We start from the raw sequence: 227,800 nt of genomic DNA, 5'->3' as shown, positions 1-227,800 counted from the left end.
CGTGTACGGGTGGAGGATCAGCCCGGCCCGGTGCGCGTCCTTGACGAGGGTGGTCGGCTGCGTGAGCCGCCCCGACGCGTCCTTGGGGATGATCAGGTCCAGGGTCGGGCCGATGCCCTGCGCGTACGTCGCGATCTCCTGGAGCCCCTTGGGGGTGATCAGGTCGGCGACGGTGCGCGGGTCGCCGATGTCGACGAAGTCCGCGGGGCGGGAGTTCGCCGTGGAGAGCAGGACGACGAGCGGATTGCCGACCAGCTTGTTCAGGCGCTGGATGCTCGTCGGCTCGAAGGACTGCAGGAAGGCGGGCGAGTCCTTCTTGTCGAGGCGGTGGGCGCGCAGCAGCTTGGCGAGGCGCTCCTCCAGACCCAGGCCGAGCTTGCGGAAGTAGGTGGGGTGCTTGGTCTCGACGTGGATCCACACCTCGCGGCCGCGCTTCCGGCTCTGCTCGGCGCGCCACTGGAGGACCTCTTCGAAGGTGGGTATCTCCCAGCGCCCGTCGTAGAGGGTGTTGTGCTGGCGGGTGCCGGGGATGCGCTCCTTGGCGCGCAGGGTCTTCAGCTCGGCGAGCGTGAAGTCCTCGGTGAACCAGCCCGTGGTGGAGACCCCGTCGATGACCTTCGTGGTTCTGCGGCCCGCGAACTCGGGGTGCGCGGACACGTCCGTGGTGCCGCCGATTTCCGGTTCGTGACGGCATACGAGACGGCCGTCCTTGGTGGGGACGATGTCGCCGGCCTCGATGACGTGCGCGCCCATGTCGAGCGCGAGTTGGTAGGAGCCCAGGGTGTGCTCGGGTCGGTAGCCGCTGGTGCCGCGGTGCGCCACGATCGTGGGCACGGGCAGGCTCTTGTACCCCTTTCCGGAGTGATGTCCACCACTGTCACGGCTGTCGGCGCGGCCGGCGGCCGCGGCCGCGCCTGGCGCGGCGAGCGCGGCGGCACCCGCCCCGAGGACGGCGGCGCCGAGCAGCGTGCGACGGCCGACGGCTCCCCCGGCCCGCGACTCCTGTGCACCCTGCGTCCGCTGTGACTTCTCGTTCCCCATCAAGCACTCCTCCCACCGGTGACCGCCCTGCGCCTGTCGAAGCGCGACCGATCGTAGGTGGGCGGAAGTGACCAGCGGGAGACCCCGGACGGAACGTCAGGGCGATGCGGGATGGATCCTGGGTGTCCTTTTCGCCATGTGCGGGACGTCTGATTCGCGTCAACTGTGCGTTTCGAGTCCGTGAACCCGATGTGCGTGGGGTACCCGCCCGCGAGTATCGTCCTCACCTGCACAGACCCCATCACCCATTCCTTGACACCGGAGGGCCCGTTGTCCCGCTTCGCGTTCATCAAGGCAGTGCTCGGACCGATCGTGCGCCTGATGTTCCCCACGCGTGTGGAAGGCGCCGAGAACATTCCGGGCACCGGTCCCGTCATCCTGGCGGGCAACCATCTGACGTTCATCGACTCGATGATCCTGCCGCTCGTCTGCGACCGGCAGGTCTGCTTCATCGGCAAGGACGAGTACGTCACCGGCAAGAGCCTCAAGGGCCGCGCGATGGCCTGGTTCTTCACCGGCGTCGGCATGATCCCGGTCGACCGGGACGGCGCCAACGGCGGTGTCGCCGCGCTCATGACCGGCCGCCGCATCCTGGAGGAGGGCCGGATCTTCGGGATCTACCCGGAGGGCACCCGCTCCCCCGACGGCCGCCTGTACCGCGGTCGCACCGGCATCGCCCGGCTCACCCTCATGACGGGCGCGCCCGTCGTCCCGTTCGCGATGATCGGCACGGACAAGCTGCAGCCGGGCGGCGCGGGCATGCCGCGCCCCGGCCGGGTGACCGTGCGGTTCGGCGAGCCGATGGAGTTCTCCCGCTACGACGGCATGGACCGCGACCGCTACGTGCTGCGGGCCGTGACGGACTCGGTGATGGCGGAGGTCATGCGCCTGTCGGGCCAGGAGTACGTGGACATGTACGCCACGAAGGCGAAGGCCGCTTAAGGCTTGGAGACGTGTGTGAGCCCCGGTCGGTGACCGGGGCTCAGGCATGTGCGAAGCGGTGCGTCACTTCTCCAGGTGCTGGCCCCTGAGCAGGAACCACGCCGCCACCGCCGTCGCGAGCAGGACCGCCGCGCCGATGCCCGCCGCGACCTGGAGCCCGTCCACGAACGCGTTCTGCGCCGAGGTCAGCAGAGTGTGCGCCTCGGCCGCGGGCAGCGACGAGGACGCCTCGACCGCCCCGCCCAGCGACTCGTGCGCCGCCGACGCCACGTCCGCCGGGGTGCCCGGCGGTGCCGTGAAGCCCGCGTAGACGCCCGTGACGATGGAGCCGAGCAGGGCGATGCCGAGGGCCGCGCCGAGTTCGTACGCCGTCTCGGAGACCGCCGAGGCCGCGCCCGCCTGCTCCTTGGGCACGCTGGAGAGGATCACGTCGGCGGTGACCGTGAACGAGAAGCCCGCGCCGACGCCGACGACCAGGAGCACCGCGCCGAGCAGCGGGTAGCCGGTGTCCTTGCTCAGCGTCGTGAGTGCGGCCAGGGCGACGCCGATGGCCGCGAGGCCGCCCGCGACGACGGCCCGCACGGAGAAGCGCCGCGCCACGACCCCGGCGATCAGGCCGGCCACCACCGCGCCGATGGCGGCGGGCAGTTCGGCCATGCCCGCCTCGAACGGCCGCCGCCCCTGCACGAGCTGGAGGAACTGGGACAGGAAGAAGACGAGCCCGGACAGGCCGAGGACGGTGAGGAGGTCGGCGAGGACCGCCCCCGAGAAGCCGCGCCTGCGGAAGAGCCGCATGTCGAGGAGCGGCGCGGGCAGCGCGTACTGGCGGCGGACGAACCAGGTGAGCGCGGCCACGCCGAGGACCGCGGAGACCGCCACGTCCCAGCGGAAGCCGTGCGCGGCCGCCTCCTTCACCGCGTAGACCACACCGATCATGCCGACGAGGGAGAGACCGACGCTGACCAGGTCCCAGGGGCCCGGGACCGGGTTCTTCGACTCGGGGATGAGCTTGGCGCCGACCACGACCAGGACCGCCATGACGGGCAGGTTGATCAGGAAGACCGAGCCCCACCAGAAGTGTTCGAGCAGGAAGCCGCCGACGACCGGACCGACCGCCGCGCCCGCCGACGCCATGGCACCCCAGATGCCGACGGCCAGGGAGCGTTCGCGCGGGTCGTGGAAGATGTTGCGGATCAGGGCGAGGGTGGAGGGCATGAGCGTCGCGCCGGCCACGCCGAGCAGGGCGCGCGCGAGGATCATCAGCTCCGGCGAGGTGGCGTACGCGTTGAGGACGGAGACCGCGCCGAACGCCACGGCGCCGAGCAGCAGCAGCTTCTTGCGGCCGATACGGTCACCGAGGCTGCCCATGGAGACGAGGAGCCCGGCGATGACGAACGAGTAGACGTCGCCGATCCACAGCAGCTGCGTGCCGGAGGGCTTCAGGTCCTCGCTGATGTACGGGGTCGCGAGGCCGAGGACCGTCGCGTCGACGGCGACGAGCAGCACCGCGAGCACGAGGACGCTGAGCGCGAGCCACCGTGCGGGGCGCGACACCACCTCCGCCTCCGGGGTGTGCTGCTTCGTGCTTGTCATGGTTCCACTCTCCGTCGTGCGCCGCCGAGCAGCAGCTCGGCGATCATGTAGGTGAAGTCCTTGGCGGCGACCCGGCCGTCCTGCACGGCCCAGGCGCCGCTGCCGATGAGGCCGTAGAGCGCCTCGGTCAGCCATACGGGCGTCAGGTCGATCCGGAATTCGCCCGCTTCCTGGCCGCGCCGGAACAGTGCCGCCATCCGGGCGTCGAGGCGGGCCCAGCCCTCGTGCTGCTCGTCGCCCTCGAAGAGCTGGTTCTCGGTGACGAGGAAGGCGAGCAGCGGGGCCGGTTCCTCCATCGCGCCGATGAGCCGGCGCAGCGCGTCCTCGGCCCGGCCGTCGTCGAGGCGGGCCCGGTCGAGCGCGAGGTCGCACTCGCGGATGCCGAGGTCCTCCAGGGCGCGGACGAGGGCGTCGCGGCCCGCGAACTGGCGGTGCAGGGTGGCGCGGCTGATGCCGGCGGCGCGTGCGACCTCGTCCATCGTGGCCGTGGACTTGCGGGTGAGCAGGGCGGCGGCGCTTCGTAGCACCTGTTCGCGATCGACGGGCATGAGACGACGATAACGCATATGAGACAGTGATGTCTCATCAAGGGGCGCGCGGCAGATCACTCAAGTGGCCGGTGCGCTCACCCAGTGTTACGACTGACAGCAGTGTGACGGTGCGGCAGCGCGGTCAGGACCGGTCTCGGGAGGTACGGGCATGGGGTGCTGCGTCTTCGCGGCGATGGCGGCGATCGGGCCGCGGGTCGCGCTCGTCCTCGCCTGGCTGTTCACCAACGTCGTGGATCGCGCCTTCACCGGCAGGCTGCTGCCGTTCCTCGGGCTGCTCTTCGTGCCGTGGACGACCCTGGCCTACGTCTTCGCGTACGCCCCTGTCGTCGGGGTGCGGGGCATCGGCTGGTTCGTGGTGCTGATCGGGCTGCTGCTCGACATGTCGAGCTACGGGAGCGGGGCGCGGTCCCGGCGCTGACAGCACGGGCGCGCACGACAGAGGGCCCGCCCGGGCGCGCACGGCAGAGGGCCTGGCCCGTCCGCGTACGGACGAACCGGGCCCTCCTCATGTGCCGGTGGCGGCTACTTCTTGGCGTCGGCCCACGCCCGCTGCACCGTCAGGTCCTGCTTGACCTCGGCGAGCTGGACGGCGACCGCGCTCGGCGCCGTGCCGCCGCGGCCGGAGCGGGAGGCGAGCGCGCCCGGCACGTTCAGCACCGTGCGGACCTCGGGGGTGAGGTGCTCGGAGATCTTCGCGAACTGGTCGTCGGTCAGCTCGTCCAGCTCCTTGTCCTCGGACTCGGCGACCTTGACGCACTCGCCCGCGACCTCGTGCGCGACGCGGAACGGCACGCCCTGCTTGACCAGCCACTCGGCGATGTCCGTGGCGAGCGAGAAGCCGGCCGGGGCCAGCTCCTCCATCCGCGCCCGGTTGACCGTGAGCGTGGCCATCATGCCGGTGAACGCCGGGAGCAGGATCTCCAGCTGGTCGCAGGAGTCGAAGACCGGCTCCTTGTCCTCCTGGAGGTCGCGGTTGTAGGCGAGCGGGAGGGCCTTGAGGGTCGTCATCAGGCCGGTCAGGTTGCCGACGAGACGGCCGGATTTACCGCGCGCCAGCTCGGCGATGTCCGGGTTCTTCTTCTGCGGCATGATCGAGGAGCCGGTGGAGAAGGCGTCGTGGAGGGTGACGAAGGAGAACTCCTTCGTGTTCCAGATGATGACCTCCTCCGCGATCCGGGAGAGGTTGACGCCGATCATCGCCGTGATGAACGCGAACTCGGCGACGAAGTCCCGCGAGGCCGTGCCGTCGATCGAGTTGGCGGCGGAGCCGTGCTCGAAGCCGAGGTCCGCGGCGACCGCCTCCGGGTCGAGGCCGAGCGAGGAGCCCGCGAGCGCGCCCGAACCGTACGGCGAGACCGCCGTCCGCTCGTCCCACTGGCGCAGCCGCTCGGCGTCCCGCGACAGGGACTGGACATGGGCCAGGACGTGGTGGGCGAAGAGCACCGGCTGGGCGTGCTGGAGATGGGTGCGGCCGGGCATGGCGGTGTCCGGGTGCGCCTCGGCGAGGCCGACAAGGGCTTCCTGGAGGTCGGCGATCAGGGAGGCGATGACGCGGGCGTGGTCGCGCAGGTACATCCGGAAGAGCGTCGCCACCTGGTCGTTGCGCGAGCGGCCCGCGCGCAGCTTGCCGCCGAGGTCCGGGCCGAGCCGCTCCAGGAGGCCGCGCTCCAGGGCGGTGTGCACGTCCTCGTCGGCGATGGTGCCGACGAAGGAGCCGTCCGCGACGTCCGCCTCGAGCTGGTCCAGGCCCGCGATCATGCGGGTCAGTTCGTCCTGGGTGAGCAGGCCCGCCTTGTGCAGCACGCGCGCGTGGGCGCGGGAGCCCGCGATGTCGTACGGGGCGAGGCGCCAGTCGAAGTGGACGGAGGCGGAGAGTTTCGCCAGGGCCTCGGCGGGGCCGTCGGCGAACCGGCCGCCCCAGAGGCGGACATCGCCGGTGTTGCTGCTCACGTGCTGCTCCTCAAGCCGGTCCGGTAGCGGTCCAGTGTCACTGTGCATGATTATGCAGAGTTCCGCATGAATCGTCAACGCGGCCGGTGACAGGGGCCATAATCCCGGCATGGGTAAAAGCTACGAGCGCATAGACGGTCGCCTGCGCACCTTCATCGAGTCCCAGCCGGTCTTCTTCACCGCCACGGCGCCGCTCGACGGCGACGGCACGGTCAACCTCTCCCCCAAGGGCCTGAAGGGCTCCTTCGCCGTGGTCGACGAAGTGACCGTCGCCTACCTGGACTTCGCCGGTTCCAACGCGGAGACCATCGCCCACCTCCGCGAGAACGGCCGGATCACACTCATGTGGTGCGCCTTCCAGGGCCCGCCCAACATCGTCCGGGTGCACGGGCGCGGCGAGCCCGTCTTCCGCGACGACCCGCGCTTCACCGGCCTGCTCTCCCACTTCCCCGACATCGACCCGACGCCGCACGGCCTGCGCGCGATCATCCTCGTACGGGCCGAACTGGTCCGCGACACCTGCGGGTACGCCGTGCCGTTCATGACGTACGACGAGGACCGCGATCTGCACGGCAAGCGGTTCGCACGCGAGGACGACGCCTCGCTCGACGCGTACTTCCAGAAGAAGGAGCACATCGGATCCAGCCTGGACGGACTACCGGGGCTGCCGTTGCCGCTGCCGCCCGCTACGTTCTGAGCCATGCGTCCCTTACGAGCAGGTATCGCGAGCGCCGTCGCCGTCTGCGCCGTGCTCGGCGCCGCGCCGTCCGCCTCCGCCTCCGCCGCCGCCCCGCTGCCCGCCCGCATGGCGGACACGGGCGGCGGCAGCCAGCTGATCACCGCCGAGGCGCCGCGGACGTCCTCGACCAGCGGCACCGTCACGTGGTGGAACCGGCTGTCCGACGGGCGCTGGGTGAAGGCCGGCTCCGCGCGGGCGCGGTTCGGCGCGAAGGGGCTCGTAGAGGGGGTCCGGCGCAAGCAGGGCACGAACACGACCCCGACCGGGCTCTACGACCTGCCCTTCGCGTTCGGCAAGGCGGCGGCCCCGGCCGGTACCTCGGTCTCCTATCGCCGGGTGCGTGCCACCTCCTGGTGGTGCGAGGACAACCGCTCGCGCTCCTACAACCGGTGGACCGATCCGCGCCCGCGCGACTGCCGCGCCGCCGAGTCGGAGCGGCTCGCGTCCTACCCGACGCAGTACGCGCACGCGCTGGTCGTCGGCTTCAACTACCAGCGCCCGGTGCGCGGCCGGGGCGCCGGGATCTTCCTGCACGTCAACGGGCGGGCGGCGACGGCCGGTTGCGTGTCCGTGCCGAAGGCGGACATGCGGCGCATCCTGACGTGGGTGCGGCCGGGCCGGGCGCCGCACATCGCGATCGGGACGACGGGCGGGGCGACGGCTCTGATCCGGTACTGAGCCCCTCGTCGTCGCACCGGACGAAGCGCGTGTAGCGACCACATATCGAGACGCGATTGCGTCCGCGCAGGTCCACGGCGTTGCATCGGCCTGTGCACAGCGAAACCGAACACACGACCTCCAGCGCGAGCGGGACCGCCGACCGGGCCGCCCGGCTCGCGGTCACCGTCTTTCCCGTCCTCGTCCTCGTCGCGGGCGCGCTCGGGCTCGCCACCCCGGACACCTTCGCCGGATGGGGCCCGAACGTGCCCTACCTGCTCGGCGTCGTGATGTTCTGCATGGGCCTCACCATGACCCTCGGCGACTTCAAGGGGGTCGCCCAGCGTCCGTGGGCCGTGGGGCTCGGGCTCGTCGCGCACTATGTGATCATGCCGGGGCTCGGCTGGGTCATCGCCCACGCGCTCGGGCTCTCGCCACAGCTCGCCGCCGGTGTCATCCTCGTCGGCTGCGCCCCGAGCGGCACGGCGTCCAACGTCGTGACCTACCTCGCGCGCGGCGACGTCGCCCTCTCCGTCTCCGTCGCCACCGTCTCCACCGTGCTCGCCCCGCTGATCACACCGCCGCTGACGCTGCTGCTCGCGGGGGCGTACCTGCCGGTCGACGCCGGGTCGATGATGACGGACATCCTCAAGACCGTGCTCCTGCCGGTCCTTGCGGGGCTCGTCGTGCGGCTGCTGCTCAGCCGCTACGTGGACCGGGTCCTGAAGCTGCTGCCGTGGCTCTCCGCGCTGACCATCGCCGTGATCGTGGCGGTGGTGGTCGCGGGCAGCGCCGACGCCATCAAGTCGGCCGCGGCCCTGGTGTTCCTCGCCGTCGTCCTGCACAACGGGCTCGGGCTCGCCCTCGGCTACGGCGCAGGGAAGGTGGCCCGGCTCGGGCCGCCCGCGTCGCGCGCGATGGCGTTCGAGGTCGGGATGCAGAACTCCGGGCTTGCCGCGTCGCTGGCCACGGCGCACTTCAGTCCCTTGGCCGCGTTGCCCGCCGCGGTGTTTTCTGTGTGGCACAACGTGTCCGGGGCGGTTGTTGCCGCGTGGATGTCGTACCGGGCCAGGGGCTCCGCCCGGGTCGCCGAGAAGGGCTGAGCGCCACTTTTGCCGCCCCCTCCGGCGCTGGAGCCGAGGTCACGGGGCTCCGCCCCGGACCCCGCTCCTCAATCGCCGGAGGGGCTGGATTCACCCGGACCGGCGCTGACCACTGCCGGAAGGGCGGAACTCACCCGGGTGCCGGTCAGTGGTCGTTCTGGGCCAGGCGTAGCAAGTGTTCTGCCAGGGACTGGCCGCCCTCCGGGTCTCTGCTGATCAGCATCAACGTGTCGTCGCCCGCGATCGTGCCGAGGATGACGTGGAGTTCGGCCTGGTCGATCGCGGAGGCGAGGAACTGGGCCGCGCCCGGCGGTGTGCGGAGCACCACCAGGTTCGCCGATGCCTCGGCCGAGATGAGCAGCTCACCGGCGAGGCGGCGCATCCGCTCCTCCTTGGCCGATTCGCCGAGCGGCGCCTGCGGGGTGCGGAAGCCGCCCTCGCTGGGGACGGCGTAGATCAGCTCGCCGCCGGTGTTGCGGATCTTGACGGCGCCCAGTTCGTCCAGGTCACGGGAGAGCGTGGCCTGGGTGACGTTGAGCCCGTCGTCGGCGAGCAGCTTCGCCAGCTGGCTCTGCGACCGCACGGGCTGCCGGTTGAGGATGTCCACGATCCGGCGGTGGCGTGCGGTGCGCGTCTGCGGCACGGCGGGACCATGAGGGGGCTGCGCCAGTGCCGCGTTGAGCGCCGCCCGCTCGTCGTTCGCTGCCTGCTCCGCTTTGCTGGTCATCGTCGTCGTCCCATTCCTCAGGCTCCTGCTTCCCCGTCGGCCGCGGCCGTGTCCAGGACGCCTGGCAGCGCCGCGAGGAACGTGTCCGCTTCGGCGTCGGTCAGGTTCAGCGGCGGCATGAGCCTGACGACGTCGGGTGCGGGCGCGTTCACCAGGAGGCCCGCGTCCTGGGCCGCCTGCTGCACATGCGGTGCGCGCGGCCCGGTGAGCACGATACCCAGCAGGAGGCCCGCGCCCCTGACATGGCTGACCAGCGGGTGGCCGAGCGATTCGATTCCGGCCTTGAGCCTTTCGCCGACGCGCTTGGTGTGGGCGAGAAGGTCCTCGGTGGCGATGGTGTCGAGGACGGCGAGCCCGGCGGCGCAGGCGACGGGGTTGCCGCCGAACGTCGTGCCGTGCTGGCCGGGCTTGAGCAGCCGCGCCGTCTCGCCGAAGGCGATGGTCGCGCCGAGCGGGAGGCCGCCGCCGAGCCCCTTGGCGAGCGTGACGACGTCCGGGTCGATGCCTTCGTCCGCCTGGTAAGCGAACCAGTGGCCGGTGCGGCCGACGCCGGTCTGCACCTCGTCGAGGACGAGCAGGGTGCCGGTGGCGCGGGTGATCTCCCGGGCCGCCCTGAGGTAGCCGTCGCCGGGCGTCACGACGCCGTTCTCGCCCTGGATGGGCTCGATGATGACGAAGGCCGTCTCTTCGGTGACGGCCGCGCGGAGTGCGTCGGCATCCCCGTACGGGACATGCCTGACGTCGCCAGGGAGCGGGGTGAAGCCGTCCTGTTTGCCCGCCTGGCCGGTGAGGGCGAGGGCGCCCATCGTGCGGCCGTGGAAGCCGCCGGTGGTGGCGACCATGTGGTTTCGGCCGGTGAGCCGGCCGATCTTGAACACGGCCTCGTTGGCCTCGGCGCCCGAGTTGCAGAAGAAGACGGCGCCGTCCCGGCCGAAGAGCTGGAGCAGCCGCTCGGCGAGGGCGACGGGCGGCTCGGCGACGAAGAGGTTCGAGACGTGGCCGAGGGAGGCGATCTGGGTGCTGACCGCTTCGACGACCGCGGGGTGGGCGTGACCGAGCGCGTTGACCGCGATGCCGCCGACGAAGTCCAGGTAGTCCTTGCCGTCGGCGTCCCACAGCCGGGCGCCCGCGCCCTTGACCAGGGGCAGGCGCGGGGTGCCGTAGTTGTTCATCAGGGCGCCCTGCCAGCGTGTGGTCAGCGCTGCGTTCTTGGCGTGCTCGCTCATCCCTCGGTCTCCCCCTCCGCGTCGGGCACGACCATCGTGCCGATGCCTTCGTCCGTGAAGATCTCCAGCAGGATCGAGTGCTGGACCCGGCCGTCGATGACGCGGGCGGTGTGCACGCCGTTGCGCACGGCGTACAGGCAGCCCTCCATCTTCGGCACCATGCCGCTCGCCAGGTCGGGGAGCAGCTTCTCGAGTTCGGTGGCGGTGAGCCGGCTGATGACCTCGTCGGAGTGCGGCCAGTCCTCGTAGAGGCCCTCGACGTCGGTCAGGACCATCAGCGTCTCGGCGTCCAGCGCAGCAGCGAGTGCCGCAGCCGCCGTATCAGCATTGACGTTGTAGACATGGTGGTCGTCCTGGGAGCGGGCGATCGAGGAGACGACCGGGATGCGGCCGTCGGCGAGCAGGGCCTCGATGGCGCCGGTGTCGATCTCGGTGATCTCGCCGACGCGGCCGATGTCGACCAACTCGCCCTCGATGCGGGGCTGGTGCTTGGTGGCGGTGATGGTGTGCGCGTCCTCGCCGGTGAGGCCGACGGCGAGCGGGCCGTGCTGGTTGAGCAGGCCGACCAGCTCGCGCTGGACCTGTCCGGCGAGCACCATCCGTACGACGTCCATGGCGTCCTCGGTGGTGACGCGCAGGCCCGCCTTGAACTCGCTGACGATGCCGTGCCGGTCGAGGGCCTTGCTGATCTGCGGGCCGCCGCCGTGCACGACGACGGGCTTGAGCCCGGCGTGGTGCAGGAAGACGACGTCCTGGGCGAAGGCGGCCTTCAGTTCCTCGTCCACCATCGCGTTCCCGCCGAACTTGATGACGACGGTCTTGCCGTGGTGGCGGGTCAGCCAGGGCAGCGCCTCGATGAGCGTGCGGGCCTTGGGGAGCGCGGTGTGCTTCCGCGCGGTGGGCTGATGGTGGCTCGGGCTGTCGCTCATGAGGAGTACGCGCTGTTCTCGTGGACGTAGTCGGCGGTCAGGTCGTTCGTCCAGATGGTGGCCGTCTCGGTGCCGGCCGCGAGGTCGGCGGTGACGGTGACCTCGCGGAAGCGCATGTCGACCTTGTCGCGGTCCTCGCCGACGCCGCCGTTCTTGCAGACCCATACGCCGTTGATCGCGACATTGAGACGGTCGGGTTCGAAGGCGGCCCTGGTCGTGCCGATGGCGGACAGGACGCGGCCCCAGTTGGGGTCTTCGCCGTGGATGGCGCACTTGAGGAGGTTGTTGCGGGCGATGGAGCGGCCCACCTCGACGGCGTCCTCCTCGCTCGCCGCGTTGACCACCTCGACCTTGATGTCCTTGCTTGCGCCCTCGGCGTCGCCGATGAGCTGGCGGCCGAGGTCGTCGCAGACGGCACGGACGGCTTCCGCGAACTCGGCGTAGCCGGGGGCGACCTGGGAGGCGCCGGAGGCGAGCAGCAGCACCGTGTCGTTGGTGGACATGCAGCCGTCGGAGTCGACCCGGTCGAAGGTGAGGCGGGTGGCGTCGCGCAGCGCCTTGTCCAGGACCTCGCTGTCGAGGTCGGCGTCGGTGGTGAGGACGACGAGCATCGTGGCGAGGCCGGGGGCGAGCATGCCCGCGCCCTTGGCCATGCCGCCGACGGTCCAGCCGTCTCCCTCGTACACGGCGGTCTTGTGCACCGTGTCGGTGGTCTTGATGGCGATGGCGGCCTTCTCGCCGCCGTGCTCGGAGAGCTTGCCCGCGGCGATGTCGATGCCGGGGAGCAGCTTGTCCATGGGGAGCAGGACGCCGATGAGCCCGGTGGAGGCGACGGCGACCTCTCCCGCGTTCAGGTCGAGGACCTCGGCGGTCTTCTCCGCGGTGGCGTGCGTGTCCTGGAAGCCCTTCGGCCCCGTACAGGCGTTGGCACCGCCGGAGTTGAGGACGACGGCCGAGACGAGGCCGCCCTTGAGGACCTGCTCGGACCAGAGGACGGGGGCGGCCTTGACGCGGTTGGAGGTGAAGACGCCCGCGGCGGCCAGGCGGGGGCCGCGGTTGACCACGAGGGCCAGGTCCGGGTTCCCGCTCTCCTTGATCCCGGCGGCGATGCCCGCGGCCTGGAATCCCTTGGCTGCCGTCACACTCACGGCGCGACTCCGATCGTCGTAAGCCCGGTGGTCTCGTCGAGCCCCAGGGCGATGTTCATGGACTGCAGGGCGCCGCCGGCGGTGCCCTTGGTGAGGTTGTCGATGGCGCCGATGACGAGGACACGGCCGGCCGCCTCGTCGTACGCGACCTGGATCTGCACGGCGTTCGACCCGTGCACGGCGGCCGTGGCGGGCCACTGCCCCTCGGGGAGCAGCTCCACGAACGGCTCGTCGGCGTAGGCCTTCTCGTACGCTGCGCGGACCGTCTCGGCGGTGACGCCGCCCCTGGCCTTCGCGCTGCACGTGGCGAGGATGCCGCGCGGCATCGGCGCGAGCGTCGGCGTGAAGGAGACGGTGACCCGCTCCCCCGCCGCCGCGCTGAGGTTCTGGATCATCTCGGGGGTGTGCCGGTGCCCGCCGCCGACGCCGTAGGGCGTCATGTTGCCCATGACCTCGCTGCCGAGGAGGTGGGGCTTGGCCGCCTTGCCCGCGCCCGAGGTCCCGGACGCGGCGACGACGACGGCCTCGCTCTCGACGAGCCCGGCCGCGTACGCGGGGAACAGGGCGAGGGAGACGGCGGTCGGATAGCAGCCGGGGACCGCGATGCGCTTGGTCCCTGCCAGCGCGGTGCGGGCGCCCGGCAGCTCGGGCAGGCCGTAGGGCCAGGTCCCGGCGTGCGGGCTGCCGTAGAACTTCTCCCAGTCCGCCGCGTCCTTCAGCCGGAAGTCGGCGCCCATGTCGACGACGAGGACGTCCGGGCCGAGCTGCTCGGCGACGGCGGCGGACTGTCCGTGCGGCAGAGCGAGGAAGACGACGTCGTGCCCGGCCAGCACCTCGGCGGTGGTCTCCTGGAGGACGCGGTCGGCGAGGGGGCGCAGGTGGGGCTGGAGGGAACCCAGCCGCTGTCCCGCGTTCGAGTTGCCCGTCAGGGCACCGATCTCCACCTCGGGGTGGGCGAGCAGCAGGCGCAATACTTCGCCGCCCGCGTACCCACTCGCTCCCGCCACTGCAGCGCGTACCGCCATGGAACCCTCCTCCTTGATGGCATGACTATACGTCGCGCTGCACGTTTATGCAATCAACAGGATGATCGCGGACCCGGCAGGGAAAGACCCGGCAGGGAGAGAATGGGAGCGGGCCGAACCGGCCCGCTTGGCGTTTCGTACGGGAGTGATGGGTGTGAGGGGCGCATTCCGGCCGGTCTCCGATGTGCTGGCGTTCCTGGCCGGGGACTGGCGCGTGGAGCGGACCGTGCGGGATCTCGCCGACGACGCGACCGGCGCGTTCACCGGCACCACGGCGTTCACGGCGGAGGACGGCGGCGGGCTGCTGCACTTCGAGTCCGGCACGTTCGAGTGGCGCGGCGTCGCACGGCCCGCCGAGCGGACGCTGCGCTACCTGCCGGGCGAGACACCCGGCACGGCCGTCGTCCACTTCTCCGACAGCCGCTTCTTCCACGGCCTCGACCTGCGCGACGGCCGCCACATCGCCGACCACCCCTGCTCGGCCGATCTCTACCGGGGCGAGTTCGAGGTGTACGACGACGACAGCTGGCGGACGGTGTGGCGGGTGCGCGGCCCGGCGAAGGACCTCGTCCTCACCACTGACTACCGCAGGCTGCCGCAAGGCGCCGCACCCCTTCGGTGATCTCCGCCGCCCCCGCCACCGCCACGAAGCTCAGCCGCAGGTACGGGGCCGGCGGCTCGGCCGCGAAGTACGGGCGCCCCGGGGCCACCGCGACGCCCGCCCGCAGGGCGCCCGCGGCGAGCCCGCGCTCGTCGGTGCCGTCGGGAAGGCGGGCCCACAGGTGGTAGCCGCCGACCGGGACGTGGTCCACGACAAGGTCGGGCAGGCGGGCGGCCAGTGCGGCGGCGAGCGTGTCCCTGCGGCCCCGCAACTCCCGTGCCACGGTGCGCAGATGACGCGGCCAGGCCGGTGAGCCGACGAGTTCGAGCGTGGCCTCCTGCAAGGGGCGCGGCACGAAGAAGTGGTCGACGACCTGGATGGCGCGCAGCCGCTCCAGGACGGGGCCGCGCGCGGCGAGGCAGCCGATGCGCAGGCTCGGCGAGGTCGCCTTGGTGAGCGAGCAGACGTGCACGACGACACCGTCCGGGTCGTCGCTCGCCAGCGGGCGCGGCAGCGGCCCCGCGTCCTCGTGCACGAGGCGGCGCACGAAGTCGTCCTCGACGACGAACGCCCCGGCCTCGCGCGCGATGCGCAGCACCTCGGGGCGCCGCTCGGCGCTGAGCACCGCCCCCGTGGGGTTCTGGAACAGCGGCTGGCACACGAACAGCCGGGCGCCGCTGGCCCGGAACGCCTGCGCCAGCAGCTCGGGGCGGACGCCGTCCCGGTCGACGGGGACGGGGACGGGGCGCAGGCCCGCCGCGCGCGCGAGCGCCAGCATCCCGGGGTAGGTGGGCGACTCGACGAGGACGGGGGCGCCGGGCGGGGCGAGCGCCCGCAACGCGGTGGCCAGGGCGGACTGGCCGCCCGAGGTGACCAGGGTCTCGGCGCCGGTGACGGCGCCGCCGATGCCGCGCGCGAACCAGTCCCGCAGCTCGGGCACGCCGTCGATGGGCGGCCGGTTCCAGGCGCCGGGGCGGCGCCCCGCACGGGCGAGCGCGGCGGACATCGCGCCGACCGGTTGCAGCGCCTCGTGCAGATAGCCGCCGTTGAACTCGATGACGCCGGGCTGCGCCGCGGCCAGCGTGGCCAGCACCCCGGAGGCGTCCACCGAGCGCGGCACCGCTTCGGCCGCGGAGTCGGCGCTGAGGGCCACCTCCTGCCAGGACGTGTTGCCCACGGGGGCGGTGGCGCGCGGGGCGGCCCTGAAGGCTCCCGCGCCCGGCCGGGTCACCACGAGCCCTTCCCCGGCGAGCTGCGCGAGCGCGCGGGAGACGGTCACCGGGCTGACCCGGAACCGGTCGACGAGCGCCCGGCTCGACGGCAGCTTCTCACCCTCTGAGTAGCGGTTCAGCTCGTCCCGCAGCTGTTTCGCCAGTTCATTCACGCTGCTACGCTCGTGCATGAGGACACAGAATAGCGCTACCGACGTTTCACCGATAGCGGTCACCGCTCCCGCGCCTCCACGGCCCGCCGCGTCCGGCACGGCGCTGGCCGCGCTCGGCGTCCTCGCCTTCTCGCTCACCTTTCCCGCCACCGCCTGGGGCCTCGAAGGGTTCGGTCCGTGGTCGCTGGTGGCCGTCCGCAGCGTGCTCGCGGCGCTCATCGCGGGATGCGGTCTGCTCGTCCTGCGCGTTCCCGTACCGGCCCGGCGGCACTGGCCGGGGCTTGCCGTCGTCGGCGCCGGCGTGGTCCTGGGCTTCCCCATCCTGACGACGCTGGCCCTCCAGTCGGCGACGACCGCGCACTCGGCGGTCGTCGTGGGCCTGCTGCCGCTGACCACGGCCGTGTTCTCCTCGCTGCGCACCGGGGCCCGGCCCTCCCGCGCCTTCTGGATCGCGGCCTGCGCGGGCGCGGCGGCGGTGATCGCGTTCACCGTGCAGCAGAGCGGGGGCGCCCTCACCCGGGCCGACCTGTACCTGTTCGGCGCGCTGCTGATCTGCGCGGCCGGATACACCGAGGGCGGCCGGCTCGCCTCGGCCATGCCCGGCTGGCAGGTCATCGCGTGGGCGCTCGTCCTGTGCCTGCCGCCGGCCGTGGCGGGTACGGCGGTAGCGCTGGCGTCCGAGCCGGTCCGGCTCACCGGGCACGCGGTCGCGGGCCTGCTGTGGGTGGCGGCGGGCTCGCAGTTCCTCGGCCTCGTCGTCTGGTACAAGGGCATGAGCCTGATCGGCATCGCGAAGGCCAGCCAGCTCCAGCTCGCGCAGCCCCTGCTGACGCTCGTGTGGTCGGTGCTCCTGCTCGGCGAGTCGCTGACCATCGCGGCGCCGCTCACCGCCGTCGCGGTCCTGGTCTGTATCGCGGTGACCCAGCGCGCCCGCGGCTGACCGAACGACCGGGGTCCCAACTCCCCTGTCCCGCCGTAGACTTGGCGCACCATACGGGCACGGCGAGGAGGTCACTCCTGATGCACGCAACCGTGGGCGACCGGCTGCTCATGCGCGGCCGGATCGTCGGTCAGCACAACCGGGTCGCACAGATCGTCGAGGTCCTCGGCGCCGACGGCGGTCCCCCGTTCCGCGTCCGCTTCGAGGACGGCCACGAGGCCATCATGTCCCCGGGCCCGGACGCGGTGGTCCAGCCGGTCACCGGCCGCAAGGAGTGAGCCGGAGCCGGGTCTGGCCGGATCCGGCCACCGGAGAACCGGCCACCGGAGATCCGGCCGGAGGAGATCCGGCCGGAGGAGAACCGGCCGGAGGCCACCGGCCCTAGAACCGGCCGTAATGGTCCGCGACGGCCCGGGCCAGGGCGCCGTTCCGGTCCTGGCCGACCTCCTTCGCGGAGAAGTAGACGTGCCCCCGCACCTCGGGGAACCGCCCCGCGAAGGTGAGGTGCCGCGACAGCTCCGCGGGGTCCTGCCAGGCCGCGGGCTGGGCCGGGTCGCCCGCCTTGTAGAGGGCCTCGCCGATGTAGAGGCCGACGTCGGTGCCGCGTACGGTCTCCGCCCACCAGGGCACGAGCTTCGCGTAGTCGGCGGCGGGGAAGCCGATGTTCCAGTACACCTGCGGCACCACATGGTCGATCCAGCCCTCGCGCACCCACTTACGGGTGTCCGCGTGCAGGTCGTCGTAGGTCTGCACGCCCGCCGTGGTGTCCGAGCCCTCCGGGTCGGTGGCCCGGTTGCGCCACACCCCGAAGGGGCTGATCCCGAACCGGGTCCCGGGCCGCGCCTTGCGGATGCGGCGGGACATCTCCCGCACCAGGCGGTCGATGTTGTCGCGCCGCCAGGCGGCCCGGTCCGCGAACTTTCCGCCGTACCGCGCGTACGCCGCGTCGTCGTCGAACGTCTGGCCCGCGACCGGATAGGGGTAGAAGTAGTCGTCGAAGTGGACGGCGTCGATGTCGTACTTCGTGACCGCGTCGAGCATGGCGTCCTGCACGAACCGCCGGACGTCGGGCAGCCCCGGGTTGTAGTACAGCTTCCCGCCGTACGGGACGACCCAGTCGGGGTGGACGCGCGCCGGGTGCGTTGCGACGAGGCGGCCGGGATCGGTGTGGTTGGCGACGCGGTACGGGTTGAACCAGGCGTGCAGCTGGAGGCCGCGGCGGTGGGCCTCGCGCACGGCGGTGCCGAGCGGGTCCCAGCCGGGGTCCTCGCCCTGGACGCCGGTGAGCACCTGGGACCACGGCTCGTGGCGGGAGGGCCACAGCGCGTCGGCGGTGGGCCGCACCTGGAAGATCACCGCGTTCAGCTTGCGGCGGACCGCCGTGTCCAGGTGGGCGAGCAGCTCGGCGCGCTGTGCGTCCGCGCTCAGCCCGGGGCGCGAGGGCCAGTCCCGGTTGGCGACGGTGGCCAGCCACATCCCGCGCATGTCGTGCCGGGGGCGGTGGTGGTGGCCGCTGCCCGCCACGGCGTCACCGGCGGTCAGCCCGGCCAGTGCGAGTCCGGCGCCGAGAGCGAAGGCGCGGCGTGAGATACGTCCCATGGTTCCCCCCGATGTCGTGTGTCACGGTAGTCCCTGGATGAACAGGCGTTAACCCGGGCTCCACCCGCCCCGGACGTACGGGGTAACGTGCAGCTCCGAAAGGCCCGGGGGGATTCTGCCTGCCGGCGGCCCCGGACGAAACAGCGAAAGGCACGAGGTGACGGACGTCTTGACTGACATCACACGCGTGGGCGTGGTGGGCTGTGGCCAGATGGGGGCCGGCATCGCCGAGGTGTGCGCCCGCAGCGGCCTGGACGTGATGGTGGCCGAGACCACCGGCGAGGCCCTGGAGATCGGTCGGACCCGGCTGCTCAACTCGCTCGCCAAGGCGGCCGAGCGCGGCAAGATCACCGAGGCCGAGCTGGCGGAGACGCAGGAGCGGCTCACCTTCACCACGGACCTCGGCGAGTTCGCCGACCGTGACCTCGTCATCGAGGCCGTCGTGGAGAACGAGCAGGTCAAGACGGAGATCTTCCAGGTCCTCGACCAGGTCGTGACCCGCCCCGACGCGATCCTCGCCTCGAACACCTCGTCCATCCCGCTGGTGAAGCTGGCCGTGGCGACGTCGCGGCCCGACCACGTGATCGGCATCCACTTCTTCAACCCGGCGCCCGTCCAGAAGCTCGTCGAGCTGATCCCGGCGCTCACCACCTCCGAGGGCACCATCAGCCGCGCCCAGGTCCTGGTGGAGAAGATCCTCGGCAAGCACGCGATCCGCGCCCAGGACCGCTCGGGCTTCGTGGTGAACGCGCTGCTCGTGCCGTACCTGCTCTCCTCCATCCGGATGTTCGAGTCCGGCATCGCCAGCCGCGAGGACATCGACAACGGCATGGAGCTGGGCTGCGCCCACCCGATGGGCCCGCTCAAGCTCTCCGACCTGATCGGGCTCGACACCATCGCCTCGATCGCGGACTCGATGTACGCCGAGTACAAGGAGCCGCTGTACGCCGCTCCGCCGCTGCTGCAGCGGATGGTCGACGCGGGCAGGCTCGGCCGCAAGACCGGTTCGGGGTTCTACACCTACGGCTGATCACGCGGGAGCCCGAACACACTCCGTGTTCGTCAGTGGGCCCGGTGCTCTTCGGAGCACCGGGCCCATTGCGTTCGCACGGGGAGTGCGAGGGTGACTCGCATATGCCTTTCGCACACGCTGTCGCCGTGCCCACCAGGCGAGTTCACTTCTGTTGCGTACATCAGGGATGGGACCGCTACAGAAAGGAGCGGATCAGTGACCACCGACCCGGAGTATTCCGTGGTCCCGGAGGAACTCGCTGAGTTACGCCGTGTCTTCGAGGTAGGTCTGACTCGGATCGACGGCCAACTCACCCTTCTCGCTCACCGTGACGACCAGACCGTCAAGGATCAGGACGATCTGAGTTCACGGATCAGCGCGTTGGAGCACACCCGATGGCCTCTGCCCGCGGTCGCCGCCTTGACGGCGATCGGAGCCCTGGCCATCGCGATTTGGCAGGCGGTCGGGCATTAGCGCGCGGGAGGCGCTAGCCGAGCCGGAGATGGTGCAGGAGCAGTAACGCGGCCGCCATGTTGGCGGCCGGGACCTCTCCACGAGCGATCATGTCGGGGACGAGCTTGAGTGGGACCCATTCCCTGCGGTCCGATTCGAAGTCGTCCTGGGGGTGGCCGAGGTATGTTCCCTCGTCGGTCCAGTAGATGTGGTGCCGGGCGTCCGTGAGTCCGTTGGACGGTTCGACGCTCATCAGGTGCCGCAGAGGTCCTGGTCGCCAGCCGGTCTCCTCCTCCAGCTCTCGCGCGGCCGCCTCCGCGATGTCCTCGCCGTCCTCGACGACACCCGCGGCCAGTTCCCACCCCCAGCTGTCGGTGATGAAACGGTGCCGCCACAGCAGCAGCACCTCGTTGGCCTCGTTCACCACCGTCGCCACCGCCACCGGGCGCAGCCGGATGAGGAAGTGGTCGAGGTGTCGGCCGTCCGGGAGTTCGACGTCCGCCAGATTGACGGTGAACCACCGGTTTTCATACACAGTTTGTTCGTTTTGTTTCGTCCACTGCACGGTTCTGCCACCTTCCGCCGAGTTGCTGGCAATATCGCAGCAGTAGCGGAACCGGGCTCCCCGGTAAGGGCTCAGAGGGGTACGCGCAGCGCTCCGTCGATCAGTTCGGCGGCCTCGGCCGTGCCGGCGCAGCCGCTGCGCATGAGGTGCTCGCGGACCATCCGGAGTCTGTCGCGCAGGCGCTGGGACTCCATCCCCCGCGCGGCCTCGGCCATCTCCACGGCGGTGGCGACGGCCTGCTCGGTGTTGCCCTGTCTGAGCTGGATCTGGCTGAGCACCGCGAGCCGGTGGACCCGGCCGCGGTCGTGGGCCGGGGTGTGCACGGCCTCGGTGGCGTGCTCCCGGGCGCCCGCGTAGTCGCCGAGGCTCAACAACGCCTCCGCGACCTGCACGTTGACGAAGCCGGGCTGGACGTAACCCGTCTCGTCCGGTTCGTGCCCCCGCCGGATCCGGTCGGCGGCGGACTCGGCACGCCGGATGCACTCCAGGGCGCTCGTACCGTCGCCGAGGTGGGCGTACGCCTTCGCCTGCATGGCATACAGATCCGAGGCGAGCGCCGGGGTGATGTGCCGCCCGGCGGCGCGCAGCGCGGCCTCGGCGAAGGCGACGGCCTGCCGGTGCTCGCGCATGTGCAGCGACTGGTTCACCAGGAGCGCTATGACGTACGCCCCGAGCCCCCGGTCCCCGCTCGCCTTCGCGAGCCGCAGCGCCTGGTGGAAGTAGCGCTGGGCCAGGCCGTGCGCGTCGGAGTCGTAGGCGCAGATGCCCGCGATGGCGACGAGTCCGCCGGTGGCGCGGTGCAACTGGCGCCCGGTGGCGTCGGTGTAGCTGCCGCGCAGCAGCGGCGCGGCCTCCGTGTTGAGGAAGCCGACGATGCGGGTGCGCGTCGCGATCCCGCCCGCCTTGCGGTACATCTGCTCGTAGTGCGTACGGGCCGAGCGCATCATCTCGATGTCGGCGGGGCTGACGACATGGCGCCCGCCGCGCGAGACGTCGGTGTCCTCCGGCGGGTTCTCCCACTCCCACACGGGCATGACGGCGGGCGTGCCGGTGACGGCCGGGGCGTCGAGGATGTGCCGGCGCTGCTGTTCGTCGGAGCGCCACACCGCGGTGGCCCGCTCCACGAAGCCGGAGAGCGTGGAGGCGTGCGGGGCGGCCGGTTCGCCGGGGATGCCGAGGCCGATGTCGTCGAGGGTGACGGGGCGCTGGAGGCGCGCGCTGAGCACCTCGCAGATCAGGTCGGGGACCTGGCCCCGCGGGCGCTGGCCCTTCAGCCAGCGGGCGACGGCGGTGTGCTCGTAGCGCAACGCCAGGTTACGGGCGCGGCCCGCGTGGTTCACGTGCGCCGCGAGGCCCGCGTGCGAGATTCCGGCCTCGTCGAGTATGGCGTCGAGCAGGGTGTTGGGCTGCATGGATGCCCTCCGTGGGCTCGTTGCTGCCAGCCTAGCCCGGGTCCGTTCGCACGGGGTGTGAACGGAATGCCCAACTCCGGGGCCTCTGCACTCTGTTCCGGCCCGCCGTCTCCCGCTTGACTGAACTGCCTCGTAAGAGGCCGACCGGGCCGTCGGCTCCCCCTCGAATGCAGACGGCGGTCCGATCCCGTGCCGTCCGCCCGCTCGCCTGCCCACAACTCCGCGGCGGGCGGACGGCGCCGGCGGCGCCGCCGGTTTCAGTGCACCCGCTGGGCGGCGCGGCCGAGAAGCTCGGTGTGCTGGACGGGGACGCGTCCGCGGTCGTTGCGCAGGACGAGCAGGGCCGCGTCGTCACCGGGCGGCCCGCCCGCGTGGCCGAGGAGTCGGCCGTACACGGCGCGGATGACGGCCTCCGGCACGATCACCTTGCGGCGGCGGACCGCGGCGCACAGCTCCTCCTGCAGCGGGAAGAACCGGCCGTGGGCGTCCCGGGCGTCCTCGATGCCGTCGGTGTGCAGAAGAAGCCCCTCCCCCGGCGCGATCCGACCGCACCGCACGGGCGCGGCGTCCGCGGGCAGCGGGAACATGCCGACCGGCGGCATCGGCTCGCCGCCGGTCAGGGGCTCGGCGCAGCGCGCGGCGCGCGGGCGCAGCAGGTACGGCCAGGGGTGCCCGCAGTTGAGGGCGTACACGGTGCCGTCCTGCCGGATCTCCAGGAGCAGGACGGTCACGAACTCCTCGGAGAGCGGGCAGTCGGTCTTCCCGGCCGGGGCGGCCGGATGTTCGTCGCCCGCGTGCCGGCGCAGATGGCGGCCGTGGGCCCGCTCCAACCGCCGCAGCACCCCGACGAGTTCGGCCTCGTCGTGGGCGGCTTCGCGGAAGCTGCCGAGGACGGCGCCGACCCCGGCGAGCGCGCTCAGCCCGTGGCCGCGGACGTCACCCATGACCACCCGGACGCCGTGGTCGGTGGAGACGACGTCGTACAGGTCGCCGCCGATGCTGGCGGCGGGGTCGGCGGAGAGCTGCCCGGCGGCGAGCGCGAACCCGTCGAGCCGCGCGGGCAGCGGCCGCAGGAGCACGGACTGGGCGGCGCCCGCGACGGCCTTGACGTCCCGCAGCTCCCGCAGCAGCCCCTGCCGTACGTGGAGGACGAGCCCGCTGCCGACCAGGAAGAAGACGGCGCTGCTGACGATCCGCGCGCCGAGGCTGTGCTGCTGGGCGAGCGGGCAGGTCAGCTCCCAGGTGACGGCGGCGCCGCCCCAGAGCGTCGGCAGACCGAGGAGCGCGGCGCGCCGCAGCCGGGCCCGGAAGGCGGTGCGGGTGGGCGCCCTGGTCCTGTTCCGCATCATCATGCCGGCGGCCCCCTCGGCCCGGTGCGAGCGCGCGCCGGACGGCCCGGCGGCGGTTCCACAACGCCTGCCCCCGATCCGGTCGCCTCATGGGAGGTCGTCACCCGAACGAGTGAGGGGCGCACCCGGTGGTCCCGGATGCGCCCCTCATCAGCGCTGTGCTCGCCCCGCTTACGCGCCGCGCAGCACCGCGCCCGTCGCCTCGGCCGCCCGCGCGACCGCCGCGTCACGGGCCGCGCTGGCCTCGTCGACCGTCAGGGTGCGGTCGGCGGCACGGAAGCGCAGCGCGTAGGCCAGGGACTTCTTGCCCTCGCCGAGCTGCTCCGCGTTCTCGTACACGTCGAACAGGCGCAGCGACTCCAGGAGTTCACCGGCGCCCGCGCGCAGCGCGTCCTCCACGGCCTTGGCCGGGACGTCCTTGTCGACGACGAGCGCGACGTCCTGGGTGGCGACGGGGAACGTCGAGATCCGCGGCGCCTGCACGACACCGGCGCCGGCCTGCTCGACGAGGTCGAGGTTCAGCTCCATGGCGCTGGTGCGGGCGGGCAGGCCGAGCGCCTTGACGACGCGCGGGTGCAGCTCACCGGCGTGCCCGACGAGCGTCTTGGCGCCGTCGAGCGTGACGTACAGGGCGGCGCACCGGCCGGGGTGCCACGGCCCGTACTGGCCCTGCTCCACGACGAGTTCGGCGCCCGCCTCGTGGGCGACGACGCGCGCCGCCTCGACGGCGTCGGCCCAGATCGACGGGGTGCCCTTGCCCCACCAGCCGGTCTGCTCACGGGCGCCCGCGAGGACGACCGCGGCGTGCCGGGGCTGGTGCGGGAGCGCGGCCGTCAGCGAGGCGATCTCGTCCTCGGTGGGCCGCCGGTCCACGGGCAGGCGCGTCGCGATACGCAGCTCTTCCCGCGGGTGGAAGACGAGGCCGGTCTCGAAGAGAGCCAGGTCGTGGTTGCCGCGCCCGTCGTTGCGGCGCAGCGCGGACAGGAGGCCCGGGAGCAGCGTCGTACGGAGGGCGGGCTCCTCGTCGGAGAGCGGGTTGACGAGGGTGACGACGCGGCGCTTCGGGTCGTCCTTCTCCAGACCGAGCTGGTCGAGGACGGCCTCGCCGATGAACGGGTAGTTCGGCGCCTCCACGTATCCGGCGCCCGCGAGGACGCGGCCGACGCGGCGGTGCAGACGCTGGCGCTCGGTCAGGCCGCGGCCCGCCGGGGGCTTCGGCAGCGTGGAGGGCAGGTTCTCGTATCCCTCCAGGCGGATGACCTCTTCGGCCAGGTCGTTCGGGTCGGTCAGGTCGGGGCGCCAGGACGGCACGGTGACCGTGAGGGCGTCCTGCCCGTAGACGTCGCAGCCGACCTCCTGGAGGCGGCGCACCACGGTCTCGCGGCCGTAGGCGACACCCGCGACCTTGTCCGGGTGGTCGGCCGGGATGGTGATGGTGCGCGGCGCGCCCGGCGCGATGACCTCGGTGACGCCCTGCTCGGCGGTGCCGCCCGCGAGCAGCACGAGCAGGTCGACGACGCGCTGCGCCGCGGCGGCCGTGGCCTGCGGGTCGGTGCCGCGCTCGAAGCGCTTGGACGCCTCGGAGGACAGCTTGTGGCGGCGCGAGGCGCGGGCGATGGTCAGCGCGTCGAAGTGCGCGGCCTCGATGACGACGTCGGTGGTCCCGGCGCCCTCCTCGTGGTCGCCGATCTCCGTGTTGGCGCCGCCCATGACACCGGCGAGGCCGATCGGACCGCGGTCGTCGGTGATGACCAGGTCCTCGGCGTCGAGGGTGCGCTCGGCGCCGTCGAGGGTCCTGAGCTTCTCGCCGGGCAGCGCGCGGCGCACGCCGATCGCGCCCTGGATGAGCGAGCGGTCGTAGGCGTGCAGCGGCTGGCCGAGCTCCAGCATCACGTAGTTCGTGACGTCGACGGCGAGCGAGATCGGGCGCATGCCCGCCTTCTGCAGGCGGCGCTGGAGCCAGATCGGCGAGCGGGCCTCGGGGCTGAGCCCGGTGACCGTGCGGGCGGTGAAGCGGTCGCAGGCCATCGGGTCGGCGACGCGGACCGGGTAGCCGTGCGCGTTCGGCGCGGGCACGTCCAGGAGCGCCGGGTCGCGCAGCGGGAGCCCGTAGGCGGTGGCGGTCTCGCGGGCGATGCCGCGCAGGGAGAGGCAGTAGCCGCGGTCGGGGGTGACGGCGATGTCGAGCACCTCGTCGACGAGCTGGAGCAGCTCGATGGCGTCGGTGCCGGCCTCGTGCTCCGGCGGCAGCACGCTGATGCCGTGCGTGCCGTCGTCGCCCATGCCCAGCTCGTCGGTGGAGCAGATCATGCCGTGCGAGGTCTTGCCGTACGTCTTGCGCGCGGCGATCGCGAAGCCGCCGGGCAGCTCGGCGCCGGGCAGCACGACGACGACCTTGTCGCCGACCTGGAAGTTGCGGGCGCCGCAGACGATCTCCTGCGGCTCGCCGGTGCCGTTGGCGGTGCCGACGTCGACGGTGCAGAAGCGAATGGGCTTCTTGAAGCCTTCGAGCTCCTCGATGGTCAGGACCTGGCCGACGACCAGGGGGCCCTTGAGGTCGGCGCCGAGCTGCTCGACGGTCTCCACCTCAAGGCCTACGCCGACCAGCTTGGTCTGCACGTCACGGCCGGTCTCGGTGGCGGGGAGGTCGACGTACTCCCGCAGCCAGGAAAGCGGGACCCGCATCAGATCTCCATCCCGAACGGCCGGGTGAACCGGACGTCACCCTCGACCATGTCTCGCATGTCTTCGACGTTGTGGCGGAACATCAGCATCCGTTCGATGCCGAACCCGAAGGCGAATCCGCTGTACTTCTCGGGGTCGACGCCGCACGCGGTCAGCACGCGCGGGTTGACCATGCCGCAGCCGCCCAGCTCGATCCAGCCCTCGCTGCCACAGGTGCGGCAGGGACGGTCCGGGTTGCCGACGGACTCGCCGCGGCACACGTAGCAGACCATGTCCATCTCGGCGGACGGCTCGGTGAACGGGAAGTAGTTCGGGCGCAGGCGCGTCTTCATGTCGGCGCCGAAGAGCGCCTTGACCATGTGGTCCAGGGTGCCCTTCAGGTCGGCCATGGTCAGGCCCTCGTCCACCGCGAGCAGCTCGATCTGGTGGAAGACCGGGGTGTGCGTGGCGTCCAGCTCGTCGGTGCGGAAGACCCGCCCCGGGCAGACGACGTAGACGGGCGGCTCGCGGTCGAGCAGCGTGCGGGCCTGCACGGGAGAGGTGTGCGTACGCAGGACGACACCGGACTCGTCGCCCTCGGTGCCCTCGGGGCCCTGGACGAAGAAGGTGTCCTGCATCTGCCGCGCCGGGTGGTCGGGCGTGAAGTTCAGGGCGTCGAAGTTGAACCACTCCGCCTCGACCTCGGGGCCCTCCGCGACCTCGTACCCCATGGAGACGAAGACGTCGGCGACGCGCTCCATCATGGTCGTCAGGGGGTGGCGGGCACCGGCCGGGGTGCGGTCGTAGGGCAGCGTGACGTCCACGGCCTCCTCGACCAGGACGCGCGCGTCGCGCTCTGCCTCCAGCTCGGCCTGGCGGGCGGCGAGGCCCCGGCCGACGGCGGCGCGGGCCTGGCCCACGAGCTTGCCCGCGGCGGCCTTGGCCTGCGGGGGCAGCGCGCCGATCTCGCGGTTGGCGAGCGACAGCGGCGACGTGCCGCCGGTGTGCGCGACCTTGGCCTCCTGAAGCGCCTCGAGCGAGTCCGCGGCGGCGAAGGCGGCGAGCGCCTCGTCCCGCACGCGCTCGATCTCTTCCGGTTTCAGTGCCTCGACCTCGACAGGGTCGTACGACTTGTTCGGTGCCGACATCTCTTCCCGTACTTCCGATTGGCTGGCGGATGGCCCCGTCGGTGACTCGTCGTTCCTGACGCGCCCTGACGTGGAGACGCAATGTGCCAAAGGACGAGTCTAACGGGGGTGACGTGTGTGAATGCGCCCGTGGGGCCGATACCGCTCAGGCGCTCAGATACGCCGGGGCCGCCACGGGCAACGTAAATCGGAAGCGGGCGCCGCCACCGGGCGCCCGGCCGACGGTGATCGTGCCGCCGTGGGCTTCGACGATGCCCTTGACGATGTACAGGCCGAGCCCGGTGCCGCCGCGCTTGCTGCCCCGCCAGAAGCGGGTGAAGACGCGGTTCATGGACTCCTCCGGAATGCCCGGGCCCTCGTCGCTGACGGTGACCGAGGTCGATTCCCTGGCCGTCGTGGAGGGCTCCACGTCAATGGTGACGGTTCCCTCGCCGTGCCGCACCGCGTTTTCCAGCAGGTTGCTCAGCACCTGGTCGACCTTGTCCGGATCGGCCCACAGGTCGGGCAGCGGCTGCCGCACCCGCAGCAGGAACCGGTAGGCGCTCTGCCCCGAGGCGACGTGGGCCTGGATGTGCCGGGAGACGGCGGCCCCGATGTCGACGGGCTGGCGGCGCAGCTCGAGGCGGCCCGAGTCGATGCGGGAGATGTCGAGCAGCTCGGCGATCAGCCGCGTGACCCGGTTCGCGTCGGCGTCGACGGTCTCCAGCATCAGCCGCTTCTGCTCGTCCGTGAACCGCTCCCACTTGGCGAGCAGCGTCGCGGTGAACCCCTTGACGCTGGTCAGCGGGGAGCGCAGCTCGTGGGCGACGATGGCGATCAGCTCGGCGTGGCTGCGCTCGGTGCGGCGCCGGGCCTCGGTGTCGCGGAGCGAGACGACGACGCGGCGGACGGGGCCGGTGGGCCGGGTGCGCACGTAACGGGCGCTGACCAGCACTTCCCGCCCGCCCGGAAGCAGCAGATTGCGTTCGGGCTGCCCCTTGCGCGTGGCGAGCCCGCCGTACGGGTCGGTCAGCTGCCACCAGCGCCGCCCCTCCAGGTCCTCCAGGGGCAGCGCGCGATCGAGGGGCGCTCCGAGGGCGCGGGCGGCGGGGACGGCGGTGATGCGTTCGGCGGCGAGGTTGAAGCAGACGACGCGGCCGCTCTCGTCGGCGACGACGAGTCCGTCGGGCAGGTCGTCGGGGGTCAGGCCGGCTCCGGCGGGACCGGGCGTGAGGGCCCCAGGGGGTGTGCTCACCCCTGCTGTCCTGCTGGTGCGGACCGTCATGTCCCCGTACCCCACCTCTCGAAACGGCGCAGTGGGCCTCGAGTGCGTCACCCTACTAGTCACGAGTGACCGACTACCAGTCACCGCGGACGCCCCTGGGGCTCAGTGGCGGCACCCGCCGGGGGCGCGCTGGGCGCGCGCGGAGGCGTAGAGGCAGACGGCGGCGGCCGTGGCGAGGTTGAGGCTCTCGGCCTTGCCGTGGATGGGGACGCGGACGACGGCGTCGGCAAGGGCGCGGGTCTCCTCGGGCAGCCCCCACGCCTCGTTGCCGAAGACCCAGGCGGTCGGGGTGCCCATGGTGCCCTTGTCCAGCTCGTCGTCGAGGTCGTCCTCGCCCGCTCCGTCGGCGGCGAGGATGCGTACGCCCGCCTCCTTGAGCCGGGCGACGGCCTGCTCGACGGGGACGCCCACGGCGACCGGCAGATGGAACAGGGAGCCGACCGAGGCACGTACGGCCTTGGGGTTGTAGAGGTCGACGGACGCGTCCGTGAGCACGACGGCCTCGGCGCCGGCGGCGTCGGCGCACCGCAGCACGGTCCCGGCGTTCCCGGGGTCGCGTACGTGGGCGAGTACGGCGACGAGCTGGGGCCGGGCGGCGAGGATCTCCTCGAACGGCGTGTCCAGGAAGCGGCAGACCCCGACGAGCCCCTGCGGGGTCACGGTCGTGGAGATGTCGGCGATGACGTCCTCGTCGGCGAGGTGCACCCGGGCGTCGATCGCGCGGGCCTCGGCGACGATGTCGGCGTAGCGCTCGGCGGCGTCGACGGTGGCGAACATCTCGACCAGTGCCCCGTGTGCGGCGGCCTCCCGCACGGCCTGCGGCCCCTCGGCGAGGAACAGCCGCTCCTTCCCCCGGAAGTTCCGCTTGGCCAGCCGCCGAGCGGCGGAGACCCGGGACGACTTGGGAGAGATCAACTCGGGGGCGGCAACCATAAGAACTCACCTGGAACGACGAAGGGGCGCGGGGAACTGCGCGAGCGACCACGACGGTGGCAGAGCCCGCAGAGAACGGACGGGGGCAGACGCACTCGGACCCGCAGGCCAGCTGACCTGCGGGTCCGATTACACCGGCTCAGCGGAGCGTCAGGCCGCAGCCTTGGGCGCGTTGACGTCCGCGGGCAGCGCCTTCTGCGCGACCTCGACGAGCGCCGCGAAGGCGTTCGCGTCGTTGACGGCCAGCTCGGCGAGGATCTTGCGGTCCACCTCGATGTTGGCGGCCTTCAGACCCTGGATGAGGCGGTTGTACGTCATGCCGTTCTGGCGGGCAGCGGCGTTGATGCGCTGGATCCACAGCTGACGGAAGTCGCCCTTGCGCTTCTTGCGGTCGTTGTAGTTGTAGACCAGGGAGTGGGTGACCTGCTCCTTGGCCTTGCGGTACAGACGCGAACGCTGACCGCGGTAGCCGCTGGCCTGCTCGAGGATCGCCCGACGCTTCTTGTGCGCGTTGACTGCGCGCTTGACGCGTGCCACTTGTTAACTCCTTGTAGCGGGGCCGGGGTTGGACTCACCCGACCCGAATTCGAATAGGTCCCGGTTCAGCCGACGTGCGCGGCGCCGAAGCGCCGGCAGGTCACTTGCCGAGAAGCTTCTTGATCTTCGCGGCGTCGCCCGGGGCCATCTCGGCGTTGCCGGTGAGGCGGCGCGTCACGCGGGACGACTTGTGCTCGAGCAGGTGGCGCTTGCCGGCGCGCTCACGGAGCACCTTGCCGGAGCCGGTGATCTTGAAGCGCTTGCTGGCACCGCTGTGCGACTTGTTCTTCGGCATAGCGCCGTTCTCTCCTCGTCAGTGGCGCTCCCGGCCGGTCCGTGCCGTGGGCCCGGACCGGCCGTCTGGGAACGTCAGTTGTCTCAGTTGGTATCCGCGGCGCACAGGCTGTACGCCGTCGGATCATGCCTCGGCAGGTGCCTCGGCGGGGGTTTCGGCGGGCGCCTCGGCGTCCTCGATGACGGCCTCGCCCTCAGCCGCGTTCTGCGACTTACCGGGGTTGGCCTTCGCGTCGGCCTTGCGGGCGGCCTGCGCCTCGCGGGCCTCGGCCATCGCCTCGGTCTTCTTCTTGTGCGGACCGAGGACCATGATCATGTTTCGGCCGTCCTGCTTCGGGTTCGACTCGACGAACCCGAGGTCCTCGACGTCGTTCGCGAGACGCTGGAGCAGTCGGTAGCCGAGCTCCGGCCGGGACTGCTCGCGACCACGGAACATGATCGTGATCTTGACCTTGTCGCCCTGCTTGAGGAACCGGACGACGTGACCCTTCTTGGTGTCATAGTCGTGCGGATCGATCTTCGGCCGGAGCTTCATCTCCTTGATGACCGTGTGCGCCTGGTTCTTGCGCGCCTCACGGGCCTTCATGGCCGACTCGTACTTGAACTTGCCGTAGTCCATGAGCTTGCAGACGGGCGGACGGGCCGTCGCCGCCACCTCGACCAGGTCGAGGTCGTACTCCTGAGCGAGCTCAAGGGCCTTGGCAAGCGGAACAATCCCGACCTGCTCGCCGCTGGGACCGACAAGACGCACTTCGGGAACGCGAATCCGGTCGTTGATGCGGGGCTCGGCGCTGATGGATCCTCCTCGGTTAGCACCACACGACGGCCTGGCGGACCGCCGCGTATCTTCTGATGACTACCAACCGCGCCGACGCACAAAAAATGCCCCGGACGGTACACACGCGGGGCTCCAAGGAAATACCGGAGCACCGCCACGGTGGACCGCGGGGCGCAAACTCGGACGGTTCCATCGTCCGTACGGAACGATGGGGACCGCCTGACCGGTGACCCGCCTCCCGTGAGGGTGGCCGGGTGGGAGATCGGAGCCTCCACTTGTGGGCCGGGTACTCAGGTCGCTCGGTGTGCGAGGACGTGGGTGTCCGGCCGGTCGTTACACAAGGTTAGCAGCTCTCGGGGGGTGGGCCCAACCGGGTGCGCGGACGGCGGTGCGACGTGGGCGGCATATCGTGTGGGGCATGAGTGAGCCCACCCCCGCGGCCTCTTCCGCCGCTGCCCCTGAGACGCCCGACTACGACGCGCTGACCCGCGACATCGCCGAGGTGCCCGCCGTCGAGGTCATCGTGACGGTCGCGGTGAACCTGATGAGCGCCGCCGCGGTGAAGCTGGGCCTGACCGAGGAGGGCGACGCCCACAAGGACCTGGACGAGGCCCGCAAGCTGATCCACGCCCTGGCCGGGCTGCTCGACGGCAGCGCCACCGAGATCAGCTCCTTCCACGCGGCCCCGCTGCGCGACGGCCTGAAGTCGCTCCAGCTGGCGTTCCGCGAGGCGTCGCTCGTCCCGGACGAGCCGGGCCAGGGTCCGGGCGAGAAGTACACGGGGGCCGTGTACGGCTAGGACCGCGGTCCGCCCAGATCTGCCGTAGTCAGGTCTCTCGTAGTCAGATCTGCCGTAGTCAGATCTCCCGTACTCAGATCTCCCGTACTCAGGTCTCGCGTACGAAGAGGGGCTCGCCCTGTGGCGTCGCCTCGGCCGGCAGAAGTGCCAGGTCGAGGCCGCGCACCAGGCGGGCCCTCAGTGTTGTGTCGGCGGCAATGCGCCCGGCCACGGCGCGGGCCGTCGCCGCCGGGTCGGCGCCCGGTGCGAGGACCAGGGCGAGGACGCCGTCCGCCGAGCCGGGGCCCAGGTGGGCGCGGTGCACGGCGGGCTCGGCGGCGACCGCGGCGCGCACGGCGCCGGTGACCGCGGGGTCGGCCAGCGGGTCGGCGGAGGCACGGCCCTCGGCGAGGGCGTAGAGGGCGGCGCCCGTGATCTCGTACGGGACCGGGCCCGCGAGGTCGAGGACGACGGTGTCGGCCTTCTCGTGGGCGGCCGCCTGGAGCGCCTGGTGCAGCGGGACGGCGACCGGCCGCGCCTCCGGGTCCCACAGGGCCAGGGCGTGGGTGGAGGTGAAGGCGGGGAGCGCGGTGCGGCTGCCCGCCTTGAGGGTGGGGACGGCCATGTCGCTGGTCTTCTCGCGGCGCAGCCCGTTCTCGTCCTCCTCGACCTCACCGAGTACCGCGACGACGGGGACCAGGAGGCGGGCCCCCTTCAGCGCCTCAAGGACCGGGCCGTGGGCCGTGCGGTCCTGGGACCAGGCGGTCAGGGCTTCGGCCAGGCGCGGGTCCGCGGTGCCGTCGTCGTCGGAGAAGCCGGGGTCGGGAATGTTCTTGTTCGCCACGTTCACCGACCCTACCGAGCCGCCCGGGGCACATTCTCAGCGGACCCTGAGGTGCGGCTCATGGTCCGCACAGGACGCCGTCGCAGCATCGGGCCCATGTCCCCCACGCCCCACGGGCACCGCGGAGCCGGCCGCGGGCGCCCTCTGCGCCGTGCCGCCGTCGCCTCGGCGGTGCTCCTCGCCGCCACCGCCGGCACTACGGTCTACGTGAAGGCGCAGGCCCACGACGCGGCCGCGCTCGTCTCCAGGGTCTCGACCGGCTCGACGGCCTCGACGCCCACCCCTGAGAGGAGCCCCGTGGACCAGGACGCCAAGCTCGCCGAGGCCGTCCGCGCGGTGGCCGCCGGGCACGAGGGCGCGGTCTCCGTCGCCGTGCTCGACGTGGCGGGCGGTACGAGCGCCGCGTACACGCCCGGCGACGGGACGACGTACGACACGGCGAGCATCGTGAAGGTCGACGTGCTCGCCGCGCTGCTGTTGAAGGCGCAGGACGACGGCCGGACGCCGACCGCCCAGGAGAAGGCGTACGCCGCCGCGATGATCGAGCGCAGCGACAACGACGCGACGACGGCCCTGTGGAAGACCATCGGCGGCGCGGACGGGCTCGACGCGGCGAACGAACGCCTCGGCCTCACCGCGACCGCCGGTGGCGACGGGCCGCTGTGGGGGCTGACCCAGACCACGGCCGCCGACCAGCTCGTCCTGCTCAGGCAGGTGTTCGGCGTCGGCGGCTCGGCACTGAGCGCGGCGTCGCGCGCGTACGTCCAGGAGCTGATGGGGAACGTCGAGGCCGATCAGGCGTGGGGCGTCTCCGCCGCGGCCTCGTCCGGGACCGCCGCCGAGCTGAAGAACGGCTGGCTGCGGCGGTCCACCACCGAGCTGTGGGTGATCAACAGCGTCGGGCGGGTGAGCGTGGCCGGGAAGCGGTACCTGGTCGCGGTGGTGTCGAACGGCAGCACCACCAAGGACGACGGGATCTCACTGGTGGAGGACGTGGCGAAGGCGGCGGTGAAGGCCGTCGGCGACGGTGGGTGAAGCCGCAGGACCCGGGGCCCGGCGAGGCGGCCGGTCAGCGGCGGCGGCTCAGGCGGTGGCCCCGCCACAGGTGGAACGCCGCGCCCAGGAGCAGCGCGCCGAGGACATAGGCGACCGGCGCGACCCAGCCCGCCGGTTCGTCGTCGTCCGGGTCGTCCGGGCCGGGGCCGAAGTACTTCTCGCCGTACGCGGCCGAGGTCAGGCCCTGCGGTTGCAGCTTCGCGGCCGCGCCGATCGCGGCGGCCGGGTCGACCATGCCGAAGCCGCGCGAGTCGTCACGGCCCCCGGCCGGCGGGTTCCCCGCCGTGTCCTCCAGGAGCTGCTTGATCTGGGCGGGGCTCAGGCCCGGGTGCGCGGCGCGGACCAGGGCGACGGCGCCCGAGACGAACGCGGAGGCGGCGCTGGTCCCCCACGCCGAGTAGTACTTGCGGTCGGGATCGGCGGTGACGATGCCCCGGCCGGGCGCGGCGACACTGGCGTACCAGCGGCGGGTGGAGAAGTCCGCGCGGTTGCCGTCCGAGTCGACGGCCGTGGCGGAGATGACGCCCGGGTAGGCCGCCGGGTAGGAGATGTGGTCGCCCTTCTTGCCGCCATTGCCCGCCGACGCGACGACGGAGACACCTTTCTTCAGGGCGTACTGCACGGCCTCGTCCTCGCCCGCCTCCGCGTGGGCGGTCGGGGAGTCGTCGCCGAGAGAGAGGTTGATGACGTCGGCGCCGTTGTCCGCGGCCCAGCGGATGCCCTCGGCCAGGGCGTTTCCCCGGGTCTCGCGGGCCTTCGCACGGGAGCTGTCGCCGTCCTCCAGGATCACGCGGACGGGAAGGATCTTCGCTTCCGGGGCGATGCCGATGACGCCGTCACCGTTGCCCGCGCCGTGTCCGTGGCCCGCGATGATGCCCGCTATGGCGGTGCCGTGCCGGGCCCAGGGGGTGTCGCCGCGTCCGGCGCCGAACCCTATGAGGTCCTTGCCGGCCAGGACGTTGCCCGCGAGGTCGGGGTGCTGGTCGTCGACGCCCGTGTCCAGGACGGCGACGGTGATGCCCGCGCCCTTCGTCGTACGCCACGCCTCCTGCGTGTGCAGGGCGGTCAGGCCCCACTGCTGCGCGCGGACCGAGTCGGCGTGCGCGGCGGCGGCCGGGAGCAGGGCGAGGGCCGCGGCGCCCGCGAGCGCGGCGATCCGGCGAAGGCGGTTCATGACGTCTGCTCCGTGGACTTCTGGACGGCCTTGCGCAGTCCGCGCTCGACCCGGTCGGCGATGCCCTGCGCCTCGTGGCCGAGGCCCGCCTGGGCGGGGGCGGTCGTCGCGTCCGTCTTCATGGCCTCGGCGGCGGGCTGCGGGTCGGCGACGGTGCGGCCGTCGGCGAAGCCGGACACCGCGTAGACGACGACCGGGGCGTCGGTCAGCACGTTGAGCGTCCAGGACGCGCGCTGGGCGTCGCCGAAGTGCGCCGCGTCCGTGCCGGGGACCGCGTACGGGCGGGGCAGCAGGTCCGCGCGGCGGTCCAGGCCCTCCTCCGAGAACCGGGTGCGCAACGACTTGGCCGTCTCGGCGTCGGCGCTCGTGAACAGCAGGCCTACGGTCGTGACGTGGGACTGGGTCGCGTCCGTGTAGGTCGCCCGCAGCAGGCGCTGGCAGCCCGCCGGGCGCAGCGCCTTCTTCAGCAGCGGGTCGAAGGCGTCCCCGCAGCCGCTGTCGGGGGCGACGCCGATCCGCGTCCAGGTGCGGTCGGCTCCGCCGGGGCCCGCGCCCTCGCCGTTCAGGGTGCGGGGGAAGAGCCGGTCCACGGGGATGGCGTGCCACAGGTCGGCGGCGTCGCGGTAGGCGCTCTGCGCGGAGACGGCGGCGTCGCTGTCGTCGACGGTCAGCAAGGTGCCGGTGGCCGCGCCGCCGATCAGGCCCAGACCCAGGACCAGGCAGGCCGCGGCTGCCGCCGCGCGCGGGCGGAGGCGGGCGCCGATGGGGCGCAGCCGTGTGGTGCTGTCGTCGTAGTGCTCGGGGCGGGCGAACGTGACGAAGGGCCTGCCGGCCGTTTGGGGGTTCGGGGTGAGGTCGACCGTGGCCACCGGCCTCCGGGGCGGCGGGGGTGTCGGCGGGGGTGTCGGCGGGGCCGGTACGGGTGCGGGTGCCTGGGTCGGGGCGGGTGCCTGGGGCGGGGCCGGGGGGATGGGGCGTAGGCGGGCGGTGGTTTCGTTCGGGTGCGCGGGGGCGCCGTGAGGGGTCGGCGGAGGCGTTGCGGGTGCGGCGCCGTTGTGGCTGGTCGCGCCGTTCCCCGCGCCCCTGACGGGCGCGCCGGGCGTCGGGATCGCCGGCGGTGCGGCGCCGTCGTGGTTGCTCGCGCCGTTCCCCGCGCCCCCGGCGGGGCTGGGTTGCGGGTTCCCTGTGCCTCTGGCCGGGGCCGGTGGGTTGTCCGGGAGGCGGGAGGAAGGGAGGGGTGGGGGTGGGGTCGTGGGCATCGGTGGGGTGGCGGGGGGCTGGGTCGGGCGCGGCGGGACGCTGCGGGCTTCCGTGCTCATGCCTCCCCGTTTCCTGAGCCTGCGTGCGCGTCACTCTAACGGGCTCGCCCACGGACCGGACCATGCAGTCCACGGGCGCGGCCGATCTGCCCGGAACGTCCCTCTACCCTGCGGTAATCGGGTCTGGCAGGCTGCGTCCATGACACCGCGCGCCGCCGACCGGGCCCGCTTCGACCGGGCCACCGCACACCTCGACGCCCCGCTGGCGCTCGTGGATCTGGACGCCTTCGACGCCAATGCCGACGATCTCGTACGCCGTGCCGCCGGGAAGCCGATCCGGGTGGCCAGCAAGTCCGTTCGGTGCCGGGCCCTGCTGGAGCGGGTCCTCGCCCGGGACGGGTTCGCCGGGATCATGTCGTTCACGCTGGCGGAGTCGGTCTGGCTGGCGCGGTCCGGGTTCGATGACGTACTGCTGGCGTATCCGTCGGCCGACCGGGCCGCCTTCGCCGAGCTGGCGCACGACCCCAAGCTGGCCGCCGCCGTGACGGTGATGATCGACGATCCGGCGCAGTTGCAGTTGATCGACGGTGCCCGGGACGGGGGCCGTGAGGAGATCCGGGTCTGCCTGGAGCTGGACACCTCGTGGCAGGTGCTGGGCGGGCGGGTGCGGATCGGGGCGCTGCGGTCGCCGCTGCGCACCCCCGCCCAACTCGCCGAGCTGGCGCGGTCGGTGGCGCGCAGGCCCGGGTTCCGGCTCGTCGGGATCATGGCGTACGAGGGGCATGTGGCCGGGGTCGGCGACGCGGTGACGGGCCGCCCCGTGCGGTCGCGGGCGATCCGGCTGATGCAGGCGGCGGCGCGCAAGGAGCTGGCCGGGCGCCGTGCCGAGGTGGTGCGGGCCGTGCGGGCGGTCGCGCCCGACCTGGAGTTCGTCAACGGGGGTGGGACGGGCAGCGTCCAGCACACCGCGGCCGAGGACGCCGTCACCGAGATCGCCGCCGGGTCGGGGCTGTACGTGCCGCGGCTCTTCGACAACTACACCTCCTTCAGGGGGCGTCCGGCCGCGCTGTTCGCGCAGCCGGTCGTGCGCAGGCCCGGCGTCGGCGTGGTCACGGTGCTGGGCGGCGGCTATCCGGCGTCGGGCGCGGCGGGCCCGGACCGGCTGCCGGTGCCGTATCTCCCGGAGGGGCTGCGCTACGACGCCCAGGAGGGGCCGGGCGAGGTGCAGACGCCGCTGCTCGGCTCGGCCGCCGACGATCTGCTGATCGGCGACAAGGTGTGGTTCCGGCACGCGAAGGCCGGTGAACTGTGCGAGCGGTTCGAGGTGTTGCACCTGGTGGAGGGGGACGCGATCACCGAGACCGTGCCCACGTACCGCGGCGAGGGCTACACCTTCCTCTGAACCCGCCCCGCCCGTCGCGGTGACGCCGCCACCCGGTCGTCCCCGCCGCGGCGACGGGGACGACCGGGGTGACGGCGGGGACGCCCTTGGTTCAGTGCACCGAGTCGACCTGATCCGGTACGACCGAGCCGTCCGGCCGGTACAGCGGGCCGAATCCGCCCTCGGGCAGGTTGTAGGCGGCGGTGGAGCACGGGTAGGTCCCGGGCTTCCTCGGCAGCGGCTCGATGAACATGGGGTTGGCGACCCAGCGTCCGTCGGCGTTGTCGTAGGCCCGGCACATGATCTCGTTCTTGTTCCGGTTGAGCACGAGGTGGGCGCCGGTCGCGTCGCCGACGAAGGTCACGTCGGTGTCGGCGTCACCGCCGCCGAGGGCGATGCGCTTGCCCCAGCTCTGCTTGTTCCAGGCGGCTTTGCCCTTGACGCCGTAGATCTCCTGGTTGATCCAGCAGCGCTTGCCGTCGATGTACGGGATGGCCTCGCCCTGGGTCCTGCCGACGCCGCCGCAGCCCTCGTTGTACTTGGTGATGCGGCCCTTGCGGTCCAGTACGGAGCGGATCGCGACGGTGTGCTTCCGGTCGATGCCGACGCCGCGCGACCAGACCTCGGTCACCGGCTCGGACCCGGCGGAGACGATGTAGACGTCGAAGCCGGCCTTCTGGAGCGTACGGATGAGGTCGCGCTGCTGGGCGTAGTAGCGGACGTAGCCGGGGATGGTGTGCGTGCCCAGTTTCTGGGTGGCGCCGACGGGCGCGGCGAGGGCCTCCTTGCGGGCGGCGGCCGCGTAGGACTCCAGTTCGGGGACGGTGTGCCCGGCGAAGAGCTGCGGCACCCAGGCGTACTGGGGGACGGTGCGGCGGTGGTTCCAGTCGCCCGCGAAGGCGGCGGCGCCGCTCATCGTCTTGCCGGACTCGCGGATGTTGAAGATCTCGTCCGTGCAGTCGGTGTCGGTGGAGGTGGGCAGGGGGGCGCCGACGGGGACGCGGGTGCCGCAGGCCTTCGTCAGCGCCTTGTCGGCGTCGTCCGTCAGCCACTTGCTAGTCTTCTTCCAGCTGGCGGGGCGCAGGATCTTGTCGTGCTTGAGGGACCAGGCGATGGTCGCGTCGGTGACGTCGTTCTTGGAGACGGTGTTGTCCCAGTCGAACGCGGCGACGGGACGCGGCCCCCGGTGGCCGTTGCAACTGCCCCGTTCGTCGATCATGCGCTGGAGCTTGGCGCGGTTGTGTCCGTACCACGGCAGCTTCTTCGACAGCTGCGGACAGGCCCGGGACGTGGTGGGGGACGCGGACGTGGCGGCGGCCGCAGGAGAGACGAGAGCCGCGGCCACCAGGGAGGTGACCACGGCCGAGGTCCACGCGGCAACATTTCTGTTACGCATTCGGGGACCGTACACCGACCTGGCGTGTCCCCTACAGAGGCGTGACGTACGCGCCCGAAATGCCGCCGTCGACAAGGAAGTCGGTGGCGTTGACGAAGGCGGCGTCGTCGCTGGCGAGGAAGGCGACGGCGGCCGCGATCTCGTCGGCTTCGGCGAACCGCCCGACCGGAATGTGCACGAGACGCCGGGCGGCCCGCTCCGGATCCTTGGCGAACAGCTCCTGGAGGAGCGGGGTGTTCACCGGCCCCGGACACAGGGCGTTCACCCGGATGCCCTCCCGCGCGAACTGCACGCCCAGCTCCCGCGACATGGCGAGGACGCCGCCCTTGGAGGCGGTGTACGAGATCTGCGACGTGGCGGCGCCCATCCGCGCCACGAACGACGCCGTGTTGATGATGGAGCCCTTGCCCTGGCGCCGCATGTACGGGATCGCCGCCTTGCAGCACAGGTAGACAGAGGTGAGATTGACGTCCTGGACGCGCTTCCACGCCTCCAGGCCGGTGTCGAGGATGGAGTCGTCGTCGGGCGGCGAGATGCCCGCGTTGTTGAAGGCGATGTCGACGGAGCCGTAGGTGTCGTAGGCCGTCCTGAACAGCGCCTCGACCTGCTCGGCATCGGTGACGTCGACCGGGACGAAGACCCCGCCGACCTCCTCGGCGGCCTTCTTCCCCGTCGCCTCGTCGATGTCGCCGCAGACGACATGCGCGCCCTCGGAGGCGAGGCGGCGGGCGGTGGCGAGGCCGATGCCGCTCCCGGCGCCGGTGATGACGGCGGTGCGGCCGACGAGGCGGCGGCAGATGTTCTCTTCGCTCACAGTGCGGGGCCCTCCGTGGTTTCCGTGCTGATGAAGACGTTCTTGGTCTCGGTGAAGGCGGTCAGCGCGTCGGGGCCGAGTTCGCGCCCGAGCCCGGACTGCTTGAAGCCGCCGAAGGGGGTCCAGTACCGGACGGCCGAGTGCGAGTTCACGGACAGGTTGCCGGCGCGGACGGCACCGGACACGCGCAGGGCGCGCCCCAGGTCCCGGGTCCACAGCGACCCGGCGAGCCCGTACGGGGTGGCGTTGGCGAGGCGGATCGCGTCCTGCTCGTCGGTGAACGGGAGCAGCACCGCGACGGGCCCGAAGATCTCCTCGGTGGCCGCGGCGGAGTCGGCCGCCTCGCCGGTGAGCACGGTCGGCGGGAACCAGAAGCCGGGCCCGGTGGGCGCGCTGCCCCGGATGCCGTCGGCGGTGTCCGGCACCATGCCCCGTACGCGGTCCAGCTGGTGGCGTGAGATGAGCGGCCCCATCTGGGTCTTCTCGTCCAGCGGATCGCCGACGACGACGGCGCCGACCGCCTCCGTGAGCAGCGCCGCGCACTCCTCGTGGATCGATTCCTGAACGAGGATGCGGGTGCGGGCGCAGCAGTCCTGGCCTGAGTTGTCGAGGAAGGAGAACGGGTCGAGGGCGCGGGGCAGGTCCGCGTCGGCGAAGACGATGTTGGGGCTCTTGCCGCCGAGTTCGAGGGTGACCGGCTTGACCTGCGCGGCGCAGCGCTCCATGACCTCGCGGCCGGTGCGGGTCGACCCGGTGAAGACGATCTTCGCCACGTCCGGGTGGTCGACGAGGGCGCGGCCCGCGACGCTCCCGTGTCCGGGCACGACCTGGAAGAGGCCCTCGGGCAGCCCGGCCTCAAGAGCGAGTTCGGCGAGGCGGAGGGCGGTCAGCGGGGTCGTCTCGGCGGGTTTGAGGACGACGGCGTTGCCCGCCGCGAGGGCGGGGGCCGTGCCCCATGCGGCGATCGGCAGGGGGAAGTTCCAGGGGGCGATGACGCCGACGACGCCGAGGGGTTCGCGGAAGGTGACGTTCCAGCCGCCGGGGACGGGGATCTGCGCCCCGGTGAGCCGCTCGGCGCCACCGGCGGCGTAGAGGAGCAGATCGCGGACGTTGCCGGCCTCCCAGCGGGCGTTGCCGATGAGGTGCCCGGCCTCCTGGACCTCCAGCCGGGCCAGCTCTTCGACGTGTTGGTCGACGGTGTCGGCGAAGCGGCGCAGGAGGCGGGCCCGGTCGGCGGGTGCGGCGGCGGCCCAGGCGCGCTGGGCGCGGACGGCGCGGGCGACGGCCGCGTCGACGGCTCCGGGGTCGGCGGCGGGGACGGACGCGACGACCTCTTCGGTCGCGGGATTGAGTACCTCAAGTGCCGCCTGTGACGACGGAAGGGACGAGGGAAGGGACGAGGGAAGGGACACCGGACGGGACAACGGGGGCGCTCCTCACATGCGTTCGAAGGAGCGGCGCAGCTCCCAGTCGGTCACCGCGGCGTCGAAGGCGTCGGTCTCGACCCGGGCCATGTTGCGGTAGTGGGCGACGACCTCGTCGCCGAACGCGGCCGCGGCGATGGAGCTGTTCTCCCACAGTTCGGCGGCCTCGCGCAGGGTGGTGGGCACGTGGTCGTACCCGGCGTCGTAGGCGTTGCCCGCGCAGGGGTCGGGGAGGTCGAGCTCGTGCTCGATGCCGTACAGGCCCGCCGCGACGAGGCCCGCGACGGCGAGGTGCGGGTTGACGTCGCCGCCGGGGAGCCGGTTCTCGAAGCGGAGCGAGGGGCCGTGGCCGACGACGCGCAGGGCGCAGGTGCGGTTGTCGTGGCCCCAGGCGACGGCGGTCGGGGCGAAGGAGCCGGGCTGGAACCGCTTGTAGGAGTTGATGTGCGGGGCGTAGAGGAGGGAGAAGTCGCGCAGGGCGGCGAGTTGCCCGGCGAGGAAGTGGCGCATGACCTGGGACATGCCGTCCGGGCCCGCCATCACGCTCGTCCCGTCCTCATCGGTGAGCGAGAGGTGGATGTGGCAGGAGTTGCCCTCGCGCTCGTTGTACTTGGCCATGAAGGTGAGCGAGACGCCTTCCTGCGCGGCGATCTCCTTGGCGCCCGTCTTGTAGATCGCGTGCTGGTCGCAGGTGACGAGGGCGTCGTCGTAGCGGAAGGCGATCTCGTGCTGGCCGGGGTTGCACTCGCCCTTGGCGGACTCCACGGTGAGGCCCGCGCCCGCCATCTCGTTGCGGATGCGGCGCAGGAGGGGCTCGATGCGGCCGGTGCCGAGGACGGAGTAGTCGATGTTGTACTGGTTGGCCGGGGTGAGCCCGCGGTAGTTGGCGTCCCAGGCCTGCTCGTAGGTGTCCTTGAAGACGATGAACTCCAGCTCGGTGCCGGCCTGGGCGCGAAGACCGTGCCCGGCGAGACGCTCCAGCTGGCGGCGCAGGATCTGCCGGGGCGCGGCGACGACGGGCGAGCCGTCCTCCCAGGCGAGGTCGGCGATGAGCAGGGCGCTGCCGGGATGCCAGGGGATGCGGCGCAGGGTCGCCAGGTCGGGGCGCATGGCGAAGTCGCCGTAGCCGCGGTCCCAGGACGACATCGCGTAACCGTCGACGGTATTCATCTCGGCGTCGACGGCGAGCAGGTAGTTGCAGCCCTCCGTGCCGTGGTGCAGGACCTCGTCGAGGAAGAAGCGGGCGGCGAACCGCTTGCCCTGGAGCCGCCCCTGCATGTCGGGGAAGGCGAGGACGACGGTGTCGATCTCGCCGCCCGCGACCAGGGCGTGCAACTCCTCCACGCCGAGCGGGGATGTGCGGTCCGCCACGCTGCGGTCTGCCACGGAAGAAACCTCCTTGGGTCCCGAGGGTCCCTTGGGTCGGCCGGGAGCCATAAGGTATTGCGGCAGACCATTGCTTGGGAAGGGGACCGGTCCGTATGGCGCACACGGACGGCGAGGGCGGCCTCGGGACGGTGCTGCGCCCGGTCCGGGCGGGCAACGGGTTCGAGGAAGCCCTCGAACAGATACTCCAGGTCGTCCGGCTCGGCCTCGTCCCGGACGGCGAACGCCTGCCGTCGGAGCGGGAGTTGGCGGACCGCCTCGGCATCAGCCGGGTCACCCTGCGCGAAGTCCTGAAGGTGCTTCAGGAACAGGGCCTCGTCGAGTCGCGGCGCGGACGCTACGGCGGCACCTTCGTGCTGCCGCGCTCCGGCGCGGCCGGCGAGGACGAGCTGCGGCGCCGCGTCGAGGGCGTCGACATCGAAGACGTCCTGCGCTTCAGGGAGGTCCTGGAGGTGGGCGCGGCGGGCCTGTGCGCGGCGCACCCCCTCGACGCGAAAGGGGCCGGGCGGCTGCGCACGGCGCTCGCCGCCACGCACGACGCGCCGCTCGCGCACTACCGCCGCCAGGACACCCTGCTCCACCTGACCCTCGCCGAGCTGTCCGGCTCCCCGACCCTGGCCGCCCAGTACGCGGCGGTCCGGGCCACGCTGAACGACCTCCTGGACTGCATCCCCCTGCTCGTCCGGAACCTGGAGCACTCCCAGCGCCAGCACACCGCGCTGGTCGAGGCGGTGCTCGACGGGGACGCGGACGGCGCGCGGGAGATGACGCGCGAGCACTGCGGCGGCACGGCGGCGCTGCTGCGCGGCTTCTTGACCTGAGCACCGTTCCGCAATGGTGTGGAGCCATGCCAATGAGGTGCCCGCATGCTGAACGCCCCGGTGGCCCGCGCGACGATCACCTACGCTCTGAGCCCGGCCGGACCGGAGAAGACCGCACCGCACGCAGCACGACCGAGGTTGGGGAGCACGGCACCATGGTGAGGCCTCTGATAGGCATCAGCACCTATCTGGAGCGGCAGACCCGCTGGGGTGTGTGGGAGCTGCCCGCGGCGCTCCTCCCGGCCGGCTATCCCGCACTGGTCCAGCGCTCGGGCGGGCTCGCCACGATGCTGCCGCCCGACGACCCGGCGCAGGCCCCCTCGGTGGTCGCGCGGCTCGACGGCGTGATCGTCGCGGGCGGCCCCGACGTGGACCCCGACCGCTACGGCGCCGCACGCGACCCGCGCACGGGCCCGCCCGCGCCGGAGCGGGACACCTGGGAACTCGCCCTGATCCGGGCCGCCATGACCTCCGGCACCCCGCTGCTCGGGATCTGCCGCGGCATGCAGCTCCTGAACGTGGCGCTCGGCGGGACGCTGACGCAGCACCTGGACGGCCATGTGAAGGAGGTCGGCACGTTCGGCCGCCACACCGTGACCCCGGTCCCCGGCACCCGCTACGGCGAGCTCGTCCCGGAGCCCTCGGACGTCCCGACCTACCACCACCAGGCCGTCGACCGCCTGGGCCGCGGCCTGGTCGCCTCGGCGTACGCGGCGGACGGCACGATCGAGGCGGTGGAACTGCCCGGCATGACATGGGTGATGGGCGTGCAGTGGCATCCGGAGATGGGCGAGGACAGCAGGGTGACGGAGGGCCTGATCCGAGCGGCATCGGCCCCACACGGCTTCTGACCACTGCAAGCCCCTCCGCCGTTTAAGCCCTTCCGCCGTTCGAGCCCCTCCGCCCGTTCAAGCCCTTCCGCCATTCAACCCCCTCCGCCGCTCAACCCCCTCCGCCGCTCAACCCCCTCCGCATTCAAGCCCCTCCGCATTCAAGCCCCTCCGGCGATTGAGGAGCGGGGTCCGGGGCAGAGCCCCGCGACCCGAGCCGCAACCCCGCCGCCCCGCGAAACCCCCCGCTCAACGAGACCGCGTCAACCCGAGCAGATCCCGCGCGGGCCCCACAGGAGGATGCCCCGTCGGCCAGACGGCCCGCAGATCCCGCGCCAGGAGAGCCCCCTCCATCGGAACCCGAACAAGCCGCCGAGAGGCCAACTCCTCCCCCACCGCCAACTCACTCAAGACGGAGGGCCCGGCCCCACTCACGGCGGCCGCCTTGACCGCCGTGGTCGAGGACAACTCGATGAGCGGCCGGGCCAGCCCGCCGAGCGCAGCGTCGAGCACCTGCCGGGTCCCCGACCCCTCCTCCCGGAGAATGAGCGGCGTGGCGGAAAGCTCCTCCGCCGTGAGCGGCCGGCGCCGCCGCACCCAGGGATGGCCGGGCGCGGCCACGACGATCAGATGGTCATGGGCGATGACGGTCGCGTCGAGCCCGGCCGGGACCGAGAGCCCCTCCACGAACCCGAGATCCGCCTCCCCGGCGAGCAACCGCTCGGCGACCGCCGCCGAGTTCCCGGCGAGCAGCGACACCGCCGTGTCGGGCCGCGCCGCCCGCAGCGCGATCAGCCAGCGCGGCAGGAGGTACTCGGCGATCGTCATGCTGGCGGCGACCCGCAGCCGCGAGTCCCGCCGGTCGCGCAGCGCCTGCGCCCCGGCGTCGAACTCCTCGGCCGCCTCCACGACGCGCCGCGCCCAGTCCGTGACCAGGGCGCCCGTCGCGGTGAGCCGGGACCCGCGCGGCGAACGGTCGACGAGGGCGAGGCCGAGCTGCCGCTCCATGGACCGGATCCGGCTGCTCGCGGCGGGCTGGGTGATCCCGAGTTCGCGCGCGGCGCCCCCGAGGCTGCCGAGCCGCGCCACGGCGAGCAGCAGTTCGAGCGCCCCGAGGTCGGGAACGCGGTGCGCGAGCATGCCCGGCGGCTGTGCGGGATCCGTGGGCTCGCTGCGCTCCTTGCTCATAAAGGCAGCTTATGCCCCCATAGTGACGACGTCCCTGGTGGGCCCGGTGCCCGCGCGCGACGGTGGATGCATGGTCACCGCCGCCCACCCCACCGCAGTGTCAGCGCCTCGCGCCATCGCCGTCCGCCACCTGGGCCCGAACTGGTACGCGGCCGTCATGGGCACCGCCATCGTCGCGAACGCGGGCGCGACCCTGCCGCAGGGCTTCCCGGGACTGCGTACGGCGTGCACGGCGATCTGGGCCCTGTCCTTCGCGGCACTGCTGGCCGTGCTCACCGCGAGGGCCCTGCACTGGACCCACCACCGCGACCAGGCGCGGGCGCACTTGCTCGACCCGGCGGCGGCCCCGTTCTACGGCTGCCTGTCGATGGCGCTCCTCGCGGTGGGCGGCGGCACGCTGCTGGTGGGCCGGGACTGGATCGGCGTCGAGGCGGCGCTGGCGATCGACACGGTGCTGTTCACCGCGGGCACGCTGACCGGACTGGCGGCGGCGGTGGCGATCCCCTACCTGATGGTGGTGCGGCACCGGATCGGGCCGGGCCAGGCGTCCCCGGTATGGCTGCTCCCGGTGGTGGCCCCCATGGTGTCCGCCGCGCTGGGCCCCCTGCTCCTCCCCCACCTGCCGCCCGGCGCGTGGCAGCAGACGTTGCTCCTGGCCTGCTACGCCATGTTCGGCATGAGCCTCCTGGCAACGCTCGTGATGCTGCCCCTGATCTTCGCCCGCCTCGTGACGACGGGCCCGCTCCCCCTGGCCCTGACCCCGTCGCTCTTCCTCGTCCTCGGGCCCCTGGGCCAGTCGACGACGGCGGCCAACAAGTTCGCGGACGCGGCGCCCGGCGTCCTGCCCGCGCCCTACGCCCACGGTTTCGAGGCGTTCGCGATCCTCTACGGCGTGCCGGTGACGGGCTTCGCGCTGCTGTGGCTGGCGCTCGCCGTGGCGCTGGTGGCGCGGGCACGACGCGGCGGCATGGGGTTCTCGATGACGTGGTGGGCGTTCACGTTCCCGGTCGGCACGTGCGTGACGGGCGCCGAGGGCCTGGCCGCCCACACGCACCTGCCGGTCTTCGACGTCCTGGCCGTCACGCTCTACGTCGCCCTGGTGGCGGCCTGGGCGGTGGCGGCGCTGCACACGACGCGGGGCGTACTGAACGGCCGCCTCCTGGCCCCGCCCACCCCGGCAAGGGCCTGACTCACCGACTCACTTCTCGCCCGCGGCGCTCAACGCACCGGAAAGCACCCGCACCGCCTCCCCCAGCGACGGCCCGTACCAGGTCAGATGGCGTCCACTGACGAGCGCGGCGGGCACGTCGAACGCCTCGGGCCCGTCCTCGGCGGTGAACCGGTAGGGCTCGTCGGGCAGGACCACGAGCTCCGCCCCGACGGCCCGCAGCTCATCGAGCGGAATCCGGGGATACCGCTCGGCATGACCGGCGTAGACGTTCTCGACGCCGAGCCTGGCGAGCAGATCACCGGCGAAGGTGTCCCGCCCGAGCACCATCCAGGGCCGCCGCCAGACGGGGACGACGGCCCGCAGGCGCCGCTCGCCGGGGACGACGGCCGACCAGGCGGCCTCGGCCTCGTCGAGCCAGCGCGGCCGCGAGGAGACCCCGCAGGCGCGGAGCAGCCGATCCAACTCACCCCAGGCGTCGGACAGCCGCCGCACCTCGGTGACGAGCACGGCGACCCCGGCGGCGCGCAGGGCGTCCAGATCGGGCTCCCGGTTCTCCTCCTCGTTGGCGACGACGAGGTCGGGCCGGAGGGCGACGACGGCGGCCACGTCGGGATTCTTGGTGCCGCCGATCCGCGCCACGTCGAGCCCCACGGGATGGCCACACCAGTCGGTGGCCCCCACCAGCGCACCCGGCACGCTCACCGCGACGGCCTCGGTCAGTGACGGAACCAGGGAGACGACACGCACGACGGGCGGCTACTTCGGTCCGGGCTCGTCGACCGCGTCGATGTGCTCGGCGACCGCCACGACGAGGACCCGGGCCTCGGCCACGGTCGCCCGCCACCGGTGCCGTACGCCACCGGTCAGATACAAGGTGTCGCCGCGCACGAGCCGGTAGGCGCGTCCCTCGGCCTCCACCTCGACGGCGCCCTCGGTGACATGCATGAGGACGTCATTGCGGAGCTGGAACTCGCGCCCCGGGTCGTGGTCGCCCACGAACTCCTGGGCGTGCATCTGGTGGTGCCCGCGCACGAGGGACCGTACGACGGGGTCCTTGCCGTCCTCGACGCTCGTGTCGTCGGCGCGTACGAGGTCGACGGTGCGGGCGGGATCGGCGGCGGCGAGGAGTTCGACGGCGGTGGTGCCGAGGGCGTCGGCGACCTTCTCCAGGGAGCGCTGGCTGGGCCGGGCCCGCTCGTTCTCGACCTGGCTGAGGAAGGGCACGGACAGGCCGCTGCGCTCGGCGACGGCGGCGAGGGTCAGTTCGAGCGTCCGGCGCCGGCGCCGGACAGCCGCGCCCACGCGCAATGACTCCTTGTGCTCGTCCATGGGTCCGCTCCCTCCCACCGCATTGCTCTGCTCGTTTGAAGGCACCCTACGCATGTTCGTCCGACAGTTTCATACGAGCGCGGTAAGCGGTGGGTCACGATCAGGGCGTCCCGGGTCACGGAACGAACGAAAGGTGGGTCCCCCCGCAGCCTCTGCTACGGCGGAACCCACCCTTTCGTTCACCCGCGAGGGGTTCGATCACCCGCCAGGGTCAGGAAGCGGTCATCCGCTTCTCGACGTCCTGGTGCGTCTCGAGCCACGCGGAGACGGCCTTCTCCTCCTGGCCCTGACCGCGCTTCTTGATCTCGGCCTCCAGGCCGCCCAGCTCGTCCTCGCTCATCTTGAAGTTCTTGAACCACTTCGTGAGCTGCGGGTACTCGCCGGGGAACTCCTTGTTGGCGATGGTGCGGATCGTGTTGCCCTCGCCGAACTTCTTCTTCGGGTCGGCCAGCTTGGTCAGCTCGTACTCGCTGTACGCCCAGTGCGGTGACCAGAGCACGACGGCGACCGGCTCCTTCTTGGCGTAGGCGCGCTTCAGCTCGGCGAGCATCGCCGGCGTGGAGCCGTCGACGACCTTGTACTCCTTGTCGAGGCCGTAGCCGGGGAGCACCTCCTTCTTCAGGAGGCTCATCTCGCCGGTGCCCGGCTCGATGCCGATGATCCGGCCGTCGAAGGTGTCGGCCTTGCCCTTGAGGTCCGCGAGGGTCTTGACGCCCTTCACGTACGACGGGACGGCGACTTCGAGCGAGGTCGGGCTGTACCAGCTGCCCAGGTCGACCAGCTTGTCCTTGCTCTTGTCCCAGTAGTTGCTCTGGGCGTGCGGCAGCCAGGCGTCGAAGTTCACGTCGAGGTCACCGCTGGCGAGCCCGGTGTAGACAGGGCCCACGTCCATCTGCTTCAGGTTGAGCTTGTAGCCGCGCTTCTCCAGAACGTTCTTCCAGAGGTAGGTGACGGCGACATCCTCGTCCCAGGGGAACCAGGCGACGTTCACGGGGTCCTTGGAGTCGCTGCCGCTGTCCTTCTTCTCGACAGGGGCGAACTTGTCGACGACACCCGGGTTGGACTTCAGCCACGCCTTGACAGCGTCCTGCTGCTTGCCCTTGCCCGCCTTGTTGATCTCGGCCTCAAGGGACGTGAGCTGCTTCTCGCTCATCTTGAAGTCCTTGAGCCACTTGGCGACCTCGGGGTTGTCACCGCCGAAGCCCTTGCGGGCCAGCGAGTGCACACCGTCGCCCTTGCCCCAGACACCCTTCGGGTCCTTGAGCTTCTTCAGCTTGTAGTCGTTGTACGCCCAGTGCGGCGACCAGAGCGGCACGACGATCGGCTTCTTCTTGGCGTAGGCGCGCTTCAGCTCGGCCAGCATCGCCGGCGTGGAGCTGTCGACGACCTTGTACTCCTTGTCGAGGCCGTACGCCTTGAGCACCTTGCTCTTGAGCAGCCCGGTCTCACCGGCGCTCGCCTCGATGCCGGTGATCTTGCCACCGAACTGGGCGCCCTTGCCCTTGAGGTCGGCGAGGGAGTCGATTCCGTCCATGTAGGCGGGCACCGTCAGCTCCAGGGACGTCTCGTCGTACCAGGCACCGAGGTCCTCGAGGTCCTTGCCGTACTTCTTCCAGTACTGCGCGTGGGTGGTCGGCAGCCAGGAGTCGGTCTCGAAGTCGACGCTGCCCTGGGCGAGCGAGGTGTAGAGGGGGCCCGCGTCGAACTGCTTGGCCTCGACCTCGAAGCCGCGCTGCTCCAGGATCTCCTTCCACAGGTACGTGGAGGCGACGCCCTCGTCCCAGGGGATGTAGCCGATGGTGATCTTCTTGCCCTGCCCGACGTTCGTCCCGTCGTCGGAGGCGGTGGACGTGGAGGACCCACCGAAGATCCCCATGCCGCCGGCGACCAGAGCGAGCACGACCACACCCACGACGGCGACGACGGGCCGCGGCCGGTAGGACCAGATCTGCAGCCCCTGCGCGGCGCGCATCTTGGCGAGCGCGCGGCGGCCGAGCGGGGAGACCTGCTGACCGAGCGAGCTGGTCATGCGGTCGAGGTAGATGGCCAGGATGACGATGGCGATGCCGGACTCGGCGCCCAGACCGACGTTCAGCTGACCGATGGCCTCGTTGACGTCGGCACCGAGCCCCTCGGTGCCGACCATGCCCGCGATGGCGGCCATGGACAGGCCCAGCATGATGACCTGGTTGACACCGGCCATGATGGTCGGCAGCGCGAGCGGCAGCTGCACCCGGAGAAGGGTGTTGCCGGGCTTCGTACCGAACGCCTCGGCGGCCTCGACCAGCTCCTTGTCGACCTGGCGGATGCCCAGCTCGGTCATGCGGACGCCCGGCGGCACCGCGAAGATGAGCGTGGCGACGATGCCGGCGGGAGCCCCGGAGCCGAAGAAGAGAATGGCCGGGATCAGGTAGACCATCGCGGGCAGCGTCTGCATCAGGTCGAGCACGGGCCGGAACAGCCCGCTGACCCGGTTGGACCGCGCGGCCCAGATGCCGAGCGGCACACCGATGATCAACGCGATGAGCGTCGAGACCAGCACCAGCGACAAGGTCTGCATGGCGTGGTCCCACAACTCGAGGTTGTCGATGAACCACAGGCCGACGAAGGTCAGCACGGCCGCCAGGGTGCCGCGGAGCCAGAAGGCGATGACGGCGAAGATGCCGACGAGCAGCAGCGGCTCGGGCGCCTGGAGGACATCGGTGATGCCGGTGTAGACGCCGTCGAAGCAGGTCTTGAGGAAGTCGAAGAGCCATGCCATGTGGTTGAGCAGCCACTCGACCACATCGTTGACCCAGTCACCGAAGGGGATCCTAGGCACCGGCGTTCACCTTCTCGACCGGACCGTCACCTTCGCCGCGCGAGGCGGGGACGGCATCGCGCGTTTCCGCGCCGTCGTCACTCTCCACGGACTTCATGGGTTCACCGAGCACGGCGAGCAAGCGCTCGCGCGGCACGACGCCCACCAGCTCTCCGCCCTCGCCGGTGACGGCGACGGGTATCTCGCTGGTGGAGCAGGGCGTGAACAGCTCGATGATCGGCGTGTCCTCGGCGACCGTCGCCGGCGCGTCGGAGACCCGGTACCCCTCGCCGGGGGTGCCCATGATGGCGCCCGCGGTCAGCACACGGGAGCGGTCGACGTCCTGCGTGAAGGAGGCAACGTAGTCGTCGGCCGGAGTGACAAGGATGTCCTCCGCGGTACCGATCTGGACGATGCGCCCGTCGCGCATGACAGCAATACGGTCACCGAGCCGCATGGCCTCGTTGAGGTCGTGCGTAATGAAGACGATCGTCTTCTTGAGCGTCTTCTGCAGATCGAGCAGCTGGTCCTGCATGTCGCGCCGGATCAGCGGGTCGAGCGCGCTGAAGGACTCGTCCATCAGCAGCAGATCGGCATCGGTCGCGAGCGCGCGGGCCAGCCCGACACGCTGCTGCATACCGCCGGACAGCTCGTCGGGGAAGGACTTCTCCCAGCCCTCGAGACCGGCGAGGCGCAGCGCCTCGTTGGCCCGCTCCTCGCGCTCGGGGCGCGCCACGCCCTGCACCTCGAGCCCGTAGGCCGCGTTCTCCAGGACGGAGCGGTGCGGGAAGAGGGCGAAGTGCTGGAAGACCATGCTGATCTTCTTGGAGCGGACCTCGCGCAGCTCGCGCGGGGACAGCTCGGTGAGGTCGTCGCCGTCGAAGCGGACGTGTCCCGCCGTAGGCTCGAGGAGTCCGTTCAACATCCGCAGAAGCGTGGACTTACCGGATCCCGAAAGACCCATGACGACGAAGATCTGGCCGGGCTCCACCGTGAAAGACGCGTCGATCACGGCAGCCGTCGTGCCGTCGGCGCGCAGTTCCTCACGGTCGGCTCCGCGGCGGAGTTTCTCCACCGCCTCATCGGGTCGTCTGCCGAACACCTTGTACAGGTCTTCGGCTTCAAGCCTGGACACATACACCTCTCGGGTCGAACCAAGACGGCCCGCCTCCCCCGCCGGCGGGCCGTGGTGCGGTACGGGGTCTGCCCGTGTTCGTCCGGTGACGCATTCAATAGTTGAACGTGTGACCGGGTCCGCTCCGAGGCGGCGCCTGCCCGAACTTATGCACCACAAACAAAAGAGTGGTCCAGTTCACACACGGTTAACGAAACCGCACAGATACCGCACACACAGTCACTGTCAGTGCGGTACGGCATGATGCGGAACGTGACCCAGAAAACCCAGCGCCTGATGCTGCTCGACACCGCATCCCTGTACTTCCGGGCGTATTTCGGAGTCCCGGACTCCGTCAAGGCCCCGGACGGCACCCCGGTCAACGCGGTGCGCGGGCTGCTCGATTTCATCACCCGCCTCGTCCACGACCACCACCCCACGGATCTGGTGGCGTGCATGGACGCGGACTGGCGCCCGCAATGGCGCGTGGACCTCATCCCCTCCTACAAGGCACACCGGGTGGCCGAGGAGAAGCCGACGGGGACCCCGGACGAGGAGGAGATCCCGGACACGCTCTCCCCGCAGGTGCCGATCATCGAGGCGGTCCTGGACGCGGTGGGCATCACCCGCGTGGGCGTGGAGGGCTACGAGGCGGACGACGTGATCGGCACCTACACCTCCGGAGCGGCGACCCCGGTCGACATCGTCACGGGCGACAGAGACCTCTACCAACTGGTGGACGACGAGAAGCAGCGGCGCGTCCTGTACCCCGTCAAGGGCGTCGGCACGCTGCAGATCACCACCGAGACGTTCCTCCGCGACAAGTACGGGGTGGACGGCTCGGGCTACGCGGACATGGCGACCCTGCGCGGCGACCCGAGCGACGGCCTGCCCGGGGTCCCCGGCATCGGCGAGAAGACGGCGGCGAAACTCCTCGCCGAGTACGGCACTTTGGCCGGCATCGTCGAGGCGGCGAACGACCCGGCGTCGAAGCTCACCCCGACCCAGCGCAAGCGCCTGACGGAAGCGCACGACTACCTGGCGGTGGCTCCGAAGGTGGTCCAGGTCGCCACGGACGTCCCCCTCCCCGACCTCCCCACCGCGCTCCCCGGCAAGCCGCGCGACCCCGAACTCCTGGAGCACCTGGGGACACGCTGGGGCTTGGGCGGTCCTTTGCAACGCCTCCTCACCACGCTCTCCGCCTGAAGTGTTAGCTTAGGGTTACCTAACTAGCATTTCGAGGGAGACCACACATGGCCGAGCGTCCCGCACGCAAGCCCCGTAAGGCCCGCTCGGCGCAGGTCGTGCGCACCGAGCGACTGACGCCGCACATGCAGCGCGTGGTGCTCGGCGGTGAGGGACTGGCGGACCTCCCGGAGCTCGAATACACGGACCACTACGTGAAGTTGCTCTTCCCGCCGAAGGGAGAGAGCTACCCGGAGCCGTTCGACATGGAGCGCATCCGGGAGGAACTGCCGCGCGAGCAGTGGCCCGTGACCCGTACCTACACGGTGCGCGCCTGGGACCCGCAGGCCCGCGAGCTGACGCTCGACTTCGTGGTCCATGGCGACGAGGGCCTGGCCGGCCCGTGGGCGGCGAACGTCGAGCCCGGCGAGACGATCTATTTCATGGGCCCGGGCGGCGCCTACGCACCCGACGCCGAGGCGGACTGGCACCTCTTGGTGGGCGACGAGAGCGCGCTCCCCGCGGTGGCCGCGGCCCTGGAGGCGCTGCCGCAGGGGGCGAAGGCCCACGTCTTCCTCGAGATCGAGAGCGCCGAGGAAGAGCAGAAGATCGACACCCAGGCCGAGATCACCTGGCTCCACCGCGAGGGCCGCCCGGTGGGCCAGTCCCTCATCAAGGCGGTCACCGACCTGGACTTCCCCGAGGGCCGCCTGCAGGCCTTCGTCCACGGCGAGGCGGGCTTCGTGAAGGAACTCCGCCGCCATCTCCGCATCGACCGCCAGATCCCGCGCGAGGACCTGTCGATCTCCGGCTACTGGCGGCTCGGCCACAACGAGGACGGCTGGCAGGCATCGAAGCGCGACTGGAACGCCCAGGTGGAGGTGGAACAGGAAACGCAGCAGCCCTGACACGGACGGCGCAGGGCTGGGCAGCCCGGCCCTCTGATGATCTGGCCGGCCGGTCAGCCGGAGACGAGACGGAAGGGGCCGACCGGGGTATGTCCGCGCGCAGCACGGTCCACGCGGTGGCGGCGACCGTCACAAGCGGCGATGCCAGCAAGATGGCGAGCACGGACATACCCCGGTCGGCCCCGTACCCACCCCGACACCTGTCGGAGACGACGGAAAGCCGCCGGACGAACCCCGGACGGCCACCCTCCCCTCACTGCGTACGCTGACCCCGAGATGAGACACCGCAGGCGCACACCCCCCTCCCCGCTCCCCCAGCGCGACGGCATCGACGCGGTACGCGTACGACTGCCGCCGGACGGCGCCTGGGCAACGACACGCGACCACTTGATCGCCCGACTGTCCCCCGCAGGCATGACGAAGATCGACGCGATGATCGAAGAGGGGGAGATCGTGGACGCGACCGGCACCCCGATCACGGCCACCACGCCCTACACCCCGAACACCCACGTCTGGTTCCACAGGGACATGCCCACGGAGCCCAGGGTCCCCTTCGAGTTGCGGATCGTGCACCAGGACGCCCACATCGTCGTGGCGGACAAGCCCCACTTCCTGGCGACGACCCCACGCGGCAGCCACGTGACGGAAACGGCCCTGGCCCGCCTGCGCAGAGAGACAGGCGTGGAGACGCTGAGCCCGGCCCACCGCCTGGACCGCCTGACAGCGGGCTTGGTGCTGTTCGTGGTACGCCCGGAGGACAGGGGCAGGTACCAGACCCTGTTCAGGGACCGCAGGGTGCACAAGGAGTACGAGGCGGTGGCACGGCACACCACGGAACAGCCGTTTCCCCTGACGCTCCGCAGCAGGATCGAGAAGGAGCGGGGCGTACTGACAGCGCACGAGGTGCAGGGCGGAGAACCGAACGCGGAAACGAGCATCGCGCGGGAGCAGACCCGGAACACCCTGGCGCTCTACCGCCTGACTCCCCACACGGGCCGCACCCACCAACTACGGGTGCACATGAACTCCCTGGGCATCCCGATCCTGGGCGACCCGCTCTACCCCCGTATCGCGGAAGCCACGCCCCCGGACGACTACCGCAGACCTCTGCAACTACTGGCACGCACACTGGAGTTCAGGGACCCGGTGACGCACCGGGACCGCCGTTTCGTGAGCGACCGGCGGCTGGAGGCCTGGGAGTCGTACGAGACCTGGGCTCAGTAGCCGCGCCACCACCGGAGGAACCGCTGCCAGGCCCCACCGGCAGGCACCGCACCGGCCGGAGCCGCGGGAGGCGGCGGCGGAACATGGACGGGAGCGGAGACAGCGGCGGCCGGGGAAACCGGGGCAGCCGGGGAAGCCGGGGAAGTCACCTCACCCCCACCGGAGGAGACAAGCCAGTCGGGCCGGGGCGGCGGCACCATGCTGGGCCGGGCGACGACATCCTGCTGCGCACGGGCCGTGAACGACACGGGCAGCGAGACGAGGTGCTGCGAGAGGATGGTGGAGCGCCACTGCAACTGCTCCTCGTCGACGGAGAGTTCGGCGTCGGGCAGGCGCATGAGGAACGCGTCGACCCCGATGTCGGCGATGGCGCGCCCGATGTCCTGCCCGGGGCATTCGTGGGGCCCGCCCCCGAAGGCGAGGTGGGACCGGTTGCCCTGCATGTGCCGGGTCGGATCGGGCCGCACGGCGGGGTCGACGTTGCCCGGCGCGATGCCGAAGATGAGGGCGTCACCGGCGCGGACGTACTGCTCGCCGAGCTGGGTGTCGACCTTGGCGAAGTAGGCGACCATGGCGCTGAAGGGCGGCTCGTCCCAGAGGGACTGCTCGACGGCCTCGGGGACGGTCATCTGCCCGCCGTTGAGCTGGGCGCGGAAGCGCGGGTCGGTGAGGACGGTGCGCAGGACGTTGGCGATGAGGTTGGCGGTCGCTTCGTAGGCGGCGATGAGGACGAGCCGCAGGTGCTGGCCGACCTCGTCGTCGCTGAGGGCGGCGGGCGCGGCGATGAGCCGGCTGATGAAGTCGTCCTCGGGGGCGGCCCGGCGCCGGACGGTGAGCTCCATGAGGATGCCCATGATGTATTCGTTGCTGGCGATGGCCGTCTCGGTGCCTTTGATCATGTCGCGGGCGGACTGGACGAACCGCTCGCTGTAGGCCTCGGAGGCGCCGAAGACGTCGAGCATGGCCATCATCGGCAGATGCTCGGCGTACTCGCTGACGACGTCGCAGGAGCCGCGCTCGCAGAACCGGTTGATGATCTCCTGGCAGGCCTTGTTGATGGCGCGGCGCAGGCTGCGGTGGTCGATGATCTCGAGGGCGTAGGTGACGGCGCCGCGCAGCCTGAGGTGTTCGGCGCCCTCGGCCATGGAGCAGATGGGCTGCCAGCTGAAGACGGGGGCGAGGGGGTGGGTGGGTTTGACGGTGCCGTTCTTGAGGGCGGTCCAGTTGCGGGCGTCGCGGTTGAACTGGGAGGTGGTGCGGACCATGTGGAGGTTCTCGCCGTGGCCGAGGACGGCCCAGACGCGCACGTCGTCGTGGATGAGGGCGGGGGCGACGGAGCCGTGTTCGGCGCGGAGCTTCTCGTAGACGGCGGGGAGGTCGGCCTCGGCCTCGGGCCCGTAGAGCCGCCGGGCCCCGTCGGGTCCGAGCGCGTGGGCGGGACAGCCGGGCGGCGGCCCGCCGAGGGGATCCTGGAGCGGATCGCCCCCGAAGGAGGCCTGGGACGAGGAGGAGGAGGGAGACGTCACGCTGACTCCGTTGGTAAGGCGAACGGTGGGAAACCACATCGGTCTGAAGCCGCACGGGAACAGCGGCGAGCCGACGGAACGAACGAGCGGGACGAACCGGCGGAAGGAACAAGCCGGACGAACCGGTCAGACGTGCTGCAGCGCCATCTCATGCAGATACCGCATGAGGGTGAGCAGGACATCGCGGCTGGAGGCCCGCCGCCGGGCATCGCACTCGATGATCGGCACGTGCGGATCGAGGTCGAGGGCGACGCGCAGCTCGTCGACGGGGTAACTGGGCCCGTCGGGAAAGGCGTTGTTGGCGATGACGAAGGGGACGCCGCGCTCCTCGAGCCGCCCGATGACGTCGAAGCTGACTTCGAGGCGCCGGGTGTCGATGAGGACGACGGCGCCGAGGGCGCCCTCGAACAGGCCGTTCCACAGGAACCAGAAGCGTTCCTGGCCGGGGGTGCCGAAGAGGTAGAGGACGAGCTCCTCGGTGATGCTGATCCGGCCGAAGTCCATGGCCACGGTGGTGGCGGTCTTGGTGTCGGACCCGTAGTTGTCGTCGACGCCGATCCCGGCCTGCGTCATGGTCTCTTCGGTGGTGAGCGGCCGGATCTCGCTGACGGAGCCGACCATGGTGGTCTTGCCGACGCCGAAACCGCCCACGATGACGATCTTCACGGCGGAGGTGACGGTGTCGGGCATCCGGTCCTCGGCGCGCGGGCCGGGAAGGTGCGGCCCCCCGGTGGTCAGGTCCGCGGCGCCGGCGGGGTCAGAGCTTCTGTAGTCCATGCATCACCGCTTCGAGGAGGGAACGGTCCGCGACGTTGCTCCGGATGACCGGGGCGCGGGAGTGGACCAGTTCGGCCGCGAGGAGCTCACCGAGCAGCACGGTGACCACGCTGAAGGGCAGATTGAGGTAGGCCGAGATCTCGGCCGTGGACAGCGGCGTCCGGCACATGCGCAGGACGGCGGTCTGTTCGGGGGGCGTGGCGGCGGGAGGGTCGGCGCGCGCGACGATGAGGGTGACGAGGTCGAGCGTCGCGCGGTCGGTGCCGTCGGTACCGCCGGTGATGACGTAGAGCCGCTCGGGGTCCCTCGGGTCCTTGGGCCCCTGCGGGTCACGGTGTTCGGGCGCGGGGCCCTCGGAGTCGTTGGCGTACCGCCGCTCGCGCCGGGGCGGCGCCGGTTCGTCGTCGCGGAACGGGGGTTCTGGGGGGCGCGGACTCATACGGTCTGGCCGTTGCGTCGCGGCGGGCTGGTGAGGTGGGCGCCGATGCGGATGACGAGGTCACGCATCTGGTGGCTGACGAGACCCGCGTCCACATACGGATCCGCGAGGACGGCCAGGTAGGCACCCTTGCCCGCGGCCATCAGATAGAAGAAGCCGCCGTCGACCTCGATGATGACCATGTTCATCTTGCCGTTGCTCTCCGGGATCTCGGAGGCGACGGCGGAGGCGAGGGACTGGAGTCCGGCGCAGGCGGCGGCGATCCGGTCGGCGCCGTCGGGGTCGCCGCCGTACCGGGCGATGCGCAGGCCGTCCGCGGAGAGCACCACGACCTGGCGCACGTTGGGCACGCCGTCGGCGAGCTCCTTGAGCATCCAGTCGAAGTTGGCGCGTTGCTGGATCACTGGTGGTCTCCCTCGTCGGCCTGCTTGGTGTGCGCGTCGGATGTACCGCCCGCGCCGAAGGGCCCGGCGTCGCCGTGCTCGTCCGTCCGGTCGGTCTGTCCGGGCTCGTCGGGCTTGAGCCCGTTCATGAACGCCTCGACCCAGAGCCCGGGTTCGGGCTGGGGCCGCTCCTCGGCCTCCGGCTCGCCGTACGCGTTCCCGTACGCCCCGGACGGGCCCCCGTACGATCCGGACGGCTCGCCCCACGACCCCGTACCGGAGCCGTTGCCCGGCCCGCCGGTACCCGGGAAGTCGGAGGCGGGGGCAGAGCCCGACAGGTCCGGATGGCGCGGTGTCACGATGATCTGCGAGTCGACGATCTTGGTGTCGACCTTCCGGCGGCGCTGCGGCAGCCCGTTGGGCCGCCATTCGGTGACCACGGGTACGTCGTCCTCCATCGCGGGCGCGACGGGGGCGGAGTGGCGCGGGCCCGTCGTGGGCCGCCGCGTCTTCTTGAGCCGCGGCTCTTCCTTGATCGGTACGCCGTTGTGGTCGACGCGCGGTACGGCGGAGGCGCCGATGCCGTGGGCGAGGCCGGGCGCGGGCCCGGTGCTCATCATGTCGCGCGGGACGACGAGGACGGCCCGGACGCCGCCGTAGGCGGACTGCCGCAGGGAGATGTCCATGTTGTACATGGAGCAGAGGCGGCCGACGATGGCGAGGCCGAGGCGCGGGTTCTCGCCGAGGTCGTTGAGGTCGATGCCGGCCTTGGCCTTGTCGAGCATCCGCTCGGCCCGCAGGCGCTGCTCCTCACTGAGGCTGACGCCGCCGTCCTCGATCTCGATGGCGATGCCGGTCTGCACCTCGACGGCGGTGACGTGCACCTTGGTCTGCGGCGGCGAGTAGCGGGTGGCGTTGTCGAGGAGTTCGGCGCAGGCGTGGATGAGGGGTTCCACGGAGACGCCCCTGATGGCCACATCGCAGATGGCCTTCAGGTCGATGCGCGGGTATTCGAGGATGCGGGACATGGCGCCGCGCAGCACGCTGTAGAGGCGGACGGGCTGCGGCCACTGGCGGCCCGGCCGGGCGTTGCCGAGGACGGTGACGGAGTCGGCGAGGCGGCCGATCAGGGCGGTGCCGTGGTCGATGCGCAGGAGGTCGTCGAAGACCTCGGGGTTGCGGCCGTGGTCCTCCTCCATCTCGCGGAGTTCCTGGGCCTGCTTGTGGACGATGGCCTGGACGCGGCGGGCGATGGAGACGAAGGCGCGCTGTGCCGCGTCGCGCATCGACTCCTCGAGGTCGATCTCCTTGAGGGCCATGCGCAGCAGTTCGCGCTCGCCCGGGGTGGCGTCCCGGAAGGCGGGGTCGGCGTCGAAGGTGTGGCGGACGGCGTCCTTCGGGTTGTCGCCGGTGTGCATGCGGTACAGGGCTGCCGGCAGGGCTTCCTTGGCGATGCGCAGCGTCCGCCGCTCCTTGGCGTCGAGCTGCCCCTCCAGGTCGGCGACGTGCCGCGCGTACTGGGCGCGCACCCCCTTGAGGAGGCGGCCCCGCCGGACGGCCTCGGCCGCGACGGCGATGACCAGGAGCGTGCCGAGCGCGCCGCACAGGCCGACGGCGAGGCGGGCGGGCTGGGTGACCAGGCCGACGGCCGCTCCGGTGGCGGCGGCCATGACCATGGCGGGGAGCAGGAGCACGCGTGCGTAGGGGACGTCTCGGCCACCGGGAGGCGATTGAACACTCACCATGTATGCCCTCTGAACAGTCGGATCGGGGAAGTGGGGGATGCGTTCCGGGGGATCTGGGGACGATCCGCACACGGGGGAACAAACGCCCGAATACATCTCAACTCGGTGCGCTGCGGGCGAGCTTAGTCCGACCGGATCATCGCTGAGTCATATTCAGCAAGCCTCTGCACCAACGCCCACGGCAGGCATACACTCGCTCCCATTTGCACGCTGGGCATCGATTCGCACACATGGAGTAAGCGAATCCAGTACCCGAACACACGTACCTCCGGGCACGCGAAAAGGGGCCCGGGACATAAGGTCCCGGGCCCCTTTCGACGAGCCTGCCGGCGCCTCAGCCGACGGACGAGTACGCCACGACTCCTCGCAACAGTCCGTCCACGGCCTTGCGCGCATTGCGCGCCACGGTCGACGACCCGTCGTGCGGAGCCGCCGCCGCGATCTGCCCGAGCACGTCGATGACCTGCTTGCACCAGCGGACGAAGTCACCGGCCGGCATCTCCGCCTCGCGCAGCACCTCGTCGAGCCCCTTGCCCGAGGCCCACTGGTACGCGGCCCAGGCGAACCCGAGATCGGGCTCGCGCTGCCCGACCCCCTCGGCCTGGTTGATCCGGAACTCCTCCTCCAGGGCGTCGAGCCTGCCCCAGATCCGCACCATCTCGCCGAGCGCGGCCTTCGCCTTGCCCGAGGGCACCTTGGGCGCGAGCGCGTCGTCGGAGACCCGCGCCTCGAACACCAACGCCGAGACGCAGGCGGCCAGTTCGGCCGGGTTCAGGCCCTCCCAGACGCCGTCGCGCAGACACTCGCTCGCGAGCAGGTCCAGCTCGCCGTAGAGCCTGGCGAGCCGCTTGCCGTGCTCGGTGACCTCGTCACCGCGCAGGTAGTCCATCTCGGTCAGCAGCTTCACGATGCGGTCGAAGGTGCGGGCGATCGTGTTCGTCCGGCCCTCGATGCGGCGCTCCAGCTGCGCGGTGTCCCGGCGCAGCCGGTGGTAGCGCTCGGCCCAGCGCGCGTGGTCCTCCCGCTCGGAGCAGCCGTGGCAGGGGTGGGCCCGCAGCTCGGCGCGGAGCCGGGTGATCTGCCGGTCGTCGGCGGCCGGGGCCCGGCCCTTCTTGTGCCGGTCGGGCACGATGTGCCCGGCCTTGGTGCGCAGCGCGGAGGCCAGGTCGCGCCGGGACTGCGGCGAGCGCGCGTTGAACGACTTCGGGATCCGCATCCGCTCAAGGGCTTCGACGGGCACCGGGAAGTCGATCGCGGCGAGCCGCTTGACCTGCCGCTCGGCGGTCAGCACCAGCGGGCGCGGCCCGTCGTGGTGCTCGAACCCGCGGTGCCCGTTGGACCGCCCGGCGGGGATCCCGGGGTCCAGGACGAGGGCGAGGCCCGCGAACTTCCCCGTGGGGACGTGGATGACGTCCCCGGGCTTGAGCTTCTCCAGGGCGGCCGCCGCCTGCGCCCGGCGCTGCGCCGCGCCCTGCTTGGCCAGCTCGGTCTCGCGGTCCTTCAGCTCGCGGCGCAGCCGGGCGTACTCGTCGAAGTCGCCGAGGTGGCAGGTCATGGACTCCTTGTAGCCCTCGAGCCCCTCCTCGTTCTTCTGCACCTGCCGCGAGATGCCGACGACGGACTTGTCGGCCTGGAACTGCGCGAACGAGGTCTCCAGCAGCTCCCTCGACCGGTGCCGGCCGAACTGCCCGACCAGGTTCACCGCCATGTTGTACGACGGCTTGAAGCTGGACTTCAGCGGATACGTGCGGGTGCCCGCGAGCCCCGCGAGGTGCTCCGGGCTGAAACCGCGCTGCCACAGCACGACGGCATGGCCCTCGACGTCGATGCCCCGGCGGCCCGCGCGCCCGGTGAGCTGCGTGTACTCACCCGGGGTGATGTCGGCGTGCTGCTCCCCGTTCCACTTGACGAGCTTCTCGAGGACCACCGAACGGGCGGGCATGTTGATGCCGAGCGCCAGCGTCTCGGTGGCGAAGACCGCCTTCACCAGGCCGCGGACGAACAGCTCCTCCACGACCTCCTTGAACGTCGGCAACATGCCCGCATGGTGGGCGGCGATGCCGCGCTCGAGCCCTTCCAGCCACTCGTAGTAGCCGAGGACGTGCAGGTCCTCGTCGGGGATGGCGGCCGTGCGCGCCTCGACGATCTCGCGGACCTCGGCCCGCGCCTCCTCCCCGTTCAGCCGCAGGCCCGCGTACAGGCACTGCTGGACGGCGGCCTCGCAGGCGGCGCGGCTGAAGATGAAGGTGATGGCGGGCAGCAGCCCCGCCGCGTCGAGCCGGTCGATGACCTCGGGGCGGCCCGGGGTCCAGATCCGGGAGCGCTGGCGCCGCTCGCGCTCGCGGTCGGCCTCGCGCATGGCGCGCCCGCGCCGCCGGTCCTGGTAGGAGGGGCGGCTGGCCTCCATGCGCGCCATGCGCGTGAGGTCCGGGTTGACCGCCTTCTTGCTGCCCTCGCCCTCCTCGAAGAGGTCGTACATCCGGCGTCCGGCGAGCACGTGCTGGAACAGCGGCACGGGCCGGTGCTCGGAGACGATCACCTCGGTGTCGCCGCGCACGGTGTCGAGCCAGTCGCCGAACTCCTCCGCGTTCGACACGGTGGCCGACAGCGAGACCAGCGTCACGGACTCCTGGAGGTGGATGATCACCTCTTCCCAGACGGCGCCCCGGAAGCGGTCGGAGAGGTAGTGCACCTCGTCCATGACCACATAGCCGAGGTTGATCAGGGCCTGGGAGCCCGCGTACAGCATGTTGCGCAGCACCTCGGTGGTCATCACGACCACCGGCGCGTCACTGTTCACGCTGTTGTCGCCGGTCAGCAGGCCGACCTTGTCCGCGCCGTAGCGCTTGGCGAGGTCCTGGTACTTCTGGTTCGACAACGCCTTGATGGGCGTCGTGTAGAAGCACTTCTTGCCCTGCCGGAGCGCGAGGTGCACGGCGAACTCGCCGACGATCGTCTTGCCCGATCCGGTGGGTGCGGCGACCAGGACGCCCTTGCCCGCCTCGAGCGCCTGGCAGGCCTCGATCTGGAAGGGGTCGAGGCCGAAGTCGTACATCTCGCGGAAGGACGCGAGCGCGGTGGCCTGCTCGGCGGCCCGCTGACGGGCTGCCGCATACCGCTCGGCCGGTGAGAGGTCCTCTGTCATCGTGCTTTCGAGCCTACCGGCCCCCGCTGACAACGGACGATCATTATCCGGTAGGGCGTTCTCCGGAGGGGTCCTGTCCGGCCGGGCGCCGGCCGGACAGGACCCGCACGGCCCCCGGCACGCACTCGGCCACCAGCGGCAACGGCCCGACCGCCTCCCCGTCGGCGTACCCGGTGATGCCCGCGCCCGCCTCGGTGACCAGCTCCACCCGGGCCGCCCGGTAGGTGCTGACCACGGGGTGGCTCAGATGCGTCCCCTTGTAGACGCGCGGGAAGACCCGCAGCAGCGTCGTACGGGAGCACGCGCCGACCACCGTGACGTCGAAGAGGCCGTCGGCCATGTCGGCGCCGGCGCATATCCTCATGCCGCCGCCGTACGACGTGCCGTTGCCGACGGCGACGAGGGTCGCGGCGATCTCGCGCACGGAGCCGTCGTCGAGCGTCAGACGGAACGGCACCGGCTCGAACGAGGCCAGCTCCGCCACGATCGCCAGGTCGTACTTGAACCGGCCCAGCGGAAGCCGCATCCGGTTGCCGCGGTCGTTGACCCGGGAGTCGAAGCCGGAGGCGAGCACGGTGCCGAACCAGTGGCCGCCGATCCGCCCCAGGTCGATGTCGCGGATCAGCTCGCCCTTGAGGGACTCGGCGACGAGCGCGCCCGCGGCGGCCGGGGCGCGGACGGGCAGGCCGAGCGAGCGGGCGAAGTCGTTGCCGGTGCCGACGGCGACCACGCCGAGCGGGGTGCGCGTCCCGGCGACGGCCTGGAGGGCGAGGTTCACGAGCCCGTCGCCGCCGACGGCGACCAGGGCGCCCGTGCCCTCGGAGACGGCGGCACGCGCGCGTAGCAGAGCGTCCCCGGCGTCCTCACCGATGACGGTGCGCACGGAGAAACCGGCCGTCCGCAACGCGGAAGCGGCCGGCTGCGCGGCGCCCGCGCCCCGGCCGCGTCCCGCGGTGGGATTGACGAAGAGGGTGATCTCGCTGGTCACGGCCGGACCTTAACAACAGCCCGGCCGCGAACAGGGGTTACCTCAGGTCACATCGTCGTAACCGTTGATCCGGTCGGTGTCGCCCTTCGACTGCTCCGGCAGCGACCTGCTGGCCGAGACGGTCTCCACCTCGCCGATGTCCTCGGGCGTCAGGTCGAGCTCGGACGCCTCGTCGTCACCGGGTCCGGCCGCGGCCAGGAGGCGCCTGCGACGGTCGTTGAGCAGGGAGAAGGCGGTCGCCGCGAAGTACAGGACCCAGATCGGACCGGCGAGGGCGATCATGGTCAGCGGGTCGGTGCTGGGCGTCGCCACCGCGGCGAACACGGTGATGCCCATGATCATGCCGCGCCACCAGCCGAGCATCCGCTTGCCGGTGATCACGCCCGTGAGGTTGAGCATGACCAGGAGCAGCGGCAGCTCGAAGGAGAGACCGAAGACGATCACCATGCGGGTGATCAGGTCGAGCAGCTCGTCGAGCGGCAGCTGGTTGTCGATGTTCTCGGGCGAGAAGTCGAGCAGCACGCGCGCCATGGTCGGCAGCGTCTTGTACGCGAAGAAGGCGCCGCCGAGGAAGAGCGGGACGCCGGTCGCCACGAAGCCGGTGGCGTACTTCTTCTCGTGCTTGTGCAGGCCGGGCGCGACGAAGCCCCACAGCTGGTAGAGCCAGATCGGCGACGCGCCGACGACACCGGCCATCAGCGACACCTTCAGGGCGAGCGTGAAGGGCGTGATCAGGCCGTTGAGCACGATGCGGGCGCACTGCTCGTTGGCGTCCTTGTTCTCGGCGGCCTTGACCGTCAGCTCCGAGAAGGACTTGTCGCAGCCGACGGAGTCGAGGACCGGGTTCGTGAAGAACTCGATGATGTCCTTGTAGTAGAAGGCGGCGACGATCGTCACGACGAGGATGGCCAGGACGGCCTTCCCGAGCCGGTTGCGAAGCTCACGCAGGTGCTCCGCGAGCGGCATCCGCCCCTCGGGGTCCTTCTCCTGCTTGCGGGCAGACTTGAGCAACCCACGTCCTCATCTCGTGCGACAGGCCGCCGTCACTGGGGCGGCCTTCGATCAGCTCTTGTCAGCTCTTCGTCGTGTGGTTCGTCGGCTCGGACACGGGGCGCGAGCTGGTCACGTCGCCCGGGGCGGCCTGGATGGTGCGCGGGGCCGGCGGCTGCTCGTCGTTCTTCGGCGGGTCCGAGGGAGCGGCCTCCTTGTTGCCACCCTCGCTCTTCATGGCCTTGGCCTCGCTCTTGAGGATGCGGGCCGACTTGCCGAGCGAGCGCGCCATGTCCGGGAGCTTCTTCGCACCGAACAGAAGGAGGACGACCACGAGGATGATGATCAACTCGGGGGCGCCGATCTTTCCACCGAACATATGCGTTTACCTTCTCACTGAGGCGGCAGGGGCGGGACTGCCGGTACCGATCGGACTTCGGACTGGTGTCCGACCACCGTGTGCTGGCAGCGATCGTATCCCGTGGGGGTGAACACGGGGCAATCCCTGTGCGTACTCCCAGTGCGGCCGGCGCCTCACTCCCAGGCCGTGTACAGGAGCGTACCCGCCCGACCTGCGCACGGGACAGGCCGCGGCGGTAAAGCGCTTTCCACGCCCCACCTCGGGACACTCCCCGCTCAGACCGCGTCACCCCCGGCCTTCGCCACGCTCACCGCGGCCCGCTCCAGCTCCTCCGCCGCCCGATTGATCTGCTGCGTCGTGTCGGCGACCTGCCGCCCGAGGCGCTGCGCCTCGACGAACACCTTGATCGCGAAGACGGCCAGTACGGCCAGTCCCACGAACCCCAACGCCACGGCCAGCATCGCCCAGAACATGCGCCGAGCCTAGACGGTCTGGTGGAGGCGGAGCGTGCGCACCCCGCCCCCGGTGAGGAGTTCGATGATGCGCTCGCCCGCGGGCTTGCGCACCGACGTGTCGCACTCGGGGCAGGTGAACGAGTAGAAGGTGGTGCGGCGGCTCGCGCCGATCGCCAGCCGGATCGCGGTGGCGGTCAGTTCGAAGCGGGCCCGGCAGTCCGGGCAGGCGGCCTTGAAGACGACGGGCGCCGGGGCGGCGACCGTGGCGGACATCGTGGAGATATCAGTGAAACCGGCCACACCGGTCATTCCGTTGTCCACTTCGCACCTTTCATCCGTTCTGCCCCATGAGTTGTTCCGCCCCGTAAACCGTCCGGGGCCGAACTGTCCGGGGTCGGGCCCGACGTCCCCGCGCGGCCTCTCACGCGACCTCGTCGTACGCCGCCAGAGCCCGCCGCGCCGCGTCCCGCGCGCTCACCGCGAGTTCCGCGGGGGCCACGATGTGCCCGTCCCGGCCGAGCCGCAGCGCGAGCCGCCGCAGCGACGACGGGTCAGGCGTGCGCAGCGTGATCCGCAGCCCGCCGTCCGGCAGCTCCTCCGCGCTGTCGTGCGGGTAGTACTCCGCCACCCAGCGCCCGCCGGGCCCCACCTCGACGATGACCTCCGGGTCCTCGGCCGCGGGCTGCACAAGCCCCTCGGACAGGTCCCGCAGCTCCACCTCGGGCGGCGCCGCGGCCTCGTCCAGAATCCGGATCTCGGCGACCCGGTCGAGCCGGAACGTGCGCCGCGCCTCCGACCGGCGGCACCACGCCTCGACATAGGTGTGCCCGACGCTGACCAGGCGGATCGGGTCGATCTCCCGCTCGGTCACCTCGTCACGGGCGGGCGAGTAGTAGCGGATCCACAGCCGCCGCCGCTCGGAGATCGCCCGGTCGACATCGGCGAAGACCCCGCCCTCCGACTCGAACGTGACGTTCAGCCGCGCGCTCGCGCTCGCCACCTCACCGGCCGCCGCCTCCAGCTTCGCGGTCGCGCGCAGCAGGGCGAGCCGGTCGCTCTCGCGCAGCCCGGGCAGCGTCGCCACCGCTCGGGCGGCCACGAGGAGCGCCGTCGCCTCGTCGGCGGCGATCCGCAGCGGCTCGGCCACATCGTCCGCGTTGTGCCACCAGATGCGGTCGCCGTCGGTGTCGATGTCGAGGAGGTCGCCGCCGCGGAAGCTCGTCCCGCACAGCGGCAGCACGTCCAGGTCGGAGATCAGCTCGTCCTCGGTGATGCCAAAGGCCCGTGCGACGTCCTCCACGCGCGCGCCGGGGCGCTCCCGCAGATACGTCACCAGGGACAGCATCCGCCGGGTCTGGTCGATGGCGTTGGAAGCCATGCTTGTCCGTACTCCCCTTCAGTCCCGCGCTCAGCCCTTGGCCACGGCGCGCAGCCGGTCCACGACGTCGGATCGCAGCTCGGCCGGTTCCAGGACGACCACGTCGGGCCCGAACTCCACGAGCCAGGCGTCGAGCCCGTGCCCGTACGGGATCTCCAACTCGTCCCAGCCCTCGCCCAGTTCCCGCACCGACGTGGCCTTGGCGCGCAGCGGGTAGCCCGCGCCCGTGCGCAGCCTGATCCGCGCCGAGCGCGTGGCGCTCTCCCCCGCCCAGCCCGCGACGGTCTCCCGTACGGTCACCACGTCCGGCACGTCCGCCTTGAACTGGCCCGCGCGCGAGCGGACCTTGCCGGTGATCCGGGAGAGCCGGAAGACCCGCTCGGCCCGGCGCTCGCGGTCCCAGCCCGCCAGGTACCAGTGGCCGCGCCAGCACTCCAGGGCCCACGGCTCGACGTGGCGCTGCTCGGGCCGTGCGGCGGTCGCCTTGCGGTAGTCGAAGACGACGGGGCGCCGGTCGCGGCAGGCCAGCATCAGCGGCTCGAACGACGCCTCGTGCGCCGGGATCCGCGGTTCGAGCGCGCCATGGCTCTCGTACGGGTCCACGTCCTCGGGCATACCGGCGGCGCGCAGCTTCTGCAGGGCGCCGCTGGCGGCACCGGCGAGGCGGGCCTGCTGCCACACCTTCGCGGCGAGGCCGAGCGCGGCGGCCTCCTCGCCGTCGAGGGTGACGGGCGGCAGCCGGTTGCTGTCGCGGCGGGCGAGGTAGCCGACCTCGCCGTCCAGGTTCTCCACGGTGTCGATGATCAGGCCGAGCTCGCGCAGGTCGTCCTTGTCGCGCTCGAACATGCGGTTGAAGGAGTCGTCGTTGCCCGCCTCCAGGTAGGCCTCGATGGACCCCCGCAGCTCGCGCTTGCTGAGTGGCCGCCGCGTCCCGAGCAGACACAGCGCCAGATTCATCAGCCGCTCGGCCTTGGCAATGGCCATCGACGCCCTTTCCTCATGTAACTCCCGACGGACGACCGTACCGCCAGTGGGTGTACCGGCAAAAGCCAGGGGATACGGCAGGGCCCATGCCGGACGGCATGGGCCCTGTGAACGACCGCGCGGGTCGGTGTCCGCTCGACGCGGACGGCTGTTCTGACGACTCAGACGGAGACCAGGTCGCAGACGAAGATCAGCGTCTCGCCGGGGGCGATGCGGCCGCCACCGGCGCCGCGGTCGCCGTACGCCAGGTGCGCCGGGATGGTCAGCCGGCGGCGGCCGCCGACCTTCATGCCCTGCACGCCCTGGTCCCAGCCCTGGATGACCTGGCCGGCACCGAGCTGGAACTGCAGCGGGGTGCCACGGTTCCAGGACGCGTCGAACTCCTCACCGGTGGAGAAGGCCACGCCCACGTAGTGCACGGAGACGGTGTCGCCCGCCTTCGCCTCGGATCCTTCGCCCTCCCAGAGGTCCACGATCTCGAGGTCCGTCGGGGCCGGACCCTCGGGGAAGTCGATCTCGGGCTTGTCGATGCTCACGTGTAGTGCTCCTGCTTGTCGGCTATCGGGCAACCGGGACAGTCTGCCACTTCCCCGGCGGTGATCAGTGCGTGGCGAGGATGTCGACCACGAAGACCAGCGTCGAGTTGGCGGGCAGCGTCTTGCCCTTCTCCTGGTCGCCGTAGGCCTGGTCGGCCGGGATCACGAGGAGGACGCGGTCGCCGACGTGCTTGCCGACGATGCCCGTGTCCCAGCCCTTGATGACCTGACCCTTGCCGATCTGCGTCTGGAACGGCTGGCCCGTGTTGAAGGACGAGTCGAACAGCTCGGCCTTGTCCTTGCCCTGGTTGAGCTTCCAGGCCGCGCCGCTGTAGTGCATGGAGACCGTCTGGCCGCTCTTGACCTCGGCGCCCTTGCCCTGGATGAGGACCTTGTCGACGAGCTTGGCCGGCGGGTCGTTCTTCGGCACGGTGATCTTCGCGGGCGCCTGGGCGTCCGCCTTGATCTGCGGCAGGTCGGAGGGGATCGCCGCCTGCTTCTGCGCCGAGTCCCGGACGATGTCGCCGACGTCCAGCGCGAACACCAGCGTGTCGGAGCCCGTGATGCCGTACTGCTGGGCGCCCTGGCTGCCGTAACCGGCCGCGGGCGGCGCCACCACGAGGATCCGGCTGCCCTCCTTCGCGCCGACGACGGCCTGCGAGAACGCCGGCAGCTGGCTCTCGGACGCCGCCGTCACGATCTGCCCGTTGCTCTGCTGCCCGTACGTCGTGCCGAGGTCCTTGGCGCCCTTCCAGATCTTGCCGGTGAAGTTCATCGACACCATGTCGTCCTTCTTCACCTCCGCGCCCTTGCCCTCGGAGAGCGTGTGCACGACGAACTTGCCGCTCGGCTCGCCCTTGGGCAGCGAGATCGTCGCCTTGCTGCCGTACGCGCCCTTCACCGTCGGCATGGGCTCCGCCGTGTCGACCGCCTTGGGCACCGACGCCGCCTTCGGCGACGAGGACGCCGAGGAGTCGGCCTTGTCCGCCCCGTCCTTGCCGTCGTCACTGCCACAGGCCGTCGCGGTCAGCGCCAGTGCCGGCACGATCAGTAGAGCTGCAAGTCGGCGTCGCACAGGGATCCTCAGGTCGCTCGAATACGGTTCGGCCACTCTAGGCCCTCCCGCCACATTTGCCAGGTGCCGACAAGCACGCCGGGGGCCCCGTACGAATGATTCGTACGAGGCCCCCGGCAGGATGGGTCCGAACCGGTACCAGGATGGGTCCGAACCGGTCCTACATCCCGGCGATCAGCTTCTCCACCCGGTCGTCCACGCTGCGGAACGGGTCCTTGCACAGCACCGTGCGCTGCGCCTGGTCGTTCAGCTTCAGATGGACCCAGTCGACCGTGAAGTCACGGCGCTGCTCCTGGGCCCGGCGGATGAAGTCGCCGCGCAGCCGCGCGCGCGTGGTCTGCGGCGGCACGGACTTACCCTCGAAGATCTTCAGGTCGTTGCAGATCCGGGCGGCCTGGCCCTTCTTCTCCAGGAGGTAGTAGAGCCCGCGGCGACGGTGGATGTCGTGGTAGGCGAGGTCTATCTGCGCCACCCGCGGGTGCGACATGGTCATGTTGTGCTTGGCCCGGTAGCGCTCGATGAGCTTGTACTTCATGACCCAGTCGATCTCGGTGCCGATGCGGTCGAGGTCCTCCGACTCGATCGCGTCGAGCGCGCGGCCCCACAGCTCGAGAACCTGGTCGACGGTGCCGGTGCGGATGCCCCGGCGCTCCACGAAGTCGACGGCCTTCTCGTAGTACTCCCGCTGCACCTCCAGTGCGGAGGCCTCGCGGCCGCTGGCCAGACGCACCTTGCGCCGGCCCGTGATGTCGTGGCTGACCTCGCGGATCGCCCGGATCGGGTTCTCCAGGGTCAGGTCGCGCATCACCGTGCCCGCCTCGATCATGCGCAGCACCAGGTCGGTGGCGCCGACCTTGAGCAGCATGGTCGTCTCGGACATGTTCGAGTCGCCCACGATGACGTGCAGGCGCCGGTAGCGCTCGGCGTCCGCGTGCGGCTCGTCACGGGTGTTGATGATCGGCCGGGAACGCGTCGTCGCGGAGCTGACGCCCTCCCAGATGTGCTCGGCGCGCTGACTCACGCAGTACACCGCACCGCGCGGGGTCTGCAGCACCTTGCCCGCGCCGCACAGCAGCTGACGCGTCACCAGGAAGGGAATGAGAATGTCCGCGAGCCGCGAGAACTCCCCATGGCGGGCCACCAGATAATTCTCGTGGCAGCCGTAGGAGTTTCCCGCCGAGTCGGTGTTGTTCTTGAAGAGGTATACGTCGCCCGCGATTCCCTCCTCGTGCAGGCGGCGTTCGGCGTCGACGAGCAGGCCTTCCAGAATGCGCTCGCCGGCTTTGTCGTGGGTGACCAACTCGGTCACGTTGTCGCATTCCGGCGTTGCGTATTCCGGATGCGATCCCACGTCCAGATAGAGGCGGGCACCGTTCCGCAGAAAGACATTGCTGCTGCGGCCCCATGACACGACACGGCGGAAGAGGTACCGCGCCACCTCGTCAGGCGACAGACGGCGCTGTCCCCTGAACGTGCATGTGACGCCGTACTCGTTCTCCAGCCCGAAAATGCGGCGGTCCATGTCTGAACATTACGCCCGATCCCCCGAGCTGAAACGGGGTTCGACAGCACGGTTTGGATCATTTTCCGAACCGGCCGCGACACGCCCGGGCGTGCGCGGGTCCCCGAGCACCCGCCGCGTGGCCAGCAACACCAGGAGCGCGAGCGCCCCGGCGGCCGCCGGTACGGCGAAACCCCACCGGGTCCCGCCCCACTCGACGACCGGCCCGGCGACGGCCGTACCGACGCTCGCCCCCACCGTGAACGTCGTCACGAGCCACGAGAACGCCTCCGTCACCGTCCCCCGCGGCGCGTGCCGGTCCACGACGATGAACGCGCACGCGATGCACGGCGCGAGGAACACCCCGGCGACCGCCGTGAGCGCCACCATCGCCACCGGGCCCGGCATCAGCGCCAACGGCACGTAGAACAGCGCCAGAAGGGCCACAAGGCGGCGAAGTCGCGCCTCGGGGGCGCCGCTCCACTCCCGCGCGCCGTACACCGCGCCGCCCACCAGGGCGCCGAGCCCGAGCGCCGCCATCATCCAGCCGTACACCGCGTCGCCGCCGTGCTCGTCCCCGTACGAGACGCCCGCCACGGTGATCGAACCGAGCGCGAGCCCGACGAACAGGAAGGCGGCGAGCAGGACGAGCAGGCCCGGCGAGCGCAGCGCGCCCAGCCAGTGGGCCTCGCGCGGCGCGGACCGCCACGCGCGCGAGGGCTTCGACAGGACGACGGAGAGGGCACCGAGGACGCCGATGACGTTCAGGACGACGAGCGCGGCCTGCGCCGACCACAGCGACACGCACACGGTCACCAGCAACGGGCCGACGGTGAACATGACTTCCTGGGCGATCGCGTCCATCGCGTACGCCTTGTGCACCTGCTCCTCGCGCGGCAGCACGCTCGGCCACAGCGCCCGCAGGCCGCCTTCGAGCGGCGGTGTGAACAGTCCTGCGGCGGCCACGGCGCTGTAGGCCACGCCCGGCGAGCCGGTGCCGCCGAAGGCGAACAGCGTCATCGCGAGCGCCGACAGGACGGCGGCCGGAAGCTGCACCGTCGGCTGCCCGCGCAGGTCGACGAGGCGTCCGAGCACCGGCTGCCCGACCGCGTTGGCCACCCCGTACACGGCGGCGAGCGCGCCGGCCAGCGAGTACGAGCCGCCCTCGGCGCGGATGAACAGCACGATGGCGATGGACGCCGTGGCATTGGGCAGCCTGCCGACGAGCGTGCCGGTGAGCAGCCGCATCGCGTGCCGCGCCCGGAGGATCTCCGCATATCCGGCGGCCATGGCCCGCCCTTCCGTCTCAAGTTGTACGTATAACGCCGTGGGGTTATACGTATCACGTGTCGGGGTTATACGTACCACGTGCGTCGGCGCGGGAGCCACCCGCTAACGTCAGCCACCGCGCACGACCCACACGCCGGGCAGCGACAACCCCCGACAGCGGACCCACGGAGGCAGCAGTGACCAGCGGTACGGAAGGGACGGCGACCAGCCGCCCCACCAGCCGGGACGTGGCCCGCGCCGCAGGCGTCTCCCAGGCAGCCGTCTCCCTCGTCATGGGCGACAAATGGCGCGGCCGCGTCGCCCCCGCCACCGCCGAACGCGTCCGCGAGGCGGCCCGCGCCCTCGGCTACCGCCCCAACCTCGCCGCCCGCAACCTCCGCATGGGCCGCACCCGCACCGCCCTCCTCGTCGTCCCCGCCCTCACCAACGAGTTCTTCGCCGGCGTCTACACCGGCGCCGCCCGCCTCGCCGCCGAGCACGGCTTCGGCGTCGTCCTCTACCCCTCCCCCGACGGCATCGGCCCGGCCCGCGACCCCTTCCCCTCCGCCCGCGCCGCCCTCGACGGCATCCTCGCCTCATCCATGGCCGCCGACGCCGTCACCGCACTGCGCGGTGACGACCTGCCGCTCGTCATGCTCGACAGCGACCCGGCGGGCAGCCCCGGCGCCACCACCGTCAACCTCGACCTCACCGACGGCATCCGGCAGCTCACCGACCATCTGCTCGCCCTCGGCCACCGGCACTTCCTGCACCTCGCCTCCGCCGTCCCGTCCTGGACCTTCGACGTGCGCGCCCGCGAACTCGCCGCCCGGACCGCCCTCTTGCCCGGCACCACCGTCCGCACCGTCCGCTCCGCCCTCACCGTCGAGGACGCCATGGCCGCCACCGAACGCGCCCTGCGCACCAGCGGCCCCACCCTGCCCACCGCCCTCGTCTGCGACGACGACAAACTCGCCACCGGCGCCTACAAAGCCGCCCGCCGCATGGGCCTGCGCATCCCCGAACACTTCTCCGTCACCGGCTTCGACGACCTCTCCCTCGCCACCGCCGTCGACCCCGAACTCACCACCGTCCGCCTGCCCGCCGAGCAGTTCGGCGAGCGCGGCATGGCCGCCCTCCTCGCCGTCCTGGAGGGCCGCACACCCGACACCACCCCGCTCCCGGTCGAACTCGTCGTACGCGGCTCGACGGCACCGCCACCCCGCACCGAGGCATGAAGGTGTGCCGGTGGCCGACATACGTGTGCCCCGGCCGGATGTCGTATCCGGCCGGGGCACACGTATGACGAACTGTCGACTGGCGGCGGCTACTCCTCCGAGGAGTCCCCGTTGTCGTCGGAGACGTCGTCGGACACCGCGTCGGACGCCGCCTTCGACGTCTCCGCCGCGCCCTCCGCCGTGAGCAGCCGCGACAACTGCCGCCCCACGATCCGCTTGAACTTGCGCTGCTGCGGCCGCGTACGGTCGAGCACCGCCACCTCGAGACGCTCGGCGGGAATCTCCCGCTCGCTCCCGTTCGTGTCGCGCGACAGCGCCTGCACGGCCAGCTTCAACGCCTCGGACAGCGACATGCCGTCCTGATGACGCTGGTCCAGATAGCCGCTGATCTGCTCGGCGTTACCACCGACCGCGACCGAACCGTGCTCGTCCACGATCGACCCGTCGTGCGGCAGCCGGTAGATCTGGTCGCCCTCGGACGTCTCACCGACCTCCGCGACGACCAGCTCCACCTCGTACGGCTTCTCGGCCGCACTGGAGAAGATCGTGCCCAGCGTCTGCGCGTACACGTTCGCCAGACCACGGGCCGTCACATCGTCCCGGTCGTACGTGTACCCCCGCAGATCCGCGTAGCGGACGCCACCGATCCGCAGGTTCTCGTACTCGTTGTACTTACCGGCGGCCGCGAAACCGATCCGGTCGTAGATCTCGCTGAACTTGTGCAGGGCACGGGACGGGTTCTCGCCGACGAACACGATGCCGTCGGCGTACTGCAGCACAACCAGGCTGCGACCGCGGGCGATGCCCTTGCGCGCGTACTCCGCGCGGTCGGCCATCGCCTGCTGGGGTGAGACATAGAACGGCGTCGACACCGGCTATCCGTCCCTTTCTGTCAGTAACGCGTCAGTGGGGAAAGAGAAGCGATCCGCGGCTCAGAGCAGCGCCGCGCGCGGACCGTCCGGCTGCTCCAGACGCCGCTCCAGGATCGACCGGGCGATCTGCGACGACTCGTCGTCACCGAGACGACGGAACCCGTCCTCCGAGATCACCGTCACGATCGGGAAGATCCGACGTGCCATGTCGGGACCGCCCGTCGCCGAGTCGTCGTCCGCCGCGTCGTACAGCGCCTGCACGACCAGCGTCGTCGCCTGCTCCTCCGTCAGGTCGCCGCGGTAGAGCTTCTTCATCGCCCCGCGCGCGAAGACCGAACCCGAACCGGTCGCGGCGTACCCGTGCTCCTCGCTGCGCCCGCCCGTCACGTCGTACGAGAAGATGCGGCCCTTCTCGCGGTCGACGTCGTACCCGGCGAACAGCGGCACCACGGCCAGGCCCTGCATCGCCATGCCGAGGTTCGACCGGATCATCGTGGACAGCCGGTTCGCCTTGCCCTCCAGGGACAGCTGGGCGCCCTCGACCTTCTCGAAGTGCTCCAGCTCCAGCTGGAAGAGCTTCACCATCTCGACGGCCAGACCGGCGGTGCCGGCGATACCGACGGCCGAGTACTCGTCCGCCGGGAAGACCTTCTCGATGTCGCGCTGCGCGATCACGTTCCCCATCGTGGCGCGGCGGTCGCCGGCGAGGACGACGCCTCCCGGGAACGTCACGGCGACGATGGTCGTGCCGTGCGGGGCCTCGATGACGCCCTGCGTCGGCGGCAACTGCCGGTTGCCCGGCAGGATCTCCGGCTGGTGCTCGGCCAGGAAGTCCATGAAGGACGACGACCCGGGCGTCAGGAAGGCAGCCGGTAGACGCCCGGTGCTACGAGGGTTGGCTTCCACGCGTTTCCTTCCACGTAAGCGGCGGCCCGCCTTATCGCGTCGGGCCGGTCCTTGAACTGCCCCAGGGCTGCATTGCAGCTGAAGCACAGTACGCCACGGACCCTACCCGTCTCATGGCAGTGATCCACATGTTCGGCCGGAGCAGAAAGACAGATGCAGCACACGCCCCTCTGCTCCTGGATCAGCGCGTCCAACTCGTGCGGCGCGAGGCCGTACTTGCGCTTGAAGTAGCTGATCCGGTTCCGCTCCGCCCGGCATGTTCGGCAGTAGCTCGACCAACCGTCCGAAGAGGACTTGTTGCGTTCCCACTCGCAGTGCGGCTTGACGATCTCGCACTGCGGGCAGCGTTTGTGGCCCGTCGGCACGTCGACCTTCGCGCGCACCGTCTTGCCCTTGGCCTCCTGGCGCTGCCGGTAGTACTCGGCGGAGCACTCACGGCAGTACGCCTGAAGGCCGTCCGGCAAGGACTTGTTGCTCGCGAACGCCGCTCGCGACAGCGTCTGCCTGCATCGCGAGCAGCGGCGGCCCTCCGACTCGCTCATAGTGAGTGGGCCTTCGATTCGAAGGAATCGAGACCCTACTCCCCACCCTTCTGAACGAAGGACCTCACGAAATCCTCAGCATTCTCCTCTAGGACATCGTCGATTTCGTCCAGAACCGAGTCGACATCGTCGCTCAGCTTCTCCTGGCGCTCCTTGAGGTCGTCAGTCGCCTGCGCGTCCTCGACCTGCTCATCGACCTCCTCGGAGGTGCGATTCGCCTTCTGCTGTCCGCCGCCGGTGTCCTTGGTCGCCATATCCAGCTCACCCCGCTCGGGTCGACATACACGTCGTACGTGTCGTACAGGCTGTTCGTGATCAGAACCCTACAAGTCGGGTCCGACATCGGCCCCGCAGTTGCCGCAACCTGCGGAGCCCACCTCTGTGATTCCCCCGCCGCGGGCCTTTCAGCCGTCGATCAGCCGCCGGAGAGCACGCGGACCAGATCTTCGGCCGTCCGGCACCGGTCGAGCAGCTCCTTCACGTGATTACGCGTTCCGCGAAGGGGTTCGAGGGTGGGGACCCGTTGCAGTGAGTCACGGCCGGGCAGGTCGAAGATGACCGAGTCCCAGGAGGCGGCCGCGACGTCGTCCGCGTACTGCTCCAGGCACCGCCCGCGGAAGTACGCGCGGGTGTCCTCGGGCGGTGACGTACGGGCCCTCTCGACCTCGTCCTCGGTCAGGAGGCGCTTCATCTTGCCCCGGGCCGCCAGACGGTTGTACAGGCCCTTCTCGGCTCGTACGTCGGCGTACTGGAGGTCGACGAGGTGCAGGCGCGCGGCGTCCCAGTCGAGGTTGTCGCGGCGCCGGTAGCCCTCCATGAGCTCGCGCTTGGCGACCCAGTCCAGCTCCCCCGAGAGGCTCATCGGGTCGCTCTCCAGACGGCCGAGCACGTCCTCCCAGCGGCTGAGGACGTCCTTGGTCTGGTCGTCGGCGTCGGCGCCGAAGCGCTCCTCGACGTACTTCCTGGCCAGCTCGTAGTACTCCATCTGGAGCTGTACGGCGGTGAGCGTGCGGCCGCTGCGGAGCGTGATCAGGTGCTGGAGGGAGGGGTCGTGCGAGACCTGGTGGAGGGTGCGGACGGGCTGGTCCACGGCCAGGTCGACGGCGATGAAGCCGTCCTCGATCATGGAGAGGACCAGGGCTGTCGTGCCGAGCTTGAGGTACGTCGAGATCTCGGAGAGGTTCGCGTCGCCGATGATCACATGCAGGCGGCGGTACTTCTCGGCGTCCGAGTGCGGCTCGTCCCGGGTGTTGATGATGGGGCGCTTGAGGGTGGTCTCCAGGCCGACCTCGACCTCGAAGTAGTCGGCGCGCTGGCTGAGCTGGAAGCCGTGCTCGTGCCCGTCCTGGCCGAGGCCGACGCGGCCCGCTCCGGTGACGACCTGACGGGAGACGAAGAACGGCGTGAGGTGGCGCACGATGTCCGAGAAGGGGGTCTCCCGCTTCATCAGGTAGTTCTCGTGCGTGCCGTAGCTCGCGCCCTTGTTGTCGGTGTTGTTCTTGTAGAGGTGGATCGGCTGGGCGCCGGGCAGCTGGGCCGCGCGGTCGGCCGCCTCCGCCATGATGCGCTCGCCGGCCTTGTCCCACAGGACGGCGTCGCGCGGGTTGGTGATCTCCGGGGAGCTGTACTCGGGGTGTGCGTGGTCGACGTAGAGGCGCGCGCCGTTGGTGAGGATGACGTTGGCCAGGCCGATGTCCTCGTCGGTGAGCTGGCTGGAGTCGGCGGCCTCGCGGGCGAGGTCGAAGCCCCGGGCGTCGCGCAGCGGGTTCTCCTCCTCGAAGTCCCAGCGGGCGCGGCGGGCCCGGTGCATCGCCGCCGCGTACGCGTTGACGATCTGGGACGAGGTGAGCATGGCATTGGCATTGGGGTGGCCGGGGACGGAGATCCCGTACTCCGTCTCGATGCCCATTACTCGCCGTACGGTCATGCGGCCCTCCTTGCCCGGCGGCGCCCTCGGTCGGGGGCGGCGCTCAAGTACCGCTGGTTCTCCGATGCGCGTGCGGTGCCCGTCCCCGCACGGCGCGACTCGGCGGTATGGAAGAGCCTAGAACGCCTCTGCGCTGGTGGGGAGATCATTTGCGTCATTGCTTCGCTCCGACGTGAAGCGGCTGGCCGCGTGGTAGTTGCCCGGAAAAACAGTGGGCTGCGGGTACCCGGTCCGGGCACCCGCAGCCACCCTGTCTTTTACAGGTACTGCCCGGTGTTCGCCACCGTGTCGATGGAACGTCCGGTGTCCGCGCCCTGCTTTCCGGTCACGAGGGTGCGGATGTAGACGATCCGCTCGCCCTTCTTTCCGGAGATTCGGGCCCAGTCGTCGGGGTTCGTGGTGTTGGGAAGGTCCTCGTTCTCCTTGAACTCGTCGATGCAAGCCTGGAGGAGATGGGCGACCCTGAGGCCCTTCTGATTCTGTTCGAGGAAGGCCTTGATGGCCATCTTCTTGGCGCGGCCGACGATGTTCTCGATCATTGCGCCGGAGTTGAAGTCCTTGAAGTACAGGACTTCCTTGTCGCCATTGGCGTACGTGACTTCCAGGAAGCGGTTCTCCTCGGATTCCGCGTACATGTGTTCCACGGCGGTCTGGATCATATTGGCCACCGTGGCCGCCCGGTCGCTGCTGTGCTCGCCGAGGTCGTCGGCGTGCAGCGGCAGGCGCTGGGTGAGGTACTTGCCGAAGATGTCCTTGGCCGCTTCGGCGTCCGGACGCTCGATCTTGATCTTCACATCGAGTCGGCCGGGGCGCAAAATGGCCGGGTCGATCATGTCCTCGCGGTTGGAGGCGCCGATCACGACCACGTTCTGCAGGCCCTCGACGCCGTCGATCTCGGCGAGGAGCTGCGGGACGATGGTGTTCTCGACGTCCGAGCTGACGCCGGAGCCGCGGGTGCGGAAGAGGGACTCCATCTCGTCGAAGAAGACGATGACGGGGGTGCCCTCGCTGGCCTTCTCCCGCGCACGCTGGAAGACGAGGCGGATCTGCCGCTCGGTCTCGCCGACGTACTTGTTGAGAAGCTCGGGACCCTTGATGTTGAGGAAGAAGCTCTTGCCCTGGCCCTGTCCGGTCACTTCCGCGACCTTCTTGGCAAGGGAGTTGGCGACCGCCTTGGCGATCAGGGTCTTTCCGCAGCCGGGAGGGCCGTACAGGAGGACGCCCTTGGGCGGCCGCAGTTCGTGCTCCCGGTACAGGTCCGGGTAGAGGTACGGCAGCTCGACCGCGTCGCGGATCAGTTCGATCTGGTTGCCCAGGCCGCCGATCTGGTCGTAGCCGATGTCCGGGACCTCTTCGAGGACCAGTTCCTCCACTTCGCTCTTCGGAACGACCTCGTAGACGTAGCCGGAGCGGGGTTCGAGGAGCAGGGCGTCGCCGGGCCGGATGACGACGTCGAGGAGCGGTTCGGCGAGCCGGACCACCCTCTCCTCGTCGGTGTGGCCGGTGACCAGGGCGCGCTCGCCGTCCTCGAGGATCTCCTTGAGGGTGACGATGTCGCCGACGCTCTCGAACTCCATGGCCTCGACCACGTTGAGCGCTTCGTTGAGCATGACTTCCTGGCCGCGCCTGAGCTCTTCGAGCTCGACGCTCGGGCTCACGTTCACCCGGAGTTTGCGGCCGCCGGTGAAGATGTCGGCGGTGCCGTCCTCATTGGCCGTGAGGAAGACTCCGAAGCCGGCCGGCGGTTGTGCGAGCCGGTCGACCTCCTCCTTGAGGGCCACGATCTGGTCGCGGGCCTCGCGGAGCGTGTTCGCAAGCCGTTCGTTCTGTGCGGATACGCCGGCCAGATTGGTCTGCAGCTCGACGATCCGCTCTTCGAGAATCCTCGTATGACGCGGAGAGTCGGCGAGCTTGCGCCGCAGGACGGCGATTTCCTGCTCGAGATAGGCAATCTGCCCGGCGGGGTCGTCGGACCCTCGTCCCGGGCGGATGCCGCGGTTGATGTCGTCGTCGTGGGCTGCCACGGTCCTCACCTCCTCCAAGGGGAGCTGGACGCTTCCAGACCCTACCTGGGTGGGTGTTGATTGAAACCCCTAGATCACAAAGACGGTCGAGGTGTGTCTGATCTTCACCCTTGCGCTCTCCCTCACGCCAGTGGAATACCCACCCAACAACATCGGAAAGCGGGCGGTTGTAGGGTCGAAGTGTTCAACACCCGTCAGGCCTGGCCGGACTTGCTCCTGTGAAGTGGGTTAGCCGGGGCTGCGACGCAGGAAACGGCAGGAGACATGACCGTACGGCAAGAGGCCGGATCCACCGCCGACAGCGGCGTTCCGCTGGAGGTGTGGATCGACCAGGACCTGTGTACCGGGGACGGGATCTGCGCCCAGTACGCGCCGGAGGTCTTCGAGCTGGACATCGACGGCCTCGCGTATGTGAAGAGCGCGGACGACGAGCTGCTGCAGGACGCGGGGGCCTCAACGCCCGTGCCGCTGCCGCTTCTCACGGACGTGGTGGCGTCGGCCCGGGAGTGCCCCGGCGACTGCATCCACGTACGCCGGGTTTCGGACAGGGTCGAGGTGTACGGGCCCGACGCGGAGTGACCCGGACAGTGTGACCGCCGTCACATCTAGCAGGCAGGGCCCCGCCGAGGCGGGGCCCTTCGCGTGGGGTCGTCCGTGCGCGTCCGCTCAGACGCTGCTCGCCCTGGCGGGCGTGGAGCGGACGAACGCCCCGTTGCGCCAATGCCATTGGGCGCGGTCGTGGACGTCGGGGCGGTAGCGCGGGACGTCGTCGGAGGAGTAGCCGTCGAGGGTGGCGGTGACGGCGCCGTCGCGTACGGCGAGGGCCGTGACCGTGAACTGGTCCTTCGGGTCGACGAGGGTGGCGACGACGCGGGGCTTGCCGCCGGCGGACCGGGTGAGGACATAGACCCCGTTGGGCGGGGTACCGGAGCCCGCGTCGCAGCGTACGGCCGCGACGGTCTCGGGCCGGCCGTCACCGTCGAGGTCGCCGGAGGCCTTGCGCTGTACCACGACCTTGACCGGGCCGCAGTTGAGCGGGAAGTCGGCCGCGGCCGGATCGGGCGCGGCGACGGCGGGGCCGGCGGCGTGCGCCGCCTGGTTCTTCGGGGCCCCGGGCTGGGCCGCGGTGGCGGAGCCGGGCTGGAGGAAGCCCGAGGCGGCGACCACGGCGGCGAGGGCCGCGGCGGTGGCCAGCCAGTGGATGGGCCGGGTGGTGGTGTGCGCCAGTTCCGGGACGGCGGGTTGCTGCACGAGGAAGTTGTCTCCTGTGAGGGCTGTGCCGGTGGGAGTGGCCAGCATCGTGCCATACGTCACAGTCCGGGGGAACGGCGGGGTGGGACGTTTGTCACGCGGAGTGCGCCGCGCGCGGCTCGGGGCGTTCGTTCGCCGTGACAACGCGTCGGCGCCGCCGTCGAGTTCCCGTACGGGGCGGGGAACTGGACGGCGGCGCCGACGCGTTCGCAGGAGGTGGCTCGCCGGCTCGCCGTGGTCAGCGGCCCCGGTTGCCGCCGTCGGCGTTCGGTCCGTCGTAGTCCTCGCCGTAGGCGCCCTTGGCGGGGCGGCGGCGGCGCATGGGCGGCTCGACGCCGTCCGCGAGGCGGCGGGCGGTCAGCAGGAAGCCGGTGTGGCCGATCATCCGGTGGTCGGGGCGGACGGCGAGGCCCTCCACGTGCCAGTTGCGGATCATCGACTCCCACGAGGTCGGCTCGTTGAAGCAGCCGATCTCGCGGATGGACTCGACGGTGCGGGCCAGCTGGGTGGTCGTGGCGACGTAGCAGCACAGGATGCCGCCGGGGACGAGCGCCTTCTTGACGACGTCCAGGCACTCCCAGGGGGCGAGCATGTCGAGGATGACGCGGTCGACGTCGCCGTCGGTCAGGTTGTCCTGAAGGTCGCCGACGGTGAGCTGCCAGGCGGGGTGCGGGCCGCCGAAGTAGCGCTCCACGTTGCCCTTGGCGATCTCGGCGAAGTCCTCGCGGCGCTCGTACGAGTGCAGCATGCCCTCGTCGCCGATGGCACGCAGCAGGAAGCTGCTGAGCGAGCCGGAGCCCACACCCGCCTCGACGACGCGGGCGCCGGGGAAGATGTCGGCGAAGGCCAGGATCTGCCCCGCGTCCTTGGGGTAGACCACGGCGGCGCCGCGGGGCATGGACAGGACGTAGTCGGGGAGCAGGGGGCGCAGCGCGAGGTAGGCGACGTTTCCGGTGGTGCGGACAACGCTGCCCTCGGGAGCGCCGATCAGCTCGTCGTGCGGGAAGGAACCCTTGTGGGTGTGGAAGTTCTTCCCGTCCTCGAGCGTGAACGTGTAGTGGCGGCCCTTGGGGTCGGTCAGCTGTACCTGGTCCCCGACCTTGAAGGGCCCGCGTCGGCGGGCGGCACCGGTCGGTTCGGACATGTGACCAGCGTACCGGGCGTGGGGGCGGGTGCCGACCACGCCGGTCGCCGTGCGGTCAGGAGGGGCGGGCCATGGCTTTGACGAATGCGCGTTCGACGTCGGCGGCGGAGAGGACGCCGTAGATCGCGCCGTTGTTCTCCACGACGAGGTACTCGGTGGCCGGGGTCGCGCGCAGGGTGTCGAGGAGATCCTCGCCGGCCAGCTCGGCGGAGACCCTCATGCCGTCCGTGAGGTCCTGGGCGAGGCCGCTGACCGGGACCCAGGGGCGGCGGTGTTCGGGGACGCCGACGATGGCGGCCTCCCGGACGAGGGAGCGGGGCTCGCCGTCCGGATCGACGACGACGAGGGCGCGGGCCCCCGACTCGTTGGCCCGGCGCAGCGCCTCCGCGAGGGAGGTCGCGGGTTCGACGGGGACGGCGCGGCGCGTGAGCGTGCGGGCGCGCAGCTCCGGGAGGTGCTCGCGCAGGCGGGCCATGCGGAGGCTGTTGCCCGCGCCGGTCCAGATGATCGCGGCGAGGATGGCGGCGAGCAGGGCGTCGGTGACGGTGTCCATGCCGCCGACGTCCTCCGCGTCCCCGCCGAGGGCGCCGGTCTGGGTCAGCAGAGGCAGCCCGATGAGGACGGTGACGGCCAGGGCGCGGCCCACCCAGGCCGCGGCGATCGTGCCGCTCATCGGCTTGCCGGTGATCTTCCAGACGACGGCGCGGAGCATACGGCCGCCGTCCAGGGGGAGGCCGGGCAGCAGGTTGAACGCGGCGACGATGAGGTTGGAGACCATCAGGCCCGCGAGCAGCACGCCCGGGACGGTGCCCGGCTCCACGGCCATCATGCCCAGGTAGAAGACGCCCGCGAGGACGAGGGAGAGCAGGGGGCCGACGAAGGCGAGCACGAACTCGCGCCCCGGGGTCTCCGACTCCTTCTCGATCTCGCTGACGCCGCCGAAGAACTGCAGCTGGATCCGGCGGACCGGGAGCTTGAAGCGCAGGGCGGCGACGGTGTGGGCCAGCTCGTGGACCAGCACGGAGGCGTAGAACGCGACCGCGAAGAACAAGGAGACCAGGTAGCGGGCGGCCCCGAGTTCGGGCAGGACCCGGTCCAGCTGCCCGCCGAACACCCAGGTGATCAGCGCGGCGACGAGGAACCAGCTCGGGGCGACATACACGGGCACCCCGAACGGCCGCCCCATGAGAATCCCGCCCCGGGGATTGGCCGGCGGCTGCGCGGGCCCTTTCCGCTTACCGGAGGTGGCGGCGGCGCGGTCGGGGTGGGTGTCGTGGGGGTTGGGGTGGGGGTGGCCAGGTGAGGGGGGAGTTTCGTTGCTCTGGGCGGGCGGTGCGGGTTCATTGCCCTGGGCAGGCGGTGCGGGTTCGCAGGGCTTGGTGAGCGGCGCCGGGTCGTTGCTCTGGGCGGGCGGCACCGGAACGTCGCGGTCGGTGTACGGTGCCGGGTCGTTGCTCTGGGCGGGCGGTAGCGGTTGGGTGCGGTCGGTGTGCTGCGCCGCTGCGTCGCTCTCGTCAGGCGGCACCGGTTGGGTGCGGTCGGTGTGGGGCACAGCCGCACCGCTGTGGGCGGGCGGCACCGATGCGTCGCTCTCGGCGGGCGGCGCCCCGTCCTCGCTGTCCGCGTCTGGGCGGCGTTGCCCGCTCGGGTGCTGGTTGCCGGGGGCGCTCGGCGTGTCCCCGCGCGCGGGTGTCGCCGCCCCGCCGGGGACCGACCCGGGCCGGTGCTGCTCCCCCTGCGGCGAGCCATCCGCGCTGCCGCTTTCCGGGCCCGCCATTGGCGCCCCCGGATCGGCCTCGGGTGGCATCGTCCCCTCGGTGCCGGGAGGCGTGCGCTCCCCGTCGCCGGTCCGTCCGGTGGAGTCGGGCCGCTCCGGGCGGCCGGGCCCGGGGGTCGGGTGGGGACGGGCCTGGGAAGGGCGGGGGGCGTCCTTCCCAGGTCGTGTCGTGTCGCCGGTGCTGGACTGCGGCCGCCCGCTCTCGTCCACGGTGATCCCTCGGTCCCCTCGTTCGAGCGTTTCCCGCCGGGCGGGACGTTCTGGCGTCGATGGTATGCGGACGGTGCCCGGTGGCCCCCGTCGACTCCCCCGGGGCCACGCTACGCAAGACGCCGGGGGACGCGCAGGTGCCTGACTGTCAGTGGCGGGCCGTATCGTCGTGGGACATGGAGACCAGTACCGGTTCGGGCCGTGAAGAGGGTGTCGCCGTCGCGCCGGCGTCGCTCTCGCCGTCGCGCGCGAGCGATTTCATGCAGTGCCCGTTGTTGTACCGGTTCCGGGTGATCGACAAGCTGCCGGAGAAGCCGAGCGAGGCGGCGACGCGCGGGACGCTGGTCCATGCCGTCCTGGAGAGACTGTTCGACGCGCCGGCCGGTGAGCGGACCGCGCCGCGGGCCAAGGCGCTGATCCCGGGGCAGTGGGACCGGCTCCGCGAGGCGCGTCCGGAGTTGAGCGAGCTGTTCGCCGAGGACGCCGAGGGCGAGCGGATGGCCCGCTGGCTGGGGGACGCGGAGCGGCTCGTCGAGCGGTGGTTCACGCTGGAGGATCCGACGCGGCTCGAGCCCGCCGAGCGGGAGTTGTTCGTCGAGGCCGAGCTGGATTCGGGGCTGCGGCTGCGCGGCATCATCGACCGGGTCGATGTGGCGCCGACGGGCGAGGTCCGCATCGTCGACTACAAGACGGGCAAGGCGCCGCGGCCCGAGTACGCCGAGGGCGCGCTGTTCCAGATGAAGTTCTACGCCCTGGTGGTGTGGCGGCTGAAGGGTGTCGTGCCGCGGCGGCTGCAGCTCGTGTACCTGGGCAGCGGGGACGTGCTGACGTACGACCCGGTGATCGCCGATCTGGAGCGGGTGGAGCGCAAGCTGCACGCGCTGTGGGACGCGATCAAGGAGGCCACGGAGACCGGCGAGTGGCGCACGCGGCAGACGAAGCTGTGCGGCTGGTGCGACCACCAGGCGTTCTGCCCGGAATTCGGGGGGACCCCGCCGCCGTACCCGCTTCCGATCAGGGTGGCCGAGTCGCGGGAGAGCTAGCAGGGCAGAATGGGCCGCACGAGCGAAGGAGAGTTTCGTGGCCATCCGCGTCCTACTGGTCGATGACCAGCCGCTGCTGCGCACCGGCTTCCGCATGATTCTGGAGGCCGAGCAGGACATCGCGGTCGTCGGCGAGGCCGGAGACGGCCTGCAGGCTCTCGATCAGGTGCGGGCGTTGCAGCCCGATGTGGTGCTCATGGACATCCGGATGCCGCGGATGGACGGGGTCGAGGCGACCCGGCAGATCACAGGACCCGACAAGGACGGCCCGGCGAAGGTGCTGGTCCTGACGACGTTCGACCTCGACGAGTACGTCGTGGAGGCGTTGAAGGCGGGGGCCAGCGGCTTCCTCCTGAAGGACGCTCCGGCGAACGAGTTGGTGCAGGCGATCCGGGTGGTCGCCGCCGGTGAGGCGATGCTCGCGCCGAGCATCACGCGCCGTCTGCTCGACAAGTACGCGGACCATCTGCCGTCGGGCGACGAGCCGGTGCCGGACACGTTGCACACGCTGACGGAGCGCGAGGTCGAGGTGCTCAAGCTGGTGGCGCGCGGCTTGTCGAACGCGGAGATCGCGGCCGACCTGTTCGTGAGCGAGACGACCGTGAAGACCCATGTGGGCCATGTGCTGACGAAGTTGGGGCTGCGCGACCGGGTGCAGGCGGCGGTGTACGCGTACGAGAGCGGTCTGGTGCGGCCGGGCGCTCAGTAGCCCCGCCCCTGTACGGCGCCGGATCAGCCCTGTCCTCGAACGGCACCGGATCAGCCCGTCCCCGTACGCGGCGGTTCACGCACACGAGAAAGGCGGCGGTCACCCAAAGGTGGCCGCCGCCTTTCCAGTTGCGCGGGGTCCGCTTACTCGCTGATGCCGCGGCCCAGCTCCCAGAGCTGGAGGACGGCGGAGGAGGACAGGGTCCGCTCCACGCCGGTGACGTCGTCACGGGCGGCGACGTACTGCTTGCCCTGCCACAGCGGCAGGGTCGGCACGTCCTCGGCGACGATGTTCTGGATCTGCTGGAGGCTCTTGGACGCGGTGAGGCGGTCGGCCTCACGGCGCTCGGCCGGGATCAGCTGGCTGCGGATGGTGCTGTTGGCGTAGGGCGAGCCGAGCGTGTTGTCCTTGTCGAGGAACGGCGCGAGGAAGCTGTCCGCGTCCGGGAAGTCGGGGAACCAGCCCATGCCGTAGACGTCGTACTTGCCGTCGAGTTCGGCGTCGCGGAAGGTGTCCCAGGGGGCACCCTTGACGTCGACGTCGAAGAGGCCGCTGGAGTTCAGCTGGTCCTTGAGGACCTCGAACTCCTTCTTGGTGGCCGAGCCGTAGTGGTCGGTCGTGTAGTGCAGGGTCATCTTGACCGGCGTGGTGATGTTCGCCCGGCTCAGCGCCGCCGTGGCCTTCGCCTTGTCCGGTTCGCCGTACTTGTTGAAGAACGAGTTCTGGTGGCCGGTGATGCCCGCGGGCACCAGCGAGTACAGCGGTTCGGCGGTGGTGCCGTAGACCTTGGAGACGAGTTCGCCGCGGTCGATGACGTGGGCCATGGCCTGGCGGACGGCCTTGCTCTTGGCGCTGCCCGTCGCGGTGTTGAAGCCGATGAAGCGGATCTCCATGCCGGGCGACTCGACCAGGTTGACGTTCTTCGGCGGGTTGGTCGAGTACGTGTTGATCTGCTCCGGGGACATGGCGCGCGTCATCACGTCGAGGTCCCCCTTCTCCAGCGCCTTGCCCATGGCGTCGGCGCCGTCGAAGGAGACCAGTTCGACCTTGTCGTTCTTCGGCTGCAACTGGCCCTGGTAGTTGGGGTTCTTGGTGAAGACGGTCTTGACGACCGCGTTGTCCTTGACCTCGGCCTGCAGCGTGTACGGGCCGGAGCCGTCCACCTCGAAGCCGTTGCGCAGCGCGTTCTTCGCGTAGTCGTCGGGGTTGACGATGCCGGCGGTGGGCGTGGCCAGCTTGTACGGGAAGGTGGCGTCCGGGGTGTTGAGGTGGAAGATCACCTTGCGGGTGCCCTGCGTCTCGATCGTGTCGATCGTGGAGAGCAGGCCGTACACCATGGAGTCGGCCTTGATGGTGCGGACCCGGTCGATGGAGTACTTCACGTCGGCGGCGGTGATCGGGTCGCCGCTCGCGAACTTCAGGTCCTTGCGCAGGGTGCAGACGTACCGCTCGCTGCCGTTGTCGCTGAAGATGCAGCTCTCGGCGGCCTCGGGGACCGGGTCGCCGCTGCCGCTGCGGGGCATCGTCATGAGGGTCTGCACGGTCTGGCGCAGCACGTTCCACGAGCCGACGTCGTAGGCGTAGGCGGGGTCGAACGGGGCGGGGACCGCCTTCGACGCCACGAACCGGTCGGTGGTGCCCACGGAGATGGCGTCGCCGCCCTTGCCCCCGCCGTCGGACCCCCCGCAGGCGGCAAGCACGGGAGCCAGCAGACCGACGACTGCCGGCAGCACCAAGGTCTTGCGGTTCATGCTCGAAGTTCTCCAGAGCTGTCGATCCCGTGGGGCGTAACAGGGGTGGTGTGCGCGGGACACGGGAGGGTTGTGACGAGGTTCTCGCGACGACATTAACCGGGCCCGCCGTGAGGGCTCACGGGTGCTTCGGAGGGGCCCCCATCACGCTGCGGAATCAGGCGTGGACGCACCGAAAACACGTTAGGGGGAAGGTTTCGCGCAGGGGCTCATCAATCGGGACACAAGGTCTCGTCCGGTAGGGCGCGTGGCGGGCGCGCAGCACGGCGCGGCGTACCTGTCGAGCCCCCGCCGAGTGGGAAAGGTCACAGGTTCAACCGGGTGGGCGGGGGCGGTGATTCGGCCACTCGGGAGAGTTCAGGGCGTCATCAGGCCATGCAGGAAAGGCAGGTTGACGTGTTCGAGCGAGGGCACGACGGTGCGCCGGTGGGCGGGCTCGATCGGGGCGACGGACGGGACGGCGACGACGTGGCAGCCCGCGGCCTCGGCGGCGGCGACGCCGGTGGCGGTGTCCTCGATGACGGCGCAGCGGGCGGGCTCGGCGCCGAGGCCGCTCGCCGCGAGCAGATACGGGTCGGGGTGCGGCTTGGTCCGGCTGACCTCGTCCCCCGCGACGGTGAGGCGGAAGTGGCGGGCGCCGAGGGAGTGCAGGACGCGGTCGATGATGCGCCGGTGCGAGGCGGAGACGAGCGCGGTGGGGACCTGGTGGGCCGCCAGTTCCCCGAGGAGTCTCGCGGCCCCCGGCATGAGCGGCAGGGACTGGCTGATGCGGCGTTCGAAGGCGTCGTTGAGCAGGACGGTCATCTCGGGGATGGTGATGTCGGCTCCGGTCGCCTCGATGAGGAAGCCCGCGCTGCGGGTCATGGGGCCGCCGACCACGACCTTCTTCCAGGCGGGGTCGAGGGTGTGGCCGAGCGCCTCGAAGACGGCGCTCTCGGCGTCCCACCAGAATCCCTCGGTGTCGACGAGTGTTCCGTCCATGTCGAGGAGCACGGCCTGCAGCGTGGAGCCTTCGGCCGTTCGGGTACCGAGTGCGGGGACCGTACTGGTCATCCGAGTACACCTCCATGAGGGACGAGAAGGCCGGTCCCCCTCCCTGAGCGGGAGGGCGACCGGCCTGTGCTGGACCGACCAGTGTACGACGGCGATGATTTCCGCGCGTTGTATCGCGCTTCCTAGCGGGCGTTGAAGTACTTCGCCTCGGGGTGGTGGATGACGATGGCGTCGGTGGACTGCTCGGGGTGGAGCTGGAACTCCTCGGAGAGGTGGACGCCGATCCGCTCGGGCCGGAGCAGGTCGGCGATCTTTGCGCGGTCCTCCAGGTTGGGGCAGGCGCCGTAGCCGAGGGAGAAGCGGGCGCCCCGGTACTTCAGGGCGAACATGTCCTCCATCTCGGCGGGGTCCTCGCCGGCGAAGCCCAGCTCGGAGCGGACGCGGGCGTGCCAGTACTCGGCGAGCGCCTCCGCCAACTGGACGGAGAGGCCGTGGAGTTCGAGGTAGTCCCGGTAGGAGTCGGAGGCGAAGAGTTCGGCGGTGGCCTCGCCGATCTTCGAGCCGACGGTGACGACCTGGAGCCCGACGACGTCCGTCTCCCCCGACTCCTCCGGGCGGAAGAAGTCGGCGAGGCAGAGGCGGCGGCCGCGGCGCTGGCGCGGGAAGGTGAAGCGGGTCCGCTCGTTGCCCTCGTCGTCGAGGATGATCAGGTCGTCGCCCTTGGACACGCAGGGGAAGTAGCCGTAGACGACGGCCGCCTCCAGCATGTTCTTGGTGTGCAGCTCGTCGAGCCAGCCGCGCAGGCGCGGGCGGCCCTCGGTCTCCACGAGCTCCTCGTAGGTGGGCCCGTCGCCGGTGCGGGCCTGCTTCAGGCCCCACTGGCCCTTGAAGAGGGCGCCTTCGTCGAGCCAGGAGGCGTACTCCTTGAGCTGGATGCCCTTGATGACGCGGGTGCCCTGGAAGGGCGGGGTGGGGATGGGGTTGTCGGTGGCGACGTCGGAGCGGGCGGGGCCCTCGTCGGGCTGCTCCGCGACCGGTACGTCGGTGGCCTTGACCCGGCGCTGGCGCAGCTCAGGGAGGGTGGCGCCGGGGACGCCGCGCTTGACCGCGATCAACGCGTCCATCAGGCGCAGGCCCTCGAAGGCGTCGCGGGCGTAGCGGACCTCGCCCTCGTAGATCTCGTGGAGGTCTTGTTCGACGTAGGCGCGGGTGAGGGCGGCGCCGCCGAGGATGACGGGGTAGTCGGCGGCCATCTTGCGCTGGTTGAGCTCTTGCAGGTTCTCCTTCATGATCACGGTGGATTTGACGAGGAGGCCCGACATGCCGATGACGTCGGCCTTGTGTTCCTCGGCGGCTTCCAGGATCGCGGAGACGGGCTGCTTGATGCCCAGGTTGACGACGTTGTAGCCGTTGTTGGACAGGATGATGTCGACGAGGTTCTTGCCGATGTCGTGCACGTCGCCGCGCACGGTGGCCAGGACGATGGTGCCCTTGCCCTCGGAGTCGGACTTCTCCATGTGCGGCTCCAGATAGGCCACCGCGTTCTTCATCACCTCGGCCGACTGAAGGACGAAGGGGAGCTGCATCTGCCCGGAGCCGAACAGCTCGCCGACCACCTTCATGCCCGCGAGCAGGGTGTTGTTGACGATGTCCAGGGCCGGGGTGGTGGTCAGCGCCTCGTCGAGGTCGGCCTCCAGGCCGTTCTTCTCCCCGTCGATGATGCGGCGCTGGAGGCGCTCCTCCAGCGGCAGCGCGGCCAGCTCCTCGGCCTTGCCGGCCTTGAGGGACTTGGCGGTGGCGCCCTCGAACAGCGCCATCAGCTTCTGCAGCGGGTCGTAGCCCTCCGCGCGGCGGTCGTAGATCAGGTCCAGGGCGGTCTGCACCTGCTCCTCGTCGAAGCGGGCGATCGGCAGGATCTTCGAGGCGTGCACGATCGCGGAGTCCAGGCCCGCCTTGACGCACTCGTCCAGGAAGACGGAGTTCAGCACGATCCGGGCGGCCGGGTTCAGGCCGAAGGAGATGTTGGACAGGCCGAGCGTGGTCTGCACGTCCGGGTGGCGCTTCTTCAGCTCCCGGATCGCCTCGATCGTCGCGATGCCGTCGCCCCGGGACTCTTCCTGACCGGTGCAGATGGTGAAGGTCAGGCAGTCGATGAGGAGGTCCGACTCCTGGATGCCCCAGTTCGTCGTCAGGTCGGTGATGAGGCGTTCGGCGATGGCGACCTTGTGCTCGACGGTGCGGGCCTGGCCCTCCTCGTCGATCGTCAGCGCGATCAGCGCCGCGCCGTGCTCCTGGGCGAGGCGGGTGACCTTCGCGAAGCGGGAGTCCGGGCCGTCCCCGTCCTCGTAGTTGACCGAGTTCAGGACCGCGCGGCCGCCGAGCTTTTCCAGGCCCGCGCGCAGCACGTCGACCTCGGTGGAGTCCAGCACGATCGGGAGGGTGGAGGCGGTGGCGAAGCGGCCGGCCAGCTCCTCCATGTCGGCGACGCCGTCCCGGCCCACGTAGTCGACGCACAGGTCGAGCATGTGCGCGCCCTCACGGATCTGCTCCCGCGCCATCTCCACACAGTCGTCCCAGCGGGCCTCCAGCATCGCCTCACGGAACTTCTTCGACCCGTTCGCGTTCGTCCGCTCACCGATCGCCATGTACGCCGTGTCCTGGCGGAAGGGGACGGTCTGGTAGAGGGAGGCGGCGCCCGGCTCGGGGCGCGGCTCGCGCTGGGTGGGCCGCACGCCGCGCACGCGCTCGACGACCTGGCGCAGGTGCTCGGGGGTGGTGCCGCAGCAGCCGCCGACCAGGGAGAGGCCGTACTCGCGGACGAAGGTCTCCTGCGCGTCCGCCAGCTCGGTCGCGGTCAGCGGGTAGTGCGCGCCGTCCTTGGTGAGGACCGGGAGGCCCGCGTTGGGCATCGCCGAGACGGGGATGCGGGAGTGGCGGGAGAGGTAGCGCAGGTGCTCGCTCATCTCGGCGGGGCCGGTGGCGCAGTTCAGGCCGATCATGTCGATGCCGAGCGGTTCCAGGGCGGTGAGGGCCGCGCCGATCTCGGAGCCGAGGAGCATGGTGCCGGTCGTCTCGACGGTGACCGAGCAGATCAGGGGCAGGTTCGTGCCGGTGGCGTCCAGGGCGCGGCGGGCGCCGATGAGCGACGCCTTCGTCTGGAGGAGGTCCTGGGTCGTCTCGACGAGGAGGGCGTCGGCGCCGCCCGCGATCAGCCCTTCGGCGTTGCGCTGGTAGGCGTCGCGCAGGACCGTGTAGGGGGCGTGGCCGAGGGTCGGCAGCTTCGTGCCGGGTCCCATGGAGCCGAGGACCCAGCGCTGCTGGCCGGTCTTCGCGGTGAACTCGTCGGCGACCTCGCGGGCGACCCGGGCGCCGGCCTCGGACAGCTCGTGCACCCGCTCGGCGATGTCGTACTCGCCGAGCGCCGCGTGGTTGGCGCCGAAGGTGTTGGTCTCGACGCAGTCGACGCCCACCTCGTAGTACGCGGCGTGGACCGAGCGCACGATGTCGGGGCGGGTGATGTTCAGGATCTCGTTGCAGCCCTCCAGCTGCTGGAAGTCCTCAAGGGTGGGGTCCTGGGCCTGCAGCATGGTGCCCATGGCGCCGTCGGCCACCACGACACGGGTGGCGAGGGCTTCGCGGAGGGCGTCCACGCGGGCGCGGGGTTCGGTGGCGGGCGTCGGCAACGAGGCCATGAAAGTGCTCCCTGAGGTGCGACGGCTGTCGGCTTTGCGGCTCCACTGCTGGAGGCGCACCCGGTCAGGGTAGCCGGGACCAGGGTTCGCGGGGGAAGACGTCCACGGCGTGGAATGTCGCACGGGGCGGGCGCGCCACACTGGCCGGAGACTGTCCGGCGGCGGCTCCTGACAGGGGGCGGGGCGGGGAATAGGCTCACGCCGCATTAGCAGGAGGTCGGCAACGACCGATACTGTTCAGCATTGTCGAACGTCACCCGGCGACACGGGTCGCGAGAGAAATCGCGGATCGCCAGAGCAACCGTAGGAGGAAGGGACTGCGATGGCACGCAACATCCAGTCGCTCGAACGAGCCGCGGCGATGCTGCGGCTCCTCGCGGGCGGCGAGCGGCGGCTCGGCCTCTCCGACATCGCCTCCGCCGTCGGTCTCGCCAAGGGCACGGCCCACGGCATCCTGCGCACTTTGCAGGCCGAGGGCTTCGTGGAGCAGGACGCGGCATCGGGCCGCTATCAGCTGGGCGCCGAGCTGCTGCGCCTGGGCAACAGCTACCTGGACGTGCACGAGCTGCGGGCCCGCGCCCTGGTGTGGACGGACGATCTGGCCCGCTCCAGCGGCGAGGCCGTCTATCTGGGCGTGCTGCACCAGCAGGGCGTGCTGATCGTGCACCACGTGTTCCGGCCCGACGACAGCCGGCAGGTCCTGGAGGTCGGGGCGATGCAGCCGCTGCACTCCACGGCCCTGGGCAAGGTGCTGTCCGCGTACGACCCGGTGGCGCACAGCGAGGTCATGGAGGCCGAGCGCAAGGACTTCACGGCGCGGACGGTGAGCGACCTGGCGGGGTTCGAGGGCGTCCTGGACCTGACCCGGGCGCGCGGGTACGCCGAGGACGTCGAGGAGACCTGGGAGGGCGTCGCGTCGGTCGCGGCGCCGATCCACGACCGGCACCGGATGCCGGTGGGCGCGGTCGGTATCACGGGCGCGGTCGAGCGGGTCTGCAAGGACGACGACCGGGGCGCCCTGCGCCCGGAGCTGATCGCGGCCGTGCGGGACACGGCGCGGGCGGTCTCCCGCGACCTGGGTGCCAGCCGCTTCTGAGCCGCTCCGCTCCCCCGTGCGCGCCCCGTCTCCGGACGGGGCGCTTCCGTTTCAAGGTGCAGGCTGCACCTTCGCGCGGGACCATCGAGGCACGTCCACGCACCGCCCATGACCGCAGCGTCACCGATAGGCACGTTCGATCAATAACGATCGTGCTTTGAATAACAGAACCCTTGACGATCGAACCAGGCCAAGAGCAAACTCGCGTCCATCGGTCGGCATTGTCGAACACCTACCGGCAATACGCGTTAGAGTGTGGCGAGGCCAGGCCGAGACCGCCCTCACTGGAGGGCGCGGACCACCGGAGAGGGACCCGGGGTTCGGTTTCCCTGGACGAAGGACAAAGGAGTCGCGGGTGTCCAGCTCCGACATCTTCATCGGCGAGACCATAGGTACCGCCGTGCTCATCCTGCTGGGCGGTGGCGTCTGCGCCGCCGTCACTTTCAAGCGCTCGAAGGCTTTCGGGGCCGGCTGGGTCGCCATCGCCTTCGGTTGGGGCTTCGCGGTCCTGACCGGCGCCTACCTCGCGGGCGGCGTCTCGGGCGCCCACCTGAACCCGGCGGTGACCATCGGCCTCGCCATCGAGGGCGGCACCAAGTGGAGCGACGTACCGCTCTACCTGGCCTCGCAGCTGCTGGGCGCGATGATCGGCGCCGTGCTGGTCTGGGCGACGTACTACGGCCAGTTCCACGCGCACCTGACCGACCCGGAGGTGCTCGCCGCGCAGCCGGACGAGGACGGCCTGGTCGACCAGAAGTCCGCGCCCAAGGCGGGCCCCGTGCTCGGCGTCTTCTCGACCGGCCCGGAGATCCGGAACGGCGTGCAGAACCTGATCACGGAGATCATCGCGACGGTCGTGCTCGTCCTCGCCATCCTCACGCAGGGCCTGAACGACGGCGGCAACGGCCTGGGCACCCTCGGCGCCCTGATCACCGCGCTCGTCGTGGTCGGCATCGGTCTCTCGCTCGGCGGCCCCACGGGGTACGCGATCAACCCGGTCCGTGACCTCGGCCCGCGCATCGTGCACGCGCTGCTTCCGCTGCCCAACAAGGGCGGTTCCGACTGGTCGTACGCCTGGATCCCGATCGCGGGTCCGCTGATCGGCGGCGCCATAGCCGGTGGCCTCTACAACGTGGCGTTCAAGTAGGCCCCCGGTCCGACCGAGTCCGCGCGAACCCGCCCGAGCACCAAGACTTTTCTCAGGAGCACCCCGTGAGCGACGCACACACCGCAGGCCCCTTCATCGCGGCGATCGACCAGGGCACCACGTCCAGCCGCTGCATCGTGTTCGACAAGGACGGCCGGATCGTCTCGGTCGACCAGAAGGAGCACGAGCAGATCTTCCCGAAGCCGGGCTGGGTCGAGCACGACGCCAACGAGATCTGGGCCAACGTCCAGGAGGTCGTCGCCGGCGCCGTCAAGAAGGCCGGCATCACCCGCGACGACATCAAGGCCATCGGCATCACCAACCAGCGCGAGACGACGCTGCTCTGGGACAAGAACACCGGTGAGCCCGTCCACAACGCCATCGTCTGGCAGGACACCCGCACCGACGCCCTCTGCCGCGAGCTGGGCCGCAATGTCGGCCAGGACCGCTTCCGCCGCGAGACGGGCCTGCCGCTCGCCTCGTACTTCGCCGGGCCCAAGGCCCGCTGGCTGCTCGACAACGTCGAGGGCCTGCGCGAGCGCGCCGAGGCCGGGGACATCCTCTTCGGCACGATGGACAGCTGGGTCATCTGGAACCTGACCGGCGGTGTCGACGGCGGCAAGCACGTCACCGACGTCACCAACGCCTCCCGCACCATGCTGATGAACCTGCACAAGATGGAGTGGGACGAGCGCATCTGCTCCTCCATCGGCGTGCCGGCGAACATGCTGCCCGAGATCCGCTCCTCCGCCGAGGTCTACGGCGAGGTCACCGGCGGCAAGCTCGGCGACCTCCTCGGCGGCATCCCCGTCGCCTCCGCGCTCGGCGACCAGCAGGCCGCCCTGTTCGGCCAGACGTGTTTCGCCGAGGGCGAGGCCAAGTCCACGTACGGCACCGGCACCTTCATGCTGATCAACACCGGTGACAAGGCCATCAACTCCTACTCCGGGCTGCTGACGACCGTCGGCTACCAGATCGGCGACCAGAAGCCGGTCTACGCCCTGGAGGGCTCCATCGCGGTCACCGGTTCGCTGGTGCAGTGGATGCGCGACCAGATGGGCCTCATCAAGTCCGCCGCCGAGATCGAGACGCTCGCGTCGTCGGTCGAGGACAACGGCGGCGCCTACTTCGTACCGGCCTTCTCCGGACTGTTCGCCCCGTACTGGCGCCCCGACGCCCGCGGTGTGATCACCGGCCTGACCCGGTACGTCACCAAGGCGCACATCGCGCGCGCCGTCCTGGAGGCCACGGCCTGGCAGACCCGTGAGATCAGCGACGCCATGACCAAGGACTCCGGCGTCGAGCTCACGGCCCTCAAGGTCGACGGCGGCATGACCTCCAACAACCTGCTGATGCAGACCCTCTCGGACTTCCTGGACGCGCCCGTGGTGCGCCCGATGGTCGCCGAGACGACCTGCCTCGGCGCCGCCTACGCCGCCGGTCTCGCCGTCGGCTTCTGGTCCTCCACCGACGACCTGCGCGCCAACTGGCGCCGCGCCGCCGAATGGACCCCCCGCATGGACGCGGCCACCCGCGACCGTGAGTACAAGAGCTGGCTCAAGGCCGTGCAGCGGTCCATGGGCTGGCTCGAAGACAGCTCTGTCGAGGAGTAACACCCCACCATGACTACCAAGACCACCCTGCAGACCGTGCCTGCCCTCGGAACGCACCCGGCCGCCGGCTCCAACCCGAGCCGCGCCGAGACCCGCGAGCAGCTTTCCAAGGCGACGTACGACCTCCTGGTGATCGGCGGCGGCATCCTGGGCATCTCCACCGCCTGGCACGCCGCGCAGTCCGGTCTCAGGGTGGCCCTGGTCGACGCCGGTGACTTCGCCGGTGCCACGTCCTCCGCCTCCTCGAAGCTGCTCCACGGCGGTCTGCGCTACCTGCAGACCGGCGCGGTCAAGCTCGTCGCGGAGAACCACTTCGAGCGTCGCGCGGTGTCCAAGAACGTGGCGCCGCACCTCGCCAACCCCCTCACCTTCTACCTGCCCGTCTACAAGGGCGGCCCGCACGGCGCGGCCAAGCTGGGCGCGGGCGTCTTCGCGTACAGCGCCCTGTCGGCGTTCGGCGACGGCGTCGGGCATCTGCTCTCCCCCGCCAAGGCGCAGCAGGACGTGCCCGAGCTGCGCACCGAGAACCTGAAGGCCGTGGCCGTGTACGGCGACGACCAGATGAACGACGCGCGGATGGCGCTGATGACGGTCCGCGCCGCCGTCGACGCGGGCGCCGTCGTCCTCAACCATGCCGAGGTCACAGGGCTGCGCTTCACCAAGGGCAAGGTGACGGGCGCCGAGCTGAAGGACCGCACGAGCGGCGACGAGTTCGGCGTCAACGCCCGGCTCGTGCTCAACGCGACGGGCCCGTGGGTCGACCACCTCCGCAAGATGGAGGACCCCGACGCGGCCCCGTCGATCCGCCTGTCCAAGGGCGCGCACCTGGTCCTGAAGCGGACCTCGCAGTGGAAGGCCGCGCTGGCCACTCCGATCGACAAGTACCGCATCACGTTCGCCCTCCCCTGGGAGGACATGCTGCTGCTCGGGACGACCGACGAGGAGTACGAGGGCGACCCGGCGGACGTCGCGGTCAACGAGAAGGACATCGACCAGATCCTGGACGAGGCCGCCTTCTCCGTCCGCGACCAGCAGCTGAATCGGGACCTCATCACCTACTCGTTCGCCGGTCTGCGCGTGCTGCCGGGCGGCCCCGGCGACACGTCGAAGGCCAAGCGCGAGACGGTCGTCACCGAGGGCCGGGCGGGCATGCTGTCCGTCGCGGGCGGCAAGTGGACGACGTTCCGCCACATCGGCCGTACGGTGATGAAGAAGCTGGAGTCGCTTCCGGGACACCCGCTCGGCAACGACTTCGAGCCCATCGGCGAGCTGCCGAAGCGGATGCCGCTCCCCGGTGTCGCCAACCCGCGCGCCGTCGCGCACCGCCTCCTCATCGACAACCCGGAGCCGGGCCCGCGCATGGCGCCCGACACCGCCAAGCACCTGGCGACCCACTACGGTTCGCTGGCCTTCGACATCGCGCGCCTGGCCAACGAGAACCCGGACCTCGGCGAGCGGGTCCACCCCGACGCCCCGGAGATCTGGGCGCAGGTCGCCTACGCCCGCGACCACGAGTGGGCCGAGACCCCCGACGACGTGCTGCGCCGCCGCACCACGCTGACGATCCGCGGCCTCGCCACGGACGAGGTGCGGGGCAAGGTGCAGGACATGCTCGACAAGAAGTAGCCCGGCTGTACATGTAAGGGGCGGCTCCTATGGTGGGCCGCCCCTTACCCGTCCCCTGGCGCCGCCATGCGGCCGACATACGTCAGCAATACGCGCGGGCGACAGTTGAGCCATGAGATTCCAGGTCCTGTCCATCATCGGCCACGCCCCGCACCCGCTGACCGGTGAACTCCCGTCGGCGGCGGACCGGTTGGCCGAGGTCGTCGAGGTCGGCGTGGCGGCGGAGCGGTACGGCTACGACGCGTACGCGGTCGGCGAGCGGCACGCGGGCCCCTTCCTGTCGTCGAGCCCGACCGTGATCCTCGGCGCCCTTGCGGCGCGCACGACCCGGATCAGGCTGCTCACCGGCGTCACGGTCGTGGCGATCCTGGACCCGGTGCGGGTCGCGGAGGACTACGCGACGCTCGACCAGCTCTCGCGCGGCCGCGTGGAGCTGGTGATCGGCAAGGGCGCGGAGGCCGGCCACTTCGACCTGTTCGGCCTGGACGAGGCGCGCCAGTGGGACCTGCAGAAGGAGAAGTACGAGCTGCTGCGCCGCCTGTGGACGGAGGAGGGCGTCGACTGGGACGGCGAGTTCCGGCCCGCCCTGAAGGGGGTGACGACGGTGCCGCGTCCGTACGCGGGGCTCCCCCGCATCTGGCACGGCTCGGCGACGTCCCTCAACTCCCCCGATCTCGCGGCCAGGCACGGCGATCCGCTGTTCACGGCGAACGCGATCCAGCCGCGGGCGGCGTACGCGCGCCTCATCGACCACTACCGGGAGCGGTTCGCGGCGTACGGGCACGACCCGGCGCGGGCGCACGTGGCGGCGGGTTCGGGCGGGCTGCTCATCGCGGACACGCACGAGCAGGCCGTGGCACGGTACAAGGAGCTGTACGAGGCGAAGGTCGCCCAGTCCTTCAAGCCGCATCTGGCGGGGAAGGCGGGCTACAACACGCCGTTCCGCACCATCGAGGACGCCATCGCGGACGGGCCGCAGCTGATCGGCTCGCCGCAGCAGATCATCGACAAGATCCTCGGCTACCACGAGGTGTACCGGCACGATCTGCAGTCCGTCACCGTGGACACGTTCGGGCAGGGCGTGAGCGAGCAGATCGAGACGTTGCAGCGGTTCGCGGAGGAGATCGCGCCGGTGGTGCGCGCGGAGGCGCCGACCGCCCTGTGGGCGTAGCGCCGCCCGCCCCTACTCCGCCGCGTCCGAGTCGACGATGGAGCGCTCCAGCTTGCCGAGCAGCCGGGCGAGTTGGCGGCGCTCGGACGGGGAGAGTCCGGCGAGCATCCGCCCCTCGTTGTCGAGGTGCTCGGCGAAGACCTCGTCGACCTTGGCGAGCCCCGCGTCGGTGAGCCGGGAGTAGACGACGCGCCGGTCCTCGGCGTCGCGCTCGCGCACGATGAGGCCGTCCTTCTCCAGGCGGTCCATGCGCAGGGTGACCCCGGCGGAGGAGACGAGTCCGGAGTCGGCGAGCTGTCCGGCGGTGAGCCGGAACGGCGCGCCCGAGCGGCGCAGCGCGGTGAGGACGTCGAACCCGGCGACGGACAGGCCGTGCCGCTCGATCGACGCGTTGAGCTTGGTGTTGTAGCGCAGGAACGAGCGGTGCAGCCGGGCGAGGACTTCGAGCGGGGCGGTGTCGAGTTCGGGCCGCTCGCGCGCCCAGTCCGCCACGATCTGTGCCACGGCGTCCTGCCGTGTCGCCTTCCGCTCGGCCATGCCCGCCCCTCGCACCGCTTGCCGGGTGGGCGCCGGAATTCGTACGCCCCTGAAAATTCTACCCCTCAAGCGATGGCGTGGGGCGGGCCCCCGCTCAGGCGTTCAGCTCCTCCAGCGTGCGCCCCTTCGTCTCGACGGCGAACAGGGCGATCACGGCACCCGCGCCCGCCACGCATGCCAGTTGGGCGAAGACGAGGCTGAGGCTGCCGCCCGAGCCGAGGACGGCGCCGACCGTGATGGGGCCGAGGATGACGCCGAGCCGGTTCCACAGGCCGCCGAACGCGGCGCCCCTGGCCCGGTTGGACGTCGGGTACAGCTCCGGGGAGTAGAGGTAGAGGCCCGCGTTGATGGCGTAGACGAAGAAGGTCGTGCAGGAGGCGAAGACGGCGACCTGGAGCCCGGAGGTGACGCCGGCGAGGGCGAGCGTGCCGAGGGCGAGCGCGGTGCCGGCGAGCGCGGCGACGAGGGCGGGGCGGCGGCCTATCCGGTCGATGACGAGCGCGACGGCGAAGGTGCCGATGAGCCCGGTGACATTGCTGAGCAGGGTGTAGACGAGCGCCGTGGTCAGGTCGAGGCCGAAGTTCTTGGTGTAGAGCGAGGGCAGCCAGGTCGAGATGCCGTGGTTGACGTAGTACGCGACGAACCACAGGGCGGACAGGACGGTGGTGCGGCGCAGGTAGCGGCCGGTGAACAGGTCGCGGAGCCGTCCCCGCACCACTTCTTCCGCCGGGGCGCCGGACGGCTGGGGCAGCGGTTCGCCGACCGCCTTCTCGACCTCCGCCTCGATCCGCGCGATGACCCGCTCGGCCTCCTCGTCGCGGCCCTGGGTGAGCAGCCAGCGGGGCGACTCGGCGACGTGTTTGGGCAGCAGCGCCGCGACGACGACCGGCAGCGCGCCGATCACGAACATCGCGCGCCATCCGAGGTTCGGCACGACCCACACGGCGACGAGGCTGGCTGCCGCGAGCCCGGCCGGGAAGATCATCTCGTACAGCAGGACGAAGCGGCCGCGCTTGTCGGAGCGGGCGATCTCGTTGATGTACGTGGCCGCGACGGGGACGACGCCGCCAATGCCGAGGCCCTGGACGAACCGGAAGAGGGAGAAGAGCTCGATCCCGTTGGCCAGCGCGACGGCGAGACTGGCCACGCCCGTGGTCGCCACGCCGAGGGCGACGGTCCGCACCCGGCCGATCCGGTCGCCGAGCCAGCCCGCGACCAGGGCTCCGATCAGCATGCCGACGGAGGCGGTGGTGACGGCGAAGGTGGCCTGGCCGGTGGACAGGTGCCAGTCCTCGGTCAGGACCGGCAGGGCGGAGGCGGCGAGGAGCTGGTCGAAGGCCTCGAAGAAGGTCACGGCTCCGATCAGGAAGCGGACCTTGACGTGCCAGCGGGAGTGCGGCAGCCGTTCGAGCCTGGCTGCGATCGAGCCGAGGCCCTGTTTACCGGCCACAGTCGTCATGGAGGGGTCCTTCCGCGAACACGCGAACAGAGGAGTTCCGCCGACAGTAGGAGCAGACACCTAAGTGGTCAATGGTTAGGCGCTTAGCCATATGAACAACGACTGTCGCCACAGGGGGTCTTGCGGGAAAACATTTAAGCGCTTAGCTTTCTAGCACTTCACCGATCACCGTTCGGAGGCCGCCGTGTCCAAGATCCCTGCCGAGATCCTCGTCGCGGGCCGGTGGCGTCGCGGCGGCGGTGAGCCCTTCGACACCGTCGACCCGGCCACCGGGGAGGTGCTCGCCACCCTGCGCGCCGCGTCCGCCGACGACGTGGACGAGGCGGCGCGGGCGGCGGCGCGCGCCGCCGTCGACCCGGCCTGGCGCGACCTGCTCCCCCATCAGCGGGCCCGACTCCTGCACCGCATCGCCGAGTTGACCGAGGAGGCCGCCGACGACCTCGCGGCGACGCAGACCGCCGACACCGGCAAGACGCTCGCCGAGACGAAGGCCCTCGCGCTCAGCGCGGCCGGCACGTTCCGCTACCTGGCCGCCGCCCTGGAGACCGCCGAGGAGGCTCTCACCCCCTCGCGGGGCCCGTACGTCACGATGAGCGTGCACGAGCCGATCGGCGTCGTCGGCGCGATCAATCCGTGGAACTCGCCGGTCGCCAGCGACGCGCAGAAGATCGCGCCGGCCCTCGCGGCAGGCAACGCGGTCCTGCTGAAACCCGCCGCCTGGACCCCGCTCGTCTCCCTCGCGCTCGGCCGGCTCATCACGCGGGCGCTCACCGAACACGACCTGCCCACCGCTCTGTTGTCCGTCCTGCCCGGCAGCGGCCGGGTGGTCGGTGACGCCGTCGTCCGGCATCCGCTGGTCGGCCGGATCGGGTTCACGGGCGGCACGGAGACCGGCCGGTCCATCGCGGCGATCGCCGCGCACAGGCTGATCCCGGCCTCGCTCGAACTGGGCGGCAAGTCGCCGACCGTCGTGCGCGCCGACGCGGACCTCGAACAGGCCCTCGCGGGCGTGATGTTCGGGATCTTCTCCTCCAGCGGGCAGTCCTGCGTCGCGGGTTCCCGGCTCTTCGTCGCCCGTGAGATCCACGACGCGTTCGTGACCGAACTGGTCGCGCGGGTGCGCAGGCTGCGGGTCGGCCCCGGGACCGCCCCCGACACCCAGGTCGGCCCGCTCGTCCATGTGAAGCACCGGGACTCGGTCGCCGCGTACGTGGACCTGGCCCGCTCCGAAGGCGCCGAGGTGCTGTGCGGCGGCGCCGCGCCCGAGGGCCCCGGGTACGAGCACGGCGCGTACTACCTGCCCACCGTCCTCACCGGCCTGCCGAACTCCTCGCGCACCTGCCAGGAGGAGATCTTCGGCCCCGTCCTGGTCACCCTCCCCTACGACGACGAGGACGATCTGGTCCGCCAGGCCAACGACTCGGTGTACGGGCTCGCCTGCGGAATCTGGACCCGCGACCACCGTGCCGCATGGCGCCTTGCCCGCCGGATCGACGCGGGCACCGTCTGGATCAACACGTACAAGCAGTTCAGCGCCTCCACCCCGTTCAGCGGGGTGAAGGAGAGCGGCCTCGGCACGGAGAAGGGGCGCGACGCCCTGCGCGCCTGCCAACGCCAGAAGTCCCTGTACTGGTCCACCTCCGACGCCCCGCTGCCCTGGGCCGAGTGACCCTTCCATCTCACCGGAGTCCCCCATGCCCCACCCCCCGATCGCCCGGTTGCGCGCCCTGCGCTCCGTGGAACTGCTCACCCCCGCCTTCGCCGAGGCCACCGACTTCTACGAGGACGCCTGGGGCCTGGAGGTCGTCGAGTCCGAGCACAGCGCGAGCTGGCTGCGCGGCACCGGCGACGAGCACCACGCCCTCCAGCTGACCCGCTCCGGGCGGACCGGCCTCGGCCGGCTCGTCTTCGCCGTCGCCACACCCGCCGAGATCGACGAGGCGGCCCGCCGTCTCGAAGCGCGCGGCATCACGCCGCTCGCCGGGCCCGGACCGCTGGACCAGGTCGGCGGCGGCTACGGAGTGCGCTTCCACGACCACGAGGGCCGCCTCGTCGAACTGTCCGCCGACACCTGGGCGGTCCGCCCGCGCGGGCGCGACGAAGCCGTCCCCGTCGGTGTCACGCACACCGTCCTCAACACCCCCGACATCGACGCCGCCGTCGCCTTCTACCGCGACGTCCTCGGCCTGCGCGTCTCCGACTGGTCCGAGCACCAGATGGCGTTCCTGCGCTGCAACGGCGACCACCACTGCGTCGCGTTCAACCAGGCCGAGTGGGTCTCCCTCAACCACGTGGCGTACGAGATGAGCTCGGTCGACCACTTCATGCGCGGCCTGGGACGGCTTCGGCACCACGGAATCGTCCCGAAGTGGGGCCCCGGGCGGCACGGCCCCGGCAACAACACCTTCTCCTACTTCACCGACCCGACCGGGCTCGTCTGCGAGTACACCTCCGAGGTCGCGCAGGTCGTCGAGGACCGGTGGATCGCCAAGGTGTGGCGGCGCGTGCCGGAACTGTCCGACCTGTGGGGGACGGCCGGCCCGCCGTCGAAGGAGATCCGCTGCCACATGGCCGGCAGGCCGGAAGGGGTGCACGTATGACCAGCAGGACACCGCTGAAGGTGGGGATCGTCGGCTGGGGCGCCATCGGGCGCGTCGCCGGTACCGCCCTCGCCCGCCAGGACGTGCCCGGCGCCGAGCTGGTGTGCGTCGTCGACAACCGTCCGCTCGGCGAGGCGGCTCCCGCGCCGCAGGTCTCCTTCGAGGACGCCGTCGAGCGCTGCGACCTGATCGTGGAGGCCGCCGGCCAGGGTGTCGTACGGGAATGGGGCGAGCGCGTCCTCGGCGCGGGCACCGACCTCCTCGTCGCCTCGACCGGGGCCCTCACCGACGACGACCTGGCCAAGCGCCTCCTCGCCGCCGGGCCCGGCCGGGTCTACTTCACCGGCGGCGCGGTCGGCGGCCTCGACCTGCTCCAGGCGGTGCGCTCCCTCGGCCCCCTGGACGAGGTCCGGCTCACCACGACGAAACTGCCCGCCACCCTCGAACAGCCGTGGATGGACGCGGAGTTCCTGGCCCGGCTGCGTGCGGCGACCGGCCCCGTCGAGGTCATGACCGGTACGGCGCGCGAGGTGCCGGTGAAGTTCCCGAAGTCGACGAACGTGGCGGCCTCCGTCGCCCTCGCCGTCGGCGACCTGGACGCTGTGCGGGTCCGGGTCGTCGCGGACCCGGCGGCCGAGCGGACCCGGCACGTGATCGAGGCATCCGGGCCGCACGGCGCGTACCGCTTCGAGGTGGCGCACCGGCCCGACCCCGCGAACCCGGCGACGAGCCAGGTCGTGCCCTACGCGGTGCTGCGGTCGCTCGCGGCGCTCGCCGGGCGGACGGGGCAGATCCTGTGACCGCCGTGCACCTGGAAGAGGCCGGTGCGGACGGACCGCTGCTCCTGTGCCTGCACGGCATCGGCTCGTCCTCGGCGGCGTTCGCCCCGCAGCTCGACGCCCTCGCCGCGCACGCCCGCGTCGTCGCCTGGGACGCCCCCGGGTACGGCCGGTCCCCCGACCCCGACGGCCCCCTGGACCTCGACGGGTTCGCCGACGCCGCCGCAGGCGTGATCCGCTCGTACGGGGCCGCCGCCCACGTCCTCGGCGTCTCCTGGGGCGGTGTGATCGCGGTCCGGCTCGCCACCCGCCACCCGGAACTGGTGGCTTCGCTGATCCTCGCCGACTCCAGCGCCGGTTCCGCCGCGGACCCGGCGAAGGCGGCCGGGATGCGGGCGCGCGCCGGGGAGCTGGCCGCGCTCGGGCCCCGGACGTTCGCCGAGCGGCGCGGGCCCCGGCTCGTCTCGGACCTGGCCCCGGCCGCGCTCGTCGATCGGGTCGTCGACACCATGGCCGGCGCGGTCCGGCTGCCCGGTTACGGGTACGCCGCCGAGGCCATGGCGGGCGCCGACCTGCGCCCCGAACTGTCCGCCGTCACCGCGCCCGCGCTCGTCGTGTGCGGCGACCGCGACACCGTCACCGGCGTCGAGGCCTCCCAGGTCCTCGCCGGTGGCCTGCACAGGACCGCCTTCGTGATCGTCAAGGACGCCGGTCACCTGGCCAACCAGGAACGGCCCGCGCGGTTCAACGCCTGGGTCCTGTCCCACCTGCACATCGTCACCAGCTGAAGAAGGGCTTCCCCCATGCCTCTGACCACCACCGCGTACGACAACGGCGACGACCTGGCCGCGTACACCGACTCCCTCATCGCCACGAAGGACTCCCGCGTCGCCGACTTCGACACGCTGTCCTTCCAGGAGAAGGCGGGCCCGCAGTACCGGCGCGGCCAGATCCGCTACGTGGGCTCCGGCGCGACCGGGAACCACGAGGGCGACCGGCGGATCCTCCCGTCCGGCGGCTTCACCTTCTCCAACATGCTGCTGCCGCCCGGCGCCGAGGGCCCGGCCCACACCCACCACGACGTGGAGGAGGCGTTCTTCGTCCTGGAGGGCGAGGTCCGGGTCGGCATCCACCGCGGCGCCGAGGAGGCGGAGTACCGCACACTCGGCTACCGCGACATGATCGTCGTGCCCGCCGGGGTGACCCGCTCGCTGAAGAACGAGGGCGACACCGACGCCCTGTTCTGCGTCGTCATCGGCGCGCCGAAGCCGCAGGTCCCGTCGTACCCCGCGTACTCGCCGATGCACGGCGTCACCCGTGACTGACGCCCCGCTGGTCGTCGTGACCGGGGCGGGCCGTGGCCTGGGGCTGGCCATGGCCCGCCGGGCCGGCGCGGACGGCTTCCGGGTCGTCGTCGCGGAGGTCGACCCGGAACGGGGCGCGCGGGCCGCCGGCGCGCTGCGGAGCGAGGGGATCGACGCCCACTTCGTACGGTGCGACGTCGCCGATCCGGACTCGGTCGAGCAACTCGCGCACAACGTAAGGGACTTGGGCGGACTGTACGGGCTCGTCAACAACGCCGCGCTCGCCAACGGCGTCGGCGGCAAGGAGTTCCAGGACATCGACATCGAGGTCTGGGACCGGCTGATGACGGTGAACGCGCGCGGCCCGTGGCTCGTGGCGAAGGCGCTGTACCCGCTCTTCGGGCCGGTCGGCCGCATCGTCAACCTGGCCTCCGACGCGGCGCTCCACGGATCCCCGCGCCTCGCCCACTACATCGCCTCCAAGGGCGCCGTCATCGCCCTGACCAGGGCCATGGCGCGAGAACTCGGCGAACGCGGCATCAGCGTCAACGCCCTCGCCCCGGGCCTGACCGAGTGCGAGGCGACCGAGTCCGTCCCCGCCGAACGGCACGGCCTCTACGCCGCGCACCGGGCGATCTCCCGGCCTCAGCGGCCGGACGACCTCGTCGGCCTCGCCGCGTTCCTCCTCTCCGAGGAGTCGCGCTACCTCACCGGACAAGTGATCGCCGTCAACGGCGGCTTCACGATGAACTGACGCAAGGGACAGGGAACTCATGGATCTGGGCCTCGCCGACCGGGCCTATCTGGTCACCGGCGGCAGCTCGGGCGTCGGCCTGGCCACGGTCCGCGCCCTGCTCGACGAGGGCGCCCACGTCGCCACGTGCGGGCGCGACGCCGCCCGCCTCGATCGGGTCGGCACCCACGAGCGGCTGTTCACGGCCGTCTGCGACGTGCGCGACGCCGACGCCGTACGCCGATTCGTCGCCGCCTCGGCCGACGCGTTCGGCGGACGGCTCGACGGGCTCGTCCACAACGCCGGGCAGTCCCGCATGAAACGGCTCGACGAGACGACGGCGGAGGACTGGCGCGACGAGCTGGAGCTGAAGTTCGCGGGCGTCCTCAACCCGTTGCAGGCCGCCCGGGACCTCCTGAAGCGGTCCGACGCGGCCTCCGTCGTCAACGTCAACGCGGTCCTCGCCAAACAGCCGGAGCCCCGCCTCATCACCACGAGCGCGGCCCGCGCCGGCATCCTCAACCTCTCGAAATCGCTGGCCACGGAGTTGGCGCCGGACGGCATCCGGGTCAACTCCGTCTGTCTCGGCCTCATCGACACCGGGCAGTGGACGCGCCGCCACGCCGCCGCCGGCTCCGGCCTGTCGTACGAGGACTGGCAGGCGGAGCTGGCCGCCGACCGGGGTATCGCCCTCGGCCGGCTCGGCCGGGCCGAGGAAGTCGCGTACGCGGTCCTCGCGCTGCTCGCGCCCCGGGCCTCGTACATCACCGGGACCGGCGTCGACGTCTGCGGCGGAGTCGGCCGCGGAATCCTCTGAACCTCTCCATGATCCGAACTCCCCGAGGAGCGCTCATGCAGTACGCCGATGGGGGCGACCTCCTCGTCGCTGTCCTGGAAGAACTCGGCATCGACACGGTCTTCGGGATCGTCTCCGTGCACAATCTGCCGCTCGTGGAGGCGGTCGACCGCGCGCTGCGCTTCGTACCGGTGCGGCACGAGGCGAGCGCGGTGAACGCCGCCGACGCCTACGGGCGGGCCCGCGGCTCCCTCGGCTGCGCGCTCACCTCGACGGGCACGGGCGCGGGCAACGCGGCCGGATCGCTCGTCGAGGCCCTCGCCTCCGGCACGTCGGTGCTGCACGTCACCGGGCAGGTCGAATCCGCCCACCTGGGCAGCGGGCGCGGCTTCATCCACGAGACGAAGGACCAGCTCGGCATGTTGCGGGCGGTCTCCGTGTACGCCGCGACAGTGCCGTCCGCGGCGGACGCGGGCCGGGTCCTGCGCGAGGCGGCCCGCGCCGCGCTCGCCTCGCCCGGCGGCCCGGCGAGCGTGGAGTGGCCGATCGACCTGCAGTACGCGGCGCAGGACGACACGCCCGTGCCGCCTCCCGCACCCGGGCGGCCGGCGCCCACGGCCGCACAGCTCAGGGCCGCGGGCGACCTGCTGCGCTCCGCCGAGCGCCCCCTCATCTGGGCCGGGGGCGGCGCGCGGGGCGCCCGTACCGAACTCGCCGCGCTCGTCGAGGCGACCGGTGCCGGGCTGCTCACCTCCAACTCCGGGCGGGGCACCGTCCCCGAGGACCACCCGCAGGTCGTCGGGAACTTCGCGACGACCCCGGCGGGGCGCGCGCTGCTCGCCGACGCGGACGTCCTGCTCAGCGTCGGCACGCACTTCCGGTCCAACGAGACGGCGGACTACGGGCTCGTCCTGCCCCCGGCACACATCCAGGCGGACGTGGACTCGGCGGCCCTCGGCCGGGTCTACCCAGCCGCCCACGCCCTGCACGGCGACGCCGCCGACGTCCTGGCCGCCCTGCTCCCCCACGCCCGTACGGCCGACCCCGGGTGGACGCGCCGGATCGGACGGGTGCGGGGCGAGGTGCGCGCCGCGCTGCACGAGAACATCGGGCCGCAGGCAGCGATCTGCGACGCCCTGCGGGCCGTCCTGCCCCGGGACGCGGTGGTCGCCCGGGACGTCACCATCGCGTCCAGCAGCTGGGGCAACCGGCTCCTGGAGATGTACGACCCGAGGTCCAACGTGTTCCCGCGCGGCGGCGGCATCGGGCAGGGGCTCGGCATGGGCATCGGCGCGGCGCTCGCCGCGCCCGGGCGGCCCACCGTCGTCATCGCGGGCGACGGGGGGCTCGCCGTGCACCTCGGCGAACTGCTCACCGTCGCCCAGGAACGGCCGCGCCTGACCGTCCTCGTCTTCAACGACGGCGGCTACGGCGTGCTCCGCAACATGCAGGACCGCTACAGCGAGCGCCGCTCCGGCGTCGACCTGATCACGCCCGACTTCGCCCTGCTCGCCCGCGCCTGCCGCCTGCCGTACCTGCGGATCGCGGACGCCGGGCACGCCCGTGCGGTGATCGAGCGGGCCGTCGCCGCCGACGGGCCGACGCTCGTCGAGGTGGACCTGGCGGCGCTCGGTCCGATGAAGAACCCGTTCACTCCGCCCGTGAAGATCCCCACCGCGTAGGGAGGCCGCGCCCATGACGACGACCGAAGAGCGCCGGACGAGCGAAGAGCGCCGGACGGCCGACGAGCGTCGCCTGTCCCTGCTCGTCCGCCGCATGACCTGGGAGGCCGACGGCGTCCTGTCCGTCGAGCTGACCCACCCCGACGGCAAGCCGCTGCCCGCCTGGGAGCCCGGCGCCCACATCGACGTGCACGTGGGCGGGCAGATCCGGCAGTACAGCCTGTGCGGCGACCCGGCGGCGAGCGGCACGTACCGCGTCGGCGTCCTCCACGAGCCGTCCTCGCGCGGCGGCTCCCGCCACGTGCACACCGCGCTCCGCCCCGGCCAGCGGGTCACGGTCTCCGAGCCGCGCAACCACTTCGCCCTGGAGGAGGCGCCCGCGTACGTGTTCGTCGCGGGCGGCATCGGTGTCACGCCGCTCCTCGCCATGGCGCGGGAGGCGGCGCGACGGGGCGCCGACTGGCGGATGGTGTACGGCGGGCGCGGGCGGGCCTCGATGGCGTTCACCGGCGAACTCGACGCCCTGGGCGGCGCCTTGACGCTCGTACCGCAGGACGAGCTGGGCCACATCGACCTGGCCGCCGCCCTCGCCGGCCTGCCCGAGGGTGCGCTCGTCTACTGCTGTGGGCCGGAACCACTGCTCGCCGCCGTCGAGGCGGTGTGCCCTGCCGAGCGGCTGCGGGTCGAACGGTTCGCCGCGCCGGCCGTCGAACCCGGCGCGGACGACGGGGAGTTCGTCGTCGAGTGCGCCGCCTCCGGGCTCACCCTCACCGTCGGCTCCGACACCTCCATCCTGGCCGCCGCCGAGGAGGCCGGGCTCGACGTGGCCAGCTCCTGCCGCGACGGCATCTGCGGCTCCTGCGAGACACGGGTGCTCGACGGCGCCCCGGACCACCGCGACTTCCTGCTCTCCGACGCCGAGCGCGCCGCGGGCGCCTCGATGATGATCTGCGTCTCGCGCTGCGCGTCGGGCCGCCTCGTCCTCGACCTGTGACCGACCGACCCCCTGGATCCTGGAGACACCCATGAGCACGAGCACCGACTGGCCCTACCTGGAGATCCACCAGTCCCGTTCGCACCGGCCGAGCCCCTACGAGTACAAGCTCGCCGCCACCCTCGAAGAGGTCTTCACCAAAGAGGGCCACGAGCTGGCGGACGTCGTGCGCGGGCTGAACGCCCGCCAGGTCCACGCCCCCGACGGGGCGCCGTGGACCGAGGAGACCTTCCGCGCCGAGCTGCACCGACTGGGAGCGTGACCGCCATGACCGCCCTGACCACCACGAGGCCGTCCGCCGACCACCAGTACGCCACGGGCCTGCGCGGGCAGTGGCACCCGGTCGTCCCGTCCTCGTTCGTCGCGCCCGGCGCCATGCGCAAGGTCACCGTCCTCGGCGAGCAGTGGCTGCTGTTCCGCCGCTCGGACGGCGCGCTGAGCATGCTCGCCGACCGCTGTCCGCACCGCGGCGCCCCGCTGTCGCTCGGCAAACACCTCGGCGACCGGGTGGCCTGCTGGTACCACGGCGTGGAGGTCGAGACGGACGGCACCGTCTCGTCCGTCCCCGGCCTGCCGGGCTGCAACCTGGAGGGCAAACAGCTCGTCGTCTCGCTCCCGGTGCGGGAGGTGTCGGGCGCGGTCCTCGCCTACTTCGGCACCGAACAGCGGCCCCAGCCGGTCGAGTTGACGCTGCCCGAGCCGCTGACCGACCCCGGCACCGACGCGATCCTCTGCTACGCCGAGTGGGACGTGCCGTGGCGCTACGCCGTCGAGAACCTGCTCGACCCGATGCACGGCGCGTTCCTGCACCACGACTCGCACACGATGTTCGACGGCGACACGACCGCCAAGTTCCGTATCCGGGAGACCGACCGCGGCTACTTCTTCGAGAAGACCGACCAGCGCGGCGTCAACTTCGACTGGGTCGAACTGTGCCGTACCGGGGTGGACTGGGTGGACCTGTCGATCCCGTACCCGCCCTCGGCGGGGCCCGGCGGCCCCTTCGGCATCGTCGGCATGGTGCGGCCGGTCGACGCCGGGCGCTGCGCCGTCTTCTTCTGGCGCTACCGCACGGTCCGGGGCTGGCAGCGGGACAGCTGGCGGTTCCTCTACAAGACGCTGATCGAGGAGCGGCACTGGGCGGTCCTGGAGCAGGACCGGGTGATGCTGGAGGCCATGCCGGCCGACGCCGACCAGCGCGAGAACCTGTACCAGCACGACCTCGGCGTGGTCCGGCTGCGCCGTCTGTACCGCGCGGACGCCGAGGAGCGCGCCCGCACATAATGGTCCCCGGACATCGGGGGTGTGTGCCCTCCGGGGACGAGCAGAGGGGGCCGCCGTGGCCGTCACCGACGAGGCCATCGAGAAGATCAAAGGCATGATCGTCTCGGGTGCCCTGCGCCCCGGCGACCGGCTCCCCAGGGAGAGTGAACTGGCCGGGGACCTCGGCCTGTCCCGCAATTCGCTCCGCGAGGCCGTACGCGCCCTGTCGCTGATCCGCATCCTCGACGTGCGCCAGGGCGACGGCACGTACGTCACCAGCCTCGATCCGCAACTCCTCCTGGAGGCGCTGAGTTTCGTCGTCGACTTCCACCGCGACGACACGGTCCTGGAGTTCCTCGCCGTACGCCGCATCCTGGAGCCGGCGGCGACGGCGATGGCCGCCCCCCTCATCCCGGCGGAGCGGCTCGACGCGCTCGACGCGCAGCTGGACGCGCTGGGCGCCGAACCGTCGGTGGAGGAGCTGGTCGCCGCCGACCTCGACTTCCACCGCTCCGTCGTCGCCGCGTCCGGCAACGCCGTCCTGTGCTCCCTCCTCGACGGCCTGTCCGGGCCGACCACCCGGGCCCGCGTCTGGCGCGGCCTCACCCAGGAGGACGCGGTCGGGCGCACCCTGCGCGAACACCGGGCGATCGTGGCGGCGCTGCGCGACCGCGACGCGGAGGCGGCCAGGTCGTGGGCGACGGTGCACATCGCGAGCGTGGAGCAGTGGCTCCGTTCGGCCTTGTGACGAAGTGATCCCTCCGGGTGGAGTGCGATCGTCCGAGTCGGGGAAGTGTTCCGGGCAGTCTCCGCACTCCAGGGGGGAGCGGGGCGTACCAGCGGACGCCGTAAGGTGGGCAGGTACGCGAGGGAACGTCGGAAGGAGGTGCTGGGTGATCGAGCTCGAGGGGGTTCCCGAGCTGGTCGACCCGGTCATGGTGGCCGCGTTCGAGGGCTGGAACGATGCCGGCGACGCCGCTTCCACCGCGGTCGCGCATCTCGACAAGGAGTGGAAGGGCGAGGTGTTCGCGGCGCTGGACGCCGAGGACTACTACGACTTCCAGGTCAACCGGCCCACGGTGTGGCTGGAGGACGGCGCGCGGAAGATCACCTGGCCGACGACGCGGCTCTCGGTGGTCCGGGTCGGCGGGGCGAAACCGCGCGACCTGGTCCTGGTCCGGGGCATCGAGCCGTCCATGCGCTGGCGCTCGTTCTGCAACGAGATCCTGGGCTTCGCGCACGAGCTGGGCGTCGAGCTGGTCGTCATCCTGGGCGCCCTGCTCGGTGACACCCCGCACACGCGTCCGGTACCGGTGTCCGGGGTCACCTCCGACCCGGATCTCGCCACGCGCATGGACCTGGAGGAGACCAAGTACGAGGGTCCGACGGGCATCGTCGGCATCCTCCAGGAGGCGTGCACGCACGCGGGCGTCCCGGCGGTCTCGCTGTGGGCGGCGGTCCCGCACTACGTGTCGCAGCCGCCGAACCCGAAGGCCACCCTGGCCCTCATCAACCGCCTCGAGGACCTGATCGACCTGCCGATCCCGCTGGGCGACCTGCCCGAGGACGCCCGCGCCTGGCAGGTGGGCGTGGACCAGCTGGCGGCGGAGGACAGCGAGGTCGCCGAGTACGTGCAGAGCCTGGAGGAGGCGCGGGACACGGCGGAGCTGCCGGAGGCGTCCGGCGAGGCCATCGCCCGCGACTTCGAGCGCTATCTGCGCCACCGCGACCCGGGCGACCGGACGCGGCCGCCGAAGCCGCCGCGCCCGGAGGGCGAGAGCGGGGACGAGTAGGAGCACGGAGCGGGAGCACGGCACGAAGGCGGGCGCCACGGCGCCCGCCTTCGTCATGGGCCGCGCGTTCGTCATGGGCGCGTTCGTCATGGGCCGCGCGTTCGTCATGGCACGTTCGCCATGGGCACGTTTGTCATGGGCCGCGCGCCTTTGTCTCCGGCATGAAAACCGATGGCCGAGTGTCCCCTCTTCAACTTCATTTCAAACTCCCTTGAGGCGGCGGGTCTGGACGACCGCCCCCGGCCGTAGCAGGGTGTGCCCCGACGAGCGCGGCACCAGCACACAGGCACACCCGTACGACCGGACATGGCGAGGGGAGCTGTGGAGCGATGACCGATCAGCACGCGGAGCCGGCGCACGGCCCGGGGGCGGGGCCCGGAGCGGCGGGTCCAGGGCCCGACGGGTCCGGGTTCACCTATCGCGGCGCGGAGGAGGAACTGATCGTCCTGGCGCGGCCCGAGGCCCGGCTGCGCGTCCAGGCCGACGGAGTACGTTCGGCGGCGGGCGCGGACGTGTCGGCCCTGAACATGTTCCTCGGCGACGAACAGCTCGCCATGGAGCCGCTGTTCGGCAGCGAGGAGCGGCTGCACGGCGTCTCCGAGGCGTCGGCGGCCGGCGCGGACGTCCCCGACCTGGCGCTGTTCTACCGGGTACGGGGCGGCGGCGACCGGGCGCAGGAGCTGCGGTCCCGGATCTCGGCGCTGCCCGGCATCGTGACGGCGTACGTGAAGCCGGGTGCGGTGCCCGCGTCGATGCCCGAGGAGTTCGACGAGGCGCGGCGGATGAAGGAGAAGACCGCCGCGACCCCCGACTTCACCGCCCGCCAGCGCTATCTCGGCCCCGCGCCCGAGGGCGTGGACGCGCACTGGGCGTGGCAGCGGCTCGGCGGCAGCGGCGAGGGCGTCACCGTCATCGACATGGAGGGCGCCTGGCAGCTCGGCCACGAGGACCTGTCGGCCAAGCTCGCGGGCCTGGTCGTCGGCACGCCGATCGCGGACGTCGCCTGGCGCAACCACGGCACGGCGGTCCTCGGTGTGATCGGCGGCGACCGGGGCGAGCACGGCGTCACCGGGATCGCCCCCGAGGCGGTGACGGCGGCGGCCTCGTTCCAGGGTGTGGGCACGGCGGCGGCGATCCACGCGGCCGCGCAGCGCCTCTCCCCGGGCGACATCGTCCTGATCGAACTGCACCGCCCGGGTCCGCGCTTCGACTTCGCGCCCCGGGACGACCAGCGCGGCTACATCCCCCTGGAGTGGTGGCCCGACGACTTCGCGGCGATCAAGTTCGCGACGGCCAAGGGCATCGTGGTCGTCGGCGCGGCGGGCAACGGCGCGGAGTCGCTGGACGACGCGGTGTACGAGCGGCGCCCGGACGAGTTCCCGTCCTGGTGGCACAACCCGTTCAACCCGTCCAACAGGTCCTCCGGCGCGGTCCTCGTGGGCGCGGGCGCACCGCCGCCCGGCACGCACGGCCGCGACCACGGCCCGGACCGCTCACGGCTCGCGTTCTCCAACTTCGGCGCCCGCCTGGACGCCCAGGGCTGGGGCCGCGAGGTCACCACCACGGGCGGCTTCTGGGACCGGCCCGGCGACCTCCAGGGCGGCAGCGAGGAGATCGCCTGGTACACGGACACCTTCTCCGGCACCTCGTCCGCCTCCCCGGTGGTCGTCGGCGCGCTGGCCTGCCTCCAGGGCATGCTCAAGGCGGGGGGCCAGCGCCCGATGACGTCGCAGCGGGCGCGTGAGGTGCTCCGGGCGACGGGTTCGCCGCAGCAGGACGCGCCGGGCCGCCCCGCGTCGCAGCGCATCGGCAACCGGCCCGACCTCAAGGGCGCGGTCACCAACGTGCTGCCGTCGACGGTCGGCTCGGGCCAGGCCGAGCGGTTCTGGGACGAGCTGATCCCGTACCCGCCGGAACTGCCGCCCCGTATCCGCCTGTTCGTGGCGGGCGACTGGCGCAATCTCAACCATCCGTCCCCCGAGATCCGCCAGGCGGTGCACGCCGCCTTCGCCGGGGGACGGCCCGACGTACGTGTCTGGTTCTCGGACGACGAGGTCGTCGGCCTGGTGGTCACGGGCTGACGGTCCCCAACGCAACGACGAGAAGGGGTACGAGTATGAGCACCACCCCGCAGATGGGTCAGTTCGGCCAGCAACAGCAACAGCCCTTCGGCCCGCAGCAACAGCCGTTCGGCCAGCAACAGCAGCCGTTCGGGCCGCCGCAGTTCGGGCAGCAGCCGTTCGGTCAGCAGGGCCGGCCGCAGGGCCCGAGCACGGTCCCGCCGCAGCTCCAGCAGATGGGCCAGGGGATGCAGGGCATGCAGGGCCCGCTGGGGATGCCGGGTATGCAGGGTCCGCAGGGGATGCAGGGCATGCAGGGCCAGCAGCAGCTCCCGCCGCAGTTGCAGCAGCAGCTCCAGCAGATGGGGCAGCAGCAGCCGTTCCAGCACCTGCTGCACCAGATGGGCCAGCAGCAGGGGGTCCAGGGCCAGCAGGGGCAGGGGCAGCAGGGCCAGCAGCAGCACCGGGTGCCGCAGGCCGAGATCCCGCAGGTCTCGACGCAGTCCCTCGTCACCGGTGTCGCGGTCAGCTTCTTCGACCTCGTCCAGCCGTTCCCGGGCCAGGCCGACATCCTCTACCTGTACGTGGACGGCCAGTGGCGGGTCCTGATCGACCCGAAGCAGGAGACCCACGCCGAGGTGCAGACCGCGTTCATCTTCGGCCAGCGGGTCTACGGGTACTACGACACGAGCAACCCGGGCCTCCTGGTCGGCATCGCCGTCACGCTGCCCTGATACTCCGCTGACGCGCGCCCGCGCGCGTGCGGACCGGCGGCGCCGGGCGGACATCAGCCCTCCGCCCGGCGCCGCCCCGCAGCAACACCAACAGCAAAAAGCCCCTCCGGCGAGTGAGGAGCGGGGTCCGGGGCAGAGCCCCGTGACCTCCACTCCTCGCCCCGGAGGGGCGAACAGGGAAACGGGCGGATTCGGGGGCCTTAGAGCGCGACCCCGAGCAATGCATCGACCGCCCGCGAGACGACACCGGGCGCGCCCGTGTCGTCCCCGCCCTCGGCCGCCTGGAGTTCCGCCCAGCGATCGACGGCGACCAGGGCCGCGGGCGAGTCCAGGTCGTCGGCGAGCGCCGCCCGGATCTCCTCGACGAGCGCCTCGGCCGCGGGCCCGTCCGGGCGCGACACGGCCGCCCGCCACCGCCCCAGCCGGGCCACCGCGTCCGCGAGGACCTGGTCCGTCCACTCCCAGTCGGCCCGGTAGTGGTTGGCGAGGAGCGCGAGCCGGATCGCGGCCGGGTCGACGCCGTCGCGGCGCAGCTGCGAGACGAAGACGAGGTTGCCCTTGGACTTGGACATCTTCTCGCCGTCGAGCCCGACCATCCCGGCGTGCACGTACGCCTTGGCCATCGGGAACTCGCCGGTGAGCGCCTGCGCGTGCGAGGCGCCCATCTCGTGGTGCGGGAAGGCGAGGTCGGAGCCGCCGCCCTGGACGTCGAAGCCCATGCCGAGGTGGTCGAGGGCGATGGCGACGCACTCGATGTGCCAGCCGGGGCGTCCCTGCCCGAGCGAGCCGCCGTCCCAGCTGGGCTCGCCCTCGCGCGCGGCCATCCACAGCATCGGGTCGAGCGGGTTCTTCTTGCCGGGGCGGTCCGGGTCGCCGCCGCGCTCGGCGGAGAGCAGCCGCATCGTCTCGGCGTCGAGGTTCGAGACGGAGCCGAAGTGCGGGTCGGCCTCGACGGAGAAGTAGATGTCGCCGTCGAGCTCGTAGGCCGCGCCGGCGTCACGGAGCCGCTCGACGAGCGGCACGATGCCCGGTATGGCCTCGACGGCGCCTATGTAGTGCTGCGGCGGGAGCATCCGCAGGGCGCTCATGTCCTCGCGGAACAGGGCGGTCTCGCGCTCGGCGAGGCCTGCCCAGTCGATGCCGTCGCGGATGGCGCGCTCCAGGAGCGGGTCGTCGACGTCCGTCACGTTCTGGACATAGTGCACCTGCCGCTTGGTGTCGAGCCACACGCGCTGCACCAGGTCGAACGCGTTGTAGGTCGCCGCGTGACCCATATGGGTCGCGTCGTACGGCGTGATGCCGCAGACGTAGATACGGGCGACGGGACCGGGGTCGAGTGTGACGAGCCCATCGGTCGCGGTGTCGTGGATCCGAAGGTCGCGGCCCTTGCCGGGCAGGGCGGGGACCTCAGAAGCGGGCCAGGCATGCATGCCTTGAGCGTAACCGGACGGTGCGTCCGCATACGAACCGGACCTGCTCCGATGGCCGACGAGGCGCTCTTGCGCGGTCATGGCGGACGCGCTACCCGACGAGCTCTGTGTCTGACCCACGGCGACGGGCGGCGCCCTCGGCCCCGTCCCCCATGGGCTGTTCGGTGACCGTCTCGAAGAAGGCCGACAGTGCTTCCGGGCGCACGATCGTGTGGAGCACCTCGGCGGCGGGGCGCTCGACACGGTCCTCGACAATCAGCCTGGTCATGCCTCCGACGGTAGTGCCGCCCACTGACAACCGCCCCCGCACAAGGCAAATCTCCAGGTCAGGAGGGATGCCGGGTCAGATCGGCGGCCACGGGATCGCGGGCCACTCCCCGCTCGGCTCGCGGTGCCGGCCGGACTTCAGCAGGGCGGCGACCCGCTCCCGCAGGGCCTCCAGCTCGGCGCCGGTGATCAGGCCGGCAAGGCGGACCGCGAGCGGCTCGCCGTCCCGCAGCCGCTCGCGCAGCGCTTCGAGGGCGGCGGTGGCCTCGTCGGTCAGCGGTTCGCCCGCCCAGCCCCACAGCAGGGTGCGCAGCTTGTCCTCGACGTTGAAGGTGACCCCGTGATCGATGCCGTAGAGGTGCCCGGCGGCGTCGACGAGGAGGTGGCCGCCCTTGCGGTCACCGTTGTTGATCACGGCGTCGAGGACGGCGAGGCGGCGCAGGCGCGCGTCGTCGGCGTGCACGAGCAGCGCCGTGCGGCCCTCCTCGATCTCCGCGAACCCGATGGCTTTCCAGCCCTCGGCCGGCTCCTCGGCGTCGACGAGGGCGAGCAGCTTGCCGGCCTCCGTCCCCTCCCCGCCGGACTCCGTGTCCTCGTCGGGCCCGTCGATCCACAGCTGGCACATGCCCTCGCCGTACGGCCCGTCACGCAGCACGGTCGGCGGGACCAGGGCCCAGCCGAGCGCCTCGGAGACCTCGTGGGCGGCGACCTCGCGCTGGGCGAGCGTCCCGTCGGGGAAGTCCCACAGGGGGCGCTCGCCGCGCACCGGCTTGTAGACGCAGCGCGCCTCGCGGCCCTCATGGGTGACGGTGCAGAGCAGGACCGCGTTGGAGGCCTCGCGGATCTGTCCCAGTACGTGCAGCTCCCCCTCGGCGAGGAGCGTGAGATCCCGGTCGCTCACGCGCCGCGCCGGTATCCGTTCTGGCGCGGGCATACGTGTCCCTCCGGGTCGAGCGGCAGGCTGCACAGCGGGCACGGCGGGCGGCCCGCGTTGACGACGTCCAGGGCGCGCTTGGCGAAGGCGCGGGCCTGGGTGCCGGTGAGGCGGACCCGGAGCATCGGCGGGCCGTTCTCCTCGTCCTGGAGAAGCCTTTCCTCGGCTTCGGCCAGGTCTTCCTCGGACTCGGCGTCCACCTCGACGAGCGCCTGCGCCTCGACGATCATGCGCTCCTCGTCGCCGTCCCAGGCGAGCGCCATGGTGCCGACGCGGAACTCCTCGTCGACGGGCGCCTCTAGGGGCGCCGTGTCGGTCGTCTCGGTGGGCACCACGGCGGGCACCGGGGCGTTGCCGCCGCTGCGCCGCACGACCTCGTCGAGCAGTTCCTCCATGCGCTCGGCGAGCGCGGCGACCTGGGTCTTCTCCAGCGACACGCTGGTGACCCGGGTTCCTGCCGAGGCCTGCAGGAAGAAGGTGCGGCGTCCGGGGAGCCCGACCGTACCGGCGACGAACCGCTCCGGAGGGTCGTAGAGGAACACCTGACGGGACACGTCCTGACTCCATGGGATTCGGGGAACGACTGATCAAGTCCGGCCGTGGACGACAGGACCCGACCGTGTTGACGGCTGCTTCACCCTACTGCGGCCGACGATCACGGTGCGCCCGCGCCGCCCCCGACGGGTGCGTCCGGCCCCTGCGCTTCCTCGCGCGGCGCCAGGGACGCGAAGTCCCCGGTGTCGCCGAGGCGTACGAGAAAGGGGCGCAGCCGGGTGTAACGGATCGCCGTGATGGAACACGGTTCGACAGAGATCCGCTGAAAGAGGTCCAGATGCAGCCCGAGGGCGTCCGCCACGAGCGACTTGATGATGTCGCCGTGGGAGCACATCAGATACACGGCGTCGGCGCCGTGCTCGTCCGCCACGCGCGCGTTCCACTCCCGCACCGCTTCGGCGGCCCGGTGCTGCATCTGCCGCATCGACTCCCCGCCGGGGAACGCGGCGGCGGTCGGGTGCTGCTGGACGACCTCCATGAGCGGCTCACCGGTGAGTTCGGCGAGCTTGCGGCCGGACCAGTCGCCGTAGTCGCACTCGCCGATGCGCTCGTCGGTCCCGACGGGGACGTCGGGGCGCGCGGCGAGCAGCGGCGCGAGGGTCTCCTGGCAGCGCTGCAGGGGGCTGGTGACGATCCGCGCGAGCGGCAGGTCCTTCAGCCGCTCGGGCAGCGCGGCGGCCTGCGCGGTGCCCCTCTCGTCGAGGGCCACGCCGGGGGTCCACCCGGCGAGCAGACCCGCGGTGTTGGCGGTGGAGCGTCCGTGCCGGACGAGAATCAACGTGGGCATACGGATCAGCCTAGGCGCACGCGCGCGTGCGTCTCTGTCGCCCCCTGGGGAGAATGCACCTCATGATCGTCGACTGTGCCGTCTACCGGGACGGGCACCGGACCAAGGGCCCGTCGGACCTCTCCGACGCCCTCGAACAGGCGCGGTCGACGGGGGACGCGTTCGTCTGGATCGGTCTGCACGAGGCGACCGAGGACGAGTTCGAGCAGGTCACGCAGGAGTTCGGGCTGCACCCGCTGGCGGTCGAGGACGCCCTGAAGGCGCACCAGCGGCCGAAGCTGGAGGTCTACGACGACTCGCTGTTCGTGGTCCTGAAACCGGTCGTGTACGAACCGAAGAGCGACAAGGTGTCCTCGGGCGAGCTGATGCTGTTCCTGGGCGACTCGTTCGTGGTGACGGTGCGGCACGGCGAGGGCGCGCCGCTGAAGGCCGTACGGCAGCGCCTGGAGGCCGATCCGGGGATGCTGAAGCAGGGGCCGACGGCGGTGCTCTACTCGATCGCGGACGCCACCGTCGACCACTACCTGGAGGTCGCGAACGAGCTGCAGACCGACCTGGAGGAGCTGGAGGCGGAGGTCTTCTCCCCCGACGGCGGCGGCTCCCGGGACACCGCGTCGCGGATCTACACGTTCAAGCGGCAGGTCCTCGAATTCCGGCGGGCCACGGTGCCGTTGACCCTGCCCATGGAACGGCTCTCCGGGGTGGGGCCCTGGGGGCTCGCGAAGGTGCCGTTCGTGAACGAGGACGCCAAGCCGTTCTTCCGCGACGTGAACGACCACCTCACCCGGGTCAACGAGTCCGTGGACGGCCTGGACCGCCTGGTGTCGGACGTCCTCTCGGCGCATCTGGCGCAGATGAGCGTGCGGCAGAACGACGACATGCGGAAGATCTCGGCGTGGGCGGCCATGGCGGCGGTGCCCACGATGATCGCGGGCATCTACGGCATGAACTTCGACCACATGCCCGAGCTGCACTGGATGTGGTCGTACCCGGTGGTGATCGCGGTAATGGTGGTCCTGGAGTGGTTCCTGTACCGGATGTTCAAGAAGCGCGGCTGGATGTAGCGGAGGTCCGTGGGGCGGGTCAGGCGAACTCGACGGCCGTGGTCGCGGGCCCACCGAGGGCGTCCCGGCGCTCCGGCATCGCCAGGGACACCATGCGCCGCCAGCCGCCGGCCCGCTCGTAGGCGTACATGGCGCGGATCCCGGCGGCGAGCAGGGCCGCCTTCGGCCGTGACCAGCCGAGGATGCGGCCCATGTGGTCCATGACGGCCAGGCTGACGTCCCGGTACATGGCGATCTCCGCGAGGGCGCATTCCCGCAGGACGCGCTGGATGGTGCGGCCGTGTCCCGCGCGGGCGAGGCGGAGCAGTTCCTCGTGGCAGTAGGCGAGGTGGTTGTCCTCGTCCTGGGAGATCATCCTGACCGCGCGGCCGAGGTCCGGGTCGTCGGCGAAGTGCTTGCGCAGCATCTGCATCTGCTCGGAGGCGCGCTGCTCGGTGACGCGGCTGTGCGCGAGGTAGGTGACGATGTCCTGGGTGGAGAGCGGCTCGTCGCGCTTGAGCTGATCGTGGGCGAGGCCGATGCCGTGCTGTTCGAGGAGCAGCGTGTAGTCGGTCTCGGGCGGCACGGGGACCGGGCCGAGTCCGCGCTTCTTCATCAGGGCGTTGAAGATGCGGCCGTGCTTGTCCTCGTCGGCGCCGTGCCGGGCCACCTTGGGGGCGAGGGCGCGCTCGCTGTCGGGGACGAGGGCGGCGATGCGGCCGTTCTCCCAGCCGCCCTGCGACTCGCCGCTCGCCGCGATGGAACAGAACAGCCGGAACGACTCGTCGTTGTCGATGATCTCCTGGAACAAGCTCTTGGCCGACAGCACCCTGGGACCTCCCTGCCTCCGCACCGCATCCGGTGTTCCGCAAAAGACGAGTCAAATGCGGTGCGCGGAGAGGGGCAACAGGTGTGACGGCCAACTCGGCCGAACGAGGGAGGCGGAGTGCCGGAGGGAGGCGTAACCACGCGCGCGATGACGCGTTGTTCCCCGTGACGGCCGTGGCGGGGAAGACCCCCGAGCCCCCACCACGGCCTCAAAACCTTCCGGGCCCTCTCGGCCCTCCCCCAGCCCTCTCCCGGCGGCCCCCTCTCGGCCCCCTCCCGGCCCCTTCTAGGCCAGCCCCGCCCGCTCCAGCGCCTCCGTGCCGGCGCGCAGTGCGGCCACCCGCTCGTCGAGCGTGAAGCCCGCCGGGTTGATCGTCAGGGTGGTGACACCGGCCGCCGCATAGGCCCGCATCCGGTCGGCGATGCGGTCCACGGAGCCGAGCAGCGTCGTGGAGTCGATGAGCTGGTGCGGGACCGCCGCGGCGGCGCCGTCCTTGTCGCCGCTCAAGTACTTCTGCTGGATCTCGGCGGCTTCCTTCTCATAGCCCATGCGCTGCGCGAGGCGGTTGTAGAAGTTCTGCTTGGGGCTGCCCATGCCGCCGACGTAGAGCGCGGTGTAGGGGCGGAAGAAGTCGGCCAGGGCGGCGACGTCCTTGTCGGCGCCGAGCGCGAGCGGCAGCGTCGGGCAGACGTCGAAGCCCTCCATCGTCCTGCCGGCCTTCTCACGGCCCGCGCGCAGGTGCGTGATCGTGGTCTCCTCCAGGTGCTCGGCGGAGGGGAAGATCAGCAGGGCGCCGTCGGCGATCTCGCCGGTCTGCTCCAGGTTCTTCGGGCCGATCGCCGCGATGTAGAGCGGGATGTGCTCGCGCTGCGGGTGCAGGGTCAGCTTGAGCGGCTTGCCGGGCCCGTCGGGCAGCGGCAGCGTCCAGTGGGCGCCGTCGTAGGAGACCCGCTCGCGGCTCATCGCCTTGCGGACGATCTCGACGTACTCGCGCGTGCGCGCCAGCGGCTTGTCGAACTTGACGCCGTACCAGCCCTCGGAGACCTGCGGCCCGGAGACGCCGAGGCCGAGCCGGAAGCGGCCGCCGGAGAGCGAGTCGAGGGTGGAGGCGGTCATCGCCGTCATGGTGGGCTGGCGGGCCGGGATCTGGAAGATCGCCGAGCCGACGTCGATCCGCTCGGTCTGCGCGGCCACGTACGCGAGGACGGTCGCGGCGTCGGAACCGTACGCCTCCGCGGCCCAGCACACCGCGTAGCCGAGCTTGTCGGCCTCCTTGGCGACGGCCAGGTTGTCCGCGTCCATGCCCGCGCCCCAGTACCCGAGATTGATGCCGAGCCTCATTGACCACATCCCCTTATCGCCGTGCGGATCCGCTGGCTTACCCATCGGTAACGTGCCTTGTCCGGCACCCTAGCGCGACGGGCCGCGCGAGAGTTGTCCACAGGGGCGCCACTTCGCGACCTTGGGCCAGTAATCTCAGCGCCCATGGAGCAGAGGCATCTCGGCCGCACCGGTCTGCGCGTGTCCCGCATCGGGCTCGGCACCCTCACCTGGGGCCGGGACACCGACGAGCACGACGCCGCCGACCTGTTGAAGACCTTCTGGGAGGCGGGCGGCACGCTCGTCGACACGGCCGACGTGTACGGCGACGGAGAGTCCGAGTACCTGCTCGGGCGGCTCGTCGAGGGGCTCGTGCCGCGCCGGGATCTGGTGATCTCCACCAAGGCGGGCTGCGTGCCCGACCCGGACCGGCGCTTCGACGGCTCGCGCGGCCATCTGCTCGCCGCCCTGGACGCCTCGCTCGCCCGCCTCGGCACGGACTACGTCGACCTGTGGCAGGTCCACGCCTTCGACACCGGGACCCCGCTGGACGAGACGCTGCAGGCCCTCGACATCGCTGTCAGCAGCGGCCGGGCGCGGTACGCGGGCGTCTCGAACTTCTGCGGCTGGCAGCTGGCCAAGGCGGGCACGTGGCAGCTCGCGGCGCCGGGCTCGCGCACCCGCCTCGCCAGTACGCAGATGGAGTACTCCCTGCTCCAGCGCGGTGTGGAGCGCGAGGTGCTGCCCGCGGCCCTCGACCTCGGCATCGGCCTGCTGCCGTCCTCGCCGCTCGGCCGCGGCGTGCTCACCGGCAAGTACCGCTCGGGCACCCCAACGGACTCGCGGGGCGGCTCCGACCACATGGCGCCGTTCGTCGCGCCGTACCTGGACGAGGCGGCGGGGCACGTCGTGGACGCGGTCGCCATAGCCGCCGACGGGCTCGCGGTGACGCCCTTGCAGGTGGCCCTGGCCTGGGTGCGGGACCGGCCCGGGGTGGCGGCCCCGATCATCGGCGCGCGCAACGCGCAGCAGCTCGCGGAGGCATTGTCAGTGGAGGCGCTTAGTCTTCCTGACGAGATCTGCCAGGCGCTCGACGACGTGTCGGCGCCCGTGCACCGCTATCCCGATCAGGACTGGAGCACGTTGTGAGTACGGAGTCCGCCGCCGCGGAGAACGAGTCAGGGGCGAGCCCCGACGCCGAGGCTGAGGGCGCTGTGGGGGTCGACGAACCGGAGAACCCCGAGGGCGCCGCTGACGGCGTCGAGACCGGTGACGGCGTCGAGACCGCTGAGACGGACGAGACCGGCGAGGCGGCGGAGAGCGAAGAGACGGCCAGGAACGGCAATGCGGCGGGGAGCGAAGAGACGGCCGGCAGCGGCAATGTGGCCGAGGGCGGCGAGACGGCTGACAGCGGCGAGACGGACGAGACCGCCGAACCGGCCGACAGCGGCGACGGCTCGACGGGCGGGGAGCAGCTGTCCGAGGCCGAGGCGGAGCTGGCCGCTCAGCGGGCCCTGCGGGAGCGGATCGCGGAGCGCAAGGCCGCCAAGGAGGGCCCCGTCGACGCCGGAGCCAAGCTGAGCGGCACGGCCGCCGATCTGCTGGCCGCCGTCCGCGCCGTGGAGAGCGGCGACAAACCCGCCGCCGTGTTCGCCGAGCCGGAGCGCGGACCGCGCCGGGTCGTCACCGCCGAACCGGTGCGCAGGCCCGCGCCTGTCGCGCCCGCCGTGCAGACGGGCCCCGACGCGGGGACGGTGGACGCGGTGCGGGCCGTACTCGCCGAGGGCGGGGCGCCCGAGACGCTCGCCGTGGCCGCCGCCCGCACCCTGGGCGAGGACGCCGGTGAACGGCTGCGCGCCGACCCCTGGCAGCTCCTTCGCCTGAGCGGCGTGCGCCCCGAGCAGGCGGACGGGTTCGCGCGGGCGCTGCTCGGCGCGGAGTGCGCGCCGGACGACGAGCGGCGCGGCCGGGCCGTCACCGTCTGGCTGCTCGAACAGGCCACCGTCGCCGGGCATACCGCGCTCGATCTGCCCGTGCTCGTCGAGGCGCTCGGCAAGCGCGGCGTCCCCCAGCCGGACGCCGCCGTGGAGAGCGCCGTCGCGGAGGGCGAGGCGCTGCTCTTCCAGGACGCCCTGGACGACGCGCCCGAGCCCGCCCCCGCGCAGGACGCCGAGGCCGATGAGGACGTGGAGGCGGCCGAGCGTCCCGTCCGGGTCCTGGTCGGCCTGGAGCGGACCGCGCTGGCCGAGGAGAGCCTCGCCGACGGCCTGGCCCGGCTGATCAACTCGGCGCCCAAGGACGGCCGCGCGGCCGGTCCGGAGTGGGAGGAGGCCGCCGTCGCCGCGGGCGGCACGACGGCCGAGCTGATCCGGGCCGTGCACACGCACTCCCTCGTCCTGCACACCGGCGGCGAGGCGGCCCGCGTGGAGCCGGTCGACACGGCTGCCGCCGCCGCCCGGCTCGGCCTCCGGGTGTGCGTCGCCGCGCACGGCACGGACGGACGGCGCCGGGCCGCGCGCCGCCTCGGCGACGGCGCGCCCGAGTCCGCCACGGCGACGGTCGCGGGGCTGCTCGCCCAGACCGAGGGGCCCGGCCGGGACGGCGACGGGGCGATCGCCGTGGACCTGCTCGTCGTGCTCGACGCCCCGCAGCTGGACGTGGACGCCGCCGCGGTGCTCGCCGAGTCGCTCCCCGACGGGGCGTGCCTCCTGCTCAGCGGAGACCCGGGGGTGCTCTGGTCGGCGGGCCCCGGGCGGGTCTTCGCGGACCTCGTCGCGGCCGGGATCTGCCCGCGCGTCTCCTCCCGCACCCCCGACCCCGGGCCGATCGGCGAGCTGGTCTCCGGCATCGGCATCGGCGAGCTGAACCAGGTCGAGGCGCCGGGCAAGGAGGTCGTCATTGTGCCCGTGCGGGACGCGGCCGAGGCGATCCACCGCACCGTGCAGCTCGTCGCCGACTCGGTGCCGCGCGCGATCGGCGTGCCCGCCGAGGAGACCCGGGTGATCACCCCCGGGCACGGCGGCGCGGCGGGGACGCGTGCGCTGAACGCGGCACTCAAGGAGCGGCTGAACCCAGGCCCCGGCCGCTTCGGCGGCTTCGACCCCGGGGACCGCGTGGCCTACGTACCGGCGCCGGGCCAGGTCAGGACCGGCCTGGTGCGCGGGGCCGACGCGGAGGGGCTGCGCCTGGAGTGCGACGGCGAGCCCGTCCTCGTACCGAAGGAGCAGGTGGAGCGGGGCGCCGTCCGGCACGGCTGGGCGCTCACCGCCCATCAGGCCGTGGGCCTGCGCAGCGCCGCGGCCGTCGTGGTTCTCCCCGGGGACGCGACGCAGGCGCTGAGCCGCCCCTGGGTCTACACGGCGTTCGGCCGCGGTGAGCGCCACCTCTCTGTCGTGCACGGCGTGGACGCGGCGCTGCCGCGCGCGGTGGCCGAGATCCCGGCCAAGCCGCGCACGACGCGTCTGCAACGCCTGGTCACGGCCCAGCTGCCGCAGGCGTGACGGTGCAGGGCGGCCCCGGAGGGCGGCGGGTCAGCGGTCCGCCTCCTCCAGGGGCCCGTCCTCGGCGTCCGCGAGGTCCTCGGCGTCCGCGAGGTCCTCGACGTCCTCCACGTCGATGAGCGCGTCCGGGTCCTCCAGCGGGGCCGCGACCGTCACCGCGTCGGCCGCGTCGTCATCGTCGTCGTCGAAGACCGCGCTGACGTCGAAGCGGCACACGACGCGTTGCGGGTCGGCCTGGTCGAAGGGGGCCTCCAGCCATTCGCCGGGCTCCGCCGGTTCGTCCGCGGCGAGGACCCAGAGGGTGGAGTCGGCCTCCTCCAGGCCGAACTCCTTGTGGCGCGAGGCGATCTCGTCGGGTTCGAACTCGCCGAAGAGGACGCCGAGCGCGGCATGGACGCTGCTGCCCGCGCCGGTCGCCGACTCGGTGTCGATGTCCGGGTCGCCGTCGAGGTCGGCCACCCGGCCTGCCTGGGCGAGCAGACGCTGCGGCTCCACCACGGCGTAGTCGCGTCGGATGAGCACGCTCAGCGCGTTCGGTTCCTCGGGTCCCGTGTACGGCGGCAGCGAGTCCTCCGCGCCGGGGATCTCGAACGGGGTGACCTCGTCGTAGCGGTCGTAGAGGAGCTCGTCGTACTCCTCGGCCGCGGTGGCGAGCTCGTTGAACGCCTCGTAGACGGCCGGGTCGTCCTCACCCGACCTGCGCTCGACGGCCGCCAGGTGGCGGTCGAGCGCGGTCTTGACCGCCTCGGCGGCGGCGCGTACCTCGGCAGCGGTGGGCTGCGCAGCATCAGACATGGTGCAGACGCTATCCGTACCGGGCCCCTGCCCGCACAATAGATGCGATGCCGGAATACGAATTTGTCGACGTGTACGTACCGCGCGGGGTGTCCCGCAAGGATGCGACGCGTCTGCTGACAGACCATGCTGAGTACGGACACTGGGAGTTGGACCGATTGAGCCTGCGCCGCGACGGCAGTCGCCGCGTACGCCTTCGTCGGCGGATCATCCGTCAGGTACGGGCCACATGGTGACCTGAAAAAGAGTGCGAACAGGGACGGAGCGGGCCCCGCGTGGGGGCTCGCTCCGTCCCTGCTGCCTGCTGCCTACTACCTGCTGCTGCCTGCCGGGCTCAGTGCGTCACGCGTTGGCCCGTGCGCGCCGGTACAGGACCGCGCCGGCGAGGAGCGCGCCCGCGCCCACCGGGATGGCCGCGCCGAGCGGCAGCGAGCTGCCGGTCATGGCGAGCTGGGACTCGGACTCGGGGCCCTCGACGATGCTCTGCGCCTCCGGACGGTTCGGGGTCTTCGGCGTCTTGTCGCCGACGAAGTGGCCGCCGCGGGTCTCCGGGGTGCCCGGCGTGCCGGGGTTCCCGGGGTGCTCGGGGGTGCCCGGCTCCTCCGGCTCCGCCGGGGGCTGCTCGGGCTCGCCGGGCTGCTCGGGGGTGTGCTCGGCGGGGTTGCCGCAGTCGTTGCCGAAGACCGGGTTGCCGATGCCGATCACGTTGACCGAATTGCCGCAGGCGTTGGCGGGCACGTCGACCGGGGCCTGCACATGGTTGCCGGAGCCGACGCCCGGTGAGTTGCTCGTGGAGCCCTGGGCCTGCGAGTCGCTGCCGTACCCGCCGTCGTCGTGCGAGCCGCTGCCCCCGCGCTCGCCGCCCTTGCCGCCGTGGCCCTTGCCGTCATGGCCCTTGCCGCCGCCGTCGCCCTGGTGGGAGGGGTTGCCGCAGTTGTTGCCCATGGCCGGGTTGAGCAGTCCGACCACGTTGACCGTGTTGCCGCACAGGTTGACCGGCGCGTGCACGGGGGCCTGGACCTCGTTGCCCGAGGCGACGCCCGGAGAGTTCGACGCACCTCCTTGCGCGCCCGCGTCGGCGTGCGCGTATCCACCGGTGACCGCAAGCACGCCGCTCGCGGCCGCCACGGTGATCAGGCCTTTGCGTGTGACCTGTCGCATAGCTGTTTCCTGCCTTCAAACTCTGCCCAAGCACTACCGAAGGAGCGGGCACTACCGAAGGCGCGGGGCCGGTTGCGCCGCGCCGAAAGCCCGACGGCCCCGGAGCGCACGAGCGCGCTCCGGGGCCGAAGGACTCAGACCCTCAAGGGATGAGGCACAACGACGTCAGTCGTTGACGCAGGTGTTGCCGAAGGCGGGGTTCAGCAGCCCGATCACGTTGACGGTGTTGCCGCAGACGTTCACCGGCACGTGGATGGGCACCTGGACGACATTGCCCGACAGCACACCGGGAGAGTTCACGGCGGCACCCTGGGCACCGGCGTCGGCAGTGGCGATGCCCGCACCCGCGAGCACGAGGCCACCAGTGGCAGCCACGGCGGCGACGACCTTCTTGATCATTGTTCCTCCTCATTGGCAATGCAGTCCCAGCCGCGGACTGCACTCCCTGTAACGAGGGGGAACCGACGGGGCTACGAGCAGATCATCCCTTTCACTCTTTCCGGGCAACTCCGTACAGCCGCACGAATGTTGACGTACACACCAGGTTGACGTCAGGAGGCGTCGATGAACCGGTCGAGCACCCGGACGCCGAACTTCAGCCCGTCGACCGGGACACGCTCGTCGACGCCGTGGAACATGCCCGCGAAGTCCAGCTCAGGCGGCAGCTGCAGCGGCGCGAAGCCGAAGTTGCGGATGCCCAGCTCGACGAAGGACTTGGCGTCGGTGCCGCCGGAGAGCATGTACGGGATGGTCTTGCCGATCGGGTCCTCGGCGGCGATGGAGGTCTGCATGGCGGCGACGAGCGCCCCGTCGAAGGTGGTCTCCACGGCCTTGTCCGCGTGCACGTCCTCGCGCCGGACGTGCGGGCCGAGGAGCCGGTCGAGGTCGGCGAGGAACTCGTCCTCGTGGCCCGGCAGGAAGCGGCCGTCGACGTGGGCGGTGGCCTCGCCGGGGATGACGTTGACCTTGTAGCCGGCGCCGAGCTGCGTCGGGTTCGCCGTGTTGCTGAGCGTCGCCCCGATGAGCTTGGCGATGCCGCCGAGCCGGGCCAGCGTCGACTCCATGTCCTCGGGGTCGAGCTCGGTGCCGAGCGCGTCGCCCAGTTCGTCGAGGAAGGCGCGGGTGGTCTTGGTGACGCGGACCGGGAACGTGTGACGGCCGAGCCGGGCGACGGCCTCGGACAGCTCGGTGATCGCGTTGTCCCGGTGGATCATCGACCCGTGCCCGGCGGTGCCGGCCACGGTCAGCTTCATCCAGTGCATGCCCTTCTCGGCCGTCTGGACGAGGTAGAGCCGGCGCTGCTCGTTCACCGTGAACGAGAAACCGCCGACCTCGCTGATCGCCTCGGTGACGCCCTCGAACAGGTCCGGGTGGTGGTCGACGAGGTGGTGGGCGCCGTAGGTGCCGCCGGCCTCCTCGTCGGCGAGGAAGGCGAGGACGATGTCGCGCGGGGGCTTGCGCCCGGTGCGCAGCCGGTCGCGGACGACCGCGAGGGTCATCGCGTCCATGTCCTTCATGTCGACGGCGCCGCGGCCCCACACGCACCCGTCGGCGACCTCGCCGGAGAAGGGGTGGTGCGTCCAGTCCACCGCGTTGGCCGGGACGACGTCGGTGTGGCCGTGGATGAGGAGGGCGGGCCGCGACGGGTCCTCGCCCTCGATACGGGCGACCGTGGAGGCGCGCCCCGGGTGGGACTCGAAGATCTTCGGCTCGAGGCCGACCTCGGCGAGCTTCTCCGCGACGTACTCGGCGGCCTTGCGCTCGCCCGGACCCGAGTGGTCGCCGTAGTTGCTGGTGTCGATCTGGATCAGTTCACGGCAGAGGTCGACGACCTCGTCCTGTCCGGAGACGGCCCTGCCCGTGCTCGACTCGCTCACGCTTGTTCCTCTCTCCCAGTGGATCCCCCTCATCCTCTCTCCACGGAGGCCCGCGCCCAAGGCCGGGCCATGCTCGTCACGCGCCGTTCACAGGACGTCCGGCCGGGTGGGCGGCGTGATCGGGGCACTCGGAATCCCTGGTAATGTTCTCTGTGTCGCCGCGGGAAACACCCCGCAAAGAGGCGGCAGACACCTTGTCCGGGTGGCGGAATGGCAGACGCGCTAGCTTGAGGTGCTAGTGCCCTTTATCGGGCGTGGGGGTTCAAGTCCCCCCTCGGACACAGCGAAAGACCCCAGAGGATTCTGGGGTCTTTCTTGTTGTCACTGCTCCTTGCGCCCGGTCAGCTCATGGCGCCGGGTCAGCCGGTGAAGCCGGCGGTGATCTTCGTGAACTGCCAGGTGTCCTGCGCGATGCCGGAGCAGTTCTCGCTGACGCCGCCGCCCGCGCAGGGGCGGTCGCGGTTGACCGACCAGAAGGCGAGGCGGGCGATGTGCTTGCTGTTCGCCCAGTCCTTGATCTGCGTCCAGATGGCGGGGGTGGTGACCTCCTGCTGGTCGCTGAGACCGTTCATGCCGGAGATGCCGAGGTGGGCGTAGGCCGTGGCGTCGTCCCAGCCGAAGACCGACTTCAGCTTGTTCTTGAGGCCGTCGGCGGCGTTCACGGTGTTGCCGTACATGTCGGCGCCGCCGCCGAAGTCGAACGGCATGATCGTGAAGACGTCGATGTTGGCGTTGAGCGCCTTGGACTGCTCGATGAGGCGGTTGCCCCAGGACGTCGGCCCGGTGGTGGAGGTGCCGAAGGTGAGGATGGTGCGCAGGCCCGGGTTGTTGGCCTTGACGAGCTTCAGGGCGTTCAGGATGCGGTCCTGGACGGCCGCGTTCTCGAACTCGTCGGTGTTCTCGATGTCGACGTCGATCGCCTTCAGCCCGTAGGCGTCGATGACCTTCTGGTAGGCGCCCGCGAGCGCCTCGGGGGTCGAGCAGTTGGGGCCGAGCTTGTTGCCGCTCCAGCCGCCGATGGACGGGACGATGTCGCCGCCCACCGCGCGGATCGCGTTGATGGCGGTCTGGTCCTGGCCGCCGGTGAGCGGGCGCTGGCCGTCCCAGGCGGGGTTGCAGCCGCCGGAGGAGAGGATGAACGCCATGGTGAACCACTTGACGCCGGTCGCGTTCATGACGGTGGTCGGGCTCGGCGGGGAGCCCCAGCCGGTGTAGAGGTAGGGCGCGGCCTGCTTGAAGCCGGGGCCGGGGCCGGTGCCCGCGTCCGTGGTCACGTTGACGGTGTTGGAGGCGGGTGAGCTGTTGCCCGCCGCGTCGTGGGCCTTGACCGTGAGGCTGTACGCGGTGGACGGGCTCAGGCCCGAGACGGTGGCCGAGGTCCCGGAGACGGTGGTGAGCTTGTTGCCGCCGCCGCTGTAGATGTCGTAGCCGGTGACGCCGACGTTGTCGCTCGCCGCGCCCCAGGAGAGGGAGACGCTGCTGGAGGTCTTGCCGGTGACGGTGAGGCCGGACGGGGCGGTCGGGGCCTGGGTGTCGGTGGAGCCGCCGGGGCCGTCGAGGCCGAGGTCGTCGGCGTAGTAGGTGCCCTGGCCGTACCAGCCGTGGGTGTAGAGGGTGGCGCTGGTCTGCGAGGCGCCGGTGGTGAACTTGACCGTCAGCTGGCTGTACGCGGACGGGGACTGGGTCCAGGTGGAGGCGCCGCCGTCGACGCCGAGGTAGACGTAGTTGCCGCGCACCCAGCCGGAGAAGGTGTACGCGGTGTTCGGCTGGACGGCGACGGTGCGGGCGCACTTGGCGTTGTCGCTCGCGCTCGCCGCGCCCGCGAGGGCCTTGCTCCCGCCGTGTACGGGGCTGGAGACCACGGAGCCGAGGTTGCCGGTGCAGCTCCAGGCGCCGAGCGAGCCGGACTCGAAGCCCGGGTCGGTCAGGACGTTGGCCGCCTGCGCGGTGCCGGGCAGCGCGACGGCGCCGGCCAGGGCGAGGGCGGCGGAGCCGACGAGGGCGAGGAGGCGGGGTCTGCGGGGGCCTGCGGTGCGTCTGGCGCGGCCGGTGCGTCTGGTGCGGCCGTGCGTTCGGTGTGGGGACACGCGAACTCCCTGTGTTCAAGGGGGACTTGGGGTACTTCGGGACGTGCGCGAACCGGGTGGAACGGGTGACCCCCATAAGTTGGTATGGACCAATGCTGTTGTCAAGGTGGTCCGCACGGTCGAAAGGACCGGGGTTCGTCGGGCGGCACCAGTGCGGCCCCGCTTCTTGTCGGCGCCGACGAATACACGGCCGCCCGCCCGGCATGACACTGCGGGGGTCCGCCTGCCACCGCGCACCGCCCTCCCCCGGACCTCCCCCGCACCGCAGAACGGAGCACCCGCATGGGCAGCCCCCTCGCACTGCACCACCGCAGCGTCGTCGCCGACACCCACAACGACCTGCTGTGCGCGGTGGTGGCACGGCCCGTCGAGCGGTGGGCCACCTTCTTCCGCGAACAGTGGCTGCCGCAACTGCGTGCGGGCGGCGTGGACATCCAGGTCCTCCCGGTCTTCGTCGACGACGCCTACCGGCCCGAGGGGGCGCTGCGCCGGACGCTGCGCATGATCGAGGCGGCGCACCGGATCGCGGAGGGGAACGCCGACGCGGTACGGCTCTGCGCGGACGGCGCGGAGATCGACGCGGCGCTCGCCGAAGGCCGCATCGCGCTCGTCCTCGCCCTGGAGAGCGCGCCCGGCATCGGCGAGGACGTCGAACTCATCGAGACCCTGCACCGCCTCGGCGTACGGATCGCTTCCCTCGCCCACTTCGGACGCACCGCGCTGGCCGACGGCAGCGGCGAGGACGCGGCCGGCAGCCGCCTCACCCGGGCCGGGGTCGCCGCGTTCACCGAGATGGAACGCCTGGCCATGCTCTACGACATCAGCCATCTCGGCGCGGCCGGTGTGGAGCACGTCCTCGAACTGGCGACGCGCCCCCTGATCGCCACGCACTCGTCGGCGCGGGCGCTGCGCGACCACCACCGCAACCTCACGGACGCCCAGGTCAAGGGCGTCGCCGACGGCGGAGGCGTGATCTGCGTGAACTTCTTCGCCCCGTTCCTGCACGAGAGCGACTTCACCGTGGACCGGCTCGTGGACCACATCGAGCACCTCGCGTCGGTGGCGGGCGTCCACCACGTCGGCCTGGGCCCGGACTTCGTGAAAGAGGTCCTCGCCGACACCACCCCGCCCTGCTGCGAACACGCCCCGATCGAAGGCGTCCCGACCGACCGCTTCCTGCCCGGCCTCGAGGGCCCTGCAGGCCTCCCCCTGCTCACCGAGGCCCTGGTGCGCCGCGGCTGGCCCGACGACGATGTGGCCCGGGTGCTCGGCGGCAACGTCCACACATTGCTCACCAGCAGCCTGTCCTGAACGCCGCATCGCGCACTACGAGGAAGAGGTACCGCACGTGACCCGAGACTCGCTTCTCCTGGACGCCGCCCACTGGCAGCGCCGCCTCGCTGAGCTTGCCGGGCGGTGTCGCGTGCCCGGGGCGGTGGTCGGTGTGCTTCGGGTGGGGGCGGGGGGCGCGGGGGATGATGTCGTGCTGGCGGCGCATGGTGTGCTGAGCAAGGGCACCGGGGTCGGCGTCACCGAGGACTCCGTCTTCCAGATCGGGTCGATCACCAAAGTGTGGACGGCGACCCTCGCGATGCAGCTCGTCGACGAAGGGGTGCTCGATCTTGCGACGCCTGTGGTGGAGGTGCTGCCCGAGCTGCGGCTCTCCGATGCCGAGGTGACCAAGCAAGTGACCGTGCGGCATCTGCTGACGCACACGAGCGGCATCGACGGGGACGTGTTCACGGACACCGGGCGCGGTGACGACTGTCTGGAGCGGTATGCCGCGCGGCTCGGGGAGGCGGGGCAGAACCATCCGGTGGGGGCGACCTTCTCGTACTGCAACTCCGGGTTCAGTCTGCTGGGGCGGGTCGTCGAGAAGGTCACCGGGCAGACCTGGGACCAGGCGCTGCGGGAGCGGCTGATCGTGCCGCTGGGGCTGGCCCGTACCGTGACGCTGCCCGAGGAGGCCCTGTTGCACCGGGCCGCCGTCGGGCACGTCGCCGAGGGGGACGCGGAGCCGGCGCCCGCGCCCGTGTGGGGGCTGCCGAGGTCGGCCGGGCCCGCCGGGCTCGTCACGGCCGCCGCCGGGGACGTGCTCGCGTTCGCCCGGGCGCACCTGACCGGCGGGCTGGCGGCCGACGGCACGCGTGTGCTGAGCGAGGCGTCCGCCGCCGCGATGGCCGCGCACCAGACGGACCTGCCCGACCGGTACACGCTCGGCGACTCGTGGGGGCTCGGCTGGATCCGGTTCGGGTGGGGCGGGCACCGGCTGCTCGGGCACGACGGCAACACCATCGGGCAGTCCGCGTTCCTGCGGCTGCTGCCCGAACAGGGGCTCGCCGTCGTGCTGCTCACCAACGGGGGGCACGCCGCCGATCTGTACGAGGACCTCTTCCGGGAGATCTTCGCGGAGGTCGCCGGGGTCGCGCTGCCCGCCCCGCTCGCCCCCGCCGCCGCACCACCCGAGATCGACGGGTCGCGCCACGTGGGGCTGTACGAGCGCTCCGGGGCACGCATCGAGGTGGCCGAGGCGGAGCGCGGGCTGCGGCTGACGCACACCGTCACCGGGCCGCTCGCCTCGCTCACGCCGTCGCCGGTCCGGGAGTTCGACCTCGTACCGGTGGAGGACGGTCTGTACGTGTGCCGGACGCCGGGGAGCAAGGCGTGGACGCCCGTGACGTTCTACGCACTGTCGACCGGTGAGGCGTACGTGCACTTCGAGGCCCGCGCCAACCCGAAGGCGGGCTGACATGGAGCTGTCCGGAAAACACTTCGAGGAGCTGCTCCCCCGGCTCGTCGCCGACATCGGGCAACTGGTCCGCTGCGAGTCGCCGTCCGCCGATCTCGCCGCCGTGGCCCGCAGCGCCGACGTCGTCGGGCGGGTCGGGAGCGCGCTCCTCGGTGCCGCCCCGGAGCGGATCGTGCGCGACGGGCGGACGCATCTGCGGTGGCGGTTCGGCGCCGGGCCGCGTCGGGTGCTGCTCGTCGGGCACCACGACACGGTGTGGCCGCTGGGGTCGCTGGCGGCGCGGCCGTTCTCCGTGGAGGGCGGGGTGCTGCGCGGGCCGGGCTGCTTCGACATGAAGGCGGGGCTGGTCATGGCGTTGCACGCCGTCGCCGCGCTCGGCTGCCCCGACGGGGTGTCCCTGCTGGTCACCGGGGACGAGGAGCTGGGGTCGCCGTCGTCGCGGGCGCTCATCGAGGAGGAGGCGCGCGGGTGTGCCGCCGCGCTGGTCCTGGAGGCGTCGGCGGACGGCGGGGCGCTGAAGACGGAGCGCAAGGGGGTGTCCTGGTACGAGGTGGTCGTCCACGGGCGGGCCGCGCACGCGGGGCTCGAACCGCATCTCGGGGTCAACGCGACGATCGAGGCCGCGCATCAGGTCCTCGCCGTGTCCGCGCTCGGCGACGACGCGGCCGGGACGACGGTGACGCCGACCGTCCTGACGTCGGGGACGACCGGCAACACCGTCGCCGCGCAGGGGCGGTTCTCGGTCGACGTGCGGGTGCGGGGCGCCGCCGAGCAGGACCGGGTCGACGCGGCGATGCACGGGCTGCGGCCGGTCCTCGACGGGGCCCGGATCGAGGTGCTCGGCGGCCCGAACCGGCCGCCGCTCGCCGCCGGCGCCTCGCGGGACCTGTTCGCGCGGGCCGCCGCGCTCGCCGAGGGGCTCGGCATCGGGCCGCTGCGGCAGGTGGCGGTCGGCGGGGCGTCGGACGGGAACTTCACGGCCGGGGTCGGCACGCCCACGCTCGACGGCCTCGGCGCGGTGGGCGGCGGCGCGCACGCCGACCACGAGCACGTCGAGGTGGCCGAACTGCCCCGGCGGACCGCGCTCGTCGCGGCGCTCGTCCACCACCTGCTCGCCGAGGAGCGGGGCGGGGCCGCACCGTCGGGCACGGCCGGCCGGGCCGCCCACTCCCGTCCGGGCACACCATGACCGGCGCATCGACGGCGAGGAGGACGACCTCTGTGACGGCTGTCGCCGACGCCGAACGCGCAGCCCGCGCCGCCGGGGTCCACGTACGGCAGCTGGACGCGCTGCCCGAACTGGTCGCGGTGCAGCGGCTCTACGAGTCGATCTGGCGGCCCGACGGCAAGGCGCCGCCCGTGACGACGGAGCTGTTGCGGGCGCTCGCCAAGGCGGGCAGTTACGTCGGCGGCGCGTTCGACGGGGACGACCTCGTGGGCGCCTGCGTCGGCTTCTTCTCGCCGCCCGCGCACGGGGCGCTGCACAGTCACATCGCGGGGGTGGCGGCGCGGATGCGCGGGCGCCATGTCGGCTATGCGCTGAAGCTGCACCAGCGGGCGTGGGCGCTGCGGCACGGGGTGTCGTCCGTGTCCTGGACGTTCGACCCGCTCGTGCGCCGCAACGCCTGGTTCAACCTGGGCAAGCTCGCCGCGACGCCGCTCGAGTACCTGGCCGACTTCTACGGCCCGATGAACGACGGGATCAACGGTGCCGACGCCACCGACCGGCTGCTCGTGGGCTGGCCACTCGACGCACCCGAGGTCGCGGCGGCGTGTTCGGGCGAGGCCGCGCCCGCCGCCCCGCGCGCGGCCGACATGCCCGGTGCCGCCGTCGCCCTCGGGCTCTCGTCGCGGGGCCGGCCCGTGCCGGGCTCGGCGGACGGGCCCACCGTCCTGGTCGCGGTGCCGGAGGACGTCGAGGCGCTGCGGGCCCGGGACCCCGGGTGCGCGACCGCGTGGCGGCACGCCCTGCGGGAGACGCTCGGCGGGCTGCTCGCCGGGGGCGCCCGTGTCACCGGGTTCGACCGGTCGGGCTGGTACGTCGTCGAGACCGCCCCGCGCGCCGGGGCCACGCACGAGGAGGAGAGCGTCAAGTGAAGATCGCCGGAGTGGAGTTGCGCCGGGTCCGGATGCCGCTCGTGGCGCCGTTCCGTACGTCGTTCGGGACGCAGACCGTGCGGGAGACGCTGCTGCTGCGCGTCGAGACCGCCGACGGCGAGGGCTGGGGCGAGTGCGTCGCGATGAGCGATCCGCTGTACTCGCCGGAGTACGTGGACGGTTGCGCGGATGTGCTGCGCCGCTTCCTCGTCCCCGCGTTGCTCGGCCGGGACCGGCTCGACGCGACGCTCGTGGCGCCCGCCCTCGCCCCGTTCAAGGGGCATCCCATGGCCAAGGCCGCGCTCGAGATGGCCGTCCTGGACGCGGAGTTGCGGCAGCGCGGCGTGCCGTTCGCGCGGGAGCTGGGGGCCGTGCGCGAGCGGGTGCCGTGCGGGGTGTCCGTCGGGATCATGGACTCGGTGCCGGCGCTGCTCGACGCGGTCGCCGGATATCTGGCCGCCGGGTACCTGCGGATCAAGCTGAAGATCGAGCCGGGCTGGGACGTGGAGCCCGTGCGGGCCGTGCGGGAGGAGTTCGGCGACGCCGTGCTGCTCCAGGTCGACGCCAACACCGCGTACACCCTCGCGGACGCGCGGCAGCTGGCCCGGCTCGACCCGTTCGACCTGCTCCTCATCGAGCAGCCGCTGCCCGAGGACGACATCCGCGGCCACGCCGCCCTCGCCCGGCAGCTCCGTACGTCGGTCTGCCTCGACGAGTCGATCACCTCGGCGCGTGCGGCGGCCGACGCGATCGCGCTCGGCGCGACCAGCGTCGTGAACGTCAAACCCGGCCGGGTCGGCGGCTATCTGGAGGCCCGCCGCATCCACGACGTGTGCGTGGCCCACGGGGTGCCCGTGTGGTGCGGCGGCATGCTGGAGACCGGCCTCGGCCGCGCCGCGAACGTGGCGCTCGCCGCGCTCCCCGGGTTCACCCTGCCCGGCGACACGTCGGCCTCCGACCGCTACTACCGCACCGACATCACCGAGCCGTTCACGCTGGCCGACGGGCATCTGCCGGTGCCGACCGGCCCCGGCCTCGGCGTCGAACCGCTCGCGGACGCGCTGGCGGAGGTGACGGTGGCAACGGAATGGATCACGGCGTGAGCGGATCGCGGGGTGAGTGAGTCCCGACGGGAATGATCGGCCCCGGGCCCTGTCGTGTGCGACGAACGCCGCCTAGGATCTCGGCGCATACGACGAACCCGCGCCCGGTTCGCGTCCATACGGTAGGAAGCGTGCTGATCCCGGTGAACGCCCACCCCCGAGCCAGTCTCCGGCGCCTCCTGGACGATCTCGGCTCCACCCTCCTCGACCTGGTCCTCGGCGACCCCGACCGGGCCGACGACATCGGCGGCGTCGTCATCCACGACCCCCTGGACGAACCGGTGCCGCCCCGCCAGGCCCTCGTTCTCGGGGTCGCCGTGCACACGCCCGAGCAGCTGGTCGAGCTGCTCGACGCGCTGGGCGGGCACGGTGCGGCGGGGCTCGTGGTCCGCTCCCCCGTCGCCGCCGACGCGCGGGTCGCGGAGGCGGTCGCGAGGTCCGGGGTCGCGCTGCTCGGCCTCACGCGCGGGGCGACCTGGGCGCAGCTCGCGGCGATGGTGCGCTCGCTGATCGCCGAGGGCGACATCGGGGCGTCCGGGCAGGAGACGCTGGGCGGGGTGCCGTCCGGTGACCTGTTCGCGCTGGCCAACGCGATCGCGGCGCTTCTCGACGCGCCGGTCACCATCGAGGACCGCAGCTCGCGGGTGCTGGCGTTCTCCGGGCGGCAGGACGAGGCCGATCCGCACCGGGTGGAGACGATCCTCGGCCGGCAGGTGCCGGAGCGGTTCACCCGCGTCCTGGAGGAGCGCGGCGTCTTCCAGGACCTGTACCGCGACGACCGGGCGGTCTACGTGGAGCCGCTGGCCGGGGCCGGGGTCGCCGACGGTGGCGCGGGGATGCCCCGCGTGGCGCTCGCGGTGCGGGCCGGGGACGAGATCCTCGGGTCGATCTGGGCGGCGGTGCGGGGCCCGCTCAGCGCGGAGCGCGCGCAGGCCCTCCAGGACGCGGCCAAGCTGGTGGCGCTGCATCTGCTGCGGCAGCGGGCCGGGGCGGACGTGGAGCGGCGCCTTCGGGCGGATCTCGTGGGCACGGCGCTGGAGGGCGGGCCCGGGGGCGCGGAGGCGGTGGCCCGTCTCGGCCTCGCCGACCAGCCGGGGGTCGTCCTGGCCCTCGCTCTCGCGCACGGTCCGGGCGAGGACGGCTCGGCGGCGCGGCACGCGCGGTACACCGGGGAGCGGCAGCGCATCGCGGACGCGTTCGCGGTGCACCTCGGCGCGGCGCATCCGCGTTCGGCGGCGGCGCTGGTCGGTGACGTCGTCTACGGCATCGTGCCGGCGGGCGCCGACCAGGGGGGCGCGGAGGAGCGGGCGGCGCGGGTGGCGGCGGAGTTCCTGGCCCGGGTCGGCGACCGGCAGCGTCTGCTCGCCGGGGTGGGCCCGGTGGCGCGGGACGTCGCCTCGCTCCCGCACTCGCGGGCGTGCGCGGACCGGGCGCTGCGGGTGCTGCGCGCGGGTTCGGCCCCCGGCCCGGTGGCCCGCCTGGGTGACGTGCTCGTCGACTCGCTGCTGCTGGAGCTCGCCGACCTGATCGCGGAGCGCGGTGATCCGCCGTCGGGTCCTGTCGCCCGGCTGGCCGCCTACGACAGGGCGCACCGGACCTGCCTGGTGGAGACCCTGGCCGCCTGGCTGGACGCCTTCGGCGACGTGGTGGCCGCGTCGGCCGCGGTCCATGTCCACCCGAACACGTTCCGGTACCGTCTGCGCCGCTTGGCGGAGGTCGGCGGGCTCGATCTCACGGACCCGGACGCGCGGTTCGCGGCGATGCTCCAGCTGAGGTTGTGGCCGCGGCGCTGAGAGCCTGTCTTCGAACCCCCGTCGTCCGCGCGGAGCGCGGGCGCAGCGGCGGTCGGTGCGTGCGATCGGCGTGCGGAGGTCCAGGTCATGTGGCGGAGCCACCTGTCCTGGACCTCCGTGCGGCATGGGGGTCCCCCCTGCTCGAGCGGAGCCGAGAGCTTGGGGGAGTGCGTGCCGGGCGTCGGGGCGCAGGCGGGGGTTCAAAGACAGGCTCTGAGCACGGGCCCGCGCGGGTGTCGTCGGGGCGCGGACGTGCGGCGGCCCCGGTCCGCACCGGACCGGGGCCGCCGCGCGTACGGACTCAGTTCTCCTTGACGGACTCCACCGCGTGGCCGCCGAACTGGTTGCGCAGCGCGGCGATCATCTTCATCTGCGGCGAGTCCTCCTGCCGCGAGGAGAAGCGGGCGAAGAGCGACGCGGTGATCGCGGGCAGCGGCACCGCGTGGTCGATGGCCGCCTCGACGGTCCAGCGGCCCTCACCGGAGTCGGCCGCGAAGCCGCGCAGCTTGCCGAGGTGCTCGTCGTCGTCCAGGGCGTTGACCGCCAGGTCGAGCAGCCAGGAACGGATGACCGTGCCCTCCTGCCAGGAGCGGAAGACCTCGCGCACGTCGGTCACCGAGTCGGCGGCCTCCAACAGCTCCCAGCCCTCGGCGTAGGCCTGCATCATGGCGTACTCGATGCCGTTGTGGACCATCTTGGAGAAGTGGCCCGCGCCGACCTTGCCCGCGTGCACCGAGCCGAAGTCACCCTCCGGCTTCAGCGCGTCGAAGACCGGCTGGACCTTGGCGATGTTCTCCTCGGTGCCGCCGTACATCAGCGCGTAGCCGTTCTTCAGGCCCCACACACCGCCGGAGACGCCGCAGTCGACGAAGCCGATGCCCTTCACGCCCAGCTCGGCCGCGTGCTTCTCGTCGTCCGTCCAGCGCGAGTTGCCGCCGTCCACGACGACGTCGCCCTCGGAGAGCAGCTCCTTCAGCTCGTCGACGGTGGACTGGGTCGCGGCGCCCGCCGGGACCATCACCCACACCACACGCGGGCCTTCGAGCTTCTCGACGAGCTCGGCGAGGGAGTCGACGTCGGAGACCTCGGGGTTGCGGTCGTAGCCGATGACGGTGTGGCCCGCGCGGCGGATGCGCTCGCGCATGTTGCCGCCCATCTTGCCGAGACCGATGAGACCAAGCTGCATGTCAGTTCACTTACTTTCAGTTGGTGCGGCCGCGCAGCGCGCGGTAGGTGGCGACGAGGGACTGGGTGGAGGCGTCGAGGCCGGGGACCTCCGCGCCTTCGGTGAGTGCGGGTTCGACGCGCTTGGCGAGGACCTTGCCGAGCTCGACGCCCCACTGGTCGAACGAGTCGATGTTCCAGATGGCGCCCTGGACGAAGACCTTCTGCTCGTACAGCGCGATGAGCTGGCCGAGGACCGAGGGGGTCAGCTCCGTGGCGAGGATCGTCGTCGTGGGGTGGTTGCCCTTGAACGTCTTGTGGGGCACCAGGTCCTCGGCGACGCCTTCGGCGCGTACCTCGTCCGGCGTCTTGCCGAAGGCGAGGGCCTGGCCCTGCGCGAAGAGGTTGGCCATCAGGAGGTCGTGCTGGCCCGCCAGGTCGCCCAGCTCCTCGACCGGCTTGGCGAAGCCGATGAGGTCCGCCGGGATGAGCTTGGTGCCCTGGTGGATGAGCTGGTAGTAGGCGTGCTGGCCGTTGGTGCCGGGGGTGCCCCAGACGACCGGGCCCGTCTGCCACTCGACCGGGCGGCCCTGGCGGTCCACGGACTTGCCGTTGGACTCCATGTCGAGCTGCTGGAGGTAGGCGGTGAACTTCGACAGGTAGTGGCTGTACGGCAGGACGGCGTGCGACTGGGCGCCGTGGAAGTTGCCGTACCAGACGCCGAGGAGGCCGAGGAGGAGCGGCGCGTTGGCCTCGGCGGGGGCCGTGCGGAAGTGCTCGTCGACGCGGTGGAAGCCGTCGAGCAGCTCGCGGAAGGCGTCCGGGCCGATGGCGATCATCAGCGAGAGGCCGATGGCCGAGTCGAAGGAGTAGCGGCCGCCGACCCAGTCCCAGAACTCGAACATGTTGGCCGTGTCGATGCCGAAGTCGGAGACCTTCTCGGCGTTGGTCGACAGGGCGACGAAGTGCTTGGCGACCGCCGACTCGTCACCGCCGAGGCCCGCGAGGAGCCAGGCGCGGGCCGCCTTCGCGTTGGTGATCGTCTCGATCGTGGTGAACGTCTTCGAGGCGATGATGAAGAGCGTCTCGGCCGGGTCGAGGTCGCGGACGGCCTCGTGCAGGTCGGCGCCGTCGACGTTGGAGACGAACCGGAAGGTGAGGTCGCGGGCCGTGTACGGGCGCAGCGCGTCGTAGGCCATGGCGGGGCCGAGGTCCGAGCCGCCGATGCCGACGTTGACGACGTTCTTGATGCGCTTGCCGGTGTGTCCGGTCCACTCGCCCGAGCGGACCTTGTCGGCGAAGACGGCCATCTTGTCGAGGACGGCGTGCACCTTCGGGACGACGTTCTCGCCGTCGACCTCGATCACGGCGTCGGCCGGGGCGCGCAGCGCCGTGTGGAGCACGGCGCGGTCCTCGGTCGTGTTGATCTTGTCGCCGCGCAGCATGGCGTCGCGCCGCCCGAACACGTCGGTGGCGGTGGCCAGCTCCTGGAGCAGGGCGAGCGTCTCGTCCGTGACCAGGTGCTTCGAGTAATCGATGTGCAGGTCGCCGACCTGGACGGTGTAGCGCTGGGCGCGCTCGGGGTCGTCCGCGAACAGCTCGCGCAGGTGCGTGCCGTTGAACTTCGCGCGGTGGTCCTCAAGAGCGGTCCACTGCGGGCGGCGCGTCAGGAGGGGGGTGGTGTCAGGCATGGTCTGCGGACTCCTTGGAAGCCTTCGCGTTCTTCTTGACGGCCGGGGCGCCCGTACCCACCGGGGCCGGAGTGGCCTTCGGGGCCGGAGGGTTCTTCTCGGCCTTCGGCGCCCGCGCGATCTCGGCGGCGTCCCCGCGCAGCGCGACGGCGTACATCTCGTCGGCGTCGAGGCGGCGCAGCTCCTCGGCGATCAGCTCGGCGGTCGAGCGGACCTTGAGGGCGAGCGTGCGCTCGGGCTGGCCCGGGAGGGTGAGCGTGGCGAGGGGGCCCTCGGGGCGGTCGATGCGGATGTCGCCGTTCGCGGTGCCGAGGCGGACCGCGGTGACGACGGGGCCGCCCGTGGTGACGCGCTCGACCTTGACGCCGAGGCGGGAGCCGAGCCAGCGCGCGAGCAGTTCGGCGCTGGGGTTCTCGGCCTCGGACTCGACGGCCGCGGAGACGATGTCGGCGCGGGCCTGGTCGAGGGCGGCGGCCAGCATGGAGCGCCACGGGGTGAGGCGGGTCCAGGCCAGGTCGGTGTCGCCGGGCGCGTAGGAGGCGGCGCGCCGGTCGAGGGCCTTCAGCGGGTCCTCGTCGGCGTACAGGTCGGTGATGCGGCGGGCGGCGAGCGCGCCCAGCGGGTCCTTGGCGGGGTCGTCCGGCGCGTCGACCGGCCACCACACGACGACCGGGGCGTCCGGGAGGAGCAGCGGCAGGACGACGGAGTCGGCGTGCTGGCCGACCTCGCCGTGCAGGCGCAGGATCACGGTCTCGCCGGTGCCCGCGTCGGAGCCGACCCTGACCTCCGCGTCGAGGCGGTTGCCCTGCCGGTCACGCGGGGTGCGGGCGGTGCGCTTGATGACGACGAGGGTGCGGGACGGGTGCTCGCGGGACGCCTCCTCGGCGGCCTTGATCGAGTCGTACGCGTTCTCCTCGTCGGTGACGATCACCATCGTCAGGACCATGCCCACGGCCGGGGTCCCGATCTCGCGGCGCCCTTGGACGAGCGCCTTGTTGATCTTGCTTGCCGTGGTGTCGGTCAGGTCGATCTTCATGGCCTGCGCCAGCTCCGTCCGTCTCGTGCGAGCATCTCGTCCGCTTCCTTCGGGCCCCAGCTTCCCGAGGCGTACCGGGCGGGCGTGCCGTGGCTGTCCCAGTGCCCCTCGACCGGGTCGAGGATGCGCCAGGACTCCTCCACCTCCTCCGTGCGGGGGAAGAGGTTGGCATCGCCCAGCAGGACGTCCAGGATCAGCCTTTCGTACGCTTCCGGGCTGGACTCCGTGAACGACTCGCCGTAGGCGAAGTCCATGGACACGTCCCGGATCTCCATCGAGGTACCCGGGACCTTCGATCCGAAGCGTACGGTCATGCCCTCGTCGGGCTGGACGCGGATGACGATCGCGTTCTGGCCGAGTTCCTCCGTCGCGGTGGAGTCGAACGGGGAGTGCGGGGCGCGCTGGAAGACGACCGCGATCTCGGTGACGCGGCGGCCGAGCCGCTTGCCGGTGCGCAGGTAGAAGGGGACGCCCGCCCAGCGGCGGTTGTCGATCTCCAGCTTCACGGCGGCGTAGGTGTCGGTCTTCGACGCGGGGTCGATGCCGTCTTCCTGCAGGTAGCCCTTGACGCGTTCGCCGCCTTGCCAGCCGGCCGCGTACTGGGCGCGGACCGTGGACCGCTCCAGGTCGGCGGGGAGCCGGACGGAGCGCAGGACCTTCAGCTTCTCCGTGACGAGCGACTCGGCGTCGAAGGAGGCGGGCTCCTCCATCGCGGTGAGCGCCATCAGCTGGAGGAGGTGGTTCTGGATGACGTCACGGGCGGCGCCGATGCCGTCGTAGTAGCCCGCGCGGCCGCCGATGCCGATGTCCTCGGCCATGGTGATCTGCACGTGGTCCACGTAGGACCGGTTCCAGACGGGCTCGTACATCTGGTTGGCGAAGCGCAGCGCCAGGATGTTCTGGACGGTCTCCTTGCCGAGGTAGTGGTCGATCCGGAACACCTGGTCCGGGTCGAACACCTCGTGCACGATCGCGTTCAGCTCCTTGGCCGATTCCATGTCGCGGCCGAAGGGCTTCTCGATGACGGCGCGCCGCCAGGAGCCCTCGGGCGCGTCGGCGAGCCCGTGCTTCTTGAGCTGCTGGACGACCTTGGGGAAGAACTTCGGCGGCACCGACAGGTAGAAGGCGTAGTTGCCGCTGGTGCCGCGCTTCTCGTCCAGGTCGTCGACGGCTTCGCGCAGCTGCTTGAACGCGGTGTCGTCGTCGAAGTCGCCGGGGATGAAGCGCATGCCCTCGGCGAGCTGGGCCCAGACCTCCTCGCGGAAGGGGGTGCGGGCGTGCTCGCGTACGGAGTCGTGGACGACCTGCGCGAAGTCCTGGTCCTCCCACTCGCGGCGGGCGAACCCGAGGAGCGAGAAGCCCGGCGGGAGCAGGCCCCGGTTGGCGAGGTCGTAGACGGCGGGCATCAGCTTCTTGCGGGACAGGTCGCCCGTGACGCCGAAGATGACGAGCCCGGAGGGGCCCGCGATGCGCGGCAGACGCCGGTCACGCGGGTCCCTCAGGGGGTTCTGCCAAGCGGTGACGCTCACTTGGAGGCACCTTCCTTGCCCGATTCCTTGCCCTCCAGGCGGCCCTGGACGGTGGCGAGCAGGTCGTTCCAGGCGATCTCGAACTTGGAGACGCCCTCGGCCTCCAGCTGGCCCACGACCTCGTCGTAGGAGATGCCGAGCTTCTCGACGGCGGCCAGCTCGGCGCGGGAGGCGTCGTAGGTGGCGGTGACCGAGTCGCCGTGGATGTCGCCGTGGTCGGCGGTGGCGAGGAGGGTGGCCTCCGGCATGGTGTTGACCGTGCCCGGGGCGACCAGCTCGTCGACGTACAGGGTGTCCTTGTAGGCCGGGTCCTTGACGCCGGTCGAGGCCCACAGCGGGCGCTGCTTGTTGGCTCCGGCGGCGGCCAGCTTCGCGGCGCGCTCACCGGCGAAAACCTGCTCGTAGGCCTCGTAGGCCAGACGGGCGTTGGCGAGGGCGGCCTTGCCCTTGAGCGCCTTGGCCTCGTCGGTGCCGACCTTGTCGAGGCGCTTGTCGATCTCGGCGTCGACGCGCGAGACGAAGAACGACGCGACGGAGTGGATGCCCGCCAGGTCGATGCCGCGCTCGTGCGCCTTCTCCAGGCCCGCGAGGTAGGCGTCCATGACGGCCTTGTAGCGGTCCAGGGAGAAGATCAGGGTGACGTTGACGGAGATGCCCAGGCCGATGACCTCGGTGATCGCCGGGAGGCCCGCCTCGGTCGCCGGGATCTTGATCATGACGTTGGGGCGCTCGACGAGCCAGGCCAGCTGCTTGGCCTCGGCGATCGTCGCCTCGGTCTCGTGGGCGAGGCGCGGGTCGACCTCGATGGAGACGCGGCCGTCACGGCCCTGCGTCGCGTCGTACACGGGGCGCAGGATGTCGGCGGCGGCGCGGACGTCGGCCGTGGTCATCATGCGCACGGCCTCCTCGACGGTGACCTTGCGCACCGCGAGCTCCGCGAGCTGCTCCTCGTAGCCCTCGCCGGAGCCGATGGCGGCCTGGAAGATCGACGGGTTGGTGGTGACGCCGACGACGTGGCTCTTCTCGATGGTCTCGGCCAGGTTGCCGGACTCGATGCGCTTGCGCGACAGGTCGTCCAGCCAGATGGAAACGCCTGCGTCGGAGAGGGAGGCGAGGGCCGACGCGGAGGGGGCGGCGTTGCTCATGTTCTGCTTCATCTTCTTTCGGGACTGCGTTCTACGGCGTTCTACGGGAGGGAGGGTTCAGACGCGGGCGGCGGCGAGGGACTCGCGGGCCTTCGCGGCGACGTTCTCGGCGGTGAAGCCGAACTCGCGGAACAGGATGTTGGCGTCGGCGGAGGCGCCGAAGTGCTCCAGGGAGACGATGCGCCCGGCGTCACCGACGTAGCGGTACCAGGTCAGGCCGATGCCGGCCTCGACGGCGACGCGCGCCTTGACGGCGGCGGGCAGGACGCTCTCCTTGTAGGACTGCTCCTGCTCCTCGAACCACTCGACGGACGGCATCGAGACGACGCGGGTGGCGACGCCCTCGGCCTCCAGGGTCTCGCGGGCCTCGACGGCGAGCTGCACCTCGGAGCCGGTGGCGACGAGGATGAGGTCGGGGGTCTCCTTGGACGCCTCGACGAGGACGTAGCCACCCTTGGCGGCGTTCTCGTTCGTCTCGTACGTGGGCACGCCCTGGCGGGTCAGCGCGAGGCCGTGCGGGGCGGGCTTGACGGAGCCGCGGCGCAGGATCTCGCGCCAGGCGACGGCGGTCTCGTTGGCGTCGGCCGGGCGGACCACGTTCAGGCCCGGGATGGCGCGCAGGGAGGCCAGGTGCTCGACGGGCTGGTGCGTCGGGCCGTCCTCGCCGAGGCCGACCGAGTCGTGCGTCCAGACGTACGTCACCGGGAGCTGCATGAGCGCCGACATACGGACCGCGTTGCGCATGTAGTCGGAGAACACGAGGAACGTGCCGCCGTAGACGCGGGTGTTGCCGTGGAGCGCGATGCCGTTCATCTCGGCGGCCATCGAGAACTCGCGGATGCCGAAGTGCACGGTGCGGCCGTACGGGTCGGCCTCGGGCAGCGGGTTGCCGACGGGGAGGAACGACGACGTCTTGTCGATCGTCGTGTTGTTGGAGCCCGCGAGGTCGGCGGAGCCGCCCCACAGCTCGGGCAGGACCGGGCCGAGCGCCTGGAGGACCTTGCCGGAGGCGGCGCGCGTGGCGACCTTGGTGCCGGTCTCGAAGGTGGGCAGCGCCTGCTCCCAGCCCTCGGGGAGGCGGCCCGCGACGATCCGGTCGAGCAGTTCGGAGCGCTCGGGGTTGGCGGCGCGCCACTCGGCGAGCTGCTTGTCCCAGGCGGCGTGCGCGTCGGCGCCGCGGTCCAGGGCGCCGCGCGTGTGGGCGACGACCTTCTCCTCGGCGATGAAGGACTGCTCGGGGTCGAAGCCGAGGGCGCGCTTGGTGGCGGCCACCTCGTCGGCGCCGAGGGCGGAGCCGTGGGACGCCTCGGTGTTCTGGGCGTTCGGGGCGGGCCAGGCGATGATCGTGCGCATGGCGATGATCGAGGGGCGCGAGGTCTCGGCCTTGGCGGCGGCGAGCGCCTCGTACAGGGCCTTGACGTCGACGTCGCCGTCCTCGCGCGGCGTGATCCGCTGGACGTGCCAGCCGTACGCCTCGTAGCGCTTCAGCACGTCCTCGGAGAACGCGGTGGCGGTGTCGCCCTCGATGGAGATGTGGTTGTCGTCGTAGAGGAAGACGAGGTTGCCGAGCTTCTGGTGGCCCGCGAGCGAGGAGGCCTCGGCGGAGACGCCCTCCTCCAGGTCGCCGTCGGAGACGATCGCCCAGATGGTGTGGTCGAAGGGGCTGGTGCCCTCGGGCGCCTCGGGGTCGAACAGGCCGCGCTCGTAGCGGGCGGCCATGGCCATGCCGACGGCGTTGGCGAGGCCCTGGCCCAGCGGCCCGGTCGTGGTCTCGACACCGGCGGTGTGGCCGTACTCGGGGTGGCCCGGGGTCTTCGAGCCCTGGGTGCGGAACGCCTTCAGGTCGTCCAGGTCCAGCTCGTAGCCGGAGAGGAAGAGCTGGGTGTAGAGGGTGAGGCTGGTGTGGCCCGGCGAGAGGACGAAGCGGTCGCGCCCGGTCCACTCCGGGTCGGCCGGGTCGTGGCGCATCGCCTTCTGGAAGATCGTGTACGCGGCGGGCGCGAGGCTCATGGCGGTGCCGGGGTGACCGTTCCCGACCTTCTGCACGGCGTCGGCCGCCAGGAGGCGGGCGGTGTCGACGGCACGCTGGTCGAGATCGGTCCACTCGAAGGGCTGCTCGAAGGGGTCGAGGCCGTTCGGTGTCTGCGTGCTCATCTGTATGACTTCCTTCGCATCCGTGGTGCTGTAGCGGTGCCCTGAGGCGGCGGCCCGCTGAGGCCAAAGCCCCAGGTCGAACCAGGTACGACGGTAAAGGTCATACTTTTGGCCCGGTAGGTGCGCCCGTGCCAGCGTTCGGTGAAAATGGGACACGCAACCAGGCCGAAACCAAGGAAAGTGCATGACGGAGCAGGGCACCGCGCAGACGAGCGCACATCTGGGAGCGGCGGAGCACATCCGCACGTATCCCTTCGATCCGAGCGCGAGCGTCTCCGGGGTCGGGATCCAGGTCGGGCCGATGGGTACGGACGGTCCGTGGGCGGGCGGCGTCGGCCTGTCGCGGCGCGTGCACCGCATCGACTTCCACGTCCTGCTCTTCTTCCGCGAGGGCCCCGTCCGCCACATGATCGACTTTACCGAGTACGAGGTCGGGGCCGGGGACATCCTGTGGATCCGGCCCGGACAGGTGCACGGCTTCTCGACCACGGACCCCTACGTCGGCACGGCGCTCACCATGCAGCCCGGCTTCCTGCCCCGCGCGACCGTCGAGGCGACGGGCATGTACCGCTACGACCGGCCGCCGGTCCTCCACCCGGACGAGGCCCAACTCGGCGCGATCGAGGCGTCGTTGGAGCAGTTGCAGCGCGAGTACCTCGACACGACGACGCTCCCGCTGAGCCTGCACACCTCGGTTCTGCGCCACACGCTCACCGCGTTCATGCTGCGCGTCGCGCACGTGTCGGCGCGGGCGGCGGCCGACGCGTGCGAGCCGCAGCCCGACACGACGTTCAGCCGCTTCCGCACCGCCGTCGAGCAGGGCTTCACCACGAACCACAGCGTCAGCGCGTACGCGGACGAGCTGGGCTACTCGCGCCGCACCCTGGTCCGCGCGGTGCGCGCCGCGACCGGGCAGACCCCGAAGGCGTTCATCGACCGGCGCGTGGTCCTGGAGGCGAAGCGGTTGCTGGCGCATACGGAGCTGCCCGTGGGGCGGATCGGGGTCGCCGTCGGGTTCGGCGACTCGGCGAACTTCTCGAAGTACTTCCAGCAGCACACGGGGGTGACTCCGGCGGCGTTCCGCGCGGAGCAGGTCTGATCCCCGCATCCCGGCTCACGCCAATATCCCGAAACCCCCCGTTTCACCATGCGCAACGGGGGGTTGACCGTTTCCCAGGGGCCTCGTACGGTGCTCGCACCTCCGCAGGTATATCGATTAACCATCCCCCGGTTGGAGACGTACCGCCGTGCCCCCAGTCCCCTTCACGTCCTCGGCGATGAGCCGGCGCGGCTTCCTCGCCGCGGGTGGCGCGCTCGCCGCCGCCCCCGCCCTGTCCGCCTGCTCCTCCCTGGCGGCGGCCGACGACGACCCCGACACGCTCGTGGTCCACAGCCAGCTCGGCACCACCGCGCCGGGCTCGCCGACCTACCTCGACGCCCTGGACCGCTTCCGCGAGGAGACCGGCCTCAAGGTCAGGAACCTCGTCAACGGCGACGACCTCGCGCAGGTCTACGAGACCTCGCGCCTGGCCCGCAAGGAGCCGGACGTCGTCATGGTCAACCTGTACGACAAGACGCTGGCCTGGACGGACGTGGGCGCCACCGTCGACGTCAAGGGGTATCTGGACGACTGGGGCCTGCGGAAGCGCGTGCTGCCCGTCGCGCTCGACGCCTGGACGGACGCCAAGGGCCGGCTGCGCGCGTTCCCGTACTTCGCGACGAACTGGCCGGTCGCCTTCAACCGGGCGCTGCTCGACCGGGCGGGCGTCGACTCCCTTCCCACCACCGGCGACGAGCTGATCCGCGCGGCGGGCAAGCTGCGCAAGAAGAACATCGCGCCCGTCACGACCGGTGGCAACGACTGGACCGGGCAGAAGCTGCTCGCTCAGATCATCCAGACGTTCCTCACCGAGGACGAGGCCCGCCACGTCTACGAGAGCGGCGACTTCAGCGGCCGCGGGGCGCGCCGGGGCATCGACTACTTCGTGGAGCTGCGCGACGCCGGGGTCTTCGCCGACAAGGCGCAGGGCCTGACCTCGGACACGATGACGACGCAGTTCAACACGCAGGCCGCGGCGATGCAGTCGGCCATGTCGTCGGCGCTCGCGAAGGTGCCGGAGGCGGTGGCCCGCCACACGGACGTGGGCGGCTGGCCGCTGGCGCCGGGCGCGGCCCACGACAAGCCGACGATCCTGCGCACGTACACGCTCATCGGCTTCTGGATCAGCCCGAACGGCACGAAGAAGATCGACGCCGTCGAGAAGTTCCTGAAGTTCTTCTACCGCGAGGACACGGTCGCGCGGTTCATCAAGGAGTCCGGGCGCGACATGGCGCTGCGCTCGGACGCGGTCAGCACCGGCTTCCCGCTGGTCGCGGCGGCGCAGAAGCTCGGCTCCGACGTGGGCCAGGTGCTGCTGCCCGACCTGTTCGTGCCGCCCGCGGCGACGCAGGGCCTGATCACCGCCACCAGTACGTCCTTCACGCGCGGCACGAGCGCCGCGAAGGTCCGCCGGGTCCTCGAAGCCGCCTACCGCGGCATCTGACCGCCGCTCACGCACAGGGAGTTGATCCTATGACGACGATGACGTCGACAGCGGGCGAGGCAGCGGTCAGCCGCCCCACCCCGCCCTCTTCCCCGGGCCCCGGGGGCCGGCCGCGCCGTCAGGGCGGCACGGTGCTCGCGCTGCCCGCGCTCGTCTGGTACCTGGTCTTCATGGTCGGCCCGCTGGTCGCCATCTTCGTGGTGGCGGCGCTGCACTGGCCGGGCATGCTCCAGCCGGTGTCGTTCGCCGGGTTCGACAACGTCCGCGCGGTCCTCGACGACCCGGTGTTCTGGGACGCGGTGTCCAACACCGCGATCCAGCTGGTCGTCGCGATCCCGGTGATGGTGGCGTGCGCGTACATGCTGGGCTACTACGTGGCGCAGAGGCCGCCGGGCCACCGGGTCATCCGGTACCTGCTGTTCATCCCGGGTCTCATCTCGACGCCCGCGAAGGCCATGGTCTTCTACGCGGCCCTCTCCCCCGACGGGCTGCTCAACGGCGGCCTGGAGGCGGTCGGCCTCGGCTCGCTCGCCGACGCGTGGCTGGCCTCGCCCTCCACCGCGCTGGCCTGCCTGATCGCGCTCGACATCTGGGCCGGGATCGGCTTCACCGCCGTCCTGTTCGCGGCGCGGCTCGGCAGTGTGCCGGAGGAGCTGGGCGAGGCGGCGCAGCTCGACGGGGCCGGGCACTGGCGCACGATGTGGCGCGTCCACTTCCCGGTGATCAAGGACTACGTGGGTGTCGTGACGATGCTCCAGTTCCTGTGGACGCTGTTCGGCTCGGCGCAGCACGTGCTGCTCCTCACCCAGGGCGGCCCCGGCAGTTCGTCGACGACGCTGTCGTTCCTCGTCTACCAGAAGGCGTTCATCGCGGCGGATCTCGGCTACAGCCAGACCGTCGGTGTCCTGCTCTTCCTCGTCGGCCTCGTCGGTCTGCTCGCCATCCGGCGGGTGTTCCGGCAGAGCTACTGACCGCCAGTTCCTGATCGGAGTACGCCTTGAAGTCCTCGGCACGTTCCCGCTTCGGCCGGTCCTGGCTGCCCGCGCACATCCTGGTGTGGCTGTACGCGGTGCTCCTGGTCATCCCGCTCTACTACTTCGTCGCCTCGGCGTTCAAGACGAACGACGAGATCTTCGCGCACCCCTTCGCGCTGCCGACGCACTTCGGCTTCGGCAACTTCTCGACCGCGTTCGAGAGCGCTGATCTGGGCCTGGCCGTCGTCAACTCGGTTCTGGTGACGGTCTTCTCGCTGGTCCTGACGCTGGCCCTGGCGATCCCTGCGGCGTTCGCCCTCGCCCGCTCGACGGGCCGTCTCGCCTCCCTCGTCGAGAAGGTGTTCTCGCTCGGCTTCCTGATCCCGACGTTCGCGGCGCTGTTCCCGACGTTCCTCCTCGCGGCGGCGACGGGCCTGTTCCACACGCGGACGTTCATGGTGCTGTTCCTGCCCGCGACGGCGATGCCGCTGTCGGTGGTGATCCTGGTGCAGTTCATGCGGACGATCCCGAAGGAGATGGAGGAGGCGGCCCGGCTCGACGGCGCGTCCACCTTCGCGGTCCTGCGCCACGTCTACACGCCGATGTGCCTGCCCGGTATCGCGACGGTCCTGCTGCTCAACTTCCTGACCTTCTGGAACGAGTACCTGTACTCGCTCGTCATCATCGGCCCCGACCCGGCGCAGCGCACCGTGCAGGTCGCGCTGCCCACCCTGAAGGCCATCACCGGCACCGACTACGGCGTCCTCACGGCGGGCACCGTCCTGACCCTCGTCCCGGTGTGGGTGGTCTATACGGTGCTGCAGAAGCGGATGCAGCAGGCACTGGTGAGCGGGGCGGTGAAGATGTGAGCAGTACCCCTACGACGAAGAAGACGAAGAAACCGGGGCGTCCGACCATCAAGGCGGTGGCGGCAGCGGCGGGTGTGTCCACGGCGGCGGTGTCGCAGGCGTTCAACGACAAGGGCCGGCTCGCCGAGGCGACGCGGCAGCGGATCCTCGACGCGGCCCTCGACCTGGGCTGGTCGCCGAGCGCGTCGGCGTCGGCGCTGCGCAGCGCCCGTACCCGTACGCTCGCGCTCGTCGTGCGCAGGCCGACCGACGTGCTCGGCGCGGACCCGCACTTCAGCGAGCTGATCACCGGTATAGAGGGCGAGCTGGCGCCGCGCGGCTACGGCCTGCTCCTGCACCTGGTCGCCGGCGTCGAGGAGGAGGGCGCGCTGTACGAGCGGCTCGCCGCCGAGAAGCGGGTGGACGGGGCGGTGCTGACGGACGCCCGCGCCGACGATCCGCGCCCGGCGCTCCTGACCCGCCTCGGCCTGCCCGCCGTCCTGCTCGGCGCGCCGACGCCGGACGCGTCGGTGCCGGTGGTCGGGCTCGGCAACCAGGGCGCGGGCGTCGTCGAAGTCGTGCGTCACCTGCGGGGGTTGGGCCACACGCGGATCGCCTATGTGGCCGGTCCCGCCGAACTCCAGCACACCCGCCTGCGCCTCGCCGTGTTCGAGGAGACCCTGACCGCCGCCGGGCTCGCCCCCGCCGCCGTGCGCCACACCGACTTCTCGGAGGCGGCGGCCGTCGCGGCGACCCGTGAGCTGCTCGCCGCCGAGGACCGGCCGACCGCCGTCGTCTACGCCAACGACTCGATGGCGGTCTGCGGCATCGGCACCGCCCAGCGGGCCGGACTGCGCGTCCCCGAGGACCTGTCGGTCGTCGGCTACGACAATCTGCCGCTCGGCGGCTGGCTGCACCCGCGCCTGACCACCGTCGACCAGCAGGTGCAGCGGGTCGGCGCGGCCGCCGCCCGCACCCTGCTCGCCCAGTGCGGCGAGGATCTGCCCGCGACGCCGCTCGTGGACCGGCCCCGGCTCGTCGTCCGCGAATCGACGGGGCCCGCGCCCCACCTCTGACGTATCACCGCACGCACCACAGCAACGCAACGGAGACCCGTACCACCATGCGACGCCACAGCGCCCACCTGACCCACGACGCCGCCGTCCTGCCCTGGCTCGGCGCCAACTTCTGGTCCCGCACGGGCGGGCCCCTGATGTGGCGCGACTACGACCCGGAGGTGGTGCGCGAGGAGCTGCGGGTGCTGCGCGAGCACGGCCTGAACATGACGCGCTCGTTCTTCTACTGGCCGGACTTCCACCCGGAGCCGCACCGCGTCGACGAGGCGCTGTGCGAGAAGTTCCGCGACTTCCTGGACGCGCACCGCGAGCTGGGCATGGGCACGGTGCCGACGTTCATCGTCGGCCACATGTCCGGGGAGAACTGGGACCCGGCGTGGCGCGGCGGCCGCGACCTGTACGAGGACGTGTGGATGGTGGGTCGCCAGGCGTGGTTCGCCGCGCAGATGACGCGCCGCTTCAAGGACCACCCTGCCGTCACCGGCTGGCTGATCACCAACGAGATGCCGGGCTACGGCCGCGTCTACCAGGTCGACCCGCCGTCGAGTGACGTGGTGACCGCGTGGGCACAGGCCATGTGCAACGCCGTACGGGCGGCGGGCGCCACCCAGCCCGTCTCGCTCGGCGACGGCGCCTGGGGCATCGAGGTCACCGGCCGCGACAACGGCTTCTCGCTCCGGGACACCGCCGAGTACGTGGACTTCGTCGGCCCGCACGTCTACCGCTCGGACACGGACAAGGCGCGCCAGCACTACCGCGCCGCGTTCGAGTGCGAGCTGGCGGCGGTCACCGGGCAGCCGGTGGTCCTGGAGGAGTTCGGCCTGTCCACGGACACGGTGTCCGCCGCCAACGCGGGCGTGTACTACCGCCAGACCCTGCACAACTCGCTCCTCGGCGGCGCGACGGGCTGGATGGCCTGGAACAACACCGACTACGACGACCTGTGGGACCAGTCCCCTTATGACCATCACCCCTTCGAGATGCACTTCGGCATCACCGACAGCAAGGGCGCGCCGAAGGAGCCGCTGCGCGAACTGGCCGCTTTCGCCGAGGTGTTGAAGGGCGTCGACTTCGCGCGCTGCCGCCGCGCGGACGCGGGCGCCGCCTTCGTCGTCCCCGCGTTCCTGGAGCGCGGCTACCCGTACAGCCGCCCCGCCGACCGCCCGCTGATCTTCACGTCGCTGCACCAGGGCTACGTCGCCGCGCGCGCCGCCGATCTCCCGGTGGGCCTGACCCGTGAGGCGGACGGCATGGCCGAGGACGCGGACCTGTACCTGCTGCCCGCGACGCGCCAGTTGACGACGCGGACGCGCCGCGCGCTCCAGCGCCGGGCGGACGAGGGCGCGACCGTCTACCTCTCCTTCTGCTCGGGCGAGCACCCGGGCACGCGCGGCGCCTGGTTCGACGACCTGGACGGCCTGTTCGGCGTCGAGCAGCAGCTGTCGTACGGGGTCGCGGAGCCCATCGAGGACGACACCCTGGAGATGACGTTCCGGGAGGACTTCGGCGGCATTCGCGCCGGTGACGTGCTGCGCTTCCCGGTCGCGGGCAACGAGGACAGCCGCGCCTACCTGCCCGTCGTGCCGCTCGACGCCCGGGTGGTGGCGGTGGACGGGCACGGCCGCCCGGCCCTGCTGTGCCGCGAGACCGGGCGCGGGCGCACCGTCCTCGCCACGTACCCGCTGGAGCACATGGCGGCCCGCACGGCGCGGGTGAACCCGGAGCAGACGCACCGCCTGTACGCGGCGCTCGCCGAGGTCGCCGGGGTGGAGCGGGCGGTGACGGTGGACGAGCCGCACGTCGGCGCCGACGTCCTGGTGCACGAGGACGGGCGCCGCTTCGTGTGGCTGGTCAGCCAGGCCGAGGAGGAGACGACCGTGCGCCCGGAGACGGGGTGCGGCACCCTGCACGACCTGCGCTCCGGGGAGCGGCTCGACGCGGTCACCCTGCCCGCCTTCGGGGTCCGCGTCCTGGAACTGCGATGAGCGACCGGCCCGAACCGCTCTACCGCGACCCGTCCGATCCGCTCCACCGCGACCCGTCCGATCCGCTCTACCGCGACCCGTCGGCCCCCGTCCCCGACCGCGTACGCGATCTGCTCGGCCGCATGACGCTGACGGAGAAGGTCGGCCAGGTCAACCAGCGCCTGTACGGCTGGCACGCCTACGAGCGCGGCCCGGACGGACGCCACCGGCTCACCGACGCCTTCCGCGCCGAGGTGGCCGCGTACGACGGGATGGGCGCCCTGTACGGGTTGCAGCGCGCCGATCCGTGGTCGGGTGTGACCTTCGCCGACGGGATCACGGCGGCGGACGCGGCCGGGGTCGCGAACGCGGTGCAGCGGCACGTGATCGAGGGCACCCGGCTCGGCATACCCGTGCTGATGGTCGAAGAAATGCCGCACGGACATCAGGCCCTGGACGGCACGGTCCTGCCGGTCAACCTGGCCGTCGGCGCGAGCTGGGACCCCGGCCTGTACGAGGAGGCGGCCGCCGCTGCCGCCGCCGAACTCCGGGCACGCGGCGGGCACATCGCCCTGGTCTCCGCCCTCGACCTGATACGCGACCCGCGCTGGGGCCGCTCCGAGGAGTGCTTCGGCGAGGACCCCCACCTCGCGGCCCGGTTCACGGAGGCGCTGGTACGCGGGGCGCGCGCCGAGGGCGTCGGCGTGGTCCTCAAGCACTTCGCGGGGCAGGGCGCGACGGTCGGCGGGCGCAACAGCGCGGCGACCGATCTCGGCCTGCGCGAACTGCACGAGATCCATCTGGCGGCGGCCCGCGCCGGGGTGCGGGCCGGGGCCGCCGGGGTCATGGCGGCGTACAACGAGTTCGACGGCCTGCCGTGCGCGGCCAGCCCGTACCTGCTGACCGAGGTCCTCCGGGAGCAGTGGGGGTTCGACGGCATAGTGATGGCCGACGGGCAGGCGCTCGACCGGCTGGTGCGGCTCGCGGGCGATCCGGCGGCGGCGGGCGCGACCGCCCTCGCCGCGGGCACGGACCTCAGCCTGTGGGACGACGCCTTCCCGCGCCTCGCCGAGGCCGTCGAGCGCGGGCTCGTGGCGGAGGAGACGCTGGACCGGGCGGTCGGACGGGTGCTGGCGCTGAAGTTCCGGCTCGGACTGTTCGAGTCTCCCTATGTCCGTGCCAAGGGTGCGGAAAGCTCCGTAAAGACACGGAGGTCGAGCGAGCGACTGGCCCGTACATCGATCACTCTGTTGGAGCACGACGGGTCGACCCTGCCCCTGCCGCCCGTCGTGTCCCGGATCGCCGTCCTCGGCCCGAACGCCGACTCCGTGCCGCAGCAGATCGGCGACTACACGGCACCGCAGCGCCCCGGCACCGGCACCACCGTGCTCGACGGAATCCGCGCCGCCGCCGGACCCGGCCGCGAGGTCACGTACGCGCGCGGCTGCGACCTGGTCGGCGACGACCGCTCCGGGATCGCCGGGGCCGTCGCCCTGGCCGCGAACGCCGATGTCGCCGTGCTCGTGCTCGGCGGGTCGAGCGCCCGCGAGGACGGCACCCGGTTCGAGGACAACGGAGCGGCGGTCGTCTCGTCGGGCCACCCCGTCGGCATGACCTGCGGCGAAGGGGTGGACCTGGCAGAACTGAGCCTGCCTGGCGTCCAGTTGGCTCTGCTCGACGCCGTCGCGGCGACCGGCACGCCCGTCGTGGCGGTGCTGATCCAGGGCCGCCCGCACGCCCTGCCCGACCTCTCCGGACGCGTCGGGGCGCTCCTCTGCGCGTGGTACCCGGGGCCGTGGGGCGGCAAGGCCGTCGCCGACGTGCTGTTCGGCGCGGCCTCTCCCACCGGGCGGCTGCCGGTCTCCATGCCCCGCTCGGCGGCCCACCTCCCCGTCTTCTACAACGGCAAGGATCACGGCTACCGGGGCTACGTCGACCAGCCCGCGACCGCCCGGTACGCCTTCGGCCACGGCCTCTCGTACGGGACGGTCACCTATGGCGCGCCCACACTGAGCCGGCCCGAGGTGCCCGCCGACGACCCGCTTCTGACCTGCACGGTCACCGTCGAGAACACCGGCGCGGCGGCCGTCCGCGAGACCGTGCAGCTCTACGTGCGGCGCGTCACGGGCGGCACGTCGTGGCCGCGCCTGCGGGAACTGCGCGGCTTCACCGGGGTGGAGCTCGCGCCGGGCGAGCGGCGCGAGGTGGCCTTCGGGGTGAGCGCCGAGACCCTCGCCTCCGTCGGCCGTGACCTGCGGCTCGCGGTGGAGGCGGGCACGTACGAGGTGGAGACGGGGCCGGCGTCCGACCGCACCCAGGGGGCGCCCCTCACCGTGACCCCCGCGTAGCGCACCTCACCGCGGGAAGGGGGTGGGGGACAATGTGCCCATGGCACGCCCCTCCTCCCCCACCCCGCCCACCTGCCCGTGCGGCCTTCCCCGGCCGTACGAGGACTGCTGCGGGCGCTACCACTCGGGCGGCGCCGCCGCGCCCACGGCCGAGGCCCTCATGCGCTCGCGGTACACGGCGTTCGCCCGCAGGGACGCCTCGTACCTGCTGCGGACCTGGCACCCGGACACCCGGCCGCCGGTGATCGAGTTCGACCCGGCGCTGACCTGGGCCGGTCTGGAGATCCTGGACGCCACCGAAGGGTCCGCGTTCCACCAGAGCGGCACGGTGACCTTCCGCGCCCGCTACAAGGACGGCGGCCGGGCGGGCGCGCTGCACGAGCGCAGCCAGTTCTTGCGGGTCGGCGGCGCCTGGGTGTACGTCGACGGGGACTTCATCGAGTAAGTCCTTCTGCCTGTACAGCGGTTCAGGGCGCCAGGATGTCGAGTTCCTGGAGCGCCCCGACCGCGATCTCGCGCGTGAGCGCCTCCGCGCGCTCCGCGTCGCCTCCCCGCACCGCCTCCGCGACCGACACGTGCAGGGTGACCGCCGCCGGGTCCGGGTCCTCGAACATGACCTGGTGGTGCGTGCGGCCCGCGAGGACCTCCGCGACCAGGTCGCCGAGGTGGGCGAACATCTCGTTGCCCGACGCGTTGAGGACGATCCGGTGGAACTCGATGTCGTGGACGAGGTACGCCTCCAGCTGCTGGCCGCGTGAGGTGGCGACCATGCCGAGCGCGCACTCGGTGAGCGCGGCGCACTGCCCGGCCGTCGCGTAGCGCGCGGCGAGCCCGGCGGCGACCGGTTCGACCGCCGACCGCAGCACGGTCAGCGAGCGGAGCTGGCGCGGCCGGTCGGCGCCGGCCAGGCGCCAGCGGATGACCTGCGGGTCGTAGACGTTCCAGTCGGCTGCCGGGCGGACGGTGACGCCGACGCGGCGCCGCGACGCCACCAGGTGCATCGACTCCAGGACCCGGACCGCCTCACGCATCACCGAGCGCGACACCTCGTAGCGCTGGGCGAGCTCGTCCGTGCGCAACACGCTGCCCTCGGGGTACTCGCCGGCCGTGATGGCGGGACCGAGGCTGTCCAGTACGCGGGCGTGCAGTCCCCGGTCCTTCGTGGTCATGGGGTTCAGCGTACGGTTCGGGCACGGCCAACAAAAAGTCTGACTTTTAAGTCACAGTCTCTTGAATTAGTCAGACCTATTGCGTTTCAGTGTCGTGACACAGCGATGTCGATGAAGACAGCGATTGCAGACAGCGAGGCAGCGATGAGCACCCCCCACGTCGTCGTGGTCATGGGCGTAGCGGGCACCGGCAAGACAACGATCGGTCCCCTGCTCGCCGAACGGCTCGGCGTTCCGTACGCCGAGGGCGACGACTTCCACCCCCCGGCCAACATCGCCAAGATGACCGCCGGAACGCCCCTCACGGACGAGGACCGCTGGCCGTGGCTGGACGCCATCGGCGAGTGGGCCCACGGCCGGGCCGGGCTCGGCGGGGTGGTCAGCTCCTCCGCTCTCAAGCGCGCCTACCGCGACCGGCTGCGGGCCGCCGCCCCGGGCGTCGTCTTCGTCCACCTCACCGGCGACCGTCGACTGATCGAGGACCGGATGGCGCACCGGCAGGGCCACTTCATGCCGACCGCGCTCCTGGACTCGCAGTTCGCCACCCTCCAGCCGCTCGCGGCGGACGAGGCGGGCGTCGGCGTCGATGTGTCGGGCTCCCCGGAGGAGATCGCCGACCGGGCCGTCGAGGCCCTGACCGCGCTCGACTCCGAGTAACCCGCAGCCCCTCACCCGAACCCCTCCCCACGTACCAAGGGATCCACCACCGTGACCAGTCTCAGCGTCGAGATGCTGGCAGCGGACGCCGTCGAGCCGATCACCTCCGCGGGCCATGCCCAGCTCGGGATCGCCGTCCTCGCGGGCATCGCCGTCATCGTCCTGCTCATCACGAAGTTCAAGCTCCACGCCTTCCTGGCGCTCACCATCGGCTCGCTCGCGCTCGGCGCGGTCGCCGGGGCACCGCTCGACAAGGTGATCACCAGCTTCACCGCGGGCCTGGGCTCCACGGTCGCGGGTGTGGGCGTGCTGATCGCGCTCGGCGCGATCCTCGGCAAGCTGCTCGCCGACTCCGGCGGCGCGGACCAGATCGTCGACACGATCCTCGCCAAGGCCGGCAAGTCCGGCGGCAAGGCGATGCCGTGGGCGATGGTCCTGATCGCCGCCGTGATCGGGCTGCCGCTCTTCTTCGAGGTCGGCATCGTGCTGCTGATCCCGGTCGTCCTGATGGTCGCCAAGCGCGGCAACTACTCCCTGATGCGCATCGGCATCCCGGCGCTCGCCGGCCTGTCGGTCATGCACGGTCTGATCCCGCCGCACCCCGGCCCGCTCGTCGCGATCGACGCGGTCGGCGCCAACCTGGGCATCACGCTGGCGCTCGGCATCGTCGTCGCCATCCCGACGGTGATCATCGCGGGTCCGGTCTTCTCCAAGTACGCCGCCCGCTGGGTGGACGTGCCCGTGCCCGACAAGATGGTCCCGGGCCGCGCCTCCGACGACCTGGAGAAGCGGCCGAGCTTCGGCGCCGCCGTCGTCACCATCCTGCTGCCGGTCGTGATGATGCTGGCGAAGGCCCTGGTCGACATCGTCGTGGACGACCCCGACGCCACCGTGCAGCGCGTCTTCGACGTCATCGGCAACCCGCTGACCGCCCTGCTGGTGGCCGTCATCGTCGCCATGTTCACGCTCGGCCGCCCGGCCGGATTCACCAAGGGCAGGCTCCAGGCGACCACCGAGAAGTCCCTCGCCCCGATCGCGGGCGTGCTCCTCATCGTCGGCGCGGGCGGCGGCTTCAAGCAGACCCTCATCGACTCCGGCGTCGGCCAGATGGTCCTGGACATCTCCAAGGACTGGTCCATCCCGGCACTCCTTCTCGCCTGGCTGATCGCCGTCGTGATCCGCCTCGCCACCGGCTCGGCCACCGTCGCGACCGTCTCGGCCGCCGGTCTCGTCGCGCCCCTCGCGGCCGACATGTCGGACAGCCACACGGCGCTCCTGGTCCTTGCGATCGGCGCGGGCTCGCTGTTCTTCAGCCACGTCAACGACGCCGGGTTCTGGCTGGTCAAGGAGTACTTCGGGCTCAGCGTCGGCCAGACGGTGAAGACCTGGTCGATCATGGAGACGATCATCTCCGTCGTCGCGGGCGCCCTGGTCCTGCTCCTTTCGCTGGTCCTGTAGCCGGCCGTCCACGACCGCTCCGACGCGAACCGGCTCCGGCCCCGCCCCCCGTCACCAGGTGTGACGGGGGGCGGGGCCGGAGCCGGTTCTCCTCGGCGGCCCGGTGGCCTGTCTCAGCCGGCCTTCTTCTCCAGCTGGAACGCCTCGTTGCCCAGGCCGATCCTGGCGTGCGCCCGCGGGTTGCGGGAGCGCAGGACGAGGCTGTAGGCGACGCCGACGACCGCGGCGAGGGCGATGACGCCGGGCAGCAGCCAGTTGAGGGCGGAGCCGGAGCCCGAGCCGACGAGGACGTCGAAGTCCTTGATCGTGTAACCGGCGATGACGAGCAGCGCGAGGCCCGCGATGCCGGAGGCCACCAGACGCCAGGCCTGCGCGCCCGCGGCGCCGCGCTTCACGAAGAAGACGATGACCGCGAGGGACGCCGTGGCCATCAGCAGGATGACGCCGAGCGCGCCCACGTTGCCGCCCCACGTGAAGAGGTGGAGGACCGGCGCGGTCGGGTCGCCCGCCTCGCCGTCGTCGGCGACCGCGAAGCAGACGACGACGATCAGCGAGATCACGGACTGCAGGATCGAGCCGGTGCCGGGCGCGCCGCTGCCGCTGTTGGTGCGGCCGAAGCGGGCCGGGAGCAGGCCCTCGCGGCCCATGGCGAACGCGTACCGGGCCACCACGTTGTGGAAGCTGAGCAGCGCCGCGAACATGCCGGTGACGAACAGGACGTGGACGACGTCGGTGAACGTGGAGCCGAGCCGGTCCTCGGTCAGACCGAACAGCAGGCCCGCCGACTGCTTCTGCGCCTCACCGACGATCCCGGCCGGGCCGGTGGCGACGGTCAGCGCCCAGGAGCTGAACGCGAAGAAGAGCGCGACGCCGCCGACGGCCAGGAACATGACGCGGGGCACGAGGATGTGCGGGCGGCTGGTCTCCTCCGCGTACACGGGCGCCTGCTCGAAGCCGGTGAACGCGGCGATGCAGAAGCACAGGGCGGTGCCGAGGCCGACGCCGGAGAGCGTGGACGGGTTGAAGGCGTGCAGCGACAGGCCCTCGCGGCCCGGGTCGCCGATCGCCGCGATGTCGAAGACGACCACGACGGCGACTTCGAGGAGCAGCAGGACGCCGAGCACCTTCGCGTTGACGTCGATCTTCAGGAGGGCGAGCACGCCGACCGCGACGACGGCCACGAGCGCCGGTATCCACCAGGCCAGTTCGACGTCGAGGTACTGCTGGAAGAGCCCGGCGACCTCGAAGCCGAAGATCCCGAAGATGCCGACCTGGAGGACGCTGTAGGCGACGAGCGCGACCAGGGCCGCCGCGGCGCCGGTGGTCGGGCCGAGGCCGCGGGAGATGTACGCGTAGAAGGCGCCCGCGTTGTGCACGTGCCGGCTCATCTCGGCGTAGCCGACGCTGAAGAGGGTCAGGACGACACCGAGGATCAGGAAGAGCAGGGGCATGCCAACCACACCCATGACGGCGAACGTCGTCGGCATCACGCCCGCGACCACCATCAGCGGGCCGGTCGCCGCGAGCACGGAGAGCAGCAGCCCGGCCGTGCCGAGGCGCCCGGCGCGCAGCGCGCTCTCCTCGCCCAGATAGGTGCTGATGCCCGGCTCGGCCGCCACGGCTCTGTCGCTCGTGCTCGAACTGCCCGTCGTCATCGCGGGGTTGTCCTCTCTTGGTCGTCTGTGCCGCTCTGGGTCGTCTAGGCCGCGCCGAGCGCCTCGTTGCGCGCGGCGTGGAACGCTTCGTACGGGTCCCGGTCCGGGTAGGACCAGGGCGCCGGGGTGAGATGCGTGCCGATGCGGTGGAAGAGGGCGGCGGCCTCGGCGGGGCGGCCCTCGCAGTACTTGGCGTGCGCCAGGAAGTTGAGGTCGATACGGCCCCGCGGATGGGCGGCGCCGGCCCGGTCGTGCGGGTCGCCCCACTCCAGCCACCAGTCGAACGCGGCCTTCATGACGACGCGGGCCCGCCGCCCCGTCCAGTGCCCGGACGCCTTCGGATCGGGCGGCTCCACACCCGCCTTGGCGAGGACGCGGTAGCGCTCGGCGTGCGCGATCACCGGGAGCACCGCCAACGGCGAGTCCGGCGGCGCCTGTTCGGCGGCCCACGCCGCGAAGTCGTACACCTCGTGCAGCGGGTCCTGGCCCGCGGCGGCGCGGCGCTCGGCCAGCCTGGCCACCATCAGGTGATGGGCGTGGTGGTGGACCGGATAGCGCAGCCGCACCTCGTCGAAGAGGCGGACGACGTCCTCCTCGCGGCCCAGTTCGCGCTCCAGGAGCAGCAGTCCGAGCCAGGGCGTCGGGTCGCGCGGCACCAGCGAGGCGGCCTCGCGGCAGGCGGCGCGCGCCTTGTCGGGGCGGCCCTTTCCGGCCACGGCGCGGTACACGGTGGCGCAGGCGAGCAGGACGGCGCCGTCGGTGGACTCGGGCTCGGCCAGACGCCAGTCCCGGACCCAGGCGACGGCGGTGGGCTCCTGCGCGAGCCCCATCACACGATGGCCCCTGCGGTCCCAGTCGGCACCGGTGTCGGCGAGCAGCGCCCGCGCCTCGGTCCACCGGCCCTGGGCGAGCGCGGTGCGGGCGGCGATGAGCCCGGTGTCGTCGAGCGCGGGGTCGAAGGAGTGCGCGGCCTTCTTGCGGGGGCGCCCGAGCGGAGGCGGGGGTGGGGACACCGCGGCGGTTCCTCTACGACTTCTCAGCTACGACAGTTCTGCTGCGACGGTTCGGCTGAGACGGTTCTGCTAGGGCCTTCTCAGCCACGGAGTGGCGGACGTGCGGCACCGACGCGACACTGCGTGGCCCCGTTACGAATGATCACGCACAGCAAACCGGTAGGAGAACCTCCGCGTCAAGGGTGATCCGGTGACGAACTTGATCAACTCGGCCCTTCACCGGCCGAGTTAGGGTGCCGCTAGGGGCGCCCGTGCCGCCCGTCGCGGGGCGGCGGACGCCCGGGGGCGCTATCGTCGGCACATAGCCCTCTGCCCGTGTCGCAGCCGTCCGAGGTGCGCAGCGTGTCGGTACTCGTACTCGTCCTCGCCGTGAGCGCGGCGTTCTGCCTGGGCATCGGCTTCGTCCTCCAGCAGAACGCGGCGCAGCACGCCCCGCTCGGCGACTTCCTCTCCCCCCGGCTGCTCGTCGACCTGATCCGGGTGCCGCGCTGGCTCGCCGGCATCGGATTCATGATCTGCGGCATGGCGCTCGGCGCGGTCGCGCTCGGGCGGGGCGAGGTGACCCTCGTCGAACCGCTCCTCGCGACGAACCTGCTCTTCGCGCTCGTCCTCTCCCGCCGCCAGACGAGACAGCCGCTCGGGCGGCAGGGGTGGGCGGGGCTGCTGCTGCTCGCGGGCGGCGTGACGGCGTTCATCGTGGCGGGTCAGCCGCGCGGCGGCACGGCGGTCACGGATCCCCTCCGGCACTGGCTGATCATCGGCGTCATGGTCGGCGGCGCCCTCGCTCTCGCCGCGCTCGCCAAACGCTCCCGGCTCAGCGCGGGGCCCGCGCTGCTCGCCGTCGCGGCGGGACTCCTGTACGGGGTGCAGGACGCGCTGACCCGCGTCTCCGGCCAGCGGTTCGGTGCGGACGGCTGGGCCGGCCTGCTCACCTCCTGGCAGCCGTACGCCGTGTTCGCCCTCGGGGTGACCGGGCTCGTCCTCGTCCAGAGCGCCTTCGAGACGGCCCCGCTCCGCATGTCGCTCCCCGCGCTGACCGCGGCGCAGCCGCTTGCCGGAATCGTGTGCGGGGTGGGGTTCCTCGGGGATCAGCTGCGGATGGACGCGGGGGCACTGGCGTGGCAGGCGGTGGGGTTGGCCGGGATCGTGTGCGGGGTGATCCTGCTGGGGCTGCACCCCGCCATGCCAGGCGCTGCCGCGCGGGACCGGGCCCAGATCCGCACCGGCCACTGACCGACTCCGTCGCCGGGTGCGACTCTCGTCGTGGCTGGTCGCGCAGTTCCCCGCGGGCGCGTTGCCTGGTGCGGGTCGCGTCGTGGCTGAGCGCGCAGTTCCCCGCGCCCCTGGAGGCATGCGGCTGCGCCGCGCCTCCCCCTGAGATGGCGCACGCAGTGCGCATCTCAGGGGCGCGGGGAACGGCGCGAGCAACCACGACGGGACCGGCAGCCGAGAACGAAGGGGGTAGCCGCACGAAGTGCGCACCCCCCAGGGGCGCGGGGAACTGCGCGACCGGCCACGACGAGAGTCGCACCCGAGAACGGGGGGATCGCCGCACGAAGTGCGCATCCCCAGGGGCGCGGGGAACTGCGCGAGCAACCACGACGGGAGTCGCGGCCGGGACGAGGGTGTGCCCCCACTAGCCTCACCCGTATGGACCCCGCCGAGGAAATTCTGGACATTGTCGACGACCAGGACCGTGTCATCGGGCAGGCCCCGCGCGGCGAGGCATACGCCCGCGGCCTGCGGCACCGAGCCGCGTTCATCCTGGCCCGCGACCCGGAGGGCAACGTCTTCGTTCATCGCCGCACCCCCACCAAACTCGTGTTCCCGTCCCACTACGACATGTTCGTGGGCGGAGTCGTCGGCGCGGGCGAGACCTACGACGAGGCCGCGCTGCGGGAGGCGGAGGAGGAGCTGGGGGTGAGCGGCCTCCCCCAGCCGACCCCAAGGTTCAAGTTCCTGTACGAGGGCGGAGCCGACGGCGGCGGCTCCTGGTGGTCGTACGTGTACGAGGTGGTCTGCGCGCACCCCGTGCACCCGCAGGCCGAGGAGATCGACTGGTACGCCTTCCTGCCCCGGGAGGAACTGGAGCGCCGCCTCACGGAGTGGCCGTGGACCCCGGACGGCCTGGCGGCGTACGAGCGGCTCAGGAGCGGAGCGTGACGCACGGGTAAGGTCGTGCCAGTGATCGATTTCGTGCGCAACGTCCGGCTGTGGTTCGCCCCGGAGCGGATCAGGGACGAGGGGGACACCCCGGACTACCGCTTCTCGCTGGCCAACGAGCGCACGTTCCTGGCGTGGATCCGCACCGCCCTGGCGCTGATCGGCGGCGGTTTCGCCGTGGACCAGTTCCTGCCGGACCTGCGCTGGGCGTGGCGCGTGGGCCTCGCGCTCGCGCTGCTCGCGGCGGGCGTGCTGTGTTCGCTGCGGGCGGTGAGCCACTGGGTGCGGTGCGAGCGGGCGATGCGCCGGGGCGAGGATCTGCCGGTGTCGAGGTTCCCGGCGGTGCTGAGCCTGGTGGTGGCGCTGGTGGCGGTCGCGATGGTCGTCGTGGTGATCGTGGGCTGGGAGGGGTGAGCCGCGCGGACGAGGTGCCCGCGCGTGATCCGGGGTTGCAGCCGGCCAGGACCCGGCTGGCGTGGCGGCGTACGACGCTGTCCTGCACGGTCGCGGCGGTCCTCGCGGCGAAGACGGTGCTGCATGGCGGGATCGGCCCGCTCGGCGTCGTGGCGGCGGCGCTGTGTTTCGTGGTCTGGCTGGGTTTCCTGGCCGTCGCGCACCGCCGGATCACCGCGCTCGCCCTGCACGAGGCGGCGCCCCCGCTGCTGTCCCGCCGGGGCGCGGTGACGGCGGCGCTGTGCACGGTGGCCCTGGCGGTGTTCGCGACGGCCCTGGTGCTCTAGGGGGCAGTGCGCCTCGACGCGGGGGGCACGGGAGCCAGGGGCGCCGGAGCCACAGGCCCGCGCGGCGTTACGGCTGTCACGTTTCCTCCATTCACTGGACGACATACCGACTGGTCGGCATGATGAGGTGCGGCGTCGCACCGTCCCGCCGCACCCAGATCGCCCGACCGGACTCCGGAGGACCTCGATGAGTCACCCCCCTGGCCTCGACCTCGACCAGCTGCGCGGCCACCTCGACCGTGAGCGGCCCGGCCTGGTCGGCGGTCCGCTGTCCGGGCGGCTCATCGAGGGCGGGCGCTCCAACCTGACGTACGAGGTCACCGACGGGACCGGGAAGTGGGTGGTCAGGAGGCCGCCGCTCGGGCACGTCCTGGCCACCGCGCACGACATGAAGCGCGAGCACCGGGTGATCGCGGGCCTGTACCCGACCGCCGTACCGGTCCCGGAGCCGCTGCTGCTGTGCGAGGACACCGAGGTGCTCGGCGCCCCGTTCTACGTCATGGAGTTCGTGGAGGGCACGCCGTACCGGACCGCCGAGGAGCTGGCGCCGCTCGGGCCCGAGCGGACCCGGGCCGCCGTGCTCGGGCTCGTCGACACGCTCGTGGATCTGCACGCGGTGGACCCGGCGGAGGTGGGCCTCGCCGACTTCGGGCGTCCGGAGGGCTTCCTCGACCGGCAGCTGCGCCGCTGGGGCAAGCAGCTCGACGCGTCCCGCAACCGCGACCTCGCGGGCATCGACGAGCTGCACGCGGCGCTCGGCCGCTCGCTGCCCGCCTCGCCCGCGCCGACGATCGTGCACGGCGACTACCGCCTCGACAACGTCCTGATCCGCCGGGACGAGAAGGACGGCGTCGACCGCATCAAGGCGATTCTCGACTGGGAGATGTCCACCCTCGGCGACCCGCTCACCGACCTCGGCCTCCTCGTCATGTACAGCGCCAAGCTGGAGCTGCCGGACTCCCCCATCTCGACGACGGCCTCGGCCGCCGGGCACCCGGCACCGGCCGAGCTGATCGAGCGGTACGCCGCGCGCTCGGGGCGCGACGTGTCGGCCGTCGCCTGGTACACGGCGTTCGCCTGGTTCAAGCTCGCCGTGATCCTCGAGGGCATCCACTACCGCTACACGCTCGGCCAGACCGTCGGCGCGGGCTTCGACCGGATCGGCGAACTGGTCCCGGTCTTCATCGAGCACGGCCTCACCACCCTCCAGGACCTTCAGGAAGGCTGATCCCCTCATGGACTTCGCATTCGACGCCCGTACGCAGGAACTGTGGGACCGGCTCCTCGCCTTCATGGACGAGCACGTGTACCCGGCCGAGGCCGTCGCCGGTGAGCAGCGGGCCGCGCTCGACTCCCCGTGGCAGACCCCGGCCATCGTCGGGGAGCTGAAGGCGGAGGCCCGCAAGCAGGGCCTGTGGAACCTGTTCCTGCCGGACGCCGAGCACGGCGCGGGCCTGACCAACCTCCAGTACGCGCCGCTCGCCGAGATCACCGGCCGCTCCCCGCAGCTCGCGCCGACCGCGCTGAACTGCGCCGCGCCCGACACCGGCAACATGGAGGTGCTCGCCCAGTTCGGCTCCGAGGCGCAGCGGAAGCAGTGGCTGGAGCCGCTGCTCGCCGGGGAGATCCGCTCCGCGTTCGCGATGACGGAGCCCGAGGTCGCCTCGTCGGACGCCACGAACATCACCACGCACATCGAGCGCGACGGCGACGACTACGTCATCACGGGCCGCAAGTTCTACATCTCGGGCGCCATGAACCCGGACTGCAAGATCTTCATCGTCATGGGGAAGACGGACCCCGACGGGCCCGACATCCGCCGCCAGCAGTCGATGGTGCTCGTGCCGCGCGACACCCCGGGCGTCGAGGTCCGCCGGGCCATGACCGTGTACGGCTTCGAGGACCACTGGCACGGCGGCCACGCCGAGGTCGTCTTCGACCACGCGCGCGTGCCCGCGAGCAACCTCATCGGCGAGGAGGGCGGCGGCTTCGGCATCGCCCAGGCGCGGCTCGGCCCCGGCCGCATCCACCACTGCATGCGCCTCATCGGCATGGCCGAGCGCGCCATCGAGCTGATGTGCAAGCGGGCCGTCTCCCGCACCGCCTTCGGCAAGCCGCTCGCCCAGCAGGGCGTCGTGCAGGAGTGGATCGCGGACGCGCGCGTGGCCGTGGAGCAGTTGCGCCTCCTCGTCCTCAAGACGGCCTGGCTGATGGACACCGTCGGCAACCGTGGCGCCCACACCGAGATCCAGTCCATCAAGATCGCCACCCCGCGCACGGTCGTCGACATCATCGACAAGGCGGTGCAGTTGTACGGGGCCGGCGGGGTGTCGCAGGACTATCCGCTGGCGGAGCTGTGGGCGGGCGCGCGCACGCTGCGCCTGGCCGATGGCCCGGACGAGGTGCACCAGCGCTCCCTCGCCCGGCGGGAGTTGAAGCGGTACCTCTAAGTCAGTCGCCGGGTGCGGGTGCGTCGCGGCCGGACGCGCCCGCGGCCGAGGCGCTCCCGCGGCACCTTACGGACGCAGCGCCCGAAGGAGCAGGTCCGCCAGCTGGTCGGCGAGCTGCTGCGGGGTGAGCGGGCCGTCGGGCCGGTACCACGTGGACAGGTGGTGGACCGAGCCGAAGTGGTAGTCGACGACGAGGTCCGCCGGGGTCTCGGTGGAGAAGACGCCGGTCCGCTGGCCCTCCTCGATGAGCGCCCGGAACCGTTCGTGGTAGCGCCGGCGCTCGGCCCGCACCTGCTTGTTCTTCTCGGGGCTGAGGTGGTGCATGGAGCGGAAGAAGATCGACGCGTCGTCGAGGTTGTCGATCGTCGTCACCACGACGTCGGCCGCCGCCTCGCGCAGGCGCCGCTCGACCGGCTCGTCCCGGTCGGCGAACGCGTCGAGCCGCTCCTGCTGGAGGCGGAGCACGCGCGCGTACACCTCGTGCAGGAGATCGTCCTTGGAGCCGAAGTAGTGGTAGAGGGCGCCCTTGGTGACGCCCGCCGCCTCCACGATCTCCTGCACCGACGTGCGGTCGTAGCCGCGCTCGGCGAACAGCCGGGTGGCGGCCGCGAGGAGTCGTTGCGGAACGGGCGTGCCGTCGCCGTCCGTCGTCCTGGCCACTGCCGCCACCTGCCTTTCTCGTCCTTCGCCCATCACCGGGAGAGGTGACGGGTCATACCGCGGGAGAACGCAGTTCCCGCCGGAGGATCTTCCCACTCGCCGTCTTGGGAAGCTCGCGCAGGACCTCCACCTCGCGGGGGTACTTGTACGCGGCGAGCCGTTCCTCGCAGTACGCGGACAGCTCGGCGGAGGTGGCGTCCGCACCGGGGCGCAGGCTGACGTACGCCTTGACGCTCTCGCCGCGGTAGGGGTCCGGAATGCCGACGACGGCCGCCTCGCGCACGGCGGGATGCGTGTAGAGGACGTCCTCGACCTCGCGCGGCCAGACCTTGAAGCCGGACGCGTTGATCATGTCCTTCTTGCGGTCGACGACGTAGAGCCAGCCCTGCGCGTCCATGAAGCCGATGTCGCCGGTGCGCAGCTCCCCGTCGGGGAACGCCTCCTCGGTGGCCTCCGGGCGGCGCCAGTAGCCGGGCACGACCTGCGGGCCGCGCACCGCTATCTCGCCCTGCTCGCCGAAGGGCACCTCGTGGCCGAGGTCGTCGAGGATGCGGACGACGGAGTCGGGTCCCGGCACGCCGACCGCGAGGGTGCCGGAGGCCGGGTCGACGGGCGCCTCGACGCCGGGCGGCACGGAGGCGCAGGGCGCGGTGCACTCGGTGAGCCCGTACCCGTTGTGGATGTAGGGGCCGAAGGCGGCGCGGAACTTCTCCACGAGCGCGGGCGGCACCGGCGCGCCGCCCGAGGAGATGGAGACGAAGGAGGCGAAGTGCTCGCGGGTCGCCTGCGGCTGGGCGCCGAGCGCCATGAACGCGGTGGACGGGCCGACCGTGTAGGCGGGCCGGTGTTCGGTGAACGCGTCGAGGACGACGCCGGGCTCGAAGCGGTAGGCGAGGGCGAGGGTGCCGGTGTTGACGAAGCTCGCGACGAGTTCGCAGACCATGCCGGTGATGTGGAACAGCGGCGCGAGCGCGAAGTACGTGGCGCCCTCGGCGATCCCGAGGCCCGTGCGCTGCCGCTCGGCGTTGTACATGATGTTGCGGTGCAGGTTGGTGGCGCCCTTGGGGGTGCCGCTCGTCCCGGACGTGTAGCTGATCAGCGCGATGTCGTCCGCCGCGGGCAGGCGGTCCGCGGGCGCCGCGTGGCCCTGCCGGGCGACAGCCACCAGGTCGTCGGCGTCCTCGGCCTGCGGGGTCACCCGGTCGAACTTCAGGACCCGCTCGTCGCCCCGCGTCTGGAGGTCGAGTTCGCAGGCGGTGAGCACGATGCGGACGGGCGAGTCCGCGGCCGTCCCGCGCAGGTACGCCTCCCAGGCCCGGTCCGTACAGACGAGGGCGGTCACCTCGGCGTCGTGCAGGACGTGCCCGACCTCGCCCGACTTGTACATCGGGTTGACGGGGACGACGACCGCGCCCGCCTTGAACGCGCCGAGCAGCGCGAGCACGAAGTGCGGGCTGTTCTGCAGCATGATCGCCACGCGGTCGCCGCGCTGAAGGCCCTTGGCGGCGAGATGCCCGGCCACCGAGTCCGACAGGGCGTCCACCTCGGCGTAGGAGAGGCGGCCGTCGAAGTAGGCGAGGGCGGTGCGGTCGGGGGCGCGGCCGACGGCGTCGGCGAAGGCGTGGGCGAGGGTGGCGGCCGGGTGGACCGGCGCCTTCTGCGCGTCGTTGAGCACGCCGAGCCAGGGCCGGGCCGCGTAGAGGGAGCCCGTCGTCGCGTCCGTCACCGGGCGTCCTCCCACTTCTGCTGGATGCGGTTCATGTTGGTCAGCCAGCGCTCGGGGACGGCGGCGCGGGCCGCGTAGTACTCGGCGACCTCGGGGTGCGGCAGGATCAGGAAGCGGTCCTCGGCCATCCCCGTGAGCAGCGCTTCCGCGACGTCCTCGGGCTCGATCGCGGTCGGCGCGAGCACCAGCTCGCCCGCCGATCCGGCCGCCGTCAGCATGTCGGTGCGCACACCCTGCGGGCAGATCGCGTGGACCTTGATCCCGCGGTGCCGGTACGTGAGCGAGAGCCATTCGGCGAAGGCGTACGCGCCGTGCTTGGTGACGCTGTACGGGGCCGCGCCGACCATGGTGAGCAGCCCGGCGGCGGAGACGGTGGAGACGAAGCGGCCGCTGCCGCGCTCCAGCCAGTCGGGGATCAGCGCGTGCGCGGCGCGGACGTGCGCCATGACGTTGACGTCCCAGGCCAGGGCCCACACCTGCTCGTCGGCGGCCTCGGTGCCGCCGGAGGCGAGTCCGGCGTTGGCGCAGTAGACGTCGACGGTGCCGCCGAGCGCGTCTCGGGCCTCGTCGATGATCGCGGAGGCGTCGCCGGGGACGGCTGTCGCGCCGATCTCCACGGCGACCTTGGCGGCCTTGTCGGCGTCCAGGTCGTTGACGACGACGCGGGCTCCCTCGGCGGCGAACCGGCGGGCGAGCGCGGCGCCGATGCCGCCGCCCGCGCCGGTCACGACGATCCCCTGGCCTTGCAGACTCTCCACCATCGGTCTCCTTCGACACGACTTCGGCATGACGCGCAACGGCTCGGTTGCCTCAGCAGACTAACCAGTCGGTATGTCGTGGGGGAAGGGGTTCCCGGCAGGTGATCCGCGTGCGGCTCGTTCCCTGCGGCCGGTCGGGGCGTTAGCGTGCATGGCCATGCCAGCTCCACCGAGGTGGGCACCGACGCCGGAGGTTTTCGCATGAACGTGTCGAGACGGTTGCTGCTCGCGGTGAGCGCGGGGGCGGTGGGCGCGGCCGGCGCCCCGCTCGCGGCGGCCGGGACGGCGAGCGCCGCGCCCCCGGGCGGCGGCCACCGCCTGCGGACCGGCTTCGACCGGCTCCGCGCGGACGGCTACCGGCTGCTCGACGGAGAACGGGTCGGCATCGTCACCAACCCCACCGGGGTCACGCGCGACGTCCGGCACATCGTCGACGTGATGCACCCCGACGACCGCGTGAACCTGGTCGCGGTGTTCGGCCCCGAGCACGGTTTCCGCGGCACCGCGCAGGCGGGCGGCTCGGAGGGCCGCTACGACGACCCGGCGACCGGACTGCCCGTCTACGACACGTACTTGAAGAGCGGGCAGGCGCTGGCCGACATCTTCACGGCGTCCGGCGTCGACACGGTCGTCTTCGACATCCAGGACGTGGGCGCCCGCTTCTACACGTACATCTGGACGCTGTACGACTGCATGGAGGCGGCGCAGCTCGCGGGGAAACGGTTCGTCGTCCTGGACCGGCCGAACCCGGTGACCGGCCGGAACGCGTACGGCCCGATCCTGCACAAGGAGTTCGCGACGTTCGTCGGCCGCCGGGAGATCTCCCAGGCCCACGGCATGACGGTCACGGAGCTGGCCCGCCTCTTCAACGCCGAGTACCTGACCCGCCCCGTCGAGCTGGCGACCGTGGCGATGTCCGGCTGGCGGCGCGACGACTTCTACGACGTGTCAGGTCTCCCCTGGGTCCCCCCGAGCCCCAACATGCCGACCCCGGACACGGCGCTCGTCTACTCCGGCACCTGCCTCTTCGAGGGCACGAACCTCTCCGAGGGCCGCGGCACCACCCGCCCCTTCGAACTCCTCGGCGCCGACGGCATCGACGGCCGCTGGGCGGCCCGCGCCAACGAGGAGAACCTGCCCGGCGTGCACTTCAGGGAGGCGTACTTCGCCCCGACGTTCTCCAAGTTCCAGGGCAAGACGATCGGCGGCGTACAACTCCACGTGGACGACAGGGGCTCCTTCGACCCGGTCCGCACGGGCATCGCCCTGCTCATCACGGCGAAGGCGACCTGGCCCGGCTTCGCCTGGCGCCCGGACAACTGGATCGACAAACTGACGGGCTCCACCCAGGTCCGCACGATGATCGACGCGGGTGCGACGACGGACGAAGTGGTGGCGGCGTGGCAGGACGAGTTGCGCACATTCCGCAGGACCCGAGCGAAATATCTGGCGTACAGGTAGTCGCCGCCAGGGGCGCGGGGAACTACGCGCCCAGCCACCGACAGCCCGCACATGGCGACGATCTCAAAAACCGAGACGGCGCATCCCACCCATTGACTGCAAGATACAGCGACCGCAACAGTACGGAGCGTGCTCAACTCCGACCCCACCAGGCATGATGAAGCCCCGGCCACACAGAACAGGCACCCCCAGGCGGAGAGCCTGAAACGCGTGGCCGTGGCCAGTTTCATCGGCACCGCCATCGAGTTCTACGACTTCTACGTCTACGGGACGGCCGCCGCACTCGTCCTGAACGAGGCGTTCTTCCCGAACCTGTCCTCGCTCAACGCGACCCTCGCCTCGTTCTCGACGTACGCCGTCGCCTTCGCCGCCCGCCCGATCGGCTCGCTGATCTTCGGGCACTTCGGCGACCGGATCGGCCGCAAGTCGGTCCTGGTGGCGTCGCTGCTCCTGATGGGCCTGTCGACGGCGTGCGTCGGCCTGCTCCCCGGCTACGACACGCTCGGCGTGTGGGCGCCGCTGCTGCTCGTCCTGCTCCGGTTCCTCCAGGGCGTGGGCCTGGGCGGCGAGTGGGGCGGCGCCGCGCTCCTTGCGGTGGAGCACGCGCCGCGCGGCAGACGCGGCATGTTCGCGGCGTTCCCGCAGCTCGGCCCGTCGGTCGGGTTCTTCGCGGCGACGGGCATCTTCTGGCTGCTCTCGGAGTCGCTGTCGGACGACGCGTTCCAGTCGTGGGGCTGGCGGATCCCGTTCCTGCTCTCCTTCCTCCTGGTCGCCGTCGGCCTGTTCGTCCGGCTGAAGATCAGCGAGACGCCGGTCTTCGCGAAGGTCATGGAGAACCAGGAGGCCAGCAAGGCGCCCGCCCTGGAGGTCTTCAAGCGGCATCCCCGGGAAATCCTGCTCGGCGCGGGCGGCATGGTCGTCGCGTACGGCCTCTTCTACACGGCGACCACGTACTGCCTGGCGTACGGCACGAAGACGCTCGGCGTGCCGCGCTCCACGATGCTCGCGGTGTCCCTGGTGGCGTGCCTGTTTCTGGCTGCCGGGACCTGGCTGGCCGCGACCCGCTCCGACGCGGGCGGCCGGCGCAGGACGGTCCTCGCGGGCTCGGCTCTCGCGGTCGTCTGGGGGCTCGCTCTCTTCCCGCTCATGGACACCGAGCAGCCCGTCCTCATCGCACTCGCGCTCGGCGGCGCCCTGTTCTGCATGGGTGTCGTCTACGGCCCGATGGGCGCCTATCTGCCGGAGCTGTTCGGGGTGCGGGTGCGCTACTCGGGCGCCTCCTTCGCTTACAACCTGGGCGGTGTGCTGGGCGGGGCGGTGGCGCCGCTGGTGGCGACGCGGCTGCAGGACGCGTTCGGGTCGTCGTCGGTGGGCTGGTACGTGAGCGCGATGGCGGTCGTCTCGCTGCTGTGCGTCCTCGCCCTGCCGGAGACGCGCGAGCGGGAACTGGCCTAAAGACACGAGAACCCGACGGGCGTATGGCCATCCCCCGGCTCCGGCAGGACGATGCGGCACACCGCACGGACTACTGCCACGGGGGTGGGCCATGGCCGGACCGGAAGTACAGGTACGTCCCTACTGGGAGCTGGTGTTCGACGCCGACGGGGACCCGGAGCCCGGACGGCGCGACCGGCTGCTGCGCGAGGTGCGCGAGCGCGGCGTCCGGGACCTGATCGTCCTCACGCACGGCTGGAACAACGACCGCGACATGGCGGTCCAGCTCTACGACCGCTTCTTCGCGCCGTTCCCGTCGCTGGCGCCCGGCGCCAAGATCGGTTACGCGGGGCTCCTCTGGCCGTCGATCCGCTTCACCGACGAGGAGATCCCGGACTTCGCGCGGGCCCGCGCGGCCACCGGCGCGCCCGCACCCGCGCTCCGCACGACCCTCGACACGGGCACCCGGCAGGCGCTCGAGAAGACCTTCCCGCACAGCGGGACGGTCGTGCGCCGGCTGGCCGAGCTGCTCGACGGGCATCCGGCGGGGACGGACGCCTTCGACCAGTTCGGCGGACTGACCCGCCAGCTGGTCGGCATCCGCCCCACCGCGCTCGGCGCGGACGTCGAGGGCGAGGGCTCCCCGCACACCGCGCCCGCCATGCTCCAGGAGAACACGCAGGCGGTCTGCGAGCAGTTCGCCGAGGCCCTTGAGGCGGCTGCGACGCTCGCGGAGTTCAGACTGCCCGGCGGCCTCGCCAAGGCGTGGAAGGGCGCCCATGAACTCCTGCGTCAGGCCACGTACTTCGCGATGAAGAAGCGCGCGGGCAAGGTCGGCAAGGACGGGCTCGGGCCGCTGATCGGCCGCCTCGCGCACGACGCCCCGGACGTCCGCGTGCATCTGGTGGGGCACAGTTTCGGGGCGCGGCTCGTGTCGTTCGCGCTGTCCGGGATGGCGGACGCCGCCCGCAACGTGAAGTCGGTGACGCTGCTCCAGGGCGCGTTCTCGCACTACACCTTCGCGGGCCGCGGCGCGCTGAAGGGCAAGCAGGCACGGATCGACGGCCCGCTGGTCTCCTGCTACTCCCACTTCGACACGGCGCTGTCCACGATGTACCCGCTGGCGTCCCGGCTCGCCGGTGACGATCGCAGCGCCATCGATCTCGGGGTCCGCTGGGGCGCCATGGGGTACGACGGGATCCAGGACGTCCCGGGCGCCGTCCGGCTCACGCTCGCGGAGGCGCTGCGGTCGGGCGTGCCGGGCAAGGGGTGCGTCAGCGTCGACGCGGCCCAGGTCGTACGGCGCGGGGCGCCCCCGGCCGGCGCCCACAGCGACATCCTCCACGAGGAGCTGGCGCGGGTGGTGCTCGGCGCCGGACGGGTGCGCGCGTAGGGCTCGCGCGGCGGGCGGTCGTAGGCCGCCCGCCGCGCCGGCGCCCCCCTCAGCGGTGCGTCGGGAACTCCACCACCTGCTGGTACGTCGGACGGTTCTGCCACTGGATGCCGCGGTGCGTGATCCCGCCGAGCGCCCGGTGGACGATGGTGTCCGCGCACCACTGGTCCCCGGCCTTGCAGCTGTCGTCACCGGGGTAGACCTCGGTGGCGGGCTTGGCCGCGGCGGCGGCGAGGCTGGTGAGCAGCGCGGTGCGGCAGGCCGACACGGACCCGGCGCCGCAGTACGTGTCGCCGAGCTTGCCCTGCACCGGGCGGCCGAGGACCGTGCGCAGGTCCTTGTCGACGTAGCCCCACCAGCCGTACTGGAACGAGGACCCGGCGTGCGAACCGGTCGGGCCGTGCCCGGCCGACGGTGCCTCGTCGATGCTGAGCTGGCCGCTCAGCGCCTGGTAGAGATCGGCGCCGAGCCCCGGCTTGAACTCGGCCTCGACCAGGAGCGGCCACCAGGCGTCCATGATCCGTACGGCGTCCGGGTGCGCGTACGTCTTCGAGCCCGCCGCCGTCTGGTTGCGCTGGGCTCCCGCCTTGCCCCAGGCCTCCAGCTGCTGCACGGCCTTCTCGGCCGCCGGGTCGGTGACGGGCGCGCTGCGGATCACCGCGAGCAGCTCGGGCAGCACCTGTTCGCCGCGCAGGTCGGTGACGGCGGCCTCCTCCATGGCCTGGGTGAGCGAGGCGCGGGTGACACCGCCCTTGGCGGTCAGCTTCTTCACACGGTCGTCGAGGAGGTTGCCGCGGTGCACGGCACCGAGGCTGAAGTTGGCCGCGGTGAAGTCCTTGGCCTGTTTGTTGTTCCAGGAGATGTAGTAGTCCTGGTTGACGGAGTTCGGGTGCTGGGAGGGCGGGGTCAGCGCCGAAGTGTTGTTCGCCGGATCGAAGTCCTGCCACTCATAGGCCTGTTCGCCCTTGACGGGCAGGGACATGTCGACGTCCTTGGCGCGCACCGGGTTGCTGCCGCTGTTGTAGTAGGCGATGTCGCGGCTGTCGGCGTAGAACCAGTTGAAGGCGTAGCTGATGTGCTGGGCCGCCTCCTTGAAGGTCGCGGCGTCCTTGACGTAGGACGGGTCGTTCAGCATCTGGAAGCCGATGATCGAGTCGGCCTCGTGGCGGTAGGTCGAGCGCAGCGCCGTGTAGGCGACGGGTTTGCCGTCGACGGTGGCGCGGTGCGTGACGATGCCGTACTTGGTGCGGAAGACCTGCATCCGATAGGAGCCCGCAGCCGTGGAGTCGGCGACCGTCGGCTTCCAGGAGTTGGTCTTCTCCAGCTTCTCCATCGGGGTGCAGGTGCCCCGGTAGAGGTAGGAGGTGGAGTTCTTGGTGGGGGTGCCGCCGCCGGGCTCGCACAGCGGGACCGCGTAGGTGTCGGTGATGTCCTGCCCGGCGGACGTCGCGGACCAGGAGTAGTCCTGGCCGCGGCCGAGCTGGATGTACATGCCGACGCCCGCGAAGGAGACGCCGCGCGCGCTGATCCCGGGCCCTTGCAGCTCCTGCATCATCAACAGCTGTGGCGCGAAATAGCCGGTCTGCGGTCCGAACACGGCGACCGGGTGGCCGGAGGCGGTGTGCCGGCCGGAGACGAGAAGGGCGTTGGACATGCCCTTCTTGGACGCCGAGTCCTTGAACATGCCGGCGGGGAGCACCCCGTCGTCGTACATGCCCTGGAGCGGCTTCAGCTTCGACGGCGCCTTCACCGGGTCCTTGGCGACGGTGCCGGACTTCGCGGCGGTCGCGGCCGAGCCCGTACGGTCGTACACGAGCTGTTCGCGGGTGACGGAGTCCTTGTCGGGGAGGGCCTGGCCGCGGGCGTTCGCCGGTTTCTGGCCGTAGGGGAAGCTCGTGCCGTCGTGGATGGTGGTGACGGTCTCGGGGTCGTTGCGCTGGCGGAAGGACTCCCAGACCTGGGTGCCCTTCTCGACGCCGTACTTCTCCTGTGCCTTGAGGAGCGAGAGGGCCGCGTCGACCTCTCCCCCGCCGCCGTTGCCGAACAGGCCGCCGACCACGGAGGCCAGCGCGATCATGTCGGTGATCTTGAACGGCTGGATCTCACCGGCGTTGGTGATCGCGTCGACCTTGCCGGTGAGGACGTACTCGCCCGGGAAGTACCGGCCGTTCTTCGACTTGACACGGTAGGCGTTGAGGCCGTCGATGTAGGCCTGCGCGTCGTCCATGGCCTGCTGGCCGCGGGCGCCACCCGTGCTCTTGATGTAGTCGACCTGTTTTTGCAGGTCGTCCTCGGTGTACGGGGCCTGCGGCCAGAACTCCTGCTCCAGGCCCTGGTTCGCGAGGGCGCCGCCGGCGAACGAGGTCAGCTCGCCCCGCCCGATGTGCCGGAACAGGTCGATCAACCACATCCGGTCCTGACCTGCGGCGTATCCGGCGCCGAACTCGGTTCCGTAGCGCGTGGAACCTTTGATGTGGGGTACGCCGTTCTTCTTGTCACGGGTGATCGTCACATCGTCGCGAGGGCGGGTGACGGATCCCACTTGACCGTCGGGGACACCGAAGGAGGCATCGTTGAAGAAGTTGGTGAGCGTGTCATCCGTGAGTGAGGGGTAGCCGGAGGACAGGGCGTCATAGGGGCCGAGCTGATCGTCGGCGTGAGCGGGCTGGGTACCCAGCAGCTTGTGGGCGAGGATCTCGGCGAGCGTGGCGCTGCCGTTCGCCCCGGGCGGCAGGATGTCCGCGCACTGCCCCTTGCAGTAGTCGCTGACGGGTGCGGGTTCGTCGGCGGCCGTGGCCGTCGAGAGAGGGGAGAGCAGTCCCGCGGTGAGCACGAGCGCCGCGGCGGCCGTAATTCTCCGCAAAGGGCCGCCGGACCGACCGACGGACTGGCTGACGGGCTTTCTGTGCAGGGTGGTTCGTGGGATGCGTCGTCGCATGCCTGTTCCTCCCGACGATGGTGAGCCGGAGGTTACCGGCGGTTAGCCGACGACAGAAGATGAACATGCGTCACGTTTTCGGAATCCACACAGGAACAGAAAATCACCGTCTGGAAAAGGGATCCGATTCGCGTGTCGATACGTCTACTCGGCGACGTCGTTCTTTTGCTGCGGCGACGCCGACGTACGTGTGACGGAGGTGCAGGGCGATGGCAGGATTCCGAAGTCTGGCAAGACAGGTGCGCGACCCGAGGAGCGACCTGGCGCTGAGGCGCTACTCGCTGCGCAAGTGCCTGGAGCGGTTCGCTCCCTACGGTCACCGGGCCACCTGGGACCATCTGTGCTCGCGGGCCGGGTTCGGCCCCGAGGACCGCTCCCCCGAGCCGGCCCGTCTCGTGGCGGCCCTGGAGGAGCTGGAGGAGGCGCGGGCCGTCTGGCTCGCGTACGAGGTCGCCTTCGCTCAGCGGCGGCGCAAGGAGAAGCACGACGGACTGCGCCGCCCCGGCAGCGTCGACGACTGGCACCGCCTCACCTGGGGCGGGTTCGGCGTCGCCTGGTGCAACGACCCCACGGTGCACCCCGCGGCACCGCTGGCCGAGGTGTTGCGCCGGCTGATCACGGCCCTGGAGCGCGAACCCGGCGACAGCTGCCCCGTGTGCGCGGACACCGCCCTCGTCTGGCAGCACGACCTGGCCCATGAACCGTCGTCGGGCCCCGTCTGCTCCCACTGCGGCATAGTCGTGCCGCGCCCGGTGCTCACCGACGCGGCCGCGGCGGAGTCGAGGCGGGTGCGGCAGCTGGTCACGGCGTAGCGGAACGTACAGCGCGACGGGGGTGCCGCCGCACCCCCGGCTTTCACCATTGCCCGGGGACGTGTTCGAGGCGGGCGCGGTCGAGCAGGTGCTTTGGCAGATACGGCGCGTCTACGGCGACCGGGAACTCCATGTCGTGGGCGAGGCAGGCAAGCGCGAACGGGCCGAGCGCCACACGGGCGCGCGGTGCGGCCGAGCCCGCCCAGTAGCTCCCGTGCTGCGCGAGGGCTTCCTTCAGCGCGTCGGCGAACGCGTCGTGATCCTGTGTGAGCAGCCGGTGGAACAGGGCGACGGGCTGGTAGTCGACGGCGTTCACGAAGTCCTTCGGGGCGAGCGTCGCCGTCTTCGGGTGCGACGCCTCGATGGTCGCGACGAGCAGGTCCACGACGTCGTCCACGGGCCGGCCGAGCCAATGGCTCCGCAACGTGTCGATCCAGTGCAGGACATAGGCGTCGACCGGGGTGTCACCGCCGCGCAGGGCGTCGAGCGGGACCTCGCAGAGCCGCGTCGTGCGGTCGCGCTCGCGCAGGACCAGGCTGACGTAGAACGCGTCGAGCCACGCGCGGGCGTCACCGCGCACCCCGGGCTCGGTGGCGGGCACGGTCAGTTCTCGCCCGCCGAGCAGGCAGGTCACCGCGTCGACCTGCGTGAACAGGGCGGTGCCGAGGTGCAGGGCGGCGACCCAGGCGTCCAGGGTCTCCACCCGGTCGGCGGCCGGATCGGTCTCGGCGCGCGCGTGGGCGAGGGTGAGCGCGCGGGTGAAGGCGTCGCCGAGCGCGTCCGGGTCCGGCCGTCCGGCGTCCAGGCCGTCGATCGCGTCGGCCGTCGCCGCCGTACGGGCGTCGAGGTCCACCGTGTCGGCGGCCGACGCGTCCGAGGCGAGGTGGCCCGAGCGGTCGAGCCGGTGCAGCGCCCGCATCGCGCCGAGCAGTTCGGGCGGCGGGCGCAGCGAGAAGGTACGGGTGCCGGGGTCGATGACGGTGAGCGAGGTCAGCCGTCCGTCGTGCCACCAGTACACGCGCGGCGACAGCGATCCGGGCCCGTCCTCGTGGGCCCTGAAGGCGTACGTGGCCAGGTCGTTGATCGCGTCGGCGGCGCCGCCGTCCACGACCGGGTGGAACGCGAGCAGATGCCGGGTGGGAACGACGACGAGCGCGCCCGCCTCCGGCATCCGGCGCCCGGTGACCTCGGCGACCAGCTCCGGCAGGATCAGCGCCTTGGTCGACACGAAGGGCGAGTCGCCGTACACGGAGTACAGGACGGCGTGCCCGTCGAGCCGCACCTCCTCCGAACGCAGCGGCTCCCGTACGAGGTTGCGCCGCCCCGCCTCCCACAGCGCGTCGGCGCCCGCGCGCTCCACCTCCCGGTCGGTGAGCAGCCGCACGGAGGCGGGCCCGTCGAGGGCGAGCGCGAGGTCCAGCCCCTCGGCGACCCCGCGCACGTACGTGAACCCGTCTGCGGCCCCGGCGGGGACGGCCCCGGGCGGCACGAGCCGCAGACAGGTCCGCGCCGGCAACTCCTCGGCGCCGCCGCCCCCTTGGGAGGCGTCGGCGCCGGGGTCGCCCGGCTGGTCGGTGGCGTGCGGGGGCCGTGGGGCGTCGGGCGTCTCGTGTGCTGTCACGCCCCCGACTCTACGAGGCGCCGGGACGCGGGACGCTCCGGTCGGCCGGGGCCGCCCGGACGGGTCAGGGCCTGATCACGTCCGTCTGGATCGCGAGCTTGAACTCGGCCAGGGTGATGGGCACCGCGAGCTTGGTGTCACCGGTCCGCGCCGAGACCTTGAAGCCGACCGGGGTGCCCGGGTGCACGAACATCTGCCAGGTGTACGAGCGGTACTGGCCGCCGCCGGTGGCCGAGATGTCCGTCGTCGCGGTCGAGTCGTAGCGGGTCGACAGGTTCAGCGGGTCGCGCACGAAGCGGGCCCGGTACTCGGTGGCCCGGCTGTCGGGCGCCCAGAAGATGAGCGCGGACAGGGTGGCCCAGCCGTCGTGGCTCGGCCAGATCAGACCGGAACGCCCGTCCGGGTACTTCGAGGTGGCGCCGCCCGCGGCCGGATCGTGCATCTTCCACGGGTCGTACGACTCCTCGGACGTCGCGTACGGGAAGCGCACGAGGTGGTACCCGTCGCTGTCGTGGGTGATCTTCTGCGCGCCCGAGTGCGCGGACTCGTACTTGAGTGAGCAGACTGCTACTGGCATGTCGTGTCCGATCCCCGCCGCCGGTTCGCTGCTGACACCATCGGGTTCATGGTGTTCGTACAAGTGTGTCTGAACGGTGCGCGAGAGGCGAGAGACGGAGCGGCGGTGCCGCTCTCGCCCGGGGCGCTCGCCGAGGCCGCCGCGGCGGCGGTCGCGGCCGGCGCATCGGATGTGCATGTTCACCCCAAGACCCCTTGTGGACAAGACACGTTGGCGCCCCGTTCGGTTGCGGCGACCCTGGAGGCGATCCGGGAGCGGGTGTCGGTGCCGGTCGGCGTGACGACGGGCGCGTGGGCCGAACCCGATCCGGCGGCGCGGGTCGCGCGGATCCGGTCCTGGACGACGTTGCCGGATCACGCGTCCGTGAACTGGCACGAGGACGGGGCCGAGGAGGTCGCGGCGGCGCTTCTTGAGCGGGGGGTCGGGGTCGAGGCGGGTATCTACTCGGGGACCGACGCGGCGGAGAGGTTCGCGGTGTCTCCGCTCGGGCCGCGGGTGCTGCGGGTTCTCGCCGAGGTGACCGCACAGGACCCCGGGGCCGCCGAGGAGGCCGCGCGTTCCTTGCTCCGCGATCTTGGTTCGGCTCATGGGCGGCCCGTGTTGCTGCACGGGGAGGAGGGCGGGGCCTGGCCTGTTGTGCGGCTTGCCGTGCGGCTGGGGCTTGCCACTCGGGTGGGGCTCGAGGATGTGCTGGTGCTGCCGGACGGGGCGCTCGCCGCGAATAACGCGGAGCTTGTTTCGGCTGCCCTGGGGTTTTTCTCGGGCGCGTAGGCGGCTGCCTGGATCGCTGGCCGTGCGGGTGGCCGTTGGGGTGGCCGTTGGGGGTGGCTGGTCGCGCAGTTCCCCGCGCCCCTGGCGGCGCCCAGGCGTCTGCCGGGTTGCTGCGCGGGGCGCGAGTGGACGTTGTGCGTGGTTGCTCGCGCAGTTCCTCGCGCCCCTTACGGGGCTTCGCCCATGACCAGGACTCTTGTTCCTGGTTTCAATGGGCGCCAGCGGTGGGGGCGTTGGGCTGTGATGTACAAGGTGTCGCCTTGTTCCAGGATGTGGTGGGCGCCGTCCACCTCCACCTCCGCGCTGCCGTCGGCCACGTAGAGGATCTCGTCGCCCGCGTGCCGGTACGCGCGGTCCCAGTCGTGGTCGCCGGTGAACTCCAGGGCGTGCAGGCGCTGGTGGCCGCGGACGAGGGGGCGGGCGCCGCCGTCCGTCGCGGGGGCCTCCGCCGCGCGGACCACGTCGACCGGGCGGGGCGACTCGGCGGCGGCGAGGAGTTCGACGGCCGTGCTGTCGAGCGCGTCGGCGATGCGCTGGAGCGAGCTCATGCTCGGGCGGGAGCGGCCGTTCTCGACCTGGCTCAGGAACGGCACGGAGACGCCCGCGCGCCGTGCCACCTCGGCGAGCGTCAGTTCCAGGGCGCGTCGCCTGCGCCGGATGCCCGGTCCCACGTTCATGAACTTGTAACGCCCTTCCGCCTCGGTACCTGTTCCGGAGCAGCCTAGCCCCGTGCTTAACTCGTTAACCGTCACTTAAAAAAGTTAAGCACGCAGGGAGGGCTCCATGGCTCGTGTGGACCAGAACCAGCGCCGGCGCCGCGGCACCGGCCTGATCGCCCTGGACGAGGACGCCGCGTACCCCGGGTACACGCTGTTCACGCCGCTGACCGGGACCGGCGAGGTGTACCTGATCGACCTGCGCGGCGAAGTCGTCCACCAGTGGAACCTGCCGCACCGGCCGGGGCGGCACGCCCGCATCCTCCCCAACGGCAACCTCGCCTACAGCGGCGTCCTGCCCGGCGAACCCGCGCTGTTCCCGATGTGGCACAAGTACCGGGGCGGCCTCATGCAGGAGATCGCCCCGGACGGCACGCTCGTGCGCGAGCACCGCGATCCGCTCCAGCACCACGACGCCCACCACTACGGCGACGGGCGCGTCCTGTACACCGCCCTCGAACCGCTGACGGGTGACGCCGCCGCGGCCGTGCGCGGCGGGGTCCCCGGCTCGGAGGCGGGGGGCGACACCGTGTGGGCCGACACGATCGTCGAGGTCGACGCCGACGGGAGGCGGACCTGGGAGTGGAAGGTCTCCGAGCGCCTCGACCGCGCGGAGTTCCCCCTCCACCCGGACTACGCGCGCGAGCACTACCCGCTGATCAACAGCGTCCTTCCGCTCGCCGACGGGAACATCCTGGCGAGCTTCCGCTCCGTGTCGGCCGTCGTCGTCATCGACCGCGCCACCGGCGACATCGTCTGGCGCTCCGAGCCGGGCGTCGTCTCGCAGCAGCACTGCCCGACCGAGCTGCCGAACGGCGACTTCCTCGTCTTCGACAACGGCGTCTTCCGGCCGCACTGGGACGTGCCGTTCAGCCGCGTCATCGAGATCGAGCGCTCCAGCGGCAAGATCGTGTGGGAGTACCACGACCCGGCGCGCGAGTCGTTCTTCGCCCCCTTCATGGGCGCCGCCCAGCGCCTGCCGAACGGGAACACGCTGGTCACCGACTCCCCCGCGGGCCGCCTCTTCGAAGTGACCGCGGACGGCTACCTCTGCTGGGAGTACGTGGTCCCGTTCTTCGGCGGCTACGAGGAGGAAGAGGTCCGCAAACTGTTCCCCTCCGAGCCCAACGCCGTCTTCCGCTCCTACCGCTACTCCGCCGCCGAGCTGCCCTGGCTCGACCGGTGACCGCCACGGCGGCGCCGGGAACTCGGCCGGTCGATGAGCGGCTGCCGCTCGCGCGCCTTCTCCCCCTCGCCTGCCAGCACCTGCTCGCGGGCGTGGCCGCGCCCGTCTCCTCCGTCATCCTCATCGCGACGACGCTGAAGCTGTCGGCCGGGCAGACCGCGTCGCTGCTCAGCGCGACGCTGGTGCTGTGCGGGGTCGGCGCGCTGCTCCAGTCGCTCGGCGTGCGGGCGCTGCGGGTGGGCGCGCGGCTTCCGTTCCTGATGCTGCCCGGCGGTGCCGCCGTGGCGATCTTCCTCCAGATCGCCACGGAGTACGGTCCGGCCACGGCGTCGGGCTCGGTCCTGGTCGCGGCGGCGTTCCTGCTCTGCGTGCTGCCGTTCTACGGCCGGCTCGTCCGGTTGTTCCCGCCGCTGGTGATGGGCACGACCGTCGTCCTCATCGGCATCAACATGATCAAGGTGACGGCGCCGATGGTCGCCTCGGGCCGGGGGCTGGGCTTCGCGACGCTCGCCGTCATCGCCGTCTTCTTCCTCGTCCTGCGCGGGGTGTGGCGGCAGATGGCGGTGCTGCTCGGGCTCGCCGGCGGCACGCTGATCGCCGTCCTCACGGGTACGGAGCTGCACGTCGCGCACGGCGGCACGTTCGCCCTGCCGGACCTCTTCCCGTACGGCGCCCCGCACTTCGACCTGCTGGCCGCCATCCCGCTGCTCGTCTTCGCCCTCGCCTCGCTCGCCGAGGCCACCGGGCAGACGGTCCTCAACAGCGAGGCCGTCGGCCGCGAGCCGGACCCGGGCCGCGACGTGCCGCGCATCGCCCGCGCCGACGCCCTCGTCTCGCTCGGCTCCGGGCTCTTCGGTACGTCGCTGATGGTGACCAGCGCCGAGAACATCGGCATCGTCCAGCTCACCCGCGTCCGCAGCCGGTTCGTGACGGCGGCGGCCGGGGTCCTGCTCATCGTCTGCGGGCTTCTGACGCCGCTGACCCGGCTGCTCGCGGCGATCCCCGAGCCGGTGGTGGGCGCCGCGGGCCTGGTCATCTACGCGGTGATCGCCGTGATGGGCTTCGGAATGCTCTCCCGCACCGACCTCTTCCACGGCACCGACAGCGTCGTCATCGCGCTCGCGCTGGTGATCGGAATGCTGCCGATCGTGGCGCCGGAGATGTACGCGGATCTGCCGTCGTGGGCCCGCACCCTGTTCGGCAGCGGGGTCGCGGCGGGCGCCATCGCGGCGGTGGTGCTCAGCGCGGTGTTCCGGCTCCTCGGGCCCGCGCTCACGCCCGCGCCGGACGCTCCTGGTCCGCACAGCGCTCCCGGTCCGACCGGCGTCCCTGATCGGACCGGCGTTCCTGATCCGACCGGCGTTCCCGATCCGACCGGCGTTCTTCATCCGACCGCCGCTCCTGATCCGACCGGCGCTCACGGCCCGAACGGCGCTCCGCCATCAGCCGGGAACCCGTGAGACGGTCGCCGAAGACGTCGTCCGGGTTGGAGAGCACGCACGTCTCCATGGAGAGGCAGCCGCAGCCGATGCAGTCGGTGAGGTGGTCGCGCAGGCGGCCCAACTGCTTGATGCGCTCCTCCAGTTCGCCGTGCCACGCCTCGGAGAGGCGCGCCCAGTCCTCGCGGTTCGGGGTGCGCTCCTCAGGGAGTTCGGCGAGGGCCTCGCGGATCGTGGCGAGCGGGATGCCGACGCGCTGCGCGGCGCGGACGAAGGCGACCCGGCGCAGGGTGTCGCGGGTGTAGCGGCGCTGGTTGCCCGGGGTGCGGCGGCTGCTGATCAGCCCTTTGGACTCGTAGAAGTGCAGGGCGGAGACGGCGGCCCCGCTGCGCGCCGAGAGCTGGCCGACGGTGAGCTCGTGGATCTTCTCCGGAATCTGTGGCACCCGGCCGAGCCTAGTCGGCGGGCGAGGGACGTTGTTAGCATGACGGGAGAGCTGAGCAAGCGCTTAGACAACGGACCTGGGAGGTCACTGGAGATGGCGGAGCCGCGGGTTTTCAAGGATGCCGACGCGCTGAAGGCCGCGGTCGGCGAGCAGCTGGGCCACACGGACTGGGTGACGGTCGAGCAGCGGCGGATCGACCAGTTCGCCGAGGCGACCGGTGACCACCAGTGGATCCACGTCGACCCGGAGCGCGCCAAGGAGGGCCCGTTCGGCACGACCATCGCGCACGGCTATCTGACGCTGTCGCTGCTGCCGCTGTTCGGCCCGCAGCTGATCTCCGTCGAGGGCGTGAAGATGGGCGTCAACTACGGCACCAACAAGGTGCGCTTCCCCGCCCCGGTGCCGGTCGGCTCGCGCCTCCGGGCGACGGCGACGATCACGTCCGTCGAGGACGTGCAGGGCGGGGTGCAGGTGTCCGTGGCGTTCACCGTGGAGCGCGAGGGCGGCGAGAAGCCGGTCTGCGTCGCGGAGTCGGTGTCCCGCTACTACTTCTGAGCCCCCACCATCCTGAGGACGAGGTCGGCGTAGAGCGCGCCGACCTCGTCGGGCGTCCTGCGCCCCTCCGCGTTGAACCAGCGGGCCACGTCGATACAGAGGGAGAGCACGGCGACGGTGGTGCCGGGGACGTCCGGGACGTCGAACTCCCCCGCCTTCACCCCGTCGGTGATGATCTCGCGGACGGCGGCGTCGCTGCGGCGGCGCAGGGCGACGATCGCGGGGCGGTGCTCCTCGCCGAGCGAGTCCAGCTCGTACTGGACGACGCGGGCGGTCGTGTGGTGCCCGGCGTGCCAGCGGACGAAGGAGCGGACCGCCTCGGTGAGCCGCTCGGTCGCGCTGCCCCCGCCGTCGACCGCGCGGCGCAGGATCATCAGCGCCTTCTCGTGGCCGATGGTGCTGATGCGGAGGAGCAGCTCCTCCTTGGTCTTGTAGTGGATGTAGAGCGCGGCCGGACTCATGCCGGCCCGGCTCGCGATGTCGCGGGTCGTGGTGGCGTGGTAGCCGCGCTCGGCGAACGCCTCGACGGCGGCGACGAGCAGCCGCCGGGCCGCGTCGGGGGTGACCTCGGCCCACGGCACTTCGTCGACGGCCTGGTCCAGGGCCCGCTCGTCCTGCGTCATCGGTCCGCTCACATCCTCCCGGGTACGTGCGCCCACACCATACCCTCCGGGGTGAGCGGGCGCTTAGTGCCGTTCGGTGGATGATCGCCCGGCTCAGGCGACGGGCTTGAACGGGTCGTGGTCGGCGAGGATCTTCTCCAGCCGGGCCTGGTCGACCCGGCTGACGATCTGGCCGGCCTCCTGGCGGTCCCGGATGACCTTGGCCATGGTGAAGGCCGAGGTCGTCAGGTAGAGGACGGAGATCGCGAGGAAGGCGCGGATCCAGCCGCTCACGTCGAGACGGTAGATCCCGACGGACACGGCGGTGAGCGCGAGGGCGAAGGACGCGATGGCCTGCCCGTAGTAGGCGGCGGTGTTCTGCTGCTTGACCGGTGTGTCGTTCATGCCGCACAGCATGCGGCGGATGTGGCCGCGGCCACATCCGCTCACCTACTCAGGTGCCGCCGCTCATGTGCCGCGCAGGTACTCAGAACGCGGAGACCCCGGTCAGGGCGCGGCCGATGATCAGCTTCTGGATCTGGCTCGTGCCCTCGTACAGGGTCATGACGCGGGCGTCGCGCAGCAGCTTGCCGACCGGGTACTCGTCGATGTAGCCGTAGCCGCCGAAGACCTGCAGGGCGTTGTTGGCGGAGCGGACGGCGGCCTCCGACGCGAAGAGCTTGGCCTTCGACGCGGCGGTGGCGAAGTCCTCACCGCGGTCGATGAGATCGGCGACGCGCCAGGTGAGGAGGCGGGCCGCGTCCACATCCACGGCGATGTCACTGATCAGCTCCTGCACGAGCTGGTACGAGGCGATGGACTTGCCGAACTGCTCGCGCTCGCCCGCGTAGCCGACGGCGGCGTCGAGGGCGGCCTGGGCGATGCCGACGCAGCCCGCGGCGACCGACATCCGCCCCTTGGCGAGGGCGGACATGGCGATGGAGAAGCCCTTGCCCTCGGGCCCGAGCAGAGCGGTGGCGGGGACGCGCACGTCCTCCAGGACCAGCTCGGCGGTGGCCTGGCCGCGCAGGCCGAGCTTGCCGTGGATGGTGCGGCGGGTCAGGCCGGGGGTGTCGGTGGGGACGAGGAAGGCGGAGACGCCCTTGTGCCCGGGGGCGTCGGTGGAGCGGGCGAAGAGGAGCACCACGTCGGCCCAGGTGCCGTTGGTGATGAACATCTTGGAGCCGTTGATCACCCAATCCCCGTCGGAGCCGCCGTCGCGGACGGCCCGCGTCGACAGGTTGCCCGCGTCGGAGCCGGTGCCGGGCTCGGTGAGACCGAAGCAGCCGAGCGCGTCGCCCGCGGTGAGGCGGGGCAGCCAGTGCCGCTTCTGCTCCTCGCTCCCGTAGGACTGGACCGTCTTGGTGACCAGGCCGAGGGAGACGGAGACGATGCCGCGCACGGACGAGTCGCCGCGCCCCAGCTCCTCGGTGACCAGGCAGTACGCGAGATGGTCGCCGCCCGAGCCGCCGTACTCCTCGTCGATGGTGAGGCCGAGGAACCCGACCTCGCCGAGCTTCTTGACGATGCCGCGGTCCACTTCCTCGGCGCGGTCCCACGCCACCACGTTCGGCGTGATCTCGCGGTCCACGAAGTCCTTGGCGAGCCGACGGACGGCCGTCTGCTCCTCGCTCAGCTCAAGATTCACGGACGACTCCCGGAAGGCCTTTAATTAGCACTGCTAGTTTAATGCGGACAGCCCTACTATGTGCCGCATGGCCCGACCGCGCAAGCCCCTCCTGAGCACCGACCGCATCGTGGACGCGGCCCGCGCCCTCGTCGACGCCGAGGGGCTCGCGGCCGTCTCGACGCGGCGGCTCGCCGCCGAACTCGGAGTGAGCGGGCCCTCCCTCTACAACCACTTCCGCACCAAGGACCAGATCCTGGAGGCGGTCGCCGACTCGGTCAGCGCGCAGGTGGATCTGTCGATGTTCGAGGCGGGCGACCCGCGGGGCTGGCGGGCCGCTCTGCACGACTGGGCCGTCTCCTACCGGGCCGCACTGCGCGAACACCCCAACATCGTCCCCGTCCTCGCCCAGGGGCCCGGGCGACGGCCCGCCGGACTCCGCCTCGCCGACGCCGTGTTCGGGGCGATGGTCGACGCCGGGTGGCCGCCCGCGCAGGCCACGTCCATCGGGGCGCTCATGCGGTACTTCGTGATGGGGTCGGCACTCGGCTCCTTCGCCGGGGGCTTCGTCGACGACGAGACGGCGTACGACCCCGCCGACTACCCCCACCTCGGGCAGGCGCACCTCCTCGCCGAGCACCAGGACGTCGTCGACGACCGGGCCTTCGAGACGGGGCTCGCGGCGCTGCTCGACGGGCTCGGGGTGCAGTACGAAGCCGTCGTCGCGGCCGCGCGCTGACCGCCCGCGTGGGACGCCCTGGCGTCTGCCCGGTTGGTCCTCGTCGGCGAGTGCGCGTGCGTCGTCGCTGGTCGCGCGGTTCCCCGCGCCCCTGGAGGCCTGCGGCTGCGCCGCGCCTCGCCCGACGGGCGTCCGCGCCCCTGAAATGGCGCACGCGGTGCGCGTTTCAGGGGCGCGGGGAACTGCGCGACCAGCCACGACGAGAGCGGCGGGCGAGGGGCGGTCAGAAGATGATCAGGGCCCGGCCGCCCTTGCCCGCGCGCATGTGGTCGAACGCGGTCGGGATGTCGTCCAGGGCGATGCGCTCCGTCACCAGCGCGCCCGGATCCAGCCGCCCCGCACGGATGTGCCGCGCCAGGACCGGCAGGTCGACCGACGGGTCGCAGTTGCCGTAGACGCAGCCGGCGAGGGTGCGGCCCCAGTGGAAGATCTCCAGGGCGTTGAAGGTGACCTGCTGGTCCTTGCCGCCGATGCCGACGACCGTGGTGCGGCCGCCGCGCCGCGTCGATTCCCAGGCCGTGCGGATGGTGACGGCGCGTCCGACGCACTCGACGGCCACGTCGACGCCCTGCTTGCCGGTGAGGCCGCGAATGTCGCGGGCGGTCGTCTCGGAGGCGACCACGTAGTCCGTGGCTCCCGCCTCGCGGGCGAGGCCCTCCTTCTCCGGGGACACGTCCACCGCGATGATCTTCGACGCGCCCGCGATCCGCGCGGCCTGGAGCGTGGCGAGGCCGACCCCGCCGACGCCGAACACCGCGACGGTCTCGCCCTCGCGCACGCGCGCCGAGTGGTGCACGGCGCCGTAGCCGGTGAGGACGGCGCAGCCGAGGAGGGCGGCGTCGGCGAGCGGGACGCCCTCGGGCGCGGGCAGGACGCAGTTGGCGGCGACGACCGTCTCCTCGGCGAACGCGGCGACGTTCAGGCCGGGGTGCAGGTCGGAGCCGTCCGAGGCGCGGCGGGCGTAGACGTTCCCGGCCCCGGCCAGCGCGTTCGCGCACAGCCAGACCTCGCCGAGGGCGCACACGTGACAACTCCCGCAGGACGGCGCCCAGTTGAGGACGACCTCGGCGCCGGGCGCCACGTGGGTGACGCCCTCGCCGACCGCCACGACCGTGCCCGCGCCCTCGTGCCCGAGGACGGCGGGCACCGGTACGCGCATCGTGCCGTCGCTCAGGGACAGGTCGGAGTGGCAGACCCCGGCGGCGGCGAGCTTGACGCGGACCTGGCCGGGGCCCGGCGCGGGCAGGTCGATGTCGGTGATCTCCAGCGGGGAGCCGACGGCGGGCAGGACTGCGGCGCGGACCATGAAGAGATCGTTCTCCTTCGGAAGTTCGGGAGTACGGGACGTTCGGGAGTGCGGGACGTTCGGGGGTTCGACGTGCGGCTACGGGTGAGAGGTCCTGTGGAGAGGGCCTCAGAACTGGAGCGACTTCGTCTGGAGGTACTCCGACAGCCCGTGCGGGCCCAGCTCGCGGCCCACGCCCGACTGCTTGTACCCGCCGAACGGGGCGAGCGGGTTGAACCGGCCGCCGTTGATGTCGACCTGCCCGGTGTCCATGCGCCGCGCGAACGCGACGGCCTCCGACTCGTCGCCCGCCCAGACCGCGCCCGCGAGCCCGTAGACGGTGCCGTTGGCGATCCGTACGGCGTCGTCCTCGTCCTCGTAGCGGAGGAGCGAGACGACCGGGCCGAAGATCTCCTCCTGGGCGATGGCCATGTCGGGGGTGACGTCGGCGAAGACGGTCGGCTGGACGTAGTAGCCCTGTTCGCGCGGTGCCTCGGCGCCGCCCGCCACCACGCGGGCGCCCTGCTCGACGCCCTTCTCGATGTAGCCGCGCACGCGCGCCTGCTGCTTGGCGTTGACGAGCGGGCCGATGCGGTCGCCGTACTTGGCGGCGGCGGCCGCGGCCAGCTCGACGGCCTCGTCGTACTGGGAGGTGTGGACGAGCATCCGGGTCCAGGCGCTGCACGTCTGGCCGGAGTTGCCCATGACGTTGGCCACGCCGACGTTGACCGCTTTGGCGAGGTCGGCCGACGGCAGGATGACGTTGGCGGACTTGCCGCCGAGTTCCAGGGCCACGCGCTTGACGGCGGCGCCCGCGGTCGCGCCGATCTGGCGGCCCACCGCCGTGGAGCCGGTGAAGGAGACCAGGTCGACGTCGGCGTGCTCGGCGAGGGCCTGGCCCGCGACCGCGCCGACGCCGGTGACGAGGTTGAAGACACCCGCCGGGATGCCCGCCTCGTCGACCGCCTCCGCGAAGAGCTGGGCGGTGAGCGGCGTGTCCTCGGCGGGCTTGAGGACGACGGTGCAGCCCGCGGCGAGCGCCGGGGCGACCTTGGCGACGATCTGGTGGAGCGGGTAGTTCCAGGGCGTGATGGCGCCGACGACACCGACCGGCTCGGCGTAGACGGTGGAGTTGCCGATCTTCTCCTCGAACGGGTACGACGCGGCCAGTTCCGCGTACGAGCCCGCGACCATGAGGGGGAGGCCCGCGTGCACGGTCTGCGAGAACTTCAGCGGCGCGCCCAGTTCGGCGGTGACCGTCTCGGCGATCTCGTCCTTGCGGGCGGCGAGCACGTCGCGCAGGGCGGCGAGCTTCGCGGCGCGCTCGGCGGGCGGGGTGGCGGCCCAGCCGGGGAAGGCGGCGCGGGCGGCGCGCACGGCGGTGTCCACGTCCTCGGCGGTCCCCGCGGGGACGTGCCCGATGACCTGCTCGTCGACCGGGTTGACGACGGCGATGGTGTCCCCGCCCGCGGCGGCCCGCCACTCGCCGCCGATGTACATGCCGTCGTGGGCCTTCATGGGCTCTCCTCCTGCTGCGCGCTCTGGCGTTCGCTCTGGCTCCTCGGGGCACCCAAACTAGCGCTGATAGTTTTCCGGCGCCAGAGACGCTTGTCACCCCCCTCCGCTCCCCGGACACCGAGAGCCGCCGCGATCAGCAACAGCCCGCCCAGCATCACGAACGGGGCCGCCGTGCCGACCAGGCCCGCGACGAGCCCGGCCGTGGCGGGCGCCGCGACCTGGCCGAGGCGGTTGCCGGTGAGCCGCAGCGCCAGGGCGGTGGAACGGGCGTCCGGGGGCGCCGCCCGCACGACCGTCGTCATCGACAGCGGCTGGCCGACGCCGAGGCAGAACCCGAGCAGCACCAGCATCACGCCGAGCGCCCAGACGGGGACGGGCAGCGCGATGCCCGCGCAGAGCAGCGCGGCGAGCAGGCAGGTCGTGACGATGAGCGCGGACCGGCCGAGCCAGTCGATGAGCGGCGTCATCACGAGCCGGCACGCGATCGTGGCGCCCGCGCGCAGGCTGAGCAGCACGCCGACGACGGACGGGGCGATCCCCCGGTGCTCGCCGACCACGGGGAGGTAGGCGGTGAGGATGTCGGTCGCGGACAGCACGGCGAGGCTGATGAAGATGCCGCCGGGGACGCCGCGCGTACGCAGGATGCGGTGCACGGGGACCCTCGGCGCCCCGCTCCGCGGCGCCCCGGACCCCGTACGCCGGTGCTCGATGCGCCACAGCGACGTGAGCGCGAGGGCGCAGCCGCCCGCCGCGACGAGCAGGGCGAGCGCGCTGGTGCCCGCCAGGTCCGGGCCGCCGATGAGGGCGCCCGCCGCGACGGGCCCGACGAGCTGGCCGAGCGAGGCGCCGATGGTGAAGTGGCCGAAGTTGCGGTCCTGTGCGTCCGGGGCCGACTGGCGGGCCACGATCGACTGGGCGCCGATGACGAAGCAGAGGTGGCCGAGGCCCATCACCCCGCTCCACGCGGCCATCGCGGTCAGGGAGTGCGCGAGGCCGCTGAGCGCGCAGCCGCCCGAGATCAGGACGACGCCGACGGGCAGCAGCGGGGCGCAGCGGCCGTGGTCCGTGCGCCGCCCGAGCGGGACCGCCGCGAAGAGCGGGAGCAGGGCGTAGACACCGGCGATGACGCCGACGGCCCGCTCGTCGGCGCCGAGGGCGAGCGCCCGGTAGGAGACGGCGGGCCGCGCCATCGACACCGCCGCCTGGGCGCAGCTGAAGGCGATGACGAGGCGCAGCAGCCAGCTCCGGCTCGGGGTCCGGCTCACCGGGTCACACGATCCCGAAGAGCAGGCCCGCGCCGAGGACCACCAGGGCGGTCAGCGCGGCCCATTTGACGGTGAACTTGGTGTGGTCGCCGAACTCGACCTTCGCCATGCCCACGAGCACGTACACGGCGGGCACCAGCGGGCTCGACATGTGCAGCGGCTGGCCGACGAGGGAGGCGCGGGCGATCTCCAGGGTGGAGACGCCGTGCGCGTTCCCGGCCTCGGCGAGGACCGGCACGATGCCGAAGTAGAAGCCGTCGTTCGACATGAAGTACGTGAACGGGATGGACAGCACGCCCGTGACCAGGGCCATGTGCGGGCCCATCCAGTCGGGGATGCCGCCGACGACCCACTCGGCCATGTGGTCGACCATGCCGGTGCCCTGGAGGACGCCGGTGAAGACGGCGGCGGCGAAGACCATCCCGGAGACGTTGAGGACGTTCTCGGCGTGCGCGCCGATCCGCGCCTTCTGGTCCTGCATGTGCGGGAAGTTGACGGAGAGGGCGAGCGCGGCGCCGAGCAGGAAGAGGACCGGGATCGGCAGCAACTCCATGATCATCGCGGTGAGCAGGGCGACGGTGAGGAGCGCGTTGAACCAGTACAGCTTGGGGCGCAGGGTGGGGCGGTGCGGGTCGAGGCCGGTGAAGGTGTCGCCGTCCCCGTCCCCGTCTGCGTGGGAGGGGTCCTCGTACGAGGACGAGGACGCGGGCGAGGACGAGGACGCGGGTGCGTCGGGCTCGCTCCCGCCACCGGCGCCGACCAGCACCTTCTCGTCGGCGGTCTCGACGACCGGCTCGGGCTCCAGGGAGAGGTGGCCGAGCCGCTTGCGCTCGCGGCGCCCGAGAACGTAGGCGAGGAGGAGGACGGCGACCATGCCGACGGCGAGCGCGGGGATCATCGGGACGAAGATGTCACTGGCGTCGACCTTCAGGGCCGTGGCGGCGCGGGCCGTCGGGCCGCCCCAGGGCAGGGTGTTCATGACGCCGTTGGCGGTGGCGGCGACGCCGGTCATCACGATCAGGCTCATCTTCAGGCGCTTGTAGAGCGGGTACATCGCCGAGACGGTGATCATGAAGGTGGTGGAGCCGTCACCGTCCAGGGAGACGATCGCGGCGAGCACGGCGGTGCCGACGACGATGCGGACGGGGTCGGCCTTCGCGAAGCGCAGGATGGCCCGCACGATGGGGTCGAAGAGGCCGACGTCGATCATCACGCCGAAGTAGACGATCGCGAACATCAGCATCGCCGCGGTGGGCGCCAGGTCGCCGATGCCCGCGATCACGTAGTCGCCGAGGTGCGCGCCCTTGCCCACCAGGACGCAGAAGAGCGCGGGGATGAGCACGAGCGCCGCGATCGGCGACACCTTCTTCGCCATGATCAGCACCAGGAAGGTGGCGATCATGGCGAAGCCGAGGATGGTCAGCATGGAGGGGTCCCTAAGGTCTCTGTTCGCCGTTGAACTGCCGCCCGGGGGGTGGCGGTCAGCGAGACGTTAGGGGCGCGACGAACGCGTTAACAAGACGTTGACACGTGAGCAATAAGCGCAAAACTCCAGGTCACGCCGGTGAGAGCGAGGCGGCCTCGACCTCTACGGGGAAGGCGTTGAGCACGGCGGTGCCGGAGAGCGGGTCGAGGAGGCTGCCGTCGAGCAGTTGGTTGACGTTGACGCCGGGGTCCTGGGCGGCGACCCCGAGCCGGGTCCCGGGCCGGTCGTGGCCCCAGCCGTGCGGCAGGCTGACGACGCCGGGCCGCACCGCGTCGGTCACCTCGACCGGCGCCACGACCTCGCCGCCCGCGGCGCGCACGCGCGCGGGCGCACCGTCGCGCAGCCCGATGCGGGCCGCGTCGTCGGGGTGGACGTGGAGGGTGCAGCGGTTGGTGCCGCCGACGAGGGCCGGGATGTTGTGCATCCAGCTGTTGTTGGAGCGCAGATGGCGCCGCCCGACGAGGACGAGCCCGTGGTCCTCGTCCGCGAGGGCGCGGCGCAGGCGCGGCAGGTCGTCGGCGATGGCCTCCGGCAGCAGTTCGACGCGTCCGCTGCGGGTCTTGAGCAGGCCGGGCAGGCGCGGCTCCAGCGGGCCGAGGTCGATGCCGTGGGGGTGGGCGAGCAGGTCGTCGAGGGTGAGGTCGTACGGGCCGAGGCGCAGCATCATGTCGAGGCGGCGCTCGGGGCCGCTGGTCCCGCCGAGTTCGCGGGCGAGCCGCTCCGGGTCGGCACCGAAGCAGGGCGAGTGCGGGGTGGTGACGGCCTTGGCGAGCGCGGCACTGATGACCATGTCGTCCACGGCCTCGGCGGGCGCCCCGTGCTGTCCGCTCGCGGCGAGGACGAGGCGGGCGTGCAGGGTGCACTCGTCGGGCTGTCCGTCCTCCAGGGGGACGGCGGCGCGGGTGTAGCGGACCTGGTTGCGTACGGCGAAGGTGTTGAACGCGAAGTCGAAGTGGGCGCTGCGCGACGGCGGGGGCGGCGGGAGGACGACGTGCGCGTGGCGCGACGTCTCGTTCAGGTACGGGTCGACGCTGACCATGAAGTCGAGCGAGTCGAGCGCCTTGTCGAGGCGGTCGCCGTCGGGTGCGGACAGGACCGGGTTGGCGGCGATGGCGATGACCGCGCGGATCGGGCCCCGGCCCGGGGCGTCGCCCGGCGCCTCGCCCGGGGTGTCGATCTCCTCGGCGAGCGCGGCGAGCGGCAGTTCGCCCTTGGCCTCGGGGTGCCCGGAGACGCGGCTGCGCCAGCGGCCGAGCGCGAAGCCCTTGCCGGGCCCGGCGGGCCGGGGCGCCGGGGCGGTGGCGGAGAGCGGGAAGAGGGCGCCGCCCGGCTTGTCGAGGTTGCCGGTGAGGACGTTCAGGACGTCGACGAGCCAGCTGGCCTCGGTACCGAACGCGACGGTGCTGCTGCCGACCCGGCCGTACACGGCGGCGGTGGGGGCGGCGGCGAGTTCGCGGGCGAGGGTGCGCAGGGTGCCGGCGGGGACGTCGCACCGGGCGGCGACGGCTTCGGGGCTGAACTCCCGCAGCGCGTCGGCCAGTTCACCGACCCCTTCGACGTGCTCCGCGAGGTGCGGGCCCATGTCGACGAGCTTCTCCTCGAAGAGCACGTGGGCGAGCGCGGCGAGGAGCAGGGCGTCCGTGCCGGGCCGGATCGCCACGTGCCGGTCGGCGAGTTTCGCGGTGCGGGTGCGGCGCGGGTCGACGACGGTGAGGGTGCCGCCGCGGGCGCGCAGCGCCTTGAGCTTGCCGGGGAAGTCGGGGGCGGTGCACAGACTCCCGTTGGACTCGACGGGGTTGGCGCCGAGGAGCAGGAGGTGGTCGGTGCGGTCGAGGTCGGGCACCGGGATGGCGTGGGCGTCACCGAAGAGCAGCCCGCTGGAGACGTGCTTGGGCATCTGGTCGACGGTGGAGGCGGTGAAGAGGCTGCGGGTGCGCAGGGCGCCGAGCAGGACGGGCGGGTAGAGGGCGCCGGCCATGGTGTGCACGTTGGGGTTGCCGAGGACGACGCCGACCGAATGCGGCCCGTGCTCCTCGACGACGGGCCGCAGCCCGGCCGCGACGGCGTCGAACGCCTCGTCCCAGTCGGCCTCCTGGAGCCGCCCGTCCTTGCGGACGAGGGGCCGGGTGAGCCGGTCGGGGTCGTCGTCGAGGGCCCCGAAGGAGGCGCCCTTCGGGCAGATGAACCCGGCGCTGAACACGTCGTCGCGGTCGCCGCGGGCGCCGGTGACGCGGGTCCCCTCGATGGTGAGGCTGAGTCCGCACGTCGCTTCGCAGAGCGGGCAGATGCGCAGGGCGGTGCGGGGCATGTCGTCTCCCGGGGCGTTCGCTGAGCGGTTGCCTGGCGTGCGGCGGGTCGAGCATACCGAGCGGTATGGAGAAGGGGGAGTCGGCCGGTGGAAACCGAACACACCGGCTCCGCGCGGGACCGTTCAGTCGAGCACCCGGGCCAGATAGGCCCGCAGCAGCTGCCGGATCTCCTCGATGATCCCCTCGTCCCCCGCCGGATCGAGCCGGAACGCGAGGCGGACCAGGGCGTCCGCGGCCTCCACCGCCACGAGGAAGGCGCGGCGCAGGGCCGCGTCCGGGGTGCGGCCGAGGTGCGGGGCGAGGAGGTCGGTGAGGGTGTCGGCGACCCGGAGGTTGGGGTCGGCGTCGGGGTCGCCGACGGGGATCTGCGTCCCGAAGTCGACGAGGGAGAAGCCGGGCGCCGTGCGCTTCATCGCCAGGTACTCGTCCAGGATGGCGTCCATCGCGCCGCGCCAGTCGTCCGCCGCGATCGCGCCGAGCCGCTCGGCGACGCGCTCGGCGTACCGCTCCAGATTGCGCTCCGCCAGGGCGTCCACCATGGCGCGCTTGTTGCTGAAGAACCGGTAGACCGAGCCGATCGGCACGTCGGCCCGGGTGGCGACGGCCCGGGTGCTCAGGTCGTCGTAGCCCTGCTCGTCGAGGAGTTCGGCACAGGCGTCGAGGATCCGGCTCAGCCGCTCGGCACTGCGCTGCTGGACGGGGGCGCGCCGCAGGGACGTGGGGTGGGACATGCCGGTCAGCCTACGGGGCGCTACGGGGACGGTTCGGCGCCCGAGGCGGTGAGGTCGGCCGTCGCCTCGACGGGCTCCCCCCGACCGCCCAGACCGTGTGGTCGTCGGCGTAGAGGCGGGCGGTCAGATGGTGGGTGCCGCGGGCGAGGCGGGTGGGCGGCAGCCGGTAGGTGGTGGTGCGGAGGCGGGCGAGGGGGCGGCCGTCCAGGGAGAGCCGGGCGTAGCCGCGGCCGCGCACGGCCTCGGCGGGGGTGCCCTCGGGACTGAGGCGGAAGTGGCGTACCCGGATCCGGACGTCCCAGCCGCCCGGCCGCGCGCCGTCCGGCTGGACGACGACGCCGATCTCGGGGATGTCCTCCCCGGATATCTCCCGGTACGGCCTGCCCTCGTCGTCGGTGCGTTCGGCGACGACCTCCCCGGCCGTGCGCGGACCGTCGCCGTCGCTCCCGCACCCGGCGGCGGGCGCCGTCAGCACGGCGCACGCCAGGGCGGTGGCGGCGGCGCGGAGCCACGGCGTCCTGAAGGTGACCGGGATCATGGCCGGGATCATGACCGCGAGAGTAGAGCAGCGCTCACCTTCACGGATCCCCCTCGGGGAGGAGGTCCGGCCGTCCTGAAAGGCCTCTTGCGCGGGTGATCTCCGAATCCTACGGTTGTGCATAGGAATCAGGGACGAGGGAGCGAAGATGAGCCGGGACGCACGCAAAGCGGCCGAGGGTCTGGCCTATCTGTCCGGTTTCGGGAACGAGCACCAGTCGGAGGCGGTACCGGGCGCCCTGCCGCAGGGCCGCAACTCCCCCCAGCGCGCCCCGCTCGGCCTCTACGCGGAGCAGCTCAGCGGCACGGCCTTCACCGAGCCCCGCGCACACAACCGCCGCTCGTGGCTGTACCGCATCCGCCCCTCGGCCGCGCATCCGGAGTTCAGGCGCGTGGACAACGGCACGGTCCGCACCGCCCCCTTCACCGACGCCGTCCCCGACCCCAACCGGCGCCGCTGGAACCCGCTGCCCGCCCCCGCGCCCGGCACGGACTGGCTGTCCGGCCTGTGGACCCTCGGCGGCAACGGCGACGCGACGCAGCGCACCGGCATGGCCGTGCACCTCTACCACGCCAACGCCCCCATGACCGGGCGGGTGTTCAGCGACTCCGACGGCGAACTCCTCATCGTCCCCGAACACGGCGGCCTGCTCCTGCGCACCGAGTTCGGCCTCCTCGCCGCAGAGCCCGGCGAGGTCGCGCTGATCCCGCGCGGGGTCCGCTTCCGCGTCGAACCGCTCGACGACACCGCGCGCGGCTACGTGTGCGAGAACTACGGCGCCCCGTTCCGCCTCCCCGACCTCGGCCCGATCGGCGCCAACGGCCTCGCGAACGCGCGGGACTTCCGGGCCCCGGTCGCGGCCTACGAGGACGACGGGGACGGCGCGGGCCCGGTCGAGGTCGTCAACAAGTTCTGCGGCAACCTCTGGACCGCCACCTACGACCACTCCCCGCTCGACGTCGTCGCCTGGCACGGCAACCACGTCCCGTACGTGTACGACCTGCGCCGCTTCAACGTCCTCGGCACCATCTCCTACGACCACCCCGACCCGTCGATCTTCACGGTGCTCACGTCGCCGTCCGACACCCCCGGCCTCGCCGGCGTCGACTTCGTCGTCTTCGCGCCGCGCTGGCTGGTCGGCGAGGACACGTTCCGGCCGCCCTACTTCCACCGGAACGTCATGAGCGAGTACATGGGCCTGATCGAGGGCGCCTACGACGCGAAGGCCTCCGGCTTCCTTCCGGGCGGGGGGTCGCTGCACAACATGATGTCCGCGCACGGGCCCGACCGGGAGACGTTCGACAAGGCGAGCGCGGCGGAGCTCGTGCCTCAGCGGGTCGACGACGGGCTGGCGTTCATGTTCGAGACGCGGTGGCCGATCACGGCTACGGGGCAGGCGTCCGGTGCGGGGCACTTGCAGCGGGCTTACGACGATGTGTGGCGCGGCCTCGAACGTCACTTCAGGGGGTAGGGGGTGCGCCTCGGCGTCTGCCAGGTGTCGGTCGTGGGGCCGGCCGACGGCGCGTCGTGGCTGGTCGCGCAGTTCCCCGCGCCCCTGAGATGCGCACTTCGTGCGCCATCTCAGGGGCTGATCGGCCCGCGGCCGCGCACGAACCGGAACCCGGCACGCGAAGCGGCATCCGCATTGCACGACCCCGGCCCCGACAGATACGGATAACCCGTGACGTCATTCGCCCCGGACTCGATCGTCCTGAACCGCAAACTCCCGCTCTGGTATCAGGTGTCGCAGTCCTTGCGCGCCTCCATACTGGGCCGCTCCCCCCAGGACCCCCTCCGCCTCCCCACGGAGGAACAGCTCGCGCTGCATTACGGGGTCTCCGTGCTCACGATGCGCCAGGCGCTGAAGGAGCTGGAGGACGAGGGGCTGATCACGCGGCACCGGCGCCGCGGCACGTTCATCGAGCCGACGGCCCAGCAGGGCGCCCCCGTACGGCTGCTCGGCTCGGTCGACGCGATCGTGGCGCAGCAGTCCGGGATGGTGACGGAGGTCCTCGCGCACGGCCCGGCGCCGGTCCCGGTGCAGTACGCGGAGCTGTTCCCGGGGACGGAGTCCGTGGCCACGTACCACCGGCTGCGCTGCGACGAGAAGACGGGCGAGCCGACGAACCACGCCCGCAACTACGTCCGCCCGGACCTCGGCCGCCAGGTCGACGTCGCGGATCTGGCGCGCTGGCCGATGACGAAGGTGCTGCGGGACGTGGTCGGGGCTCGGATCAGCCGGATCACGGACTCGGTGGAGGCCCGCCTCGCGGACCCGGAGACGGCCCGGCTGCTCCGGGTGCCGCTGCTCAGCCCGATCCTGCACTACACGGGCGTCACCTACGACGAGGAGGGCAGGGTCCTCGACGTGGCGGTCATCCACTATCGCGGCGACCGTTTCTCGTTCACGGTGACGCTGGACGCCCACTGACGGGACACGGAGGCCACGTAGCATGCCGGGCGTGACGAACGACGGGCCGCTCACCGACGCCATGCCGCTCGCGGACCTCATGCCGTGGTCCGTGGCGCCCCTGCGCCTGGGCCGGTCCTGGCCGGTCGCCCCGGACGCGGCGTCGCTGAAGGCGCGGTGGGACGCGTTCGTCGCCGCCCCGCGGGAGCGGCGCGAGGCGCTGCTCCAGCCGTCGCGCTCGCGCACCCTGCACATGGCCGCCGCGCAACTGCCGCGGCAGCGCGCGGGGACCGAACCGCTGGCGCGCGCGGAGGGCCCGTGCCCGGACCCGGTCCGCGTGCTGCACGGGCCGTTCGACGAACAGTGGCTCATCCCGGACCAGCGCCTCATCGACGCGGCCCGCCCCGAACTGTGGCGGGTGGCGGACGACCGCCAGCTCTTCCTCGTCGAGCAGGGCTACGTGCCGGACGCGGGCGGCCCCGCGCTCCTTGCCTGTGCCATCCTCCCCGAGGGCCGCTCCCCCGCCGGCCGGCCGGGCCGCATCCGCCCGCTGTACCGGCGCCCGGACGCCACCGAGCCCAACGTCGCCCCCGGCCTGCTCCCCCACCTGTCCGCCCTCTACGGCCACGAGGTGCACCCCGAGTCCTTCCTGGCCTGGTGCCTCGCCACCGCCACCCGGGACGCGAAGGAGGTTCGCGTGCCGCTGCCCGTGGACCCCGAGGTGTGGGCGCGCGGCGTGGAACTCGGCCGCCGCGTCCTGTGGCTGCACCGGCGCGGGGACGGCGCCGACCGCCCCAGGCTCCCCGGCGGGCGCCGCCCGTACGTCCGCGCCCCGCTGCCCCCGCGCCCGACCGAACTCCTCTACGACCGCGAGGAGGAGGCGCTCCTCGTCGGCGACGGCCGTATCTCCCCGGTCCCGGCGGCGGCCTGGGACTTCCACGTCAGCGGCGTCCGCGTCATGGAGCAATGGTTCGCCCGCCGCACGGCACCCGCCGAACCGGGCACGCTGGCGGCCGTCCGCCCGTCGGCCTGGCCCCAGCAGTGGACCTCGGAGCTGCTCGAACTCATCACGGTGCTGGCGCTCCTGGCGGAACTGGCACCACGCCACCAGGACCTGCGCGCGGATCCGGGCCCGCTCCTGGGCCCCTACGACCTCCGCCGAGCCGGCATCCTCCCGGTCCCCCCGGCGACCCGCCGCCCGGCAACGGTCCTGGACCAGCCGGAGGAGGGCCCAGGAGGCCAGTTCGCCTTCCTCTGAGGGAGGCCGCACGAAGTGCGCCTCGCAGGGGCGCGGGGAACCGCGCGCCCAGCCACGACGAGGCGTCGATCGCACGAGGACGGGACCACCCGCCCCGGGGCGCTCACCCGCCCACGAACCCCGCCAGGGTCCGCCGCAACGCCCGTTCGAACACCGCCTCCAGATCGATCGGCCCCGAGTCCTCCGCGAACGCCGCCGCCAGCCGCGGATACCGCCCCGACGCCACCTGACCGCCCAGATAGGCGATCCGCACCGCCTGCTCCTGCTCGGCGCTCCACGGCAGTGACCGCGTCCGTTCGACGCCGGAGATCTCACTGGAGACGTACGTCGTCACCACCCCCGTGACGGCGGCGATCAGCTCCATCTTCGTCCCGTAGGGAAGCTCCAGCGGGTCCAGGCAGCGCAGGCAGTACTCCAGGTACGTCAGCGCGTTGGGGCTGAACCCGTACACCGGCGACATCAGCCGCGGCAGCCATGGATGCCGGTGCATGATCAGCCGCGTCTGCCGGGCGAGCGACAGCACGTCCTCGCGCCAGTCGCCGCTCGGCTCCGGATACGCGTACTCCGCGCTGACCGCGTCGACCATCAGTTCGTACAGGTCCTCCTTGCGCGGCACGTAGTTGTAGAGCGACATCGTGCCCATGCCGAGTTCACCGGCGATCTTCCGCATGGAGACCGCGTCGACGCCCTCCGCGTCGGCCACGCGCACGGCCGCGGCCGCGATGTCGTCCCTGCTGTGCGCGGGACGGGGACCACGGCCGGTGCGCTCGGGGCGCGCCCAGATCACTTCGGGTACGGCCGGTCGGACCGCCATTGATCATCACCTCGCGCACCATCCTAGTTACGTACGGCGTACGTAGTGCGGTACGGTGCACCCATGACTTCTACGTACGCTGTACTTAGTGAAGGTCTGGAGAAGCGGTTCGGGTCGGGAGGCAAGGCGGTGCACGCCGTGCGCGGGCTCGACCTGGCCGTGCGCGAGGGCACGGTGTGCGGCCTGCTCGGGCCGAACGGGGCGGGGAAGACCACGGCGGTCCGGCTGCTCACCACCCTGCTCCGCCCCGACGCGGGCACCGCGCGGGTCGCGGGGCACGACATCGGGCGCGCCCCGGACGCCGTCCGCCGCGGCATCGGCGTCACCGGCCAGTACGCGTCGGTCGACGGGGATCTGACCGGCCGTGAGAACCTGCGCCTGTTCGCGCGGCTGCTGCGCGCGCCCCGGTCGCGGGCGGACGAGCTGATCGAGCGGTACGCGCTCACGGAGGCCGCGGACCGGCCGGCGCGCACGTACTCGGGCGGTATGCGCCGCCGCCTCGACCTCGCGTCGAGCCTGATCACACGGCCCGCCGTGCTCTTCCTCGACGAGCCGACGACCGGGCTCGACCCGCACAGCAGGAACGCGATATGGGACGCGGTCCGCGAACTGGCCCGCGCGGGCACGACCGTCGTCCTGACCACGCAGCACCTGGAGGAGGCCGATCAGCTCGCCGACGAGATCGTGCTCATCGACGAGGGCCGCGCCGCGCACTCCGGCACGCCCGCCGCGCTCAAGGCGCGGATCGGACACTACGCCGAGGTCGTCGTCCCCGCCGACGCGGGCGAGCAGGCGCTGCACGCGGCCGCCGTCGTCCTCGACCAGCTCACCGGCGCCCGGCCCCGCCTGGACGCGGAGAAGCGCACGGTCGGCGCGGTCGTCCTCGACCCGGCCGTCACGCTCCCCCGCGTCGTACGGGAACTCGACGCGTCCGGTGTCCCGTTGATGGACGCCACCCTGCGCCCTCCGACGCTCGACGAGGTGTTCCTGCGCCTCACCCGCACCGCCGGTCCACGGCACACCGAGGAGGTCGCCGCATGAGCACCGCGCTCCTGTACGACGGCACGGCGATGCTCGGCCGCCACCTCCGGCGCGTGCGGCACGCCCCCGCCATCACGGTCATGACGCAGACCATGCCGATCGTGTTCCTGCTGTTCTTCGGGTACGTCTTCGGCAGCGCCCTCGCCATGCCGGGCCCCGACTACCGCGCCTATCTGGTGCCGGGCATGCTCGTGGCGACGGCTGCGGGCGGAATCATGACGGGGATGTTCACGGCGGCGCAGGACACACACCGCGGGGTCATGGACCGGTTCCGCACGCTGCCGATGAGCCGCGCCGCGGTACCGCTCGGGCAGGCCGTCGCCGATCTGCTGACGACCACGGCCGGTCTGGTGCCACTGGTGCTCGTGGGCCTCGCGATGGGGTGGCGGATCGAGGGCGGGGCGGCCGGGGCGGTGGCCGCGTTCGGGCTGCTGCTGCTCTTCCGGTTCGCCACGACCTGGGTCGGCATCCTGCTCGGCCTCGTCTCGCGGAGCGAGGAGGCGGCGGGCCAGTTGGGGAGCGCGACGTTCATGCTGCCGCTGCTGTCGAACGCCTATCTCCCGACCGGCGGGATGCCCTCCTGGGTGCGGGTGCTCGCCGAGTGGAACCCGATCAGCGCGGTCTGCACGGCGATCCGCGACCTGTTCGGCAACGCGCCGGTGCCGGACGGCGCCTCATGGCCGGTGGCGCACCCGGTCGCCGGATCGCTCGGCTGGTGCGCGGCCCTGCTCCTGCTGTGCGTGCCGCTCGCGGTCCGCCGCCACACCCGGGGCGAACGCACGTAGAAGCACAGAGAAGGGCCCGCACCCCGCCTCCTCGCCGGGGCGCCCGCCGCAAGCCGTGGGGATGACGGTCGCGAAGATGCGCAGCGGTACGCCGGAACGGCGCGGAGGTCGGACGCGGGCCCGAGACTGCTGGACGGGCGGCCCGCTAGTGGCCGCCGAACAGCGTGCGGCGCAGGCGCCGCAGTGGTGCGAAGAGCGAGACCCGCCGCACCCGCGCGGCGCTGCCGCCGCGCCTGTGCGCGGTGTCACGCGCGGTGAGCTCACGCATCAGTGTCGTCGCTTCCGCCACCTCACCCTGGGGCACGGCGGGACCGCCGAGCACCGAGAGATGGCGGTCGAGACGCGAACTGGTCGCGCTGCTTCCGCACGTGATCGCAGGCACACGCGGCCTGCTGCGCACTGTTATCTGTTCCATGTCACTCCCCACCCGTACGAGGGCACCCGGCCCGGGCAGGTTAACCCTATCGCCCCATCGGGACACTCGTGTATCCCGGCCGCACGATTCACCTACCCCGTGGAGAGGTTGACGACGCAAAGTCGATTACTCTCCGAATACGACCGAATCCAGGGCGAGTTGGACAAGCGGCGCACTTGTCGGGCGTTCCGAGCCGCCGTCGGGCTTCTCCGTCACAGCCAGTGAAGAAGCGCTCGCCGTCAAGCCGGAGGCCAGGAACGGCGTGTCGGGGCCCCGGTCGGGCGGTACGGCAAGGGATCGCGGGGGTTCCGCGTCCGACATCGGCCAGAGTTGGTGATCTTGTCCACGGGGCGGGGCGGCAGATCCGTGACGGTGATCACCGCCTCGCCGCGCGCCGGTGACACCACGGCGGCGAGCCCGTCGGTCCGCGCCGCGCGGGCGTCCGGCGCGGCGAGAACGTGGGCGATCTCACGTGCCCCGGACCGCTGTGCGTCGAGCCGTTCCTGAGTACGGGTCAGTTCCCCCCGGAGCGGCGGGCTCACGCCGACGCCCCGTCGAGGCAGGCCCTCATGCGCAGGAGCCCGTCGCGCATCCGGGTCTTCACGGTGCCGAGCGGCACGGACAGCCGGCGGGCGACCTCGCGGTAGGTGTAGCCGTCGTAGTAGGCGAGGGTGACGGCCTGGCGCTGGAGGTCGGTGAGGCGGCCGAGGCAGCGGCGCACCCAGTCCCGTTCGAGGCCGCTCTCCACCTCCTCGGCGACCTGGTCGAAGGCGGGGACCTCCGCACGCCGGGCGACGCGCTGCTCGCGCTCGCCCGCGGCGCGGACGCTGCGCACCCGGTCGACGGCCCTGCGGTGGGCCAGGGTGAGGACCCAGGAGAGGGCGCCGCCGCGGGCCGGGTCGTAGCGCGCCGCGGTCCGCCACAGTTCGAGGAGGACCTCCTGGGCGACCTCCTCGGCCTGCGCGGGGTCGCGCAGGACGCGCCGCGCGAGGCCGTAGACCGGCCCCGCCACCTTCTCGTACAGCTCCTCGAAGGCCCGTTCGTCCCCGCGCCCCACGCGGGTGAGCAGTTCATCGGCTGCGTCCGTGACGTCCATCGGTCCCCCATCGGTCCCCTTGCGCGCATTGTGCTGCCGCGAGTGGTTCGGAGACAGGGTTACGCCCGGATGGCCCCCGCCCGAGAGCACGGACCAGCCAGACCGAACCCGCAGACACGATGCCCCCGGCCAGGGGCGCGAGGAACCGCGCGATCAGCCACGACCGGCTCGGTGCCCCGCACCCCGTCCCCGCGCCCCGCGCCCCGCGCGAGCGCCCCGCACTCCCCACCAATCCGCGAAGCGCCCGTCGCCGAATGGCCGTCATGACGCCCGCGCAGCGCGGGCGGTGTGGTGACACCCGAGAGGGGATTCGGACGCGATGACAGCAACTGCCAGGAGTCGACGGGGGGTTCGCCCCCTGGCCGCGCTCGTCGCGGGCGCGCTGGCCGCAGGGGGGCTCGCAGCCGCCGGTGCGACCGTGCTTCAACCAGGACAGGCGCATGCCTCCAGCCACCGGGAGGCCCCGCTGATCTCCGGGGATCCGCTCCACGACAACACGGACGTGTACGCGTTCGTCAGCCCCGACAAGCCGGACACGACGACGCTCGTCGCGAACTGGCTGCCGTTCGAGGAGCCGGCGGGCGGGCCGAACTTCTACCCGTTCGCGGAGAAGTCCCAGCACGACATCCACATCGACAGCGACGGCGACGGGCAGGGCGACCTGCTGTACCGCTGGACGTTCGACACGCAGACCAAGAACGGCGACACGTTCCTCTACAACACGGGCCCGGTCACGAGCCTCGACGACCCGGACCTCAACGTCACGCAGACCTACGACATCGACCTGCTCAGGCTGAAGGACCAGAAGGTCGTCTCCACGTCGAGGATCGCGAACGACGTGCCGGTCGCGCCGTCGAACGTCGGCAAGGCCTCGATGCCGAACTACAAGACCCTGCGCGACCAGGCGGTCCGGCAGACGAAGGGCGGCGGCACCGCGTTCGCCGGGCAGGCCGACGACCCGTTCTTCCTGGATCTGCGCGTCTTCGACCTGCTGTACGGCGGCGACCTGTCCGAGGTCGGCCGGGACACGCTCGCCGGGTACAACGTCAACACGATCGCCCTCCAGGTCCCGACGGCCCAGCTGCGGCAGTCGGAGAAGCAGCCGGTCATCGGCGTCTGGTCGACGACCCAGCGCAAGAACGCCAAGGGCGGCTGGACGCAGGTCTCGCGGCTCGGTTCGCCGCTGGTCAACGAGGTCGTCGTCCCGCAGAAGGACAAGGACAAGTTCAACGCCTCGCACCCGTGGAACGACGCGGACTTCCTGCCGTACGTCACCAAGCCGGAGCTGCCGAAGCTCCTGGAGAAGATCTACGGCCTGAAGGCCCCGGCGGAGCCGCGCGACGACCTCGTGTCGGTGTTCCTGACCGGCGTGAAGGGGCTGACGCGGCCGCCGAACGTCCGGCCCGCCGAGATGCTGCGCCTGAACACCTCGGTCAAGCCGACGGACTCACCGAAGCGGCTGGGCGTGCTCGACGGGGACAACGCCGGGTTCCCGAACGGGCGGCGCCTCACCGACGACGTCGTCGACATCGAACTCCAGGCCGTCGAGGGCGAACTGCTCGGCAACAAGAACGACCTGGGCGACGCGGTGAACACCAACGACCAGGCGTTCGGCTCCGCCTTCCCGTACGTGGCGCTGCCCACGGCCGGGTCGCGCGGCCCGACGGCGAAGAAGGCGGACGGCGGGGACCAGAGCCGCAGCGCGCTGAACGGCGGCGCGGTGAACACGGGCGCGTCCACCGGTTCGTCCGGCGACACCGACGCCGTACTGATCGCGTCGGCCGCGGCCGGTGCGGCGGGCGCCCTGCTCATCGGGCTCGGCCTCGCGTGGTGGCGGACCCGGGGGCGGCGCGGAGGCGCCGCGTAGCCCCTCATGAACGGCGCGGCCCGTGTGAGCCCCCCACGGGCCGCGCCTCCCCTCCGTTCCGGATCAGAAGTCCGATCAGAAATCCGCTCAGAGAAATCCGCTCAGAGAAATCCGCTCAGAAATCCGATCAAGGATCCGATCAAGAAGAGGACCTGCCATGGCTCCGCGCTTCTCAGGACGTACCGCTGTCGCCGCGTGCGCCCTCGCGCTCGCGCTCACGGGGGGCGCGATCGCCGTCGGCGGGAGCGGCGGCGCGCGGGGCCCGGCGCCCGCCGCCGTCGCGCCCGCCGCGCCGCCCCAGGGCCTCGGCACCGGGAAACTCGACGCGGGCGTACGGGCGTTGCAGGCGCACCTGCGGGTCCAGCCGAAGGACCACGCGAGCTGGGCGAACCTCGGCACGGCCTACGTCGAACAGGCCCGTACCCAGGGCGATCCCTCCCGCTACGCGGAGGCGGACCGGGCCCTGGCCCGCTCGCTGCGGCTGCGCCCCGGCGGCAATGACGCCGCGCTCGCGGGCCGCGCCGCACTCGCCGCCGCCCGGCACGACTTCACGGGCGCGCTCCGCGACGCCCGCCGCGCGCTCGCCGTGAACCCGTACAGCGAGCGCGCCCTGTCCACCCGGATCGACGCGCTCGTCGAACTGGGCCGCTACCGGGAGGCGTCCCGCGCCGCGGACGAGGCGGACGCCCGCCGCCCGGGGGTGCCCGTCTTCACGCGTTTCTCGTACGTACGGGAGCTGCGCGGCGACGTGGCGGGGGCCCGGCGCCCGCTGGAGCAGGCGCTGGCCGGGGCGACGGCCCCCGGCGATGTCTCCTACACGGCCACCTCCCTCGGCCAACTGGCGTGGCGGCAAGGCGACTTCGAGGCCGCCCTGCGCCACTGCGGCCGGGCGCTGCGCGCGGACCCGGGCTACGTGGCCGCGCTGGAGTGCCGCGCCAGGGCCCGCGCGGGCCGGGGCGACGAGGCGGGCGCCGTCCGGGACCTGCGGACCGTCGTGGCCCGCTACCCGCTGCCCGGCCCACTGGTCGCGCTCGGCGAGCTGTACGAGGCGCGGGGCGACAAGGCGGCGGCCCGCGAGCAGTACGGCCTGGTCTCGGCCTGGACGAGGCTGGCCCGCGCCAACGGGGTCGACGTCGACCTGGACACCGCCCTTGCCGCCGCGGACCACGGCGACCGGCGGGCCGCGCTGCGAGCGGCCCGCGCCGAGTGGTCCCGCCGCCGCACCGTCCACACGGCCGACGCCCTGGCCTGGGCCCTGCACAGGAACGGCCGCGACACCGAGGCCCTCCGCTACGCCCGCATCGCCACCCGCACCGGCTACCGCGACGCCGCCTTCGCCTACCACCGCGGAGCCGTCGCGCGCGGGGCGGAACGCAAGGAGTGGCTGACCCGGGCGCTGCGCCTGAATCCGGCGTTCTCCCCGGTGGGGGCGGAGGCGGCGCGGGCGTTGCTGCGGGGGGCGTCATGATCCGGGGCGGCCCGGCGCGGATCGCCCGCCGGGCCGTACCCGGTCTCCTTCTCCTCCTCGCTCTCCTCCTCGCTCTGCTCCTCGTCCCGGCTCCCCGGGTCCAGGCGCATCCGCTCGGGAACTTCACCACCAACACGTACGACGGTCTCGTCGCCGGTCCGGGGCGGCTGCGGATCACGCACGTCGAGGATCTCGCCGAGATTCCGGCGACGCAGGTGCGGGGCGCGGTCGAGCGGGCCGGGGTGGGGAAGTGGGCCCGGGAGCGGTGCGCGAAGGCGGTGCGGGGTGCGCACGTCACCGTCGACGGGGCGCGGGCCCCCGTCAGCCTGCGGAGCGGCCGTGCCGCCCACCGGCCCGGTCAGGCCGGGCTGCGGACCCTGCGCGTCGAGTGCGAGGCGACGGCTCCGCTCCCCCGCGACCGCGCGGCCACCGTGGGCTTCCGCGTGCCCGGGCGGGCGGGGCCCGGCTGGCACGAGATCACCGCGCGGGGCGACCGGACCACCCTCGCGCGCAGCAGCGTGCCGCGCACGTCCCTCTCGCACGTACTCACCCGGTACCCCGAGGATTTGCTGAAGTCGCCGCCCAGCGCCACCGCCGCCGAGCTGCGTGTCACGCCCGGGGGCCCCGCCCTGCGCGACGTGGGGCCGGGCGGGCCCGACGCGTCGGGTGTGCTGCCGCGCGGCGCCGACCGGTGGACCAGCGCGCTGACGGGGCTCGTCGCCCGGCACGACCTCACTCCGGGCTTCGCCGCGCTCGCCCTGGCCACCTCCCTCGTGCTCGGCGCCCTGCACGCGCTGGCGCCGGGCCACGGCAAGACGCTGATGGCGGCCACTGCGGCGGCCCGCGGCCGGGCCCGGCTCCGCGACGTCCTGCCGCTCGCCGCGTCGGTCACGGTGACGCACACGCTGGGCGTCGTCGCGCTCGGCGCCCTCGTGATCGGCGGTTCGGCGGCGGCCCCGTCGGTGGTGGCCTGGCTCGGCGTGGCCAGCGGCGTCCTGGTGACGGCCGCGGGCGTGACGCTCGTCCGCAAGGCGTGGCGGAACAGGCCACACCCGCACGGTCACGACCACAACCACGACCACGACCACAGCCACAGTGACGATCACGACCACAGCCACAGCCACAGCCACAGCCACAGCCATGACCATGACCATGACCATGACCACGGTCCCCCCGGGACAGGGCTGCGCGGCGCGCTCTTCCTCGGGTTCGCCGGGGGGCTCGTGCCCAGTCCGTCCGCCGTCGTCGTCCTGGTCGGCGCCGCCGCGCTCGGGCAGGCGTGGTTCGGCGTGCTGCTCGTGCTCGCGTACGGGGCCGGGCTCGCCGTCACCCTGACCGCCGCCGGGTTCGTCGTCGTACGGGCGGGGGCGTTCGCGGCGCGGCGGATCGCGGGGAGCAGGGCGCGGGGGCGGCGGGCGGTGCGGCGGCTCGTGCCGCTGGGGTCGGCCTGCGTCGTCCTGGCGCTCGGCTGCGGATTGGTCTTCAAGGGGCCGCAACCGCGCTCGGTTGAGCTACTTTTGTTCAGACTTGTCTTGCCGCGAATGGGGGCACCCGTGAGTGAGCGTGTGGTCGCGGGGCGGTACCGGCTGATCGACCCGCTCGGCGAAGGCGGCATGGGCACGGTCTGGCGGGCCCGGGACGAGGTCCTCGGCCGTGAGGTCGCGGTCAAGGAGGTACGGGCCCCGGCCGGGCTGCCAACGACCGACGTCGAGCGGATGTACGCCCGTCTGGAGCGAGAGGCGTGGGCCGCCGCCCGCGTCGCGCACCGCAATGTGGTGACGCTGTACGACGTGGCCACGGAGGACCACCGGCCCTGGATCGTCATGGAGCTGGTCCGCGGTGTCTCGCTGGCCGAACAGCTGGACGCCGAGGGCCCGATGGAGCCGGCCCGCGCCGCGCACGTCGGCGCCGAGGTGCTTGCCGCGCTGCGGGCCGCGCACGACGTGGGGGTCCTGCACCGCGACGTGAAGCCCGGCAATGTCCTCCTGTCGAACGACGGCCGGGTCGTGCTCACCGACTTCGGGATCGCCATGGTGGAGGGCACCTCGGCGCTGACGATGACCGGCGAGATCGTCGGCTCCCCCGAATTCCTGGCGCCCGAGCGGGCGTTGGGCCGCGCCCCGGGGCCGGAGTCGGACCTGTGGTCGCTCGGGGTGCTGCTGTACGCGGCGGTCGAGGGGTACTCACCCTTCCGGCAGGACACCCCGCTCAGCACCTTGCGGGCGGTCGTCGACGAGGAGTTGCCGCCGCCGCGCCGGGCGGGCCCGCTCGCCCCGGTCATCCAGGGTCTGCTGCGCAAGGACCCGGCCGAGCGGACCTCCGCGGCGGACGCGGAGCGGGATCTGCGGATCATTGGCGCGGGCGGCAGCCCGTACGGCTATCCGGGTCCGACAGCGGGCATGCCGACGGTGACGGCCGGGCAGCCGGTCACGTCCACCCCTCCGCTGCCCTTCCCGGTGTCGGCGCCGCTCCCGTCCGGCGACGCGGCGACCACGACGACGGTCCCGGACGACGACGCGGGCCGGCGCTCCGCGCGCCGCGCCTCGCTCGCCCTGCTGGCCGGCATCGTCGTCCTGCTCCTCGCGATCGGCGGTCTGACGTACGCGCTGCTCAACCGGGACGACGGCGGCAAGACCGGCGGCTCCGGCTCATCGGGCGGCTCCGGCGGCACCGGCTCCGGCGGGGACAGCACCGCCGGCGGGGGTGGTGCGGGCGGCGGCGGGAGCAGCGACGCACCGGCCCAGTCCGTCCGGGTCGGCGTGAGCGCTCTCCGCGGCAGCTACGCGGGGACGTGCCCGCCGTCCGCCGCGCGGGCGCCCGCCTTCGCGGCGAGGATCACCGTGGGGCGCACCCCGGCGCAGGTCGAGTACCGCTGGGTCACGCGGAGCGGGAGCGCGTCGGAGCCCGGCTGGAAGACGCTGAGCTTCGGCGCGGGCGGCGCGCGCACCCGTACGGTCGACACGACGCAGACGGCGTACGAGGCGGGCGGGACCCTGCACAACCGGATCGGGGTGGAGGTGCGCAGCCCGCGCGCGACGACCTCCAACTATGTGGCGTACTCCGTCACGTGCGGGGTGACGGCCCCGACGACCACGCCGTCGAGGCCGCCGAGTTCGTCGGCGCCGCCGACCCCCTCCACGTCCTCGACACCGTCCACGTCGTCGAGCGGGACCGCCACCGGTTCACCGACGTACTAGCCCCAACTGTCGTCCGGCGCTCACGCGGCGGAGGTCAGCACGGGCAGGTAGCCGCCCGACTGTCCGGCGGCCGTCGGGTGGTAGGACTCGCCGATGTTGGTCCAGTTGACGCTGTGCAGCCACGCGCTGCCCGAGCAGATCTCGTGCCCGGTGAACTTGGTGGCCACGTCGCCGTAGCTGAAGCCGTGGTCGGCGACGCGCTTGGCGATGGTGCTGTTGAGCAGGTCGGCGGCGGAGTTGATGGCCGACCGCTTGGTGTCGGACAGGCCGGCGATGCAGGAGCCGCCGAGCTTGTAGAAGCGGGGGTAGCCGAGCACCACGACGTGGGCGGCGGGCGCCTTGGCCGAGATCGCCGAGTACACCTTGTCGAGGTTGCCGGGGAGGGTGGAGGTCACGTACGAGCGCGCCTGGTTGATGCGGTTGAGGCACACGGACTCGGAGTTGAGGATGCAGGTCGTCATGACGTCGGCGAATCCGGCGTCATTGCCGCCGATGCTGATCGAGACGAGACCGGTGCCGGAGCCGAGCGGGCCGAGCTGACCGGAGAGGACGTCCCCCGTCTTCGCGCCCGAACACGCGGTGAAGTTGAAGCTGGAGGGCGAGTGGGCGGCGGCCCACAGCGCGGGATAGGCCTTGGTGGAGCGCTTGCAGTCGCCGCTGGCGCTGTCGTAGCTGCCGGACCCGACCCCGGAGGAGTACGAGTCACCGAGGGCCACGTAGCCGGTGGCCGCGGCGGTGCCGGAGGCGTGGGCCGCGCCCGCCCCGGTGAGGGCCGCCGCGGTGGCGAAGAGGAACGAGGTCACGTATGCCGCAAGTCGGAAACGTCTCATGGAACCTCCTTTAGCAGGATCTCTGCTGGTAACTGTGGTACCACGCGTCACAGTTACCGGGAAGTACCCCGACCGAGCATTCGCTCAGCGTTCAATTACAGGTGCATGTCACGGAACTGACTTACCCTCACCTCGCGTCTTGACGCCTCTTCGGCGCTGCGCCACATTGAAGTCCGGCATCCGGCGCTTCGGGGGGCAAAGTCGCCAATGCACGCCATTCGGATCAAGCGCCCGTCGAGCGGCGCGCCCCGTCTGCTCGCGGGCGCCGCCGTCCTCACCGGGGGCGCGGGCCTTGTCCTGGTCCTCGTGGACGCCCGCTTCCCGCTGCGCGCACCCCTCGCGCTCTGCTACCTCCTCGCCGCGCCCGGCGCCGTGTTCGCCGCCGCGCTGCGCGGCCTTGACCCATGGGCGCGCGGCGCCTTGTCGCTCACCGGCGCGGTCACCGTCGTGGTGCTGGTGGCGCAGGGCATGCTCGCCGTCCGGCACTGGTCGGTCGAGGGCGGGGTGATCGTCGTGGGGGCGCTGAGCGCCCTCGCCTTCATGGGCCGGCACGCGTTCCGGTCGCGGCACCACCCGTAGAGCCCAGCCCCAGCCGTCCCGTTCGCACGTCCACCGTTCGCACGTCCACCGTCCGCACATCCACCGGACGAGAGGGCCAGACCTGTGAGCAGCCCCGCCGCGCGCCCGGCGCCCGCCGCCGTTCCCGGGCCCGCCCGTACGCCCGCCCGCACGCCCGCCCGGTGCGCCGCGCCGCGCGTCAGCGTGGTCGTCCCCGCCATGAACGAGGCACGCAACCTCCCGTACGTCTTCGCCACCCTGCCGGACTGGATCCACGAAGTCGTCCTGGTCGACGGCGATTCGAGCGACGGCACCGTCGAGGTCGCCCGCGCGCTGCGGCCCGGCGTCGTCGTCGTGCCGCAGCCGGGAAAGGGCAAGGGCGACGCGCTGATCACCGGGTTCCGGGCGTGCTCGGGCGACATCATCGTGATGGTCGACGCGGACGGCTCCGCCGACGGCCGGGAGATCGCCTCCTACGTCTCCGCGCTCGTCTCCGGCGCCGACTTCGCCAAGGGCTCGCGGTTCGTGCGGGGCGGCGCCACCGACGACATGACGACGGTCCGCAGGCTCGGCAACCGGGCGCTGTGCGCGGTGGTCAACGCCAAGTTCGGGGCCCGCTACACCGATCTCTGCTACGGGTACAACGCGTTCTGGCGCCGCTGCCTGGACGCGATCGACCTGGACTGCACGGGGTTCGAGGTGGAGACCCTGATGAACATCCGGGTCGTCAAGGCGGGGCTGCGGGTGCGGGAGATCCCGAGCCACGAGCACGTGCGGATCCACGGGGCCAGCAACCTGCGCGCGGTGCGGGACGGGCTGCGGGTCCTGAGGGTGATCCTGAAGGAGCGGCCGAACCGGCGCCCGCCCCGGCTCCGGCCGTTCGCCACACGGCCCGACGCGGCGCGAGGACGGCTGTCTTGACCGGCCACCAGGACGAACAGGCCGGACAGGACGGACAGGACGGACAGGACGGACAGGGCGGACAGGGCGGACAGGGCGGACAGGGCGGACAGGGCGGACAGGCGCCCACGGTGTCCGTCGTCCTCTGCGCCTACACCGAGGACCGCTGGACGGACATCCTCGCGGCGGTCGGCTCCGTCCGGGCGCAGTCGTACCCGGTCCTCGACATCGTCCTCGTCGTCGACCACTGTCCGGCGCTCCTCGACCGGCTGAGCGGGGAGTACGCGCGGACGGCCGGCCTCCGGGTCCTCGCGAACGCGGGGCCGCGCGGGCTCTCCGCCGGGCGCAACACCGGGATCGCCGCCACGTCCGGTGAGATCGTCGCCTTCCTCGACGACGACGCGGTGGCGGAGCGGGACTGGCTGCGCCACCTCGCCGCCGCGTACGCCGACCCGCGCGTGGTGGCGGCCGGCGGCAGGACCGAGCCGGTCTGGGCGTCGGGGCGCAGGCCCGGCTGGTTCCCGGCGGAGTTCGACTGGGTCGTGGGCTGCACCTACCGGGGGCTGCCGCCCGGCACGGCGCGGGTCCGCAACGTGCTGGGCGGCAACGCCTCGTACCGCCGCACCGCCCTGGCGGCGGCGGGCGGCTTCGCCACCGGCATCGGCCGCGACGGCGGCCCGCGCCCGCTCGGCTGCGAGGAGACCGAGCTGTGCGTCCGCCTGGCCCGCGCGCGGCCGGACGCCGTCCTGCTGATCGACGACCGCGCCGTGATCCACCACCGGGTCCCGCCCGCACGGGAACGGTTCGCCTACTTCCGTGCCCGCACCTACGCGGAGGGGCTCTCGAAGGCCCGGCTGACGAGGAGGGTCGGCACGAGGCGCGGGCTCAGCTCCGAACGCGCTTACGTCACGCGGACACTCCCGGCCGCGCTGGCGCGCGCGGCCCGGGACGCCCTCCTGGCCCGCCCGTACGGCGCGGCCCGCGCAGGAGCCCTCGTGACCGGGGTGGTCATGGCGGCGGCCGGTTACGTGCGGGAGAGGGCGGCGGCGTGAGCGCGCCCGCGCGGGGAGCAGGCCGTGCGGCCGTCCCGGTGCTGATGTACCACGCGGTCGCGGACGAGCCGGGCCCCGCGCTCCGGCGCCTGTCGGTGTCGCCCTCGCAGTTCGCCACGCAGATGGAGATCCTCGCCGCGCTCCGCCGCACCCCGTTGACCGTCGCGGAACTCGCCGCGCTCTGGCGCGGGCGCGGCGGGGAGCTGCCCGCGCGGCCCGTGCTCCTCACCTTCGACGACGGGTACGAAGGGGTGCACCGGCACGCCCTGCCCGTGCTCGCCCGGTACGGGTTCCCGGCCACCCTGTTCGTGACGACGGGCTGGCTGCGGGGCCCGTGCGGCGCCGGGGGCGGGCCCGGCCGGATGCTCGACTGGGGGCAGGTGCGGGAACTGGCCGCGCACGGCGTGGAGATCGGCGGCCACAGCCACACGCACCCGCAGCTCGACCAGCTCGGCGCCGCCGCGCTCCACCACGAGGTGCGGCACTGCGCGGAGGTGATCGGGCGCGCACTGGGCGCGCCGCCCGTCTCCTTCGCCCACCCCTACGGGTACTCCGACCGGCGGGTGCGGGAGGCCGTCCGCGCGGCGGGTTTCGCGCAGGCCCTCGCCGTCGGCAACGCACTCGCCCGGCGCCGCCAGGGACCGTACGCCCTGCACCGGCTCACCGTGCGCCGCTCCACCGGGACCGCCGCCTTCGAGCGGCTGGCCGAAGGCCGCGCGATCGGGCCGCACTTCGCCGGGGACAGGGCGCTGACCAAGGCGTACGCCGTGCTCCGCGCCGCCCGGCGAACGGCACGGGCCCGTGACTGACACGGTGACGGGCACCGGCAGCGCCCAGGGGTCGCCGCCCGGTCCCGGGCCGGGGCCGCAGGACGCCCATCTGTTCCGCAACGCCTACGCGCTGATGCTGAACACCGTCGTCTCGGGCGTTCTCGGTGTCGGCTTCTGGCTGGCCGCCGCGCACTCCTACCCGGCGGACGCGGTCGGCCGGGGCTCCGCCGCGATCGCGGCGATGAAGCTCCTCGCCGGACTCACGGCCGTGGCGCTGACCGGCGCCCTGGCCCGGTTCCTGCCCGTCGCGGGCCACGCCACCGGCCGCTTCGTCTTGCGGACGTACGCGGGGAGCGCGGCCGCCGTCTCCCTCGCGGCCCTCGTCTTCCTGCTGACCCTCGACGCCTGGGGGCCCTCCTACCGCTTCCTGCACGGACCGTTGCCGGGCCTCGGGTTCGTCGCCGCTGTCGTCGCCTGGTCGCTCCTCACCTTGCAGGACGGTGTGCTCACCGGGTTGCGCAGCGCGCTGTGGGTGCCGGTCGGCAACGCCGTGTTCTCGGTGGTGAAGCTGGCGTTGCTGGTCGCCTTCGCCGCCGTCCTTCCGGCCACGGGCGTCTTCGTGGCGTGGGCGGCCGCCATCGCCTTCTCGCTGCTGCCCCTGGGCTGGCTGGTCCTGCGGCGGCTCGTGCCCCGGCATGTGGCGGCCACCGAGGGCGGGGCCGGGGCGCCGCCGACCGCGCGCGAGGTGGGCCGCTTCCTGGCGGGCGACTCCACGGGCTCCCTGTTCTCCCTGGCCGTGGTCTTCCTCGTGCCGGTGATCATCGCCTCGCAGGTCTCCTCCGCCGACAACGCCTACTTCTACGTCGCCGCGACCATCGGCGGCACGGTCAACCTCCTCGCCGTCAACATGGGCGCGTCCCTGACCGTCGAGGGCGCGCACGACCCCGCGCTGCTCGCCGCGCACACCCGGGCCGCGCTGCGCCGCATGGCCCGCATCATGCTGCCGGTCTGCGGGCTGCTGCTGCTCCTCGCGCCGTACGTGCTCCGCGTGTTCGGGCGGGACTACGCGGACGCGGCCACCCCGCTGCTGCGCCTGCTCGCCCTCGGCGCGGCGCTGCGCATGCTCATGGAGATCTACTTCGCGGTGCTGCGGGCCCGGAGCAGGACGTCGGGGCTCGCCTGGCTGCAAGGGCTGCTCTGCGTCCTGGTCCTCGGCCTGACGCCGCTGTTCCTGCCCGCGTTCGGGCTGGCCGGGGCGGGCGTCGCCGAGGTCTGCGCGCTCACCGTGGTCCTGGCGATCGCCGCGCCGAAGCTGTGGCGCGTCGTGCGCCCCGCCCCGCCCACGGGTCCGCCCGAGGACGCTCCGCCCGACGGCGACCTCGCCGATCTCGGCCCGCCGCCGAGGGACCGCTCCCGGCCGCGGACCGCCGTCGAAGCGCTGCGCGACGCCGTCGACTCGGCCGCGCTGCGGTTCGTGATCCGGCTCCAGCAGGACGCCCGCGCCAAGGCCCCGGACCCGCTGTACGACGCGGCCGACGTCCCGGTCCCGGCACCGCCGCGACCGGCCGCGCGCCCCACCGTCGTGGCCCTGGCGCTGCTGCTCGTCGCCGCGCTCGGCCTCTACTGGGGCCCGGTCCTCGGCATGGACGACGCGGATCTCGACGCGATGGGCGGGCTCGGCCTCGTCTCGGTCCTGCCCCCGGCCACCCTGATCGGCGCCGCGCTGCTCGTCGTCGTCTTCACGTCGCTGCTGTGGCTCGAATCCCCGCACAGGCCGCTGCTGTTGCTCACGCTGCTCGCCACCGTCGTCTCCCTGCACGCGCTGCCCGCCGTCGTCGAGGACGAGCCCCGGTTCGCGACGGCCTGGCGGCATCTGGGCTTCGTGGACCACATCGACCGCACCGGCACCGCCTCCCCCGGCCTGGACGCGCGCTGGAGCTGGCCCGGCTTCTTCGCCGCCACCGCATTCCTCACCCGGGCCTGCGGCGTCGACGACCCGGTCCAGCTCCTGCGCTGGTGGCCGCCGGCCCTGCAACTCCTCTGTCTCATCCCCATGTTCCTGCTGCTGCGCTCCGTGCGGGCGAACTGGCGGGCCAAGTGGACCGGGCTGTGGATCTTCGTCCTGTGCGGCTGGGTCGGCCAGGACTACTTCTCGCCGCAGGGCTTCACCTACCTGCTGTACCTGATGTTCGTGGCGATCCTGCTCGTCTGGTTCCGGCCGCCGCGCGTGCTGTGGGACAAGCGGCGGCCCGGCGAGACGGAGGTCGAACCGACCGCCCCCCGCCAGCGCGTCGCGCTCGTGGTGCTCCTGCTCGCCCTGTTCGCGGCGACCGTCGCGGCGCACCAGCTCACCCCGTTCATGATGCTGGGCGTCCTGACCGGCCTGGTCCTGGCGGGCCGCTGCGAACTGCCCGGCCTGCCGCTGCTGTGCGCGGTCATCGCTGTCGGCTGGCTCGGCTTCGCCGCCGAGCCGTACTGGGCGGGACACCTGGGCGACCTCTTCGGCGGCGTCGGCGGCATCGGCACAAACATCTCCGCGTCGGTCACGGGCCGTCTCCGGGGCGGCGACCCCGACCACGCCCTCGTCCTCTACGCGCGCGTGCTGCTCGCGGGCGGCGTCCTCACCGGCGCCCTGTACGGCTGGTGGCGCCGCCGCGAGTGGCGGTACCGCGAGCGCTCCCTCCCGGTCCTGGCCTGCGTCCCGTTCCTCGGTCTCGCCCTGCAGTCGTACGGGGGTGAGATGGCGCTCCGCGTCTTCCTGTTCGCCCTCCCCGGCACCGCGCTCCTCGCCGGTCTCGCCCTGTTCCCCCGCGCCGGGCTGACCGTCAAGGAGCGCGAACGGGACCGGATCAGCGTCGCCCCGCTGGCCGCGCTCCTCGCGGGGCTGCTGCTCATGGGCGGCTTCCTGGTGGCCCGCTGGGGCAACGAGCCGTTCGAACGGGTCAGGCCGGGCGAGGTCGCGGCGATGGAGTACGTCTACGCCCATGACGAGCCGGACCCCGTACAGCTGCTGTGGCTGAGCCGCGACCCGGCCGCCGACGTGACGCCGTCGCTGCCGTGGGGCGCCCGCGCCATGGAGCGGGTCACGTACGTGCCGGTGCGCGCGCCGGCCGACCCGGTCCTCGTCGACGGCCTGGTCAGGGCGGTGACCACCGCGGGCCCGCACGCGTACCTGATGGTCAACGACAGCCAGGCCGCGTTCCTCCGCCTCGACGCCGGTTACACGCGCACCTGGCAGGGGCGGCTCCTGCGCCACCTCGACGAACGGCGGGAACTGCGGAAGGTCTACGTCAACGAGGACGTGGCCCTGTACCGGGCGCGGGCGGAGCCGGCCGGTCCGGTCGAGCGGGCCGGTTCGGGCCCGGCCGGGCCGCACATCACCTGGACGCCGTGGACCGTCCTCGGCGCTCTGGCGGCGATCGCGCTGACCCTGCTGCTCGCGGTGCGCGAGGTGGTCCGGGCGGCGCGCCCGCCGAGCGTGCGGCAACTGCGGTGGCTACGGCGCACGTTCCGGTGGGCGCTGGCGCTGCTCGCGGTGGTCGTCCTTGCGCTGGTCCGGCGGTTCCTCACACTGGGCCCGTCCTGACGCCCGCCCGTGTCCGCCTCACCGGCGCAGCCACTTCACCTCGTAGCCCTGCAGCCGGAACATCCGGCCGTCGACCTCGGCGTCGATCGGCCGGTCCAGGGTGTTCACGAGCAGGACCGCCTCGTCGTCGGCGAGGACGCGCACCCGTGCCTCGTCCGCCTTTGCGACGGCCACGCTCCGGAACCTCGTGCCCGGGCCGAACTCCTCCTGGAACCCCGCCACCAGGCCGTACATGGGGAGCGGACCGCCGCCGGAGGCGCGCCCGGTGGGCCGCCACATGCAGCCGGCGCACGAACGGCCGGTCCGGGTCTCGGGGTTCCAGTGGAAGGCGGACGTGACGCCGCCCTTCGCCAGGGCGATCAGACCGGCGGCCTGCACGGCGACGCGGTGCTGCTCGCTCCAGCCCTCCCGGACCCCGTCGGCGCCGGCGGGCTCCACGTAGTACTCGGCCCACCACAGCGGCAGACCGCCGGTCCGTCTCCTGATCCACTCGCTGACGTCGGTGAACTTGTCGGTGGCCGCGAAGGCGTCGGGCCGCGGTTCACCACCGGCCGGGTAGGTGGCGCCGTCGACGACGACGAAGTCCGCGCCCGCCTTGTGCGCGTTCCAGTAGTCGAACGCGTCGACGACCCGCTGGTCCAACCGCCCCCAGGCGCCCTCGGCCCCGTCCGCCGCCCCACCGTCCGTCCGCCCCGGACCGGCACTGTCCATGCCCAGGTACGGACCGCCGACCCGGATGTCCTCGTCGACCTTCTTCAGCGCCCGGTACACGCGGTTGTAGAGCTTCGTGTAACCCTCGTGGTCCCAGCGTCCGCGCTCCTCGTCCCAGAACCCCTTGAACTCGTTCCAGACGATGAAGTGACGGACGAAGGGGTAGTGCCGGGCGATGGCCGCCGCGAGGTCCGCGAAGTCCTGGTAGTGCGCGGGCAGCGGCGCCTTCTCCAGGTTCGCCCGGCTCCAGTCCGTGTTCTCCGCGCCCGGTCTCCCGCCCTTCATCCAGTCGGGCGCGCAGCACAGTGTGATCACGGGGGTCCCGCCGGAGCCGCGGATCAGCTCCATGCGGCTGTCCATCGCGGCGAAGTCGTACCGTCCGGGCGCCGGTTCGGGGTTGCCCGCTCCCCAGCCCATGATCGCCTCGTTCTGCGGCATCGGCCGTGCCCTGAGCAGCCTCTCCACGCGGGCGCGGGCGGCGGGCGCGCCCTCGTCCGCGGAGTGTTCGGTGTGGGTCAGACCCCAGCCGACCCCGGGCCGCCCCGCTACCGGCACCGGCCCGGGTGACGGGCCCCGGGCCGTGTGGTCGCGGCCGGCGAGGGTGGAGAGCAGCGCGAGGGCCACGGCCAGGGCCGCCGCCCCCACGCCGAGCAGAGCGGTGAGCCGCCACCGCCGCGCCCCCTGACCCCCCTCATGGCGTCGCATCAACTCCGAGGGTAATCAGCCGGGTCCGGGCCGCACACCGGAAATCTCCGTGCGATCCGGCCGTCCGTGACGGATCATGGCGCCATGTCCGCGAACCCCTTCGACGCGCTGCCCGTCCGGCTGGGCGTCGACGACAGCGACTCCCCTTCCGATGTCATCGACGCGTTGTTCCTGGGCCGCTTCGCCACGGGCGAGCAGCCCCACTCCCGAGCCACCAACATCGACCGGGTCCGCTCCGGCGTCACCTTGCTGCCGCCGGACGCCCGCGTGCTGCGCTCCGCCCGCGACGACGACCGCAGCGCCACGCTCGCCGACGGCGACGGCTGGACGCTGCTCGTCTCCCGCTGGAACCGGGGCGCGGACGTCACCGTCACGGCGACCAGCGCCGAACTCGCGGAGAAGGTGCTCAGCGACGCCACCGATGGCGCCGCCGACGAACCGGAACCCCAGCCGGAGAACGTGACCATGGGGTTCTGGTACGTCTCGCCCCGGCGCGGCCCGCACCGCACCACCCGGCAGATCTCGGCCGGTACCTGGGAAGAGGTGCGGAGCAACTACACCGAGCCGGTCGCCGAGGCCATGGACCAGCTGATGAAGGTGCGGCCCGAGGACATCGCGGGCCGCCTCCTCCTCCTGCACGGCCCGCCCGGCACGGGCAAGACGTCGGCGCTGCGCACCCTGGCCCGGTCGTGGCAGGACTGGTGCCAGGTCGACTGCGTGCTCGACCCCGAGCGGCTCTTCTCCGACGTGGGCTACCTGATGGACATCGCGATCGGCGAGGACGACGGCACGGCGAAGGGCCGCTGGCGGCTGCTCCTCCTGGAGGACTGCGACGAACTGATCCGCGGCGAGGCCAAGCACACGGCGGGCCAGGCCCTGTCCCGGCTGCTCAACCTGACCGACGGCCTGCTCGGCCAGGGGCGCAACGTGCTCGTGGGCGTCACCACCAACGAGGACCTGGAGCGGCTGCACCCGGCCGTCGTCCGCCCCGGCCGCTGCCTCGCCCGGATCGAGGTCGGCCCGCTGACCCGCCGCGAGGCGACCGGCTGGCTCGGCACCGAGGAAGGCGTCGGCCGCGAGGGCGCGACCCTGGCCGAACTGTTCGCCCTGCGCCGGGGCATCTCCCCGACGTCTGTACCGGACCAGCGCGGCGAGTCGGAGGCAGGACTGTACTTGTAGGCCCGGGGCGGTGCGTGCAGGACTTGTAGGCCCGGGGCGGTGCGTGCAGGTCCGGGCGGTGCTCGTAGGTCCGGGCGCTCTACGCGTACGCGGCGCGCACCGCGTCCCGGGCCGCCGCCAGCGCCGCCTCCTCGGAGAGGCCGAGACGGCGGGCCCGGTCCGCGAAGGTCTGCGCGGCGGCCGAGGCCTCCCGGGCGGCGGCGTCACCGGCGGCGGCGACGAACGTGCCGTTGCGCCCGCGCGTCTCGATCACCCCGTCCGCCTCCAGGGCCCGGTACGCCTTGGCCACCGTGTTCGCGGCGAGCCCGAGCTCCTCGGCGAGGCCCCGCACGGTGGGCAGCTTGTACCCGACGGGCAGCGCCCCCGCCCTGGCCTGCTCGCTGATCTGGGCCCGCACCTGCTCGTAGGGCGCGGCGCTGTCGTCAATGCGGATCTTCAAGGTCACCGCACGATTGTCGCGCAGGCACCGCCCGGCCGCCGGAAAAGGGGAGGCAGCCGGGTGCGGTCGGCCCGTAGCGTGCGGCACATGAGCGCAGTGACTTCTGACGTGGTGCGGGTGAAGCTCGTGAAGGCGGGCCGCACGAAGATCGACTATCCGGCGCGGCTCCTCTCCGACGACGGCGGGCACATCACCGTGCGGGCCGACTGGGCGGGCGATGGCGTCCGCGACTTCGGCTTCGTGCGCTTCGAGCCAGGCGACGTGTTCACCGAGCACTACTGGCGCGACCGCTGGTACGCGATCAAGGAGGTCCGGGCGGGCGACGGCACCCTGAAGGGCTGGTACTGCGACATCACGCGCCCGGCGGTCCGGGAGAGCGGGACCGAGAGCGGGGCCGAGAGCGGGGGCTCGGGCGGGGGCTCGGGCGACATCGTCTCCGTCGACCTCGACCTGGACCTGTGGGTCTCCGCCGACGGCGCCCAGGTGCTCCGCCTCGACGAGGACGAGTTCGCGGCCAGCGGCCTCGCCGAACAGGACCCGGCCGCGGCCGACGCGGCCTCCCGCGCCCTGGACGAGCTGGAACTCCTCGCGCGCAGCGGCGACTTCGCGGCCCTGCTGCGCTGAGCGCCGGTCAGTCGCGCACGGCGACGACCGCGTACCGCTCGTCCCGCACCTGTTTGCCCCACAACAGCGCGTCGGACGACAGCTCCTCGTGCCGTACGCCGGCGCCGCCGACCAACTCCCGTACGAGCCCGAGCAGCCGGTCCGCCGGGATGCCCACCGGACTCAGATCGCCCCACACGCCCTCCACCAGGACGAGCCGCCCCCGCGGCCGGAGCAGCGACACCCAGGTCCGCAGGGCCGCCGCCGGGTCGGGCAGGGCCCACAGCACGTGCCGCGCGAGGACCACGTCGCAGGAACCGGCCGGGACAGGGGGCGACGCGGCGTCCCCGAGCAGGAACCGGGCGTCGTGGGACGCGAATTTTCCGCGGGCGAGATCCAGCATGTTCGCGGCGAAGTCGACCCCGGTCACCCGGTGTCCGCGCTCGGCCGCGAGGAGCGCGAGGGAGCCGGTGCCGCAGCCGAGGTCGAGAAGGTCTCCTGGCTGGTCAGGCAGCCAGTCGGCCATGCGCCGTGCCCAGGCGTCCCGGACCTCGGGAGCGCGCAGACCGTGGTCGGGCTCGTCGTCGAAACCGGCCGCGGCGGCGTCCCACTCGGCATGTCCCAGAGAGTGCGTCATTCCCACATCCTGACAACCGCCACTGACAATTGCGCTTCGATGAGGAATCAGCCGGGAACAGGTCTACAACAGCACGATGTTGGAACTCGTGTAGGTACAGGAGGCACCATGCGCCGAGTGACCATGCACAAACCGACCGGAGCGGGCACCGTGACGCGCCGGCTGCGGGAAGAGGCGGCGGAGACGGTGCGTGAGCGCCCCGAAGTACGCAAGGACGTCCGCAAGACGTGGTGGCCCGACGAGTAGGCGGGCCGGTCACATGCGGCTGAGACGCTTGCGGTAGTGGACGCGGTCGTAGGGCCCGTCGGCGCGGCGCTCCACGACCTCGTACCCGTACCGCGGATAGATCTTCCGGTTCTCCCACATCAACGCGTTGGTGTAGAGCCGTACTTCGGGCAGTCCGAGGGCGCGCGCGTGCTCGTCGACGAAGGCGAGCAGGGCGCGGCCGACCCCTTGCCCGTGGGCGGCGGGGTGGACCGCGACGCTGTCGAGGAAGAGGTGGTCGGGGCGCGCCTCGACGACGACGAGGCCGGTCACCTCCGGGTTTCCTGTCACATGCACGAGGCCCGCCGCGATGTTCGCGGCGTGATCGGCCTCCATCGGTTGCGGCACGACGCCGATCCGGGCGAGGTAGGGGCGGTACGCCGCGTCGGTGACGGCTTTCACGGCCGTCACGTCGGCGGCGGTCGCGCGGCGGATCACGCCGGTCGCCGCATGGTCTGCGCTGGTCATGCCACCTTGTCTACGTCACCGCCCCTGCCCCGCGCCACCAGCTTCTGGGCCAGGGGCCAGGCCACGATGAGCAGGACCACGGCGTACACGGTCACGGAGAAGGGCGTATTGACGAGGCCGTGGACGCTGCCGTCGCTGATCTGGAGGGCGCGGCGCAGCTGTTGTTCGGCGTTGGGGCCGAGGATGACGCCGATGACGGCGGGCAGGACGGGCAGTCCGTAGCGGCGCATGCCGAAGCCGATCAGGCCGATGATCAGCAGGATGACCAGGTCCAGCGGGTCGCCGCCGACCGCGTACGCGCCGACCGCGGCGAAGAAGAGGATGCCCGCGTAGAGGTAGGGGCGCGGGATGCGGAGGAGTTTCGCCCAGACCGGGGCCAGGGGCAGG

General features: G+C 72.0%; 206 protein-coding genes, 1 tRNA gene and 3 pseudogenes (2 of these 210 cut by a window edge). 97 read left to right on the top strand and 113 right to left on the bottom strand.

From position 1 onward, the window contains the following. A protein-coding gene (locus C1N81_RS35610) for a glycerophosphodiester phosphodiesterase (RefSeq protein WP_394435457.1) crosses the window boundary here: on the bottom strand, positions 1–834 show its 5' portion. Its footprint begins 174 nt before the window's first position; the window shows 834 of its 1,008 coding nt (coding positions 1–834); it begins with the start codon at positions 832–834; its stop codon lies beyond the left edge, outside the window. Positions 835–864: 30 nt separating this feature from the next. On the opposite strand from C1N81_RS35610, the gene C1N81_RS35605 reads away from it, so the two are divergent. Both C1N81_RS35605 and C1N81_RS35600 read left to right on the top strand, forming a co-directional pair. Further along, a complete protein-coding gene (locus C1N81_RS35605; RefSeq protein WP_394435456.1) occupies positions 865–1,026 on the top strand; it encodes a hypothetical protein in 162 nt (53 codons plus the stop codon). A gap of 204 nt (positions 1,027–1,230) precedes the next feature. Next, a complete protein-coding gene (locus C1N81_RS35600; protein ID WP_394438455.1) occupies positions 1,231–1,983 on the top strand; it encodes a lysophospholipid acyltransferase family protein in 753 nt (250 codons plus the stop codon). Positions 1,984–2,046: 63 nt separating this feature from the next. Here C1N81_RS35600 and C1N81_RS35595 read toward each other — a convergent pair whose 3' ends face one another. Both C1N81_RS35595 and C1N81_RS35590 read right to left on the bottom strand, forming a co-directional pair. Further along, positions 2,047–3,576 (bottom strand): MFS transporter, encoded by a 1,530-nt coding sequence (locus tag C1N81_RS35595; RefSeq protein WP_394435455.1) that lies wholly within the window; start codon positions 3,574–3,576, stop codon positions 2,047–2,049. After that, positions 3,573–4,124 (bottom strand): TetR/AcrR family transcriptional regulator, encoded by a 552-nt coding sequence (locus tag C1N81_RS35590; RefSeq protein WP_394435453.1) that lies wholly within the window; start codon positions 4,122–4,124, stop codon positions 3,573–3,575. The genes C1N81_RS35595 and C1N81_RS35590 overlap by 4 nt, the downstream gene beginning before the upstream one ends. Before the next feature lie 151 nt (positions 4,125–4,275). Here C1N81_RS35590 and C1N81_RS35585 point away from each other — a divergent pair, with 151 nt between their 5' ends. Continuing rightward, complete coding sequence (locus C1N81_RS35585; protein ID WP_394435452.1) at positions 4,276–4,545, top strand: hypothetical protein; 270 nt, start codon at positions 4,276–4,278, stop codon at positions 4,543–4,545. 104 nt (positions 4,546–4,649) lie between these two features. Here C1N81_RS35585 and argH read toward each other — a convergent pair whose 3' ends face one another. Further along, the gene (gene argH, locus C1N81_RS35580; protein WP_394435451.1) at positions 4,650–6,077 is read right to left on the bottom strand and encodes an argininosuccinate lyase; all 1,428 of its coding nucleotides are present in this window, start codon (positions 6,075–6,077) and stop codon (positions 4,650–4,652) included. 109 nt (positions 6,078–6,186) lie between these two features. Here argH and C1N81_RS35575 point away from each other — a divergent pair, with 109 nt between their 5' ends. The 3 genes from C1N81_RS35575 (at position 6,187) to C1N81_RS35565 (ending at position 8,576) form a co-directional block, all read left to right on the top strand. Continuing rightward, on the top strand, positions 6,187–6,774 hold the full coding sequence (locus C1N81_RS35575) for a pyridoxamine 5'-phosphate oxidase family protein (protein ID WP_394435450.1): 588 nt from the start codon (positions 6,187–6,189) through the stop codon (positions 6,772–6,774). Positions 6,775–6,777: 3 nt separating this feature from the next. After that, a complete protein-coding gene (locus C1N81_RS35570; protein ID WP_394435449.1) occupies positions 6,778–7,494 on the top strand; it encodes a L,D-transpeptidase family protein in 717 nt (238 codons plus the stop codon). 92 nt (positions 7,495–7,586) lie between these two features. Next, entirely contained in the window at positions 7,587–8,576 is a 990-nt protein-coding gene (locus C1N81_RS35565) for a bile acid:sodium symporter family protein (protein ID WP_394435448.1), read from the top strand. Positions 8,577–8,721: 145 nt separating this feature from the next. On the opposite strand, the gene C1N81_RS35560 is transcribed toward C1N81_RS35565, so the two are convergent. From C1N81_RS35560 to argC, 5 genes are read right to left on the bottom strand one after another with little or no spacing between them, the layout of a single operon-like run. Continuing rightward, the gene (locus C1N81_RS35560) at positions 8,722–9,303 is read right to left on the bottom strand and encodes an arginine repressor (protein WP_394435447.1); all 582 of its coding nucleotides are present in this window, start codon (positions 9,301–9,303) and stop codon (positions 8,722–8,724) included. Between the two features lie 17 nt (positions 9,304–9,320). Beyond that, entirely contained in the window at positions 9,321–10,529 is a 1,209-nt protein-coding gene (locus C1N81_RS35555) for an acetylornithine transaminase (protein WP_394435446.1), read from the bottom strand. Beyond that, positions 10,526–11,458 carry an acetylglutamate kinase gene (argB, locus tag C1N81_RS35550; protein ID WP_394435445.1) on the bottom strand — a complete coding sequence of 311 codons (933 nt, stop codon included), beginning with the start codon at positions 11,456–11,458 and terminating at the stop codon, positions 10,526–10,528. Before argB ends, C1N81_RS35555 begins: the two co-directional genes overlap by 4 nt. Further along, on the bottom strand, positions 11,455–12,606 hold the full coding sequence (argJ, locus tag C1N81_RS35545) for a bifunctional glutamate N-acetyltransferase/amino-acid acetyltransferase ArgJ (RefSeq protein WP_394435444.1): 1,152 nt from the start codon (positions 12,604–12,606) through the stop codon (positions 11,455–11,457). Before argJ ends, argB begins: the two co-directional genes overlap by 4 nt. Continuing rightward, a complete protein-coding gene (gene argC / locus C1N81_RS35540; RefSeq protein WP_394435443.1) occupies positions 12,603–13,631 on the bottom strand; it encodes an N-acetyl-gamma-glutamyl-phosphate reductase in 1,029 nt (342 codons plus the stop codon). Before argC ends, argJ begins: the two co-directional genes overlap by 4 nt. A 148-nt stretch (positions 13,632–13,779) precedes the next feature. Here argC and C1N81_RS35535 point away from each other — a divergent pair, with 148 nt between their 5' ends. Beyond that, positions 13,780–14,253, top strand: coding sequence for a DUF6314 family protein (locus C1N81_RS35535; protein WP_394438453.1), 474 nt, complete (start codon positions 13,780–13,782; stop codon positions 14,251–14,253). Here C1N81_RS35535 and C1N81_RS35530 read toward each other — a convergent pair. Beyond that, positions 14,204–15,634, bottom strand: a complete 1,431-nt coding sequence (locus C1N81_RS35530) for an aminotransferase-like domain-containing protein (protein ID WP_394435441.1) — start codon at positions 15,632–15,634, stop codon at positions 14,204–14,206. The two genes, C1N81_RS35535 and C1N81_RS35530, sit on opposite strands and share 50 nt — an antisense overlap. Here C1N81_RS35530 and C1N81_RS35525 point away from each other — a divergent pair. Both C1N81_RS35525 and C1N81_RS35520 read left to right on the top strand, forming a co-directional pair. Further along, complete coding sequence (locus C1N81_RS35525) at positions 15,633–16,556, top strand: DMT family transporter (RefSeq protein WP_394435440.1); 924 nt, start codon at positions 15,633–15,635, stop codon at positions 16,554–16,556. The genes C1N81_RS35530 and C1N81_RS35525 overlap by 2 nt on opposite strands. 80 nt (positions 16,557–16,636) lie before the next feature. After that, a complete protein-coding gene (locus C1N81_RS35520; RefSeq protein WP_394435439.1) occupies positions 16,637–16,834 on the top strand; it encodes a DUF1918 domain-containing protein in 198 nt (65 codons plus the stop codon). Between the two features lie 103 nt (positions 16,835–16,937). Here the strand turns inward: C1N81_RS35520 and C1N81_RS35515 are convergent, their stop codons facing one another. After that, positions 16,938–18,155: a glycoside hydrolase family 10 protein gene (locus tag C1N81_RS35515; protein ID WP_394435437.1), complete on the bottom strand. Its 1,218-nt coding sequence runs from the start codon at positions 18,153–18,155 to the stop codon at positions 16,938–16,940. Between the two features lie 169 nt (positions 18,156–18,324). Between C1N81_RS35515 and C1N81_RS35510 the strand changes: the two genes are divergently transcribed. Continuing rightward, on the top strand, positions 18,325–19,185 hold the full coding sequence (locus C1N81_RS35510) for a 3-hydroxybutyryl-CoA dehydrogenase (RefSeq protein ID WP_394435436.1): 861 nt from the start codon (positions 18,325–18,327) through the stop codon (positions 19,183–19,185). A gap of 198 nt (positions 19,186–19,383) precedes the next feature. After that, a complete protein-coding gene (locus C1N81_RS35505; RefSeq protein WP_394435435.1) occupies positions 19,384–19,641 on the top strand; it encodes a hypothetical protein in 258 nt (85 codons plus the stop codon). A gap of 13 nt (positions 19,642–19,654) precedes the next feature. On the opposite strand, the gene C1N81_RS35500 is transcribed toward C1N81_RS35505, so the two are convergent. From C1N81_RS35500 to infC, 10 genes and pseudogenes are all read right to left on the bottom strand, one after another. Next, positions 19,655–20,185, bottom strand: a complete 531-nt coding sequence (locus tag C1N81_RS35500; protein ID WP_394435434.1) for an NUDIX domain-containing protein — start codon at positions 20,183–20,185, stop codon at positions 19,655–19,657. A 71-nt stretch (positions 20,186–20,256) separates the two neighbouring features. Beyond that, positions 20,257–21,597: a tetratricopeptide repeat protein gene (locus C1N81_RS35495; protein ID WP_394435433.1), complete on the bottom strand. Its 1,341-nt coding sequence runs from the start codon at positions 21,595–21,597 to the stop codon at positions 20,257–20,259. 257 nt (positions 21,598–21,854) lie between these two features. Continuing rightward, positions 21,855–22,946 (bottom strand): PP2C family protein-serine/threonine phosphatase, encoded by a 1,092-nt coding sequence (locus tag C1N81_RS35490; RefSeq protein ID WP_394438451.1) that lies wholly within the window; start codon positions 22,944–22,946, stop codon positions 21,855–21,857. A gap of 171 nt (positions 22,947–23,117) precedes the next feature. After that, complete coding sequence (gene pheT / locus C1N81_RS35485; RefSeq protein WP_394435432.1) at positions 23,118–25,631, bottom strand: phenylalanine--tRNA ligase subunit beta; 2,514 nt, start codon at positions 25,629–25,631, stop codon at positions 23,118–23,120. After that, positions 25,631–26,758: a phenylalanine--tRNA ligase subunit alpha gene (gene pheS, locus C1N81_RS35480; RefSeq protein ID WP_394435431.1), complete on the bottom strand. Its 1,128-nt coding sequence runs from the start codon at positions 26,756–26,758 to the stop codon at positions 25,631–25,633. Before pheS ends, pheT begins: the two co-directional genes overlap by 1 nt. Positions 26,759–26,903: 145 nt before the next feature. Continuing rightward, complete coding sequence (locus tag C1N81_RS35475) at positions 26,904–28,022, bottom strand: sensor histidine kinase (RefSeq protein ID WP_394435430.1); 1,119 nt, start codon at positions 28,020–28,022, stop codon at positions 26,904–26,906. 102 nt (positions 28,023–28,124) lie between these two features. Further along, on the bottom strand, positions 28,125–28,955 hold the full coding sequence (locus C1N81_RS35470) for a TrmH family RNA methyltransferase (RefSeq protein ID WP_394435429.1): 831 nt from the start codon (positions 28,953–28,955) through the stop codon (positions 28,125–28,127). A gap of 150 nt (positions 28,956–29,105) precedes the next feature. Then, the gene (gene rplT, locus C1N81_RS35465) at positions 29,106–29,492 is read right to left on the bottom strand and encodes a 50S ribosomal protein L20 (protein ID WP_006350245.1); all 387 of its coding nucleotides are present in this window, start codon (positions 29,490–29,492) and stop codon (positions 29,106–29,108) included. 100 nt (positions 29,493–29,592) lie between these two features. Beyond that, a complete protein-coding gene (gene rpmI, locus C1N81_RS35460; RefSeq protein WP_003977225.1) occupies positions 29,593–29,787 on the bottom strand; it encodes a 50S ribosomal protein L35 in 195 nt (64 codons plus the stop codon). Between the two features lie 123 nt (positions 29,788–29,910). Then, positions 29,911–30,607: pseudogene (gene infC, locus C1N81_RS35455) on the bottom strand (translation initiation factor IF-3). Between the two features lie 375 nt (positions 30,608–30,982). Between infC and C1N81_RS35450 the strand changes: the two are divergent. Next, on the top strand, positions 30,983–31,363 hold the full coding sequence (locus C1N81_RS35450; RefSeq protein WP_394435428.1) for a DUF1844 domain-containing protein: 381 nt from the start codon (positions 30,983–30,985) through the stop codon (positions 31,361–31,363). An 88-nt stretch (positions 31,364–31,451) separates the two neighbouring features. On the opposite strand, the gene C1N81_RS35445 is transcribed toward C1N81_RS35450, so the two are convergent. Next, positions 31,452–32,186: an SseB family protein gene (locus C1N81_RS35445; RefSeq protein ID WP_394435426.1), complete on the bottom strand. Its 735-nt coding sequence runs from the start codon at positions 32,184–32,186 to the stop codon at positions 31,452–31,454. Positions 32,187–32,282: 96 nt separating this feature from the next. On the opposite strand from C1N81_RS35445, the gene C1N81_RS35440 reads away from it, so the two are divergent. Continuing rightward, entirely contained in the window at positions 32,283–33,221 is a 939-nt protein-coding gene (locus C1N81_RS35440; RefSeq protein WP_394435425.1) for a serine hydrolase, read from the top strand. A 34-nt stretch (positions 33,222–33,255) separates the two neighbouring features. Here the strand turns inward: C1N81_RS35440 and mycP are convergent, their stop codons facing one another. Continuing rightward, positions 33,256–34,416, bottom strand: coding sequence for a type VII secretion-associated serine protease mycosin (gene mycP / locus C1N81_RS35435; protein WP_394435424.1), 1,161 nt, complete (start codon positions 34,414–34,416; stop codon positions 33,256–33,258). Next, on the bottom strand, positions 34,413–35,285 hold the full coding sequence (locus C1N81_RS35430) for a hypothetical protein (RefSeq protein ID WP_394435423.1): 873 nt from the start codon (positions 35,283–35,285) through the stop codon (positions 34,413–34,415). The genes mycP and C1N81_RS35430 overlap by 4 nt, the downstream gene beginning before the upstream one ends. A 589-nt stretch (positions 35,286–35,874) precedes the next feature. On the opposite strand from C1N81_RS35430, the gene C1N81_RS35425 reads away from it, so the two are divergent. Beyond that, positions 35,875–37,077 (top strand): amino acid deaminase/aldolase, encoded by a 1,203-nt coding sequence (locus tag C1N81_RS35425; RefSeq protein WP_394435422.1) that lies wholly within the window; start codon positions 35,875–35,877, stop codon positions 37,075–37,077. A gap of 91 nt (positions 37,078–37,168) precedes the next feature. Here the strand turns inward: C1N81_RS35425 and C1N81_RS35420 are convergent, their stop codons facing one another. The 4 genes from C1N81_RS35420 to C1N81_RS35405 are packed head-to-tail and all read right to left on the bottom strand — an operon-like array spanning position 37,169 to position 42,061. Continuing rightward, on the bottom strand, positions 37,169–38,452 hold the full coding sequence (locus C1N81_RS35420; RefSeq protein ID WP_394435421.1) for an HAD family hydrolase: 1,284 nt from the start codon (positions 38,450–38,452) through the stop codon (positions 37,169–37,171). A gap of 31 nt (positions 38,453–38,483) precedes the next feature. Beyond that, positions 38,484–39,266 (bottom strand): 3-oxoacyl-ACP reductase, encoded by a 783-nt coding sequence (locus C1N81_RS35415; RefSeq protein ID WP_394435420.1) that lies wholly within the window; start codon positions 39,264–39,266, stop codon positions 38,484–38,486. Continuing rightward, positions 39,263–40,678 carry an aldehyde dehydrogenase family protein gene (locus C1N81_RS35410; protein ID WP_394438449.1) on the bottom strand — a complete coding sequence of 472 codons (1,416 nt, stop codon included), beginning with the start codon at positions 40,676–40,678 and terminating at the stop codon, positions 39,263–39,265. Before C1N81_RS35410 ends, C1N81_RS35415 begins: the two co-directional genes overlap by 4 nt. A gap of 24 nt (positions 40,679–40,702) precedes the next feature. Next, a complete protein-coding gene (locus C1N81_RS35405; protein ID WP_394438447.1) occupies positions 40,703–42,061 on the bottom strand; it encodes a glutamine synthetase family protein in 1,359 nt (452 codons plus the stop codon). 110 nt (positions 42,062–42,171) lie between these two features. On the opposite strand from C1N81_RS35405, the gene C1N81_RS35400 reads away from it, so the two are divergent. Beyond that, entirely contained in the window at positions 42,172–42,897 is a 726-nt protein-coding gene (locus C1N81_RS35400) for a FadR/GntR family transcriptional regulator (protein WP_394435419.1), read from the top strand. Positions 42,898–43,052: 155 nt separating this feature from the next. Then, positions 43,053–43,748 (top strand): gamma-glutamyl-gamma-aminobutyrate hydrolase family protein, encoded by a 696-nt coding sequence (locus tag C1N81_RS35395; protein ID WP_394435418.1) that lies wholly within the window; start codon positions 43,053–43,055, stop codon positions 43,746–43,748. Positions 43,749–43,976: 228 nt separating this feature from the next. On the opposite strand, the gene C1N81_RS35390 is transcribed toward C1N81_RS35395, so the two are convergent. Then, the gene (locus tag C1N81_RS35390; RefSeq protein WP_394435417.1) at positions 43,977–44,915 is read right to left on the bottom strand and encodes a LysR family transcriptional regulator; all 939 of its coding nucleotides are present in this window, start codon (positions 44,913–44,915) and stop codon (positions 43,977–43,979) included. Between the two features lie 70 nt (positions 44,916–44,985). On the opposite strand from C1N81_RS35390, the gene C1N81_RS35385 reads away from it, so the two are divergent. Continuing rightward, positions 44,986–46,104 (top strand): TDT family transporter, encoded by a 1,119-nt coding sequence (locus C1N81_RS35385; protein WP_394438445.1) that lies wholly within the window; start codon positions 44,986–44,988, stop codon positions 46,102–46,104. A 9-nt stretch (positions 46,105–46,113) separates the two neighbouring features. Here the strand turns inward: C1N81_RS35385 and C1N81_RS35380 are convergent, their stop codons facing one another. The 4 genes from C1N81_RS35380 to C1N81_RS35365 all read right to left on the bottom strand — a co-directional run bounded on the left by C1N81_RS35380 (position 46,114) and on the right by C1N81_RS35365 (position 51,350). Beyond that, positions 46,114–46,833 carry a helical backbone metal receptor gene (locus tag C1N81_RS35380; RefSeq protein ID WP_394435416.1) on the bottom strand — a complete coding sequence of 240 codons (720 nt, stop codon included), beginning with the start codon at positions 46,831–46,833 and terminating at the stop codon, positions 46,114–46,116. Positions 46,834–46,842: 9 nt separating this feature from the next. After that, positions 46,843–47,415 (bottom strand): helix-turn-helix domain-containing protein, encoded by a 573-nt coding sequence (locus tag C1N81_RS35375; RefSeq protein WP_394435415.1) that lies wholly within the window; start codon positions 47,413–47,415, stop codon positions 46,843–46,845. A 211-nt stretch (positions 47,416–47,626) separates the two neighbouring features. Next, on the bottom strand, positions 47,627–50,236 hold the full coding sequence (locus tag C1N81_RS35370; protein WP_394435414.1) for an ABC transporter permease/substrate binding protein: 2,610 nt from the start codon (positions 50,234–50,236) through the stop codon (positions 47,627–47,629). After that, positions 50,229–51,350 (bottom strand): quaternary amine ABC transporter ATP-binding protein, encoded by a 1,122-nt coding sequence (locus C1N81_RS35365; protein ID WP_394435413.1) that lies wholly within the window; start codon positions 51,348–51,350, stop codon positions 50,229–50,231. The genes C1N81_RS35370 and C1N81_RS35365 overlap by 8 nt, the downstream gene beginning before the upstream one ends. Positions 51,351–51,593: 243 nt before the next feature. On the opposite strand from C1N81_RS35365, the gene C1N81_RS35360 reads away from it, so the two are divergent. The 3 genes from C1N81_RS35360 to C1N81_RS35350 all read left to right on the top strand — a co-directional run bounded on the left by C1N81_RS35360 (position 51,594) and on the right by C1N81_RS35350 (position 54,646). Next, positions 51,594–52,535 carry a 5'-3' exonuclease gene (locus C1N81_RS35360; RefSeq protein WP_394438443.1) on the top strand — a complete coding sequence of 314 codons (942 nt, stop codon included), beginning with the start codon at positions 51,594–51,596 and terminating at the stop codon, positions 52,533–52,535. Positions 52,536–52,582: 47 nt separating this feature from the next. After that, positions 52,583–53,422, top strand: coding sequence for a siderophore-interacting protein (locus tag C1N81_RS35355; protein WP_394435412.1), 840 nt, complete (start codon positions 52,583–52,585; stop codon positions 53,420–53,422). A 276-nt stretch (positions 53,423–53,698) separates the two neighbouring features. After that, the gene (locus C1N81_RS35350) at positions 53,699–54,646 is read left to right on the top strand and encodes a pseudouridine synthase (protein ID WP_394435411.1); all 948 of its coding nucleotides are present in this window, start codon (positions 53,699–53,701) and stop codon (positions 54,644–54,646) included. Here C1N81_RS35350 and C1N81_RS35345 read toward each other — a convergent pair. The 17 genes from C1N81_RS35345 to C1N81_RS35265 form a co-directional block, all read right to left on the bottom strand. After that, positions 54,640–56,172 (bottom strand): cytochrome P450, encoded by a 1,533-nt coding sequence (locus C1N81_RS35345; protein WP_394435410.1) that lies wholly within the window; start codon positions 56,170–56,172, stop codon positions 54,640–54,642. The genes C1N81_RS35350 and C1N81_RS35345 overlap by 7 nt on opposite strands. Positions 56,173–56,298: 126 nt before the next feature. After that, positions 56,299–56,949 carry a GTP-binding protein gene (locus tag C1N81_RS35340; RefSeq protein WP_394435409.1) on the bottom strand — a complete coding sequence of 217 codons (651 nt, stop codon included), beginning with the start codon at positions 56,947–56,949 and terminating at the stop codon, positions 56,299–56,301. Beyond that, positions 56,930–57,388, bottom strand: a complete 459-nt coding sequence (locus C1N81_RS35335; RefSeq protein WP_394435408.1) for a DUF742 domain-containing protein — start codon at positions 57,386–57,388, stop codon at positions 56,930–56,932. The genes C1N81_RS35340 and C1N81_RS35335 overlap by 20 nt, the downstream gene beginning before the upstream one ends. Further along, a complete protein-coding gene (locus tag C1N81_RS35330) occupies positions 57,385–57,792 on the bottom strand; it encodes a roadblock/LC7 domain-containing protein (RefSeq protein WP_394435407.1) in 408 nt (135 codons plus the stop codon). The genes C1N81_RS35335 and C1N81_RS35330 overlap by 4 nt, the downstream gene beginning before the upstream one ends. Continuing rightward, positions 57,789–59,516: an ATP-binding protein gene (locus tag C1N81_RS35325; RefSeq protein ID WP_394435406.1), complete on the bottom strand. Its 1,728-nt coding sequence runs from the start codon at positions 59,514–59,516 to the stop codon at positions 57,789–57,791. The genes C1N81_RS35330 and C1N81_RS35325 overlap by 4 nt, the downstream gene beginning before the upstream one ends. A 334-nt stretch (positions 59,517–59,850) precedes the next feature. Beyond that, positions 59,851–62,661: a DEAD/DEAH box helicase gene (locus tag C1N81_RS35320; protein ID WP_394435404.1), complete on the bottom strand. Its 2,811-nt coding sequence runs from the start codon at positions 62,659–62,661 to the stop codon at positions 59,851–59,853. Positions 62,662–62,704: 43 nt separating this feature from the next. Further along, complete coding sequence (locus C1N81_RS35315; protein ID WP_394435402.1) at positions 62,705–63,649, bottom strand: diacylglycerol kinase; 945 nt, start codon at positions 63,647–63,649, stop codon at positions 62,705–62,707. 42 nt (positions 63,650–63,691) lie between these two features. Beyond that, a complete protein-coding gene (gene tatC, locus C1N81_RS35310) occupies positions 63,692–64,660 on the bottom strand; it encodes a twin-arginine translocase subunit TatC (RefSeq protein ID WP_394435401.1) in 969 nt (322 codons plus the stop codon). A gap of 61 nt (positions 64,661–64,721) precedes the next feature. Continuing rightward, entirely contained in the window at positions 64,722–65,018 is a 297-nt protein-coding gene (gene tatA / locus C1N81_RS35305; protein ID WP_394435400.1) for a Sec-independent protein translocase subunit TatA, read from the bottom strand. A gap of 257 nt (positions 65,019–65,275) precedes the next feature. Then, positions 65,276–65,473, bottom strand: a complete 198-nt coding sequence (locus C1N81_RS35300) for a G protein-coupled receptor family protein (protein WP_394435399.1) — start codon at positions 65,471–65,473, stop codon at positions 65,276–65,278. Between the two features lie 9 nt (positions 65,474–65,482). Beyond that, a complete protein-coding gene (locus C1N81_RS35295) occupies positions 65,483–65,728 on the bottom strand; it encodes a hypothetical protein (RefSeq protein WP_394438441.1) in 246 nt (81 codons plus the stop codon). A 148-nt stretch (positions 65,729–65,876) separates the two neighbouring features. After that, positions 65,877–66,833 (bottom strand): helix-turn-helix transcriptional regulator, encoded by a 957-nt coding sequence (locus C1N81_RS35290; RefSeq protein ID WP_394435398.1) that lies wholly within the window; start codon positions 66,831–66,833, stop codon positions 65,877–65,879. Between the two features lie 30 nt (positions 66,834–66,863). Continuing rightward, the gene (locus tag C1N81_RS35285; RefSeq protein ID WP_394435397.1) at positions 66,864–67,817 is read right to left on the bottom strand and encodes a helix-turn-helix transcriptional regulator; all 954 of its coding nucleotides are present in this window, start codon (positions 67,815–67,817) and stop codon (positions 66,864–66,866) included. Between the two features lie 161 nt (positions 67,818–67,978). After that, positions 67,979–68,353, bottom strand: a complete 375-nt coding sequence (locus tag C1N81_RS35280; protein WP_394435395.1) for an FKBP-type peptidyl-prolyl cis-trans isomerase — start codon at positions 68,351–68,353, stop codon at positions 67,979–67,981. A 64-nt stretch (positions 68,354–68,417) separates the two neighbouring features. Next, a complete protein-coding gene (locus C1N81_RS35275; RefSeq protein ID WP_394435394.1) occupies positions 68,418–69,428 on the bottom strand; it encodes an FKBP-type peptidyl-prolyl cis-trans isomerase in 1,011 nt (336 codons plus the stop codon). Between the two features lie 160 nt (positions 69,429–69,588). Further along, on the bottom strand, positions 69,589–70,950 hold the full coding sequence (pafA, locus tag C1N81_RS35270) for a Pup--protein ligase (protein WP_361074123.1): 1,362 nt from the start codon (positions 70,948–70,950) through the stop codon (positions 69,589–69,591). A gap of 9 nt (positions 70,951–70,959) precedes the next feature. After that, complete coding sequence (locus tag C1N81_RS35265; protein WP_394435393.1) at positions 70,960–72,219, bottom strand: MFS transporter; 1,260 nt, start codon at positions 72,217–72,219, stop codon at positions 70,960–70,962. Positions 72,220–72,395: 176 nt separating this feature from the next. Between C1N81_RS35265 and C1N81_RS35260 the strand changes: the two genes are divergently transcribed. Further along, positions 72,396–73,436, top strand: a complete 1,041-nt coding sequence (locus C1N81_RS35260; RefSeq protein WP_394435391.1) for a LacI family DNA-binding transcriptional regulator — start codon at positions 72,396–72,398, stop codon at positions 73,434–73,436. 89 nt (positions 73,437–73,525) lie between these two features. Here the strand turns inward: C1N81_RS35260 and prcA are convergent, their stop codons facing one another. From prcA to arc, 6 genes are all read right to left on the bottom strand, one after another. Continuing rightward, on the bottom strand, positions 73,526–74,308 hold the full coding sequence (gene prcA, locus C1N81_RS35255; protein ID WP_394435390.1) for a proteasome subunit alpha: 783 nt from the start codon (positions 74,306–74,308) through the stop codon (positions 73,526–73,528). Between the two features lie 60 nt (positions 74,309–74,368). Continuing rightward, the gene (gene prcB / locus C1N81_RS35250) at positions 74,369–75,214 is read right to left on the bottom strand and encodes a proteasome subunit beta (protein WP_394435389.1); all 846 of its coding nucleotides are present in this window, start codon (positions 75,212–75,214) and stop codon (positions 74,369–74,371) included. Beyond that, the gene (locus C1N81_RS35245; protein WP_394435388.1) at positions 75,166–75,756 is read right to left on the bottom strand and encodes an endonuclease VII domain-containing protein; all 591 of its coding nucleotides are present in this window, start codon (positions 75,754–75,756) and stop codon (positions 75,166–75,168) included. The genes prcB and C1N81_RS35245 overlap by 49 nt, the downstream gene beginning before the upstream one ends. Before the next feature lie 35 nt (positions 75,757–75,791). Continuing rightward, a complete protein-coding gene (locus C1N81_RS35240) occupies positions 75,792–76,010 on the bottom strand; it encodes a ubiquitin-like protein Pup (protein WP_361074113.1) in 219 nt (72 codons plus the stop codon). Positions 76,011–76,171: 161 nt separating this feature from the next. Then, complete coding sequence (gene dop / locus C1N81_RS35235) at positions 76,172–77,683, bottom strand: depupylase/deamidase Dop (RefSeq protein WP_394435386.1); 1,512 nt, start codon at positions 77,681–77,683, stop codon at positions 76,172–76,174. Between the two features lie 257 nt (positions 77,684–77,940). After that, positions 77,941–79,707 (bottom strand): proteasome ATPase, encoded by a 1,767-nt coding sequence (gene arc, locus C1N81_RS35230; protein ID WP_394435384.1) that lies wholly within the window; start codon positions 79,705–79,707, stop codon positions 77,941–77,943. A 264-nt stretch (positions 79,708–79,971) separates the two neighbouring features. On the opposite strand from arc, the gene C1N81_RS35225 reads away from it, so the two are divergent. Then, the gene (locus tag C1N81_RS35225; RefSeq protein ID WP_394435383.1) at positions 79,972–80,286 is read left to right on the top strand and encodes a ferredoxin; all 315 of its coding nucleotides are present in this window, start codon (positions 79,972–79,974) and stop codon (positions 80,284–80,286) included. 87 nt (positions 80,287–80,373) lie between these two features. Here C1N81_RS35225 and C1N81_RS35220 read toward each other — a convergent pair whose 3' ends face one another. The 3 genes from C1N81_RS35220 to C1N81_RS35210 all read right to left on the bottom strand — a co-directional run bounded on the left by C1N81_RS35220 (position 80,374) and on the right by C1N81_RS35210 (position 83,879). Next, entirely contained in the window at positions 80,374–80,958 is a 585-nt protein-coding gene (locus C1N81_RS35220; protein WP_394435381.1) for a hypothetical protein, read from the bottom strand. Between the two features lie 238 nt (positions 80,959–81,196). Beyond that, positions 81,197–82,102 (bottom strand): tRNA (adenine-N1)-methyltransferase, encoded by a 906-nt coding sequence (locus C1N81_RS35215; RefSeq protein WP_324771665.1) that lies wholly within the window; start codon positions 82,100–82,102, stop codon positions 81,197–81,199. A 55-nt stretch (positions 82,103–82,157) separates the two neighbouring features. Continuing rightward, on the bottom strand, positions 82,158–83,879 hold the full coding sequence (locus C1N81_RS35210) for a site-2 protease family protein (protein ID WP_394435380.1): 1,722 nt from the start codon (positions 83,877–83,879) through the stop codon (positions 82,158–82,160). 386 nt (positions 83,880–84,265) lie between these two features. On the opposite strand from C1N81_RS35210, the gene C1N81_RS35205 reads away from it, so the two are divergent. Together C1N81_RS35205 and C1N81_RS35200 are read left to right on the top strand one after the other, a co-directional pair. Beyond that, entirely contained in the window at positions 84,266–85,132 is an 867-nt protein-coding gene (locus C1N81_RS35205; RefSeq protein ID WP_394435379.1) for a RecB family exonuclease, read from the top strand. Between the two features lie 37 nt (positions 85,133–85,169). After that, positions 85,170–85,841 carry a response regulator gene (locus tag C1N81_RS35200; protein ID WP_394435377.1) on the top strand — a complete coding sequence of 224 codons (672 nt, stop codon included), beginning with the start codon at positions 85,170–85,172 and terminating at the stop codon, positions 85,839–85,841. Positions 85,842–85,984: 143 nt separating this feature from the next. Here the strand turns inward: C1N81_RS35200 and C1N81_RS35195 are convergent, their stop codons facing one another. The 3 genes from C1N81_RS35195 to metH all read right to left on the bottom strand — a co-directional run bounded on the left by C1N81_RS35195 (position 85,985) and on the right by metH (position 92,277). Beyond that, positions 85,985–87,592 (bottom strand): ABC transporter substrate-binding protein, encoded by a 1,608-nt coding sequence (locus C1N81_RS35195; RefSeq protein ID WP_394435376.1) that lies wholly within the window; start codon positions 87,590–87,592, stop codon positions 85,985–85,987. Between the two features lie 357 nt (positions 87,593–87,949). Further along, the gene (locus C1N81_RS35190) at positions 87,950–88,645 is read right to left on the bottom strand and encodes an HAD family hydrolase (protein WP_394435374.1); all 696 of its coding nucleotides are present in this window, start codon (positions 88,643–88,645) and stop codon (positions 87,950–87,952) included. A gap of 122 nt (positions 88,646–88,767) precedes the next feature. After that, positions 88,768–92,277, bottom strand: coding sequence for a methionine synthase (metH, locus tag C1N81_RS35185; RefSeq protein WP_394435372.1), 3,510 nt, complete (start codon positions 92,275–92,277; stop codon positions 88,768–88,770). Between the two features lie 322 nt (positions 92,278–92,599). On the opposite strand from metH, the gene C1N81_RS35180 reads away from it, so the two are divergent. The 5 genes from C1N81_RS35180 (at position 92,600) to C1N81_RS35160 (ending at position 98,930) form a co-directional block, all read left to right on the top strand. Continuing rightward, positions 92,600–93,373, top strand: a complete 774-nt coding sequence (locus C1N81_RS35180) for an IclR family transcriptional regulator (RefSeq protein ID WP_394435370.1) — start codon at positions 92,600–92,602, stop codon at positions 93,371–93,373. A 355-nt stretch (positions 93,374–93,728) separates the two neighbouring features. Further along, positions 93,729–94,520: an MIP/aquaporin family protein gene (locus C1N81_RS35175; RefSeq protein ID WP_394435369.1), complete on the top strand. Its 792-nt coding sequence runs from the start codon at positions 93,729–93,731 to the stop codon at positions 94,518–94,520. 65 nt (positions 94,521–94,585) lie between these two features. Further along, a complete protein-coding gene (glpK, locus tag C1N81_RS35170) occupies positions 94,586–96,133 on the top strand; it encodes a glycerol kinase GlpK (RefSeq protein ID WP_394435367.1) in 1,548 nt (515 codons plus the stop codon). A 9-nt stretch (positions 96,134–96,142) separates the two neighbouring features. Beyond that, on the top strand, positions 96,143–97,759 hold the full coding sequence (locus tag C1N81_RS35165; RefSeq protein ID WP_394435365.1) for a glycerol-3-phosphate dehydrogenase/oxidase: 1,617 nt from the start codon (positions 96,143–96,145) through the stop codon (positions 97,757–97,759). Positions 97,760–97,871: 112 nt separating this feature from the next. Continuing rightward, positions 97,872–98,930, top strand: a complete 1,059-nt coding sequence (locus tag C1N81_RS35160) for an LLM class flavin-dependent oxidoreductase (protein WP_394435364.1) — start codon at positions 97,872–97,874, stop codon at positions 98,928–98,930. A gap of 12 nt (positions 98,931–98,942) precedes the next feature. Here C1N81_RS35160 and C1N81_RS35155 read toward each other — a convergent pair whose 3' ends face one another. Both C1N81_RS35155 and C1N81_RS35150 read right to left on the bottom strand, forming a co-directional pair. Further along, complete coding sequence (locus C1N81_RS35155; RefSeq protein ID WP_394435362.1) at positions 98,943–99,467, bottom strand: MarR family winged helix-turn-helix transcriptional regulator; 525 nt, start codon at positions 99,465–99,467, stop codon at positions 98,943–98,945. 94 nt (positions 99,468–99,561) lie between these two features. Beyond that, the gene (locus C1N81_RS35150) at positions 99,562–100,926 is read right to left on the bottom strand and encodes an MFS transporter (protein ID WP_394435361.1); all 1,365 of its coding nucleotides are present in this window, start codon (positions 100,924–100,926) and stop codon (positions 99,562–99,564) included. Between the two features lie 184 nt (positions 100,927–101,110). Here C1N81_RS35150 and C1N81_RS35145 point away from each other — a divergent pair, with 184 nt between their 5' ends. The 15 genes from C1N81_RS35145 (at position 101,111) to C1N81_RS35075 (ending at position 115,664) form a co-directional block, all read left to right on the top strand. Then, complete coding sequence (locus C1N81_RS35145) at positions 101,111–102,595, top strand: aldehyde dehydrogenase family protein (RefSeq protein WP_394435360.1); 1,485 nt, start codon at positions 101,111–101,113, stop codon at positions 102,593–102,595. A 25-nt stretch (positions 102,596–102,620) separates the two neighbouring features. Further along, positions 102,621–103,526, top strand: coding sequence for a VOC family protein (locus tag C1N81_RS35140; RefSeq protein ID WP_394435358.1), 906 nt, complete (start codon positions 102,621–102,623; stop codon positions 103,524–103,526). Continuing rightward, entirely contained in the window at positions 103,523–104,326 is an 804-nt protein-coding gene (locus C1N81_RS35135; RefSeq protein WP_394435357.1) for an aspartate dehydrogenase domain-containing protein, read from the top strand. Before C1N81_RS35140 ends, C1N81_RS35135 begins: the two co-directional genes overlap by 4 nt. Next, entirely contained in the window at positions 104,323–105,093 is a 771-nt protein-coding gene (locus C1N81_RS35130; protein ID WP_394435356.1) for an alpha/beta fold hydrolase, read from the top strand. The genes C1N81_RS35135 and C1N81_RS35130 overlap by 4 nt, the downstream gene beginning before the upstream one ends. 15 nt (positions 105,094–105,108) lie before the next feature. After that, on the top strand, positions 105,109–105,630 hold the full coding sequence (locus tag C1N81_RS35125) for a cupin domain-containing protein (protein WP_394435355.1): 522 nt from the start codon (positions 105,109–105,111) through the stop codon (positions 105,628–105,630). Next, entirely contained in the window at positions 105,623–106,363 is a 741-nt protein-coding gene (locus C1N81_RS35120; RefSeq protein ID WP_394435354.1) for an SDR family oxidoreductase, read from the top strand. Before C1N81_RS35125 ends, C1N81_RS35120 begins: the two co-directional genes overlap by 8 nt. Before the next feature lie 19 nt (positions 106,364–106,382). Then, positions 106,383–107,159, top strand: coding sequence for an SDR family oxidoreductase (locus C1N81_RS35115; protein WP_394435353.1), 777 nt, complete (start codon positions 106,383–106,385; stop codon positions 107,157–107,159). A 35-nt stretch (positions 107,160–107,194) separates the two neighbouring features. Further along, on the top strand, positions 107,195–108,820 hold the full coding sequence (locus C1N81_RS35110) for a thiamine pyrophosphate-binding protein (RefSeq protein ID WP_394435352.1): 1,626 nt from the start codon (positions 107,195–107,197) through the stop codon (positions 108,818–108,820). Between the two features lie 13 nt (positions 108,821–108,833). Further along, on the top strand, positions 108,834–109,814 hold the full coding sequence (locus C1N81_RS35105) for a PDR/VanB family oxidoreductase (protein ID WP_394435351.1): 981 nt from the start codon (positions 108,834–108,836) through the stop codon (positions 109,812–109,814). Between the two features lie 31 nt (positions 109,815–109,845). Further along, positions 109,846–110,076: a recombinase-like helix-turn-helix domain-containing protein gene (locus C1N81_RS35100; protein ID WP_394435350.1), complete on the top strand. Its 231-nt coding sequence runs from the start codon at positions 109,846–109,848 to the stop codon at positions 110,074–110,076. 5 nt (positions 110,077–110,081) lie between these two features. Beyond that, a complete protein-coding gene (locus tag C1N81_RS35095; RefSeq protein ID WP_394435348.1) occupies positions 110,082–111,098 on the top strand; it encodes a Rieske 2Fe-2S domain-containing protein in 1,017 nt (338 codons plus the stop codon). 55 nt (positions 111,099–111,153) lie between these two features. Then, the gene (locus tag C1N81_RS35090; RefSeq protein WP_394435347.1) at positions 111,154–111,825 is read left to right on the top strand and encodes a FadR/GntR family transcriptional regulator; all 672 of its coding nucleotides are present in this window, start codon (positions 111,154–111,156) and stop codon (positions 111,823–111,825) included. Positions 111,826–111,970: 145 nt separating this feature from the next. Continuing rightward, positions 111,971–112,870, top strand: coding sequence for a PAC2 family protein (locus C1N81_RS35085; protein WP_394435346.1), 900 nt, complete (start codon positions 111,971–111,973; stop codon positions 112,868–112,870). A 329-nt stretch (positions 112,871–113,199) separates the two neighbouring features. Then, on the top strand, positions 113,200–114,951 hold the full coding sequence (locus tag C1N81_RS35080; RefSeq protein ID WP_394435345.1) for a S8 family peptidase: 1,752 nt from the start codon (positions 113,200–113,202) through the stop codon (positions 114,949–114,951). Positions 114,952–114,986: 35 nt separating this feature from the next. Continuing rightward, on the top strand, positions 114,987–115,664 hold the full coding sequence (locus C1N81_RS35075) for a hypothetical protein (protein WP_394435344.1): 678 nt from the start codon (positions 114,987–114,989) through the stop codon (positions 115,662–115,664). Between the two features lie 200 nt (positions 115,665–115,864). Here the strand turns inward: C1N81_RS35075 and mshC are convergent, their stop codons facing one another. The 5 genes from mshC to C1N81_RS35050 form a co-directional block, all read right to left on the bottom strand. Further along, a complete protein-coding gene (gene mshC / locus C1N81_RS35070) occupies positions 115,865–117,094 on the bottom strand; it encodes a cysteine--1-D-myo-inosityl 2-amino-2-deoxy-alpha-D-glucopyranoside ligase (protein WP_394435343.1) in 1,230 nt (409 codons plus the stop codon). A gap of 91 nt (positions 117,095–117,185) precedes the next feature. Then, entirely contained in the window at positions 117,186–117,362 is a 177-nt protein-coding gene (locus C1N81_RS35065; protein ID WP_394435342.1) for a hypothetical protein, read from the bottom strand. 75 nt (positions 117,363–117,437) lie between these two features. Next, positions 117,438–118,295 carry an SCO1664 family protein gene (locus tag C1N81_RS35060; protein WP_394435341.1) on the bottom strand — a complete coding sequence of 286 codons (858 nt, stop codon included), beginning with the start codon at positions 118,293–118,295 and terminating at the stop codon, positions 117,438–117,440. Beyond that, positions 118,259–118,849 carry a DUF3090 domain-containing protein gene (locus tag C1N81_RS35055; RefSeq protein ID WP_394435340.1) on the bottom strand — a complete coding sequence of 197 codons (591 nt, stop codon included), beginning with the start codon at positions 118,847–118,849 and terminating at the stop codon, positions 118,259–118,261. Before C1N81_RS35055 ends, C1N81_RS35060 begins: the two co-directional genes overlap by 37 nt. 101 nt (positions 118,850–118,950) lie before the next feature. Beyond that, the gene (locus tag C1N81_RS35050; protein ID WP_394435339.1) at positions 118,951–119,637 is read right to left on the bottom strand and encodes a histidine phosphatase family protein; all 687 of its coding nucleotides are present in this window, start codon (positions 119,635–119,637) and stop codon (positions 118,951–118,953) included. A 62-nt stretch (positions 119,638–119,699) separates the two neighbouring features. Between C1N81_RS35050 and corA the strand changes: the two genes are divergently transcribed. Then, positions 119,700–120,701 carry a magnesium/cobalt transporter CorA gene (gene corA, locus C1N81_RS35045; RefSeq protein WP_394435338.1) on the top strand — a complete coding sequence of 334 codons (1,002 nt, stop codon included), beginning with the start codon at positions 119,700–119,702 and terminating at the stop codon, positions 120,699–120,701. A gap of 19 nt (positions 120,702–120,720) precedes the next feature. On the opposite strand, the gene C1N81_RS35040 is transcribed toward corA, so the two are convergent. Both C1N81_RS35040 and C1N81_RS35035 read right to left on the bottom strand, forming a co-directional pair. Further along, a complete protein-coding gene (locus C1N81_RS35040) occupies positions 120,721–121,509 on the bottom strand; it encodes a ferritin-like domain-containing protein (RefSeq protein WP_394435337.1) in 789 nt (262 codons plus the stop codon). A gap of 285 nt (positions 121,510–121,794) precedes the next feature. Beyond that, positions 121,795–122,850, bottom strand: coding sequence for an LLM class F420-dependent oxidoreductase (locus tag C1N81_RS35035; protein ID WP_394435336.1), 1,056 nt, complete (start codon positions 122,848–122,850; stop codon positions 121,795–121,797). 144 nt (positions 122,851–122,994) lie between these two features. On the opposite strand from C1N81_RS35035, the gene C1N81_RS35030 reads away from it, so the two are divergent. Further along, positions 122,995–123,978 carry an aldo/keto reductase gene (locus C1N81_RS35030; RefSeq protein WP_394435335.1) on the top strand — a complete coding sequence of 328 codons (984 nt, stop codon included), beginning with the start codon at positions 122,995–122,997 and terminating at the stop codon, positions 123,976–123,978. Further along, positions 123,975–126,329 (top strand): helix-hairpin-helix domain-containing protein, encoded by a 2,355-nt coding sequence (locus C1N81_RS35025; protein WP_394435334.1) that lies wholly within the window; start codon positions 123,975–123,977, stop codon positions 126,327–126,329. Before C1N81_RS35030 ends, C1N81_RS35025 begins: the two co-directional genes overlap by 4 nt. 30 nt (positions 126,330–126,359) lie before the next feature. Here C1N81_RS35025 and C1N81_RS35020 read toward each other — a convergent pair whose 3' ends face one another. Beyond that, positions 126,360–127,124 (bottom strand): hypothetical protein, encoded by a 765-nt coding sequence (locus C1N81_RS35020; RefSeq protein ID WP_394435333.1) that lies wholly within the window; start codon positions 127,122–127,124, stop codon positions 126,360–126,362. Positions 127,125–127,171: 47 nt separating this feature from the next. Between C1N81_RS35020 and C1N81_RS35015 the strand changes: the two genes are divergently transcribed. Then, positions 127,172–127,360 (top strand): DUF5703 family protein, encoded by a 189-nt coding sequence (locus tag C1N81_RS35015; protein ID WP_111666225.1) that lies wholly within the window; start codon positions 127,172–127,174, stop codon positions 127,358–127,360. A 106-nt stretch (positions 127,361–127,466) separates the two neighbouring features. On the opposite strand, the gene C1N81_RS35010 is transcribed toward C1N81_RS35015, so the two are convergent. The 3 genes from C1N81_RS35010 to C1N81_RS35000 all read right to left on the bottom strand — a co-directional run bounded on the left by C1N81_RS35010 (position 127,467) and on the right by C1N81_RS35000 (position 130,162). After that, positions 127,467–128,285, bottom strand: a complete 819-nt coding sequence (locus tag C1N81_RS35010) for a chaplin (protein ID WP_394435332.1) — start codon at positions 128,283–128,285, stop codon at positions 127,467–127,469. 165 nt (positions 128,286–128,450) lie between these two features. Continuing rightward, entirely contained in the window at positions 128,451–128,684 is a 234-nt protein-coding gene (chpH, locus tag C1N81_RS35005) for a chaplin ChpH (protein WP_394435331.1), read from the bottom strand. Between the two features lie 152 nt (positions 128,685–128,836). Next, complete coding sequence (locus C1N81_RS35000; protein WP_394435330.1) at positions 128,837–130,162, bottom strand: M20/M25/M40 family metallo-hydrolase; 1,326 nt, start codon at positions 130,160–130,162, stop codon at positions 128,837–128,839. Between the two features lie 196 nt (positions 130,163–130,358). Here C1N81_RS35000 and C1N81_RS34995 point away from each other — a divergent pair. After that, a tRNA-Leu gene (locus tag C1N81_RS34995) sits at positions 130,359–130,443 on the top strand. A gap of 78 nt (positions 130,444–130,521) precedes the next feature. Here C1N81_RS34995 and C1N81_RS34990 read toward each other — a convergent pair. Further along, a complete protein-coding gene (locus C1N81_RS34990; RefSeq protein ID WP_394438439.1) occupies positions 130,522–132,138 on the bottom strand; it encodes a fibronectin type III domain-containing protein in 1,617 nt (538 codons plus the stop codon). Between the two features lie 393 nt (positions 132,139–132,531). On the opposite strand from C1N81_RS34990, the gene C1N81_RS34985 reads away from it, so the two are divergent. The 6 genes from C1N81_RS34985 (at position 132,532) to C1N81_RS34960 (ending at position 139,991) form a co-directional block, all read left to right on the top strand. Continuing rightward, complete coding sequence (locus C1N81_RS34985; protein WP_394435329.1) at positions 132,532–133,560, top strand: dipeptidase; 1,029 nt, start codon at positions 132,532–132,534, stop codon at positions 133,558–133,560. Between the two features lie 37 nt (positions 133,561–133,597). Beyond that, a complete protein-coding gene (locus C1N81_RS34980; protein WP_394435328.1) occupies positions 133,598–134,998 on the top strand; it encodes a serine hydrolase domain-containing protein in 1,401 nt (466 codons plus the stop codon). A gap of 1 nt (position 134,999) precedes the next feature. After that, the gene (locus C1N81_RS34975) at positions 135,000–136,187 is read left to right on the top strand and encodes a M20 family metallopeptidase (RefSeq protein ID WP_394435327.1); all 1,188 of its coding nucleotides are present in this window, start codon (positions 135,000–135,002) and stop codon (positions 136,185–136,187) included. 32 nt (positions 136,188–136,219) lie between these two features. Then, complete coding sequence (locus C1N81_RS34970; RefSeq protein WP_394435326.1) at positions 136,220–137,095, top strand: GNAT family N-acetyltransferase; 876 nt, start codon at positions 136,220–136,222, stop codon at positions 137,093–137,095. Continuing rightward, complete coding sequence (gene menC / locus C1N81_RS34965; RefSeq protein ID WP_394435325.1) at positions 137,092–138,198, top strand: o-succinylbenzoate synthase; 1,107 nt, start codon at positions 137,092–137,094, stop codon at positions 138,196–138,198. Before C1N81_RS34970 ends, menC begins: the two co-directional genes overlap by 4 nt. A gap of 131 nt (positions 138,199–138,329) precedes the next feature. Further along, positions 138,330–139,991, top strand: coding sequence for a PucR family transcriptional regulator (locus C1N81_RS34960; protein WP_394435324.1), 1,662 nt, complete (start codon positions 138,330–138,332; stop codon positions 139,989–139,991). Between the two features lie 301 nt (positions 139,992–140,292). Here C1N81_RS34960 and gnd read toward each other — a convergent pair whose 3' ends face one another. The 6 genes from gnd to tkt are packed head-to-tail and all read right to left on the bottom strand — an operon-like array spanning position 140,293 to position 148,710. Then, a complete protein-coding gene (gene gnd, locus C1N81_RS34955; protein WP_394435323.1) occupies positions 140,293–141,177 on the bottom strand; it encodes a phosphogluconate dehydrogenase (NAD(+)-dependent, decarboxylating) in 885 nt (294 codons plus the stop codon). Between the two features lie 16 nt (positions 141,178–141,193). Then, entirely contained in the window at positions 141,194–142,846 is a 1,653-nt protein-coding gene (pgi, locus tag C1N81_RS34950; protein WP_394435322.1) for a glucose-6-phosphate isomerase, read from the bottom strand. After that, positions 142,839–143,882: a glucose-6-phosphate dehydrogenase assembly protein OpcA gene (gene opcA, locus C1N81_RS34945; protein WP_394435321.1), complete on the bottom strand. Its 1,044-nt coding sequence runs from the start codon at positions 143,880–143,882 to the stop codon at positions 142,839–142,841. The genes pgi and opcA overlap by 8 nt, the downstream gene beginning before the upstream one ends. Then, positions 143,879–145,411, bottom strand: coding sequence for a glucose-6-phosphate dehydrogenase (gene zwf / locus C1N81_RS34940; RefSeq protein WP_394435320.1), 1,533 nt, complete (start codon positions 145,409–145,411; stop codon positions 143,879–143,881). Before zwf ends, opcA begins: the two co-directional genes overlap by 4 nt. Next, complete coding sequence (gene tal / locus C1N81_RS34935; RefSeq protein ID WP_394435319.1) at positions 145,408–146,556, bottom strand: transaldolase; 1,149 nt, start codon at positions 146,554–146,556, stop codon at positions 145,408–145,410. The genes zwf and tal overlap by 4 nt, the downstream gene beginning before the upstream one ends. 57 nt (positions 146,557–146,613) lie before the next feature. Further along, positions 146,614–148,710 carry a transketolase gene (tkt, locus tag C1N81_RS34930; protein ID WP_394435318.1) on the bottom strand — a complete coding sequence of 699 codons (2,097 nt, stop codon included), beginning with the start codon at positions 148,708–148,710 and terminating at the stop codon, positions 146,614–146,616. A 184-nt stretch (positions 148,711–148,894) separates the two neighbouring features. On the opposite strand from tkt, the gene C1N81_RS34925 reads away from it, so the two are divergent. The 8 genes from C1N81_RS34925 (at position 148,895) to C1N81_RS34890 (ending at position 158,908) form a co-directional block, all read left to right on the top strand. Beyond that, on the top strand, positions 148,895–149,809 hold the full coding sequence (locus tag C1N81_RS34925; RefSeq protein WP_394435317.1) for a helix-turn-helix domain-containing protein: 915 nt from the start codon (positions 148,895–148,897) through the stop codon (positions 149,807–149,809). A 178-nt stretch (positions 149,810–149,987) separates the two neighbouring features. Beyond that, positions 149,988–151,253 carry an ABC transporter substrate-binding protein gene (locus C1N81_RS34920; RefSeq protein ID WP_394438437.1) on the top strand — a complete coding sequence of 422 codons (1,266 nt, stop codon included), beginning with the start codon at positions 149,988–149,990 and terminating at the stop codon, positions 151,251–151,253. 29 nt (positions 151,254–151,282) lie between these two features. Next, positions 151,283–152,224, top strand: coding sequence for a carbohydrate ABC transporter permease (locus C1N81_RS34915; protein ID WP_394435316.1), 942 nt, complete (start codon positions 151,283–151,285; stop codon positions 152,222–152,224). A 26-nt stretch (positions 152,225–152,250) separates the two neighbouring features. Next, positions 152,251–153,096: a carbohydrate ABC transporter permease gene (locus tag C1N81_RS34910; RefSeq protein WP_394435315.1), complete on the top strand. Its 846-nt coding sequence runs from the start codon at positions 152,251–152,253 to the stop codon at positions 153,094–153,096. After that, positions 153,093–154,151 (top strand): LacI family DNA-binding transcriptional regulator, encoded by a 1,059-nt coding sequence (locus C1N81_RS34905; protein WP_394435314.1) that lies wholly within the window; start codon positions 153,093–153,095, stop codon positions 154,149–154,151. Before C1N81_RS34910 ends, C1N81_RS34905 begins: the two co-directional genes overlap by 4 nt. A 47-nt stretch (positions 154,152–154,198) precedes the next feature. Next, positions 154,199–156,136: a glycoside hydrolase 5 family protein gene (locus tag C1N81_RS34900; protein ID WP_394435313.1), complete on the top strand. Its 1,938-nt coding sequence runs from the start codon at positions 154,199–154,201 to the stop codon at positions 156,134–156,136. Further along, on the top strand, positions 156,133–158,463 hold the full coding sequence (locus tag C1N81_RS34895) for a glycoside hydrolase family 3 N-terminal domain-containing protein (RefSeq protein ID WP_394435312.1): 2,331 nt from the start codon (positions 156,133–156,135) through the stop codon (positions 158,461–158,463). The genes C1N81_RS34900 and C1N81_RS34895 overlap by 4 nt, the downstream gene beginning before the upstream one ends. 40 nt (positions 158,464–158,503) lie before the next feature. Continuing rightward, the gene (locus tag C1N81_RS34890) at positions 158,504–158,908 is read left to right on the top strand and encodes a YchJ family protein (RefSeq protein ID WP_394435311.1); all 405 of its coding nucleotides are present in this window, start codon (positions 158,504–158,506) and stop codon (positions 158,906–158,908) included. A 22-nt stretch (positions 158,909–158,930) separates the two neighbouring features. Here the strand turns inward: C1N81_RS34890 and C1N81_RS34885 are convergent, their stop codons facing one another. Next, on the bottom strand, positions 158,931–159,632 hold the full coding sequence (locus C1N81_RS34885; protein ID WP_394435310.1) for a FadR/GntR family transcriptional regulator: 702 nt from the start codon (positions 159,630–159,632) through the stop codon (positions 158,931–158,933). 144 nt (positions 159,633–159,776) lie between these two features. On the opposite strand from C1N81_RS34885, the gene C1N81_RS34880 reads away from it, so the two are divergent. Beyond that, entirely contained in the window at positions 159,777–160,289 is a 513-nt protein-coding gene (locus C1N81_RS34880) for a gluconokinase (protein ID WP_394435309.1), read from the top strand. Between the two features lie 51 nt (positions 160,290–160,340). Then, complete coding sequence (locus C1N81_RS34875; protein WP_394435308.1) at positions 160,341–161,747, top strand: GntT/GntP/DsdX family permease; 1,407 nt, start codon at positions 160,341–160,343, stop codon at positions 161,745–161,747. 113 nt (positions 161,748–161,860) lie between these two features. On the opposite strand, the gene C1N81_RS34870 is transcribed toward C1N81_RS34875, so the two are convergent. Beyond that, on the bottom strand, positions 161,861–163,402 hold the full coding sequence (locus C1N81_RS34870) for an APC family permease (RefSeq protein ID WP_394435307.1): 1,542 nt from the start codon (positions 163,400–163,402) through the stop codon (positions 161,861–161,863). A 44-nt stretch (positions 163,403–163,446) separates the two neighbouring features. After that, the gene (locus C1N81_RS34865) at positions 163,447–164,415 is read right to left on the bottom strand and encodes a hypothetical protein (protein ID WP_394435306.1); all 969 of its coding nucleotides are present in this window, start codon (positions 164,413–164,415) and stop codon (positions 163,447–163,449) included. A gap of 342 nt (positions 164,416–164,757) precedes the next feature. On the opposite strand from C1N81_RS34865, the gene C1N81_RS34860 reads away from it, so the two are divergent. From C1N81_RS34860 to C1N81_RS34835, 6 genes are all read left to right on the top strand, one after another. Next, positions 164,758–165,648, top strand: a complete 891-nt coding sequence (locus C1N81_RS34860) for a DMT family transporter (protein WP_394435305.1) — start codon at positions 164,758–164,760, stop codon at positions 165,646–165,648. 417 nt (positions 165,649–166,065) lie between these two features. Continuing rightward, positions 166,066–166,578, top strand: coding sequence for an NUDIX domain-containing protein (locus C1N81_RS34855; RefSeq protein WP_394435303.1), 513 nt, complete (start codon positions 166,066–166,068; stop codon positions 166,576–166,578). A gap of 21 nt (positions 166,579–166,599) precedes the next feature. After that, positions 166,600–166,992: a YidH family protein gene (locus C1N81_RS34850; RefSeq protein ID WP_394435302.1), complete on the top strand. Its 393-nt coding sequence runs from the start codon at positions 166,600–166,602 to the stop codon at positions 166,990–166,992. Next, complete coding sequence (locus tag C1N81_RS34845; RefSeq protein ID WP_394438435.1) at positions 166,980–167,318, top strand: DUF202 domain-containing protein; 339 nt, start codon at positions 166,980–166,982, stop codon at positions 167,316–167,318. The genes C1N81_RS34850 and C1N81_RS34845 overlap by 13 nt, the downstream gene beginning before the upstream one ends. A 187-nt stretch (positions 167,319–167,505) precedes the next feature. Further along, positions 167,506–168,546 (top strand): phosphotransferase family protein, encoded by a 1,041-nt coding sequence (locus tag C1N81_RS34840; protein WP_394435301.1) that lies wholly within the window; start codon positions 167,506–167,508, stop codon positions 168,544–168,546. Positions 168,547–168,553: 7 nt separating this feature from the next. Continuing rightward, entirely contained in the window at positions 168,554–169,768 is a 1,215-nt protein-coding gene (locus C1N81_RS34835; protein ID WP_394435299.1) for an acyl-CoA dehydrogenase family protein, read from the top strand. 66 nt (positions 169,769–169,834) lie between these two features. Here C1N81_RS34835 and C1N81_RS34830 read toward each other — a convergent pair whose 3' ends face one another. Genes C1N81_RS34830 through C1N81_RS34820 form a run of 3 tightly spaced genes read right to left on the bottom strand, consistent with a single transcriptional unit; the run spans position 169,835 to position 172,915 of the window. Next, positions 169,835–170,428 (bottom strand): TetR/AcrR family transcriptional regulator, encoded by a 594-nt coding sequence (locus C1N81_RS34830; protein ID WP_394435297.1) that lies wholly within the window; start codon positions 170,426–170,428, stop codon positions 169,835–169,837. A gap of 52 nt (positions 170,429–170,480) precedes the next feature. Further along, positions 170,481–172,154, bottom strand: a complete 1,674-nt coding sequence (locus C1N81_RS34825; protein WP_394435296.1) for a class I adenylate-forming enzyme family protein — start codon at positions 172,152–172,154, stop codon at positions 170,481–170,483. Continuing rightward, the gene (locus C1N81_RS34820) at positions 172,151–172,915 is read right to left on the bottom strand and encodes an SDR family oxidoreductase (RefSeq protein ID WP_394435295.1); all 765 of its coding nucleotides are present in this window, start codon (positions 172,913–172,915) and stop codon (positions 172,151–172,153) included. Before C1N81_RS34820 ends, C1N81_RS34825 begins: the two co-directional genes overlap by 4 nt. Positions 172,916–173,113: 198 nt before the next feature. Between C1N81_RS34820 and C1N81_RS34815 the strand changes: the two genes are divergently transcribed. The 3 genes from C1N81_RS34815 (at position 173,114) to C1N81_RS34805 (ending at position 177,200) form a co-directional block, all read left to right on the top strand. Then, a complete protein-coding gene (locus tag C1N81_RS34815) occupies positions 173,114–174,373 on the top strand; it encodes an exo-beta-N-acetylmuramidase NamZ family protein (protein ID WP_394435294.1) in 1,260 nt (419 codons plus the stop codon). 201 nt (positions 174,374–174,574) lie between these two features. After that, complete coding sequence (locus C1N81_RS34810) at positions 174,575–175,828, top strand: MFS transporter (RefSeq protein ID WP_394438433.1); 1,254 nt, start codon at positions 174,575–174,577, stop codon at positions 175,826–175,828. A gap of 91 nt (positions 175,829–175,919) precedes the next feature. Further along, a complete protein-coding gene (locus C1N81_RS34805; protein WP_394435293.1) occupies positions 175,920–177,200 on the top strand; it encodes an alpha/beta hydrolase family protein in 1,281 nt (426 codons plus the stop codon). 49 nt (positions 177,201–177,249) lie between these two features. Here the strand turns inward: C1N81_RS34805 and C1N81_RS34800 are convergent, their stop codons facing one another. After that, positions 177,250–180,138 (bottom strand): penicillin acylase family protein, encoded by a 2,889-nt coding sequence (locus C1N81_RS34800; RefSeq protein WP_394435292.1) that lies wholly within the window; start codon positions 180,136–180,138, stop codon positions 177,250–177,252. Positions 180,139–180,347: 209 nt separating this feature from the next. On the opposite strand from C1N81_RS34800, the gene C1N81_RS34795 reads away from it, so the two are divergent. Beyond that, positions 180,348–180,950 (top strand): hypothetical protein, encoded by a 603-nt coding sequence (locus tag C1N81_RS34795; RefSeq protein WP_394435291.1) that lies wholly within the window; start codon positions 180,348–180,350, stop codon positions 180,948–180,950. Between the two features lie 43 nt (positions 180,951–180,993). Here C1N81_RS34795 and C1N81_RS34790 read toward each other — a convergent pair whose 3' ends face one another. Together C1N81_RS34790 and C1N81_RS34785 are read right to left on the bottom strand one after the other, a co-directional pair. Continuing rightward, the gene (locus C1N81_RS34790) at positions 180,994–182,571 is read right to left on the bottom strand and encodes an immunity 49 family protein (RefSeq protein ID WP_394435289.1); all 1,578 of its coding nucleotides are present in this window, start codon (positions 182,569–182,571) and stop codon (positions 180,994–180,996) included. Between the two features lie 64 nt (positions 182,572–182,635). Further along, entirely contained in the window at positions 182,636–183,148 is a 513-nt protein-coding gene (locus C1N81_RS34785) for a hypothetical protein (protein ID WP_394435288.1), read from the bottom strand. 48 nt (positions 183,149–183,196) lie between these two features. Between C1N81_RS34785 and C1N81_RS34780 the strand changes: the two genes are divergently transcribed. Continuing rightward, positions 183,197–183,919: a 3-keto-5-aminohexanoate cleavage protein gene (locus C1N81_RS34780; protein ID WP_394438431.1), complete on the top strand. Its 723-nt coding sequence runs from the start codon at positions 183,197–183,199 to the stop codon at positions 183,917–183,919. A gap of 167 nt (positions 183,920–184,086) precedes the next feature. On the opposite strand, the gene C1N81_RS34775 is transcribed toward C1N81_RS34780, so the two are convergent. Beyond that, complete coding sequence (locus tag C1N81_RS34775) at positions 184,087–184,596, bottom strand: helix-turn-helix domain-containing protein (protein ID WP_394435287.1); 510 nt, start codon at positions 184,594–184,596, stop codon at positions 184,087–184,089. A 106-nt stretch (positions 184,597–184,702) separates the two neighbouring features. Here C1N81_RS34775 and C1N81_RS34770 point away from each other — a divergent pair, with 106 nt between their 5' ends. Both C1N81_RS34770 and C1N81_RS34765 read left to right on the top strand, forming a co-directional pair. Then, complete coding sequence (locus C1N81_RS34770; RefSeq protein ID WP_394435286.1) at positions 184,703–185,821, top strand: aryl-sulfate sulfotransferase; 1,119 nt, start codon at positions 184,703–184,705, stop codon at positions 185,819–185,821. Beyond that, complete coding sequence (locus C1N81_RS34765; RefSeq protein WP_394435285.1) at positions 185,818–187,281, top strand: solute carrier family 23 protein; 1,464 nt, start codon at positions 185,818–185,820, stop codon at positions 187,279–187,281. Before C1N81_RS34770 ends, C1N81_RS34765 begins: the two co-directional genes overlap by 4 nt. Here C1N81_RS34765 and soxR read toward each other — a convergent pair. Next, positions 187,208–187,705 (bottom strand): annotated as a pseudogene (soxR, locus tag C1N81_RS34760) (redox-sensitive transcriptional activator SoxR); the annotation flags it as partial. The gene C1N81_RS34765 and the pseudogene soxR overlap by 74 nt on opposite strands. Before the next feature lie 93 nt (positions 187,706–187,798). On the opposite strand from soxR, the gene C1N81_RS34755 reads away from it, so the two are divergent. Continuing rightward, the gene (locus C1N81_RS34755; protein WP_394435283.1) at positions 187,799–188,260 is read left to right on the top strand and encodes a MaoC family dehydratase; all 462 of its coding nucleotides are present in this window, start codon (positions 187,799–187,801) and stop codon (positions 188,258–188,260) included. On the opposite strand, the gene C1N81_RS34750 is transcribed toward C1N81_RS34755, so the two are convergent. From C1N81_RS34750 to C1N81_RS34740, 3 genes are all read right to left on the bottom strand, one after another. Further along, entirely contained in the window at positions 188,251–188,883 is a 633-nt protein-coding gene (locus C1N81_RS34750) for a TetR/AcrR family transcriptional regulator (protein ID WP_394438429.1), read from the bottom strand. The two genes, C1N81_RS34755 and C1N81_RS34750, sit on opposite strands and share 10 nt — an antisense overlap. A gap of 93 nt (positions 188,884–188,976) precedes the next feature. Beyond that, entirely contained in the window at positions 188,977–189,267 is a 291-nt protein-coding gene (locus C1N81_RS34745) for a YiaA/YiaB family inner membrane protein (protein WP_394435282.1), read from the bottom strand. A gap of 82 nt (positions 189,268–189,349) precedes the next feature. Then, positions 189,350–190,510: an acyl-CoA dehydrogenase family protein gene (locus C1N81_RS34740; RefSeq protein WP_394435280.1), complete on the bottom strand. Its 1,161-nt coding sequence runs from the start codon at positions 190,508–190,510 to the stop codon at positions 189,350–189,352. A 67-nt stretch (positions 190,511–190,577) separates the two neighbouring features. Between C1N81_RS34740 and C1N81_RS34735 the strand changes: the two genes are divergently transcribed. Next, a complete protein-coding gene (locus C1N81_RS34735) occupies positions 190,578–191,228 on the top strand; it encodes a TetR/AcrR family transcriptional regulator (RefSeq protein ID WP_394435279.1) in 651 nt (216 codons plus the stop codon). Between the two features lie 223 nt (positions 191,229–191,451). Here the strand turns inward: C1N81_RS34735 and C1N81_RS34730 are convergent, their stop codons facing one another. The 7 genes from C1N81_RS34730 to C1N81_RS34700 all read right to left on the bottom strand — a co-directional run bounded on the left by C1N81_RS34730 (position 191,452) and on the right by C1N81_RS34700 (position 200,372). Beyond that, a complete protein-coding gene (locus C1N81_RS34730) occupies positions 191,452–192,534 on the bottom strand; it encodes a Zn-dependent alcohol dehydrogenase (protein WP_394435278.1) in 1,083 nt (360 codons plus the stop codon). 108 nt (positions 192,535–192,642) lie between these two features. Next, on the bottom strand, positions 192,643–194,031 hold the full coding sequence (locus C1N81_RS34725) for an aldehyde dehydrogenase family protein (protein ID WP_394435277.1): 1,389 nt from the start codon (positions 194,029–194,031) through the stop codon (positions 192,643–192,645). Next, a complete protein-coding gene (locus C1N81_RS34720; protein ID WP_394438427.1) occupies positions 194,028–195,221 on the bottom strand; it encodes an MFS transporter in 1,194 nt (397 codons plus the stop codon). The genes C1N81_RS34725 and C1N81_RS34720 overlap by 4 nt, the downstream gene beginning before the upstream one ends. A 79-nt stretch (positions 195,222–195,300) precedes the next feature. After that, positions 195,301–196,722 (bottom strand): CitMHS family transporter, encoded by a 1,422-nt coding sequence (locus tag C1N81_RS34715; RefSeq protein ID WP_394435276.1) that lies wholly within the window; start codon positions 196,720–196,722, stop codon positions 195,301–195,303. A 130-nt stretch (positions 196,723–196,852) separates the two neighbouring features. Continuing rightward, complete coding sequence (locus C1N81_RS34710; RefSeq protein ID WP_394435275.1) at positions 196,853–199,090, bottom strand: molybdopterin oxidoreductase family protein; 2,238 nt, start codon at positions 199,088–199,090, stop codon at positions 196,853–196,855. Positions 199,091–199,213: 123 nt separating this feature from the next. Then, positions 199,214–199,822: a TetR family transcriptional regulator gene (locus C1N81_RS34705; RefSeq protein ID WP_394435274.1), complete on the bottom strand. Its 609-nt coding sequence runs from the start codon at positions 199,820–199,822 to the stop codon at positions 199,214–199,216. A 10-nt stretch (positions 199,823–199,832) separates the two neighbouring features. Next, positions 199,833–200,372 (bottom strand): hypothetical protein, encoded by a 540-nt coding sequence (locus tag C1N81_RS34700; RefSeq protein ID WP_394435273.1) that lies wholly within the window; start codon positions 200,370–200,372, stop codon positions 199,833–199,835. Positions 200,373–200,508: 136 nt separating this feature from the next. Between C1N81_RS34700 and hmgA the strand changes: the two genes are divergently transcribed. The 3 genes from hmgA (at position 200,509) to C1N81_RS34685 (ending at position 204,028) form a co-directional block, all read left to right on the top strand. Further along, positions 200,509–201,831, top strand: coding sequence for a homogentisate 1,2-dioxygenase (hmgA, locus tag C1N81_RS34695; RefSeq protein WP_394435272.1), 1,323 nt, complete (start codon positions 200,509–200,511; stop codon positions 201,829–201,831). Positions 201,832–202,041: 210 nt separating this feature from the next. Then, positions 202,042–202,791, top strand: coding sequence for a GntR family transcriptional regulator (locus tag C1N81_RS34690; protein WP_394435271.1), 750 nt, complete (start codon positions 202,042–202,044; stop codon positions 202,789–202,791). Between the two features lie 22 nt (positions 202,792–202,813). Then, complete coding sequence (locus C1N81_RS34685; RefSeq protein WP_394435270.1) at positions 202,814–204,028, top strand: type ISP restriction/modification enzyme; 1,215 nt, start codon at positions 202,814–202,816, stop codon at positions 204,026–204,028. 103 nt (positions 204,029–204,131) lie between these two features. On the opposite strand, the gene C1N81_RS34680 is transcribed toward C1N81_RS34685, so the two are convergent. After that, positions 204,132–204,842: a TetR/AcrR family transcriptional regulator gene (locus C1N81_RS34680; RefSeq protein WP_394435269.1), complete on the bottom strand. Its 711-nt coding sequence runs from the start codon at positions 204,840–204,842 to the stop codon at positions 204,132–204,134. Positions 204,843–204,905: 63 nt separating this feature from the next. Here C1N81_RS34680 and C1N81_RS34675 point away from each other — a divergent pair, with 63 nt between their 5' ends. Beyond that, the gene (locus C1N81_RS34675) at positions 204,906–205,883 is read left to right on the top strand and encodes an ATP-binding cassette domain-containing protein (RefSeq protein ID WP_394435268.1); all 978 of its coding nucleotides are present in this window, start codon (positions 204,906–204,908) and stop codon (positions 205,881–205,883) included. Further along, a complete protein-coding gene (locus tag C1N81_RS34670) occupies positions 205,880–206,668 on the top strand; it encodes an ABC transporter permease (RefSeq protein ID WP_394435267.1) in 789 nt (262 codons plus the stop codon). Before C1N81_RS34675 ends, C1N81_RS34670 begins: the two co-directional genes overlap by 4 nt. A gap of 145 nt (positions 206,669–206,813) precedes the next feature. Here the strand turns inward: C1N81_RS34670 and C1N81_RS34665 are convergent, their stop codons facing one another. From C1N81_RS34665 to sigK, 3 genes are all read right to left on the bottom strand, one after another. Next, the gene (locus C1N81_RS34665) at positions 206,814–207,083 is read right to left on the bottom strand and encodes a hypothetical protein (protein WP_394435266.1); all 270 of its coding nucleotides are present in this window, start codon (positions 207,081–207,083) and stop codon (positions 206,814–206,816) included. A 126-nt stretch (positions 207,084–207,209) separates the two neighbouring features. Beyond that, entirely contained in the window at positions 207,210–207,404 is a 195-nt protein-coding gene (locus tag C1N81_RS34660) for a hypothetical protein (RefSeq protein ID WP_394435265.1), read from the bottom strand. A 217-nt stretch (positions 207,405–207,621) separates the two neighbouring features. Next, positions 207,622–208,179, bottom strand: a complete 558-nt coding sequence (gene sigK / locus C1N81_RS34655; protein WP_394435264.1) for an ECF RNA polymerase sigma factor SigK — start codon at positions 208,177–208,179, stop codon at positions 207,622–207,624. Positions 208,180–208,498: 319 nt separating this feature from the next. Between sigK and C1N81_RS34650 the strand changes: the two genes are divergently transcribed. From C1N81_RS34650 to C1N81_RS34635, 4 genes and pseudogenes are all read left to right on the top strand, one after another. Further along, positions 208,499–210,046 (top strand): DUF4331 domain-containing protein, encoded by a 1,548-nt coding sequence (locus C1N81_RS34650; RefSeq protein WP_394435262.1) that lies wholly within the window; start codon positions 208,499–208,501, stop codon positions 210,044–210,046. A gap of 157 nt (positions 210,047–210,203) precedes the next feature. Next, positions 210,204–211,514, top strand: coding sequence for a tetratricopeptide repeat protein (locus C1N81_RS34645; RefSeq protein WP_394435261.1), 1,311 nt, complete (start codon positions 210,204–210,206; stop codon positions 211,512–211,514). Then, positions 211,511–213,024: pseudogene (locus C1N81_RS34640) on the top strand (nickel transporter). The gene C1N81_RS34645 and the pseudogene C1N81_RS34640 overlap by 4 nt, the downstream one beginning before the upstream one ends. 31 nt (positions 213,025–213,055) lie before the next feature. Continuing rightward, a complete protein-coding gene (locus C1N81_RS34635) occupies positions 213,056–214,711 on the top strand; it encodes a serine/threonine-protein kinase (protein WP_394435260.1) in 1,656 nt (551 codons plus the stop codon). 20 nt (positions 214,712–214,731) lie between these two features. Here C1N81_RS34635 and C1N81_RS34630 read toward each other — a convergent pair whose 3' ends face one another. Beyond that, positions 214,732–215,541, bottom strand: a complete 810-nt coding sequence (locus tag C1N81_RS34630) for an SGNH/GDSL hydrolase family protein (protein ID WP_394435259.1) — start codon at positions 215,539–215,541, stop codon at positions 214,732–214,734. A gap of 207 nt (positions 215,542–215,748) precedes the next feature. On the opposite strand from C1N81_RS34630, the gene C1N81_RS34625 reads away from it, so the two are divergent. From C1N81_RS34625 to C1N81_RS34605, 5 genes are all read left to right on the top strand, one after another. Further along, the gene (locus C1N81_RS34625) at positions 215,749–216,120 is read left to right on the top strand and encodes a hypothetical protein (protein WP_394435258.1); all 372 of its coding nucleotides are present in this window, start codon (positions 215,749–215,751) and stop codon (positions 216,118–216,120) included. A 183-nt stretch (positions 216,121–216,303) separates the two neighbouring features. Next, positions 216,304–217,020, top strand: coding sequence for a glycosyltransferase family 2 protein (locus C1N81_RS34620; protein WP_394438425.1), 717 nt, complete (start codon positions 216,304–216,306; stop codon positions 217,018–217,020). Positions 217,021–217,130: 110 nt separating this feature from the next. Further along, complete coding sequence (locus C1N81_RS34615; protein WP_394438423.1) at positions 217,131–218,051, top strand: glycosyltransferase; 921 nt, start codon at positions 217,131–217,133, stop codon at positions 218,049–218,051. A gap of 44 nt (positions 218,052–218,095) precedes the next feature. Next, on the top strand, positions 218,096–218,860 hold the full coding sequence (locus C1N81_RS34610) for a polysaccharide deacetylase family protein (RefSeq protein ID WP_394438422.1): 765 nt from the start codon (positions 218,096–218,098) through the stop codon (positions 218,858–218,860). Further along, positions 218,853–222,407 carry a lipopolysaccharide biosynthesis protein gene (locus tag C1N81_RS34605; RefSeq protein WP_394435257.1) on the top strand — a complete coding sequence of 1,185 codons (3,555 nt, stop codon included), beginning with the start codon at positions 218,853–218,855 and terminating at the stop codon, positions 222,405–222,407. The genes C1N81_RS34610 and C1N81_RS34605 overlap by 8 nt, the downstream gene beginning before the upstream one ends. Before the next feature lie 18 nt (positions 222,408–222,425). Here the strand turns inward: C1N81_RS34605 and C1N81_RS34600 are convergent, their stop codons facing one another. Then, positions 222,426–223,823 (bottom strand): GH39 family glycosyl hydrolase, encoded by a 1,398-nt coding sequence (locus C1N81_RS34600; protein ID WP_394435256.1) that lies wholly within the window; start codon positions 223,821–223,823, stop codon positions 222,426–222,428. 84 nt (positions 223,824–223,907) lie between these two features. On the opposite strand from C1N81_RS34600, the gene C1N81_RS34595 reads away from it, so the two are divergent. Continuing rightward, a complete protein-coding gene (locus tag C1N81_RS34595; RefSeq protein ID WP_394435255.1) occupies positions 223,908–225,002 on the top strand; it encodes a DUF5925 domain-containing protein in 1,095 nt (364 codons plus the stop codon). 79 nt (positions 225,003–225,081) lie between these two features. Here C1N81_RS34595 and C1N81_RS34590 read toward each other — a convergent pair whose 3' ends face one another. Beyond that, positions 225,082–225,447, bottom strand: coding sequence for a GntR family transcriptional regulator (locus tag C1N81_RS34590; RefSeq protein ID WP_394435253.1), 366 nt, complete (start codon positions 225,445–225,447; stop codon positions 225,082–225,084). Positions 225,448–225,528: 81 nt separating this feature from the next. Between C1N81_RS34590 and C1N81_RS34585 the strand changes: the two genes are divergently transcribed. Beyond that, complete coding sequence (locus C1N81_RS34585) at positions 225,529–226,065, top strand: DUF402 domain-containing protein (protein WP_394435252.1); 537 nt, start codon at positions 225,529–225,531, stop codon at positions 226,063–226,065. Positions 226,066–226,072: 7 nt separating this feature from the next. Here the strand turns inward: C1N81_RS34585 and C1N81_RS34580 are convergent, their stop codons facing one another. Next, on the bottom strand, positions 226,073–226,681 hold the full coding sequence (locus tag C1N81_RS34580) for a class I SAM-dependent methyltransferase (protein ID WP_394435251.1): 609 nt from the start codon (positions 226,679–226,681) through the stop codon (positions 226,073–226,075). Positions 226,682–226,789: 108 nt separating this feature from the next. Between C1N81_RS34580 and C1N81_RS34575 the strand changes: the two genes are divergently transcribed. After that, a complete protein-coding gene (locus tag C1N81_RS34575; protein ID WP_394435250.1) occupies positions 226,790–226,927 on the top strand; it encodes a hypothetical protein in 138 nt (45 codons plus the stop codon). Positions 226,928–226,936: 9 nt separating this feature from the next. Here C1N81_RS34575 and C1N81_RS34570 read toward each other — a convergent pair whose 3' ends face one another. Continuing rightward, on the bottom strand, positions 226,937–227,413 hold the full coding sequence (locus C1N81_RS34570; RefSeq protein ID WP_394435249.1) for a GNAT family N-acetyltransferase: 477 nt from the start codon (positions 227,411–227,413) through the stop codon (positions 226,937–226,939). Next, on the bottom strand, positions 227,410–227,800 hold the 3' portion of the coding sequence (locus C1N81_RS34565; RefSeq protein ID WP_394435248.1) for a tripartite tricarboxylate transporter permease. 1,121 nt of this gene lie beyond the right edge of the window; 391 of the gene's 1,512 nt are visible here — the last part of the coding sequence; its start codon lies off the right edge, out of view — the gene reads right to left on this strand; it ends in the stop codon at positions 227,410–227,412. The genes C1N81_RS34570 and C1N81_RS34565 overlap by 4 nt, the downstream gene beginning before the upstream one ends.

This window comes from Streptomyces sp. SGAir0957, from assembly GCF_043523415.1.
Note: the sequence above shows the minus strand (reverse complement) of the source record. Positions and strands in the feature narration are given on the sequence as shown.

Coding starts and splice junctions, on each gene's coding strand:
- C1N81_RS35605 (WP_394435456.1), top strand. CDS start 865: ATGTCCACCACTGTCACGGCTGTCGGCGCGGCCGGCGGCCGCGGCCGC.
- C1N81_RS35600 (WP_394438455.1), top strand. CDS start 1,231: ATGTGCGTGGGGTACCCGCCCGCGAGTATCGTCCTCACCTGCACAGAC.
- C1N81_RS35595 (WP_394435455.1), bottom strand. CDS start 3,576: ATGACAAGCACGAAGCAGCACACCCCGGAGGCGGAGGTGGTGTCGCGC.
- C1N81_RS35590 (WP_394435453.1), bottom strand. CDS start 4,124: ATGCCCGTCGATCGCGAACAGGTGCTACGAAGCGCCGCCGCCCTGCTC.
- C1N81_RS35585 (WP_394435452.1), top strand. CDS start 4,276: ATGGGGTGCTGCGTCTTCGCGGCGATGGCGGCGATCGGGCCGCGGGTC.
- C1N81_RS35575 (WP_394435450.1), top strand. CDS start 6,187: ATGGGTAAAAGCTACGAGCGCATAGACGGTCGCCTGCGCACCTTCATC.
- C1N81_RS35570 (WP_394435449.1), top strand. CDS start 6,778: ATGCGTCCCTTACGAGCAGGTATCGCGAGCGCCGTCGCCGTCTGCGCC.
- C1N81_RS35560 (WP_394435447.1), bottom strand. CDS start 9,303: ATGACCAGCAAAGCGGAGCAGGCAGCGAACGACGAGCGGGCGGCGCTC.
- C1N81_RS35555 (WP_394435446.1), bottom strand. CDS start 10,529: ATGAGCGAGCACGCCAAGAACGCAGCGCTGACCACACGCTGGCAGGGC.
- argB (WP_394435445.1), bottom strand. CDS start 11,458: ATGAGCGACAGCCCGAGCCACCATCAGCCCACCGCGCGGAAGCACACC.
- argC (WP_394435443.1), bottom strand. CDS start 13,631: ATGGCGGTACGCGCTGCAGTGGCGGGAGCGAGTGGGTACGCGGGCGGC.
- C1N81_RS35535 (WP_394438453.1), top strand. CDS start 13,780: ATGGGTGTGAGGGGCGCATTCCGGCCGGTCTCCGATGTGCTGGCGTTC.
- C1N81_RS35525 (WP_394435440.1), top strand. CDS start 15,633: ATGAGGACACAGAATAGCGCTACCGACGTTTCACCGATAGCGGTCACC.
- C1N81_RS35530 (WP_394435441.1), bottom strand. CDS start 15,634: ATGCACGAGCGTAGCAGCGTGAATGAACTGGCGAAACAGCTGCGGGAC.
- C1N81_RS35520 (WP_394435439.1), top strand. CDS start 16,637: ATGCACGCAACCGTGGGCGACCGGCTGCTCATGCGCGGCCGGATCGTC.
- C1N81_RS35515 (WP_394435437.1), bottom strand. CDS start 18,155: ATGGGACGTATCTCACGCCGCGCCTTCGCTCTCGGCGCCGGACTCGCA.
- C1N81_RS35495 (WP_394435433.1), bottom strand. CDS start 21,597: ATGCAGCCCAACACCCTGCTCGACGCCATACTCGACGAGGCCGGAATC.
- C1N81_RS35490 (WP_394438451.1), bottom strand. CDS start 22,946: ATGATGCGGAACAGGACCAGGGCGCCCACCCGCACCGCCTTCCGGGCC.
- pheT (WP_394435432.1), bottom strand. CDS start 25,631: ATGCGGGTCCCGCTTTCCTGGCTGCGGGAGTACGTCGACCTCCCCGCC.
- pheS (WP_394435431.1), bottom strand. CDS start 26,758: ATGTCGGCACCGAACAAGTCGTACGACCCTGTCGAGGTCGAGGCACTG.
- C1N81_RS35475 (WP_394435430.1), bottom strand. CDS start 28,022: ATGACGGTCCGCACCAGCAGGACAGCAGGGGTGAGCACACCCCCTGGG.
- C1N81_RS35470 (WP_394435429.1), bottom strand. CDS start 28,955: ATGGTTGCCGCCCCCGAGTTGATCTCTCCCAAGTCGTCCCGGGTCTCC.
- rpmI (WP_003977225.1), bottom strand. CDS start 29,787: ATGCCGAAGAACAAGTCGCACAGCGGTGCCAGCAAGCGCTTCAAGATC.
- C1N81_RS35450 (WP_394435428.1), top strand. CDS start 30,983: ATGAGTGAGCCCACCCCCGCGGCCTCTTCCGCCGCTGCCCCTGAGACG.
- C1N81_RS35440 (WP_394435425.1), top strand. CDS start 32,283: ATGTCCCCCACGCCCCACGGGCACCGCGGAGCCGGCCGCGGGCGCCCT.
- mycP (WP_394435424.1), bottom strand. CDS start 34,416: ATGAACCGCCTTCGCCGGATCGCCGCGCTCGCGGGCGCCGCGGCCCTC.
- C1N81_RS35425 (WP_394435422.1), top strand. CDS start 35,875: ATGACACCGCGCGCCGCCGACCGGGCCCGCTTCGACCGGGCCACCGCA.
- C1N81_RS35420 (WP_394435421.1), bottom strand. CDS start 38,452: ATGCGTAACAGAAATGTTGCCGCGTGGACCTCGGCCGTGGTCACCTCC.
- C1N81_RS35400 (WP_394435419.1), top strand. CDS start 42,172: ATGGCGCACACGGACGGCGAGGGCGGCCTCGGGACGGTGCTGCGCCCG.
- C1N81_RS35395 (WP_394435418.1), top strand. CDS start 43,053: ATGGTGAGGCCTCTGATAGGCATCAGCACCTATCTGGAGCGGCAGACC.
- C1N81_RS35390 (WP_394435417.1), bottom strand. CDS start 44,915: ATGAGCAAGGAGCGCAGCGAGCCCACGGATCCCGCACAGCCGCCGGGC.
- C1N81_RS35385 (WP_394438445.1), top strand. CDS start 44,986: ATGGTCACCGCCGCCCACCCCACCGCAGTGTCAGCGCCTCGCGCCATC.
- C1N81_RS35375 (WP_394435415.1), bottom strand. CDS start 47,415: ATGGACGAGCACAAGGAGTCATTGCGCGTGGGCGCGGCTGTCCGGCGC.
- C1N81_RS35360 (WP_394438443.1), top strand. CDS start 51,594: ATGCGGAACGTGACCCAGAAAACCCAGCGCCTGATGCTGCTCGACACC.
- C1N81_RS35355 (WP_394435412.1), top strand. CDS start 52,583: ATGGCCGAGCGTCCCGCACGCAAGCCCCGTAAGGCCCGCTCGGCGCAG.
- C1N81_RS35350 (WP_394435411.1), top strand. CDS start 53,699: ATGAGACACCGCAGGCGCACACCCCCCTCCCCGCTCCCCCAGCGCGAC.
- C1N81_RS35340 (WP_394435409.1), bottom strand. CDS start 56,949: ATGGACTACAGAAGCTCTGACCCCGCCGGCGCCGCGGACCTGACCACC.
- C1N81_RS35335 (WP_394435408.1), bottom strand. CDS start 57,388: ATGAGTCCGCGCCCCCCAGAACCCCCGTTCCGCGACGACGAACCGGCG.
- C1N81_RS35325 (WP_394435406.1), bottom strand. CDS start 59,516: ATGGTGAGTGTTCAATCGCCTCCCGGTGGCCGAGACGTCCCCTACGCA.
- C1N81_RS35320 (WP_394435404.1), bottom strand. CDS start 62,661: ATGACAGAGGACCTCTCACCGGCCGAGCGGTATGCGGCAGCCCGTCAG.
- tatA (WP_394435400.1), bottom strand. CDS start 65,018: ATGTTCGGTGGAAAGATCGGCGCCCCCGAGTTGATCATCATCCTCGTG.
- C1N81_RS35300 (WP_394435399.1), bottom strand. CDS start 65,473: ATGTTCTGGGCGATGCTGGCCGTGGCGTTGGGGTTCGTGGGACTGGCC.
- C1N81_RS35295 (WP_394438441.1), bottom strand. CDS start 65,728: ATGTCCGCCACGGTCGCCGCCCCGGCGCCCGTCGTCTTCAAGGCCGCC.
- C1N81_RS35290 (WP_394435398.1), bottom strand. CDS start 66,833: ATGGCTTCCAACGCCATCGACCAGACCCGGCGGATGCTGTCCCTGGTG.
- C1N81_RS35285 (WP_394435397.1), bottom strand. CDS start 67,817: ATGGCCATTGCCAAGGCCGAGCGGCTGATGAATCTGGCGCTGTGTCTG.
- pafA (WP_361074123.1), bottom strand. CDS start 70,950: ATGGACCGCCGCATTTTCGGGCTGGAGAACGAGTACGGCGTCACATGC.
- C1N81_RS35265 (WP_394435393.1), bottom strand. CDS start 72,219: ATGGCCGCCGGATATGCGGAGATCCTCCGGGCGCGGCACGCGATGCGG.
- C1N81_RS35245 (WP_394435388.1), bottom strand. CDS start 75,756: ATGAGCGAGTCGGAGGGCCGCCGCTGCTCGCGATGCAGGCAGACGCTG.
- C1N81_RS35240 (WP_361074113.1), bottom strand. CDS start 76,010: ATGGCGACCAAGGACACCGGCGGCGGACAGCAGAAGGCGAATCGCACC.
- dop (WP_394435386.1), bottom strand. CDS start 77,683: ATGACCGTACGGCGAGTAATGGGCATCGAGACGGAGTACGGGATCTCC.
- C1N81_RS35225 (WP_394435383.1), top strand. CDS start 79,972: ATGACCGTACGGCAAGAGGCCGGATCCACCGCCGACAGCGGCGTTCCG.
- C1N81_RS35215 (WP_324771665.1), bottom strand. CDS start 82,102: ATGTCCGAACCGACCGGTGCCGCCCGCCGACGCGGGCCCTTCAAGGTC.
- C1N81_RS35210 (WP_394435380.1), bottom strand. CDS start 83,879: ATGGCGGGCCCGGAAAGCGGCAGCGCGGATGGCTCGCCGCAGGGGGAG.
- C1N81_RS35205 (WP_394435379.1), top strand. CDS start 84,266: ATGGAGACCAGTACCGGTTCGGGCCGTGAAGAGGGTGTCGCCGTCGCG.
- C1N81_RS35195 (WP_394435376.1), bottom strand. CDS start 87,592: ATGAACCGCAAGACCTTGGTGCTGCCGGCAGTCGTCGGTCTGCTGGCT.
- C1N81_RS35190 (WP_394435374.1), bottom strand. CDS start 88,645: ATGACCAGTACGGTCCCCGCACTCGGTACCCGAACGGCCGAAGGCTCC.
- metH (WP_394435372.1), bottom strand. CDS start 92,277: ATGGCCTCGTTGCCGACGCCCGCCACCGAACCCCGCGCCCGCGTGGAC.
- C1N81_RS35180 (WP_394435370.1), top strand. CDS start 92,600: ATGGCACGCAACATCCAGTCGCTCGAACGAGCCGCGGCGATGCTGCGG.
- C1N81_RS35165 (WP_394435365.1), top strand. CDS start 96,143: ATGACTACCAAGACCACCCTGCAGACCGTGCCTGCCCTCGGAACGCAC.
- C1N81_RS35160 (WP_394435364.1), top strand. CDS start 97,872: ATGAGATTCCAGGTCCTGTCCATCATCGGCCACGCCCCGCACCCGCTG.
- C1N81_RS35155 (WP_394435362.1), bottom strand. CDS start 99,467: ATGGCCGAGCGGAAGGCGACACGGCAGGACGCCGTGGCACAGATCGTG.
- C1N81_RS35150 (WP_394435361.1), bottom strand. CDS start 100,926: ATGACGACTGTGGCCGGTAAACAGGGCCTCGGCTCGATCGCAGCCAGG.
- C1N81_RS35140 (WP_394435358.1), top strand. CDS start 102,621: ATGCCCCACCCCCCGATCGCCCGGTTGCGCGCCCTGCGCTCCGTGGAA.
- C1N81_RS35135 (WP_394435357.1), top strand. CDS start 103,523: ATGACCAGCAGGACACCGCTGAAGGTGGGGATCGTCGGCTGGGGCGCC.
- C1N81_RS35125 (WP_394435355.1), top strand. CDS start 105,109: ATGCCTCTGACCACCACCGCGTACGACAACGGCGACGACCTGGCCGCG.
- C1N81_RS35115 (WP_394435353.1), top strand. CDS start 106,383: ATGGATCTGGGCCTCGCCGACCGGGCCTATCTGGTCACCGGCGGCAGC.
- C1N81_RS35110 (WP_394435352.1), top strand. CDS start 107,195: ATGCAGTACGCCGATGGGGGCGACCTCCTCGTCGCTGTCCTGGAAGAA.
- C1N81_RS35105 (WP_394435351.1), top strand. CDS start 108,834: ATGACGACGACCGAAGAGCGCCGGACGAGCGAAGAGCGCCGGACGGCC.
- C1N81_RS35100 (WP_394435350.1), top strand. CDS start 109,846: ATGAGCACGAGCACCGACTGGCCCTACCTGGAGATCCACCAGTCCCGT.
- C1N81_RS35095 (WP_394435348.1), top strand. CDS start 110,082: ATGACCGCCCTGACCACCACGAGGCCGTCCGCCGACCACCAGTACGCC.
- C1N81_RS35080 (WP_394435345.1), top strand. CDS start 113,200: ATGACCGATCAGCACGCGGAGCCGGCGCACGGCCCGGGGGCGGGGCCC.
- C1N81_RS35075 (WP_394435344.1), top strand. CDS start 114,987: ATGAGCACCACCCCGCAGATGGGTCAGTTCGGCCAGCAACAGCAACAG.
- mshC (WP_394435343.1), bottom strand. CDS start 117,094: ATGCATGCCTGGCCCGCTTCTGAGGTCCCCGCCCTGCCCGGCAAGGGC.
- C1N81_RS35065 (WP_394435342.1), bottom strand. CDS start 117,362: ATGACCAGGCTGATTGTCGAGGACCGTGTCGAGCGCCCCGCCGCCGAG.
- C1N81_RS35060 (WP_394435341.1), bottom strand. CDS start 118,295: ATGCCCGCGCCAGAACGGATACCGGCGCGGCGCGTGAGCGACCGGGAT.
- C1N81_RS35050 (WP_394435339.1), bottom strand. CDS start 119,637: ATGCCCACGTTGATTCTCGTCCGGCACGGACGCTCCACCGCCAACACC.
- corA (WP_394435338.1), top strand. CDS start 119,700: ATGATCGTCGACTGTGCCGTCTACCGGGACGGGCACCGGACCAAGGGC.
- C1N81_RS35035 (WP_394435336.1), bottom strand. CDS start 122,850: ATGAGGCTCGGCATCAATCTCGGGTACTGGGGCGCGGGCATGGACGCG.
- C1N81_RS35030 (WP_394435335.1), top strand. CDS start 122,995: ATGGAGCAGAGGCATCTCGGCCGCACCGGTCTGCGCGTGTCCCGCATC.
- C1N81_RS35020 (WP_394435333.1), bottom strand. CDS start 127,124: ATGTCTGATGCTGCGCAGCCCACCGCTGCCGAGGTACGCGCCGCCGCC.
- C1N81_RS35015 (WP_111666225.1), top strand. CDS start 127,172: ATGCCGGAATACGAATTTGTCGACGTGTACGTACCGCGCGGGGTGTCC.
- C1N81_RS35010 (WP_394435332.1), bottom strand. CDS start 128,285: ATGCGACAGGTCACACGCAAAGGCCTGATCACCGTGGCGGCCGCGAGC.
- chpH (WP_394435331.1), bottom strand. CDS start 128,684: ATGATCAAGAAGGTCGTCGCCGCCGTGGCTGCCACTGGTGGCCTCGTG.
- C1N81_RS34985 (WP_394435329.1), top strand. CDS start 132,532: ATGGGCAGCCCCCTCGCACTGCACCACCGCAGCGTCGTCGCCGACACC.
- C1N81_RS34975 (WP_394435327.1), top strand. CDS start 135,000: ATGGAGCTGTCCGGAAAACACTTCGAGGAGCTGCTCCCCCGGCTCGTC.
- gnd (WP_394435323.1), bottom strand. CDS start 141,177: ATGCAGCTTGGTCTCATCGGTCTCGGCAAGATGGGCGGCAACATGCGC.
- pgi (WP_394435322.1), bottom strand. CDS start 142,846: ATGCCTGACACCACCCCCCTCCTGACGCGCCGCCCGCAGTGGACCGCT.
- opcA (WP_394435321.1), bottom strand. CDS start 143,882: ATGAAGATCGACCTGACCGACACCACGGCAAGCAAGATCAACAAGGCG.
- tal (WP_394435319.1), bottom strand. CDS start 146,556: ATGAGCAACGCCGCCCCCTCCGCGTCGGCCCTCGCCTCCCTCTCCGAC.
- tkt (WP_394435318.1), bottom strand. CDS start 148,710: ATGAGCACGCAGACACCGAACGGCCTCGACCCCTTCGAGCAGCCCTTC.
- C1N81_RS34925 (WP_394435317.1), top strand. CDS start 148,895: ATGACGGAGCAGGGCACCGCGCAGACGAGCGCACATCTGGGAGCGGCG.
- C1N81_RS34920 (WP_394438437.1), top strand. CDS start 149,988: ATGAGCCGGCGCGGCTTCCTCGCCGCGGGTGGCGCGCTCGCCGCCGCC.
- C1N81_RS34915 (WP_394435316.1), top strand. CDS start 151,283: ATGACGACGATGACGTCGACAGCGGGCGAGGCAGCGGTCAGCCGCCCC.
- C1N81_RS34900 (WP_394435313.1), top strand. CDS start 154,199: ATGCGACGCCACAGCGCCCACCTGACCCACGACGCCGCCGTCCTGCCC.
- C1N81_RS34895 (WP_394435312.1), top strand. CDS start 156,133: ATGAGCGACCGGCCCGAACCGCTCTACCGCGACCCGTCCGATCCGCTC.
- C1N81_RS34890 (WP_394435311.1), top strand. CDS start 158,504: ATGGCACGCCCCTCCTCCCCCACCCCGCCCACCTGCCCGTGCGGCCTT.
- C1N81_RS34885 (WP_394435310.1), bottom strand. CDS start 159,632: ATGACCACGAAGGACCGGGGACTGCACGCCCGCGTACTGGACAGCCTC.
- C1N81_RS34880 (WP_394435309.1), top strand. CDS start 159,777: ATGAGCACCCCCCACGTCGTCGTGGTCATGGGCGTAGCGGGCACCGGC.
- C1N81_RS34870 (WP_394435307.1), bottom strand. CDS start 163,402: ATGACGACGGGCAGTTCGAGCACGAGCGACAGAGCCGTGGCGGCCGAG.
- C1N81_RS34855 (WP_394435303.1), top strand. CDS start 166,066: ATGGACCCCGCCGAGGAAATTCTGGACATTGTCGACGACCAGGACCGT.
- C1N81_RS34840 (WP_394435301.1), top strand. CDS start 167,506: ATGAGTCACCCCCCTGGCCTCGACCTCGACCAGCTGCGCGGCCACCTC.
- C1N81_RS34835 (WP_394435299.1), top strand. CDS start 168,554: ATGGACTTCGCATTCGACGCCCGTACGCAGGAACTGTGGGACCGGCTC.
- C1N81_RS34820 (WP_394435295.1), bottom strand. CDS start 172,915: ATGGTGGAGAGTCTGCAAGGCCAGGGGATCGTCGTGACCGGCGCGGGC.
- C1N81_RS34815 (WP_394435294.1), top strand. CDS start 173,114: ATGAACGTGTCGAGACGGTTGCTGCTCGCGGTGAGCGCGGGGGCGGTG.
- C1N81_RS34805 (WP_394435293.1), top strand. CDS start 175,920: ATGGCCGGACCGGAAGTACAGGTACGTCCCTACTGGGAGCTGGTGTTC.
- C1N81_RS34800 (WP_394435292.1), bottom strand. CDS start 180,138: ATGCGACGACGCATCCCACGAACCACCCTGCACAGAAAGCCCGTCAGC.
- C1N81_RS34795 (WP_394435291.1), top strand. CDS start 180,348: ATGGCAGGATTCCGAAGTCTGGCAAGACAGGTGCGCGACCCGAGGAGC.
- C1N81_RS34785 (WP_394435288.1), bottom strand. CDS start 183,148: ATGCCAGTAGCAGTCTGCTCACTCAAGTACGAGTCCGCGCACTCGGGC.
- C1N81_RS34780 (WP_394438431.1), top strand. CDS start 183,197: ATGGTGTTCGTACAAGTGTGTCTGAACGGTGCGCGAGAGGCGAGAGAC.
- C1N81_RS34775 (WP_394435287.1), bottom strand. CDS start 184,596: ATGAACGTGGGACCGGGCATCCGGCGCAGGCGACGCGCCCTGGAACTG.
- C1N81_RS34770 (WP_394435286.1), top strand. CDS start 184,703: ATGGCTCGTGTGGACCAGAACCAGCGCCGGCGCCGCGGCACCGGCCTG.
- C1N81_RS34755 (WP_394435283.1), top strand. CDS start 187,799: ATGGCGGAGCCGCGGGTTTTCAAGGATGCCGACGCGCTGAAGGCCGCG.
- C1N81_RS34750 (WP_394438429.1), bottom strand. CDS start 188,883: ATGACGCAGGACGAGCGGGCCCTGGACCAGGCCGTCGACGAAGTGCCG.
- C1N81_RS34745 (WP_394435282.1), bottom strand. CDS start 189,267: ATGAACGACACACCGGTCAAGCAGCAGAACACCGCCGCCTACTACGGG.
- C1N81_RS34735 (WP_394435279.1), top strand. CDS start 190,578: ATGGCCCGACCGCGCAAGCCCCTCCTGAGCACCGACCGCATCGTGGAC.
- C1N81_RS34730 (WP_394435278.1), bottom strand. CDS start 192,534: ATGGTCCGCGCCGCAGTCCTGCCCGCCGTCGGCTCCCCGCTGGAGATC.
- C1N81_RS34725 (WP_394435277.1), bottom strand. CDS start 194,031: ATGAAGGCCCACGACGGCATGTACATCGGCGGCGAGTGGCGGGCCGCC.
- C1N81_RS34720 (WP_394438427.1), bottom strand. CDS start 195,221: ATGGCGCGGCCCGCCGTCTCCTACCGGGCGCTCGCCCTCGGCGCCGAC.
- C1N81_RS34715 (WP_394435276.1), bottom strand. CDS start 196,722: ATGCTGACCATCCTCGGCTTCGCCATGATCGCCACCTTCCTGGTGCTG.
- C1N81_RS34710 (WP_394435275.1), bottom strand. CDS start 199,090: ATGCCCCGCACCGCCCTGCGCATCTGCCCGCTCTGCGAAGCGACGTGC.
- C1N81_RS34705 (WP_394435274.1), bottom strand. CDS start 199,822: ATGTCCCACCCCACGTCCCTGCGGCGCGCCCCCGTCCAGCAGCGCAGT.
- C1N81_RS34700 (WP_394435273.1), bottom strand. CDS start 200,372: ATGATCCCGGCCATGATCCCGGTCACCTTCAGGACGCCGTGGCTCCGC.
- hmgA (WP_394435272.1), top strand. CDS start 200,509: ATGAGCCGGGACGCACGCAAAGCGGCCGAGGGTCTGGCCTATCTGTCC.
- C1N81_RS34685 (WP_394435270.1), top strand. CDS start 202,814: ATGCCGGGCGTGACGAACGACGGGCCGCTCACCGACGCCATGCCGCTC.
- C1N81_RS34680 (WP_394435269.1), bottom strand. CDS start 204,842: ATGGCGGTCCGACCGGCCGTACCCGAAGTGATCTGGGCGCGCCCCGAG.
- C1N81_RS34675 (WP_394435268.1), top strand. CDS start 204,906: ATGACTTCTACGTACGCTGTACTTAGTGAAGGTCTGGAGAAGCGGTTC.
- C1N81_RS34670 (WP_394435267.1), top strand. CDS start 205,880: ATGAGCACCGCGCTCCTGTACGACGGCACGGCGATGCTCGGCCGCCAC.
- C1N81_RS34665 (WP_394435266.1), bottom strand. CDS start 207,083: ATGGAACAGATAACAGTGCGCAGCAGGCCGCGTGTGCCTGCGATCACG.
- C1N81_RS34660 (WP_394435265.1), bottom strand. CDS start 207,404: ATGTCGGACGCGGAACCCCCGCGATCCCTTGCCGTACCGCCCGACCGG.
- sigK (WP_394435264.1), bottom strand. CDS start 208,179: ATGGACGTCACGGACGCAGCCGATGAACTGCTCACCCGCGTGGGGCGC.
- C1N81_RS34650 (WP_394435262.1), top strand. CDS start 208,499: ATGACAGCAACTGCCAGGAGTCGACGGGGGGTTCGCCCCCTGGCCGCG.
- C1N81_RS34645 (WP_394435261.1), top strand. CDS start 210,204: ATGGCTCCGCGCTTCTCAGGACGTACCGCTGTCGCCGCGTGCGCCCTC.
- C1N81_RS34635 (WP_394435260.1), top strand. CDS start 213,056: ATGGGGGCACCCGTGAGTGAGCGTGTGGTCGCGGGGCGGTACCGGCTG.
- C1N81_RS34630 (WP_394435259.1), bottom strand. CDS start 215,541: ATGAGACGTTTCCGACTTGCGGCATACGTGACCTCGTTCCTCTTCGCC.
- C1N81_RS34625 (WP_394435258.1), top strand. CDS start 215,749: ATGCACGCCATTCGGATCAAGCGCCCGTCGAGCGGCGCGCCCCGTCTG.
- C1N81_RS34610 (WP_394438422.1), top strand. CDS start 218,096: ATGTACCACGCGGTCGCGGACGAGCCGGGCCCCGCGCTCCGGCGCCTG.
- C1N81_RS34600 (WP_394435256.1), bottom strand. CDS start 223,823: ATGCGACGCCATGAGGGGGGTCAGGGGGCGCGGCGGTGGCGGCTCACC.
- C1N81_RS34595 (WP_394435255.1), top strand. CDS start 223,908: ATGTCCGCGAACCCCTTCGACGCGCTGCCCGTCCGGCTGGGCGTCGAC.
- C1N81_RS34585 (WP_394435252.1), top strand. CDS start 225,529: ATGAGCGCAGTGACTTCTGACGTGGTGCGGGTGAAGCTCGTGAAGGCG.
- C1N81_RS34580 (WP_394435251.1), bottom strand. CDS start 226,681: ATGACGCACTCTCTGGGACATGCCGAGTGGGACGCCGCCGCGGCCGGT.
- C1N81_RS34575 (WP_394435250.1), top strand. CDS start 226,790: ATGCGCCGAGTGACCATGCACAAACCGACCGGAGCGGGCACCGTGACG.
- C1N81_RS34570 (WP_394435249.1), bottom strand. CDS start 227,413: ATGACCAGCGCAGACCATGCGGCGACCGGCGTGATCCGCCGCGCGACC.